Annotated in this window: 181 protein-coding genes, 1 rRNA gene, 13 pseudogenes and 1 riboswitch; of the genes and pseudogenes, 105 read left to right on the top strand and 90 right to left on the bottom strand. The window is 45.4% G+C overall.

From position 1 onward, the window contains the following. Window positions 1-30: 30 nt before the first annotated feature. Window positions 31-1,161: a 23S rRNA (uracil(747)-C(5))-methyltransferase RlmC gene (gene rlmC / locus ACVA54_RS02755; protein ID WP_446644579.1), complete on the bottom strand. Its 1,131-nt coding sequence runs from the start codon at window positions 1,159-1,161 to the stop codon at window positions 31-33. Between the two features lie 144 nt (window positions 1,162-1,305). Here rlmC and nfsA point away from each other — a divergent pair, with 144 nt between their 5' ends. Continuing rightward, on the top strand, window positions 1,306-2,028 hold the full coding sequence (gene nfsA / locus ACVA54_RS02750; RefSeq protein ID WP_446579224.1) for an oxygen-insensitive NADPH nitroreductase: 723 nt from the start codon (window positions 1,306-1,308) through the stop codon (window positions 2,026-2,028). A gap of 562 nt (window positions 2,029-2,590) precedes the next feature. Here nfsA and ACVA54_RS02745 read toward each other — a convergent pair. Then, window positions 2,591-3,187, bottom strand: a complete 597-nt coding sequence (locus ACVA54_RS02745; RefSeq protein WP_119464117.1) for a TetR/AcrR family transcriptional regulator — start codon at window positions 3,185-3,187, stop codon at window positions 2,591-2,593. 267 nt (window positions 3,188-3,454) lie between these two features. On the opposite strand from ACVA54_RS02745, the gene ACVA54_RS02740 reads away from it, so the two are divergent. The 4 genes from ACVA54_RS02740 (at window position 3,455) to ACVA54_RS02725 (ending at window position 8,101) form a co-directional block, all read left to right on the top strand. Next, entirely contained in the window at window positions 3,455-4,273 is an 819-nt protein-coding gene (locus ACVA54_RS02740) for a hypothetical protein (RefSeq protein WP_099079607.1), read from the top strand. Between the two features lie 12 nt (window positions 4,274-4,285). Beyond that, the gene (locus tag ACVA54_RS02735) at window positions 4,286-5,407 is read left to right on the top strand and encodes a BamA/TamA family outer membrane protein (protein ID WP_446619105.1); all 1,122 of its coding nucleotides are present in this window, start codon (window positions 4,286-4,288) and stop codon (window positions 5,405-5,407) included. A gap of 10 nt (window positions 5,408-5,417) precedes the next feature. Next, complete coding sequence (locus tag ACVA54_RS02730) at window positions 5,418-6,485, top strand: DUF4056 domain-containing protein (RefSeq protein WP_119464119.1); 1,068 nt, start codon at window positions 5,418-5,420, stop codon at window positions 6,483-6,485. 305 nt (window positions 6,486-6,790) lie between these two features. After that, a complete protein-coding gene (locus ACVA54_RS02725) occupies window positions 6,791-8,101 on the top strand; it encodes a dicarboxylate/amino acid:cation symporter (protein WP_099079604.1) in 1,311 nt (436 codons plus the stop codon). Between the two features lie 73 nt (window positions 8,102-8,174). On the opposite strand, the gene ACVA54_RS02720 is transcribed toward ACVA54_RS02725, so the two are convergent. From ACVA54_RS02720 to ACVA54_RS02680, 9 genes and pseudogenes are all read right to left on the bottom strand, one after another. After that, window positions 8,175-8,549, bottom strand: coding sequence for a YkvA family protein (locus tag ACVA54_RS02720; protein WP_446649385.1), 375 nt, complete (start codon window positions 8,547-8,549; stop codon window positions 8,175-8,177). Between the two features lie 155 nt (window positions 8,550-8,704). Next, a complete protein-coding gene (locus tag ACVA54_RS02715; protein WP_446596882.1) occupies window positions 8,705-9,829 on the bottom strand; it encodes a M20 family metallopeptidase in 1,125 nt (374 codons plus the stop codon). A gap of 9 nt (window positions 9,830-9,838) precedes the next feature. Beyond that, a complete protein-coding gene (locus tag ACVA54_RS02710; RefSeq protein ID WP_005374849.1) occupies window positions 9,839-10,306 on the bottom strand; it encodes a YjiG family protein in 468 nt (155 codons plus the stop codon). Beyond that, window positions 10,306-11,046, bottom strand: a complete 741-nt coding sequence (locus ACVA54_RS02705; protein ID WP_119464121.1) for a nucleoside recognition domain-containing protein — start codon at window positions 11,044-11,046, stop codon at window positions 10,306-10,308. The genes ACVA54_RS02710 and ACVA54_RS02705 overlap by 1 nt, the downstream gene beginning before the upstream one ends. A 474-nt stretch (window positions 11,047-11,520) precedes the next feature. Further along, the gene (locus ACVA54_RS02700) at window positions 11,521-13,581 is read right to left on the bottom strand and encodes an alpha-amylase (protein WP_099079600.1); all 2,061 of its coding nucleotides are present in this window, start codon (window positions 13,579-13,581) and stop codon (window positions 11,521-11,523) included. 206 nt (window positions 13,582-13,787) lie between these two features. Next, window positions 13,788-14,377: pseudogene (locus tag ACVA54_RS02695) on the bottom strand (transglycosylase domain-containing protein). A gap of 98 nt (window positions 14,378-14,475) precedes the next feature. Further along, window positions 14,476-16,704, bottom strand: a complete 2,229-nt coding sequence (gene glgB / locus ACVA54_RS02690) for a 1,4-alpha-glucan branching protein GlgB (protein WP_446649384.1) — start codon at window positions 16,702-16,704, stop codon at window positions 14,476-14,478. 218 nt (window positions 16,705-16,922) lie between these two features. Further along, a complete protein-coding gene (malQ, locus tag ACVA54_RS02685; protein WP_099079598.1) occupies window positions 16,923-19,103 on the bottom strand; it encodes a 4-alpha-glucanotransferase in 2,181 nt (726 codons plus the stop codon). Between the two features lie 112 nt (window positions 19,104-19,215). Beyond that, window positions 19,216-21,669, bottom strand: a complete 2,454-nt coding sequence (locus tag ACVA54_RS02680; RefSeq protein ID WP_446649383.1) for a glycogen/starch/alpha-glucan phosphorylase — start codon at window positions 21,667-21,669, stop codon at window positions 19,216-19,218. Between the two features lie 568 nt (window positions 21,670-22,237). On the opposite strand from ACVA54_RS02680, the gene malT reads away from it, so the two are divergent. The 7 genes from malT to sstT all read left to right on the top strand — a co-directional run bounded on the left by malT (window position 22,238) and on the right by sstT (window position 31,525). After that, entirely contained in the window at window positions 22,238-24,946 is a 2,709-nt protein-coding gene (gene malT, locus ACVA54_RS02675; protein ID WP_119464124.1) for an HTH-type transcriptional regulator MalT, read from the top strand. A gap of 818 nt (window positions 24,947-25,764) precedes the next feature. Further along, window positions 25,765-26,682 carry a DUF368 domain-containing protein gene (locus ACVA54_RS02670; protein WP_119464125.1) on the top strand — a complete coding sequence of 306 codons (918 nt, stop codon included), beginning with the start codon at window positions 25,765-25,767 and terminating at the stop codon, window positions 26,680-26,682. A gap of 166 nt (window positions 26,683-26,848) precedes the next feature. Next, window positions 26,849-27,274, top strand: a complete 426-nt coding sequence (locus tag ACVA54_RS02665; RefSeq protein ID WP_099079594.1) for a hypothetical protein — start codon at window positions 26,849-26,851, stop codon at window positions 27,272-27,274. A 9-nt stretch (window positions 27,275-27,283) separates the two neighbouring features. Then, window positions 27,284-27,895 carry an SCO family protein gene (locus ACVA54_RS02660; protein ID WP_099079593.1) on the top strand — a complete coding sequence of 204 codons (612 nt, stop codon included), beginning with the start codon at window positions 27,284-27,286 and terminating at the stop codon, window positions 27,893-27,895. Further along, window positions 27,885-28,349, top strand: coding sequence for a copper chaperone PCu(A)C (locus tag ACVA54_RS02655; RefSeq protein WP_446649382.1), 465 nt, complete (start codon window positions 27,885-27,887; stop codon window positions 28,347-28,349). The genes ACVA54_RS02660 and ACVA54_RS02655 overlap by 11 nt, the downstream gene beginning before the upstream one ends. A 516-nt stretch (window positions 28,350-28,865) precedes the next feature. Continuing rightward, on the top strand, window positions 28,866-29,942 hold the full coding sequence (gene rsgA / locus ACVA54_RS02650) for a ribosome small subunit-dependent GTPase A (protein WP_099079591.1): 1,077 nt from the start codon (window positions 28,866-28,868) through the stop codon (window positions 29,940-29,942). Window positions 29,943-30,307: 365 nt separating this feature from the next. Next, on the top strand, window positions 30,308-31,525 hold the full coding sequence (gene sstT, locus ACVA54_RS02645; RefSeq protein ID WP_099079590.1) for a serine/threonine transporter SstT: 1,218 nt from the start codon (window positions 30,308-30,310) through the stop codon (window positions 31,523-31,525). 94 nt (window positions 31,526-31,619) lie between these two features. Here the strand turns inward: sstT and pdxY are convergent, their stop codons facing one another. The 3 genes and pseudogenes from pdxY to ACVA54_RS02630 form a co-directional block, all read right to left on the bottom strand. Further along, on the bottom strand, window positions 31,620-32,489 hold the full coding sequence (gene pdxY, locus ACVA54_RS02640) for a pyridoxal kinase PdxY (protein WP_099079589.1): 870 nt from the start codon (window positions 32,487-32,489) through the stop codon (window positions 31,620-31,622). Window positions 32,490-32,590: 101 nt separating this feature from the next. Further along, window positions 32,591-32,735, bottom strand: a pseudogene (locus ACVA54_RS02635) (AbrB/MazE/SpoVT family DNA-binding domain-containing protein). A gap of 210 nt (window positions 32,736-32,945) precedes the next feature. Then, on the bottom strand, window positions 32,946-34,142 hold the full coding sequence (locus ACVA54_RS02630) for a tetratricopeptide repeat protein (RefSeq protein WP_446649381.1): 1,197 nt from the start codon (window positions 34,140-34,142) through the stop codon (window positions 32,946-32,948). A 527-nt stretch (window positions 34,143-34,669) separates the two neighbouring features. Between ACVA54_RS02630 and pulA the strand changes: the two genes are divergently transcribed. After that, window positions 34,670-38,629, top strand: coding sequence for a pullulanase-type alpha-1,6-glucosidase (gene pulA / locus ACVA54_RS02625; RefSeq protein ID WP_446649380.1), 3,960 nt, complete (start codon window positions 34,670-34,672; stop codon window positions 38,627-38,629). A 176-nt stretch (window positions 38,630-38,805) separates the two neighbouring features. Here pulA and ACVA54_RS02620 read toward each other — a convergent pair whose 3' ends face one another. The 4 genes from ACVA54_RS02620 to lamB all read right to left on the bottom strand — a co-directional run bounded on the left by ACVA54_RS02620 (window position 38,806) and on the right by lamB (window position 43,404). Continuing rightward, entirely contained in the window at window positions 38,806-40,425 is a 1,620-nt protein-coding gene (locus tag ACVA54_RS02620; RefSeq protein ID WP_119464128.1) for an alpha-amylase family glycosyl hydrolase, read from the bottom strand. Window positions 40,426-40,514: 89 nt separating this feature from the next. Continuing rightward, window positions 40,515-41,033, bottom strand: a complete 519-nt coding sequence (locus ACVA54_RS02615; protein ID WP_446579214.1) for a glycosidase — start codon at window positions 41,031-41,033, stop codon at window positions 40,515-40,517. Between the two features lie 162 nt (window positions 41,034-41,195). Beyond that, window positions 41,196-42,026 (bottom strand): MalM family protein, encoded by an 831-nt coding sequence (locus ACVA54_RS02610; RefSeq protein WP_446649379.1) that lies wholly within the window; start codon window positions 42,024-42,026, stop codon window positions 41,196-41,198. A gap of 157 nt (window positions 42,027-42,183) precedes the next feature. Next, window positions 42,184-43,404, bottom strand: a complete 1,221-nt coding sequence (lamB, locus tag ACVA54_RS02605; protein ID WP_446617166.1) for a maltoporin LamB — start codon at window positions 43,402-43,404, stop codon at window positions 42,184-42,186. A gap of 444 nt (window positions 43,405-43,848) precedes the next feature. On the opposite strand from lamB, the gene glgX reads away from it, so the two are divergent. The 7 genes from glgX (at window position 43,849) to arsB (ending at window position 53,001) form a co-directional block, all read left to right on the top strand. Continuing rightward, window positions 43,849-45,807 (top strand): glycogen debranching protein GlgX, encoded by a 1,959-nt coding sequence (gene glgX, locus ACVA54_RS02600; RefSeq protein ID WP_446617167.1) that lies wholly within the window; start codon window positions 43,849-43,851, stop codon window positions 45,805-45,807. A 247-nt stretch (window positions 45,808-46,054) separates the two neighbouring features. Further along, window positions 46,055-47,839, top strand: a complete 1,785-nt coding sequence (locus ACVA54_RS02595; RefSeq protein ID WP_099078501.1) for a sensor domain-containing diguanylate cyclase — start codon at window positions 46,055-46,057, stop codon at window positions 47,837-47,839. Between the two features lie 290 nt (window positions 47,840-48,129). Then, window positions 48,130-49,314, top strand: a complete 1,185-nt coding sequence (locus ACVA54_RS02590) for a multidrug effflux MFS transporter (RefSeq protein ID WP_099078499.1) — start codon at window positions 48,130-48,132, stop codon at window positions 49,312-49,314. A gap of 348 nt (window positions 49,315-49,662) precedes the next feature. Beyond that, on the top strand, window positions 49,663-50,616 hold the full coding sequence (locus ACVA54_RS02585; RefSeq protein ID WP_099078498.1) for a M23 family metallopeptidase: 954 nt from the start codon (window positions 49,663-49,665) through the stop codon (window positions 50,614-50,616). Beyond that, window positions 50,520-50,987 carry a bactofilin family protein gene (locus ACVA54_RS02580; protein WP_099078497.1) on the top strand — a complete coding sequence of 156 codons (468 nt, stop codon included), beginning with the start codon at window positions 50,520-50,522 and terminating at the stop codon, window positions 50,985-50,987. The genes ACVA54_RS02585 and ACVA54_RS02580 overlap by 97 nt, the downstream gene beginning before the upstream one ends. A gap of 201 nt (window positions 50,988-51,188) precedes the next feature. Continuing rightward, a complete protein-coding gene (locus ACVA54_RS02575) occupies window positions 51,189-51,575 on the top strand; it encodes a DUF2541 family protein (protein ID WP_099078496.1) in 387 nt (128 codons plus the stop codon). Window positions 51,576-51,789: 214 nt separating this feature from the next. Next, window positions 51,790-53,001, top strand: coding sequence for an ACR3 family arsenite efflux transporter (gene arsB, locus ACVA54_RS02570; protein WP_446579207.1), 1,212 nt, complete (start codon window positions 51,790-51,792; stop codon window positions 52,999-53,001). A 129-nt stretch (window positions 53,002-53,130) separates the two neighbouring features. Here arsB and ACVA54_RS02565 read toward each other — a convergent pair whose 3' ends face one another. Continuing rightward, window positions 53,131-53,580 carry a DUF302 domain-containing protein gene (locus ACVA54_RS02565; protein ID WP_099078494.1) on the bottom strand — a complete coding sequence of 150 codons (450 nt, stop codon included), beginning with the start codon at window positions 53,578-53,580 and terminating at the stop codon, window positions 53,131-53,133. Between the two features lie 232 nt (window positions 53,581-53,812). Between ACVA54_RS02565 and ACVA54_RS02560 the strand changes: the two genes are divergently transcribed. From ACVA54_RS02560 to ACVA54_RS02550, 3 genes are all read left to right on the top strand, one after another. Further along, on the top strand, window positions 53,813-55,804 hold the full coding sequence (locus ACVA54_RS02560) for a peptidase U32 family protein (protein ID WP_446617169.1): 1,992 nt from the start codon (window positions 53,813-53,815) through the stop codon (window positions 55,802-55,804). Window positions 55,805-55,846: 42 nt separating this feature from the next. After that, a complete protein-coding gene (locus tag ACVA54_RS02555; protein ID WP_099078492.1) occupies window positions 55,847-56,233 on the top strand; it encodes a hypothetical protein in 387 nt (128 codons plus the stop codon). A gap of 135 nt (window positions 56,234-56,368) precedes the next feature. Beyond that, window positions 56,369-56,614 (top strand): DUF3297 family protein, encoded by a 246-nt coding sequence (locus ACVA54_RS02550; RefSeq protein WP_099078491.1) that lies wholly within the window; start codon window positions 56,369-56,371, stop codon window positions 56,612-56,614. A gap of 73 nt (window positions 56,615-56,687) precedes the next feature. On the opposite strand, the gene amrA is transcribed toward ACVA54_RS02550, so the two are convergent. Next, on the bottom strand, window positions 56,688-57,284 hold the full coding sequence (amrA, locus tag ACVA54_RS02545) for an AmmeMemoRadiSam system protein A (protein ID WP_446617170.1): 597 nt from the start codon (window positions 57,282-57,284) through the stop codon (window positions 56,688-56,690). Then, on the bottom strand, window positions 57,253-58,044 hold the full coding sequence (amrB, locus tag ACVA54_RS02540) for an AmmeMemoRadiSam system protein B (protein ID WP_446617171.1): 792 nt from the start codon (window positions 58,042-58,044) through the stop codon (window positions 57,253-57,255). The genes amrA and amrB overlap by 32 nt, the downstream gene beginning before the upstream one ends. An 82-nt stretch (window positions 58,045-58,126) precedes the next feature. Here amrB and amrS point away from each other — a divergent pair, with 82 nt between their 5' ends. The 9 genes and pseudogenes from amrS (at window position 58,127) to ACVA54_RS02495 (ending at window position 67,962) form a co-directional block, all read left to right on the top strand. Beyond that, window positions 58,127-59,218: an AmmeMemoRadiSam system radical SAM enzyme gene (gene amrS, locus ACVA54_RS02535; RefSeq protein WP_446642201.1), complete on the top strand. Its 1,092-nt coding sequence runs from the start codon at window positions 58,127-58,129 to the stop codon at window positions 59,216-59,218. 103 nt (window positions 59,219-59,321) lie between these two features. Further along, window positions 59,322-60,026, top strand: a complete 705-nt coding sequence (locus ACVA54_RS02530) for an ABC transporter ATP-binding protein (protein ID WP_099078487.1) — start codon at window positions 59,322-59,324, stop codon at window positions 60,024-60,026. Continuing rightward, window positions 60,013-62,511 carry an FtsX-like permease family protein gene (locus ACVA54_RS02525; protein WP_446596897.1) on the top strand — a complete coding sequence of 833 codons (2,499 nt, stop codon included), beginning with the start codon at window positions 60,013-60,015 and terminating at the stop codon, window positions 62,509-62,511. The genes ACVA54_RS02530 and ACVA54_RS02525 overlap by 14 nt, the downstream gene beginning before the upstream one ends. Further along, entirely contained in the window at window positions 62,511-63,623 is a 1,113-nt protein-coding gene (locus ACVA54_RS02520; protein WP_099078485.1) for a lipocalin-like domain-containing protein, read from the top strand. The genes ACVA54_RS02525 and ACVA54_RS02520 overlap by 1 nt, the downstream gene beginning before the upstream one ends. Window positions 63,624-63,821: 198 nt before the next feature. Then, a complete protein-coding gene (locus ACVA54_RS02515; RefSeq protein WP_119464138.1) occupies window positions 63,822-64,088 on the top strand; it encodes a DUF2999 family protein in 267 nt (88 codons plus the stop codon). A gap of 188 nt (window positions 64,089-64,276) precedes the next feature. Continuing rightward, window positions 64,277-64,522: pseudogene (locus tag ACVA54_RS02510) on the top strand (helix-turn-helix domain-containing protein); the annotation flags it as partial. A gap of 142 nt (window positions 64,523-64,664) precedes the next feature. After that, the gene (gene ahpC / locus ACVA54_RS02505; RefSeq protein ID WP_005374632.1) at window positions 64,665-65,222 is read left to right on the top strand and encodes an alkyl hydroperoxide reductase subunit C; all 558 of its coding nucleotides are present in this window, start codon (window positions 64,665-64,667) and stop codon (window positions 65,220-65,222) included. Between the two features lie 170 nt (window positions 65,223-65,392). After that, window positions 65,393-66,961: an alkyl hydroperoxide reductase subunit F gene (gene ahpF / locus ACVA54_RS02500; protein WP_446579201.1), complete on the top strand. Its 1,569-nt coding sequence runs from the start codon at window positions 65,393-65,395 to the stop codon at window positions 66,959-66,961. 581 nt (window positions 66,962-67,542) lie between these two features. After that, the gene (locus ACVA54_RS02495; RefSeq protein WP_099078481.1) at window positions 67,543-67,962 is read left to right on the top strand and encodes a VOC family protein; all 420 of its coding nucleotides are present in this window, start codon (window positions 67,543-67,545) and stop codon (window positions 67,960-67,962) included. Window positions 67,963-68,125: 163 nt separating this feature from the next. On the opposite strand, the gene cspE is transcribed toward ACVA54_RS02495, so the two are convergent. From cspE to ACVA54_RS02450, 9 genes and pseudogenes are all read right to left on the bottom strand, one after another. After that, on the bottom strand, window positions 68,126-68,338 hold the full coding sequence (gene cspE / locus ACVA54_RS02490; RefSeq protein WP_099078480.1) for a transcription antiterminator/RNA stability regulator CspE: 213 nt from the start codon (window positions 68,336-68,338) through the stop codon (window positions 68,126-68,128). Window positions 68,339-68,876: 538 nt separating this feature from the next. Beyond that, window positions 68,877-70,283 (bottom strand): aminotransferase, encoded by a 1,407-nt coding sequence (locus ACVA54_RS02485; RefSeq protein WP_446649378.1) that lies wholly within the window; start codon window positions 70,281-70,283, stop codon window positions 68,877-68,879. A 245-nt stretch (window positions 70,284-70,528) separates the two neighbouring features. Continuing rightward, window positions 70,529-71,017 (bottom strand): Lrp/AsnC family transcriptional regulator, encoded by a 489-nt coding sequence (locus tag ACVA54_RS02480; RefSeq protein WP_446579199.1) that lies wholly within the window; start codon window positions 71,015-71,017, stop codon window positions 70,529-70,531. A gap of 111 nt (window positions 71,018-71,128) precedes the next feature. Beyond that, window positions 71,129-72,316, bottom strand: coding sequence for an ectoine hydrolase DoeA (gene doeA / locus ACVA54_RS02475; protein ID WP_446596899.1), 1,188 nt, complete (start codon window positions 72,314-72,316; stop codon window positions 71,129-71,131). A gap of 444 nt (window positions 72,317-72,760) precedes the next feature. Beyond that, entirely contained in the window at window positions 72,761-73,435 is a 675-nt protein-coding gene (locus ACVA54_RS02470) for a tRNA (adenine(22)-N(1))-methyltransferase (RefSeq protein ID WP_446649377.1), read from the bottom strand. 173 nt (window positions 73,436-73,608) lie between these two features. Beyond that, window positions 73,609-73,923, bottom strand: a pseudogene (locus ACVA54_RS02465) (transposase); the annotation flags it as partial. Window positions 73,924-74,064: 141 nt separating this feature from the next. Beyond that, window positions 74,065-75,303 carry a DEAD/DEAH box helicase gene (locus ACVA54_RS02460; protein ID WP_446608609.1) on the bottom strand — a complete coding sequence of 413 codons (1,239 nt, stop codon included), beginning with the start codon at window positions 75,301-75,303 and terminating at the stop codon, window positions 74,065-74,067. Window positions 75,304-75,464: 161 nt separating this feature from the next. After that, a pseudogene (locus ACVA54_RS02455) lies at window positions 75,465-75,587 on the bottom strand (thioredoxin peroxidase); the annotation flags it as partial. Window positions 75,588-75,771: 184 nt separating this feature from the next. After that, a complete protein-coding gene (locus tag ACVA54_RS02450) occupies window positions 75,772-76,773 on the bottom strand; it encodes an arginine deiminase-related protein (RefSeq protein WP_446649376.1) in 1,002 nt (333 codons plus the stop codon). A 403-nt stretch (window positions 76,774-77,176) separates the two neighbouring features. Here ACVA54_RS02450 and ACVA54_RS02445 point away from each other — a divergent pair, with 403 nt between their 5' ends. Together ACVA54_RS02445 and ACVA54_RS02440 are read left to right on the top strand one after the other, a co-directional pair. Continuing rightward, window positions 77,177-79,027 carry an ABC transporter ATP-binding protein gene (locus tag ACVA54_RS02445; protein ID WP_099078473.1) on the top strand — a complete coding sequence of 617 codons (1,851 nt, stop codon included), beginning with the start codon at window positions 77,177-77,179 and terminating at the stop codon, window positions 79,025-79,027. Window positions 79,028-79,664: 637 nt separating this feature from the next. Next, complete coding sequence (locus ACVA54_RS02440; protein ID WP_446649375.1) at window positions 79,665-80,372, top strand: DUF445 family protein; 708 nt, start codon at window positions 79,665-79,667, stop codon at window positions 80,370-80,372. Between the two features lie 66 nt (window positions 80,373-80,438). Here ACVA54_RS02440 and ACVA54_RS02435 read toward each other — a convergent pair whose 3' ends face one another. Continuing rightward, complete coding sequence (locus ACVA54_RS02435; protein WP_099078471.1) at window positions 80,439-80,915, bottom strand: Lrp/AsnC family transcriptional regulator; 477 nt, start codon at window positions 80,913-80,915, stop codon at window positions 80,439-80,441. Between the two features lie 318 nt (window positions 80,916-81,233). Between ACVA54_RS02435 and ACVA54_RS02430 the strand changes: the two genes are divergently transcribed. Continuing rightward, the gene (locus tag ACVA54_RS02430) at window positions 81,234-81,401 is read left to right on the top strand and encodes a hypothetical protein (protein WP_099078470.1); all 168 of its coding nucleotides are present in this window, start codon (window positions 81,234-81,236) and stop codon (window positions 81,399-81,401) included. A 6-nt stretch (window positions 81,402-81,407) separates the two neighbouring features. Here ACVA54_RS02430 and ACVA54_RS02425 read toward each other — a convergent pair whose 3' ends face one another. Beyond that, a complete protein-coding gene (locus ACVA54_RS02425; RefSeq protein WP_099078469.1) occupies window positions 81,408-81,656 on the bottom strand; it encodes a hypothetical protein in 249 nt (82 codons plus the stop codon). A gap of 592 nt (window positions 81,657-82,248) precedes the next feature. Here ACVA54_RS02425 and ACVA54_RS02420 point away from each other — a divergent pair. Then, on the top strand, window positions 82,249-82,710 hold the full coding sequence (locus ACVA54_RS02420; protein ID WP_099078468.1) for a GNAT family N-acetyltransferase: 462 nt from the start codon (window positions 82,249-82,251) through the stop codon (window positions 82,708-82,710). 58 nt (window positions 82,711-82,768) lie between these two features. Here ACVA54_RS02420 and ACVA54_RS02415 read toward each other — a convergent pair whose 3' ends face one another. From ACVA54_RS02415 to ACVA54_RS02395, 5 genes are all read right to left on the bottom strand, one after another. Next, complete coding sequence (locus ACVA54_RS02415; RefSeq protein WP_099078514.1) at window positions 82,769-83,008, bottom strand: RNA recognition motif domain-containing protein; 240 nt, start codon at window positions 83,006-83,008, stop codon at window positions 82,769-82,771. A gap of 314 nt (window positions 83,009-83,322) precedes the next feature. After that, window positions 83,323-84,816 carry a sodium/proline symporter PutP gene (putP, locus tag ACVA54_RS02410; RefSeq protein ID WP_099078467.1) on the bottom strand — a complete coding sequence of 498 codons (1,494 nt, stop codon included), beginning with the start codon at window positions 84,814-84,816 and terminating at the stop codon, window positions 83,323-83,325. Between the two features lie 137 nt (window positions 84,817-84,953). Further along, complete coding sequence (locus ACVA54_RS02405; protein ID WP_099078466.1) at window positions 84,954-85,661, bottom strand: 1-pyrroline-5-carboxylate dehydrogenase; 708 nt, start codon at window positions 85,659-85,661, stop codon at window positions 84,954-84,956. Between the two features lie 11 nt (window positions 85,662-85,672). Then, a complete protein-coding gene (putA, locus tag ACVA54_RS02400; protein ID WP_446649374.1) occupies window positions 85,673-88,804 on the bottom strand; it encodes a bifunctional proline dehydrogenase/L-glutamate gamma-semialdehyde dehydrogenase PutA in 3,132 nt (1,043 codons plus the stop codon). A 398-nt stretch (window positions 88,805-89,202) separates the two neighbouring features. Then, entirely contained in the window at window positions 89,203-90,015 is an 813-nt protein-coding gene (locus ACVA54_RS02395) for an AraC family transcriptional regulator (RefSeq protein WP_099078464.1), read from the bottom strand. Between the two features lie 769 nt (window positions 90,016-90,784). On the opposite strand from ACVA54_RS02395, the pseudogene ACVA54_RS02390 reads away from it, so the two are divergent. After that, window positions 90,785-90,979, top strand: a pseudogene (locus ACVA54_RS02390) (PAS domain-containing protein); the annotation flags it as partial. Between the two features lie 117 nt (window positions 90,980-91,096). Here ACVA54_RS02390 and pdxH read toward each other — a convergent pair. Then, entirely contained in the window at window positions 91,097-91,732 is a 636-nt protein-coding gene (gene pdxH, locus ACVA54_RS02385) for a pyridoxamine 5'-phosphate oxidase (protein WP_099078463.1), read from the bottom strand. Window positions 91,733-91,916: 184 nt separating this feature from the next. On the opposite strand from pdxH, the gene ACVA54_RS02380 reads away from it, so the two are divergent. The 6 genes from ACVA54_RS02380 to ACVA54_RS02355 all read left to right on the top strand — a co-directional run bounded on the left by ACVA54_RS02380 (window position 91,917) and on the right by ACVA54_RS02355 (window position 101,388). Further along, a complete protein-coding gene (locus ACVA54_RS02380; RefSeq protein WP_446649397.1) occupies window positions 91,917-93,821 on the top strand; it encodes a sensor histidine kinase in 1,905 nt (634 codons plus the stop codon). Then, window positions 93,814-95,040: a sigma-54-dependent transcriptional regulator gene (locus ACVA54_RS02375; RefSeq protein WP_446579193.1), complete on the top strand. Its 1,227-nt coding sequence runs from the start codon at window positions 93,814-93,816 to the stop codon at window positions 95,038-95,040. The genes ACVA54_RS02380 and ACVA54_RS02375 overlap by 8 nt, the downstream gene beginning before the upstream one ends. A 113-nt stretch (window positions 95,041-95,153) precedes the next feature. After that, a complete protein-coding gene (locus ACVA54_RS02370) occupies window positions 95,154-96,545 on the top strand; it encodes an HlyD family type I secretion periplasmic adaptor subunit (protein ID WP_446579192.1) in 1,392 nt (463 codons plus the stop codon). Window positions 96,546-96,653: 108 nt separating this feature from the next. Continuing rightward, entirely contained in the window at window positions 96,654-97,337 is a 684-nt protein-coding gene (locus ACVA54_RS02365) for a transglutaminase-like cysteine peptidase (RefSeq protein WP_119464198.1), read from the top strand. 5 nt (window positions 97,338-97,342) lie between these two features. Next, window positions 97,343-99,256, top strand: a complete 1,914-nt coding sequence (locus tag ACVA54_RS02360) for a bifunctional diguanylate cyclase/phosphodiesterase (RefSeq protein WP_099078459.1) — start codon at window positions 97,343-97,345, stop codon at window positions 99,254-99,256. Window positions 99,257-99,270: 14 nt separating this feature from the next. After that, complete coding sequence (locus tag ACVA54_RS02355; RefSeq protein ID WP_099078458.1) at window positions 99,271-101,388, top strand: type I secretion system permease/ATPase; 2,118 nt, start codon at window positions 99,271-99,273, stop codon at window positions 101,386-101,388. Window positions 101,389-101,809: 421 nt separating this feature from the next. On the opposite strand, the gene ACVA54_RS02350 is transcribed toward ACVA54_RS02355, so the two are convergent. From ACVA54_RS02350 to ACVA54_RS02330, 5 genes are all read right to left on the bottom strand, one after another. Beyond that, the gene (locus tag ACVA54_RS02350; RefSeq protein WP_099078457.1) at window positions 101,810-103,633 is read right to left on the bottom strand and encodes a S8 family serine peptidase; all 1,824 of its coding nucleotides are present in this window, start codon (window positions 103,631-103,633) and stop codon (window positions 101,810-101,812) included. A 194-nt stretch (window positions 103,634-103,827) separates the two neighbouring features. Continuing rightward, the gene (locus ACVA54_RS02345) at window positions 103,828-106,275 is read right to left on the bottom strand and encodes a hypothetical protein (protein WP_446619085.1); all 2,448 of its coding nucleotides are present in this window, start codon (window positions 106,273-106,275) and stop codon (window positions 103,828-103,830) included. Continuing rightward, the gene (locus tag ACVA54_RS02340; RefSeq protein WP_099078455.1) at window positions 106,275-106,895 is read right to left on the bottom strand and encodes a hypothetical protein; all 621 of its coding nucleotides are present in this window, start codon (window positions 106,893-106,895) and stop codon (window positions 106,275-106,277) included. Before ACVA54_RS02340 ends, ACVA54_RS02345 begins: the two co-directional genes overlap by 1 nt. 327 nt (window positions 106,896-107,222) lie before the next feature. Further along, on the bottom strand, window positions 107,223-107,870 hold the full coding sequence (locus tag ACVA54_RS02335) for a response regulator (RefSeq protein ID WP_099078454.1): 648 nt from the start codon (window positions 107,868-107,870) through the stop codon (window positions 107,223-107,225). Next, the gene (locus ACVA54_RS02330; RefSeq protein WP_446649373.1) at window positions 107,860-110,985 is read right to left on the bottom strand and encodes a sensor histidine kinase; all 3,126 of its coding nucleotides are present in this window, start codon (window positions 110,983-110,985) and stop codon (window positions 107,860-107,862) included. The genes ACVA54_RS02335 and ACVA54_RS02330 overlap by 11 nt, the downstream gene beginning before the upstream one ends. 212 nt (window positions 110,986-111,197) lie before the next feature. Here ACVA54_RS02330 and ACVA54_RS02325 point away from each other — a divergent pair, with 212 nt between their 5' ends. After that, the gene (locus ACVA54_RS02325; protein WP_446608616.1) at window positions 111,198-111,800 is read left to right on the top strand and encodes a mechanosensitive ion channel domain-containing protein; all 603 of its coding nucleotides are present in this window, start codon (window positions 111,198-111,200) and stop codon (window positions 111,798-111,800) included. A gap of 37 nt (window positions 111,801-111,837) precedes the next feature. On the opposite strand, the pseudogene ACVA54_RS02320 reads toward ACVA54_RS02325, so the two are convergent. After that, window positions 111,838-112,820 (bottom strand): annotated as a pseudogene (locus ACVA54_RS02320) (ABC transporter substrate-binding protein); the annotation flags it as partial. A gap of 628 nt (window positions 112,821-113,448) precedes the next feature. On the opposite strand from ACVA54_RS02320, the pseudogene ACVA54_RS02315 reads away from it, so the two are divergent. Next, a pseudogene (locus tag ACVA54_RS02315) lies at window positions 113,449-114,110 on the top strand (CatB-related O-acetyltransferase). On the opposite strand, the gene ACVA54_RS02310 reads toward ACVA54_RS02315, so the two are convergent. The 4 genes and pseudogenes from ACVA54_RS02310 to ACVA54_RS02295 form a co-directional block, all read right to left on the bottom strand. Further along, window positions 114,067-115,743 carry a DUF342 domain-containing protein gene (locus tag ACVA54_RS02310; protein WP_446619083.1) on the bottom strand — a complete coding sequence of 559 codons (1,677 nt, stop codon included), beginning with the start codon at window positions 115,741-115,743 and terminating at the stop codon, window positions 114,067-114,069. The pseudogene ACVA54_RS02315 and the gene ACVA54_RS02310 overlap by 44 nt on opposite strands. 322 nt (window positions 115,744-116,065) lie before the next feature. After that, window positions 116,066-118,095 (bottom strand): annotated as a pseudogene (locus ACVA54_RS02305) (tRNA(Met) cytidine acetyltransferase TmcA). Between the two features lie 123 nt (window positions 118,096-118,218). Continuing rightward, on the bottom strand, window positions 118,219-119,193 hold the full coding sequence (locus ACVA54_RS02300; RefSeq protein ID WP_099078450.1) for a ParB/RepB/Spo0J family partition protein: 975 nt from the start codon (window positions 119,191-119,193) through the stop codon (window positions 118,219-118,221). A 7-nt stretch (window positions 119,194-119,200) separates the two neighbouring features. Beyond that, entirely contained in the window at window positions 119,201-120,418 is a 1,218-nt protein-coding gene (locus ACVA54_RS02295; RefSeq protein ID WP_099078449.1) for an AAA family ATPase, read from the bottom strand. A gap of 1,227 nt (window positions 120,419-121,645) precedes the next feature. Here ACVA54_RS02295 and ACVA54_RS02290 point away from each other — a divergent pair. Then, complete coding sequence (locus tag ACVA54_RS02290) at window positions 121,646-123,616, top strand: replication initiator protein RctB domain-containing protein (protein ID WP_099078448.1); 1,971 nt, start codon at window positions 121,646-121,648, stop codon at window positions 123,614-123,616. 373 nt (window positions 123,617-123,989) lie between these two features. On the opposite strand, the gene ACVA54_RS02285 is transcribed toward ACVA54_RS02290, so the two are convergent. Next, window positions 123,990-124,457 carry a transcriptional regulator gene (locus ACVA54_RS02285; RefSeq protein ID WP_099078447.1) on the bottom strand — a complete coding sequence of 156 codons (468 nt, stop codon included), beginning with the start codon at window positions 124,455-124,457 and terminating at the stop codon, window positions 123,990-123,992. A 522-nt stretch (window positions 124,458-124,979) separates the two neighbouring features. Here ACVA54_RS02285 and ACVA54_RS02280 point away from each other — a divergent pair. The 3 genes from ACVA54_RS02280 to ACVA54_RS02270 all read left to right on the top strand — a co-directional run bounded on the left by ACVA54_RS02280 (window position 124,980) and on the right by ACVA54_RS02270 (window position 126,535). Next, complete coding sequence (locus ACVA54_RS02280) at window positions 124,980-125,177, top strand: hypothetical protein (protein ID WP_119464160.1); 198 nt, start codon at window positions 124,980-124,982, stop codon at window positions 125,175-125,177. A gap of 296 nt (window positions 125,178-125,473) precedes the next feature. Next, a complete protein-coding gene (locus tag ACVA54_RS02275; protein WP_099078445.1) occupies window positions 125,474-125,683 on the top strand; it encodes a DUF3283 family protein in 210 nt (69 codons plus the stop codon). A 135-nt stretch (window positions 125,684-125,818) separates the two neighbouring features. Then, entirely contained in the window at window positions 125,819-126,535 is a 717-nt protein-coding gene (locus ACVA54_RS02270; protein WP_099078444.1) for a YebC/PmpR family DNA-binding transcriptional regulator, read from the top strand. Between the two features lie 83 nt (window positions 126,536-126,618). Here ACVA54_RS02270 and rodA read toward each other — a convergent pair whose 3' ends face one another. Both rodA and ACVA54_RS02260 read right to left on the bottom strand, forming a co-directional pair. Further along, window positions 126,619-127,701 (bottom strand): rod shape-determining protein RodA, encoded by a 1,083-nt coding sequence (gene rodA, locus ACVA54_RS02265; protein ID WP_099078443.1) that lies wholly within the window; start codon window positions 127,699-127,701, stop codon window positions 126,619-126,621. Between the two features lie 300 nt (window positions 127,702-128,001). Next, window positions 128,002-128,617: pseudogene (locus ACVA54_RS02260) on the bottom strand (DUF2955 domain-containing protein); the annotation flags it as partial. On the opposite strand from ACVA54_RS02260, the pseudogene ACVA54_RS02255 reads away from it, so the two are divergent. Beyond that, window positions 128,588-128,952 (top strand): annotated as a pseudogene (locus ACVA54_RS02255) (LytR/AlgR family response regulator transcription factor); the annotation flags it as partial. The pseudogenes ACVA54_RS02260 and ACVA54_RS02255 overlap by 30 nt on opposite strands. Before the next feature lie 143 nt (window positions 128,953-129,095). On the opposite strand, the gene ACVA54_RS02250 reads toward ACVA54_RS02255, so the two are convergent. Together ACVA54_RS02250 and ACVA54_RS02245 are read right to left on the bottom strand one after the other, a co-directional pair. Beyond that, entirely contained in the window at window positions 129,096-129,590 is a 495-nt protein-coding gene (locus tag ACVA54_RS02250; protein ID WP_099078442.1) for a peptidylprolyl isomerase, read from the bottom strand. 120 nt (window positions 129,591-129,710) lie between these two features. Next, complete coding sequence (locus ACVA54_RS02245; protein ID WP_119464199.1) at window positions 129,711-130,100, bottom strand: thiol-disulfide oxidoreductase DCC family protein; 390 nt, start codon at window positions 130,098-130,100, stop codon at window positions 129,711-129,713. A gap of 74 nt (window positions 130,101-130,174) precedes the next feature. Here ACVA54_RS02245 and ACVA54_RS02240 point away from each other — a divergent pair, with 74 nt between their 5' ends. Then, entirely contained in the window at window positions 130,175-130,363 is a 189-nt protein-coding gene (locus ACVA54_RS02240; protein WP_253252658.1) for a hypothetical protein, read from the top strand. 592 nt (window positions 130,364-130,955) lie between these two features. Next, on the top strand, window positions 130,956-132,182 hold the full coding sequence (gene gltS / locus ACVA54_RS02235; protein ID WP_446608619.1) for a sodium/glutamate symporter: 1,227 nt from the start codon (window positions 130,956-130,958) through the stop codon (window positions 132,180-132,182). Window positions 132,183-132,259: 77 nt separating this feature from the next. Here the strand turns inward: gltS (ACVA54_RS02235) and ACVA54_RS02230 are convergent, their stop codons facing one another. Together ACVA54_RS02230 and ACVA54_RS02225 are read right to left on the bottom strand one after the other, a co-directional pair. Continuing rightward, entirely contained in the window at window positions 132,260-133,090 is an 831-nt protein-coding gene (locus ACVA54_RS02230) for a hypothetical protein (RefSeq protein WP_446579246.1), read from the bottom strand. Beyond that, complete coding sequence (locus ACVA54_RS02225) at window positions 133,090-133,947, bottom strand: ABC transporter ATP-binding protein (protein WP_099078440.1); 858 nt, start codon at window positions 133,945-133,947, stop codon at window positions 133,090-133,092. Before ACVA54_RS02225 ends, ACVA54_RS02230 begins: the two co-directional genes overlap by 1 nt. Before the next feature lie 539 nt (window positions 133,948-134,486). Between ACVA54_RS02225 and gltS (ACVA54_RS02220) the strand changes: the two genes are divergently transcribed. Continuing rightward, window positions 134,487-135,713, top strand: coding sequence for a sodium/glutamate symporter (gene gltS, locus ACVA54_RS02220; protein WP_099078439.1), 1,227 nt, complete (start codon window positions 134,487-134,489; stop codon window positions 135,711-135,713). Window positions 135,714-135,861: 148 nt separating this feature from the next. After that, the gene (locus ACVA54_RS02215; protein ID WP_099078438.1) at window positions 135,862-136,728 is read left to right on the top strand and encodes a glycerol kinase; all 867 of its coding nucleotides are present in this window, start codon (window positions 135,862-135,864) and stop codon (window positions 136,726-136,728) included. A gap of 92 nt (window positions 136,729-136,820) precedes the next feature. On the opposite strand, the gene nagB is transcribed toward ACVA54_RS02215, so the two are convergent. Then, window positions 136,821-137,621, bottom strand: a complete 801-nt coding sequence (gene nagB / locus ACVA54_RS02210) for a glucosamine-6-phosphate deaminase (protein ID WP_099078437.1) — start codon at window positions 137,619-137,621, stop codon at window positions 136,821-136,823. 467 nt (window positions 137,622-138,088) lie between these two features. Here nagB and ACVA54_RS02205 point away from each other — a divergent pair, with 467 nt between their 5' ends. Beyond that, window positions 138,089-138,340, top strand: a complete 252-nt coding sequence (locus tag ACVA54_RS02205) for a DUF3081 domain-containing protein (protein ID WP_099078436.1) — start codon at window positions 138,089-138,091, stop codon at window positions 138,338-138,340. A 144-nt stretch (window positions 138,341-138,484) separates the two neighbouring features. Here the strand turns inward: ACVA54_RS02205 and ACVA54_RS02200 are convergent, their stop codons facing one another. After that, window positions 138,485-138,838 (bottom strand): DUF413 domain-containing protein, encoded by a 354-nt coding sequence (locus ACVA54_RS02200; RefSeq protein ID WP_099078435.1) that lies wholly within the window; start codon window positions 138,836-138,838, stop codon window positions 138,485-138,487. A 148-nt stretch (window positions 138,839-138,986) separates the two neighbouring features. Here ACVA54_RS02200 and ACVA54_RS02195 point away from each other — a divergent pair, with 148 nt between their 5' ends. Continuing rightward, the gene (locus ACVA54_RS02195) at window positions 138,987-139,880 is read left to right on the top strand and encodes a LysR family transcriptional regulator (RefSeq protein ID WP_099078434.1); all 894 of its coding nucleotides are present in this window, start codon (window positions 138,987-138,989) and stop codon (window positions 139,878-139,880) included. A 142-nt stretch (window positions 139,881-140,022) separates the two neighbouring features. Here the strand turns inward: ACVA54_RS02195 and ACVA54_RS02190 are convergent, their stop codons facing one another. Then, window positions 140,023-140,718, bottom strand: coding sequence for a pirin family protein (locus tag ACVA54_RS02190; protein WP_099078433.1), 696 nt, complete (start codon window positions 140,716-140,718; stop codon window positions 140,023-140,025). A gap of 320 nt (window positions 140,719-141,038) precedes the next feature. After that, a complete protein-coding gene (locus tag ACVA54_RS02185) occupies window positions 141,039-141,242 on the bottom strand; it encodes a hypothetical protein (protein ID WP_099078432.1) in 204 nt (67 codons plus the stop codon). Window positions 141,243-141,445: 203 nt separating this feature from the next. Between ACVA54_RS02185 and ACVA54_RS02180 the strand changes: the two genes are divergently transcribed. The 3 genes from ACVA54_RS02180 (at window position 141,446) to ACVA54_RS02170 (ending at window position 144,228) form a co-directional block, all read left to right on the top strand. Continuing rightward, window positions 141,446-142,813, top strand: coding sequence for a DNA-3-methyladenine glycosylase 2 family protein (locus ACVA54_RS02180; RefSeq protein WP_099078431.1), 1,368 nt, complete (start codon window positions 141,446-141,448; stop codon window positions 142,811-142,813). After that, the gene (locus ACVA54_RS02175) at window positions 142,810-143,292 is read left to right on the top strand and encodes a methylated-DNA--[protein]-cysteine S-methyltransferase (RefSeq protein WP_446642214.1); all 483 of its coding nucleotides are present in this window, start codon (window positions 142,810-142,812) and stop codon (window positions 143,290-143,292) included. Before ACVA54_RS02180 ends, ACVA54_RS02175 begins: the two co-directional genes overlap by 4 nt. Before the next feature lie 114 nt (window positions 143,293-143,406). Next, window positions 143,407-144,228 carry a hypothetical protein gene (locus ACVA54_RS02170; RefSeq protein ID WP_099078429.1) on the top strand — a complete coding sequence of 274 codons (822 nt, stop codon included), beginning with the start codon at window positions 143,407-143,409 and terminating at the stop codon, window positions 144,226-144,228. Between the two features lie 57 nt (window positions 144,229-144,285). Here the strand turns inward: ACVA54_RS02170 and ACVA54_RS02165 are convergent, their stop codons facing one another. The 3 genes from ACVA54_RS02165 to ACVA54_RS02155 all read right to left on the bottom strand — a co-directional run bounded on the left by ACVA54_RS02165 (window position 144,286) and on the right by ACVA54_RS02155 (window position 148,042). Then, window positions 144,286-144,894, bottom strand: coding sequence for a YitT family protein (locus tag ACVA54_RS02165; protein WP_099078428.1), 609 nt, complete (start codon window positions 144,892-144,894; stop codon window positions 144,286-144,288). 238 nt (window positions 144,895-145,132) lie between these two features. Continuing rightward, complete coding sequence (gene nhaD / locus ACVA54_RS02160) at window positions 145,133-146,563, bottom strand: sodium:proton antiporter NhaD (RefSeq protein ID WP_099078427.1); 1,431 nt, start codon at window positions 146,561-146,563, stop codon at window positions 145,133-145,135. A gap of 453 nt (window positions 146,564-147,016) precedes the next feature. Further along, window positions 147,017-148,042 (bottom strand): acyltransferase, encoded by a 1,026-nt coding sequence (locus ACVA54_RS02155; protein WP_099078426.1) that lies wholly within the window; start codon window positions 148,040-148,042, stop codon window positions 147,017-147,019. Window positions 148,043-148,252: 210 nt separating this feature from the next. Here ACVA54_RS02155 and ACVA54_RS02150 point away from each other — a divergent pair, with 210 nt between their 5' ends. Beyond that, on the top strand, window positions 148,253-148,843 hold the full coding sequence (locus ACVA54_RS02150; RefSeq protein WP_119464164.1) for a TetR/AcrR family transcriptional regulator: 591 nt from the start codon (window positions 148,253-148,255) through the stop codon (window positions 148,841-148,843). A gap of 122 nt (window positions 148,844-148,965) precedes the next feature. After that, window positions 148,966-149,823, top strand: a complete 858-nt coding sequence (locus tag ACVA54_RS02145) for an alpha/beta hydrolase (protein ID WP_446617189.1) — start codon at window positions 148,966-148,968, stop codon at window positions 149,821-149,823. A 77-nt stretch (window positions 149,824-149,900) separates the two neighbouring features. Here the strand turns inward: ACVA54_RS02145 and ACVA54_RS02140 are convergent, their stop codons facing one another. Both ACVA54_RS02140 and ACVA54_RS02135 read right to left on the bottom strand, forming a co-directional pair. Continuing rightward, window positions 149,901-152,441 carry a glycosyl hydrolase family 18 protein gene (locus tag ACVA54_RS02140; protein ID WP_446617190.1) on the bottom strand — a complete coding sequence of 847 codons (2,541 nt, stop codon included), beginning with the start codon at window positions 152,439-152,441 and terminating at the stop codon, window positions 149,901-149,903. A 314-nt stretch (window positions 152,442-152,755) separates the two neighbouring features. Then, the gene (locus tag ACVA54_RS02135; RefSeq protein WP_446579179.1) at window positions 152,756-153,259 is read right to left on the bottom strand and encodes a DUF2850 domain-containing protein; all 504 of its coding nucleotides are present in this window, start codon (window positions 153,257-153,259) and stop codon (window positions 152,756-152,758) included. A 218-nt stretch (window positions 153,260-153,477) separates the two neighbouring features. Between ACVA54_RS02135 and ppnP the strand changes: the two genes are divergently transcribed. From ppnP to ACVA54_RS02085, 10 genes are all read left to right on the top strand, one after another. Next, complete coding sequence (gene ppnP, locus ACVA54_RS02130) at window positions 153,478-153,762, top strand: pyrimidine/purine nucleoside phosphorylase (RefSeq protein WP_099078421.1); 285 nt, start codon at window positions 153,478-153,480, stop codon at window positions 153,760-153,762. Window positions 153,763-153,904: 142 nt separating this feature from the next. Further along, window positions 153,905-154,186, top strand: coding sequence for a hypothetical protein (locus ACVA54_RS02125; protein WP_099078420.1), 282 nt, complete (start codon window positions 153,905-153,907; stop codon window positions 154,184-154,186). A gap of 356 nt (window positions 154,187-154,542) precedes the next feature. Next, window positions 154,543-155,838: a carbohydrate porin gene (locus ACVA54_RS02120; protein WP_119464168.1), complete on the top strand. Its 1,296-nt coding sequence runs from the start codon at window positions 154,543-154,545 to the stop codon at window positions 155,836-155,838. Between the two features lie 341 nt (window positions 155,839-156,179). Beyond that, complete coding sequence (locus tag ACVA54_RS02115; protein ID WP_099078418.1) at window positions 156,180-157,184, top strand: LacI family DNA-binding transcriptional regulator; 1,005 nt, start codon at window positions 156,180-156,182, stop codon at window positions 157,182-157,184. A 22-nt stretch (window positions 157,185-157,206) separates the two neighbouring features. Next, window positions 157,207-158,454, top strand: a complete 1,248-nt coding sequence (locus tag ACVA54_RS02110; protein ID WP_099078417.1) for an ABC transporter substrate-binding protein — start codon at window positions 157,207-157,209, stop codon at window positions 158,452-158,454. 62 nt (window positions 158,455-158,516) lie between these two features. Beyond that, complete coding sequence (locus ACVA54_RS02105; protein ID WP_099078416.1) at window positions 158,517-159,506, top strand: carbohydrate ABC transporter permease; 990 nt, start codon at window positions 158,517-158,519, stop codon at window positions 159,504-159,506. A gap of 46 nt (window positions 159,507-159,552) precedes the next feature. After that, window positions 159,553-160,401: a carbohydrate ABC transporter permease gene (locus tag ACVA54_RS02100; protein WP_182852660.1), complete on the top strand. Its 849-nt coding sequence runs from the start codon at window positions 159,553-159,555 to the stop codon at window positions 160,399-160,401. Window positions 160,402-160,426: 25 nt separating this feature from the next. Next, complete coding sequence (locus ACVA54_RS02095; protein ID WP_446649372.1) at window positions 160,427-161,776, top strand: GH1 family beta-glucosidase; 1,350 nt, start codon at window positions 160,427-160,429, stop codon at window positions 161,774-161,776. Beyond that, a complete protein-coding gene (locus ACVA54_RS02090; protein WP_119464171.1) occupies window positions 161,776-162,870 on the top strand; it encodes an ABC transporter ATP-binding protein in 1,095 nt (364 codons plus the stop codon). Before ACVA54_RS02095 ends, ACVA54_RS02090 begins: the two co-directional genes overlap by 1 nt. Before the next feature lie 142 nt (window positions 162,871-163,012). Beyond that, window positions 163,013-164,032: a LacI family DNA-binding transcriptional regulator gene (locus tag ACVA54_RS02085; RefSeq protein ID WP_099078412.1), complete on the top strand. Its 1,020-nt coding sequence runs from the start codon at window positions 163,013-163,015 to the stop codon at window positions 164,030-164,032. A gap of 2 nt (window positions 164,033-164,034) precedes the next feature. On the opposite strand, the gene ACVA54_RS02080 is transcribed toward ACVA54_RS02085, so the two are convergent. Beyond that, on the bottom strand, window positions 164,035-164,814 hold the full coding sequence (locus ACVA54_RS02080) for an ABC transporter substrate-binding protein (RefSeq protein WP_446645504.1): 780 nt from the start codon (window positions 164,812-164,814) through the stop codon (window positions 164,035-164,037). 522 nt (window positions 164,815-165,336) lie between these two features. On the opposite strand from ACVA54_RS02080, the gene ACVA54_RS02075 reads away from it, so the two are divergent. The 6 genes from ACVA54_RS02075 (at window position 165,337) to ACVA54_RS02050 (ending at window position 174,512) form a co-directional block, all read left to right on the top strand. Next, window positions 165,337-166,971, top strand: coding sequence for an ABC transporter substrate-binding protein (locus tag ACVA54_RS02075; protein WP_446608625.1), 1,635 nt, complete (start codon window positions 165,337-165,339; stop codon window positions 166,969-166,971). 103 nt (window positions 166,972-167,074) lie between these two features. After that, window positions 167,075-168,049, top strand: coding sequence for an ABC transporter permease (locus ACVA54_RS02070; RefSeq protein WP_099078409.1), 975 nt, complete (start codon window positions 167,075-167,077; stop codon window positions 168,047-168,049). Window positions 168,050-168,057: 8 nt separating this feature from the next. Beyond that, window positions 168,058-169,050, top strand: coding sequence for an ABC transporter permease (locus ACVA54_RS02065; protein ID WP_099078408.1), 993 nt, complete (start codon window positions 168,058-168,060; stop codon window positions 169,048-169,050). Continuing rightward, window positions 169,047-170,000 carry an ABC transporter ATP-binding protein gene (locus ACVA54_RS02060; protein WP_099078407.1) on the top strand — a complete coding sequence of 318 codons (954 nt, stop codon included), beginning with the start codon at window positions 169,047-169,049 and terminating at the stop codon, window positions 169,998-170,000. The genes ACVA54_RS02065 and ACVA54_RS02060 overlap by 4 nt, the downstream gene beginning before the upstream one ends. 13 nt (window positions 170,001-170,013) lie before the next feature. Next, on the top strand, window positions 170,014-170,997 hold the full coding sequence (locus tag ACVA54_RS02055; protein WP_446642221.1) for an ABC transporter ATP-binding protein: 984 nt from the start codon (window positions 170,014-170,016) through the stop codon (window positions 170,995-170,997). Window positions 170,998-171,062: 65 nt separating this feature from the next. Further along, window positions 171,063-174,512 carry a hypothetical protein gene (locus tag ACVA54_RS02050; RefSeq protein WP_446642222.1) on the top strand — a complete coding sequence of 1,150 codons (3,450 nt, stop codon included), beginning with the start codon at window positions 171,063-171,065 and terminating at the stop codon, window positions 174,510-174,512. Window positions 174,513-174,585: 73 nt separating this feature from the next. Here ACVA54_RS02050 and ACVA54_RS02045 read toward each other — a convergent pair whose 3' ends face one another. Next, the gene (locus ACVA54_RS02045) at window positions 174,586-175,590 is read right to left on the bottom strand and encodes a LacI family DNA-binding transcriptional regulator (RefSeq protein WP_446642223.1); all 1,005 of its coding nucleotides are present in this window, start codon (window positions 175,588-175,590) and stop codon (window positions 174,586-174,588) included. Window positions 175,591-175,957: 367 nt separating this feature from the next. On the opposite strand from ACVA54_RS02045, the gene ACVA54_RS02040 reads away from it, so the two are divergent. The 3 genes from ACVA54_RS02040 to ACVA54_RS02030 all read left to right on the top strand — a co-directional run bounded on the left by ACVA54_RS02040 (window position 175,958) and on the right by ACVA54_RS02030 (window position 181,880). After that, on the top strand, window positions 175,958-178,378 hold the full coding sequence (locus ACVA54_RS02040; protein ID WP_446649371.1) for a hypothetical protein: 2,421 nt from the start codon (window positions 175,958-175,960) through the stop codon (window positions 178,376-178,378). 198 nt (window positions 178,379-178,576) lie between these two features. After that, on the top strand, window positions 178,577-180,163 hold the full coding sequence (locus tag ACVA54_RS02035) for a family 16 glycosylhydrolase (protein WP_446649370.1): 1,587 nt from the start codon (window positions 178,577-178,579) through the stop codon (window positions 180,161-180,163). Window positions 180,164-180,554: 391 nt separating this feature from the next. After that, window positions 180,555-181,880 carry a carbohydrate porin gene (locus tag ACVA54_RS02030; RefSeq protein WP_119464181.1) on the top strand — a complete coding sequence of 442 codons (1,326 nt, stop codon included), beginning with the start codon at window positions 180,555-180,557 and terminating at the stop codon, window positions 181,878-181,880. A gap of 162 nt (window positions 181,881-182,042) precedes the next feature. Here ACVA54_RS02030 and ACVA54_RS02025 read toward each other — a convergent pair whose 3' ends face one another. Beyond that, the gene (locus tag ACVA54_RS02025) at window positions 182,043-182,948 is read right to left on the bottom strand and encodes a helix-turn-helix domain-containing protein (protein WP_099078401.1); all 906 of its coding nucleotides are present in this window, start codon (window positions 182,946-182,948) and stop codon (window positions 182,043-182,045) included. A 261-nt stretch (window positions 182,949-183,209) separates the two neighbouring features. Here ACVA54_RS02025 and ACVA54_RS02020 point away from each other — a divergent pair, with 261 nt between their 5' ends. Together ACVA54_RS02020 and ACVA54_RS02015 are read left to right on the top strand one after the other, a co-directional pair. After that, on the top strand, window positions 183,210-185,984 hold the full coding sequence (locus ACVA54_RS02020) for a glycoside hydrolase family 3 protein (protein WP_446631573.1): 2,775 nt from the start codon (window positions 183,210-183,212) through the stop codon (window positions 185,982-185,984). Between the two features lie 196 nt (window positions 185,985-186,180). Then, window positions 186,181-187,521: an MATE family efflux transporter gene (locus ACVA54_RS02015; protein WP_099078399.1), complete on the top strand. Its 1,341-nt coding sequence runs from the start codon at window positions 186,181-186,183 to the stop codon at window positions 187,519-187,521. A gap of 119 nt (window positions 187,522-187,640) precedes the next feature. Here ACVA54_RS02015 and ACVA54_RS02010 read toward each other — a convergent pair whose 3' ends face one another. Together ACVA54_RS02010 and ACVA54_RS02005 are read right to left on the bottom strand one after the other, a co-directional pair. Beyond that, window positions 187,641-188,582, bottom strand: a complete 942-nt coding sequence (locus ACVA54_RS02010; protein WP_099078398.1) for a Dyp-type peroxidase — start codon at window positions 188,580-188,582, stop codon at window positions 187,641-187,643. Window positions 188,583-188,773: 191 nt separating this feature from the next. Then, on the bottom strand, window positions 188,774-190,453 hold the full coding sequence (locus tag ACVA54_RS02005; protein ID WP_099078397.1) for a pseudouridine synthase: 1,680 nt from the start codon (window positions 190,451-190,453) through the stop codon (window positions 188,774-188,776). A 189-nt stretch (window positions 190,454-190,642) separates the two neighbouring features. On the opposite strand from ACVA54_RS02005, the gene ACVA54_RS02000 reads away from it, so the two are divergent. After that, window positions 190,643-191,440 (top strand): HAD family hydrolase, encoded by a 798-nt coding sequence (locus ACVA54_RS02000; protein ID WP_446617196.1) that lies wholly within the window; start codon window positions 190,643-190,645, stop codon window positions 191,438-191,440. A gap of 131 nt (window positions 191,441-191,571) precedes the next feature. Here ACVA54_RS02000 and ACVA54_RS01995 read toward each other — a convergent pair whose 3' ends face one another. After that, on the bottom strand, window positions 191,572-191,973 hold the full coding sequence (locus ACVA54_RS01995) for a hypothetical protein (protein ID WP_446649369.1): 402 nt from the start codon (window positions 191,971-191,973) through the stop codon (window positions 191,572-191,574). A gap of 241 nt (window positions 191,974-192,214) precedes the next feature. On the opposite strand from ACVA54_RS01995, the gene ACVA54_RS01990 reads away from it, so the two are divergent. Next, window positions 192,215-192,592 (top strand): DUF805 domain-containing protein, encoded by a 378-nt coding sequence (locus ACVA54_RS01990; protein WP_099078394.1) that lies wholly within the window; start codon window positions 192,215-192,217, stop codon window positions 192,590-192,592. Window positions 192,593-192,673: 81 nt separating this feature from the next. Here the strand turns inward: ACVA54_RS01990 and fghA are convergent, their stop codons facing one another. Together fghA and ACVA54_RS01980 are read right to left on the bottom strand one after the other, a co-directional pair. After that, a complete protein-coding gene (gene fghA / locus ACVA54_RS01985; protein WP_446579150.1) occupies window positions 192,674-193,513 on the bottom strand; it encodes an S-formylglutathione hydrolase in 840 nt (279 codons plus the stop codon). 101 nt (window positions 193,514-193,614) lie between these two features. Next, window positions 193,615-194,763: an S-(hydroxymethyl)glutathione dehydrogenase/class III alcohol dehydrogenase gene (locus ACVA54_RS01980; protein WP_446649368.1), complete on the bottom strand. Its 1,149-nt coding sequence runs from the start codon at window positions 194,761-194,763 to the stop codon at window positions 193,615-193,617. Between the two features lie 250 nt (window positions 194,764-195,013). On the opposite strand from ACVA54_RS01980, the gene ACVA54_RS01975 reads away from it, so the two are divergent. Continuing rightward, on the top strand, window positions 195,014-195,334 hold the full coding sequence (locus ACVA54_RS01975; RefSeq protein WP_446642226.1) for a GNAT family N-acetyltransferase: 321 nt from the start codon (window positions 195,014-195,016) through the stop codon (window positions 195,332-195,334). A gap of 471 nt (window positions 195,335-195,805) precedes the next feature. Here ACVA54_RS01975 and ACVA54_RS01970 read toward each other — a convergent pair whose 3' ends face one another. Next, window positions 195,806-196,390 (bottom strand): LysE family translocator, encoded by a 585-nt coding sequence (locus ACVA54_RS01970; protein ID WP_446649367.1) that lies wholly within the window; start codon window positions 196,388-196,390, stop codon window positions 195,806-195,808. Between the two features lie 135 nt (window positions 196,391-196,525). On the opposite strand from ACVA54_RS01970, the gene ACVA54_RS01965 reads away from it, so the two are divergent. Further along, window positions 196,526-196,966 carry an Lrp/AsnC family transcriptional regulator gene (locus tag ACVA54_RS01965; protein ID WP_446598886.1) on the top strand — a complete coding sequence of 147 codons (441 nt, stop codon included), beginning with the start codon at window positions 196,526-196,528 and terminating at the stop codon, window positions 196,964-196,966. A gap of 216 nt (window positions 196,967-197,182) precedes the next feature. Continuing rightward, a complete protein-coding gene (locus tag ACVA54_RS01960) occupies window positions 197,183-198,361 on the top strand; it encodes a lytic polysaccharide monooxygenase (protein WP_446649366.1) in 1,179 nt (392 codons plus the stop codon). Window positions 198,362-198,426: 65 nt separating this feature from the next. On the opposite strand, the gene ACVA54_RS01955 is transcribed toward ACVA54_RS01960, so the two are convergent. From ACVA54_RS01955 to ACVA54_RS01940, 4 genes are all read right to left on the bottom strand, one after another. Continuing rightward, window positions 198,427-199,050: an HAD-IB family phosphatase gene (locus tag ACVA54_RS01955; RefSeq protein WP_446644789.1), complete on the bottom strand. Its 624-nt coding sequence runs from the start codon at window positions 199,048-199,050 to the stop codon at window positions 198,427-198,429. Window positions 199,051-199,066: 16 nt separating this feature from the next. Beyond that, window positions 199,067-199,396 (bottom strand): DMT family transporter, encoded by a 330-nt coding sequence (locus ACVA54_RS01950; RefSeq protein WP_446598888.1) that lies wholly within the window; start codon window positions 199,394-199,396, stop codon window positions 199,067-199,069. A gap of 355 nt (window positions 199,397-199,751) precedes the next feature. Then, the gene (locus tag ACVA54_RS01945) at window positions 199,752-201,029 is read right to left on the bottom strand and encodes an NAD(P)/FAD-dependent oxidoreductase (protein ID WP_446649365.1); all 1,278 of its coding nucleotides are present in this window, start codon (window positions 201,027-201,029) and stop codon (window positions 199,752-199,754) included. A 34-nt stretch (window positions 201,030-201,063) separates the two neighbouring features. Next, window positions 201,064-202,452 (bottom strand): glutamine synthetase family protein, encoded by a 1,389-nt coding sequence (locus ACVA54_RS01940; protein WP_099078382.1) that lies wholly within the window; start codon window positions 202,450-202,452, stop codon window positions 201,064-201,066. Between the two features lie 407 nt (window positions 202,453-202,859). Between ACVA54_RS01940 and ACVA54_RS01935 the strand changes: the two genes are divergently transcribed. From ACVA54_RS01935 to ACVA54_RS01900, 8 genes are all read left to right on the top strand, one after another. Further along, the gene (locus tag ACVA54_RS01935) at window positions 202,860-204,191 is read left to right on the top strand and encodes a glutamine synthetase family protein (RefSeq protein ID WP_446596640.1); all 1,332 of its coding nucleotides are present in this window, start codon (window positions 202,860-202,862) and stop codon (window positions 204,189-204,191) included. Between the two features lie 128 nt (window positions 204,192-204,319). Beyond that, window positions 204,320-205,669: an aspartate aminotransferase family protein gene (locus ACVA54_RS01930; protein ID WP_099078381.1), complete on the top strand. Its 1,350-nt coding sequence runs from the start codon at window positions 204,320-204,322 to the stop codon at window positions 205,667-205,669. A gap of 44 nt (window positions 205,670-205,713) precedes the next feature. Next, entirely contained in the window at window positions 205,714-206,823 is a 1,110-nt protein-coding gene (locus tag ACVA54_RS01925) for an extracellular solute-binding protein (RefSeq protein ID WP_099078380.1), read from the top strand. Between the two features lie 54 nt (window positions 206,824-206,877). Then, on the top strand, window positions 206,878-208,020 hold the full coding sequence (gene potA, locus ACVA54_RS01920) for a polyamine ABC transporter ATP-binding protein (protein WP_099078379.1): 1,143 nt from the start codon (window positions 206,878-206,880) through the stop codon (window positions 208,018-208,020). Further along, window positions 208,017-208,934, top strand: a complete 918-nt coding sequence (gene potH, locus ACVA54_RS01915) for a putrescine ABC transporter permease PotH (RefSeq protein ID WP_099078378.1) — start codon at window positions 208,017-208,019, stop codon at window positions 208,932-208,934. Before potA ends, potH begins: the two co-directional genes overlap by 4 nt. Beyond that, window positions 208,931-209,773, top strand: coding sequence for an ABC transporter permease subunit (locus tag ACVA54_RS01910; RefSeq protein WP_099078377.1), 843 nt, complete (start codon window positions 208,931-208,933; stop codon window positions 209,771-209,773). The genes potH and ACVA54_RS01910 overlap by 4 nt, the downstream gene beginning before the upstream one ends. A 30-nt stretch (window positions 209,774-209,803) precedes the next feature. Beyond that, the gene (locus tag ACVA54_RS01905; protein ID WP_099078376.1) at window positions 209,804-210,346 is read left to right on the top strand and encodes a cupin domain-containing protein; all 543 of its coding nucleotides are present in this window, start codon (window positions 209,804-209,806) and stop codon (window positions 210,344-210,346) included. A 151-nt stretch (window positions 210,347-210,497) separates the two neighbouring features. Further along, the gene (locus tag ACVA54_RS01900; RefSeq protein ID WP_099078375.1) at window positions 210,498-210,920 is read left to right on the top strand and encodes an Hsp20/alpha crystallin family protein; all 423 of its coding nucleotides are present in this window, start codon (window positions 210,498-210,500) and stop codon (window positions 210,918-210,920) included. Between the two features lie 126 nt (window positions 210,921-211,046). Here the strand turns inward: ACVA54_RS01900 and ACVA54_RS01895 are convergent, their stop codons facing one another. Further along, window positions 211,047-212,534 carry an aldehyde dehydrogenase gene (locus tag ACVA54_RS01895; protein WP_446619065.1) on the bottom strand — a complete coding sequence of 496 codons (1,488 nt, stop codon included), beginning with the start codon at window positions 212,532-212,534 and terminating at the stop codon, window positions 211,047-211,049. A gap of 175 nt (window positions 212,535-212,709) precedes the next feature. After that, window positions 212,710-213,258, bottom strand: coding sequence for a cupin domain-containing protein (locus ACVA54_RS01890; protein WP_099078373.1), 549 nt, complete (start codon window positions 213,256-213,258; stop codon window positions 212,710-212,712). A 239-nt stretch (window positions 213,259-213,497) separates the two neighbouring features. Between ACVA54_RS01890 and ACVA54_RS01885 the strand changes: the two genes are divergently transcribed. The 4 genes from ACVA54_RS01885 (at window position 213,498) to ACVA54_RS01870 (ending at window position 217,824) form a co-directional block, all read left to right on the top strand. Further along, window positions 213,498-214,829 (top strand): aminotransferase class III-fold pyridoxal phosphate-dependent enzyme, encoded by a 1,332-nt coding sequence (locus ACVA54_RS01885; protein WP_446649364.1) that lies wholly within the window; start codon window positions 213,498-213,500, stop codon window positions 214,827-214,829. Window positions 214,830-214,919: 90 nt separating this feature from the next. Then, entirely contained in the window at window positions 214,920-216,416 is a 1,497-nt protein-coding gene (locus ACVA54_RS01880; protein ID WP_446649363.1) for a CoA-acylating methylmalonate-semialdehyde dehydrogenase, read from the top strand. A 7-nt stretch (window positions 216,417-216,423) separates the two neighbouring features. After that, entirely contained in the window at window positions 216,424-217,164 is a 741-nt protein-coding gene (locus ACVA54_RS01875; protein ID WP_099078370.1) for a glutamine amidotransferase-related protein, read from the top strand. 432 nt (window positions 217,165-217,596) lie between these two features. Then, window positions 217,597-217,824 carry a hypothetical protein gene (locus ACVA54_RS01870; RefSeq protein ID WP_099078369.1) on the top strand — a complete coding sequence of 76 codons (228 nt, stop codon included), beginning with the start codon at window positions 217,597-217,599 and terminating at the stop codon, window positions 217,822-217,824. 135 nt (window positions 217,825-217,959) lie between these two features. Here the strand turns inward: ACVA54_RS01870 and ACVA54_RS01865 are convergent, their stop codons facing one another. Both ACVA54_RS01865 and ACVA54_RS01860 read right to left on the bottom strand, forming a co-directional pair. Further along, a complete protein-coding gene (locus ACVA54_RS01865; RefSeq protein WP_099078509.1) occupies window positions 217,960-218,478 on the bottom strand; it encodes a macro domain-containing protein in 519 nt (172 codons plus the stop codon). A gap of 87 nt (window positions 218,479-218,565) precedes the next feature. Then, the gene (locus ACVA54_RS01860) at window positions 218,566-218,985 is read right to left on the bottom strand and encodes a VOC family protein (protein WP_099078368.1); all 420 of its coding nucleotides are present in this window, start codon (window positions 218,983-218,985) and stop codon (window positions 218,566-218,568) included. A gap of 13 nt (window positions 218,986-218,998) precedes the next feature. Between ACVA54_RS01860 and ACVA54_RS01855 the strand changes: the two genes are divergently transcribed. After that, entirely contained in the window at window positions 218,999-219,259 is a 261-nt protein-coding gene (locus tag ACVA54_RS01855; RefSeq protein ID WP_099078367.1) for a CZB domain-containing protein, read from the top strand. Between the two features lie 115 nt (window positions 219,260-219,374). Here ACVA54_RS01855 and ACVA54_RS01850 read toward each other — a convergent pair whose 3' ends face one another. From ACVA54_RS01850 to ACVA54_RS01835, 4 genes are all read right to left on the bottom strand, one after another. Then, entirely contained in the window at window positions 219,375-219,860 is a 486-nt protein-coding gene (locus tag ACVA54_RS01850) for a VOC family protein (protein WP_099078366.1), read from the bottom strand. A 206-nt stretch (window positions 219,861-220,066) separates the two neighbouring features. After that, window positions 220,067-220,303: a putative quinol monooxygenase gene (locus ACVA54_RS01845; RefSeq protein WP_119464192.1), complete on the bottom strand. Its 237-nt coding sequence runs from the start codon at window positions 220,301-220,303 to the stop codon at window positions 220,067-220,069. 35 nt (window positions 220,304-220,338) lie between these two features. After that, window positions 220,339-222,186, bottom strand: coding sequence for a M3 family metallopeptidase (locus tag ACVA54_RS01840; RefSeq protein WP_099078364.1), 1,848 nt, complete (start codon window positions 222,184-222,186; stop codon window positions 220,339-220,341). Window positions 222,187-222,405: 219 nt separating this feature from the next. Beyond that, window positions 222,406-222,579, bottom strand: coding sequence for a hypothetical protein (locus ACVA54_RS01835; RefSeq protein ID WP_099078363.1), 174 nt, complete (start codon window positions 222,577-222,579; stop codon window positions 222,406-222,408). Between the two features lie 486 nt (window positions 222,580-223,065). On the opposite strand from ACVA54_RS01835, the gene ACVA54_RS01830 reads away from it, so the two are divergent. Next, complete coding sequence (locus ACVA54_RS01830; RefSeq protein ID WP_099078362.1) at window positions 223,066-223,353, top strand: hypothetical protein; 288 nt, start codon at window positions 223,066-223,068, stop codon at window positions 223,351-223,353. Here ACVA54_RS01830 and ACVA54_RS01825 read toward each other — a convergent pair. From ACVA54_RS01825 to thiD, 4 genes and pseudogenes are all read right to left on the bottom strand, one after another. Beyond that, a pseudogene (locus ACVA54_RS01825) lies at window positions 223,256-223,492 on the bottom strand (HAD hydrolase-like protein); the annotation flags it as partial. The gene ACVA54_RS01830 and the pseudogene ACVA54_RS01825 overlap by 98 nt on opposite strands. A 33-nt stretch (window positions 223,493-223,525) precedes the next feature. Continuing rightward, window positions 223,526-224,251: a phosphatase PAP2 family protein gene (locus tag ACVA54_RS01820; RefSeq protein WP_446579134.1), complete on the bottom strand. Its 726-nt coding sequence runs from the start codon at window positions 224,249-224,251 to the stop codon at window positions 223,526-223,528. A gap of 189 nt (window positions 224,252-224,440) precedes the next feature. After that, window positions 224,441-224,575 (bottom strand): annotated as a pseudogene (locus ACVA54_RS01815) (thiamine phosphate synthase); the annotation flags it as partial. A 5-nt stretch (window positions 224,576-224,580) separates the two neighbouring features. Beyond that, a complete protein-coding gene (thiD, locus tag ACVA54_RS01810) occupies window positions 224,581-225,453 on the bottom strand; it encodes a bifunctional hydroxymethylpyrimidine kinase/phosphomethylpyrimidine kinase (protein ID WP_172438062.1) in 873 nt (290 codons plus the stop codon). 110 nt (window positions 225,454-225,563) lie between these two features. Beyond that, window positions 225,564-225,674, bottom strand: a riboswitch (TPP riboswitch). A 345-nt stretch (window positions 225,675-226,019) separates the two neighbouring features. On the opposite strand from thiD, the gene ACVA54_RS01805 reads away from it, so the two are divergent. Together ACVA54_RS01805 and ACVA54_RS01800 are read left to right on the top strand one after the other, a co-directional pair. Then, window positions 226,020-227,405 carry a TldD/PmbA family protein gene (locus ACVA54_RS01805; RefSeq protein ID WP_099078360.1) on the top strand — a complete coding sequence of 462 codons (1,386 nt, stop codon included), beginning with the start codon at window positions 226,020-226,022 and terminating at the stop codon, window positions 227,403-227,405. Beyond that, window positions 227,405-228,748: a TldD/PmbA family protein gene (locus tag ACVA54_RS01800; protein WP_119464195.1), complete on the top strand. Its 1,344-nt coding sequence runs from the start codon at window positions 227,405-227,407 to the stop codon at window positions 228,746-228,748. The genes ACVA54_RS01805 and ACVA54_RS01800 overlap by 1 nt, the downstream gene beginning before the upstream one ends. Before the next feature lie 77 nt (window positions 228,749-228,825). Here ACVA54_RS01800 and trmY read toward each other — a convergent pair whose 3' ends face one another. Next, complete coding sequence (gene trmY / locus ACVA54_RS01795; RefSeq protein ID WP_099078358.1) at window positions 228,826-229,425, bottom strand: tRNA (pseudouridine(54)-N(1))-methyltransferase TrmY; 600 nt, start codon at window positions 229,423-229,425, stop codon at window positions 228,826-228,828. 158 nt (window positions 229,426-229,583) lie between these two features. Between trmY and ACVA54_RS01790 the strand changes: the two genes are divergently transcribed. Together ACVA54_RS01790 and ACVA54_RS01785 are read left to right on the top strand one after the other, a co-directional pair. Continuing rightward, a complete protein-coding gene (locus tag ACVA54_RS01790; RefSeq protein WP_446649362.1) occupies window positions 229,584-230,108 on the top strand; it encodes a DUF3087 domain-containing protein in 525 nt (174 codons plus the stop codon). 503 nt (window positions 230,109-230,611) lie between these two features. Continuing rightward, a 16S ribosomal RNA gene (locus tag ACVA54_RS01785) occupies window positions 230,612-230,686 on the top strand; the annotation flags it as partial.

The raw sequence follows: 230,686 nt of genomic DNA, 5'->3' as shown, positions 1-230,686 counted from the left end.
GCGCCCACATCACAAGCGCAAAGTGATTAATTAACGTCTTTCTAACAGCATCATGGCCTCAGTATGATCGGTGTGGGGAAACATATCAAACCACTGGCAACGGAGTACCTGATAGCTCGACATCGCCAATAAATCTTTAGCCATGGTTTCTGGATTACAGCTCGAATAAATCACGTATTTTGGACCCGATTGCTCTAATTGCGTGGCCAGTGACTCACCTAAACCTCTACGAGGGGGATTAACTAAGATCAACTCTGGCATTTTATCTTGTGACTGAGAAAAACGACTTGAATCCAATGCGGCAAAATCAAGATTATCAATACCCATCATTGCGGCTGAACGCTTTGCACTCGCGATCGCCTCTGATTCGATTTCGATTCCCGTTACCGCAGTATGCTTCGACGCACAATGTAAACCAAAACCACCAACACCACAGAAAAGATCCCACATTGTCTTGGGCTTGATCTCCGCCACCCACTGCTGTGCTGTCGCATACAGTTGTTCAGCCACCTGTGGATTGGTTTGGAAAAAGCTCTTGGGACGAATCACCAAAGGGACATGATTAAATCGCTCAAGCAAGCTTTGTTGCTCGGTCAAAAAGATTTCTTCTTCACCCTCAAGGCGTGCCATATGGATCGGCTGTAGGTTCACCGTCACAACCGTTACGCTAGGAAAGGCTTGCTGTAAACGCGGTAAATTCGCTCGCACACGCTCCAAAGCCGTGTCGCTGCGCATGACAAATCGCAGCATAAATTCACCGCTGTTTTGCGCTCGTGTCAGCAACACAAACTTCAATTCGCCTTTCTTTTTCACTTTGTTGTAAGGCGGAATACCTGCGACGCGAATCCAGTCTTGCAAATAGCTTAACAGCTGCTGAGTCTCATCTGGGTAAAGAGGACAGTTCACTAATGATAATGGCGAACCATCCTGAACGTTTTCGATGCCTAGCGTCGGTTGATGCGCGGCCCCCAATGCAACCATCTTTGCCTTATTGCGAAACTGCGTTTTGTGACTCAGTACGGGTGTTAACCATTGTTTTGGGGAAAATGGAGCAAACATCGCCCTCAGCCGAGCGTCTTTCTGCTCAACTTGAAGTGAGTATGGGATGTCGCTGTTTTTACAAGAAGCACAACGTTGCTGAGCAAAGAATTCACATCGCATGATGAATCGCCATTTCAAAGAAAAGGCGCAAGTCTAGCTCTCTACTCCCGCTTTACTATTCTGATTGTTTACCGTCACGATAAAAATGATTATGTTGTACCTTCAGACACAAAACATACATAACAAAAACAAGGAAGCTATCTCGTGAACAATACCATTCGAACCATTATGGCTCATCGCTCAATTCGAAAATTTACGCCTCAACCCGTTGAGAACGAACAGCTACAAGCGATTATCCAAGCCGGATTAGCCGCCTCTTCCTCCAGCCTGTTACAAGCCGTGTCTATCATCCGAGTCACCGACCAAGCCAAACGTAAATTGCTTGCTCAATACGCGGGAAATCAAGCCTATGTTGAAGATGCGGCTGAGTTTTTGGTGTTTTGTATCGACTATCAGCGTCACATCAGCATCAATCCTGCAGTCCAAGCGGACTATACTGAATTAACACTTATTGGCGCTGTCGATTCTGGCATTATGGCGCAAAATTGCTTGCTTGCCGCAGAGTCAATGGGATTAGGCGGTGTCTACATTGGCGGTTTAAGAAATCGCGCCGAAAAAGTGGATGAACTACTTGAGCTGCCTCAAGGCACGGCTGTGCTATTTGGTATGTGTTTAGGGTATCCGGATCAGAGCCCTGAAATTAAGCCACGTTTGCCAGCGCATGTTGTTATGCATGAAAATCAATATCAACCACTTAATATGGATGATATTCAACATTATGACCAAACTATGCAAGTATACTACGCAAATCGCTCTGCCAATCAAAAACAAAGCACTTGGTCGCAAGACGTCACCACCAAACTGTCTGGAGAATCGCGGCCACACATTCTCCCCTATTTAAACAGTAAAGGGCTTGCGAAACGCTAAGCTTAACCACACCAAACCTTATTGGAGAGTGCGTCGGAACGCATTTAACGTCTCAAGAGCTACGTCAATCAAGTTAGGCCACCTTTCCTTCTTTTATCTCACATAACTCCCTTGTAATTACTAGGGAGTTATGTGAGATAAAATGCAACTATACGCCTCCTGTCATATTTTGGATTACAGGATAAATCATCGTCACCTACTCTGACGGAGCTCACGCCCAGAGCACTCAACACTCGCGGAAAGAACTCGGTTCGGGGCAATCACACTCCCCCGCCCTCGTTAGCAGGAACAATCTGTTTTTACCTTCTTTTATAACGTCTAATTTGGCGAGTGTGGAAGAGGTAAGAAAGGTGAAAAATGCAATCTCAAAACAGCTTCTCGATTAATCTCAATCAGCAAAAATCTATCGCCAAGAAACGTTTAAAAGCGATTCGTCAAAACGATACGGATACTCTATCGGGTCGGTGGCATTCACAACCATGAACATGACCGTTGGACTTGGGATCATAAGCAGTTGCCCACGCTCAACCATGGTGTTCAAAACCAATAATCGTAAGATAAGTTAACAGCGATATCCTTCGAGAAACAGGGCAAGAATATCATCAACGGTTTTCTTGCGCTGCTCTATGCTTGGCACTTCTTGGGTTGCGATGAGTTGCGGCCACAGAAAGTTGCCCTTTAATAAACACATCAACATGTTACTCATCATCGCAGGATCGAGCGATTTAACTTTGTTATCGGCCATTGCCTCAGAAAACCAATTCTCCAACAACTCGTCTTGGCGTTGCAGTTGGTGCAGATAATTTTCTGCCAGTTCTGGCGTACGCATAAATTCACCGATCACCATTTTGGCCAAGGGTAAACCAAAATCTTCGTACATAGAGTCCAGCTTAGCGTGTAGGTAGTCTCTGAGTTGCGCTTCTACCTCTAACGTTGGCGAATACTGTAATTGTAATTTGGCTCTTTGAGTCTCTAAAACGGCTCGAATGGATTCAATGAATAACACATCTTTACTTTCAAAATGGCGATATAACGTCCGTTTTGATGTCGCTGCACGCCCACACACTCTATCCATATTTGCGCAAGTAAAGCCATACTCAATAAATTCTTGTTGAGCCGCTTCAATGAGCGCCAAGCGCTTTTTCTCTGAAAGTTTCATCGTTCTAGATTCACCAACCTCATGTAAGTGGTTCAGAGTATAGCGCACAGCAATCAAAAGTATACTTTGAAGTTTACTTTTTCAATTTTAGGAGTAAGATGCGCTCGTCGATGTTAAGAGCCTATCAATCAATAACTAAAATCGCTTAACTTAAGCTGTGGTGCTTTGTCTTCCTGACTAAGTAATCTTTTTTTCCGTGATGCAAACACCGAAGATATTCCAATATCTCCGGCGTATTTTTATCCGTCACGTTTGATGAAATTAACTATGAAATTACGATCTTTGATCTTTGCTTGCTCTTGCTTACTCTCTGGAATCGCGAATGCTGATTCTTTTTCACTGCCTATTTGGAAAGAAAAAGCAGAAGAGCTTGGCTACAACTTACCAAAACCTTTTGGTCTAAATCTCAGCTACATGAGCATGGAGCAAGGCATCAATGTCGACTCTATTGCTTTAAAAGGCGTTCAGCTCGGGCCAATTGATCTTGATGAACTTCCATTAGAAGCTGGTGTTGGAAAACAAGCAACAGATGTGATGACACTTCGTGCGGACGTTTGGCTATTTCCATTTTTAAACCTTTATGGACTAGTCGGAACTTTAGACGGTTATTCTGAAACCACCGTTAAACTAAAAGTTTCTGATCATACATTATTTGAAACGCCTTTCCGCTTAGATCTGGATGGCTATACCTATGGCGGAGGGTTCGTACTCGCGGGCGGTTACAAACAACTTTTTGCACTTGTTGATGCAAGTTATACCCAAACCAATTTGAATGTCATCGATGGCGCAATTGACGCTATTGTCGTGTCTCCACGAATTGGTTATGACTTCAATAACCATGGCATACCTTTGCGATTTTGGATCGGTGCCATGTACCAAAATGTGGAACAAGAGTTATCAGGCACACTGAAACAAGCTGGAATCAAGGGACTTCCAGGTCGTTTTGAAGTTAAACAACAATTGACTTCTGAATGGAACACCATCGCTGGCATGCAATACCAAATCAATGATGATTGGTATCTCTTGGGTGAAGCGGGTTTTGGTGAACGCCAAAGCATCTTTTTCTCTCTAGACCGCCGCTTTTAGAGTGTAAAAACTATGCAAGCGATAAAATACATTGCTCTGTCTGCCTTGTTTTTCCCCCCTCACACATTCGCAGAAAAACAAGATAGCGGTTGGATGGATGAGTTGTTGACCAAACTTGGCTCAAGCGAAGCCGTAGACGAGTCGAAGCTGATCGACTGGGGCGTGCTGCCCGGTCCATTCGTGAATCCAGAACAAGGCTTTGGCATTGGCGTTGCCGCGGTGGGTCTATACACCCCTTACGATTGGCAAAAAGGCGACCCTTATTCCACTGTCACGGCAACGTCTTACGGTTCAACCTCTGGTTCTTACGGCTTGGGGTTAAACAACCGCACTTACTTAAAAGATGACAAAGTTCGTCTTTTAGGTGAAGCATGGATCAGTCATACACCCGGTTATTACTGGGGTATTGGCAGCCAAGCAGCAGAGAACGATAACAATAAAGTGCAGTATGATGGTCAACGTATACAGTTGAACCCAAAAATCGCGGTAGAAATCGCACCCAATACCTACGCCAAGCTCGGTTGGCAATGGCAATCATTCAGTAAAGTAAACGGTGTTGATGGCGATATACTTCCTTCAGAAGTCACCGATGCCACCAGCAGTGGCGTCTTGATTGGAATGGAATACGATACTCGCGATTTCGAACCAAACCCAATGCATGGTCAGTTTCTCGATCTTGAATGGATTGCGAACCGTGATTCGCTCGGCAGTGATGAGGACTACGACAATCTCGTGGCGAACTATCGTGTTTACCAACAATGGACCGACACCACGATTATCGCAATGGAGGTATATTCACAATCGATTTCCGGTGATGCTCCTTGGTTCGATTATGCCCAACTGGGTGATGCTCAACGTATGCGTAGTTATTACCAAGGGCAATATCGCGACAAACATCAGCTTTCTACACAAGTAGAAATTCGCCATACCATTGCAGGTCGTCATGGTGTGGTGGGCTGGGTGGGTGCCGGCAATATCGCACCAACCTATCACGACTTATTCGAAAGCCGTTGGCTACCGACGGTAGGTGTTGGTTACCGATTTGCGTTTAAAGCTCGTATTAATGTGCGTATTGATTTAGGCGTGGGTAAAGACAGCACGGGTTTCTATTTCCAAATTAATGAAGCATTTTAGGAGTGGGGGTTTGAAAAAAACAGCACTATTACTATTTAGCCTTTGCACCGGATTCGTCCAAGCACAAGAACTCAAAGCGCCAGTCGGCGTCAGACCTTGCTGTGCGTTCGGTGTCGATCTTAAAGCGCAATTAGGAAGCGTGCCCGTTCCTTTCTTCTCTCTTGAGAATGTTTTATCTAGCAGCGAAGTGGGCACTCATCACTACAATGATGGTAGCGAATCCGTCTCTGCTAGCATACTTGGACTAAACGAAGAAGCCAATGGCATTATCTTTACCGAACTCGGTGGTTTTATTGATACGGCGCACGTTCGTGATACGGCCGACTACACCTACTATTTATTCCAGCTAAACCGTTATTATTTAGGACGCGCCGCGTATCTGGATTTACCTGCTGAACTACGTATCAGACGTATTCGGTGGTTTGAACAGAACACCCCATTCAGTGAGCAAGAGAAAATCGAGCGCAGCGCTCAGGCAGCCGCCTTAACCGCATTTCAACTCGCACAATGGCATGAGATTGCGCAGTGGTTTGGTATGGTATCCGTGAGTGGCTTTAAGGAGCTGGCTTCGGCATTCTCTTCTGAGGACCTTTACTCCAATATGCTAGGCGCGAAATTGGCGAAACAAGTGCTGATGAGCAACCCAGAACTTGATCAACAAGCGTTTTCAAAGGCGATGGATAGTGCGTTACAGCGAGCACTCTCTGATTTGCAAGCGCAATCTAAATCAATCACTAAAGAACTTATTCAGCAACTTGATGGTACTTGGTGGGACAGCTCACGACGTTTACCAGATAAGTGGGTAGTCCGATTCCGTGACTATCATTTAGCACTCACATTAAGCCCAAACTATTCTGGCTCAACCCACTCACTTTCACTCAATGATCGCTTTACCAACCAGCAACCCATCGATCAATGGATGACTATTGAGCTTGTTGCGGGCGACCAAGAAAACGCATTTTCGACTCTGCCTAACGCACTGAAGTCAAAATCGATTTGGTCGACACGAGACTTTCAACCATTAGCCAGCTTTGCGAAATCGGTCGATGATCAGACTCGCCCGCCTCTGAAAAAATAAACTGAATAATCAGCGCCTAGTTATGCACTAGGTGCTGAAAACACCCTTTGATGCTTTCAATCCAGCCCCACCTGCAAATGTAATAAAACATTTCCTACGGTTGCATATTCGATGAAATTGTAAAAAACCAGCACTTTAAACCACAACAAGTGTTAATGCCCAGTTAAAAACCCAAACTTTATAGTGATGAAGATCACATTCACTAACCATTCAGACGATTATTCTTTCGTATTTTTATCCTCCCCTGCTACTCTGCTTGCCGCCTTGAAGTGAACTCAAGGTGCATAACTATAAGGAGTGTTCTCATGAATACCAAGAAACCGATGTCGCTTACTAGCCGCGTAATATTGGGTATGGTAGCGGGTATCTTGACCGGATTTGCAATTCGCACGCTTTTCGCCGACAACGGATTTGTCGACGCATACATTGTTAATGGATTATTTGAAGTTGGTGGTCAAATCTTTGTTGCCAGTTTGAAAATGCTTGTCGTACCGCTCGTGTTTGTTTCACTGGTTTGTGGTACTAGCTCTCTCAAAGACCTCACTACCTTGGGTCGCATGGGCGGTAAAACCCTTGCGTTCTACATAATAACCACCGCGGTTGCTATTACCCTTGCTCTAACGATGGGTAGCTTGTTCCAACCAGGAGCAGGGGCTGATCTAACCGCTGCAACGTCATTCAAATCAGCAGAAGCGCCATCACTGGGTCAGGTGATCATTAACATGTTCCCGACAAACCCAATCAGTGCAATGGCAGAAGGTAAAACCCTGCAAGTTATCGTATTCGCAGTACTATTCGGTATCGCGATCAGTACTGCTGGTAAACCAGGGGAACGCATTGCCGCTTTCTTCGTTGATCTTAATGATGTGATCATGAAGCTGGTTGCAATCTTAATGCACCTTGCACCTTTCGGTGTATTCTTCCTAATGGCGAAACTGTTTACTAGCCTTGGATTGGGTGCCATTTTGAACCTAGCAGAGTACTTCCTCGTACTAGCAGGCACACTCCTGCTGCACGGTTTGGTAACTTACAGTTTGATGCTAAAAGGTTTCACAGGACTTAGCCCGATGAAGTTCCTGCGCAAGATGGAAGACGCGATCATGTTCGCCTTCTCTACTGCATCATCAAACGCGACCATTCCTGTCACCATGGAAACAGCAAAGTACCGCATGGGGGTTGATAACCGCGTATCGTCTTTCACCGTACCTCTGGGTGCGACAGTGAACATGGACGGCACAGCCATTATGCAAGGTGTTGCAACAGCGTTCATCGCTCAGGCGTTTAATATTGATCTAACGATGGGTGATTACCTGATGGTGATCATGACGGCAACATTGGCGTCTATCGGTACGGCGGGTGTCCCTGGCGTTGGTCTAGTGATGCTAGCAATGGTATTGAACCAAGTTGGTCTGCCACTTGAAGGTATCGCACTGATCATGGGGGTTGACCGTCTGCTAGATATGATTCGTACCGCCGTCAATATCACCGGTGATAGCGCTGTGACCATCATTGTCGCTAAATCAGAAGGTGCATTAGATGAAGCTCGCTTTAACGATCCAAGCGCTGGCGTAGCAGAAGAAGAAGTGCACTGGAAACGTGCCGAAGCACAAAGCTAGCAAGCACAATTATCCAGTCAAAGACAAGCCCCGATGGAAACATCGGGGCTTTTGTTTTTCGACGCGGTTGGGTCTAGTCCATCATCGAGCCTAGCTTTTCTCTTGCTTGCTCTTCATGCTGTTCAGTAATAGCGCTGCCGACTGAGTTTGCCGCGAGAGTGAGTGCTGCCATATCGTCAGTGAACCCCACTCCAGCAAGCACATCTGGCACCATATCGGTGGGTAGAACAAAGTACGCCAGCGCCCCACCTAATATCGCTTTATGACGCACAGCAGTACTAGAGTCGGTCATTGCAAGCCATGATTTGATGCCCATGACGGCCACCTCTTCACTCGCTTTTTTGACCGAGTTTTTCATTTTACGCCAAAACGTTTTTTCATCTGGCGCATTTAACGATTCATCGACGACGTCATTAGGCGCCGACTTTACAGACATGGTTGTGGTCATCGTTGCCTCCAATATTTGTGACTGTGACACAGAGTGTAAAGAGAGAAACCTGAACGTAAGATTAATAACCAGAAACAATATTGAAAGCATAAAAAAATCCCCAAACCGAAGTCCGGGGATTGTGTTATTGGAACCAAGTTTTAAAGCACAATGCCTTATTGGGCAATCTTCTCTACGACACGCATCAGCATTTTGATACGAGGTTCGATAGACTCAAGCAACAAATACTCTTGGTCACTATGGAAACCAGCACCGATTGGTCCTAAACCATCTATGGTAGGAATGCCAAGGATCGCCGTATTGTTTGCATCGGAACCACCGCCGACTTCATGCCATTTGATGTCAATCGCAAGCTCTTGAGCCGCTTCTTCTACCAATGCCATCAAACCGTCTGTTTGTGGGCTAGGTATCATGGATGGCTTATACGCTTCACGAGTTAGACTGATGCTGACACCATCAACAAACGGCGTCGTAACCAAACCATTTAGCTTACTGTCGACATCATCGTACTCTTCATTACTCCAGAAGCGTACGTCAACAATCGCTTCCGCTTGTTCAGGAACAATGTTTGCTCCATTACCGCCAGAAACGACACCGACATTGAGTGTTGTACCAGATTCGTAGTTGGTCATCGCATTGATCGCCAGAATCCAGTTCGCCATCTCTGTGATTGCGCTGCGGCCATTCTCTGGCTCGTTACCTGCGTGAGCAGCAACACCATTAAAGCTGATTTTGTAACACGCCATGCCCTTACGAGCTTTTACTAAACCACCGTCGGCACGTGCCGCTTCTGCTACCAGAACATGCCTCGCATTCTTCGCTACCGATTGAATCCAATCCACAGAATCCAGAGAGCCCGTCTCTTCATCTGGGTTCATGCAGATTGCAATAGACAGCTTATCCAACACCGCTTGGTCTAAGTTGCGCATCGCGTACACGATATTCAGCAAACCAGATTTCATGTCCGATACTCCCGGACCGTACGCTTTCTCTGCGTCTTGAGACATTGGACGCAGTTCAGCCGTACCCACAGGGAAGACCGTATCCATATGGCCAATCAGCATTACGTCGATTTGTTCTACTTCTGGTTTGTTTCGTACTTCTAGACCAATACCTGCTTTGCCACAATCGATGCGTTTTACGCTCCAACCCGACATTGCTTGGTATTTCTCCTCAAACTGAGAAGCGATAAACTCGATACCATCGGTGGTGTAAGTACCGCAGTCCACATTGATTAGCGGACGCAACTCTTCAAGATATTCATTTAGAGAAAATTGCATTCCCCACTCCTACACGAACAAGTTCATCACCAGCATCGCGCCAAATGCGTTCAATACTGAGATTGCAATCATGACTGGAATATAACGGCCTTCCGTACCGATAGGACCCATGATACGGCCCATGTACTGAACTTGAGAACCCATTAGGTAAATTGCAGGAGCGAGAATCGCAATGTGCGTACCGTTCAGGATGCCTTGGTCAAACAGTGTGATAACTACACCAACCGCCCCCCCCATCGACATCCATGCGCCGATCAATACCGCTGCCGCTTCGCCCGGAAGACCAAATACCGCCATGATGGGAGAGAAAACCGTGCCCATCAGATCCAGTGCGCCAGTGATTTGCAGCGCTTTGATGATCACAAATGCCATCAATACGTTTGGCACGGTAGAAGTCGTTGCAATCACCCAACCTTTCTTAGCACCTTCGACGAAGATATCCGTCACCATTGGTTTTTTCGCTTTAACGTCACCCATTATGCCGTCTCCTCTTTTAGGCTCTCTGATTTGTTTTGCTCTTGTTTGTCTTCGTTACCTTCTGTGATGTTTAGGTAGATACGGAATAGGTTCGCGCCGATGATCTTAAATGCGAACATCACCACAACCGCCAAACCGATAGAAGACGTTACTGCTAAAGAACCATCTGCCATCGTCAGCGTGAACAACACCGCACCTGATGAGAAGAAGTTAACAATGGTCGCACCCGCCGTGAATTGGAACATAGTGAATACGTCCGTTTCGCGCTTAGTTAGGTGACCTTCATCTTTTAGCTGACGCGTCATCGCCGCACCTGCATCGGTACTTTGTAGTGAAGCAATCAGAGCCAGACCAGAGTTACCAGGGATACCCACTAGAGGTCGTAGAAGAGGTGTAAGAAGCTTACGAGCCGCTTCAAGTGCACCGTAGTGCTCAAGAACGTTGATCATACCTAGTGCAAACATAACGGTTGGGATCAAAGTAAGAGCAAAAATGAAACCGTCACGTGCACCACTACCGCCAGTACCGCGGAATGAAGTCGTCGCCGCTTGAACCGCGCCATCCGCCCCTTCCGTTACGCCGTACGCAACTTTACCAAAAGAACCATTAAGCGTTGTAAAGTCAAATACACCGTACCATTCGCTCGATTGCATCAGACCAGAGAAGAACACAACAGCAAACGCAAGTGCAATATAGCACCCGATCGTCACTTTGCGTTCGGCTTGAACAGGGTTTGTCATAAATTCACCTATATGTGTGGAACAGAACACATAGATGATCCCTTGAAGTACGTGCTAGAAAGATGATCGAAATCAATCCGTGCGTCGAACAGGGCTTCCACTCAATTATGAAATTTTATTTTATGATTTAAATCACACTTAAAAGATAATAAATATTTATTACGGCAATAAGGAGAATTTATCTAAAAACGATAAAAACCGAAACACGTTAAATTTCACCCTTAATTGTATATAAAATATGTCTGAAGCACGTAGTTTTCACTTAGCCAAAACAGGAAAATAAGCACCTATCTTATTGTTTAAATACTTTTTTAATTGAACCATAACGTTCTCAAACGGCTCAAAGCTGTTCAATATATCGCCATTAAAGCTTATAGCAATAAAGAATCTAAAAATAACAAAGCCTTTCCTTGGTATACCAAAGAAAGGCTCATTAACTAGCTTTTCAAACTGAATGTGAACGTTTAAGCGACGTTACTTATCCCGGCCGACAAACGCGACCACAACTTTGTCACTCCCCAACGAACGAGAGAACACATACGCGCCTTCTTGTTCGATCACTTGATGCTGACCTGCGCCAATTGCTGGATGAGATTTGCGGAACTGACCTAGTGTCTGCCAGTGTTTCAGCAAGGCTTTCTTGTCATCCGAGAGCTTCCATATCATGTCAGAGCGTGTGCCTTGGTGGAAATCATCCGCGTAAGGACCAATGTTACGACCAACCTCATCACCGTAGTAAACTTGAACAGCACCTGGGCTTAGAAGCAGTGCATTCGCTGCGTTACGCTGCATACCGTGGTCTTTAAAACGAGAGAAGAACAGCTCGGTATCATGAGAAGACATATAGCTCACTGGGTTAAAGTCTTTCTCGTTGGCAATGGTATCCGCGTAGCTTTGGTAGGTGTCTGCCATTTGGCTAAAACACGCCGCGCCTTTATCTAGCTTCTTCTGCATATCGAAGTTAATCAACGCATCAAAACCGTCGTCGAAATACGGGCTACGGTACGCGGTGTGCCCCCACACCTCACCCATCATCCAGAATGGCTGACCCGATTGACCGTTCTCTTTACGCCACTGCTCAAGACTACTCGACGCTTCTTCTTTTAGGCGTTTCCACACATCACCTTCGACGTGTTTCACTGTATCTACGCGGTAGCCATCAACACCGAAGCGCTTAACCCAATCGGTTTGCCACTCAATCAAGTAATCCGCTACGGTGTAGTTATCACGCGCTTCGACACGAGTTCCTGGGTTATCCAATAGCCATTGTGGTGGTATCACCGCTTTGTCTGATTCGGTAATAAAATCTGGCAAACCCGCTAATGATATGGTGATGTCGCTGCTGCCCGGCGCAGGATATCCCGGTAAGCCAGTTCTTACCCAATCGCCGCCCCACCAGTTCGCCCAGTTCGGGCCCTGGTAGTCAATGTTCTGATGGTAACTGTGCCAGTTCTCGCCAGCTTTCGGTTGCCAATCGGCCCATTTCTTAGGCAATTCAGCATGTTGCTTGAGTACCTCAATACCGTCGAACTGTAAATCCGCTAAGGTTGAGTAACCGGTATGGTTGATCACCGCATCCATCAGGACTTTAAGACCACGTTTGTGCGCCTCTTCCACCAACGTTTTTAAATCATCTTCGTTACCGAAGTTCTCGTCAATCTTGGTGAAGTCGCGTGTCCAGTAGCCGTGGTATGCGTAGAAAGGAAACGAACCACTGTCGCCACCGCCAACAAAGCCGTGTACCTGTTCGACAATTGGCGATAACCAAATCGCGTCTGTGCCTAGGCTCTTAATGTAATCCAGCTTTTGGATGATCCCCTTAAGGTCTCCACCGTGGAAGGTACCCACTTCATCTTTACCGTCATTCTTGCGTCCGTAACTACCGTCGTTACTGGTATCCGCATTGTTGAAGCGATCCACCATCACGAAGTAAATGTTGGCATTACGGTAGTCGAACGGTACCGCTTGTTTGGTTTTCTTCACCGTCTCTAGTAACACCAAACCACCAGAATCTTTGCTTGGTGTTAGTGATACTTGTTGATCATGGACTTCGACTATCTGACCTGAGTATGCATCACGCAACTTAGTGCCGTTGGGGAAACTGTCACCCAATGCAATGGTCACTTCACCACCTTGGTACACTTCACATTTCACTTGCGGGATTGGGCGTTTGAATTCTGTCTTATCGGCTTTCTTAGGTTCGCGTTTAAAGCGCAGCGTTTTTGCTTCTTCATCAAAGGCGAACGAGTAATTGCCCGTGAAACGGATTTTCAGCGGTAATTCGGTGGGTTTACCACAGTTAAGCGCAGTCGGCTTGTTGAATTTCACCTTCTGACCATCAGGCGCAACACAGTCACCATCAACTCCGGTGATTTTTAGTGTGTAGCCATCTTTGGTTAATGGCACAACTAAAGGCTGCTCCGCGTTTAGTGGGAAATCACGGCTGTTGGTCGTGGTAGAAATGGTGATGTTTGGCTCGGCGATGGCACTTGCCGATGCAAGCAATAAGGCAGTCGTAATCAGATTCAGTTTCATCGTTCAGTCCATTGATTGCGCATGTTTGCGGCGCTAATTTATTAGTTTTGTTCACTAAAATGATACTTGGACTAATTTTTGATCGCATCATTCTAAATGCCTACGCCCTAAAGCTTGTGACGCTTCACATTTTGCTTTTATCGGGGCGTAGTTCTATTTGAGCGTGATTTGGAGTGCGTCGAGTCAACAAAGCTGCACGCTAGCGCCTAGTTGGTGCGATGTTGAGTGTAATCACTTTGGGGGAACACTTTGATTCGATATGGATTCGGCAATACCACCGCTAGCCTTGCGGCTTGCCACTTCGATAAGTGGCTGGCATGAACACCGCTGCCGCTTCAATACCGTAAATACCAAGGCCGAACTCCACAACACCTCTAGAATACGTTCTTTGCTCCACATAAGCTTCATCAGTAACGAGAAGTAAAGCTCATACGCTTTACGAACATAAGAATGAGAAGGAAACCAAAACACGTTCTTCGCCGTTTGTCGGCTGATCGTACTCGCTCCGCGTGAAGGAGTGCTCTCTCCGGCTTCCCGAGATCACTTTAAATAAAGAGTCCAAATCCACTCCATGATGATGAGGGAACTTCTGATCTTCTGTCGCCATCACCGCAAGTTGAATATTTTTTGAAATGCGTGCAAGTGGCTCCCATTCTTGTGAACTGCTTGATGGATACCCCTCTAGTGGTAAAATCATACGACTGCTCTTCCATCCCCATAATGGTGGGTTAACATATTTAACCAAGCCCGCCAGTAATACATTTAAATGGGAGCGAAGATTGCCTGAATCTCTCATATCGACAAGCTTTGGCCGTTAACAGCTGGTCAAAAAAAGCCCGATTTACATTGTAAAACGGGCTCGATATTGGGTTTTTAGTTTTTCGCTACAGAGGTTTACTTAACCAACTTGTAGAACACCGTCGATAATGGCGGTAAACGCAGCGCTATCGATTGAGGTAGTGACTCGCTTTCCACTTCTTCCGTTACTACATTGGTCAGTACTTCAAAACCACTTCCGTCGTATTTTGCATCATCGGTGTTCAGTAAAAGCTCATACTTACCTTCCATCGGAACACCTAAACGGAAACGCTCATGTGGCACTGGCGTGAAGTTGCTGATCACCAGTACACGCTCACCATCTTGACTGATACGCTCATGCGCTAAAATGCTCGCATCCGCTTCATCTTGTAAACGCCATTCAAAACCGGCAGGTGAGCAATCTTGATCATGCATCGCTGCTTCATTGCGGTACAAATGGTTCAAGTCACGAATCAATGTCTGCACGCCTTTATGGCGACCGAACTCCAACAAGAACCATTGCAGCTGATCGTCATGGTTCCATTCGGCGGTTTGGCCAAGCTCTGCGCCCATGAAGTTCAGTTTTTTACCCGGTTGACCATACATGTGGCCGTAGTAAGCGCGTAGGTTTGCGGTTTGCTGCCACTCATCACCCGGCATCTTGTTATGGATGGAGCCTTTGCCATACACCACTTCATCATGTGACAGCGACAATACATAGTTCTCACTATGTGCATAAACAAGTGGAAACGTGATGGTATTATGGTGGTATTTGCGGTGAACGGGTTCTTTTTTGATGTAAGAAAGGCTGTCATGCATCCAACCCATGTTCCACTTAAAGCCAAAGCCCAAACCGCCCATAAAAGTAGGTGCTGACACGCCAGGGAATGCCGTAGATTCTTCAGCAATTGTCATCGCATTCGGGAAGTGCTTGTACACTTCTTCGTTCATCCATTTCAGCGTTGCGATCGCGTCGTAGTTCTCATTACCACCGTCTACATTCGGGATCCACTGATCGTGGCTGCGTGAATAATCAAGATAAAGCATCGAAGCTACCGCATCCACACGGATACCATCGATATGGAATTGCTCAAACCAGTACAGCGCGTTGGAAACTAGAAAGCGACGCACATGCTCACGACCTAAATCGTAGATGTACGAGTTCCAGTCTTGGTGCCAGCCGCGACGAGGATCGGGATCGTGGAACAGTGGTGTGCCATCAAAGTTAGCTAAACCGTGATCGTCTGATGGGAAGTGTGCTGGAACCCAATCCAGTACCACACCCAAGCCAGCTTGGTGACACGCATCCACAAAGAATTTGAAATCATCTGGAGAACCATAACGACTCGTTGGTGCAAATAAGCCTACCGGTTGGTAACCCCAAGAGCCAAAGAACGGGTGTTCGGAAACTGGCATAAGCTCAACGTGGGTGTAGCCCATATCCACAAGGTATGGCACAAGCTCTGCGGCTAATTCACGGTAGTTTAGGAAATCACCATCTGCATTACGCTTCCAAGAACCAACGTGCAGTTCGTAAAAAGACAGAGCTTCATCGCGCTTTTGAGTCACCGCTCGGTTTTGCCATTTCGCATCTTGCCATTGGTAGCGGTTGTGATCGTAAGTGATCGATGCGAACGATGGGTATTGCTCTGAGTAAAAGCCCCAAGGGTCTTGTTTATGAGGAAGTCCTTCCCCATTTGGACCTTTGAGTTCGAATTTGTATTGTACACCCTCTTCCAAACCTGGAATAAACAAGCCCCAGATACCGTAATCCAGACGCTGCATTGGATGGCGACGACCATCCCACTGGTTGAAGCTACCCACTAGGCTGATTGCAGAAGCATGAGGCGCATAAACAAGGAAGCGCACACCTGAGATGTTTTCACCACCGCGCTCGATGGTCACAAACTGGGAGCCCATGTAGCGGTACATCTCTTTTGGTGTATGCAGGTGTTCGTATTCTTGATAGATGTTGTGGTACTGGTAAGGGTCGTCAACGAGTTGTTCTACACCATTCCAATCAACCGCAAGTTGATAGTGAGTCAGGTGTAAATCGCGCTTTTCTTTTAGGATAAACCCACTTTCGCCTTCACGATCCAGTTCCACACGAGGCTCACCACTGATCACCAACTCAACTTTGTCAGCGCCTGGCATCCAAACGCGTAACGAGCCTTCACCGTCATCAATGAATGGACCAAGCGACGCAAATGGGTCTGAGTATGCCGCCTCAGCAAGTAATTCGTAAGCGCGTTGGTAGTTTTTCTTTACCTTAGTTTTCAATTTATTCTCCCTAGCACCGATATTCTCCATAAAAATTTTGAACATCGAGTTTCCACAGCCAAACGTTGTGTATTCAAAAAAGACATGGCTTTATTCAAACTTCGAATAAAACGGCGTCAAAAAACAAAAATGCCCGCTATTGTTGCGGGCATAATAACGGTGCTCCATCCTAACGGATTGTGCCGATTTAATGAGTGACCTAGGTTATAGTTTCATACCTTGACGGAATTTATTTCATTGGTACTTAGGTCACCTTTCTCAACTTATTTACTTGCTTTCGCGCGTACTTCAGTAAGGCGTCGAGATATACGGTTTACGTATTCACGACTGAATATTTCATCAAGGTTCATCGACAGTTTACGACGCCAGTTTGGATACTCATCTACCGTACCAGGAATATTGACCGGTTGGTCCATTTCTAGCCAGTCTTCAAGTTGCACACTAAGCAACGCAGAGTCACCGGCAGCAACATGCAGTTGCAGTGCTTCACTTAAGAAAGAATCCATAGGCACATACTGCGCATCATGACCGATACCTTCCGGTAAGTAACCATGCCAACGAACACTATCTAGAATACCCTGTTTGCACTTAAGGCGATCGCCAAACAAATCTTCTAGCTGCTCTTCATCTGGATACAAGCCAATTTCACGCCCCATTTTCAGGTCATCACAATGCCAAAAACCACGTAGAGTTGGCATATCGTGCGTACAAAGTGCCGACATAGATTGTTCAGCATAGTGCTTAGGTGAAATAAAACCACCATCCTCTTTTGAGGTTTCGAAGAAGAAGACTTTGTAAGAATGCACGCCTGCATCACGAAGAATGTCGACGATTTCATCTGGTACCGTACCTAAATCTTCACCGATAACAGAACACTGATAACGGTGTGACTCTAGCGCCAAAATTGCTAGCATGTCTTCCACTGGATAGTACAGGTAAGCACCTTCTGTCGCCTTCTCGCCTTTTGGAATCCACCACAGACGCAAAAGACCCAGCACATGGTCAATACGTAGCGCACCACAGTGCTTCATGTTTGCACGTAGCAGCTTGATGTACGCATCGTAGCCTGTTGCTTGCAGCACTTGTGGATTTAGCGGAGGTAGACCCCAATTTTGGCCTAGAGGGCCAAGAACATCAGGTGGCGCACCAATGCTCGCATCCAACACTAGGTTTCCTTCATCCGCCCAAGTTTCACTACCAGAATCCGCAACACCTACCGCTAGGTCGCGGTAAAGACCGACAGACATTCCTTTCTCTTTGGCCAGTGCTTGCGCTTCTTTGATCTGGCTGTCTGCGATCCATTGTAAATACATGTACAAGTGAACACGGTCTTGGTTATCTTTAATGTATTTCTGAGTCTCCACAGAATTAAATGTGCGATATTTCTCAGGGAATACCGGCCAGCCCCACACGCTTGAATCTTGAGCATGCAGTTCACCGTGTAGCGCATCGAATGCGGCTTGGTGAAGTAGGCTTTCGCCACCTAGCTCAACGAACTCTAAGAATGCACGAGCACGAACCGTGTTCTTATCTAGATGGCGTGCTTTGAACTCACTAAATAGCAGCGGTAGAACGCTCATCTTGAGCTCAGACACTTCGGTGTAGTTGACCCAGTGTGATTCTCGCGCTTTTTGCAAACGTTGTTGGAAATCCGCATTACCAACGTGCTGTTGCGCCTCTTTACTTAACGCGAACTCAGGTACTGAACTTACGTCGATATACATGATGTTCAGCCAACAGCGAGAAGATGGGCTGTATGGGCTTGCGGCTTCTGGGTTCGCAGGGAACAACGAGTGAATTGGGTTCAAACCAATGAAGTCACCGCCACGAGAGGCAATGTCACTCACCAACTGCTTAAGATCGCCAAAGTCACCGATACCCCAGTTATGCTGAGTGCGTAGCGTGTAAAGCTGGATGCTTGGCCCCCATAGCTTTTTATGCTGGTTGAGATCTTCTTGTTTGAAACACGCTTTTGGTGTGACGATCAACGACATTTCATAAGGCGTCTTACGGCGCTTACGGATAATGATCAGTTTGTGGTAACCCCATGCCAAGTTCTTTGGCAATGCAAACACTAGAGGGCCACCCTCAGCACGTTCGTCACGAACAATTTGAGACTGAAGATAGCCTTCAAGTACCTCTCCTTGTTCTGTTTCTAAACGCCAGCTAAATTCACTCTCGCGAGCACTCGTACCTAGGTTTAGTTCCACTTCGACTGGCTCGCCGTCGCGTAAAACAAGAACTGGGGCTAGTACGTCTTTCTTATGCTTTTTCTCAGCAGAAGCCAGTAGCTTCTCGTCGCTGCTAGTATCGTAGCCAAGTGAAGTGAGCAAACGGCGTAATGTTTCTTCAGAAACTTTTGCCTCGTCTCCCCACGCGCTGACGTAGCTATCAGCCAATCGCGCCATGTCTGCGACTTTCTTTAATGCTGTTTGTTCTTTCATCGCTTTCTCCGAAGGTAATACCAACACCTTCCATGTAGGGTCATTTTTTATCGATAATTATTTAAAAATGCCAAAGGTAGCGCTCGGCTACCTTGGTCTTAACTGGGCTTTGTTAACGCTTTACTGTTTCAAGTTTCCAGATGTTGTTCACATAATCTCGGATTGAGCGGTCTGATGTGAACTTACCAACTAGGGCAGTGTTAAGAATGGCTTTCTTAGCCCAACCTGCTTGGTCTTTGTATTGTTTGCCCATTTCTTCATGCGCTTTTACATAAGATGCGAAGTCAGCAAGACATAGGTATGGGTCACCACCATCAAGTAAACTGTCGTACGTTGCACGTAGTAGACCTGGTTGACCTGGCGTGAACTCTTCACCTGTTAGTAGGTCTAGAGACGCTTTCAGTAAGTGGTCAGCATTGTAGTAGTCGTAAGGGTTGTAGCCAGCTGCTTTAACCGCTTTCACGCCTTCAACATCAAGACCGAAGATATAGATGTTTTCATCACCCACCTCTTCACGAATCTCAACGTTCGCGCCATCCATCGTACCGATAGTTAGTGCACCGTTAAGAGCCATCTTCATGTTACCTGTACCCGAAGCTTCCTTACCCGCTAGCGAGATTTGCTGTGAAACATCTGCCGCAGGGATGATGATCTCGGCCATGCTCACGCGGTAATCAGGGATAAATACCACTTTAAGCTTGTTACCGATGCGAGGATCGTTGTTGATCTTATCGGCAACCTTGTTCACTGCGAACATAATTTCTTTCGCTAGGTGGTAACCTGGTGCTGCTTTCGCTGCGAAGAAACATACGCGTGGCTCACATTCAAAACTAGGCTCGTTTAGGATGCGGTGGTATAGAGATAGAATGTGTAGCAGATCGAGATGCTGACGCTTGTACTCGTGCAGACGCTTGATTTGAACGTCGAAGATAGCATTCGTATCGAGTTCGATACCCATGTTCTCTTTCACCCAATTCGCGAGGCGCTCTTTGTTCTCTTTCTTCACTGCCATGAATTCTTTTTGGAATTTCGCGTCAGTAGCGTACTGAGCAATACCTTCAAGTTGCTCTAGTTTCGCTGGCCATTCTGAACCCACTTTCTCTGTGATTAGCTTAGAAAGGCCTGGGTTACAGAACTTCAACCAACGACGAGGCGTAATACCATTCGTTACATTATGTAGACGAGTTGGGTACATCTCGTGGAACTCTGGGAATAGGTCTTTCTTAACCAACTCAGAGTGAAGCGCTGCTACGCCGTTTACCGCGTAAGAACCGATGACACATAGGTTAGCCATGCGAACCATGCGGTTGAAACCTTCTTGAATGATAGAGAGCTTAGCTTGCTTCTCACCGTCACCAGGCCACATCGATCGAACTTCTTGTAGGAAGCGGTGGTTGATTTCAAAAATGATTTCCATATGACGTGGAAGTAGACGCTGGATTAGCGACTCTGGCCATGTCTCTAGCGCTTCTGGTAGTAGCGTGTGGTTGGTGTACGCGAACGTGTGAGAGCTGATTTCCCAAGCCGCTTCCCAAGTAAGACCTTTCTCGTCCACTAGGATGCGCATTAGCTCAGGGATAGCAATCGTTGGGTGCGTATCGTTTAGCTGGATAGTCTCTTGCTTCGGCAATTCCGCGAGCGTGTAACCTGCTGCTTCGTGGCGACGTAGGATGTCGCGCACAGACGCTGCTGAGTGGAAGTACTGTTGCATTAGACGCAGTGTTTTACCTTTCTCGTGGTTATCGTTCGGGTAAAGCACTTTGGTGATGTTACCTGCGTCGATCAGCGCGTGTTGCGCTTCGAAGTAATCACCATTGTTAAAGCTAGCTAGTGAGAATGGTGCAATTGCCTGACATTCCCAAAGACGTAGAGGGTAAACCGTATCTGATTCGTAACCTACAATAGGTAGATCCCAAGGCATTGCTTTTACAGACATGCCAGGAACCCATTTACGAACTTCTTTACCGTTCACGTTGACCACTTCAACGTGACCATAGAAGCCGATTTCTTGTGCGAGCTCTGGACGAGCAATTTCCCATGGGTAACCTTCAACGCCACGCCATGCGTCTGGCGCTTCTTGTTGACGACCATCTTTGAACGACTGCTTAAACAGACCGTATTCGTAGTGCAGGCCGTAACCTACGGTTGGGAATTCTTGCGCTGCACATGAGTCCATGAAACATGCCGCTAGACGACCTAGACCACCGTTACCCAATGATGGGTCACGCTCTTCTTCTAGAAGGTCTGTTAGGTTGTGACCTAGTTCAGCCATTGCTTCAGTGATCTCTTCGTAAAGGCCCATGCTGATTAGGTTGTTACCAGTCAAACGACCGATAAGGAATTCTAGTGAAAGGTAGTTAACACTTTTCGCATTCTTAATGCGAGGATCTTCTTCTGTGGCCAACAAATCGCATGTTGTGAATTCAGCCAATGCGTGCCCCATTGCTAGATACCAAGCGCGGCTGTCTGCATTTTCAATCGTATGTGCGTAAGTGACAGATAGATGTTTCTTCACGCTTTCTTGGAACGACTTCTTGTCAAATTGTTTCTGTTGAGTAGGTTTCATTAAGAAATTCTCACGTCTTGTAGTAATTCATCTGCCATACATCGTGCATTTCCCTAGGTGAAGAAACATCCTCCTGCATCTCCTCACTGATAGGAGTAGGAGCTAGGGCGTAGGGGGGGGAGCATTGCAAAGTTAGTGATCTAAATCTCAACACAGCAGTCGATCCTGCCCTTGCTAGTGATTCAGATCACAACCAATTTAGAGAAAGAGTAAATTTTATTCATGACGTTTTTTTAATTGACCTTTTTACTGGGATGTAAAAACTGTCTTATCGATCACATTAAAAGATTTTACGCTAATGGTTTTTCTGTAAAAATCGCGCAACCCAATCTACACGAGACCAACAAAATCAACATTTAGGTGATTAAAATCACAAAATCAGGGCGTAGATGAGCAATGTTTACTCAGTTCTTAAGAATTAGGAAGTGGATCAAAGTAAATAGCATTTCTCATGTCGTACCATTCAAAGCGACTCGCCACCCTAACATTTTTTGCACACAATCAAAATTTGGTCGTGTGGGTCTGTTTCTAGTTTCGCTAGCTCAAAAATTTAAGGACAGAATTAACAATGTGGATTCCATCTAAACTCACTCGCCCCGGCCGCTTACACAATGCCATCGTCCGCCCACGAGTGTTGGACTTACTACAACATGCGCCTTACTACAAACTGGTTTTGTTTCGCTCCCCTGCTGGTTACGGCAAAACAACCATGGCAGCTCAATGGTTGTCAGATAAGCCAAACGTCGGATGGTATAGCATCGACGATAGCGACAATGATGGCTTCCGTTTCGTCAATTACTTACTACAAGCTTTAAACAAAGCAACCAATTACAGTTGCTCTAACGCTCAAAAGCTGGCTGAAAAGCGTCAATTCTCTTCTTTACGCTCTTTATTTAGCGAAGTTTTCGCTGAGATGGAAGATTTTCAGTACGAGTGTTATATCGTTTTAGATGATTACCATCTGATCGCCAACGACGAAATCCATGAATCGATGCGTTTTTTCTTAAAGCACATGCCAGATAACCTCACGGTGGTCGTGACGAGTCGTGCTAACCCACCACTAGGGACTGCTAACCTACGAGTGCGTGACCTGATGATCGAAATTGGCAATGAGCTGCTGGCATTCGATACCGAAGAAACCACGCGCTTTTTTAACCAACGCATTGCCGATGGCATTGATGAAGATATGGCAAACAACCTACGCGGTTACGTAGAAGGATGGCCATCGGCATTGCAGCTCATTGCACTACAAGCACAGCATCAAAACCGTACTCTCGCGCAAACGGTAGAGTCAGTTTCTCAGTTTAATCACGCTCATCTATGGGATTACTTAGTTGAAGAGGTTTTTGACCTACTCGATAACGAAACCCGTCATTTTCTCATGCAAGTGTCGGTTTTGAACCACTTCAATGATGAGCTGGTGTTCGCGTTGACTCAACGTGAAGATGCATTAGGCATGATTGAATCGCTCAACCGATACGGTCTTTTCATCTATCCATTAGAAGGCGAGCAAAACTGGTTCCGTTTCCATAATCTGTTTGGTGAGTTTTTATCTCATGAGCGTCTTGCTCGCATTCCTCAGCAAGAAAAAGACTTACACCGCAATGCCGCCGTAGCGTGGCTAAACCAAAAAGCACCACATCAAGCGCTCCATCATGCACAGAAATCCTGTGACATAAGCTTAATCATTGAAATTCTTAACGAGTTTGGCTGGAAGATGTTTAACCAAGGTGAGTTGGCCACTCTCGAAGCGGCAATTAACCAACTTGATCGTGAGCTGCTGTTTAGTCACCCTAAATTAACCATGCTACGTGCTTGGCTAGCGCAAAGTCAGCATCGCTATAATCAAGTTGGCAAGCTACTAGCAGAGGCAGAAAAGGAACACACTAAGCGCAAGATCGAATTAGACTCTGGCTACCAAGGCCAAGCCAATGCCCTACTTGCCCAAGTTGCCATAAATAGTAACCAGCCAGAACGCGCGCTTGAACTCGCTGAACTGGCGTTGAGCCAGCTAAGTTCAACGATATACCGTAGCCGTATCGTTGCAACCTCAGTCGTAGGTGAAGTGAATCATGTGCTTGGTCAACTAGACCGAGCGTTGCCGATGATGCAACAAACTGAAAAACTGGCACGCCAATATCAGGTATACCACCAAGCACTTTGGGCTATCTTGCAGCAAAGTGAGATCATGATCGCGCAAGGTTACGTTCAAGCAGCATTCGAATTGCAAGATTCCGCCTTCCGCTTGATTGAAGACCAACAACTGCAGCATGTTCCTTTGCACGAGTTCTTGCTGCGTATTCGTGCGCAAGTTTTCTGGTGTTGGAATCGTCTAGATGAAGCCGAAGAGTGTGCGTACAAGGGTCTGCAAATCCTGGAAAACCATTCACCAAGCAAGCACTTACACAGCTATTCTATGCTGGCACGTATTGCAATTGGCCGTGGTGAACTGGACAAAGCGGGCAAGTTCATTGAGCACATTCAACACTTGATGAATCAATCGACTTACCACGTCGATTGGACAGCAAATGCCTCACTGTCGTTGATCCTTTTCTGGCAAGCCCGTGGCAACATAGAAGCGATTCAAGAGTGGTTAATTACTGCTGTGCGCCCTGAGTCAGCATGCAACCACTTCCAGCAACTTCAGTGGCGTAACATCGTACGTGCCCACATTAATTTGGGTCAGTACGATGAAGCTCGCCAAGCGTTGGAATTCTTAAAAAGTGAAGCACTGCGTGCCAATTTGATCACTGACACCAACCGCAACCTAGTCGTAGAGGCGGTATTTGCGGTGCGTCAAAAAGACGAGGAACAAGCAAAAGATCTGCTGAAAGAGGCATTGGTGATGACCAACCAAACCGGTATGATTGGCAACTTCCTTATTGATGGCGCGATCATTGGCGGATTACTCGAAAAACTGAGTCTACGCCATGAATTGGGCGATCTAGAGCGTCACCGCGCCCAACAGTTGATGAAAGACATCTCTTCCAATCAGCGAAGTCGATCCATTCACTTTGATGAAGACTTCATCGAAAAATTGGTGAATCACCCGAACGTGCCAGAACTAGTGCGTACTAGCCCACTCACTCAACGTGAATGGCAAGTACTGGGCTTAATTTATTCGGGCTTTAGCAATGAGCAAATTGCTCAAGAATTGGATGTTGCTGGCACGACTATCAAGACGCACATTCGCAACTTATATCAGAAACTGAATATTGCTAATCGTAAAGAAGCGATTGTTACAGCAGAAAACTTGTTGCAGTTGATGGGCTATTAAGCCGTTAGATGACCGCTGTAAAACACCGGGTTGACGTAATACGTCAGCCCTTTTTTTTCGCAATTTTATCAAATAATGCAAATTGCAAAGAAAATAAGCAACTTTTCACATATAGCAACATCACCTAGATATACACCCAGTGGTTTCAAGATGCAGGATTCAGTGCGTGGTTGCTGACTCAAGCTCAAAGAAAATAACGCAACATAGTCGCGAATTCTTTCCAAGTTGTTTAACGATAACATTGTCTCAGTGACACGCTCCCAAAGGGTTGGTTGCCTTAGGAATATCGTTCAGACAAAAAAAAGCCAACCGCAATAAACGCGATTGGCTTATATTTGATGTGAACAATATGTATTCACTAACAACGTCAGTTGGCTAGGTGACCCTCGGCTTAAGAAGGGTCGAGACAAATTATGCATTAATCATGCCATGATTGTAAAGTGTTATTTTTGGGCACGATATCTCATATCAAATTCCTTTAAGCAACAACCTTTTGCAAAATGCAAAACAATAATGCAAATTGCATTTGCATTGCGCAATTCGATAACATAAATGATAAATAAGTCATCAAACAACTAGATTCACCGTATTTGTCTGTTATTTGCTGTAATTTACCTAACTAACAGCGATGGTTACTTAAGAGATAGACACCGCGCACAACGCCATATCACTCTGTGTTTCCCAAGCTTAAAGTCGTAAAGTACTTACTTTTCTCAGAATTGGCATTTGTTTCGATATCATCCGTACCACTATTTCATACTTTTTTGGCATCAATGTTTGTATACTCAATACCATCTACATGACTTAGTACTCGAGAAATGAACTATCTAATCACCTTCTTTAAAGGAATGGCGATGGGTGCAGCCGATGTTGTTCCTGGCGTATCAGGCGGTACCATTGCATTCATCACGGGCATTTATGACACGCTTCTAGAAAGTATTCGTCGCATTAATCCATCACTTTTCTCTATTTGGCGAAGAGATGGCTTTAAAGCCGCGTTTAATCATATAAATGGCTTCTTTCTTATCTCGCTGTTTACTGGGGTCTTTACCAGTATCGTGACCCTAGCGAAGTTAATTACTTGGTTACTCGACACACACCCTATTCCAATTTGGTCTTTCTTTTTCGGTCTGATTTTGGTGTCCGTGTACCACATCGTTCGCCAAGTGGAAAGACGCGATGCCCTAAGCTTTGTCACCCTACTCGCAGGTGTGGCTTTTGCCTACTGCATTACGGTTCTTAACCCATTACATATAGAACCAACAGCGATGAACACTCTGCTTGCGGGGGCCATCGCCATCTGTGCCATGATCTTACCGGGGATTTCTGGCAGCTTCATTTTGCTACTGATCGGAATGTACACGCCTGTTCTCGCTGCAGTAAAGGGGCTCCAAGTCGATATTCTCGCCTTATTCTTGACTGGGTGCGTGATTGGTCTACTTTCTTTCTCGCATTTATTGTCTTGGTTACTACGCAAGTTCCGCGACTTCACATTAATGTTCCTAACAGGCTTAATGATCGGTACGTTGCCTAAAATTTGGCCATGGAAAGAGACGCTGACTTGGCGCACTAATTCAAAAGGCGAGCAAGTACCACTATTGCAACACAACCTGTCACCGTTTGAATTCGAGCACATCACCTCGCAACCTTCGCAGCTGGTCTTAGCGATTATCATGATGCTGGTCGCCATTGCGCTTGTCCTTGGTCTAGAGAAATTCGCAGATTCGGGCAAATAAGCTAATACAAAACCATTGAAAAGCGGAGCCAAGTGCTCCGTTTTTTTATTTCCACAACCCACTCAATTACATAGGAGTAGTACAAAATTTGTCGACGTGACACCTTTTTACGTTTTGCATCTGTGCTAGGATGCGGGCAATGTTAAGTTATAAATGCTGAATCTTAATGAAAGTGTTAAAAATCTTAGGGATGGTTGCGGCTTTAGTCGCGGGTTTTTACGCGCCCGACCTCATCCACAAGCTCTCTTCCGCTCCCGAATCAAAGCCTCTCGATGAGTATTGCTTGCTCTCAACCACGGCTTGTCTCCAACAAGGAGTCAGCATGACACTCAATGTGGATACCGCTCAACCTCTGATTCCTGCCTATTTAGAAGTCTCATGGCATGACAGCCAAGCGGAACAATTAGTCCTGAGCCTTTCAGGACGAGAAATGGACATGGGAGAACCTAAATTTGTGCTTAAAAAAGAAGCTTTAGGCACATACTCAGGAGAGATAACCCTGCCCGTATGTATGCACGATACCATGACATGGGTCGGAAAACTCACAGATGGGCAGAGCACCATTTACCCTGCCATAAAAATGCAAAGATAAGGAACGCTTATGAGCCGCAACTGGTCCCTATTTCTCGTGGTCGCATTCGTGCTCGGCTTTGGCACCAAAACCTACTTAGATGGACAAGCAGAAACCGAGAAAAAGCAAGCAGCCACCTCTGAACAGGTTATTCTCTTCGGTGAAGGCGATACGCCTGTCAGGATCTTTGATACGGGCGACGAACGTGTGCGCGTGGTGTACTTTGGTTTTACGCGTTGCCCTGACGTATGCCCAACATCACTCGCGATGTTGGCTGGTGCGTTGAACCAAATTGATGATGAACAAAAAGCAAAACTTCGTCCTATGTTCATTTCTCTCGACCCAGAACGTGATGAAGCGGATGCTTCTGCTAAATACGCCCACTACTTCCACCCAATGATTGAAGGCCTGTCGGCACCACTCGATGTCACTACTCCTCTCGCTCACCGCTATGGCGTCATTTTCCGTAAGACTGAGCTTGAAGGATCCGAGCTAAAATACACCCTAGACCACAGTTCCTACTTTTACTTCTTAAAACCTGACGGTACGCTGATTACCAAGGTGCCGCACACACTCACACCAGCGCCGATCGTCGACGCCATTTCAAAACTGACTGCAGAAGGAAATTCGAATGAAGGTTAAACACGCAATCAAAACGCTAGCGCTGGGCGCACTTCTACTTAGTTCGATTGCTCAAGCGAACTTAAGTGTCATGCCGCAGGACCCATATGCACGTGCAATGGCACCTGGTGCATTGACGAGTGCGGTCTTTGTCACGTTCGCCAACCGTAGCCAAGAGGACATCAATATCATCGCAGCAGAAACACCTGCAGCCGGAAAAGTGGAACTGCATGACGTAATTAAAGATGGTGACGTGATGCAAATGCGCCAAATTGAACGCATCACGCTAAAGGCGAACGAAACCACCGAGCTTAAGCCAGGCAGCCTGCACATCATGCTATTTGACCTGACAAAACCGCTTAACGAAGGTGATGAAATCGAAGTGACTGTTACTTACGACAATGGCCAGAAACAAAGCTTTAAAGCACCCGTTAAGAAAGTGATGGCAGGAATGAAAAAGCACGTTCATCATTAATCGCTTGAATCATCTGTTAGCGCTCCTGTACATCAGGAGCGTTTTTATTTCAGTTGGTGAGCTCAAAGCGTGATTTCGCTTTACCTCCGTGCTACGACTTCCCTTCTTAGATATACCCATACCCGATTTGGCGAGAATGACTTGGCGTAAAGTCACTTAGATATATAATCAAGGCGCGATTTACAAGTATTTTTTACGCAATGCTACAATCGATTTCTCGCCTATTCACAAGTGATGGAAGAGCGTCGAATATAACTCTAAAAAACGCAAAGAAGTTGTAAGATTCGAATTACAGCCGTTATACTCCAGTCGTTAACTCACCAACTAAGAGGAAATATGATGATTGTAATGAATAGCACTAACTGGGCAGTGAAAGGGTAAACATCCAACTTTTATCATGGCTGAGCTACAACTCCTCCCTTCTTTGCCCGGTCTTCACCGGGGTCAGCTCTATGCGAATTAGACCCTAATGCGGTTTGTATTAATGCACTTTGTTGCGTCTGGGATAATTCAACAATGAACAAAACACACTCTTTTTGTGAAGCACTACTTACTCAACCTAACCCATTAAAGCGATTAGGTTGGAAACCATTTTTTCACCAACAACTGACATTAGACGATTACGAAGACACGCTTTTCGCACGAGTGATTGCTCACCATCGTAGTGGCTATGTCTTGGTTAGCGAACAAGGCGAAATCCATCTCCCTATCCAGACCTCGCTACCTAGCATGACGGTGGGCGATTGGGTGATACTAAACCACCAGCAGCAGTTTTCTCGTTTACTTGAACGTCGCAGCCTGTTCAGCCGTAAAGCCGCCGGCAGTAAAGTCGCGGAGCAGCTAATCGCCGCCAACGTGGACACTGTCTTTATCGTTTGTTCACTCAACCACGACTTTAACCTCAGCCGTATTGAGCGTTATTTAGCACTCATCAATGAAGCTGACGTAGAGCCCGTGATTGTACTGACGAAAGCAGACTTATGTGAAGATGCTGACGAGTTCAAAGCTCAAGTACAAAAACTCGACCCACTGCTTATGGTAGAAAGTGTCAATGGTCTGAATAAGGCAAGCGTTGCTAAGTTGAAGAGTTGGTGTGGTGAAGGTCAGACTGTTGCTTTCATCGGGTCTTCTGGTGTAGGTAAGTCTACCTTGGTCAATACTCTACTCGGAGAGCAAGAACAAGCAACAGGCGACATTCGCGAGGATGACAGCAAGGGTCGACACACAACGACTGCACGCTCAATCCATCTACTGCCTTCCGGTGGGATCTTAATGGACACGCCGGGAATGCGGGAGATCCAACTAGCGGATTGCGAAACGGGCGTCAGTGAAACCTTTGCCGATGTTGAAGCACTAGCAGAAAACTGTCGATTCAGTGATTGCCAACATCAAACCGAGCCGGGTTGTGCTATTCAAGCCGCCATTGAAAACGGCGCTCTTGAATTACGACGCTTTACTAACTATCAGAAGTTATTGCGCGAACAAGCCCATAACGGCGCGACTCTCGCAGAGCAGAGAGCGCAAAACAAACAGTTCGGCAAAATGGTGCGCAGTGTTGTTGATGGTAAACGTAAGCGTCAGCAAGGTTTTTGATATACCCAAGTAACCTTGAGATGCTTGGGTGTATGCTGTTTTCTTATTAGCGATAATACCAAGGAGGCGAAAGCCTCCTTTTTAGAATCTAATGCCGCCCCGCCATTAATACTTAGTTACACATAACAACATCACCCTCACCCAAATCAACTTTTTGCAAACAATCATCCTTAGAATAAACTAAAACTAGACACAAAATATTACCAAGTTAAGATGTGTGATATTCAGCGGGTAAATTAGCTGAATTGATTAAATTGGAAAATCGATAATCAGAGCTCTTAGCAACGCATAAATCAATATTTGGCCCCCCTTTTCGTTCAAGGAACATTACGCCGTTGCTCAGACATAAATTGCAGGAATGATGTATGCAACACAACAGCCTCGTTGCCCGATACGCTCGTGGTAACCTCGTCCTCCAAATTCTCGTCGGGATCGTCCTCGGGATCTTATTAGCAACAATCTCACCCAACCACGCCGAAAGCGTTGGCATGCTAGGTAACCTTTTTGTTGGCGCACTAAAAGCGATTGCTCCGATCTTAGTATTCATCTTAGTCGCGGCATCTATCGCAAACCAAAAGAAAAACCAACACACTTACATGCGTCCAATCGTGGTGCTTTACTTAGCCGGTACTTTTTTTGCGGCACTAACTGCGGTAGTTCTTAGCTTCCTTTTCCCAACTAATTTAATGCTAGTAACTGGTGCTGAAGGTGCAACACCACCACAAGGCATTGCAGAAGTCATTCAAACACTGCTGTTCAAACTGGTTGATAACCCTGTGAACGCCCTCGTAGAAGCAAACTACATCGGGATTCTTGCTTGGGGTGTGGGTCTTGGTCTGGCACTTCATCACGCGTCAGCAACAACGAAAGCGGTATTTGAAGATCTAAGCCACAGTGTTTCTCATATTGTTCGCTTCATCATTCGTCTGGCACCATTTGGTATCTTTGGCCTAGTTGCATCAACGTTTGCAACAACGGGTTTTGGCGCATTAGCCAGCTACGCTCACCTGCTAGCGGTACTGCTAAGTGCGATGGCGATCATTGCATTAGTGGTAAACCCAGCAATCGTGTACTACAAAACCAAGCAGAACCCTTACCCATTGGTGTTTCAATGCCTTCGTGAAAGTGGTGTAACCGCATTTTTCACTCGTTCAAGTGCTGCAAATATCCCGGTGAATATGACACTGTGTGAAAAACTAAAGCTAGATGAAGATACTTATTCTGTGTCTATCCCACTTGGTGCGACCATCAACATGGCAGGTGCGGCAATTACCATTACCACGCTAACACTTGCAGCAGTGCATACGATGGGCATTGAAATCGACCTAATGACGGCTCTACTTCTTAGCATTGTGGCTGCGGTTTCTGCATGTGGTGCATCTGGCGTAGCCGGTGGTTCTCTGCTACTTATCCCACTTGCGTGTGGTCTATTTGGTATCTCTAACGATGTGGCGATGCAGGTTGTTGCCGTTGGCTTTATCATCGGTGTGATTCAAGACTCGGCTGAAACGGCACTAAACAGCTCAACAGATGTTATCTTCACTGCCGCTGTGTGCCGTGCAGAGCAACAAAAAGAACACTGAAACGCAGTGCGAAAATAAACAAAGGGGAGCAAATTAGCTCCCCCTTTCTTTTTTCCCGTTGCCTTCAAATGCATGGGTAGTATAAACGTCACGATTATAAGTGGCTTAGTGTCACTTCTTCCAATGGGAAGTGTGCACTAGGCTCAACGAACTCTTGTTGGGCCGCGATGGTTTGCAGTTCCCATTCACCCGCTTGGAAAGTCGCGTTAAGTACGCCAAAGCAAGCATCATGACAATGTTGGAACGCCTGCTTCGGTGTCCACCCTTTCAGTAAGCCTGCAGTGAAGATCGCCGAGATCAAATCGCCCGCTCCCACTGGTGCTTTAGCAAATTCGAAATGAGGACGCTTCGCTAAGTAGGTGCCTTCTTGGGTCGCTAACAACATGTTGAAGCTTGAGTCTGACAGGCAGTACAAGTGTTTCACCAATACCACTTTAGGTCCTTTCTCCAGAGCACGCTGACACGCCGTGATTGCATCGTCTAGCGTGTGGATTTCCATTTCAGCAAATTGACTTAGTTCGAACTGATTTGGCACGATCACATCCGCCATCGGCATCAATCGAGTCAACAAATGATCCGCAATACCTGGCGCAACGATACAGCCTTTGTCAGGCGCGCCCATTACTGGATCACACACATAAAGCGCTTCAGGGTTAGCCTGTTTCACTTTAGTCACCGTGTCGACAACAGCTAAGCACTGCTCTGCACTACCTTGATAGCCAGTCAATACCGCTTGGCATTTTTCTAGCGCGCCAATGTTGCCAAGACCACAAACTAATTCACTGATGTCGTCAGCCGAAAACGCACGGCCCGTCCAACCCTCTTGATACTGAGTGTGGTTAGAAAATTGAACCGTGTGAATAGGCCACACTTCGAAACCCATACGTTGCATCGGGAAAACAGCACTGCTGTTACCAGCGTGGCCAAAAGCAACATGCGATTGTATAGAGAGGATACCTTGCATAGTACCAGACCTCTTCTTGTTGTTATCAATAATTCAAAGACAGCGTCAAGCGCCAAATTCACGAAAGACGTAGTGTATCCGACAAACTAGGATTCTCTAACTCAATTCTCATGCTCTTCACTGGAGCCGATAAGGGAGCTCGTTTTCAGGACCATTTTCTTAATTTCCATTTTGACTTTGTTGAGCGCAATCTTGAGGCTATCCCCCTCTGTTATCCCGAGGTTCAGTCAGGTTCACGCTTGGAATGACTACGCCGGTATCGTCCGCGAACTCAACAGGTTAGCTAATCATCTTTCGTGATCCAATTGTTAAAAATGGGTTTTCAGTTCTCCAAAAAAAGAGCCTTCCACACAGCATACGGGAAGACTCAATTGAAAATACGCTAGTAACTAATCTAGAATAGTGCGAAATACTATCCAAGTAACGTCTAGATGCTTGGGTATCGTTAAGAAAGCCTCACGAATGAGGCTTGTTGAGATTCTGTGGCTGTAAGAAGTTTTGCGTAAAGTCGAGTGCCTCCTTAGAGAGGGTTGTAGAGAATGCAGGCTCCTCAACCAACTTAGACTGAAGACCTAACTCTAAAAGCTCACCCTGTGATTGCGTCTCTTCTTGATCCGCATGATGAAGCTCTTCGGACAATTTTGCGCCACTTGGGAAGTATGCTTCACGCTTATAAACTTTATTTAATGCACGGATAATGGAATGCTTCTTCACCATACCAGATACCAGTTTACGTTGAAGAGGCTTCGCAATAGATTGCAAACCGACAACCACATCTACGCCGATGTTACTAGCGACCTCATCGCGCAGTGCTCGTGCAGGTTCAAAACCCATATTCGCAGAAAGAAAGAGCCATATATACGCAATCGCATTACCTGTTTTACTGGTGTCCTTCCACGCATCACCAGCATGGAACATCGCCTCTGCGTTACCACTTTCAGCGGCTCTCTCTAGCCAATAACATCCTTTTACCATGCTCATTTCTGTGCCAATGCCATTTAGATGACAAAGTCCAACTTGGATCTTTCCATCAGCGCTGTCTTTATCTGCTGCTTTCATAAACCAATACAATGCATCCGCACTACGGCCTAAAACGTTCTCAGGGGAAAGTTGCCACTCCCCCATATGCAGCATTGCGGCAATACAACCATTGTTGGCGGCCGCTTCGATAAGTTGATGTCCCTTCGCTAGGTTCTTCTCTACTCCTCGGCCAAAGACGAGCGCTTTACCTGTAGCAAAGGTCGCATCTACATCACCTTCCAATCCAGCAATAGCCATGCGCCAGAAATTGGCTTGCTCTCTTAGAATGACATCTTCACGCATCCGCTCGCTCAGTCTCACCATACCGTACATGCCAGTAATGTTGTCCAGTTTGGCCGCTTTATCGTACCAATGCAGAGCTTCCTTAATATTTTCTCGCTCTGCTTCTTTGGCCAAAAACAAAATCGTCGGGATATGACCGGTTTCTGCTTTAAACTTTCGCTCTTTTTGTTCTTGCTCTCGTGCTTTTTGCATCGCTTTGCGATACGCCACTTCGCGAGCTTTCCTCTCTGCCTGAAGCCGTTGCTTACGCATTGACAACGAGATCATCCAAAAAAATATCAGGACGAGTGAAAGGCCAGTTGCCGCAATAGCAATGCCCATACTACTCATAAGCATCCTCTTTTTAGGTCAGGGCCTATGTTGAACTTCCCACAAACCGGGGAGTATTGAAAATGCTGAGACGAGTGACACGCCAACCATGGGTGTATACCCGAGCATCTTGAAGTAAATTACCGCTCTATTATATAACGACCGCTTGAGTAAAATCTGAAGTATCCCATCAAAGTATTCGATAAGATTGCCTCACATCAATCCTACTTATTTTTCGACAAGAAATATTCACCCAGATTTTATTGAACCAAATCACGGTTTTGGGGCTGAGGTATTCTCCTCCCTTCTCATCCTCCTCTTCTCCTCCTATAAACAATGACGTCGTTAAGCTGCGCTGAACATCTCATTATGCACACGTTTTATTATCAAAATTGCGAGCAAAACCCCTTCGAATAGAAATTTTTCTCTTGTAAAAAACTAAACGGCCCCCTCTCACACTTTGCTGATGACTGACTGTATTAGCATTTATTTGAACATCTACTTTCGGCATTTCGCCTATATACCCAAATAAAAATGGATTTGTAAACGTGGACAATAAAATATTCAAATTAACAACGATTGCTAAAACTGTATTGCCATTGTTCTCCGTCGCGGTGATCAGTGGTTGTGGCAACTCCAATGATGACACCGTTAAACCAAGTTCCGGTTTATACCCTGCGGGAGAGAACGAAGTGGTCATCTACTACAAACGCGATGTGGCCTCAACCGCAAAAAACAGTAACTATGACGGCTGGGGTCTGCACCTTTGGAATGGTGAAGGTTGTACCAGTACTGACCTAGAAGCCATGGGCATTGCAGATAGTGGCACAGATTGGGGAGCACCACTGCTCTTCACTGGCATCAGTGAAACCTACGGCGCATATTACGTACTCAAAATGGATCCTGATGCGAACGATCCTCACACATGCATGAACTTCATTCTGCACAAAGGCGATGAAAAAGCATTCGGCAGCGCAAACTCGAAAGTTGAGCTCACTAAGCTCGGCGAATCGAAAGGTCTGTTCGGTTTCCATGGTAGCAGCGAACTTTACTATGAGCCAATTGAAGAACGCCCGGTCGACATCGATGGCCAAAAAGCGCACTGGTTAGACGCGAACACGATCGCGTGGGAAGCGGCAGCAAATGCCGACATCATGAAGCTTTTCTATAGTTTGACCAACGACATCTCGATGGATGAAGACAAGCAAATCACAGGCGGTACAGCGGTTGAACTGACGAAAGCGGGTGAATTGTCTGAACCATTAAAAACGCGTTTCCGTCACCTTGCTAGTTTACCAGCCGCAGGGATCGATGTTGATACCGATACATTGCGCTCTATCCTGAAGTCACAAATCGTCATGGTGGCTTATAACGCAGATGGTGACGTTATTTCAGCAACAGAGGTACAAAAGCCTGGTGTGCTCGACGCCGTATTTGCAGATGCCAATACTGGTAACGCAATTGGAGAAACCCTTGGTGCAATCGTTGAGGGCAGCGCAGCGACATTTAAACTTTGGGCGCCAACTGCACAAAATGTCGACCTAGTCATCTACGATGAGAATTTTAAAGAAGTCTCTACGATTGAGATGACGGAAAATCCCGAAACTGGTATTTGGGCATCAGAGGCGCAGAGTCATGCCCTAAACCAATACTATCACTATAAAGTCACCGTTTATCATCCAACAACTGGTGTTGTAGAAACGCGCTTGGTGACAGACCCATACTCATTAAGCTTGTCTCAGAACTCAATGTACTCACAAGTTGTTGATCTCGATAGTGCAAACTTGAAACCAGCAGAATGGGATAACTACGTTCGCCCAACCGTTGAAAAAGACGCAGATCACGTATTGTATGAATCTCACCTTCGGGACTTCAGCTTCAGTGATAGCAAAGGAACGCCTAGCCTGAATGGTAAATATCTCGCGCTAACGGAAGCTGACCGAGAGTCGGTTACTCACCTTCAAGCACTGAAAGACGCCGGTCTTACTACGCTTCATATTCTGCCTGCCTTCGACATTGCGACCGTAGATGAAAACGCAGAGAAACGCGTAGACATCACCGATACCGTTGGCAAGCTATGTGGCATCAAACCAGCAGCATCGATTTGTGGAACAGAAGATGACGCGAAAGTCATTGAAGATGTGCTAAACCGCTACGATCCAACAACAGGCGCAGCACAAGCGTTGATGAATGATCTGCGCATGCTAGACAGCTTTAACTGGGGTTACGACCCATTCCATTACACGGTTCCAGAAGGCAGTTACGCGACGGATCCGAACGGCTCCAAGCGTATTCTGGAATTCCGCGAAATGGTGCAAGCGACCCACAAGATGGATCTGAAGCTTGTCATGGACGTGGTGTACAACCACACCAACGCATCTGGCGTAAACGACAAATCGGTTCTGGATAAGATCGTCCCTGGATATTACCACCGCCTTAACGTCAACACTGGCGGCGTCGAGAACTCAACCTGTTGTGACAACACCGCAACGGAAAACTTGATGATGGGTAAACTGATGGTGGACTCATTGCTGGTTTGGGCTGACGACTACAAAGTAGACGGTTTCCGTTTCGACTTGATGGGTCACCAACCTAAAGACGTGATGGTTTATGCGCTGGAGCAAGTTCGTAAGATTGATCCGAACACACTGTTCTATGGTGAAGGTTGGGACTTTGGTGAAGTCGCAAACAACGCGCGCTTTGATCAAGCAAATCAAATCAACATGGCAGGCACTGACATCGGCACCTTCTCTGACCGTCTCCGTGATGCGGTTCGTGGTGGTTCACCATTTGATGGTGCGGGAACCGGGTTACGCAAAAACCAAGGTTTCGGCAATGCCGCATACCCGAATGAACTGCAAACGGGTAGCCAAGACGAAATTGATGGTGCATTACACAATCAAGATCTTGTGCGTCTAGGCATGGCAGGTAACCTCGCTGACTTTATTCTTATCGATTACACCGGCGAAACTAAGCTGGGTAAAAATGTTGACTACAATGGTGCGCCAGCGGGTTACACGAAAGCGCCTTCAGAGAACATCTCTTACGTCTCTAAACACGATAACCAAACGCTTTGGGACAATAACGCCTACAAAGTGGACGCCGGAACAAGTTCAGCTGACCGTGCTCGTATGCAGTCAGTATCCCTATCCACTGTGATGCTAGGGCAAGGTATCCCATTTATCCACATGGGCTCTGAATTACTACGCTCAAAATCGATGCAGCGTGATTCTTACGATTCGGGCGATTGGTTTAACCGTGTATTCTTCGACGGCACAGACAACAACTGGAACGTTGGTCTGCCTCGTGAAGACAAAGACGGTGCAAACTGGGCGCTGATCAAAACCATCATTGGAGATAGCACAACGAAGCCAGATACAACAGACATCGAGCAAACGAAACAACAATTCCTAGAGTTACTGACAATCCGTAGTACAAGCGAACTGTTCCGCTTAGATACGGCTCAGGAAGTGATGAACCGTGTTGATTTCCATAACGTAGGTCAAAACCAAGTAGAGGGCTTGATCGTTATGTCTATCGATGACGGTACTTCGGCAGGCGCGGACCTCGACCAAAACTACGATGCCATCGTTGCCGTGGTAAACTCAACAGCGACAGAGCAATCATTCAAAGTTGAAGGTGCCACAAGCTTCGAACTGCATAACGTTCAGAAGAACTCGATGGACACAACGGTGAAAGGTGCGAGCTTCTCTGGCGATACATTCACAGTACCAGCCCTGACGACGGCGGTCTTTGTTCAGCCACAAAACGGGGCACAAGGTACTGGTCTGCCTGTGGGCGAAAAGGATGTCTCTAGCATTCCTCCGTACGGTGACACTAAGGTTTACATTCGTGGAGACATGAATGGCTGGAATCCTGTTGCGGAGTGGGAAATGTCCTTTATTGGTAACGGCATTTACTCAGTAACTGGCGTGTTAGAAGCAGGCGACTATGGCTTTAAGTTTGCCGACGGTAACTGGGGGACACCAAACTTTGGTTGTGATGCGGTTGAGTTGGCAAGCGGTTCTCTCGACCTTGGGGCTGAGGGGAACTGTCAACTATCTATTGCAGAGACAGGTAAATATACATTCATTCTAAATGCGATCCATGAACAAGATGATAACGTTGAAAAACCTGTCGTGTCGGTAACCAAAGCAGCAGATGCTCCAACATTCGGCGAAACGGCACTTTATCTACGTGGTGATGTGACCGACGCGGGCTGGGCAGCCATTGAAACCGCGAAGTTCAGCTACGTAGCGAATGATGTTTACTCACTAAACATCGACCTAACAGCAGGGACATTCGAGATGAAGGTAGCAAGCTCTGACTGGGCAGCTTCAACTAACTTTGGTGGTCAAGGTGCGATTGAGTTCGGTACGCCTCTAACAATGGAAGCTGGCAGTGCAAGTGGCAACATCAGCATCACGTTACCAGAAAATGGAAACTACCGCTTCCACTTCAATGCAGCAGATAAGACCGCGCCAATCGTAACGGTAACCAAGAACTAACCGTTAAGATTACAACAAGATAAAAGGGAAGCGTTATGCTTCCCTTTTTTATTTATGGCTCACTATTGGCCAAGTAATGAAAAAGCCAAGTGTGCAGCTATGGGGGGGTAGATAGCATCACTCGGCTTTACGTATTCAATCCTTAACCAACTATCCTTAGATAGCGTCTCAATGGCTTACTGACCGCTTGATGTGACCTTAAAGAACCGACCTTGTAACGACGACATCAGAATTTGATATTGCCCATCGCTTAGCGTGATTTTCTCGTTCGTCAATAAGTCCACCAGCGCTTGGTTACTGCCCACCTGCGTTTCGGTCAACACAACGTTTCTCGCACTTTCTAATGTGTTCAGCACAAACAGAACTTGATCATCACCTGACGTTTTCAGGTCCACATAACTTCCATTGGTTGCGACTACGTTGGTGCGAGTACCCTCGTACAAAGCAGGATGGGACGCACGCATCATCATCAAAGACTTCACATAAGCTTTTAGATCCACTTGATTCGCATCCAACGTTGCGGTGACCCCTTCGATCTTGGCGCTGCTACGAGCCACGTGATCATCACATACGCCTCGGATCGCACAGGTATGGTTGTCCTCTTTGGCAGCAAAGCCATCAACTTGGTCACCAATTTCATCACCGTAATAAAGCGTGATTGGCCCGGTGTAAGCGGCTTGGAAAGCAAATGCGGCTTTATGACGTTGCCAGTATTCCGCGTCATTAACATCAGCCAACCCACCACGTTGCAGCAAATCACCAAAGCGCACTAAATCATGGTTACCTATCATCAAGTTAGGCTGGGCATGGGCTGGGTATTGATTGTGAGTCTGATAGCCATTGTCTAGCCAATCAACATCTCGACCACCGACACCACTCTCATTTACCGCTAAGGTTTCAACCACACGATAGCGCATCGGGAAATCAAACGCAGAACAAAGTGCAGGGGTATTTGCCATTCCATAAGCATCATCCGCGATTTCAGATTCGCCTTTCCAAATTTCTGCCACCATGTAACCCAGTGGGTTGACTGGTTTGCCTTCGCTGTTGGTATAAGTCACGCTTTGTGAGGCTTCATCCACGGCTTTACGAATTTGCGTCCAAGCATCCGTCGGTACTTGGTAGGCTTGATCCAAGCGCCAACCATCAATTTTTAACTCTTTCACCCAATAAGTCGCGACTTCTTTGTAAAAGTCTAAACTTGCTGGGTAATCGACAGGATTGCTTGCACCGGAAGGTAGCAAACCCGATGGAGATGGCTTAATCAAACCGTCTTTGTGGTGACCAAACACGCCATCAAAGAAAACGTATAAGCCTCGCTTGTGCGCTTCATTAACCAACGTTCTCGCGGTTTCCAAATCGCCAAAGCGTGGATCAATCTTAAAGTAATCCGTCGCAAAGTACCCCGTTGCATCCAAACGGTCTGCCCAATGATCTTGACCATCGAGCACTTCTGACTCAAAAACAGGCGTCAGCCAAATTGCATTCATGCCTAAGTCTTGGATGTAATCGAGCGAATTAATAATACCTTGTAGATCGCCATTGTGGTGACTAGTGCCATAACCCGTACCGTGGCCAATACTCGAGTCACCATCAACAAAACTCTCTACCATGATCTGATAAGTTCGCAGCTGATTACTTTGCTCTATCACATTCGCTTGGCAAGCGTAACTCGTCTCTGGCAATGGTGTGCTACCATCACTTCCACCTGAGGAGTTACACGCGGATAAAACACCGACAACACTCAAGGCAATAAGTGATTTACCGAGCAGTTTTTTATATCGGATATGATGCATTAAAACTCTCCCAGATAAAATTAACCCCAACATGAATTACATGGTGGGGCTAATAAATAAAAAATAAAATCAAATAACCAAATGGAATATTACTTGCATTTCGAAACCATTATGGCATATGGTGACCCGTCATCTTTAAACTCTAAACTCCAAAGATATTGACCAGATTCTTTAATTTCTAATGCTGTATCGGTACCATAACCACCATAAGTCAGTTCATTTAATTGCTCGACCGACAATTGTTTACCTTTGGCAGTAAACTGCGGTTTCCATTGTTCAGCGGCATACTGCATTTTGTAGTTCCCTGGCACTTCTTCAGTAACCACTTGATAGATGTTATTTCCTTTATAGATCAGCTTGCGTTCTGCTGTGTGCTTCCAGTCTGCACTAGGAAAACTGCCAACCACAAAGATGTCTTTAGACAGTGGACCTGATTCTACTGAATCCGGCAAAGCACAATTTGTCATCATATCAATATGGGTACTCGTAAATGTAGTCATATTGTTTACTTCATCTTGAGTATTATTTACTGGTGATGTGGATGAGCAAGCAGATAAGATAGAAACAGCAGCCAAAGTACATGCTGTATGTAGAATTAATTTCTTCACGTTATATCCTTATTTTATTAAACTAAAAAATAAATAATTTAGAATGGATATATTATGAATCGAAATAAATTAAACGCTAAGAATAAATGAGATAATATGTGAAAAAGATAACTAAATGCGTAATAAAATAGCCGACTTTCTTAGCCGGCTTTTTTAAATTATCTATTTGCTATTTACTGCTTTCACAAATACTTCTTGGGCACCTTCTATTCCTAGGGCTTTTGCTTCATCAAGTAAGCTCAGTGCTTTGGGAATATCATCTAGTTTTACTGCGGCTTTAATAGCATTGTGGTAGTAAGTTCGTGTTTCAGGCTGCACTGACTCCACTACTTTAGCGGTTGCTAGGGCAACAGTAGATTCGCTGCTAGATGAGCCTATAGAGAAAAAGCTGACTCGATCGATCGAAACTTCAATTTTACCTGTGTCACTGTTTGGAACTGGAATGTCTTTTACTTCTGGTAAATAGTTGCCTCGAGCTTCAGCATCTAGGCGCGCAGGGTGAATAACATCGGTAAAGCCACCGAGATCCGCTTTGTCGGTGTAAACGACCAAGTAAACTGTATCTAGGCCGACTGGAGGGAAAAAATCTTTTTCCGCAACTAAACGATTACCCAAGTGTAGACGTGGTTTCGTGTACTCAAACTCTGCTTTGCCATAGTTCTCGATTTTTTTACCATTTTTATCGACAATAATCGCTCTTGGAACAAAAGCCGTATCTTCGATCATGCTAGTAATTTTAATGGCAAACTCACCACGATCGGCTGGCAGCTCGAATACCGCAACACGGCTATCGATATTTTGATATTTCAGCACTTGGCTCTGAGAGGTGATATCAACAATGGCAGAGCTAGGAAGCTTCATTTTTACCGCTTGAAGCTCAGAAATAACGTCGACTTGCTGCGCCTGAGCAACTTGAACTTGTTCGATAACTTCTGTGGACTGACAGCCGGCCAACGCGACACATCCACTTAACATGAGGGCACGGAAGTACATACTTTTTCCTTCTAGTTATTTTTCTAAAGGTTTTTTGTGCTGAAGCATCTTAGATTGACTTTAAGTAAACGTCTAACTTTTCAAAAACCCTTAGAAAAATAGCCGACTAACGTCGGCTATTTGAATAGGACAGCTAGATAGCTAAGTGATATCTCGATTACCACCAAGCTTCAGCTTGGATACCAAATACAAATTCAGAGTCATCGCCATTAAATGCATCTTTATTTTCACCATCTAAATGGTAAGTACCGTAAACGCGCAGTTCAGGTCGAGCCCAAAAGCTATCGCCCATGGCCCAAGCTTGAGCTACCGTAAATTTAGCATGGCTGAAATCTTCTTTAGCTAGACCTCCGTCAGAGATTTTCTCACCAGCATTGTAGCCTGCTTCAAATACAGTTCGCATTGTGTCGTTCCACTTGTACATTGGACGAACAACTGCAGAGTACTGGTCGATATCGAAGTTTTTACCAGTGTAACTACCTGCTGCTTCACCACCAATGTCGCTACCTGATAGGTATGCCAACTGGTGACCCATTTCCCAATCTTCAGCTAGGTTAACAACACCCCAGTTTAACAAACGGAAACCTGATGCACCGTTAAACGCTTCTGTACCACGAGCATAATACGCACCCGCTCCCCAGAAGTTGGCCGCTTGAACACCGTAACCATTTGTACCGTATTGAAATACTGTTTGGTTAAAGCCATTGCTCAAACCTTGATGAACGATCGCTGTAGCTAACACACCATCATCTGCCTTTTCTTTAGCATCATTTGAATCTGTTGCAAAGTTATATGCCATTGCTAGCTCAAGAGATGCATTTTCCCAAAGACCGATGTTTGCTAAACGAGCATCAAAGATATAGCCAGTAGAGTCATTATGGTCTCCATCTTGGATAAGTGCTAAAGATAGTTTTTGGTCACCAATAGATAGGTTTTCGATACCACCACCAGTACCAGAGGTATTTAAGTAGTAGAAGTCCGTAATGTGGATGTCTTTACGTTGGTAGTATGTCTTACCTGCCCACATGGTTGCTTCTTTGTCAGCAGTAATCAGGCCTTTCGCTTTTACCGCAAATTGTGCAACGTTGAAGTCGCCATCTTCCCAACCATTGGAGCCATTAGCACCAGAAGCGATCATTGATTCTAAACGCCAACTTTGTTCACCTGTTTTAAGCTCTTCAGCAAAACCAAACTCATAATAGTTATCGCTTTCGTTACCAAGACGACCAACACCATTTTTATCAACAGAAAGATCACCATTACCATTACCGCTGATAGCAGTTCCAGCACGGAAGTAACCATTGAAGTCCACTGCGAAAGCAGAACCAGCAGCCAAAGTTGCAGCCACTGCAGCAGCAATTACACTTACTTTTTTCATTCTTAACTCCATTAAGGGTATTTATAATTCTGTCTTCCCTGCTCACTCCCTGGGCGAATATAGGCAGTAAAAATGCGCCTAAAGAAAGAGAGGTAAGATGGGAACAAGTCCCCGTTTGTTTCAACGGTTTACAGATTATCCAAGGCGAACAAGAATGACGTCCTCCACCCCAAACTAATTTAGGGGGGATGAGAAGGGATGAGAAGAATTACCGAATGGCGTTTCTTAGAGTCAGATCACCAATGTGGGGAGGAATTAGTAAGTATCTCCAATTCTAGATCGCTACAAAGTGATAGCTATTTCATATTTTTGACCAAAATGGATCATAGAAAGTAATTAAATTACAGTCATATTTTTCGGCATAAGGTGGTTGACCTTAGTAAGACAAAGTTTTTTACTTATAGTTCTTAAAGGTAGCAATAAATATTAGAAAAAGACTCGCTAATGACACAACTTCTCTCTCGTCCGTACCCGCTCGGCGCAACCGTGAATCAAGAAGGTTGTAACTTCTCTGTTTACGCCCCGGGTGGTAATGACATTCAACTGGCCTTATTTTCTGACGATGGCAGTTACACTTTGTATGACTTACCCAGCGAACACGCCGGAATTCGCCACACCTTCATCGCAGATATAAAGCCGGGACAAAAATACGGTTATGTAGTGACTCATCATGATGAACCACGACTCATCTCTGACCCTTATGCAAAATCCATAGATGCCGCTCTTCACTACCGCCCTCCTTTCTCTGCCGTTAAAAGCTTCGATATGCCAAAATGTGTCGTCATTGAGGACACCTTTGATTGGCAAGGAACCGAGCATCCTCGCATTCCACGTGAAGAAATGGTGCTATTTGAAACGCACGTTAAGGGATTAACACAGCAGCATCCAGAGGTCCTAGAGGCCACGAAAGGACGTTACTTAGGGTTAGCATCATCAGAGATGCTAGCGTTTTATAAACAACAAAATATCAACACGTTACAATTACTCCCCGTTGCAGCGTGTATGCATGAACCGCATCTACTCAAGATGGATAAGGTGAATTACTGGGGCTACAACCCATACCTGTTTATGGTGCCAGACCCACGCTACGCAGAAAATGACGCAGTAACGGAGCTAAAAACCACCATCCGAGAGTTACACAAACATGGCATCGAAGTGATTCTCGACGTGGTCTATAACCATACGGCTGAAGGTGGTGATGGTCCGACGACCTTCAACCTTAAAGCGCTCGACCCACATTTTTACATCAAACACGGCCAGCACTTCGCAAATTTTACCGGTTGTGGTAACACCGTAGATTTGACTTACCAACCCGCACTGAATTTAGTGATGGATACCCTACGCTACTGGGTGAGTGAGTTTAAAGTTGACGGTTTCCGATTCGATTTAGCGGCTACACTAGGTCGTCAGGGCGACGATTACAATCCAGACGCTGCTTTCTTCAAAGCCGTGGCGCAAGATCCCGTGCTGCGTGAAACCAAACTGATTGCCGAGCCTTGGGATATTGGTCCGAATGGCTATCAAGTTGGCAATTTCCCATTTGGTTGGAATGAGTGCAATGACAAACTGCGCGATATTGCTCGCAGCTTCTGGCGAGGTGATCAAGGTTACTTAAAAGAATTTGCCACTCGCTTGATGGGTTCGCGTGATATTTACAGCGCTGCGAATTGGCCTTACAAACTCACGGTTAACTACATCACGTATCATGACGGTTTCACACTGCAAGATTTGGTCTCGTACAAGCAAAAACACAACGAGGCCAATGGGGAGCAAAACCGCGATGGTCATGGTGATAACCGCTCCGAAAACTACGGTGTAGAAGGCGAAAGCGAGAACTTAATCATCATAGCGACACGTGAGAAGCAAAAACGCAACCTCATGGCGAGTCTGCTGTTTGCGTTTGGTATTCCGCATATTCTTACCGCCGATTTGTTATCTCATACCCAACGAGGCAACAACAATGCGTACTGTCAGGATAACGACATCAGTTGGTTAGACTGGTCTAAATCCGAGCGAAAGCATCACTTTATGGCTTGGATGTCGCAGATGGTTGCTAACCGCAATCAGTACATGGTGCCATTCATTCGAGCGTTCAGTGGTGAGCATCGCAACAACAATCGCATTTTTTGGCATCGAACCGATGGTAGTTTAATGGAGCATGACGATTGGAACCGTTTAAGCTCCGTTGCACTTCACTTGGGTATTGGCAAAAAAGGCCAAGAGCTGGTTTATCTGATCAACCAAACCAATGCGCCAGCGCGCTTCAAACTGCCCAGTGATCGTGCTCAAGAATGGGTAACCATCTGCAATACCAACGTCCGAAATCTAAACCCTGGGCATGCTAAAGGCGAGGTACTGTTGTCACCGACATCAATGATGATACTCCACTATCAACCTAAATAGCATCACCTAACCAGCATGAGTCCGCGATTCAGTATGTTAAATTGCGGGCTTATGTTAATGGGTATTCAAAGTCAAACATGAGCTAACGGCATAAGCGCACACCTCTCTGATACAGTTTTGATGGCAATTTAGTCAGAGCAGATACCGCCAATTTATTAAACACACCATACGCATTGATGCGCAATTGAAACTAATCTAGTATTGCTGTCCAAATCACACTTATAATATTTGCAGCGTTATTTGGCATATGGCTTTACCCAAATTTTTGATCCGTTTTATACGGCCTTACCTGCTGCTACTGGCAGGTTTCATTGTTTATTTGTCTTACGATCAACTGAGCGACTCAGAGTCGTTAGTTTATCGACAATCTCAAACCAATCTGATCACCGCGAACCGGCTAATACAATCACGAATAGAAGCCGCTTTCAGCAAATTCTATTTGTTGGAGTCCGCATTAAAAGCCAATCAACACAACCCAAACAGTCTCGAGTTTACTAACTTGAGTAATAGCATCATCGATTACTCATCACTGTACTCTGCGGTTCTTTACTCAGAGATAAATCATCCAGTAGCGTACTTCCCTTCTGGCCACGTAGCACAACCCGACACAACCCGGCTGACCTGGAATAAACTCAATACCCTCCACGAGGATTTTTATATCTCATCCCTTTATCAAAACCCACAGCAACGTTGGGTATTCGCGATTAAGCATATAAACCCAACACTCAAGCATCAGTTATGGCTAGAATTCGACTTATTCCATACCACCCAGCAACTCCGTGGCTTGAAAATACTCAGTAATGGGTACGTATTCGTTGTTGATCGTGATACTGAACGCTTAGTCTTCCATCCCGACCCAAGTCGAATTGGTGATCCTTCGGTTAGCTTCCATGGTGGAATCAGTAAAAAAGTTGATGATGGGCAACTGTTTGGTAAACACGAATACTACTACCAAGACCATTTTAAACTCTCTGTATTCGATGCTGACAATAGCATGAACTGGGTGTTCATCGCAGGCACAGACCGAGCAGACATTTTTAACAGCAGCTATCCATTTGCATTAATCTCCGGCGTGGTTGCCTCCTTACTCGCACTGGCGATCAGCATTCACTACCTCACTTCACAACTGCATGGCTCCTTAGGTGACTTAAATGGCGTGAAGAACGTAGATGAATTTAAAGCTCAATTGAAACAGGTCCTCAATCGCTTTTGCTACCATCGCGGAATTCAACTGTGCCTCTATGACAGCACCAATTACGGCATTTACATTCTCGACTATCACGGAAACAGACGGCGAGTTCTAACAGATGAGACGTGCACTACACGCTATTCCAAAACTACGCTAACCATCCGCAGTAAAAAATGTAATGACTTGCTTGCTAAGAAACTTAAGATCAACAACAAACACTACTGCATGCCATTATTTGACGGGCACGACCTGATGGCTGTGGTTTATATAAATTGTCGCTTCTCAACCTACAAATACGTACTTAGGTTGATACAATGCTATGCCCAAACAGCACTCGCCAATCTACGCCTACGTGAACGTTTACGTCATCAAGACCCGATAACTCAGTTGGAAAATAAAACGTGTTTGGTAACCCACATTGCCCGAGAACTGGGCACTGAAAACCGTTTCGTCGCGATGATCGATATTGATAACTTTACCTACATCAACGATAAGTATGGTTACCCCGTTGGTGACCTAGTGCTGAAGAAAACCGCCGATGTACTCCGAGAGTATTTTCCTAAACCAAAGGGGGTTTGTCTTGCGCGTTATGGTGGCGAAGAATTCATGCTTCTCTTACAAGCCAATGATGGACTCGATGCGCAGCAACAATTGGACAATTTTAGAATCGCTCTTCAAAACAGCCACCTATCACTAGGCTGTGGTGAACTTCGCTTTACCGCCAGCATCGGCTTTACGCCTCTGGAAGAGAGCTATCACAACGTCATAGACCAAGTTGAGAAAGCGCTTTATCAAGCGAAGCGACTCGGTAGGAACCGCGTGATCCAACTCAACGCAGCATAACGGCATATCAAAAAGCAAAGCCAGAGCTCGATTTTCACTCTGGCTTTTCTTTAGCCAATATTCGAAACTTTCTCTAGGCTCTCCTGATTAGCCAGCTTGCAGTTCTGTATTTTGAAAAACACCGCCTCGTTACCCATTGATTTACCACGCGCTTCACTTTCGTTGCTTATTGAGCACCGCATTCGTTGTTGAGATAAGCTTAGCCCCTTACCCATGGCTTCATTTGGTATTGTCAGCATTAATGAACTTCTGTATGTTGATGCCTCCACCAAAAGAGGCTCACCGCGATCATGAACCGCCCGATTGATTTTAAAACCATCCTACTGGCGTGTTTGATCATCAGTGTTGGTCAACTCAGCATGGGTTTGGTCTTTCCATCTTTACCCTGGATCGCCAAAGACTTTGATATCTCCCTCGACCAAGCTCAGCTACTGGTGAGTATTTACTTACTTGGCTTTGGCCCTTCCCAATTTATTTATGGTCCTGTATCAGATGCGCTTGGACGAAAGAAAGTACTACTGACCGGTTTGCTGATCGCCATGTCTGGTCTTTTGATGATCATCTTCTACAGCCATAGCTTTACTGGCATGGTGATGGGACGTTTCTTACAAGGTTTAGGCACCGGTTGTTGTGCCGTATTGGCGCGGGCATCCACTCGCGATCGTTTTAGTGGCTCGGAGCTGCCCGTCGCCATGTCTTACATTGCGATGGCCGCATCGATTACGCCCCTCATCGCGCCAGTGCTTGGTGGCTTCATTAACTTCCATTTTGGCTGGAGCATGGTATTCATTTCACTATTAGGGTACGTGTCGTTTGCTTGGGCCATTATTGCGCTGCGTTTTCAGGAAACCATCGCGCACCCAACTCCCATTCCCTCACCAAAGAAGATGCTGCTGCAATATCGTGATTTGCTCACTTCACGCTACTTTATGAGCTTCGCCAGCATAGGTTGGCTCAACTTCAGTTTGATGATCACCACGGTATCCGTGATGCCGTTCATCATGCAAAACCAAATCGGCATGACATCAGACGAATACGCAATGTGGGCATTGATTCCTGCTTTTGGCATGATTTGCGGCACCAGCCTGTGTAACCGTATTCGCCCAATGATTGGCAGTAAAAGAACGCTATTGATGACGCCAGCTTTGCATATAAGTTCAGCGTTATGGCTATTCTTCTGTCCCGTTGAACCCGTTTACTTAATGTTGGGGCAGCTATTGATGATCTTAGGCAACTCGATCGCCTTACCTTGTGCGCAAGCGATGGTCATGCAGCCTTATAAAAAACAAGCAGGTGCGGCGGCAGCCATGTCCGGTGGTGGCCAAATGGTGGTGTCATCGATAGTAAGTATGACGCTGATGCAGTTAGGTCTAAGCCAAGCCTGGCACCTATCATTGGTCATTATGGCGTTCAGCGTCATCACGCTCACCAATATCCTGCGCGGTTTTGGTACGGAGCAGCCTTCAGAGCAGTAAATATGCTTCTTTTCGTTCACCTTTTACGCACTAAGAAAGGATGTGTATCACCGAGCCAATGATGGTACTGGACTGGACAGTTTAACTTAGGTTGATTTTGTTATGCGCGCCTCTACTGAAAAACTCTCGAATCAGGCGAGTTCTTGCCCTCTACCTTAGAATGAAGCAAAGCTAGCGACCAAAATGGCGGCAAGATTAAATTCGACTAACCACTTTTCTTCATTGTCTGAAAACAGCTCACGACCTGACATTTCGCTCTATAACAGAACTAGCGACCTTCCTCACTTTTGCTTACAGTCGAAACCTCCTAATGACGAGGTTTGTAAAACACACGATCCGTAGAGAATTATGAAAGATCAGCTGACGCTCTCCATCTCAACCATTAATGGCTCTAAGCATTGGTACTTCAGTAAAGCGATGCAACGCAATTTAAAAACCTTTTTCGGTCTATTTTTGCTAGCGTTAGGGGCAACCGCATTCCTGATCAATCACCTCTACACTCGTGTCGATGATGCCGTGCTTAAGCAAGCTCAAATGACAGAACACTCACGCAATATCGGGCAAGAACTGAATGATTTAAAAGCACTCAAATCAGAACTTGAGAGCGACTTATCTGAGCGGGAAGAGCGAGTCCAACTTGTATCTGAACGCCTTGGTGATCTGGAAAAAGTACTTGGCGTGAGCAACCACACCGCTAACGACAGCTTAGACACCCGCTTCGACACCGCCGCCATTACTTCGAATGTTCGCATGGTGATGCTAAATCAAATTCCTAGTGGATCTCCGGTTGAAAAAGCTCGCCTTTCTTCTGGCTTTGGTAAACGTATCCACCCTGTCACTAAAGTCTCAAAGATGCACCGTGGATTAGACTTTGCCGTCAACATCGGTACCAAAATCTATGCGCCTGCCGATGGCGTCGTGGAAGTCACTCGCAGAAGCAACAAAGGCTCTGGTAACTTTCTTAGATTGCAGCACTCATTTGGCTTTTCGAGCTCCTATTCACATCTGAAAGCGTTCAAAGTCAAAAGCGGTCAGTTTGTAAAGAAGGGGCAGCTTATTGGGCTCTCCGGCAACAGTGGGCTTTCATCTGGACCTCACCTCCATTACGAAGTGCGCTTTGTCGGACGAGCACTAAATCCAAAGACCTTTGTCGATTGGAACCTCAATGATTTTGAAGATATATTTACTAAGGAACGAAATATACGATGGGAATCTTTAATCAAAACCGTGGAACAACGAGTCGCTCAGCAGCTTCAACTCTCATCGCCAAAGGTTGTACTGTTAGCGGAGAACTCAAAGTAGAAAGCGACATTCAGATTGACGGTCTACTCAGTGGTCAGATCCATGTTGAAGGCACTTTGGTCATCGCAGAGAGTGGACGAGTCAAAGGTGATATCTTCGCTAACCACTTGATTGTTAATGGCATCATCGATGGAAATTGTCATTCTGAGCATATCCAAGTGCTTGCAAAAGGTCGCGTTAGCGGTAAGATTTGGAGCAACAACCTGAGCATTGAACCTGGCGGTAAATTCTTTGGTGAAGCCGCAGAATTACCAGACAAAGAAGTGGTAACACTGCAAAGCAAAACGTCTGAAAGCACGGTTAAGAAAGCACCAGTTAAAAAAGCGAACACAGCAAACAGCGAAAAGCAGGCGGCTTCTAAAAGCGCTTAACAAGATGTTTTGTACCCAAGTATCCTCAAGATACTTGGGTATTGTCTGGTGATGATATGGCTAGTTGGTTCATCTAGTCGTCAGCTTTTTCAGAGAAAAGTCAACGCCAGGTAAAACATGACTCACATCACAAAATTTTTCTATCTGATATTCATTCTTCTCGACTATGATTCGCGCTCCTTAATTAGGTTGTTAACTTGAATGAAACTATTTACTACTCTTTTAAGTGCAGCTATCGCTGCAACACTACTGGCATCACCAGCACACGCTGATGACAAATTCACTCTAGGTCGCACAATTTTACTTGAGCACGGTAACCTTGCAGCAAAAATCCCGATGGTTATTTGTCGCAATACTAATGCGATCAAAGTGAAGGCAGAGAAAGACCTAGAATTGAGAAAGGTCGTGGTGAAGTTCCAAAATGGTGATGAGAAAACCATTCGCTTCCACCGCGATCTAAAGAAGAACAAAACGACCGACTGGCGCCACTTCGGTTACCGTCGTTGTGTGAAAAACATTGAAGTTTACGGTAATTCTGAAGGCTCGAAGGCGGGCGTTCGTGTTTACGGTAAAGAAAAGAACGATTAATTTTTTACGTTCAAAATACCAGATTTCAAAAGGTGACCATATGGTCACCCTTTTTTTATCCCCAGATCACCTCACTGAGCCAAATACTTCAAGTTGGCTTGGGTATAGAGCTATTCGTCAGAATATTTTTTTTGGTTCTCAATAATATCCAACCTATTCACATTGCAACTATACTCACATTAAAAGGGCAACCATGTGCTTATGAGGAAAACTGATGAGTGGCATAGAAAAATCGATGCACGACCGCACCATGACAAGTGTATTTGAACGATACCTGACCGTATGGGTTGGGCTGTGTATCGTTATTGGTATCGCCCTTGGCAAAATCGCGCCTAATCTGGCCAGCACACTCGATGGCATGGCCATTTATGTTAATGGGGCTCCCGTCATTTCGATTCCCATTGCCATCTGCCTTTTCTTCATGATGTACCCCATCATGGTAAAAATTGATTTTACTCGTGTCGTCAAAACCGGACAGAGTGGTAAGCCTGTATTTCTGACACTATTTATCAACTGGTGCATCAAGCCTTTTACTATGTATGCCATTGCCATGCTGTTCTTAGGCATCTTATTGAAAGGTCTGATCGGTGATAATGCGGTGGATCTGGTCAAAATGCCATTAGGTCTAAACCTACCCGTTGGCACAGCGTATGGTGACGGAATTGTTGTCCTGAAAGACGGTATAAAAATGCTTCAGATCCCGCTTTGGCGAAGCTATTTTGCCGGATGCATTCTGCTTGGTATTGCTCCCTGCACCGCCATGGTTTTGGTTTGGGGTTATCTGGCAAGAGGGAATGATGGACTGACTCTCGTCATGGTTGCGATCAACTCGTTGGTCATGCTGGTTTTGTATGGGGTTCTTGGCGGCTTTTTACTCGGCATTGGTCAACTTCCGGTGCCGTGGCAAGCACTGCTGCTCTCGGTCACCATCTATGTGGCGCTTCCACTGATTGCGGGTTATTTTTCCCGTAAATGGATCATTAACCATAAAGGTGAAGAGTGGTTTAAAGAGAAGTTTCTGCATATTCTTACGCCAATTACCATTGGTGCACTACTGCTCACTCTCGTGCTACTTTTTAGCTTTAAAGGTGAAACCATTCTAAACAACCCACTGACAATTCTTTGGATCTCGATTCCGCTTTTTATCCAAACAGTATTTATCTTTGCTCTAGGATACTTCGCAGCAAAACTCCTAAATTTATCCTATGAGGATGCAGCACCAGCAGCGATGATCGGTGCATCCAATCACTTCGAAGTAGCGATTGCAACCTCGGTAATGATTTTCGGACTTTCATCCGGCGCCGCTCTGGCCACCGTGGTCGGGGTTCTGATTGAAGTGCCAGTGATGTTAATGCTGGTAAGTATATGCAAGCGTACTTCAGGATGGTTTACTGTCACCAAGTCACGCGTCACTAAACAACCTTGAGATGCTTGTCAGCGAAAGAAGCTCGATTTGCAGACGCAATAGTCACGTTAAGAAATACACTCTCGTAAGCCGAAAAAAACATCCACACCTTCACCCATTAATGCCCGGGCTTTGGATCGCCATACACCGCTATTGCGCTGCCGCATTGGTCAGTTGGCCCAACACGCTACTCACTTTCGCTAAGACCTCATCACAACCTTCAATATTGTGCCGCAGCTTAAGGTAATCCGGGTTATTGTAAACAAGCCATGCTTGACCGTGGACATCTTCATACACCAACACTTTTTGCGGTAAGTCGATAGCGACCTCCTGAGAGCAGAGCATCAGCGGCGTCCCTACTTTGGGGTTGCCAAATACGATCACTTCTGTGGGCCTGAGAAGCATGTCTGCTTTGTCCGCATTCTCATGATGATTGATACGCGCAAAAACATTGAGGCCTTTCTCTTGTGCGATAGAAACCAATTTATCGGCGGTATCTTGCACGGAATGCTGACTCGCGACTCGAATCAGGCTCTCTTGCGCCAAGACAGTAAATGAAGCCAATACTGCGGCTAACCCCATGGTGATCACTTTCAACATTTGTTAAGCCTTGCTCTTTGCATAATAACAATACTATAGAAGCCAACCTCTGCCGTTGCGAACTTGAGTGCCTCTCTATTGAAACTCAAGCAACTTCGGGATGCTTGGGTTTCTCAACAGGCAAGATGAGCGTGATTAATTGATTCAGATTAATAAAGTGTTAACTAATTAAGAATAGAAAATGTGAAACCCGTAAAATACGTGCCTATTTTTAGTGAGCAAGAGATAACGAGTGACACGCGATCAATTTGAGTTATTAGCGCCAGGTGGCGATTTAGACTCCATCAAAGCCGCCATTGCTGCCGGTGCCGACGCCATTTACTGTGGTTTAGACCGCTTTAATGCCCGCAACCGTGCAACCAACCTCACCTTAGATAACTTAAATGGTGTGTTAACACTTGCACATCAGCACAACTGTAAGATTTTCCTGACTCTGAACGTGCTGATCCTAGAGAGCGAGATCCCTGCTATCGTTCGCTTGCTCAGTCAATTAAACACCACCACGATTGACGGTGTGATCGTGCAAGATCTCGGCCTTGCCTATATTCTTAAGCATCACTTCCCTGACCTAGATGTGCACGCCTCTACGCAGCTGAACACCCATAACGAAGGGCAAATCTTGTTCCTCAATCAGTTAACAGCAAGCCGCGTAAACCTATCTCGCGAGCTAAACATCGATGAGATCAAACATCTGGCTCAATTTGGTCGTGAGCACGATGTGATGATGGAAGTGTTCGTACACGGATCTTACTGCATTGGTTTTTCAGGGATTTGTTACATCAGCTCGGCACGTAATGGTGCATCCGGTAACCGTGGTCGTTGCAGCCAACCTTGCCGTGAACAGTACGAGACAACCAAAACGGGCAACAGCTACCCGCTCAACATGAAAGACAACTCCGCATTTGGCGATTTACAAGCCCTTGCCGATGCGGGCGTTTACTCGTTGAAAATAGAAGGTCGCATCAAAAAATCCCACTACGTTTACACGGTGGTCGATAACTGGCGTAAACAGATTGATCGCTTGTGCGAAGGCGTAGAACTGTCGAGCGACACCACCGAACTGTACACCGTTTTCAACCGTGATTTCTCCAACGCATTTTTGCAAGGCGATTTCGGTAAAGCGATGTACATCGACAACCCTCGTGACCACGCCGTGAAGCACTTCTCAAAAATCTATAAATGCGAATCCGCAGACGATGTACAAATCGTGAAGAAAAAGCTGTACGACGACAAAACGGCAATCATTGAGAAAGTGACAGAGAAGACGCAATACTTCAACGTGACGGCAACGCAAGTTTCTGGCAGCAGCCTAAAAGGCGCAATTGATGTACCTACCTTGCCTGCCCTGCCTCAACCAGAAGTACGTGAAGGCGCACCGAAACTGTCGGTGTTGGTTTCATCAGCAGAAGACACCGCTTTATGCCGTTACACCGATGTGGATGTGTATTTTCAGCTACCGATGGGATTATCGGGTGAGCTAAGCGTAATGATCGCGTTATTCTTGGCCAATCCAACGCTCAAACCTTGGTTCCCAGCTATCTTGATTGGCGACGATTACCAAGCAGCGCGCGTATTTCTAGAAACAATAAAGCCAGAACTGTCGATCACCAATAACTCTGGCGTTGGCCTAATCGCACAACAGCTAGGGCTCGGTTGGGTGGCTGGCCCGCAAATGAACACGGTGAACTCGTACTCGTTCAAATGCTTGCAAGAAGAGTTTGCCGCCAGCGGTGCATTTGTCTCCAACGAGCTAAACATGAAGCAGATGCGTCATATCAAACGTCCACAATCCATGCGCAGCTACTACAGTATTTACCACCCCAATACACTGCTCACTAGCCGCCAGTGTTTGTTCCAACAGACCGAAGGTTGCCGCAAGATTAAAGTAAACAAGGGCTGCTTGAAGCGTTGTGATAAGCGCACGTCAATCATCAATCTAAAAGACAACCCATATGTGGTGCAAAAGCAGAAAGGCAGCCATAACTCAATCTACAGCGAACACAACGTGTTGAACCTGCAAGTACTGCAAGATTTACCGCAATTGTTTACTGACGTGTTGATAGACTTACGTGATATACAGACAGAAACCAACGTCACTGTAACGAAACCTGAGCTGATTGATGCCTTTAAGGTACTGCTTGCACAACACAATGCGCCCAATGCTGAAGCACTAGAAACAATGGTTCACCCAACAGCAAATGCCCAGTATTTGAAAGGTTTGTAAGCGAATCTCTTCCGATTCGCCCGCACAATTTATGGAAGACTTATGCACCCAATGAAACAAGAAACGCTTAACTATTTTGATGATTTGAATTACAGCATCGTTACGCAATCCGAACAGGTTTATGAGTTAAAACAAAACCGGACGGGGTTAACGGTAGAGCTGAACTTCTCTGTACTGAGCAAAGGTAAACTACCAAGGGAATATGAGCAAAAAACCGATAAGAAGCTCTATTTCCTTGATATCACTGATATCGAAAGCATCGGATTCGAAACTCTCGAGCCTTTTGCTATCGGATTAGGTGAGCATTGTTCTATGGTGGTGTTTGAAGAAGAGTTCTTCGAGCAAAGCATGAAAGAGATTTGGATGTTCTTGTCTAACGACCCTCGCGATCGCGATGTGTTCAACAACAGTAAATTCTATAAACCTTAAAATAACCATGCATGGGCGTGTTATAAAACGTTACACAAGGAAAGGTTGTACAATGTAGTACTGACACTTCTTGAACACTCGCCGTGCACTGACTACAATAGCGCACATTTTTTACGGACTTCAAGGTCACATAACATGACAGATACAACTAAACCAGCTCTACCAGATCACCTAGCAGGCAACCCACGTAGCCCATTCTTTGTTAAAGAATGCTTCGAGCACCAAATCGGTATCCGTTTTAACGGCCAAGAGCGTACTGACGTTGAAGAATACTGCATCAGTGAAGGTTGGGTAAAAATCGCGTCTCCTAAAGCAAAAGACCGTTTCGGTAACCCAATGCTGATCAAACTAAAAGGTACGGTTGAAGCGTACTACGTGTAAGCGACCTAAACAGCTAAAAGCCTGAGACCCGTCTCAGGCTTTTTTACCTATATCGATCGCTTTCTTTACGCCCCTAACATTCCCCTACGAACGCCCCCTCAATACTATCCACCACAAACGTTTTTACCACCATATCGTCATCCCAAAACGAGGCCGGCCAACCCGCTTTGCGTTTCAGTTGCTGAACAAAATCAATAGGGCTCGGTAGTTGCTCCCACACTTGCGGTAAAAAGAGCGCGCGTTGATGCTGATAAGACAAAATGAGCCCCACCTTGTGCTTAGCGAGGTAATCCATCAGTGCTTGTTCAGATGCCACCTCCAGTCTCTCTGGTTGCGACAACACTGACACTTCAATCGACAAATGCGGGAGCTGTCGTTTCGTCAACGGCGCAAAGCGTGAATCCTCAAATGCGCTTGCTAACGTCTTATCATAAACATCAAGAGCAAGAGGCCTCTGTGCGACGATACTGCCAATACAACCCTGAAGCTCACCAAACACTTTTAAGGTCACAAAGCTCGCGCCCAGTTCACGTAATCGAGGCAGGCACTCGCCCAGATTGGGCGGCAGCACGGGCTCATCAGAAAAACTGAGCTGAATGGTATCATTTGCGATGTTGAGCAGTTGGGTGAGTTCATCCTTATTGAGGATCTGAGACGAGATAACTGACATAACCTACCACGCGGTGTTGGTCTCCGAGATCGGTATCACCGGAGTTGATTAAACGAGTTCGTGTTAATTCATAACCCCTCTGTTTTGCGAGCAATAACAGGGCATTGATTGCTGTTGAACCACAAGCCTGCTCTGGAGCAATGGACGATTGGAACGCTTCTATCTGTTCACAAGTACGGCGATCAAGTGCTTGTGCCTGCGCGTAAGAGTGGTAATGGCTTAAATCACTGCTGACGACTAGCAAACTATCATCGTTACGCCAAATAGGATCGATAAGCTCGGCCACTCTGGCGGGAGAAACTTGACTGGTCAATATCGGCAAAATGGTGAACGCCCCAAGATACGTTTGCAATAGCGGCAACTGTACTTCGAGGCAATGCTCCATCTCATGCGCTTCATCGGATAGCACGACATCATCCTCTAATGCCAATTTTTGTTGCCAAGGGGTATCTATCGGAATGTTCCCTAAGGGGGTCGCAAAGTAATCCACATTCGGTAACGCGCTGCCCTGAAAAGCAAAATGATGGCTAGGGCCAAGCAAAATCACCCGCTTAATACGCTCGGATTGTGCTTTCAAGTAGCGAAAAGCCTCTGCGGCCACCTTCCCCGAAAAAACGTACCCCGCATGGGGTACCACCAAGGCTCTGATGGAGTGAGGGAATTCGGGCGCGTCTCGCTCCCACTGTTGAATGGTGGTGCTTAATTGCTGTTGTGAGTGAGGATAAAAGTGTCCTGCAACGGCTGGAGGACGAACATTCATAGCAGTGACCTTAAAAAACTCGTAATGGGAGACAAAGTGCCATACTTAATTATAGGAACAGAATTCAGTTTGGGTGATCACGATGCAACCATCTCCACAACAACCCCCAGAGTTTTATCCAACCCGATACTGGCACCAACTCGGTGATGGTCGAGTGATTTGCGATTTGTGCCCAAGACGTTGCCGATTACGGGAAGATAAGCGTGGCGCATGCTTTGTACGTCTGGCACACAATGGCGAAATCGCACTCACCAGTTACGGGCGCTCCAGTGGTTTTTGCATTGATCCTGTAGAGAAAAAGCCACTCAATCATTTTTACCCTGGCAGTTCGGTGCTCTCTTTTGGCACAGCTGGCTGTAATTTAAGCTGTAAGTTTTGTCAAAATTGGCACATTAGCAAATCACGCCAAATTGATACTCTGGGTTCCTGTGCCATGCCAGATCAAATTGCCCAAGCCGCTCAGCGTCACGGCTGTGAAAGTATTGCATTTACTTACAATGATCCAGTCATTTTCATGGAATACGCCGTTGATACCGCCCAAGCTTGCCATGAATTGGGTATATCTAGCGTTGCCGTGACGGCTGGCTATATCTGCGACAAACCAAGAACGGAGTTCTTTCGTTATATGGACGCCGCTAATGTTGATCTAAAAGCCTTTACCGAGCGCTTTTACCATAAGATCTGCAGTGGCCACTTAGCGCCAGTACTCGATACCCTACTTTACCTACAACATGAAACCGATGTGTGGTTTGAAATTACCACACTGCTGATCCCCGGGGAGAACGACAGCACCTCCGAGTTGGAGGCCCTCACTCGTTGGGTGTGCGACAACTTAGGCTGTGATGTGCCGATTCATTTCAGTGCCTTTCATCCCGATTTCAAAATGTTGGATAAACCACAAACACCGATCAGTACCATTCAAAAAGCCAGAGAAATCGCACTCAAAAATGGTCTTAACTACGCTTATGTCGGCAATGTGTACGATGAGGAAGGGGACAGCACCTATTGCCCACATTGTAAGAAGAAGGTGCTAGTAAGAAATTGGTATCAGCTTGGCGATCGCCACTTAACCGATGACGGTAAGTGTGAGTACTGTGGTTACCAACTCGCCGGCCGCTTTGCTCCTCTCAATAAACCATTTGGACGGCATAGAATCCCCATCTCAATACGATAGCGTATCTCTTAGCAGGGCAACCTATTAATGGCTAAGTATTGAGCGACATAGCCCGGCAATGCGTAAGATAATCGTCGATAACCCAGGTTTACATGGAGGTAAAATGGAAAGCCCGCTTGTTGTACTAAAGCACGCGACAAAGAGTTTTGTGGATGGCAAGGAGACCCATCACGTATTAAATGGCCTCGATTTTTCGCTGCTTCCCAGCGCAAGCATCGCACTCACTGGCGCCAGTGGTAGTGGCAAAAGCACGTTACTCAATATCATTGCCGGCTTTGAACCACTCACGAGTGGAGAGTTGCTGTTGAGTGGGCACAACACCGCAACATGGAAAGATCCACAATGGAGCCGCTTTCGATACCAGCAACTCGGCGTGGTCTTTCAGCAATTCAATCTATTAACGCCACTAAACGTAAAGCAAAATATCGCCTTCCCTCTCAACCTAAACCAGCAACCTTGGAATGATTGGTGTGATCATCTTGTGGGCGCGCTTGGCATCAGCCAACTGCTCAGTCGGCACGTCTCTTCCTTATCCGGTGGACAACAACAACGCGTGGCCATCGCTCGAGCATTGGCGCATCAACCTCAGCTTTTACTGGCTGACGAACCGACCGGAAACCTCGACCAAAAAGCAGGATTAGAGGTAATGCAACTGCTTACCGAGATCGCTAGCCAAGGCAACACCGCCATTATATTAGTGACCCACAGCTTAGAGTGTGCCGACTTTATGCAGGCTCGCTGTCACTTGCAAAATGGCCACCTTTTCACCGCTCCTTTGAATCATGAGTCGCAGCATGAATCCTACTAGGCTCATACACACGAAACTCACCCTCCAATTGTTTGCTGCTCATTATCGACAAGCGCCACTTCAGGCTGCCGCCATTTTGATTGGCATCGTGCTTGCGGTGACCTTATTTGTTGCAGTGCAAGCCATTAACCTCAATGCTAAACGTAGCTATGCCCAGTCCACAGAACAGCTCAGTATTCAAGCGCAAAACCTGATCATTCCCCCAGCAGGTCAACGATATTTGTCAGAGTCACTCTACTTCTCACTGCGTCACAAGGGATTAAGCGCGGCATTGCCCATCATTGAAGGACGCGTTCGCGATGAACAAGGCCGCCGCTGGTCAGTGCAAGGCAGTGAGTTAGTCGCCGCCATTACGTCTCGCCTTCGCTCTGCAGCAGACAACAAGAGAGCAGAGGATCCACAACCCATTTCACTTTCCAGCGATGCACTTCCATTGGCCCAATTAATGGCGGGGGAACCCATCGTGATGATGAGCCAATCACAACATCAAAGCGTTGGTGAAGCCGAGTACCTCACTCTGGACAGCGTGGAAACCAAAGTCACTGTCCTACCTGATGAATGGCAGTTAGGTAGCCGAATGCTAATGGATATTGGCTTTGCACAACGGTTACTGAACAAGCAAGGTAAGCTCAGTTACATTGCAGTTTTTGATACGGGTAAGGACACGCAAGCAAAATGGCAGAACCTGATTGGCGAGCAAGGGCAATGGATCACCAATACCCAAAGCACAGACCTTGGTTCCCTGACCGACAGCTTTCATCTCAATCTGACAGCAATGAGCTTATTGGCGTTTTTGGTTGGCTTATTTATCGCTTACAACGGCGTGAAATATAGCTTGCTCAAACGCAATCGTCTGTTAGTTCAAATCCAGCAAGCTGGTGTTGCTCCTATGATTGTGTTCTCCGCACTGCTGATTGAATTAACCATGTTGGTGACGATCGGCGCGACACTTGGCTTCGTTTTAGGCATGCAACTGAGCCATTGGCTCCACCCCACAGTGGCCCTGACGTTAGAACAGCTTTACGGTGCAACCTTACTGCCTGGGACTTGGCAGTGGCAATGGTGGGCGCAGGCTCTGATACTCACTTTAGCCGCCACGCTACTCGCCTGTTGGCAGCACTTTAAACAGCGTGTTCGCCAACCGCTTTCTTCTCATGGAGGCTTTTACCAAACGCCAGAAAACGCCAACGAAAACCAACTGTTTGTCGTTGGCATTGTGCTAACTCTGTTGTCATTCACCGGATTATGGCTAAGCGAACATCACCGTTTTACCATGGTTTGGGTGGGAGTGTTGGTAATATCCATTCCGCTTTATCTTCCTAAAACCCTTAGCGTATTGGCGCAATGGAGCGAACAACGCACCACATCAGGCTTACTCCAATATCTGTTTGCCGAGCTACGTGAACTGATTTCTCCACTCTCACTCGCCATGATGGCATTACTTCTCGCCATCACCGCTAACATGGCCATGAACACCCTTGTCGGCAGCTTCGAATCCACCTTAAAACAGTGGCTCGAACAAAGACTGCATGCCGATATTTATGTCAGCCCGTCCCAAAAAGATATCGCCAATGTTGAGCGCGCATTAGAGCAATTCAACAACGTCGAACGAGTCTATAAACAGTATTATGTTGATGACAACTTGCAAGGCTTGCCGATATTACTCGGCACCAAAGACACCGCCACCTTAGAGCAGACCATGGTGTTTCAATCGCACGTTCCTAATTTCTGGCCGCTCTTTTATCAAGGGAAGTTAGTCGCAATAAGTGAACCGACGGCCGTAAAACTCGGATTGTCACTAGGGGAGGAACTCAATCTCACATCAGTGAAAAATACTAACCTCACTATTGGGGCTATTTTCCATGACTACGGTTCACCCAATGGTGAAGTACTCATTGCACCGAGTTTATGGCGTAAAAGTGGCTTTACGGATTTGCCCACCAGCCTTGGTATCAAGGTCACTGGCGATCAACAAACCGCATACGACCAAATACGTGATCAACTCAATCTGCACCCAAGTCAGCTCTACGATCAAGCGCAAATCAAATCCATCGCCTTAGCGATCTTCTCGCAAACTTTTGCCATTACTCGCGCATTAAATGGGGTCACTTTACTGGTAGCAATGATCGGCCTGTTCAGTGCCTGTTTTATGTTGCTTGATGCTCGAAAGGCCGCAGTGGCAAGGTTGTATGCTTTAGGCGTCAACCGTCGAAAGTTGATGGCAATGGCCATCGGCCAAATCGTGGCTTTGGTGGCGTTTACGCTCGTTATAGCCTTACCTTTAGGTGCGATGGTTGGCTATGTGCTCACTGATATTGTCACCTTGCGAGCTTTTGGCTGGAGCTTGAATTACCTATGGAGTTGGAGTGACGCACTCAGTATCGCCGCCATCACTATTTTGGTTGCTGTGATTGCCACCTTGATCCCACTTTGGCGCTTGGTGAGCAAACCGGTCGTGTCCAGTTTACAGAGCGAGGTATTGTGATGAATCAATCAGTAAAAGCGGCGGCTTTCCTCCTTGGCTCTTTATCACTGATCGGCTGTGAAGAGTCACCACCGCAAAACATGGGAGCATTAATGAACGGAAGTGACGCTCAAACCGAGGATGGCCAATTTACTCCAGTAGTGAAAGGCACCGAACTCACGTTCCCTGCCGATCATCAGGCACACAACGATTTTCGCCATGAGTGGTGGTATTTAACCGCGAATCTAATCGATGAAGATGGCAATCCACTCGGCCTACAGTGGACACAGTTTCGTTTTGCAACCTCACCTCAAGCTGAAAGCAGCAACACCGATAACGCCAGTGCATGGCAAAGTCAGCAGATCTACATGGCGCACAGTGCTGTTACAACCAAAGACAAACATTACGCCGATGAAAAATGGTCTCGCGGCCACAAACAACTGGCAGGCATAGAAGGCGCACCGTTCAGAGCTTTCCTTGATAACTGGCAATGGCACTCACAAACTGACGACCTATTCCCTGCCAATTTAAAGGTCGATTCAAGTCTGTTTAGCTACTCATTAAATCTTACCAGCTCTGCACCTTATCAAAAACAGGGCGTTCAAGGCTACAGCACCAAAAGTGCAAATGGTCAGGTCGCATCGTATTATTATAGCCAACCATTTATTGATGTTTCAGGCGAAGTCACCATTGATGGAAAAACGCACCAAGTGTCCGGCAAAGGTTGGATTGACCGAGAATGGAGCTCACAATTCTTACTCGATTCGCAACAAGGTTGGGATTGGTTTGCGTTGAGGTTGAGTGACAAAACCAGTTTGGTGACGTTCCAACTGCGTGATTCAATAACGGGTGAAGCAAGCTATTCCAACGCAAGATTGATGCAGAAAGACGGTTCTGGCATTGCCATTAAGCAAAAAGACATCCGCTTAAAGTCGACCAAGCAAACGGAAATTCAAGGACACCGTTATCCAACGGAATGGCAAATATCCATTCCAACTCAACAAATTGAAGTGACGGTTTCAGCACTGAACCCCAATGCAAAGATGCCGCTTTCTGTGCCTTATTGGGAAGGTCCGGTACGCATTAAAGGCACTCATTCTGGAACGGGATATATGGAACTGACAGGATATTGAAAATTGTGACATTTCACCCATTAGGGGAATTGATAGCGATTATGTTGAAGAGCAGTCGTATACCCAAGTGACTTCAAGAAGCAGGATTCAGAGCAAATCGCCTTGGATATGTATCCTCGCTAATGTTCCTAGTTCACCCCAGCAAAACCAAGTGATAAACTCGGCCTCTATTTCATTGAATGATTAAAAGGAAATGTGATGAACCCGATTCTTGCAATGCTGAAAGAGAACAACATCAGTGATGAGAAGATCCATGAGATTTTTCAGACTCTAACGCAGAACCCTTTTGCAGCAATGGCAACAATCAGTCAACTAGGTTTGCCTCAAGATAAATTGCAGATGTTGATGGCGCAAGTCATGCAAAACCCTACGCTAATTAAAGAAGCAGTCGAAGAGTTGGGATTGGATTTCTCAAAAGTTGAAGAGGCAAAAGAGAAGCTTCAGACCCAAAACCAAGCTAACTAAGCCTTATACCCGCTAAGTGCTGAATATAGAAAAGGCCGTTAACCCGAACATGGGGTTAACGGCCTTTTTGTTTGTTGTTATTTGTCCTTACCAACACGCATTTATCCTATCTCAATCTTGCAAGCCAATTTGATTTCGGTACGCTTTGAGCTTAGAAAATGGGATGAACAGAACAAGAACATACTGCAATGCGCATCGATTATCACCAACGGCTGATTCCTGTGATTCGTTACTTGGAACAGAATTTCAATGAGCCATTAAACCTGCCAGAAGTGGCCACGTTGGCGAACCTGTCTCAATATCATTTTTATCATACCTTTAAAGCCGTGCAGGGCGAGACGTTAGCAGATTTCATCAGGCGGTTGCGCTTAGAAGCCGCTGCGGATGAGTTGTTCAAATCCAAACAATCGGTACTTAACATCGCCTCTCCTTACATCGAAACGACCTATCAAGTTAAATAGGAAATGGCTATCAATAGGATAGTTACAAGCGATTTTCCTTAAACACACTCCGATGAGAATATACTTTCCGAAAGCAACAACAACTCAGCTTAAAACATTCAAAGGAAAGTAAATTATGATTAATACTCAAATTAAACCATTTGCAGCTACAGCGTACAAAAACGGCGAATTCGTTGAAGTAACAGAACAAGACGTTCTAGGTAAATGGGCAGTATTCTTCTTCTACCCAGCAGATTTTACGTTTGTATGTCCAACAGAACTGGGCGACCTAGCAGACCACTACGAAGAACTACAAAAACGTGGAGTAGAAGTTTACTCAGTATCAACTGATACACACTTCACTCACAAAGCATGGCATGACAGCTCAGACACTATCGGTAAGATTCAGTACTACATGCTTGGCGACCAAACAGGCAACATCACAAACAACTTCGGTGTGATGCGTGAAGGTCAAGGTCTTGCAGACCGTGCAACGTTCCTAATCGACCCAGAAGGTACTATCCAAGCAATGGAAATCACTGCTGAAGGTATCGGCCGTGACGCAGAAGACCTACTACGCAAAGTGAAAGCAGCTCAATACGTAGCAGCGCACCCAGGCGAAGTTTGCCCAGCTAAATGGAAAGAAGGTGAAGAGACATTAGCTCCATCACTAGACCTAGTTGGCAAAATCTAAGCCACTGAAATTTAAGTTCTAATCAGTTCCGATTTCCTTTTTCTGATTAGAACTGAATAAGAGAGCACTTCAGGTTAGATACCTTGACGACCTTCTGCCTGATTTGCTCTCTCCCCCTCAGGTTTTATCTACAGTAACCACTTTTTAATATTTTTAAGGTAGTAACAGCTATGTTAGACCAAGCGATCCAACAACAACTCAAACAATATCTGGCTAATGTAAAAGAAGAAGTTCGTTTAGTGGTTAGTCTAGATGAAAGCAAAGCATCGAAGGATATTCTATCTCTAGCGAACCAAATCGCAGAGATGAGCGACCTAATCACCGTTGAACGTGACGACAACGCAAGCGCACGTAAACCAGTGATGGCGGTAACTAACCCAGCAAAAGGTACAGCACTACGCTTTGCAGGATTGCCAATGGGTCACGAATTTACCTCTCTCGTATTGGCACTGCTTCACTCTGGCGGTCACCCAATCAAACTAGAGCAGGAAGTCATCGAGCAAATCGCAGCACTAGACAAAGAGCTAGACGTAGAAATCTTCATTTCACTGTCGTGTCAAAACTGTCCGGACGTGGTTCAAGCGTTCAACATGATGGCGGCGATCAATCCGAAAGTAAAAGCAACCATGATCGACGGTGGTTTGTTCCAAGATGAAGTGAAGAAGCGTGACATCATGGCCGTACCAAGCGTATTCGTGAACGGTGAGCTATTCGGTCAAGGTCGTATGTCTCTGACTGAAATCCTAAACAAAGTGGATGACGGCGCGAGCGAGAAAGCCGCGAAAGCACTGAGCGAAAAAGACCCATACGACGTACTTGTTGTCGGCGGTGGTCCTGGTGGTAGCGCAGCTGCTCTATACGCCGCTCGTAAAGGTATTCGTACTGGCGTTGTCGCTAAACGCTTTGGTGGTCAGGTTATGGACACCATGGCAATTGAGAACTTCATTTCGGTAAAACGCACTGAAGGTCCAAAACTGGCAACTGACCTAGCAGAACACCTAAAAGAATACGACGTAGACGTCGTGACTGAACAACAAGCAGAGAAGCTGATGGGCGCTGCACACACAGAAGATGGTTTGATTCATATTCAACTTGAAAGCGGCGCAACGCTGAAGAGTAAGAGTGTCATCCTTAGCCCTGGTGCACGCTGGCGTGAAATGAACGTTCCGGGTGAGCAAGAGTACCGCAACAAAGGCGTCGCGTACTGCCCACACTGTGACGGTCCATTGTTCAAAGGCAAGAAAACCGCGGTTATCGGTGGTGGTAACTCAGGCATCGAAGCCGCTATCGACCTTGCTGGTATCGTAGAACACGTAACGGTTCTTGAATTCGCAGACGTACTTCGTGCAGACCAAGTGCTTATCGACAAAGCGAATTCACTACCAAACGTAGACATCATTACGATGGCACAAACCACAGAAGTCGTGGGTGACGGCACTCGCGTAACCAGCTTGAAGTACAAAGACCGCAACACAGATGAAATCCAAGAGATCGAACTGTCAGGTATCTTTGTCCAAATCGGTCTAGTGCCAAACACCGAATGGCTAAAAGATTCAGAAGTAGCGCTATCTGAGCGTGGCGAAATTGAAGTCGGTAGCCGTGGCGATACTAGCCTAGAAGGTGTCTTCGCAGCGGGTGACGCTACAACCGTTCCTTACAAACAGATCATCATTGCGATGGGGGAAGGTGCAAAAGCAAGCTTAGGCGCATTTGACTACCTGATCCGTAAGCAAGGTTAATCTCCAGTTTCTTAAGCACAAAGCGCACGGTGCTGTGTTTTCTTCCCTGGAAAACCAATCGGGGCACCGTGACAGCGATGAGTAACAAGAAATAAATGCAAAAACCTAGAAGCCCAAAAACTTTGCCAGCAGATATTAACTGCTGGCTTTTTTTGTTTCTTGAGGAAATCATATTATATTCAAATAGATACCGCACCCAAGCTCCATATAACGTCATATGGGAAAGAAACCGGAAAAACTGATCCAGCCCACATGATTTGTCCCATTCAAACCACCAGCATCACTGCACGCTTCAAGCAGATTCTGAATACTCTCTTTGGCTCTTTCAGAATGACATCGCGAGTCCTATGCTCAATCCCACTGCGTCATTCCGTACAGCGACGAAGGAGCATGATACGGAATCTACTTACCGCAAGCATCTGTAAAAACAATTCGCAAAAGGCCATAACAAGCAATAGTTTGAACCAAATCGCAAGTACATAATCCATTCAACATAAAAAAATGAAAAAGCCCTTTACCTCCACTTAACTTGAGGTTTTAACCTATTCTTCGTTGGTTAAAAAATGACAAAGGAGCAAACCATGATCCAACTCGAACATGTGAACTTAGTGGTTAAGGACATCCCTGAAATGTTGAAGTTTTACCAAGCAGCATTTCCACATTGGTATGTGCGTGACGAAGGCAAAGGCGAATGGAGCGGAAAACCAAGAAACTGGATCCACTTTGGTGATGAGTACCAATACATTGCGATGAGCGATCATGGCGAAGGGAAGAATCGCGATCTAAGCGGTTATCAAGTCGGGCTAGCGCATTTCGCGTATGTGACCAACGACATTGATGGCGTGACGAAAAGACTGGTTGAAGCAGGTTATCAAATTGCCAACCCCGGCGCTGAAGAACCATACCGTAAGAACGTCTATTTTGTTGACCCTTCAGGCTTTGAAATCGAATTTGTCGAATACCTTTCAGACGACCCAAAGCTGCGTAACTTATCGAACTGAAACAATAGGTAGATTCGGCTCACTATCCCTCCTCTTATATTCAACATCGACGATGCCAAAATACTGGGCTCGAAGGGGAGGATTGCTATACGACAGATACAAAAAAGGCCGCTAATAATAAGCGACCTTCTATATTCTTTAAAGCTTACACAGCTTCGCCTAATTAAAGAGCGATAACGTTGCTAGCTTGTGGGCCTTTTTGACCTTGTTCAACTTCGAAAGACACTTTTTGGCCTTCTTTCAGAGTTTTGAAACCTTCAGAAGCGATAGAACGGAAGTGAACGAATACGTCAGCGCCGCCGTTATCTTGAGTGATGAAACCGAAGCCTTTCTCTTCGTTGAACCATTTTACGATACCAGTATTTGAATTAGACATGTTATGCCCCTATTAGTTTATTTTGAGTAAAAGTTCATTATTAACAATATGTTAATGAGTTGAATTATATCATGATACGCTAAAATAAAAGGGAAACATCTAACTACAAAAATGGTTATTTCGTAGTGGAAGCTTTACTTGTACTTGATGCTGCATTTAATAACTCTTTGAACAACTGCGCGGTATACTAGCAGAAGCATAAATTTCATACAACTACTTTTTTTACTTTTTCAATGAATCCTAACTTCTTTAGCTCTACAAGGGCTAAGTAACTCACTCGAGCACGCCTAACACGCGATCTTCTTTCACTAAATCAAACTTTTTCCGTCACCTAAATCACTTTAGAGAAAAAGTCTGACATCGCTAGTAGAAGCAGTAACCATCGGTGTCCTTCTGGCCCCAATGGTAAACAACGTGTGTGTACCCTAGCCCTCTGCTTCCAAATATAGGATCAGTTTTAGCACTTGTCACCCCTTCCAATTTATAACTAACCTCGAGATGCGTGATTCAGTGAGAATGCGTTGCTTGTACGACCACTTTATTTCGGCTGCCACTGATTCGAGGTAACCAAACGATCCATCACTTTGCTGATTGCTTGATGGGCTTTATCAATCATCATATCGATGTCAGCACGAGTAGTAATCAACGGCGGTGCAAAGCCAAGAATATCGCCATGTGGCATGGCACGGGCAATTAAACCTTGCTCTAGACAAGCGGCGGCGATTTGGGAACCCACTTTCAAGTTTGGATCGAAATGTTCACGATTGCGCTTATTTGCAGAGAACTCTAAGGCATGCAACATGCCCACACCACGAGAGTCCCCCACCAGCGGATGGTCACTGAATGTGTCGGCCATTCGTTGCTGTAAATAGGCCCCGACTTCTGCGGCGTTCTGAACTAGCTCTTCACGCTCAATGATGTCTAAATTGCAGTTTGCCGCTGCCGCTCCCATTGGATGACCGGAATAGGTGTAACCATGACCGATTGCTCCCCATTGTTCAGTTCCGTTTTCGAGTACATGCCACACTCGCTCACCAACTATCACTCCAGATAACGGTTGGTAGGCCGATGTAAGCCCTTTCGCGACTGTCATCAAATCCGGTTTCATATCATAATGTATCGAGCCAAAACTCGCGCCAAGACGACCAAAGCCGCACACCACTTCATCGGCAATTAAAAGCACATCATATTTATCTAATACTTTACGGATTGCCGGCCAATAGCCTCGCGGAGGTGGCACTATTCCTCCCGTTCCCAGCACAGGTTCTGCAATCATCGCGGCAACGGTGTCTGGCCCTTCTGCAAGAATCCGTGTTTCAAGTTGATCAGCACAATACTGCGAAAAATCTAACTCAGATAAGCTCTCATCTTCTCGGCGATAATAGTAAGGGGCAAGCGTATGTTTGATCCGGTCTAGTGGCAGGTCAAAGTGCGCATGAAAAAGGGGGAGTCCGGTCATCGAACCAGAAGCAATGCTAGAGCCGTGATAACCACGATCGCGTGAGATGATTTTTTTCTTCTCTGGTCGTCCACGCACATTGTTGTAATACCACACCAGTTTAAGCTGAGTTTCATTGGCATCACTTCCTGACATGCCATAATAGACTCTGCTCATGCCCTCTGGTGCCATTTTAATGATGCGATCAGAGAGTTTAACCAGTGCTTCGTTGGTGTGCCCCACATAGGTATGGTAATACGCCAATTGCTTTGCCTGCTCATAAATGGCCTCTGCCATTTCTAGTCGGCCATAACCGATATTGACACAATACAATCCAGCAAAACCGTCTATTAACTCCGCTCCTTCTGAGTCGGTGATACGAATGCCGCTTGCACCTGTGATGATTCTCCCCGGCAATTCCCCACAGGCATATTGCTTTAGATGCGTTGAGGCGTGAAATACGCGTTGACGATCGATATCCAATAGTTGTTGCGTTTTGTCATTCATGATTTTCCCCTTACGCCTTCACGCAGCCGTGAGAACTTACGACTCCTTTAAATGCTCAGATGTATCGATCATTATGGTATCGATACCCATATGAATGAGTACTCAAAGTCATAGAAATCCGACATATAGATACACTGTAGAGGAGGAAATATTCCGAATATTTCTGATGACGCCAAAGAGGAGGACAAAACTTTCTGTTTAAGAGGAAAATACATGCATTTTTTTCTGCACACCGTTACGCGAGGCTAACCATTTAAAGTGAGCGAGTTTGGATTGATGTCTAAAGAGACAGAATGGCTTTTAATGGTTTTCGTCACGATGTAGGTAAAGTAGCGTTCAATGCCGACTTCTGAATCTAACCAGTTGTCGATCAACCGTTGGTATTGATCAATGTCTGCCGATTGAACTTTGAGGATATAATCGATGCCGCCGCCAGTGGCGTAACAATCTGTCACCTCTGGGGTATGTTGTACCAGTTGTTCAAAGCGTCTGAAGGCTTGGGCGCTATGTTCTTTGAGCGTCACTTCAACCATCACTGAGGTGTGTTTAAACAACACATCCGTATTTACTTTTGCTCCGTAACCTTCAATGATACCAGCCTCTTCGAGCTTTTTGACACGCTCCCAGCAGGGGCTGACTGACAGGTTAATCGCTTCGGCAAGGTGGGATTTGGTAATGCGCCCATTATCATGAAGAATTTGTAGAATTTTAACGTCATAACGATCAAGACGCATGGTTACCCCTCCTTATCATGGGAGTATAAGTGTTGTTCATCACCGTCTTCGCCCATCACTACAACCCTCTTCTTCCCTACTTTTCTGCGGCTCAAGTTGAATGAAGTGACTCTAATGTTTAATGAATAAGTGGCGAGGGAAATCACACAGGGTTTTGGCGCCCTCTTTTGTGATCACAATACTCTCTGTTGTTTCTAATCCCCAGTCCTCAAACCATAACCCCGGCATAAAGTGGAATGTCATGCCTTCTTCAAGGGGTGTCCCATCGGTGTCTCGTAAACTCATGGTTCGCTCCCCCCAGTCTGGCGGGTAGCTCAAGCCGATAGGGTATCCGCAGCGCGCTCCCTCGCGTGAGAACCCCGCCTTGTCCAGAACCTGATTGAGTGCATTGGCGATATCTGCGCAGGTGTTTCCTAGTTTCGCGACTTCCAACCCCGCTTCAATACCACGTGTCAGCGCTTCGTCGGCGCGCTTAAATTTGTCATCGGGTTCACCCAAAAAAATAGTACGAGAAAGCGGGCAATGGTAGCGGCGGTGAGCCCCAGCGATTTCAAAGAAGGTGCCTTCCCCTTTTTGAAACGGCCGGTCATCCCAGGTCAGATGCGGCGCAGAGGCGTCAGAACCGGAGGGCAATAACGGCACAATGGCGGTGTAATCGCCAAAATGTTCTTCATGGCCAAGTACCGCTTGTCGGTTAATTTCAGCCACGAGGTGGTGCTTTGGCAGGCCTGGTTCAATCATCTCAAACGCCACCCGGTGCATGTTCTCGACAATACGCGCCGCGCGATACATATACGCTAACTCTTGATCCGATTTTACAGCGCGGCACCAGTTCACTAAGCCTGTTGCATCTAATAATCGAGCATTAGGTAGGTGAGTGGTCAGCGATTCGTAAGCCGTGGCACTGAAGTAGTAATTATCTTTTTCCACACCGATACGGCCGCGATCCCAAAGCCTTGGCTCGAGTACGCCCTCAACTAAGCAATCCATCGGATGGAGCGGTGGGTTCATCACATAGTGATCGGGATAGTAGGTTATATTCTCCGCTGACATATACGCTGTTCGATATGCCCCGTTGGCATCTTGACAACGCCCAAACCAAACAGGCTCGCCCGTCATCGCCACCACCACGCATTGAGGCACATAGAAAGACCAACCGTCATACCCGGTTAACCACGCCATATTCGACGGGTCGTGGATGATCAAAAGATCCAGTTCCTGCTCTTCCATCGATAACCGAACTTTCGTTAGCCGATCCTGGAACTCATCCAGTGAAAAATGCAAAGCAACGCCTCTCATGCTTTCTCCTTACGAAAAGTCCAACGCCTTAAGGCCTTCGGAGACGTTGAGGTATTTCTACCTTTTGGCCAGTTGATTCCACCAGCCTACCGTACTCATGCCACTCACCACTGCGTTATCACGAAACTCATTTCAGGGGGTGCTATTACCCACCCTTGCTATATACAAACATGTCAATAACTCCAATTATGGTGCATTTTTTGTAATTGCACTGAATATAAAAAGAAAAAACAAATAGGCTGATAAAAGTGACGAGCGAACAAGGGAAAACGAGCAGAACAAAGACTGCGTAAAATGAAGAAAAAAGAGAGAAAGAACGAGAAGATTCGTCCGCTAAGAACAGAGCTAGTAGCATGAGATTGGCGTTGTAGTCAGCTCAACCTTCCCTCACGTCGCCCATGTTCAATCGTGCAGTAATCGCAACAACGACACTCTATTCAAATATCAGAGCATGACCGACTGATAACTCTCTACAATCTGAGCAACGTCTTTTTTGTTGCCCTGCAGGATCCGGTTGTAATGGTTTAGGGTTTTGTCCAAATACTCTCTGCTCAACCGCGTTTGTTCTTCATTGGCGGCCAACCAAATTTTATCACCGACTAAGCTCACTTTTGCTTGCGAACTCTGCTGAGATGAAACATAGATAATTTCATAAAATCGGTGATTTTCTTTTACCAACACCTCGTCTTTTAAGCCAAAGTTGCGTTGATTCAAAACATGGCGCAGCTTAAATTGGTGATGAACAGGGCACAGAATAAAATCGATATCGAGTGTTGGGTATTGCTGATGTATGGCTTGTACAAACTCGGCGATCAAATCCCCGCCAACACCAGCGATGATCACCAAATGTTTACCCGGATATTGATGCAAAGGCAATGTCGCCACATCCAAACAGTGCACATGCCAAGCTGCTGATGTGTCGGAGTAAAAGCGCTGCAGCTTGCTCTCCACTGCCGATACCAACGGCTCGACAATATCGACAAAATGGATATTCGGTGCGATGTCACTATTGAGTAAAGCGGTACCGAGCAACCCATGATCGCAGCAGCAATCCCAGATATGAGTATAGTTAGGCTCTACAAGTTGTATTATTTGATTGAGTCGTTTACTGAGTTTCAAGAGTGGAATCGCCGCAAAATAAAGACCGACGTATTGTAATGACTTTATCCCAATTGTGAATGTTAAAACCAATTGCGAATGATAAAAAACGCCGCAGTGTTAGCGTGGCGTCAGATTGCTGACGAACCCCACTAATTTAGAGTATAGAGTAAAAAGTGGGGTTCTTTCGTATGAGCGGCGGCTGCAAGCCAACATAGCATTTGCACGTTCTTCAGCCCACAGAAGCGAGCATAACGGTGCCTGTGATACCTTATCTCCATCTGTAGGTCTTCCGTCCATACGCTGAAAGGCACATTTGGTTTGCTCTATCTACGACATTTGTATAGATATGCCGAGTAATCACCTTTTTCATGTTCTTACTCTGAGTACACTCATCTCTCTGTGGGCAGAACGCACACTCTTTCGGGTCTGTTGTAGATAAAGTGCCATTTCTTGAACGTATTCTTTGTTCGTGACGGTCTTCGGTAACCGAACAGGGTCAACAAGTTGGCGACCATTGTCTTTACAGTAGAGGTGAGCGACTTCGAGTTCGTAATGTTGAGGAGCAGGCTCTGAAGCATATTGGAGTACCCATATTTCGATACCCCTATTAGATCAAAGGCCCAGCCTGATGGTTCCAACCACAAATTTTATTTGACTCGTGGCGCGTGGCGCTTCGGTTTACTTTGAAACTGCTTAATGCTTTTTTTGCTATTCGTGCGTCGATTTGCTTTCTTGTCTCTCGGCGCACGTTTGCTTTCGCCGGTAGATGGCTGATCAGTGACAGGAAATCCCTCTAAATCTTGCACTGGCAGTTCACGCTGCGTCAGATTGCGAATGGCGGTTAGGGCCTCCATTTCACCATGGCAGACGAGCGACATCGCCACACCTTGCTTTCCTGCTCTCGCGGTGCGGCCTACTCTATGTACGTATGTCTCAGCGTGCATTGGCAGCTCAAAGTTAATCACGACAGGAAGCTGTTCAATATGAATGCCGCGCGCGAGTAAGTCCGTTGCGATCAGTACGTTCGTTTCACCACTTTTAAACTCAGTGAGCGCGGCTTCACGCTCGGCTTGGCTCTTATTCCCATGTAGTGCATTGGTTGAGATGCCCGCTTTGTTCAGCTTTTTCACCAATCCATCTGCGTTCTCTTTAGCACCAATAAACACCAACACCTGCGACCATGCATTTTGCTTGATTAACTCAATCAGCGCTTGGGTTTTACTGCCTTTGTTCACCAAATACAGCGTTTCAACGATATCTTTGTTGATGCTGTTTTCTTTATGCGCAGACACCTGCTTTGGAGAGTGCATCAGCTGCTTCGCTTTTTGCTTCAGTTCATCAGAAAATGTCGCTGAGAACATCGCCGTTTGACGCTTGCTTGAGATTTGGGCGGCAATACTTTGCACATCAGGCCAAAAGCCCATGTTGAGCAGGCGATCGGCTTCATCCAGGATAAGGTAACCAACACGGTTTAAGTCCAAGCCATGCTTGATAAGGTCAACTAAACGGCCTGTTGTTGCGACAAGAATAGCAGGGTTGTTCGCGAGCGCCTGCTGCTGTGGCTCTTTATCTACGCCACCACATAAGCAAACCACACTTAGATCTAAGCTTTGACCAACTTGATTAATCGCGTCACTTACCTGAATCGCTAGCTCTCGTGTTGGCACCAAAACTACCGCTTGTTGGCCAGTATCTGCGCTTAGCTTTTCAAGTAACGGGAGGCCGTAAGCTAATGTCTTTCCGCTGCCCGTATTGGCTAATGCCAACACATCTTGGTCTACCAACATTTCAGGAATCACCAATGCTTGAATATCGCTAGGCTTGTTGATCTCTTTTGGCAACGCATGAATAAGCTCTGAGCTCAATGAAAGAGTAGAAAATGACATTTGCTTGGCCCTTTATCTGGAGGCAGTGAAAACGATGAGAGCGTGATAAAACGCAGGCGCGGACTTTATCACAATCTTTTTGGTGAACCACCTTGTTTTAGAAGAGTAAGCCCTTTCCGTTTTCAATGCCTCCCGCAGAGCCTATTATGCTAGCGGTGCGTTTACAGGTAAGAACCTCTAATTGGGTAGTTGTTCTCCGGGTTGCGGATGAACACGACACCCGATAACAGCACATTGAGGTCTGGTCGAGCAAAAGGCCCATTGGAGATATCGATGGCCTGCACCAGCCTCGAGATGCTTAGTTCCGCGAGAATGACTTGATATAAAGACGAAGCAGCGATTAACGATGAAAATCTAACGTATTCATTAAAATTAAGAACGCCACTCCTCGAGAGTGGCATTCTGTACTCATTTAAATATCACGTCTCGCACCTCTTAATCGTGTGTTTGGGAAGCAGCGTTCAGGTATTACAACACAGCTTTACGACGAGGTAAGAACACTTCACCAAGCATGCAGCGCACAGAACCTCCGCCAATCGATTCTATGGTAGAAACATCAAACGGCAGCAATTTCCCGTGTGTCGCAAGTTGGTTTCGCTGCGCTGGCGAAAACGCATTGTAGGCAGATTGAGACATTGCAATCACTTTATCGCCGTTAACACTCTCCAACTGAAGAATATTGCCACAAAACTGATTCATCTGTTCCAGAGAAATCGAGATGACTTGCTTATCTTTTGCGAGTGATTTAATCACGAAGCGGCGCTCGAACTCGGGGATCACTTCATCACAAATGACACAAAACTGCTCACCGACCGCCATCATCACGTTGGTGTGATAAATCGGCGCGCCAGAAGGCAGTCGAGTTTGGAAAGAGATCACTCGCTCGTAGCCAATGCGCTTGGTGTACTCTTCTAATACGAGACGATCGCAGCGTTGCGAAAGTGCCGCATAAACCGTTTTATTAAAATGGTCGAAAACCATCACGCCGGTGCTCTCTAGATAGGCTTCATCTTCTACATAGCCTGTCAACGAATCTTGTTGATGCACTACACGTCCAGCATGTGCTAGCGCAGCCACTAAAGCATCTGGGCGCACTTCTTGCCGACGATTTTCACACGCCATAGGAAAAGTATAAAAGCTTCCTTCAGGCGTAGTACTAAACCAGTTATTAGGGAATACAGCATCCGGCGTGGCAACATCTGATGTTGGGTAATCAAATTCAACAACTTGCACACCTTCTTGGCGCAATGCTGCCACCATAGCAGAAAATTCAGCCATGGTTTTACGCGACACTTGTTCTTGGCTAAGTGATACTTGGTGTTGAAATTCATTATCTTGTGCCGTTTCGTCATTGAAGCGAAACTCTTTCGGCGGCACCATGACGACACAGTTTGCAGTATGACGCAGAGCACTTTGTATGCTTTCTTTTCTTCCATGTGCATTCTGAGGCACTGATTCGTGTAATAGCATCCAATACATTCCTTCTCACTAGAATGATCAGATTGTAAATTTAATGTTAAGCATGGTTTTGCTGTTTTTATTAATGATTCAATCAATGAAAAGTGATATTTACTGCCAATAACGATTTTTACGCGACTTCTTATTGGGTGAAAGCGAGTTCGTTGTTTTCTAATCAAGGAATATCAAAAACAAGACACCGTTCCCATCACTGTCTATAACCTAATGGTTACATTTCAAAGCCAATCAGTTAGACTACTTTTTCACCCCTCACAACCTAAAATCGTCTACCTTTCTGGCTGGTAGACACAACAATATATCTTACCTCCATTCTCGGAACGCTGCCTCGTCCAGGGTAAAGATGATTTATGAGTTCAATGTCTGAGATGGCACAGTTTTAACTTTAGGATGAGTTATGTTTAAACGATTTGAAGGCTTTACCGAGCCGTTCCCCAGATCCAACCCTGATCAGCCTCCTTCAGGGATCTTTGCTTTTTTGCGTCACTATACTCGAGGCTATGAAAAGCCGCTGATCATCATGTCTTTGATGTCGACGATTGTGGCCATTGTCGAAGTCTCCTTATTTGGCGCAATGGGACAACTGGTTGACTGGCTTTCCACTAGCAACCCAGAGACGTTTTTACAAGACAATAAGGATACTCTGATCTTTTACTGCGCCTTATTGCTAGTCGTCATGCCTTTGTTAGTGGTGTTCTACTCACTGCTAATCCACCAAACCTTGCTTGGCAACTATCCGATGTCAATTCGTTGGCTCGCACACCGATACTTGCTCAACCAAAGTCTGAACTTTTATCAAGACGATTTTGCAGGGCGTGTTGCGACTAAGGTGATGCAAACTTCCCTTGCCGTTCGAGAAACGGTGATGAAAACAATGGACGTATTCGTCTACGTTTCAGTTTATTTCACCAGTATGATTGTAATACTCGCCGCCTCAGACTGGCGTTTGATGATCCCAATGCTGGTTTGGCTTGCTGCCTACGTGGCGATTCAAATCTACTTTGTACCAAAGCTCAAAAATGTCGCCACAGAACAAGCTGACGCGCGCTCAACCATGACGGGGCGCATTGTAGACAGTTACACCAACATCCAAACGGTAAAACTGTTCTCACACAGCACACGAGAAACTGAGTATGCAGAACAAGGCATGAAAGGCTTCTTAAATACGGTTTACCGCCAAATGCGCTTAGTGACCGGCTTTGATGTGGCCGTTGAAATATCGAACTACATTTTGGTGTTCTCCGTTGCAGCCTTATCCATTTATCTATGGTTAGACAGTGCAATCAGTGTCGGAGCTATCGCCATTGCTATCAGCTTAGCACTACGAATCAACGGAATGTCAATGTGGATCATGTGGGAAGTCGGCGCACTGTTCGAAAACATGGGAACGGTCGTAGATGGCATGAAAACCCTCTCTAAACCAATAGAGATCAAAGACCAACCAGATGCCAACGATCTCAACGTCTCTGAGGGAGGGATTCACTTTGACAACGTGAGTTTCCATTACGGTGAGAAGAAAAGTGTGATCAGCAACCTCAACCTTAACATCAAACCGGGCGAAAAGGTCGGCTTAGTGGGTCGTTCTGGCGCAGGCAAATCAACATTAGTGAACTTACTATTGCGTTTCCATGACGTCGAAGAGGGCTGTATTAAGATTGATGGGCAAGAGATATCAAAAGTAACTCAAGATTCACTACGCTCGAAAATTGGGATGGTGACACAAGATACATCGCTGCTGCACCGATCTATTCGCGACAACATCTTGTATGGCAACCCTGATGCAACAGAAGAAGCGCTGCTCAACGCGACCAAGCAAGCACACGCACACGAATTTATCGAGACTCTGACTGACCCATTTGGCAATGTCGGTTACGATGCTCAGGTCGGTGAACGAGGCGTGAAGCTCTCTGGAGGTCAGCGACAGCGGATTGCTATCTCGCGAGTACTGTTAAAAGATGCGCCACTTTTGGTCCTTGATGAAGCAACCTCTGCGCTGGATTCTGAAGTCGAAGCCGCTATTCAGGAAAGTTTAATCGAACTTATGCAAGGCAAAACGGTTATCGCTATTGCACACCGACTGTCGACCATTGCTGCTATGGATCGCCTAATCGTACTTGATAAAGGCAGTATCGTTGAGCAAGGCTCGCACCAAGAATTAATTGCCAATAATGGTATTTACGCTCAACTTTGGGCGCATCAAACCGGTGGGTTTATTGGCGAAGAGATCGAAAATCGACAAGACTCATAAAACCTATCTTCCCCCCCCTAAAAGCGGCGCTTCTTGGCGCCGTTTTTTATATCATTTCGCTATAATCACGGTACCGAACCTATTATCGCCCGAAAAACAAAACGCGATAACGATCACGCATTTTCTCACCACCAAAACAAAAAAGGCGACACGCATCACATTCCACTTATTAACATAGCGTCCCGTTGTGTATTCTAAAGCAGTGGACACAACGTAGAGCATTGAGTTGGCTTCATTTGTTACTTCACTTTTTAAGAAACAGCTATACTCAATATATGGCTTAGTTATTACATTAATAATAAGGTAATTGGCTTATGTGTAAATGTGGTTCAATGCAGATCGTAAAAGTGAAACCAAGTTGGGCTGACAAACTATTCGGCTACTCAGAGCGCTGGAAATGCCAACTTTGCTGTAAGATCTTCCGCTTCTAAAACACCAAAATAATAATCTTAGAGCTTCTAAGAAAAAGCAGTAGCCCGACAATTATTGTCGGGTTAATTTTTGGTTTCGACCAATTGCCTTGTGCTCTTTCTCCCCCTCACTTACCCTAAACCATTCCATCTAACCTAGCATCTCTAGGTAACTTGGGTATAAAATCATGCCTACTCATTACTTCTTCTATTCATAATTGCTCAATATGAACAAAAGTTTACTCACTAATGTCCTCGCTATCGCTTTGATGGGCGCAGGTCATCACATTCAAAATGATTACCTATGGTATGCAGGTCTATTTGCATTTTCAGGTGCAATCACGAACTGGCTTGCGGTGCACATGCTATTTGAGAAAGTACCATGCCTATACGGCTCTGGTGTTATTCCCGCACGATTTGAAGAATTCAAATTAGCCATTAAGAACTTGATGATGGAACAGTTCTTTACCGAAGCCAATATCGACCGCTTCCTAAACAATGAGATGGCGGGTGGAGTAAACATTGACCTTCAGCCAGTGATCGATAAAGTCGATTTAACCCCAGCGTTTGACTCACTAGTAGAAGTGATAGAAGGCTCACAGTTCGGTGGCATGCTAGCGATGTTTGGTGGCGCAGAAGCCCTACAGCCAATGAAGCAACCTTTCATCGAAAAAATGCAGCAGTCCATTGTTGAGCTCAGCCAGAGCGATACCATTAAAGATGCGTTAAAAGAGCAGCTAGAGTCTCCTGCGATGATGGATGAAATCAAACAGAACATCGAAAGCATCATCGAACAGCGCTTGAGTGAGCTCACTCCTGCACTGGTGAAAGAAATCGTGCAGAAAATGATTAAAGAACACCTAGGCTGGCTTGTCGTCTGGGGGGGCGTTTTTGGCGGTTTGATTGGCGTACTGACCACATATGTGAGCGCATAGATTGTGCCCGAGCAAAATAACAAAGGAGCCGCATGGCTCCTTTGTTCTATCTAAAAGTGCGATGCCTTAACTGATCAGCTCGGGATTCACACCAAACCCAGTTTTATGCTCTTCAATCACCACTTCACTACGAGTTTGAATCACACCAGGCAATGTTCCCATCTTACTCGACATAAATTCCTGATACGCTTTCATGCTCTTCACCCTCACTTTGATCATCGTGTCAAAGTCTCCTGATAATGAATAGCACTCTTCAATTTCCGGCATTAACTCTACGGCTTTAGCAAACTTCTCAAAAATGGAAAAGCTGGTTTGATCAAGCCGTATATGAATGAAAACTTGTACATCTAAACCAAGCTTTTCGGCATTGATTTCTGCATGATAGCCATTGATGTAACCCTCTTTCTCCAATCTTTTTACACGCTCGGAGCAGGGAGAGGTCGTTAAATTAACCTGTTTCGCCAATTCAACAATCGGGAGCCGCCCCTTTGAATGCAGCAATCTCAAAATTTGCAAATCAATCCTGTCCAGCTGGTAACTCATTCACTACATCCTTGCAACAATTCAAGAGTCGTTACATTAATAGTTACGCTTGGTTTTGCAAATCACAAAATCAAGAAGGTGTGAATTCCACAAGAATTTAACGATTGCTTTGAACAAAAAGCTCCGAAATACAAAGTGTACAGACCATGAATGCTTAGTTTATAAAATCATCAGCTTATCACTAAGATTTATAGTCAAACTTAATTATGTTAATAAAAAATGAGACAATGACCTTTGCAGAGAAAAAACTGAGCTTTAAAGAAAAGTACTACATCAAATTGTAAGGCAATAATAGGAAAAAAGAATTAGGAGAAAGTAATGTTAACCCTACAACTTGCGTACAAGCCATTTGGTGTTGGTGAATGGACGTACACGACCGTTTCACATGAGGTCGCAAAATTTTTGGCTTCAGAGTACGCATCATACGGTTGGCCAGTGATGGTCGATGGCCTACCGGTCAGTGCAGAAGAAGAACAGGCCGCTTAACCTCGTTCACATTATTGCCGATGTCTGTTGCGCTGGATGCTGAATAACTTCACCGATAGCGCGATGGTTACAGCTTCGGCAGTAGTATTGCGGCTCCATTTCATAATAATGTTCACCGGTTACAAACTTCGCCATCAGTTGTGTAAAACTTACGACTTTGTCAGTCAATGTTTCTACTTGCTCGGGCTCACTACGCTTCATAATCACTTTATGCTGCGTCGATTTTCTGCATGCTGAGCAATAAATATCCGGCATTTCCTTTCTCCCTTCTTTTGCTGTACTACTGACAATTGACACATTCTGTTCAAAATAATTCCCTAAAGAAAAAGGCCAATCTTTTTTTTGAGTACTACGTTCAAAAAATACCAATAAAAAATAAAAAACTGAGACATTGGTCTGACCTCTTATTCACCCCTTTTTGGACAATATTACGCCATACAGCCAATAAATTCGACATATTGTCTATCAGTTAAGCTAAGCGATATTCTACGCGGTCTTCGAGCATGGCGCTGTTCTGTCCAAATTCATTCTTTTCGCTCATTTCATTCATAGTTTGGATAATTTACAGTGTGAATTACGACCAGTACGTTGTTGTCATTCATGTATCTGGTAACCCCAAGATGCTAGGGTAACGGACATAATTTGGTTTGTTCACGTCGCAATGATTTGAAGAGCGCATAGTGCTAAATTTAAAAGTCGCACCGAGGTATGCAAGACAACACAAAAAGGCGCAATGGGAGAAATTTGATGCTCTACACTGCGAACGACGCACATCAAGTCCCCAATTCGGACAATTTCGATCAGCAGCAGTTAGAAGAATTAATAAAGACACTTGAAGAGAAGATTAATGCCCGAGATAACTCAAACCCAAATTGAAGATATCATCGCGGTTGCGGAGTTAGTCTCTAAAACAACGCAACAACATATTCTTGAGCATTTCACGCCGGAAGGGAAACAACGATTCCTCGCGAAAATTGAGCAGGATGTGACTCAAGCGATCACTCACACGAACTTTGTTACGCTAAAAGTCATAAGCGGTACTAAGATTGTTGGTTTTGCCGCGCTCAAAGATGGCAACTATCTCACGCACTTGTTTGTCGCCACTGAGGAGCAAAATAAAGGCTTGGGTAAGTTGCTGCTTAACGCGATATTAGAGCATACCAAACGCCTGCCAGGAACTTCGGTACGCCTTCGTTCTGCCCCAAATGCCGTCCAGTTCTACCAACAACACGGTTTTGAGCCAACTGACACTATCTACGAAAAGCAAGGCATTCGCTATGTGCCGATGTCTTTGAACGTCTCCATTTAGAAAATACGTCAAAGGTTGAAGATAAAAAGCCAGCGTGGATGCTGGCTTCTATTCGGTGTTAGTCTTGAGCGACTTTCACGCGGATCGCGTTTTTTGCAACCTGAGACAGGTTCAACGCTTTAAGAGCAGAAGCCGCTTCTGCTTCATCAGGCATGATCACAAAGCCAAAGCCTTTCGACAGACCAGTATCTTGATCCAACACTAGCGTGCAAAGTTCAACTTTGCCGTAGTTTGAAAACAGCTTGCGGATCTCTTGCTCCGTGGTTTCACGAGCCAAGTTACGAACTAAAAGTTTCATATTTAACCATTTGGTATTTTTTGACACTTCGATTCTCGCAGTTTATTCCTAGTAAACCAAGTTAATAATCAGCGTCACCCAACGGAATCTATCTAAGTGTATCTGTTTAAATGACTTTTAGTTATGCTAAAGAGATCCGCTCAAACTAACATCAAAACGTAGCTCATGCAGCTAAAACACACCAAACCGCCATGTGTAGCCAGAATACATTTGCGGCGCACCTTCTTTGGATCCCCATATACTGAACATAAACTATGATTGAGGCGACAAAAAAGCCCGCGAAGATCGCGGGCTTAGTTTTGACTCAAGAAGAATTAATCTAGTTCAACCAGTTTCTTCTCGTACTCTTTATATTGTTCGATAACTTCTTGCGTCGCACCACCAGTCATCTTGCTCACAAGCACGATAGCGATGGTAGAGAAGATGATTCCTGGAACAATCTCATACACATCAAACCAACCGCCCGTCAGTTGTTTCCATACGACGATAGTAATGCCACCCACTAGGATGCCCGCCAAGGCACCGTTACGGTTCATACCATTCCAGTAAAGGCTTAGTACTACGGCAGGGCCAAATGCAGCACCAAAGCCAGCCCACGCATAAGATACCAGACCTAAAACTGAACTGTCTGGCGTCATCGCTAGGAACAGAGCAATAAGAGAAATCACGATAACACCTACACGGCCAATCATCACCACTTCTTCAGAAGAAGCGTTAGGTTTGATCACCTGCTTGTAGAAATCTTCTGCAAGTGCAGATGACGATACAAGCAGCTGAGAATCCGCCGTACTCATTACTGCCGCTAGAATGGCCGCAAGTAGGATACCTGCAATCACCGGGTGGAATACGGTGTTCACCAACAGCATAAAGATTTTTTCACCGTCATCGAGCTGCGTACCAGGGTGGTTTGTCACCCATACCAAACCCACTAGGCCGATCAACAGTGCACCCGTCATAGAAAGTGCAGTCCAACCCACTGCGATACGGCGCGCAGTCGTCAGATCTTTGTTTGAACGTGATGCTTTAAAGCGAGCCAAAATATGTGGCTGACCAAAGTAACCCAAGCCCCAAGCAACGAGTGAGATGATCGCGATTGCAGATAGAGGTTCACCATTGACATCATTCCAAAGTGTCAGCAACTCTGGGTTAATATCGCGCATGTCAGTAGCAAGTTGACCTAACCCACCATCCATAACGGCAACTGGCACGATCATTAATGCCGCGGCCATTAGCAAGCCTTGCACCAAGTCGGTCCAAGATACTGCTAAAAAACCACCAAACATTGTGTACGAAACCACACATACGGTACCAATAACAACCGCGATGCTGTAATCCAAGCCAAATACGGTTTCAAACAATTTCCCCCCTGCGACCAAGCCAGAACTGGTGTAGAAAAGGAAAAACAGAAGAATAAAGAACGCAGAGATTGTCTGGATCAGTTTCGACTTATCGTTAAAACGACGCGATAAAAATTCTGGCAGTGTCAGTGAATCGGTTTGAATACTGAACGTACGTAGACGTTTCGCGTTGATTAACCAGTTTGCCCATGTCCCCACCAATAGACCACCAGCTAGCCAAAACGCTTCAATACCTGCCGCATACGCATACCCCGGAAGACCGAGTAGCAACCAACCACTCATGTCTGATGCACCTGCAGAAAGTGCCGCAGGCCAAGGGCCAAGGCTACGACCACCTAGAAAGTAGTCCGATGAATTGGAAGTTCTTTTATACGCATAGACGCCAATGGCAACCATAATTAACAAATACGCCACGAATGTGGTCGTGATAGCAAAACCATTTTCTATCATTAGATAGTCCTCGTTATAATTATTTCCTTCCTTGCCTTCTTTGATATTTTGCCGTCTCAGCAATACACCAAAACAAGAGAGACCAACCCAAATGAGCTCTACGGCTCTTTGTTGTTAGGTTGGCACCACAAGTCAGGTTAGTGAGAGTCGCTCCCCAACTCGAGTAGAGTTGCGTTGCCGCCCACCGCCGTAATATTTATCGTTCGAGTACGCTCAGTAATAAAGCGTAACGACAAATGAGGATCGTGAGCCACTGTCGGTGACTCTAAATCCGTTTCAGAAACTAAGCCGACGATAGCACCGTCACGCTTAGCCAATTGCAAGTTAAGCGCATGCTCAACCTGTGAATACCCAACATAGCCCACACTGCGCACGTCACTGTCTAGCAATAGGCCAGACGCATCGTACGCAACCACTTGGACTACATTTGATGGGAAGTTAGTTGACGCCAAAGCTTGCTTAACCAATTGATTAAGCTCTGCATTGTCGCTACAAATCACCACACTGTTCCCTGCAATTAGGGCGCTGGTGATCATTGCAAAAGTGCTGTATAGCGCATTCTCGGTGTTTTCTAGGTTGTTTTCACAAACCACCAAAGCCACACCGCGACCCGCAGCATACAGCTCGTTAGTTTCTCCCGTAGGTCCTACTAACTGATGTGTTTCTGCTAAAAGTGTAGACGCTTGTTGCAAATGGAAAGACACCACTTTGCCAACCACAGCATGCTGCGCTTCAACAGCAGATTTAAATGCCAGCAAATGCTCACACTTATAATCAAAATCGGTCAGATTCCACTGCTCCCACGCAGAGAATGCATCTTTAAAATACGTAATCTGATGAACCATAATGCGACTCCTTATGCCTGCTCTGCTTGAACAAGATGTTGTAGAGTGAAGCGGTATAGGTAGTGAGGACCACCCGCCTTCGGACCCGTACCAGACAAGCCTTGACCACCAAATGGCTGAACGCCCACGACAGCACCAACCTGATCACGGTTGATGTAGCAGTTGCCTACACGAGCGTGTTTTTCAATCCAACGGTAAGTGGTTTCGTTACGGCTGTGGATGCCCATTGTGAGACCAAAACCCGTTTGGTTGATTTGCTCAACCACGTTTGGCAACTCAGATGCTTTAAAGCGAACAATGTGCAAGATAGGACCGAATTGCTCTTCTTTCAGAACATCAATGCCCGAGATTTCGAACGCGCTTGGCGATACAAAATCACCGTGCTGACAAGCTTCATCCAATTGAAGCTGCGCAACTTTGGTTTGCGTGTTCGTCATGTGTTCAAGGTGAGCAAGGAGTTTGTTTTTTGCATTGCTGTCGATAACCGGACCCACATCGGTTTTATGTAGATAAGGGATACCAACATGCAGTTCATTCATCGCACCTTGGATCAGGTTGATGATGCGATCCGCTACGTCTTCTTGAACAAACAGCACTCGCAGAGCAGAACAACGTTGACCTGCAGAAGCGAAAGCAGAACGAATCACGTCACGCACAACCTGCTCTGGCAGTGCAGTACTATCAACAATCATAGCGTTTTGACCGCCAGTTTCAGCGATAAACGACACTGGCTTCGCGCTGCGTTCGGCAAGCGTCACGTTGATGCGCTGCGCCGTTGCTGTCGAACCAGTAAATGCCACACCTGCGATAGCATCGTGAGATGTAAGTGCATGACCAATTTCACCACCACGACCCGGCAATAGCTGAATCACACCCGCAGGGAAACCTGCTTCTAGCATCAATTCAATCGCACGAGCGGCAATTAAGCTGGTTTGCTCAGCTGGCTTGGCCACAACCGTGTTACCTGCGACAAGTGCCGCTGTCACTTGACCAAGGAAAATCGCCAGAGGGAAGTTCCATGGACTGATACAAACGAATACGCCTAAACCTTCGCGGCTAGAAATGCGCTTCACGCCATCAAAGCCTTCCAACTCGAATGGTTGAAGGTTTTGCGCTTGTTTGGCGTAGTAACGACAGAAATCGACCGCTTCACGCACTTCATCAATGCTATCGTGAATCGTCTTACCTGCTTCTTGATGACAAATCGCCACCAGCTCCGCGAGGTTTTCTTCCATCAGATCCGCAAGCTTGTCTAAACATGCGGCTTTTTGTTCAATCACCGTACCTTTCCAATCAGGAAATGCAGCATCAGCGGCTTCGATCGCTGCGGAAACATGATCAAGGTTTGCGAAAGCCACCTGACCCACTTCGATACGACGATCGTAAGGTGCGGTAATGATCTCTGCTGAACTTTCCTTGATCATGCTTTCGCCATGCTTCTCGCCATTGATGATCGGACCCGCCATCCATTGCTGAGTTAGGAAGCTTTCAACTTGCGCTTCAAATGGGTTCGCTTCGCTGTCGATATCAACGTTCACACCGTATGAGTTTTTACGCTCTGGGAAGATATCCGTTGGCAATGGAATTTGACCGTTATTCAGCGTGTCGAAGCGGGTTAGCATATCCACTGGATGCTGCGTCAGCTCTGAAATCGGACAACGCGCATCCACCAAACGATGCACAAACGAGCTGTTCGCGCCGTTTTCTAGCAAGCGACGAACCAAGTAAGGCAGCAGGTCCGCATGGCTACCAACTGGCGCGTAAATACGCACAGGCTGACCGTAAGTGTCCATCACATGATTATAAAGCGAATCACCCATACCATGCAGACGTTGGAATTCGTAATCTTTGTGCGCGGCCATCACGGCAATCGCAGTCACGGTGTGTGCGTTGTGACTCGCAAACTGCGGGAAGATATTGCCACGCACGCCTTCACTTAGTAGGAAACGTGCACACGCGAGATAAGAGACATCAGTGGCTTCTTTACGAGTGTAAACTGGGTAGTTGGTGTAACCCGCTTGCTGCGACCATTTAATTTCGCTGTCCCAGTACGCGCCTTTTACTAGACGTAGTGGGATAAGATCGCCCTGCTCTTTCGCTAGACCGTTCAACCACACCAGGACCGGTAGTGCGCGTTTTGAGTAGGCTTGTACCACCAACCCAAACTTGCCCCAACCTTTCACTAGGTCACTGCGGTATAGCTTTTCAAACAGTTTTAATGACAGCTCTAGGCGATCAGCTTCTTCTGCGTCAATCGTGATAGCAACGTCCACTTCAATCGCACGCTTGAGCAGTTGCGTTAGCGTGTCGTAAAGCTCAGTCATCACGCGCTCTTCATTCGCCACTTCGTAACGTGGATGAAGTGCAGACAACTTGATAGAGACAGAAGGCGCAGGACTCGTGTCACTGCCATACGTTTCACGACCAACAGCTTCGATCGCCATTAGATAATCTTTGAAGTACTTGCTTGCATCTGCCGTAGTTAGCGCTGCTTCACCCAACATATCAAATGAATAAGTGAAACCTTTGTCGCGCATTGGACGGCCATTCTTTTGCGCTTCTTCAATCGTACGACCACGTACAAACTGATGACCCATGATCTTCATTGCCTGATACATGGCTTTACGAATCACCGGTTCTGAGAATTTGTTCACCAGACGGTTTACAGCCTGACCTGGGCTCTGGGTTTCTTGCTCACCAAGGCCAATCACTTTACCCGTGAGCATTAGGCCCCAAGTTGATGCGTTAACGAACACCGAATCAGAACTCTTAAGGTGAGATTTCCAATCAGCCACGCTTAACTTGTCTTTAATCAGTGCATCAGCCGTTGCTGAATCTGGAATACGCATCAACGCTTCTGCAAGACACATCAGCAAGATACCTTCTTGGGTATCTAAACTGTACTCCAGCAGCAATGCATCAATCATTTGGATTGATTTCTTATCGGCCCGAATGGCTTCAATAAGTTGGGTTGTTTGGGTCGTGATTGCCGATTTTTCTTCCGCTGTCGGCGTTGCTAGTGGCAATAGTTGCTCTAGCCATTGAGACTCGTCCACCATATACAATGGCGAGATCAGTGACCACAAGTTATCAAGCGACTGCTCGATAAATTCCGGTGCTAACACGTTCGTTGCTGTAAACATGCGTTTTCCTCAATCTCTCTCCTCGAAAACCGCTTCGAGGCTCATCAATGGCTGGCAGTGTATTTTGAGGGCATAAAGAATACTTGTCAAAAACTCCGAGTTTTTTGCTAAACACTCGCTTTTATAACAAAACATCTACATAGTCACATATAAATAGATAATATATTGTGTTGTAAAAGTTCATTTTTACGCGTTATTTACAACAAACTCGGGTTAATTTTCGCCAGACTATGTTTGAATAAGAACGATTTAGATTGCGCTTTGGCAAGAAATGGATAAAAACACAACAAGTTTGCTGAGAATGACTCAAAAAATTCGACTTTTCCGAACAAAATTCAGGTACAACAAACCGCGGCAGATGCGCAGCTGTCATTAAATAAGCTATAGATTGAGCAATATTACCCAATTTGTTTCTTATACTGAGACGGTGATAAGCCTTGTAAACGAGTGAAGGTATGAGTAAACGTACTTTGGCTAGAAAAGCCCGTAAACTCGGCGATCTGCCCTAGCGTTAAGTGGCCTTGCTCAATCAAGTCACGCGCCATGTCAATACGTTTGCCTAGAACATACTGGTGCGGCGTAATACCCATTTGCTCTTTGAAAAGGTTGTGGAATTGACTCTCACCCAAGAACACGCTGCCGGCTAATTGAGCGACACTAATTTTATGGCTCAGATGCAGCTCGATGTAACGATCGATGGCATCCAAATCAAAACGGGATTCTTTTTTCGAGGTTTCAAATGCCGAGATATGACGCTGCATCAGAGCAATCACAGTGTCGTTGCACGCACGACTGAGTAACAAATCATTAGGATGATTGCGCATCTCTTGCACCAACATCTGAATCAGCTTTTGAATTTGGCCATCCAGTTGGAAATAAAGATGAGACCGCTCTAGATTATTGATTTTCTGAAGCATTTCTGGATCATCGTTAGTCGGTTTTGGCATGTTAAGCACCAAAATATCTGACTGATGAATCACCCCTCCGAAAGCATGATCAGAGCACGCCGTTACGATACAACCTTGACCAGGGCCAACCAAATTGCCTTGTCCACGCACTTCAAATTCCGCTTGACCTTTCAAACCGATCACGATCTGCGTGTAAGCATGATCATGGCAATCCATGTAAGACGGAAGTGTGATCAATTCTGCTGGTTTTGGCAACATGATCTCTTTATATCTCGGGGCTTTCGGGTTATCTGAATCACTCATTTCGAACAGTCGTCTTTACACGGTCGGCTTACACATTGGCATCATATACCTTCTCTGCTAGCTTGCAAATCTTCCCTAGACCAATCATCCAAGATCAAATCAATGTGATCATAGCGCCCTGCATGATCATCGTTCCGGAACAATGATCATGTGAATATAACCTACGGTCAATGTGCAATCAATTTTCTTAACAAAAACCGCCAGATAGCAAAAATGACCGAAGATGCGATAAACACTTATCAAAGATCTTTACCGTTAAAATGCACACCAATGTAAGAGCCAAGATAAAAATTACGCTCTAAAGCACACAAAAATCACTAAAACAGGGGCATAGAGGCATTTCCCCCTTACTAATATGCCCCAGATTCAATACATTAGAACTGAAGCTCTAGGCTGCATACAAGCCTAAGCTCACGGTATCTAATTGATACCCCGAACTTACTTGACAGACCCTCGCCTGGTAATTTAGAACCGCTTCTACACGTCGACAAGATTATCATGTGTTGCCAGCCCGTATCAGGTGGGCTTTTTTATCTTATTCAAATAAAAACAAAAGCATAACCTGATACCATATGGCATACCTCACTGTAATCTGATGTTAGTCATCACGCTGAGTTTTTTTGAGCATATTTCTCTCCACTCGGCTTAGCCTGGTTTGACGATCGAAAGCATGATCAAGGCATGGAGGTGTGTCGAACCATGAATAGTCAATGACGTGAGCACAAAGACCAGCAATAACACTGGCGATAAGGTCAAAGTGAGTCCTCTGGTGAATATTCCAATCAATACCATATAACAGCCGCTTCTTCGGCAACTACCGGGGTGTTGGGGATGCAAGGATAAAGATTCAGTATTCCGCTATGTGAATCAAGAATATGCAGAATTGATAGGGCACGTTTCGCCTGAAGCCTGTATTGGTAAAACCGACTTTGAAATGGCCAGCCCGATCATTGAATGTGCGCAATATCAACTGTCGATCGTGATCAATGGTGATAGATAGACTCCAATACCGTCACTCAATCCACAAACAAAAACACCGCCAAAATGAGCGGTGTTTATCTATCTAGTTAAATCGCAAAACTTATGGCGCAAGACGCTCGATGTCCCATCGGCCTTCATGGTGCTCGAATAAAAAGCGATCATGTAAACGATGCTCACCGCCTTGCCAAAACTCGATGCTTTGCGGTTTAACGCGAAAACCACCCCAGAAGGTGGGGACTGGGATTTCACCTTTAGCAAATTTCTGTTTTAACTCTAAAAACTTACCTTCCAGTACCCCACGAGCAGAAATGCGGCTACTTTGCTTACTGGCAATCGCTGCTAATTGGCTATCTTTCGGGCGAGAAGTGAAGTACTTCATATTCTCCATCGCAGTCAGCTTTTCTGCAACACCCGTAATGTGAACCTGACGCTCAAGTGGGTGCCAAGGGAAATGCAAGCTGATACGGCTATTGTGCTCAAGCTGCTGCGCTTTACGGCTGCCTAAATTGGTATAGAACACAAAGCCATCTTTATCGACGTTTTTCAGCAGAACAATGCGTTGATACGGCATGCCGTTCGCATCCACGGTTGCGACCGTCATTGCGGTTGGATCGGTCAATCCAGCTTCTACCGCTTGCGATAACCACAGGTTAAATTGATCAATCGGATCTGCTTTTAAATCTTTCCGACGCAGGCCACCTTTTGTGTACTCACGACGAATATCAGCAAGTTCCATCTTCACTCCTTGACTCGTTTTTGTTGATTGTGCGCTTGATGAGGATGAAATTCAAGGACAGCAAACCGCCCCGACTCCGTTCTTAAGCCACGCAATCGTCAATCTCACGCTCCATCGCATCACTCATCAAGCGAATTCAACAAATGTTATCTCTCATTCTCGCTGCGGCTCACAGCATCGCTAAATACCTTTTGATAACATAACGTTAAAAACAAGTGAGCCGAACGTGAATTTATCCCACCCAAAAAACCTACGCTATTTTTTTTTACCGTTATTGCTTACCATTGGAACGATCGGCCTTGTTCTGACTCATCAATACGCAACTCAATACCAATATGAACAATGGCAAAATAAACTCGAAAAACAAGCCTCTCAAACCGCGCAAGAAATTAGTTACGAGTTAGCAAAATTTGAGCAGATCCCCAGTCTTCTTAGCCACGATCCTCGCTTATTAACAGCGGTTGAATTAGGCCAGCCATCTCGAGGCCTCAACCTATTGCTGTCTGATTGGTTGAAACAAAGCTTGGCCGATACGATTTACGTTCACGACCGTACCGGGTTAGTCATTGCTTCAAGTAACTATCAACAAGCTGACAGCTTTATCGGTGCCAATTTTAGTTTTCGTCCTTACTTCCAAAATGCACTCAAAGGTGAAAAAGCGCAGTATGTGGCGCTTGGTTTACGCTCTAATAAGCGAGGCTACTTCTCCTCCTCGCCACTTTGGATCAATAATCAAGTAGCAGGTGTTATTACCATAAAGGTCAATTTAGAACAGCTCGAGCAACGTCTTATTCAGCATGAGGGAGGCGTGCTGGTTACGGGCGTGCACGATGTCGTCTTTATGACAAATTTACCCAATTGGCGTTATAGAGCCCTCTTCCCACTATCGGAGTCAGCTCGCACGGAGCTAAATCAAACTCGTCAATACGGCGACACATTACCGCTGTATCGTGGTGACTTAACGGCGCAAAGTGGTGACACTGAATTCACCGACAATCAGCTGTTGAGGTCACCTGACTACTTCGCTTACGTGACGCCACTGTTTGATAAGCGTTTTCGTGTTATCGCACTCGTTAGCCAGCAGCAAGTTTTAAACGCCGTTTTGCAAGCAGATGTGATCTTTCTCATTTTGTTCGCACTGCTGGCATTAATTGCTCTAGCATGGGGACAAATGATGATCAACAAAGCACATTTAGCTCAAATGAACATCAGCTTAGAAGAAAAAGTGACACAACGAACCTTAGTGCTTAGCGACGCCAATCGCAAACTACAACAAACCGTACGTCAATATGAACAAAGCCAACAAGAACTCAAACAGACCCAACAAGAACTGACTCAAGCAGCGAAACTAGCGCTATTAGGTGAGCTCTCCGCTAGCATCAATCATGAAATCAACCAACCGCTCGCCGCACTAAAAACCTATACGGAAAATTCACAACGCTTGATGACCATGGAGCGCTACCAAATGGTTGAGAGCAATTTAGACAAGATGCTTACCCTCAATGACACCATTGCTGAAGTCATCGCACGGCTCAAAATTTTCACTCGCAAAGCCGATAATGGTCCGCAGAACGAAATTTCGATACTGCATGATGCCGTGCACAACGCCACCAGCATTCTGAGCAATAAACTGATCAAGCAAGGCGTGACACTCAAAGTGCCTAGCATTGCACACGACTTACAGTTAGCGATTCACCATGTCGAGTTAGAACAAGTGCTGATTAACCTTTTTCATAATGCAGCTCAAGCAATGGAAGGACATGGTATCGATCCACAGATCTCCATTGCCATTCAACATCATCAATTACATTGTGACATCTTAGTTTCTGATAATGGGCCTGGCATGTCAGAACAGGCGTTGGAAAAAGTATTCGATCCATTCTTTACCACCAAGCCTGAGGGGCTTGGACTCGGTTTGACGATATCAAAACGTATTCTAGAAAGTTATCAAGGCTCACTGAGTGTCCATCATCATTTTGATAGCAACACACAACGCATTGCCGGTATGACTTTTGTCATCTCGGTGCCAATCGTAAACGCTTTTAATAAGCAACAGCAGAATAAACAAAAGGAAGGTGCGCATGCGTGACCCGGTTTTCTTTGTGGATGACGATCCGCATATCCGCGATGCGGTCACTCAAGCTCTGCTTATTGAGGGAATTGATGTCAACACCTTCCCCAATGCAGTTGAAGCGCTACGTGTAATAGATCCGCACTCTCCCAGCATCATCATTACCGATATCCATATGCCTGTAATGGACGGTTTGGAGTTTATGGATGCATTGCTCGGTAAAAACCACCAGTTTCAATTCATCGTATTGACCGGTCATGGTGATGTGAAAACAGCGGTAAAAGCGATGAAAAGTGGTGCGTACGACTTTTTAGAAAAACCTTTTTCTACCGAGCAACTATTAAAGTCTCTCAACAACGCAAGCGACAAGCTTACCCTATTGCGTGAAAACGTATGGTTGAAAAAGGAGCTCGACATGCAGACCCATGTTGGCCCCAAGATGATTGGCCACAGTCAAGCCATGGTCAACATCCGTCGCACCTTGATCAGCACAGCTCCTCATCAACCGCTTATCTTTGTTGGACAAAATGGTACAGGTCGAAGGCTAGCCGCCCAGTTTTCACATGACATACACGCTTTAGCTGATAGCGAATTGATCGCCGCATCAGGAGACGACTTATGCGACTTATCATCTGATGCCTTCGATAGCGCCCTTCATCTGCTCACCGAAGGAAAAGACCATTGCAGTTTATACCTACACAATGCGGAAAATATTTCAATGGAACAGTGGCAATGCCTATTTAACGACCCTAGATTGCAACGCGTGTTTGGTGCAGCCACCAACGTCAGTGCAGATATGGAGACACTGGCCACTTTGATATATTTACCGAGTTTAGACCAAAGAAAAGAAGACATTGGCCCGCTATATAAGCACTTCGTCCGCCATGCCGCTAGCCGATATCAATTACAGCCACCGCACATAACAGCCGAAGAGATCGCCCAGCTCACTGAGCTTAACTGGCCTGAGAATATTAAACAATTACGCCAGTTTGCCGAGTTACGCGCACTCAAGCCAGATACCTTTCGCATCGAAGAATGGAACAGTGAAAAGAGTATTGAAATTCAAAGCATGGCTCAACGCACGGAGCACTTTGAGTATTGCCTATTGTTTGATGCCCTGCAGCGACATGGAGGGAGGCTTAAAGAGGTGCAGCTCGAGCTACAAATATCTCGAAAAACCTTATACGACAAACTAAAAAAGCATCAATTGGATAAGTCAGAGTTCAAAATGTTCTAGCCGCGCAATCCGCAAGTTTTCCACACACTTTTATTAACAAATACATGCTGACATACACAGTTAATAATAATAAGATCAAGAAGATAATTCGTATTTGTAATCCAAGGAACGTGATGAGCCGAGACAATTACAACAAACTCAGTGAAGAGGAGCTGGATTTTGTCGATGACAAAACCGCCGCTTTACTCCTCAACACCCCAAACAGCGCTCGCGTGATGCTTTGGGTTATGGTGCTATTTTTTGTTGCGGCAATTGGCTGGGCATCTTGGGCGCAAATCGATCAAGTCACTGTCGGCAAAGGCAAAGTGATCCCTTCTTCACAAATCCAAGTCGTGCAAAACCTAGAAGGAGGCTTGGTTAAAGAAATTTTAGTCAAAGAGGGCCAACTCGTTGAAAAAGGCCAACAGCTACTACTCATTGATGATACACGATTCCGCTCTGACTTTCGCGAGCGCGAGCAGCAAGTCGCCAACTTGACCGCTTCCGTGTTACAACTTTCAGCTTCCATCACTAGTGTGAGGGTTAACCGTGACTTTGAAGTAGCAGACTGGGAAGACAGCGTCATTATTGACTACGGCAAGCTCATTTTTCCACCGATGTTGGAAGAAACCCAACCGAAACTGACTCACCGTCAAAAAGCCGAATACCGACAAGACTTAGACAACCTAAGAAACCAGTTGTCCGTCATTGATCAGCAAGTAAAACAGAAACAACAAGACTTGGTTGAAATTCAAGCTCGAGTAAACAACCTGCGTCAAAGTTACCAGTTTGCAAAAAAAGAACTCGATATCACGAAGCCACTTGCGGATGAAGGCGTCGTGCCACGCATCGAATTGCTGAAGTTACAGCGTCAAGTGAACGATACGCGTCGCGAAATGACATCTAGTGAACTCAAAGTACCCATGATCAGATCGTCGATCAAAGAGTCGATGCTTAATCGCATTGATGTGGCGCTCAAGTTCCGCTCAGAGCAACAAGAGAAACTCAATCACACCCAAGACCAGTTGTCTGCGCTAGTAGAATCTGCCGTGGGCTTAGCAGACAGAGTAAATCGAACCGTTGTAGTCTCGCCAGTAACGGGTAAAATTAATACCTTAAACGTCAATACTGTTGGTGGCGTGATCCAACCTGGCATGGATATCGTTGAGATCGTGCCAACAGAAGATACGTTATTAATTGAAGCCAAAATCGCGCCGAAAGACATCGCCTTTCTACGCCCTGACTTACATGCGATAGTAAAATTAACCGCCTATGACTTTACTAAATATGGCAGCTTAGAAGGCGAGTTGGAACACATCAGTGCCGATACGACACAAGATGAAGAAGGTAACAGCTTTTATATTGTCCGGGTACGAACAGATAAGACGAATTTCGGTCAAAACGAAGATTTGCCTATCATTCCAGGAATGACCGCTTCGGTCGACATTATCACTGGCAAGCGAACCGTTTTAGAGTACCTGCTTAAACCAATTTTAAACGCAAAAACCAATGCACTAAAAGAGTGAGTAGTATCAATGCTCTCTCACTGCATTATAGGTAGCGGCTTAACAAAAAAGCGATTATTTCTCATAGACGAACCTAATGGAAGAGAACAGTTGTGTTACGAGTCGAGTATGCCCCCTAATTTGAAGCGTAAAGTAACATTGATAGCCTGTTTAAGTTGTTTCTCGTTTCAAATTGGAGCGCTAAACAGCAAAGAGCAGAGTTGGGTGGATACGGTCACCTCTATTTATGGAGAACGAGCGGGGATGCGCGTCAAAACATGGCGCAGCAATCTCGATGTCTACCAAGCACTTGAACCACGGGAGAAGCTAAATGCCGTCAACGACTTTTTCAATCAACTGTATTTCGTTGACGATATTAAACTGTGGGGGAAAAATGACTATTGGGCAACCCCCCTTGAATTTTTGGGCAGCAATGCGGGCGACTGTGAAGATTTTACCATTGCAAAGTACTTCTCGTTGTTAGAGCTAGGCATCCCTGATTCAAAGATGCGTTTAGTCTACGTTAAGGCCATTGAACTTAATCAGTTTCATATGGTGTTAGCCTACTACCCAACAGCCAGCTCAGAGCCGCTCATCCTTGATAACCTCAATCCAAAGATAGTTCGAGCCTCCAAGCGTAGCAATTTGCTACCGATATACAGTTTTAACGGTAAAGACCTGTGGTTAATGAAATCTGCAGCTAGTACGGGAGAACTAGCAGGAGAATCATCACGTTTGAGCCTTTGGAATGACTTACGCTCGCGCGAACGTAAGTTGCAGTTAAATAAACCTATAATTAACTATGACGAGTGAAAAACATGACCCTATATAAAAAGCTTGTAGTGGGAATGGTTACGGTCTTTATACTCTTGATGGCATCAGTATTCGTAATCGAATTCAATACTACTCGGGACAGCTTGGAGCAACAGCAACGTTCAGAGGTCAACAACACCATTAATACCGTGGGTTTAGCACTAGCTCCTTATCTAAAAGACAAAGACAAGGTAGCGGTTGAGTCGGTCATTAATGCACTGTTCGACGGCAGTACCTATTCTGTGGTTCGCCTGACTGCACTTGATTCTGACTACCAAGTTGTGCGCTCTTACCCAGTCAAACCAAGCACGGTGCCGCAATGGTTTATCAACCTTAACCTCTTTAAGCCTATCCACGATAAGCGAGTGGTCACCAGCGGTTGGATGCAACTTGCAGAAGTTGAGATCATTAGCCATCCAGGCGCTGCATACGAACAGCTATGGAAAGGCTTTATTCGCTTGCTGACCGCCTTTGGTATCATCTTCGTAGCGGGTTTAATCTCTATCTCCTACATCCTGCGTCGTTCGCTCAAACCGTTAGCGGCGATCGTGAAAAAAATGCATGAGATTGCCAACAACCAGTTTGGCGACCCACTCACTCGTCCAAAAACCAAAGATTTGATCGCAGTCGTCGATGGCATCAACATGATGTCTGCACAAATTGAGTTGTCGTTTAAAGAACAGGCCAAAGAAGCGCAGCGATTGCGAGCACAAGCGTACCTAGATCCTATCTCTAGTCTTGGTAATCGTTCTTTCTACATCACCCAAGTTGATCAATGGTTAGCAGAACAAACTCAGGGGGGTATCGCGCTACTCCATGCAGAATATATTGGTGACATCTACGAGACGAAAGACTACCAACGCGCTGATGCCCACGTGAAAGAGCTATCTCAACGTCTGAAAAACACCATCGATGTACCTGGAGTCACCATCGCTCGTCTATCTAGCGACGAATTTGGTTTGCTTTTCCCACACATGGACGAGAGCGAACTAAGAATTATCGCCGACACCATCATCAACTGTGTCAATGGTCTCAATACTGATCCAACGGGCTTGGCAAAACCTAAAGTCGCTCTGGGGGTGGCACACAGTAAAGACCTGAAGTCACGTTCAGAAGTGCTCTCTCTTGTGGATAATGCGCTCTCTAAAGCAAAAGCACAGCCAGACAAAGCGTACGGTTTTATTGGCAGCGATAGCCCATCGAGCTTGATGGGAAAACAGCAATGGAAAGCACTGGTGGAAGAGGCAATCCACAGCGGTTGGATTAAGTTCCGCTTTCAGTCAGCAAAGAACACCTGGGGCAAAGTATTCCATAAAGAAGTGTTCTCTAGTATTGAGAAAGATGGTGAGTCCTATCGTGCCAACCAATACCTGTTTGCTCTAGAGCAACTTGAAGCGACCGATATCTTCGATCAATACGTGATTGAATCGATGATTAACATGCTGGAAAGTGGTGAACTGACCGAACCCGTTGCGCTCAATATCGCACAAAGTAGTTTATCTCAACCATCCTTTATCCGCTGGGTTACTAGCACGCTCTATAAACATGCGAAAGTGGCACCAATGCTCCACTTTGAAATCCCAGAAGAGTGTTACATTGAGCATCCTCACCACACGGCGCTACTATGTAATGCCCTTCGTCAATCGGGGGCAGAGTTTGGTGTCGACAACTATGGCCGTAACTTCCAATCGCTTGAGTACATTCAGGAGTTCCGTCCGAATTACGTCAAACTGGACTACCTATTCACCCACAATCTGCACGACGAAAAACAGAAATTCACCTTAACCTCGATCTCTCGTACTGCTCACAACTTGGGCATCACGACCATTGCATCGCGTGTTGAGACACAAATTCAGTTGGACTTCCTCACCGAACACTTTGTTGAGGTATTCCAAGGTTTCATCGTTGATAAGGATTAAAAGGTTTACCAAGGATGAAAGACCCTTTACTGAACTCGCTCATTTACGTTAGCCGTTATTTCGGATTAGCCAACTCTCCAGAAGCGCTTATTAATGGGCTTCCGCTCTCTGAGGGCAAACTAACCCCCTTCCTGCTACCAAGAGCGGCGGAAAGGGCCGGATTGGTTGCCAAGGAGAACCGTGCCGAGCTGGCGAATATCTCTAGCTTAATCCTACCGGCTATCTTACTTCTTAAAGGGGGTGACTCTTGTGTTCTCAACAGTATCGATCTAGAGAAGCAAGAAGCCGAAGTCACCACCCTTGAGAGCGGAATGGTTCCGATATCCATTCCATTAGAAGACCTACTTGAGCTGTACACTGGTCGCTATTTTTTAGTTAAAAAGCAATTCCGTTATGACGAGCGCTCTCCTGAAGTGCTCAAAACGAATGAAGGTCACTGGTTCTGGTCAACCTTGTGGCAATCAAAACGCATTTATCGCGATGTGCTCATCGCTTCCCTGCTCATCAACATCTTCGCTATTGCGGCACCAATGTTCACTCGCTTGGTGTATGACAAAGTGGTACCAAACCTCGCGTTTGAGACCTTGTGGGTGCTGGCAAGCGGCATCTTCTTGGTCTTCTTGTTTGACTTCTTACTCAAGTCACTACGAAACTATTTCATCGATGTAGCGGGTAAAAAGTCCGATATTCTGATTTCCTCTAAGCTATTTAGCAAAGTGATGGGCATTCGGATGGAGTCCAAACCCCCTTCTGTCGGTGCGTTTGCTCGTCATCTACAAGAGTTTGAATCCATCCGGGAGTTCTTCACCTCCGCAACCGTGAGTGCGCTTATCGATCTTCCATTTGCCATTCTGTTCTTAGTCATCATTTGGTTGATGGCGGGCGATTTGGTGTATGTGCCAATGATTGGTGTCGTGATACTGGTGATTCACTCACTCTTGATTCAAGGGCCACTGCGTCGTTCAATTGAAGAAGGTTCTCGTCTTGCTTCACAGAAATACGCCAACTTGATTGAGAGCTTAGCAGGATTAGAAACCGTGAAAATGCTCAGTGCACAAAGTCAATTCCAATACCGTTGGGAAGAGGCCGTCGCGCACATGGCGAACTGGAACATCAAAAGCCGTCGAATCACCGATAGTATTCAAAACGCAGCAGGTTTCGTGCAACAAAGTAGTAATGTTGGAATGATCATTCTCGGTGTTTACTTAATAGCCGAGGGCAACCTAACCATGGGCGGCCTTATTGCTGCAACCATGTTAAGCGGTCGCGCGATTGGGCCTCTCGTGCAACTTTCATTACTTTCTACTCGCTACAACCAAGCAAAGTCATCCATGACTATCATTAACCAAGTGATGGAAATGCCTGACGAACAAGAAGAAGGTAAACGCTACATTCATCGTCCTATCGTGCAAGGTAAGATTGACATTGACCGCGTCACCTTTCACTACCCAGGAGCACCCATTGCTTCTATTCGTAATTTGAGTCTGACCATCAACCCGGGAGAGAAAGTGGCGATCATTGGCCGTATCGGCTCAGGTAAAACCACCCTTGAGCGCTTGATTATGGGCCTATATAAGCCAACAGAAGGGCATGTTCGTATTGATGACACCGACATAGAACAGCTCCATCATGTGGACATTCGCCGCAATATCGGCTGTGTATCGCAAGATTCGAACCTGTTCTTTGGCTCGATTCGAGATAACATTACTTTAGGCCGACCGTTAACTGACGACCGTGATGTGCTTGATGCCGCCAACCGCGCAGGTGTGACAACGTTTACACAATCGGACCCAGCCGGACTCGAGCGCCAAGTAGGCGAAGGCGGTGCGATGTTATCTGGTGGCCAGCGTCAAGCCGTCAATATTGCGCGAGCATTCCTCGGTCGCCCCCCAATCTTATTAATGGATGAGCCAACCAGCGCAATGGATAATCGCTCAGAAATGCATATTAAGCACCAGTTGGCGTACCTTAAGCCAAGTGAAACGCTGATACTGATCACGCACAAGACTTCGATGCTAGACATTGTCGATCGCGTCATTGTGATGGAAAAAGGTAGCATCATTGCTGATGGTCCGAAAGCAAAAGTCTTGTATGACTTAAAGCAAGGCAAAGTACGAGCAGTAAACGAGTAAAGAAGGTTAACCAAGCAAGCCAGGTTTCATTTAACGCCCCGTAAAGCGCTGTGTTTTACGGGGTAAAAGGTAAGCCAAAATAGCGGAACTCTTCCAGAAAGACCCACAGCAACACCACACCGACAATCGCCACTAACCCCAGAATTGCCTTTTCATCTTCTTCCATGAAATTCTCCTGACAACATCCACTTAGCTTAACCATAGCCACTTTTGATTCTGATCTCAGGTTTATGCCAATCCATTTTGGCCCTGTATTCCATAGCTTACTCGATAACAGCAAATATTTTTATCGGATAGTCTTACTGATGTACAGGTTTGAGACGAAAGCGACGGTTGCAAGTGGTGAGCAGCCACATAAAAGGCATAGACAAAACGAGCGCCACAAACGGGCGCTCGTTTTTTTACTGTTTAACGATACTCTTTAATCAAATGACACGCTTGATAAATCTGAACAGTTACTGCTCGATTGCTCACAAACTTGATAGGTGTACATGCCATAGGCGTCGCCCAACGTATCGGTAAACGTACCATCATTTCCGGTTGTTGAGATAACAGCACCGTTACGATAAACATTCACTTTGCTCGTGGTTGCGCCTGACCATGTCAAATCCACCTTTTCACCTCGCTTAGACGTGTAGGTCTCTGTTGATAATTGAATATCAACTACTGGCGCTGCATTACACCCATTTGTTAATAAGTACTGGTGTGCATCCGCAATTTTTACGATGCCGTAACCAAAGTAATCGTCTCGACCAGAGGCACCCGCATCAAATGCAGTTTGCTTAAGCGCATCACGAATATCATTACCGGTACACTCAGCATGATTTGACCATAGCAGCGCTGCAAGGCCAGAAACCGCAGGCGTTGCCATCGATGTGCCGCTCATGAAACCATAATCAGAGTTACTGATGTCAACACTCAAGTTAGTCGCGGCATGCAACACATCTCTGTCTTTCAAATCGGTGCCTACCGCAGGAATGGTTGAGGTTGTCTCTTCACCCAATGTGCCATAAAGCATCCCCTCTACGTTATTGACCACAACCGCACCAATACCGCCCGAAGCCTCACAGTTCATCACTTTGTCGTTAAAGGAGATAACACCGCGATCAATAAGACAGATTTTACCGGCTGCATTGCTATCAATAGCGTCCGCAATGCCCATAAAGTGAACATCACCAGATACGTAACCTTGGCTTGAATTATCTAGACCAGTGGACGAGACGGTTTGCTCATCAGCATTCAGCACGGAAGTAACGGCCATATCCGCAGGGTAAGCTGAAAAGGTATTCACACCACCTGCGGTCACCTCAACACACGTGCTATCAATGATTTGCTCTTTATCTTTACCTCGTTTCCCGGTGTAAACCGTTGTACAAGGCGGAAATTGAGAGAACACCGCGATGTCATCATTGGCATCATTCGCCCCCACCATCATCACCGATTCATAGCCCGCTGGATAACTGCGAACATCATTACCAGAGTTACCCGCCGCGGCAAGAACTAAGCCACCTGCTGCGGTAAAGTCTTTGAAGGCGTTCTCCTCTGTACTATTTGGACGCCCACCACCCAAGCTCATATTGATGATATTTGCCCCTGCGGCTTGACATTTTTCTGCCGCATACGCGAGATCAGAAGAGTATCCCCAACCTTCGGCATTAAACACTTTGATGATATGCATCGGTACACCAGGAGCCATACCTATCACACCAAATCCGTTATCGGCAGCACCAACGGTTCCCGCTACGTGAGTACCATGAGGCCCGCCATGCTGATCCCAACTGCCTGTCCCAGCATCATCATCACCCGTAATGTACTGCCATTCAAAATCGGCATTGGAGCGATCCAAACCGGAGTCGATCACACACACTTTCATTCCTGTATTAGCTTGCAGCGTCAGTGCTTGAGCCTGCGATTGATAAATAGCATAAGGGGTGATTTGTGTTTCACGCGCATCACCAATATCATCGCTATAGCTAAACAATTCACGTTTCGCATCTTCTTCAATCAGCTTGATGTGTGGGTTGTTCAGTAGCCCTTTTACCGTGGCAAGGTCTTTACCCGCAAACGTGGCGGAGAAAAATGCCTCCCCTTCAACGTTGATGTTCGCACCTAGCTTTTTGGCTAAGTTTTTAACCACACCTTTATTTGCACTGTCGACCTGAATGATATAACGGTCATCCGCCGCGTAAGCATTAAAGGATAAGCAAATACTTGCTGCAATCAGCGTTTTATTGATCAGTTTCATAATTTTCCCTAAATATGGTTACTTACCGTCTGTCACTTCAACCATCTTGATGGCTCACTTAGGTAAGTGCTTCTGGAAACATCCACTCCCAGAAAATCAATGCGTTTTTCGTATGCCCTCGCCTCTGAAATTGACGTGAGCAAAGGTGTGGTGGGCTAACACCCACCACCTTAATGAAGATGAAAATGCAGCCGCTAGTTCAGATGCTCACAGCGTCCAAACTCCGCCCCGGATTTCACTTTCTGAATCAATCCATTCGGGAAACCTGTTTTCACTGACGAGCCATTTTCACACACATAAACTTGTGACATATCAACATGGTAAGAAATCATGGCACCAGCGACACCGCCAACCATTTTTGATCCCGAGCCGTTAAGCGAGAGAGGGTTATCCATCGCAGCATTTTGTGCTTCTAGTACACCTTGCTTGCTGTAGAAGTCATCAAGTGTCATCCAACCTAATCCTTTGATATAAATCGCGCCCGTGAAGCCCGCCCAGAAATCGCCAGAACGACCAATAATCACATCGCCTTTGTCACTCATATCAAATGGGGTTAACGGTGCGTATTCACCAACCCAATCGTGAACCCAATCGACGCCCATCTCTTCACAAGCATTGCTGCCCCAAAATCCAAACGGCACATCTTCACACCATTTCAGGCCACCAATATCCGTAAAGGCAGCGTGACCTTTCTTGGTGTGATCCCACAGTTGAACGGTACCTTGCTCGGTTGCCAATGCAACCTGTTTGCCATCTTGGGATACTGCGTTAGCCGAAATTGCGCCTATTTCGTCATAAAGATTGATCATTTCCCCTTCATTAACCCAAGCGATGGCTTCCCAGCCATCAAGCGAACCTACAGCTACATCACCGTTACCCGAAATACCATGTGCACGAGCCCAGCTATAGCGATTCCAGTCAACATTGCGCGTATCTAGCTCTCGCATGCCCTTGTTAGGCGTCCAGACAAATGGGACTAGCTCGCCTTTTGAGTATTCCGTACAGCTCCCATTACCATTCGCGTCTTTATACGCCAAGCCAACAACAGTATTACCTGCATCGTCTATGCCCCACGCAGAAGCCGATTGAGCTCCAAACATGCCACCGCCGCCACAAGCGTTACCCGTTAAGTCACCGAGAGGTGTTGGACCGTGTGCATCAGTCCAGATAGCCGGCTCACTGATGCCATTTCTGTCATGATCGGAGTTAACCAGTAGCTTTGTCCCATTGCGGTTCATTTGACCAGAATTGACGGAGATATAGTCCGGTAATAGTTCAAATCCTTTGTTTTCAACCCACGTAAAACCAACCCCCATGATGGTGCCCATCGAGGACTTACCATTTTTCGCAAGATCAGTAAGGTGCGCGTTCACAATCGGCCTAAAATGGATACCGTCGGTATAGCCATTGAAGGTTAAATCTGCCTGCTTCGTTTCTCCCGCTTGCGCTACAATCGGAGTCGCGTCACATGGGTTATCTGACACTGGGTTACTTCCTTCGCCCTCGTTCCAATATTCCGCAACAGAAATGATTGGTGTTTGCTGTGTTGGGTAACCACCTTGGGTGATTTCTTCGGTATACAGCACATAACGCTGACCTGGGGTAAGTCCGTTAATTTTAAAGTAACCATCTGGGCCAACTTTGCCTTGCGTCAAATAGCCCGATTGAGCCGACACCGCATCAAATAATGGATCATCAACATTGCGAGCAATAATGTTGACGCCACTATACTCAGTAGAGCCATCTTTTAGACGAAGCGTCCCTTCAATTGAGCCGTAGTTGGCTTTATAACCTGCGGTTGGATAGAGGTTAGAAATCGAGACTTTGTCATCCAACACATTGATGGTGCTCTGGCTAACGCCACCCGCACCATTGTGGCTAATGAATGGAAACATAGTTTCGATAATATCCGGATCGGCATTGTTCACAGGACCATACCAATCGGGTGCGTCATGAGCATGAATAGGAGCCACCTCACACCCTTCAACGCCAGGGAAGTGTGGGTTTAGCGGATGACTCATGTAGCCCAAATGGCCATTGGTTTGCGAGTGAGAGAGGTTGATGGCGTGGCCAAATTCGTGAGTAAACACACCTGCTACTTGGTTGCCTTCGGTATCAGTGACATACACGTTCCAACCATTCATTACCGCTGTCGCTTCGATAATGACATTGTTCTCATCGGCAATTTCCGGGAAGGCGATCCCCAAAACAGCGGTTTTCGGTACGCCAAAGAAGTTCTCTAAGATACTGCCGTCAGTATCGTAGAGCACCCAAAAACCATAACCATTTTGCTGAGTATAGATCTGAGCGGCGTTGGCTCCGGTTACATCAGCAAGCCCAGTTTGGCTTTCGATCGTCCCAACAATGTCAGCTTTAAAGGTGGATGTCTCTACATTATTCCACTCGTCGAAAGCAAACTGGGTAATTTCATTCGCGCGTTCAATAGATAAAAACACACTGCCATCATAGTCATAGGTAAACGCTTCTCCTCCATCGACATAGACAGGAATTGAGCCTTTTGACGTATCCCATACGTAAGGGGAGGGAGCACCATCATCGGTTGTCAGTAACGGGCCTGCGGCCATCACATGGTTTGCTGTGAGCAAGGTGGTGATTGCGATCGCTAATTTATTAATATTCATTATTTCATCTTCCCATTGCTGATCCATTGCTCTGACACGGCTTTGCCAACTAGCCCCATAAAGTCTGCTGCGTTATAAGCGCCTGGGTTTTGCAACATCGCTTGTTCTGATGGAGAAAGAACGCCATCGGCAAACTCGAGATTTTCAAAGATTCCGTAGTTATTAAACTCATTAACGACCTTGTTGCCGCGAACATTGAACTTGCCATGTGCCATACCTGCCGTAGTGCGCAATCCTGTGAGCTTCGCGGCTTTATACATAAATACGATAACGGCTTCGTCCTGATTCCAGCGAGGGAAGCCCTCTGGGGATACCGCTAACATTTGTGTGCCATTCGGAAGTGTGCGAGGCTTTGTTAGGCCAAACTGACGAAATGTGTAGTTTGATCCCTTAGCATGCGCCCCCTTCGCGGCGGAGCTGACCTTAATAGTCACCTCGGTATAAGGGATGCCTTGATCAGAAATGCCATCAGATACGGTTTGTATTTGTCCTGATAAAATGCTCTCTGATTCAGAAATAAGTTGCTTGAGGTTTTGGGGGATAAGTTTGGCGGCTTGTGATATTGGAGCAAGCAGCATGAGCACTGACAACAGCGCTACCATCTGTGGTTTAAATTTCATTAGCTATCCTTGTTAATGTTTTATTTATTAGGTAGATGCACTACCACAAATCAACATAACGAATAGCTATTCATCGCGATATCAGGGAATCCCTGATTTTTGGTTTTAATTTATTGAAGATCTTGACTAAATAAATACAATGATCACATTTTTAATTAATAACCACCCACAACCTATTTGCTGGACTATAATCATAGGTTTGCTCTACCACAGAGTTAAGAAATCGGATAACACACGCAACACATTTGAATAAAGCATTGTAGTGAGCACTATGAGGGTGAGGGTCTATTCTCCGGTCTATCGACTGGCTTAAGCTTAGGTGGTTTGTTATTGGATTAATCTTTTTTCCATGGCAAATCTAACGAGGCCCGCTATATCGAAGATATTCAAACGTTTCATGATATGCGTTCTATGCGTTTCAACCGTTTTAATACTCACGTGAATGCTATCGGCTATCTGCTTGGTAGAATATCCTTCTGCAATCAACTGAAGGATTTGTCGTTGTCGACTGGTTAATAATTCCAAAAGTGACGTGGGTGTATTTTCATCCAACAACAGCTTGTCTAGCATACTCTCATCGACTTCTCGACTAATGTATGAATCACCACTTAAAACATTCATCACAGCAGGCTCTAGCTCATCGACTGCAGAGTCTTTCAATAAATAACCTTGGGCACCATTTCTTAAACACTTTGCTACATATTCAACATTATTATGCATTGATAGCATGAGAATTTTTATATTCGTATTTTGCTTTCTTATCAGACTGACTAACTCTATGCCATTCAGACCTTTTAAAGAAATATCCAGAACGACAAGATCAGGAGTCAACTGTTTTAATATAGGAAGAGCATCCAATCCTTCCCCACACTCACCCACCACCTCAATACTCTCTATTGCACCTAATAACGTTCTTATACCTGCTCTGACTAACTCATGATCGTCTACAAGTACCACTGTGCTGTTATTCTTCATATTCAAACTCAACTAAAACAGAAGTCCCACTATCGAGTTGAGAGTTTAGCGTTAACTTTCCGTTATGCGTTAATACCCTTTCTTCGATTCCCAATAGCCCTAAGTGTTTGCCTTTTATCACCTTCTCTTTAATTTCATTCACGTTAAAACCCATTCCATTATCTTTAACTTCAGCTGTAATAAGGCTTTCGCTAAAGCTGAGACGAACCACAATCTCTGTTGCTTTTGAATGACGTATCGCGTTATTCACTGACTCTTGTATGATTCTAAACAGCGTCGTTGCAAGCTGAGAGTGAATCATCGGAAAGTTAACTTGTGCATCAAATTTTATTGGGTGTTCCAAAGATAATGACATCTTGTGGAGTAAATTATTTAGTGCCGCGATCAAGCCGACATCATCTAAAATGCTCGGTCTTAAATCGAAAGAGATACTACGTACCTGCTTTATCATCGCTTGAACAATTTTTATCGAATCATCAATTCTGATGCTGTTTTCCGGGTGTTCCTTTTTATATAGTTGTAAATTGATTTGAGTCGCGGTCAAAGATTGACCAAATTGATCATGCAGCTCTCTTGAAATGGACTTTCTCTCTTCTTCCTTGGCATTTTGAATTTTTGCTGTCAGGTCTCTTATTCCTCGATAGGCATCCTTTAGTGTTGCTTCCCTACTCTTAAGCTCATCAATCGCCAACTCTTTCTGCACTTTTATAAGATTGAGACGTGTAGAGTGAGCTAACCATTTGGCCATATGATACCGGTGATAACTTATCGCGATGAATATAATCAATAAAGCTAGAGGGCCTATATAGTTTATATTTCGCCACCATGGAGGAACAATATCAATACTTAAGTTTGCAGGCTCACTCCAACGGCCATTGCTGCCTTTTCCTCTAACCTCAAGTTGATACGATCCGGGCTCTACATTAAAAAAATTAATTTGATTTCTGTTTTCTAAGGCTTGCCAATGGCTAGAAGGCGTTAACCTATATTCATATTCATGCTTGGTGGCACTAAAATCCAACAATGCGAAGTCAACCGTTAGCATACCTCCCCATGGAATGGATATTTGCTGTCCATCTTGGATCGATAAGTGAGCAATAGATCTCGAAAAGGTATCGTGATTGATCCGAGTAATACGTAATGGAAAAGAGGTGGAAGGTAAATAGTTATTGTCTCTTTTTAAAATCGCCAAGCCATTCTGAGCCCCTAACAAGTTATGTGTCCGATCCTTTGCTTTCGAACCTATAATAAATGAGCCTATATTGGATAATATATTATTGGTTAACTTTAAACTATGCTGTTGCGGTCTGTAGATTGAGACCCCTTTATTTGTAGCAATCCAAATAGATCCATCATCCTGACTTAATATTGATTTAATCGATTCTCCTGGTGAGGTCACGCCGGGTATATTTTCAAGCCCGGAAATATCATTCTTACTTCTGTAGACGACCTTGTGCAATCCACCGCCATCGGTGCCAATCCAAATATTACCATTAACATCCTTTTCAATATCTGAAATATAGTAATGACTTAGATAATTATTATCGACAAGAAACCTTTCACAGTACCAACCGATAACACGGCAGCGATTTAAGCCATTTGATCTTGTACCAACCCAAAGATAATCGTCCTCAACCATTAATGCGGTGATATAGTTACCACTAAGAGAGTGATGATTTTCTGCGTCATGCTTATAAGAAGAGAACGATTTAGTATCAATGTGATATTTATATAAGCCACTACCACCAATACCAACCCAAACGTTACCATCAGAACTTTGCTTAACCGCTCTGATAAACCCTTTGCCTATCGATTTTTGTTCACTCGCGTCATGTTGAAAGAAGTGGAGTGTTTCACCTTGGGCAGATAAATGCCAAAGACCACTTGAAGTACCAACAAACAGATCATTATTTGCCGCTTTTTCGATACTAAAAATGCTGTTTACATCAACGTTAGGCAAATCGGCGTGAGTTTTAATCCATTCACCTGAATGTTTTTCAATCTTGTGCAAACCTTGCGTTATTGACCCTAACCAAACGATATTCTCTTGCGGATCCGCCAGTACTGCACTGACATCTCGCATTGAGAACCAATGGTCATCTATCTCTTTGTTAAAGAAAACCTCTGCCAATTGACCATTTAAAAGGTGCAGGCCATTGCCCCATGTTGAGAAAAACAACTCACCTTGCTCGTTTTCAATAATACTTGTGACGGCATCAGACTCAATCGATTGCCTGACATGTTTGCTCGATAACCTATGATTTCTTACGTCATAAGCCAGCAACCCATTTTTATACGTTCCAAGAAGAAGCTTGTGATTTCCCGCATAATGCAATGAGATAATCGCTAACTTATTTTTCATTAACGAGGTGAGTTCTATCTCATTTGACTGCATATTATTTAAGTCAACTTTGAATAATCCTTCCCTTGTGCCTATCCACAAATTTTCGGAATCATCCTCTTCGATAGAAAAAACGTCATCAACCCCATCACCGAGATCAAACGAGATAAAGCTCTGACTCTCCTCTTGCCAATAAGCCAACCCTCCGCCTAACGTGCCGACCCAAAGTCGTTCTTTGCTATCTGCAAATAATTTATAGACATAGTCACTAGGAAGTGAATGAACATTACTTTGTTGCTTATAAAAACGAGTGATTTTTCCCGTACTTCTGTTTAGTCTGTTTAAACCTATCTGTGTCGCGACCCAAAGATGACCATCCGGTCCGTCAATAACGTCATAAACGCTATCATTACTGATCGAATTACTGTCGTTAGAGTCGTGCCTAAAATTTGTAAAGGTATTCGTCGCTAGATTAAAGCAACTTAAGCCACCACTATTGGTAGAGACCCAGATCTTGTTGTCTTTACTTTGGTATAAGTTACGAATATCAATCGCATTTATTGAACCCGGATCATTAAAGTTTGGCTTAAAATCCTGAAGTTGATAGCCATCATAAACGTATAGCCCATGTTGCGTACCAATCCACATAAAACCTTTGTGATCAAACATGATTGTGGAAATGTTATTTGCGTCCAAACCAACATGCTGTGCCAGTCGCTGACTATCGTTATAAGCGGATACGACAATGGGCCACGCAACCAATATGAATAACACTAGCGCCTTCAGAAACCTTCGCATAATAAACTCAACAAACACAACAAACACAACAAACACAACATTACGTTAACATTCAGAGGGTTGAATATCAAACCTTGTACTGCAAGCTACTACGTGACGGCTATTGGCTGACGCCATAAATTTGTGGTTACTTGGAAGCAAAAATAGGCTATAAAACGTGACTTTATAATTTTCTTTCATCTAAATAAATGAATCATTGGATCCACCTAGATCAAATTGGCCAGTACTTTACCGCAGGATCTGTCGGTTATAAGGTATTGATGGCCATCATTATTTTAATTGCTTACCAGGTACTGAAAAAGATCGCGAATCGCGCAATCCTTAATTTGGCCAAGTCGAAAGGCGTAAATAAAGCCCGACTTAGCTTTATCCAACGCTGCTTCAATGTGACCTTTTTGTTCCTGTTCGCATCACTTTTTGCGATAGTGGCCGGCATCGGATACGGTGATGTATCCCTATTTCTATCTTCGATCTTTGCGGTCTTAGGGGTAGCATTCATCGCACAATGGTCGATTCTTAGCAATATAACGGCCAGTTTCCTTATCTTCTTTGTGTTTCCTTACCGTGTTGGAGATCGAATCAAAGTCGTGGATAAAGACGAAGATATTTGTGGCGAGATCCAAGAAATCAGTATGTTCCACGTGTTAATAAAGCACGACAACGGCAACCTGATTACTTATCCAAATAATTTAATGCTACAAAAAGCCGTACTAAAACTGACTGCCCCCAAGCCAGATACACAAAAATCGACCTCTCGAATTTATACTCGAAGAAAACAAAATATCCGCTAATAATTACAAAAGCCCCAACGGTTATCCGATTGGGGCTTTTTTCATCGACCGCCGCGAGAGCAGTATTCATTATTTCGTCGTATTTATCACTACAATAACGTGCAAAGTTGCCCGACGATCCAGAACTCAACAAACTCAAGAACGTTGATGCTTCATTGTAATCACCACGCTCGCATCACATCAAAATCGCCCGGCTTGCGCGCCACTAGATACGAATTCCATTCTTGATTCTCTAAGTTGACACTCGCACCTAAAATTTTCTTCAGCATTGAAGCAATGGCCATCAATTTGTTTGCTTCACTGGTGTTGTACAATAACGTAAAGTCGAGCGGATTATCGTCACCGTAGCCTGTATTACTCAATAATTGACGCGCCTTTTCATCTCGTTGTGATTGTGTCCATCGACTGTACTCAGGCGTGGTCGCGTCAAATCCAGCCGTATATTGATGAGCAAAAGTGTACGCCGGTAAGTGACCAACTTGTGTCACGCCGTTAGTAATGACATCACGATAAAATATGGCACCTTACCCTCTAACTCAAAGCGGACAGTATGCTTGTCGACCGCGGTGATACCAAGCGCTTCCAAAGGCTTTTTCCCTTCCACCACATCAGCAATATTTTAAATTTTGGTCATTTTAAGTACCAAACATTGTGTGAGGCTAATTTGGGATCAAGCGCTCGCCTCAAGGCATAAACAAAATCGTCGGATGTAACAGGCATCACCGTTAGACCATTTTGCATCTTTATTTAGGTGAAAAACACACGTTTGGTTGTCTTTTGTTTCCCACGGTTCGCAACTCCTGGAACGAGGTTGCCATCACGATCTTAAATCACAAGCCCTTTAAACAAGTCACGTATTGCGTGCATTTCTGGCAGGCCTTTTGCCTTAGCGGGATCTTAAGTTGCGTCTTACGCATCATTCGCACGAACTCAATGTTGTTCGGCAGCAAGAGCGCTTCCCTCCACCATGGTTCCTGCATTTACGCCGACTGACAAAAAAGAAGCGACAAGGCATACAATGAACTTTCTTTAGAATCGTTTTTTACATCCATATTTTTTTGTTCTCCTGAACGTACTTAAATAGATCTTGGCCTCTGTTGACGGTTTTCAATTGTGGACCAGTGCCAATCAAACCATTTATTCTGCTAGCCTCGCAAGCCGCTAAAACGTGGTATTCATAACGGTTTGATTATAGCAGCGATAGTAAATAAGAATATCTATGGCTTCTCAATAGGTTATTAGCGTTTTCCGTTTAACCCACCACAACGACAAACGAAATGAAGACTAAACGTTAGATTGCAAGGTGTTTAGTTCAGTGAGCATTATTTGTGTATAGTTTACAGTGTAAATTTATCCCTTCACTCCGTTCTTTATCAGTCACCACGGAATGAGGAACATTGGAAGTATACGCCTTCGTCATGGTTAAAGTCCGCTGTAAGCAAACACAGAGCGTACCAACGTAATTCATGACACTCTAACTCATACCCTTCTATCAACTATAAGATTGCTTCACTAACCACACCATGTCGATAAGCTCGAGTGCTTGATTTGGGTTTATATAATAAAGGACATAGAAGCACTAAAATCGAACCATCGAAAAGTGTCGAGAAAAAGTAAATGAGTTTTTTATTCTTGGTTAGTAAGGTAAGTGATCAAAGATAATATTTCTAATCCCAATATTATCGTCGGCGAATATAGCAATTGGTCTGACTTTTAACACGGAAAGACATCCAGAGATCATGCCAACCGTAAATAACTCGCTGATAACGTCACGCAAGAAATATGGCAAAGTGATATATTCGGAGAGATCGATAAACTTATCATTGGTAAGTTTTACTCATTCGCTTTCGAAGCAACGGTTTTGATAGCAGGCAATCAGATCATCGCGTTGATTGAATTTCAACATTCACCTTCTCACCAGATGAGTTTGGACACGATGTTCAAAGTGGCTTCGAACGAACAGATTATACAATTATCGGCAATGATGTCTGGATTGGTACAGATGCGATGATCATGCCAGGCGTAAATATTGGGCATGGGTGCGTCATTGGGGCGCGTGCGGTTATCACCAAAAATGTGCCACCTTAGTCAATCGTGGTCGGAAATAACCACATAGTACGACAACGCGTCGATGAAGCGACTATCATTAAGCGACTAGAAATACAATGGTGGAACTGGCCACTAGACCATATCAAGAAAGCGATGAAGGTTATTTGCAGTGCCGATGTTAATACGCTCTTTTACCGAAGAGTGCTAAATGAATGGATCAAACCGCTATATCTTCTTCATCAAACGTCGCTGAAACTCTAATTTCGTATTGATTGAAGCTAAAGGTGCAACCACCGTACGCACGTTTAGTTATCACGTGCTCGTCACCAAACTTCACCGTTACGCGGGTAAAAACCTTATCTTTTGCCTCCACGATACAGTCTTCAAGCGCCAACTCAAATTCGGTCTCAGTGTGTTCCAGCTTTTGTCGTACTTCATCAAGGCGCGCATTGTTCGCCACTTTCGCCTGTTCAATTTGATGTAGTTCGTTCTCAGACCGCTCCAATTTAGGACGTTTTTTAAATTCGAGCTCTTTTCGAATCACATCCATCGTTCCCTCTTGCGCCTGCTTGTATGTCTCTTTCAAATGAGCAATACGTTCTTTGAACCCAAAATAACTAGCAAACGCTTCTACTTTCGTTGCCGTATCGCCTTCTACACCAAGTTGAGAACACAACACTTTTGCACCGACCTTTGCCTCGCCACCACTCAATGTACCGTGGGCGCCACGGGCATCCAAAACGGTGAGATTACGCCCGCAATGAATGGTATTGTTCATGCTGTGTACGGCTAAATCAATATCTTCAAATGCATGCAAGTCACAATACTGAGCGTAACTCGCACGAATTGAACCTTTACTTTTAATCTTGCAACTCTTTGGCTGACCATCACTCACCGTGCGTCCGATAATGCCTTTTCCTACTTGAATATCACCCTGTGCTTGGACACTCGCCGATTCAATAAACCCACCAACAGTAATCGAGCCCGTCGCTTGTACTATCATGCCTGATTCAATATTGCCGCCGATGATCACATTGCCTTTAAACTTCACGTGTCCGGTATTGACGCCAACACTGTTCAGACAAAGTGCATTGTCCACTTCTATCGTTTTATCCTTAATGAGCGGGGTTCCCGAAACGGTCGCAACGAGTAAGTTGGGATCATCTTTACAAATTTGAGTCCCCTTACCGGCCTTCATTGGGCTGTCTTTTCCAGCTTGTGGTGGAATGATACGACCTTGAACCGTATAACCTGGCGTACCCTTAGTAGCTGGCGTACGACGCATAACCTCATCACCAATATCCACAGCGATGGTTTCGCCTAAGTTTCGCAAATCCATTTTTTCGCTAGCGGCTTGGCCTTGTTTGGGTTTTAGAATCCGTTTGGCGATATCTTTGACAAGTGGAGTGAAACACGCGTCCTTACCTTTAATCGCTTGTTTACCGATAGCGACAGGCTGAGAAAATGTCTCCCCTGGCTTAAGTTGGTTGCTGACCACCATCACTTTCTTTAAGGCTAGCTTGTTGATGCCTTTCTTGACTCTCGCGTTTGTTAACGCTTGCACTATTTCCGCGCCACGTAATCCTCGTCCGCCATACGCACCAGTCACTATCATACAAGCTAACATGTCATTGTTGGTAAGCTCGACATCCACACGAGCGTTCTTCATTGCTGCAATCAACATTCCATCGTACGCCTCAGACTTACGTTCTCGCGCACAATTAATAAACCTAATAACTGCTTCCTCATCAACAAACACATTCGTTGCTGACATCGATAGAAGTTGTTCCGGTAACTCTTTAAGGTTTAGCTCACTTCCAAGATCAACATCTCCCGGAAGACGGGCAAAAATTTTTGTTTTGTCTTCTGACCACTCAAGACACAGCTTCCACATACCCAAACCATTCGCGTTTCATCCACAGCTTCAGTCTAACCAAATTCTCATTGCCCACAAACAGCCGCTTGTTGATAATCAGGCTCACATCACTAAAGACGAAATCTTGCTTTTCTTCTTACCGTTTTGCGAGAGGCGCAATTTTCTTTTCGTAAGAAAGCACTCACCGTCTGTTTTATAACAAGGTCATTTACACTGTAAACTTCACCAGCAGTCAATCTCTTGGGACGGAGTTACCGTAATATAAAAAAAGAGGATTTACAGTGTAAACCCTCTCCTTCTTTCGTTTACCTTTACAGTGTAAATTTACACTTAATCGTATTTACACTGTAAATTTTGAAAGCAATTTTTTAATTCTTGGCGAAATTTCTGCTCAGCTTGTTTACGGCCAGAATACCCAAACTGTTTCGCGCATTCACTCCAATCTTGAGCAAAAAATACTTTAGCAATAACAAAATCAGATACCGCCTCAAGCCCATTCAGAAGTAACCATTGCTGAATCCAAACTGAAACAGATTCATAACTGTTCCCACCTTGGGTATAGCAAGAAATCAAATTAAGCTTGATAGGATGCAATTGAATGCCACCAAAGGGATACCAAAATAGAGCGCGAAATAGTGCAGGTTCTAATTTTGGATAAACCTGATTCGTGGTCGAAGAGAGAAGCTCCTTGTACAACATCTCCGCTTGTTGAATCCAAGGTTGGGTTGATGGACCACACGACCTGACCATTAACAACGAATAACACCCACTCGCCGCATCACGCATTGTACCCAAACGAATCGCTTGATAACCCGACTTCTGCCAGAAGTGGATCAACTCCTCAGTCGCACCAAAACTAGTGGAGAGATAAGAAATGTGTGGGGCGAGCGACTGTTCGAATTGTTTCAAAATAGACTGGCCAATGCCATTACCTTGCAATTTGGGATGAACCGCAATACGCATAATACGCTGAGTTGAAAGCTTCCCAACTTGCGGGTAGCCCAGTTGGTTAACAATCGTAATTGGCGCTAAATGCCCTTTTGGCCGACGCTTCCCAAGCTGAACATCACGAATCAGTTCATCATCAAGATTACCTTCTTCTACCGTGAGCACGACACCAATAATGTGCTCTTGTTTTTTTGCAATATGAACCTCGCAACTTTCGTCTTGCAGCAGGTGAATTAAATCATTTGGGGATGTCTGATAGTGGGCATTAACCAGTAGAGCAAAACACGCATTCAAAACGGAAGGATTAGAAACCAACTCGGATTTGCCGACTTTGGACAATAAGATGTCATCGTTTTTAACCGCGTCGATATCTGTCAACTCAGCGTTCAACAAAAACGCCTGATACAACCACGACTCTAGTTTGTCGTTTGCAGACCAACGGATCGGTTGTTGCAGATGGCAGGTTTTCATCCCTGGTCTTTGCGTGTTTAACCACTCAACAAACTTAAGTGAGAATCCTCTTCCACAACCTTCATAACCATGTATCGTGCTAGAAAACACTAAACGATGATAGTGAACGGTAATTTGTTTGAGCAACGGCACAGGAATAGCAGCGGCTTCATCAATCAAAAGTAGATCGCAATCCGGCAATGAAGATAATAAATCATCTGGCGCGACAAATTGAATGTAACCTAAGCCTATTTCTAATCTGTCTTTCTTTATGCGTTGTGCGCTCTCAAGCAAACGCAATGCATGTTGATAGACGGGTTCGACCGCTTTAATCGAAGGCGCTGTAAGCAAAATTTTCAACGGTTTCTGCTGAAGCAGTCGCGCACAAGCCATTCCTAATGCACTGCTTTTTCCTCGCCCACGATCGGCCGTTAGTACGAGCGGTCGTTTGCGGTGCCCATTCACGACATTCTCAACAAGAGAAATCGCTTTGGCCTGTTCGGTATACTGGGTTTCTCTTGGTGTGTGAGTAAACGGTGGGAGTTTGGGTAGTGGATGATTTTGTTCAATAACCACCAACTTCTGCCACTGAATTTGCATCCACCGCTGCGCTTGATTCATTATCTCTTGCTCTCGAGTAACAACAATCAGCAAACCTCCACCAACTAACGCACCCAGAGATGCAGTAAAGCTGTTCGCATCAAACTCTTCTCTCGCATCAAATAACAATACGTCGCACTCTCTCCCAAGTAACATATTGCCCTGTTTCGAGTTTACGCAAAGGGCATCATCCAACCGCCAATTCCCAACACAGAACCATTGTTCTTGCTGTGTTGGTTTTTTAGTTTGATAAAAAAACGAAATCAACTCATCTTGCCAAGTTGCATCACCTTGAAGAACCACACCAGTACGCTGAAAAGCGAGTCGAGATTGAAACTGCAGTTGAGAAAGGAATTCAGATTGTGCGTGCATAGCGTCTATCCAATATTGAACTGGCGCCATGTTATCACATCTTTGTTAAGCCGTGATTCATCACAAGCGGGGAATTAAAAGACATAAAAAAACCGCCCTAGGGCGGTTATTAATAAAAACAATCTATTGCATTTTACTTTGTACAAACGCTAAGATTTCTTCGATCAAGCTGTCGTCGACTTTCTTAAGGTGCAATGCCAAATTACTGCCTTTACGACTGTAGCTTGCGCGGCCTTTAACTAGCTCAACCTTATCCGCCTTTTTGCTCGCTTTAGCTGGTGATAATTCTGCAATCCAACTTTCAAGGCTTTCGGTCACCTCTTTGGTCAAACGAGCCACACCTTGAGCGCTACTGCGTTGCCATAAGAACCCTTCAGAAGTACGACATTTATCAAGCAAATCTTGTTGATGTTCAGGTGCGAGCATCGAGAATTGTTTGTGCAGTTTTACAATTGTTGGACGACCAAGATCACCCACATTAGGGTAAGCTTGTAACAACTCACGAGGTAAAGATGCGGCTTTCAATGCACCACTGACCAAAGCTTCACTGCACTGGAACATCTTTGCCAGTGCTTTTTGGTCTTCCGCTTCGCCACTTTCTAGCTTAGCTTGCATCTCTTTGCCTTTCTCATAAAGCGAGAGTGGTTTGTGTGCATTCGCCACGTCAGAAAGAAATTTGGCATGGCTTGTATTGATACCTTCACCAACATAAACCAAGAAATCCTTTCCAGCCAAAATACATGACATACGACGACGACTACCGTCGAGAACTTCTATTTTTCCATCCGCTGTACGACGACCAACAGCAGGGTACTGTTGACCACGTTCTTTCAATGTCGCCAGGACATCCGAGAGAGCATGCTCATTCAAGAATGATTGTTCACGAGCATTCTCAGCAAAAACCGTCGTATCCGTTGCCACTTTATCTGCAGGAATACGGACCAGTTCAAACTGAACAGTACCCTCACCTGCAACAGCAAGTTCAATCACTTGCGCTTTGTCTTTTGCCGCGGTTTGCGCCTCTTGAGGTGTCGCGACACGACGCTTATTGGTTTTACCAAATAATTTTGCGTTTAATTCAGACGTTTTCAATGCCATTTACTAATTACCCTTGATTCAATGACGGCCAGTTAGAGTGCAATACCCTTTCAAGTTCAAGCGCGCTCTTATGAACCGCATCTTGTGCTGTCGCGAGCGTTTTCTTACCCCCTTCGAAATCACTTACCGTCAAATCAAAAACCGTACTGTAAGTGTCAGCACAAGTTTCAAATGCACGGCTACGAGGGATAGTGGCCATCATAACTTGGTCACCAAGAAGATAGTTCATTTCAGTTAAAACCGAAACTTGCTTCTTATTATCGTCTTCAAACATTGTCGGCATCAATCGAACGAATTCAAGACCATTCCAATCTTCAGGGAACATCTCGTAAACCGTTGGCAAGTGCTGGAAAAAGTTTACCGTTGAAGCCCAGTCAAGGCGTTTTGCCGCACATGGAATTAATAACGCGTTAGACGCGTACATCGCATTCCAAACCAATGGGTCAACGTGTGGACCAGTATCAATCATGATCACATCAAAATCATTGGAGATCTTGTCAATCAACTGCTCTTTTAGCAGACGCACGATGTCCAACGACGGGTCTTCTGACAACGTTTGCCACGCTTCTGCGTTAAACATAGCGTCTTCTGGAAAAGCAGAAATCGACTTCAAGTTCGGGTATTGCGTTGGTAACAATACATTTTTGTGTAGGAATTCTCGATCGATTTCCACACCGTCGGGTACGTTACCCAGCATAATATCAACTGCTGAGTAGATATTGTCATGCTCAGCCACACTAATTTGTGGGTTTAGGAATAAACGCAATGAACCTTGAGGATCAAGGTCAATCAAACAAATACGGTAGCGATTATCTAAGTTAAGCGCTAAACATGCCGCCAAATGCACCGCTGTCATCGATTTTCCCGTACCGCCCTTTTGGTTCTGTACGTTAATGATCCACGGTTTGTTATCCAAGTTTTTTTTACGCTCATGGAATTTTGGCACTTCCGCCGCATCCATTAGCATGTGAGCTTCTTCTAAAGTAATGGAATAATGGTTGGCATTATTCTTTGTAAATTGATGGCCTTCTGCTTCCATTTTACCGATAGCTTCATCCAGCTTACGGCGTGTTAAACCTGAGCGGGTTTCCATCATTGCTTTAGACATTGGTGGGAAGTAGTTGTCACTTCGCTCTTCCAAAACAATCTCAATACGGTCAGCTTGAACTTGTTGCGTCAGTTCCGCTAACTCCAGAAGATTTTCAATCGTTTTTTCTCTTTTCATGCCAAATTCCGTTGGAAAGATATCTGGGCTCAATTGTACAGCACAGCAATCAAAAAACAACAAAAAGGTGCACAAACATTTTGAACAACAATCACATAAAAAATAGTTACAAACTTCTATTTTATGTTTTAAATGTAAAAGCATGACGAATCTTAATCAAAAATCTTCGAGTAAGACATCGAAACTTTGAATGAAACAGAAATGTCACACTGTCACTTATTTACAATGTAAATAGGTCATATTCCCGGAACGATTATAACAGTGACCTAAATTACGGATAATGTGAAATGAACCTAATCTAACTTTAATGAAAGCAAAGTGACGCATGCATCGAACCTTGATCATGTGTCCAATGTGATTTACGTTAGAAAGCTCAATTTACAAGGGAAGAATGATCAAGGATTATTCATGATCATGCTTCCGATAGGTAGGTTAATTCGGAAAGCATGATCAAGGGACATACCGTCCAACCTACATCCAGACGCTATATTTGGTTGAGATCAATTTCTCGGAAAAATGATCAAGTGAATTTACACGCCGGAAGCATGATATTTATAAGACAACTTACGGTCGAATGCAGATAGACCGGGGGCTAAAGAGATAATGAAGAGAGAAAACACGGAACGATGGAAAAAGCGATCTCAAAGATGTGCAATACAACTATCATGATCATGCTTCCGTTCATTTGCTCATAATGCGTTATCAACAATGAAAGAACTGAAAAACGGCGAACTTTTCAACAATTGGATAATTTCCACTCGATTCGTTCAAACGAAAGATGAAATAGCATTCTCTTGATCATCGTTCCCGGTATAAAACACGCTTACACACAACGCAACGGGGTAGGTTCATTCCAATCAATGACGGAGTTCTGTGGATAAGTTGTATAAATGTCATGATCATCGTTTCGAACCTATTTTGATCATCTTTTCAGAGTTCCAATGATCATGCTTACGAGAGTTTATGATCATGCTTTCCTTATTGTGTTGATCATGGTTTCGATAAGCGTATGATCATAGTTCCGAAGCCAATAAAAAAATATCGCATAAAAACAATGAATTGCACACACAAATCCGTCCAGATCATTAGATCATATAATCAATTAAGATCAGATTAATCAAAAAGATCAGTTAATTAAAAACAAAGAATTTTTCTTTATTTATGATCTATTTTTCTTTATCCTTCGGAAACATAGCAAAACTACGGCTAGTGAGATCTGGATCTAAAATGAGCTCTGATGAAAAAGTTCTGATTAAAGCGCCTAGAAGCCATAAGGATGGGCACCTTTTTGAAATTCACGAATCTTCGACAGATTGGGTTGAGCAATACCAATATTTCAAAGGGGTAACTAAAAGTATCCTAGAGTTGCTTAATCTGATTTCACTTCGAGGCTTCAGTAGCAAAGATGGATTAGTGTCTACCACTGAAATTGTCGAAGCAACAGACGGTCAATTGACTCGTGCGGCACTTCAGCAACGTTTGCGAGCAGCTGTTAATATTGGGTTGTTTACGCAAACGCCAGTTCGTTTTGAGGAAGGTTTGGCTGGCAAAACGATGTTACATAAGTTTGTGAATCCGAATCAGCTTATCTCAGTCCTAGGAGCCACCAGCTTAGTGACAGAAAAAGTTCGGCAAAACGAGAAGCAAAAGCGCTCTAAAGCGTTAGCACAAACACAAGTCAATAAACGATTGTTGAATGAACATGGTTTAAATACCCCCCCAATGATGAAGGATGAAGCCGATCAATTTATCGTTTCACCAACCAATTGGGCAGGGATCATTGATCAAGCTCTCGCACCTCCTCGCACTCGCAAAAGCTACCAGAAATCTATGGTGTCGATCTCTGGCACCAAAGCGGTGATTGAAACTCGATCATCGAAAAACATCATGACGGTTGACGATCTAATGACCCTATTTGCGCTGTTCACGTTAACAGTGCAGTATCATGATCATCATAAAGATCAGTACCACATGGATGCTGCACACGTCCCCAATAAAACGCCGTTATATATCACCGATATTTTGTCCCTCCGCGGCAAGAAAGACAGTGGACCTGCGCGTGATTCAATTCGTGACAGTATTGATCGTATTGAATTTACCGATTTTCAATTGCATGAACTTACCGGTCGCTGGCTAAGTGAAAATATGCCAGAAGGCTTTAAAAGTGATCGTTTCCGTTTTATCGCACGAACCATTACAGCATCAGAAGAAGCCCCCGTTGAAGGCAGTGATGGTGAGATACGTATTAAACCAAATTTGTATATCTTGGTTTGGGAGCCATCGTTTTACGAAGAGTTACTGACTCGTGATTATTTCTTCTTGTTCCCGCCTGAAATTCTGAAACAGCATACTTTAGTGTTTCAGATGTACTCATTTTTCCGTAGTCGTATGGTGCGCAGACATACGGATTGTATGCTGCTGAGCGAGCTAAATCAGAAATTAGCGCGCAATATCGAATGGCGTCGTTTTTCAATGGATCTGATCCGTGAACTAAAACGCTTGTCCGATGGTAAAGGGACAGAAGATCTTTTTGTGGTGAATTTGTGGGGTTACCACCTCACAATTGAAACGATGATCGAGAACGGAAAAGTGGTGGATTACCAAATTGACATCAAATGTGATGTCGAAGAGGTACTTCGTTACTCCCGCGCGCGCACGACGAACGCTGGTAAACGTAACATGGCCCCTACGTTACCAAACCCACTTCGTAATGAGATGGTAACGAGACAACAACTAGAAGAACTCTCAGGTATCATTGATGGTGAATTTGAGCCTATTCAGCGCAAAGCACCATCTCCACGCGGTAATTTGGGTCGTCGTGTGAAGCAGAAAAAACATTTAGTAGAGATCAACGCTGATGAGATCACGATTACTCTCTCTAAATACACCTCTCCAGAGGCTCTAGAACGCAGCGTAATGGCTTTATCAGCAATGACAGGGCATTCCTATGCCTCGATCAAAGAAGAGTGTTCTGAGTTCATTGAGAAGCTTGATTGGTTAAGAGTTGGAGAAGAGCCACTACCATACGAAACATTGAGTAAAACGGTAGAGCTGTTTAACAATCAAAACGACGTGAAACATTTGACCATAGAACGTTTGATTGCAGGGTTAGCCGTTCGACGGAAAGTATGTCGCCAGATTTTTGATGGTCATATGGACGAGATGGTATTAAGAGCACTTGATGAGATGGCCATTTAATATGAATTTTTTGGATGTTTATTGAGCAATAAACGTGACGAATTGATTCAGAATGTAACAATGAATTGCACTGATGGAAATCAGACTTAACTCTAACAAATCAATGACATTATGGGTTGGGGCTCGGATTAATATTTATCCCGAATAGACAACCTTTTTGTCCTTTCTGATGATTAGATAGATTGGCTCATATTGTTACATTCATTCTGAATAGACTTCGCGAGTTTCTCCTCAAGAAACTCGCTTTTTTTTATCTGAATTTTGGCACTTAGAGCCACGAGAGCAACAAATTTTCACCACGTTGACAAACCAAATCATTTGCCGATCAAGCCAGTATTACGAGGTTATATTTTATCTTGATCATTTTTCCGGGCTAATGACGTAATCTTAGATCATTTTTCCAAGCTTCATTCCAGTTCATTGCACGCATCAAAGCCACATGTGACTCGATCATCTTATTAGCATGTTGCTGCCACTTAGTTTGATCATTTTGTTGATTGCAAAACTCTAGCGCTAATACAGTTAAGTGTTGCAAACGCTTTAAGCACCAATCTTTAATATGTAGATCAGTCATTGATTGGCAAGCGGTTTGTTCAAGTTTAGCGCTCGCATACAGCAGGCTTTGATAAGCTTTTTGCTGGTCTTGATATCGAGCGTGTTGAAACACTCGGAGATAACCATCTAACCAACATGCGATTGCTTTGCTCTGTTGATCGGTAAGATCTGGCCCAAATACAGACTCCGGTGCTTGAGATAAGATCGTTTCTAATCTTTCAACTTGATCATGCTTCCTATTTTCGTACCAACTTGAAATGAGATCTTGCCAGCTTTTCAATTCCATTGTGTTACCTCAGTCGTTTGTTTTACCGAGTGGTTTATCCAATGTGATCCGCTTTTAGGCGAGTCTTTAAAAGAGTTTGGCTCATTTTGAGCAAAGTTTCCAAATGGGCTATGAAACATTGGCATGAGTGCTATGACGGTGGACGCTAAGTAGAGTTTGGCTTAGTTGACTGATGAGTAAGTGAGTTCAGTTACTGTTTGTCGTGTAGGTAAGCGTAAGCTTGTTAGGAAGGTTAACTGATGTGAGTGAGAGAATGGCAAGAAGCGTTGAACGTGAGCAGCTGTAAAAGGCATTGTTTGCTGTTGATAATAAGCAAAATGAGAGCTAGATCGGCTCACTTTTGATAGGGGAATCTTTCAAATTTAATCGTTAAGAATGCTTTTGGCAAAAGTTAAATGATGAATTTATTAACGACTTGATGAAAGGTCGGGAGTGGTCACATTTCCCCACAATTTTGCTTACCTCCGCATTTTGGGTTTGCTATAGATTACTCATCGAAAACATGGTGTGTTCGGAGGAAATATGTCCATTAATTCTATCGACCATGACGAGATGACCCACATCGCTCACAAATGGGAATTACCGGAAGAAGAAACCAATGTGAAGCCAGAGAAAATAGTGAAGTCAGCTGAAGCGAGAAGACGCATTGAAGCGCTACGTGAGATCCGTGAAAGCGGGTTGAGCATTGAAGAAGCAAGGGAACTTGGTCTGATCCACTAACTCTTACACAGGGGTATTTAGAACCATGGGGTAGTCATAGGACTGCCCTTTTCATTTTCTGACGTCTCCCTCGATTCATGTGGGAATACGCTCATGCTGCAAGGGGGAGACAAGTCCGATTTTCGCAATGATGCGTGAACGCTAAACTGGATAAATTCACCTACAAACACCAATAAATCTCCCCATCAAGAAGAAAGCGACTGGAATTTGATCAATATAAGTGTGTTTCACTTCTGCAAAGTTAAGTCCGTGTGTTATAGTACTCGACTAGTATTTAAAGTACCTTGAGGCTGTAAATGTCGTTCAACCTTTCCCTATTACCGCCTGACGAGAAGAACAGAATCGAACTTGATAAACAAGCATCGTTTCTGGTTTGGAAGCTCAGAGAGGCCAAATCTGGCCCTGAGGCGATAGAAGAACAGTTGTCTAAGATTTACGACGCTGATGAAAAAGCATTTTTTCAACAGTCAGTCGAGAAGTACAAACGAGTAATGGGTGTCGCGTAAAGCGGATCGTGGCTCTGGTGTGAACCACAGCGGCGAATGAGGTTGCCTCCCCATTCCTTTGCAGGGCGAAATGGAAACAGTTTCGCTTTTTGCTAAAATCCTTCGCATTAAAATTAAATTTAGAGAGACATCCCGATGGGAAGAAGTTTTGAAGTGCGCAAAGCCTCTATGGCGAAAACTGCAGGCGCAAAAATTAAAGTTTATTCCAAATACGGTAAAGAAATTTACATGTGCGCGAAAAACGGTGGCGGTGATCCAGACATGAACTTGGCTCTGAAGCACCTGATCACTAAAGCGAAAAAAGACCAAGTACCTGCACACGTTATCGAAAAAGCGATCGATAAAGCGAACGGCGGTGGCGGTGAAGATTACGCACCTGCACGTTACGAAGGTTTTGGCCCTGGTGGCACAAGTGTGATTGTTGACTGTCTAACAGACAACGGTAACCGTACTTTCCAAGACGTTCGCCAATGTTTTGTTAAAACAGGTGCGAAAATTGGGGTTGAAGGTTCAGTTTCTCACATGTTCGACCACCAAGCAGTGTTCCAGTTCAAAGGCGAAGATGATGAAATCATCCTAGAAACGCTAATGATGGAAGATGTGGATGTAACAGACGTTGAACTAGAAGACGGCGTGATCACGGTATTTGCACCGCACACTGAGTTCTTCAAAACGAAAACTGCACTTAATGCGGCATTCCCAGATCTAACGATCGATGTTGAAGAAATTACATTCGTTCCTCAAACTCATACGCCAGTGGCGGGTGAAGACGCTGAGAAATTCCAGAAGTTCCTAGACCTTCTAGATGACTGTGACGACGTTCAACAGGTATACCACAACGGCGAACTATAATTTGATTCTCCAGTTGTAAAAAAGGCTTCCCTCGGGAAGCCTTTTTTGATCGTGTTACTTGTCTTCTCTGTTGTGACTCGCGTTTAGGTGTTGCGGTATTTGGAGTAACACAGCGACATGATCACGCCAAAACAGATACCTTGAGTCAACATGGCGGTACCACCATAACTGAAGAATGGCAGTGGGCTACCCATTACCGGTAGTAAGCCGCTGACCATGCCTGTATTGATGAATGCGTACAGGAAGAAGCTCATCGCCAGTGCGCCACTCACAAGGCGACCAAAGAAGTGCTCAGATTGGCACGCCAGCAGCATCACCCGCGCGGTAATGAACAAGTACAGTGCTAACAACACCGTACAGCCAATAAAGCCCCATTCTTCTGCATAGGTTGAAAAAATGAAATCAGTATGGCTTTCTGGAATAAAGCCTAATGTGCCTTGGGTGGCGTTCATCCAGCCTTTGCCTTTCAGTCCGCCAGAACCAATCGCAATCAGTGACTGAATGATTTGGTAGCCCGAACCAAGGGGATCGGATTCTGGATTTAAGAACTGAGTAACACGGCTTTTTTGATACGACTCCATGACAAAGAACCACAGAATAGGTACTAGAGTCAGAATAGTGACTACAAAGCCACCAATGATCTTCCAGCTCATCCCTGCGAAGAACAAAACAAACAGCGCATAGATTACTGTGAATATCGCACCATCTAAGTCGGGTTGCAGGGCTATCAAGCCCGAAGGAATCAAGGTGATCAATAAGCACAGAGCGATTTTGCGAACATCGGGTCGCCCGCCTTCAATGTGTAGCATCCACGCGATCATGATGGGGATGGACAGTTTGATCAGCTCTGAAGGTTGGAAACGGAAGAATCCGATATCAAGCCAGCGCTGAGAGCCATTGGTGCTGTCACCAAACAACGCAACGGCGAGCAATAAAGCCACCGCCACAAGGTATAGATACGGGGCAGAACGCTGGTAAGTGCTCGCTGGAATCGATGACATTACTAAAATACACATGAGTGTGAGTGCGCAACGTGCAAGATGTTTAAAGAGCATTGCTTCGCTAAAACCACTGGCACTCCAGAGAGTGAGTGAACTGAGAAGCATGAGCGGAATGATCGCCAGTAATAATGGCAAATCAATCCTAGGAAAGAAACGCTTGTTCATTTTCTATAACCTAATAACGCCCATGTGCGAGGCGAAAATAACAGAACTCTGCGAGTTCAAACTAATCCAATGCTAAGAATCCAATTCGGAAGTAACAGACACGACGCAAAGGTGTGTAAAGGGGAGGGGGCGGCACCGTCTGTTTGGATAAGCTGACTAGGAAAGTCGTGGACGGATAAATACACCAGCCTTACGTTTTTCGCCACACTTTTTATAACAAGGATGTGTATTTTATTCTCTTAAGGCTTAAGAGAGAGGAGGATTACCAAGAGTACAACGCTGCACTCTTGGCTTGGGGGATTATTTTGTGGAGCTGAATACAGGTTTATGTGTGAGGTGATGTAAGGCATACAAGATGAACAGCGTTACAGAAAGCTCCCAAGCACGCAGGACGGTACTTTCTAAACCAAGGTCACTACTCGTCATATCAATATGAATAGGAAGCATGGCACCAAACAGAACGTTGCAGAGATGATGTCCACAATCATCAAGAACGCCTCACCAAGACCAATCAACGCCAATGAGATCGCTCGGCTTTCAAACGTGACTGGTTCTTCCTTAAATACTGGTGGCTTGCCTTCACGTTCAACAGGGAACAAAGTCACCATGGTGATGTGCTGAGCAAATACCACAATCAGGATCCAGTTAAAGGTTGGCATTAGCATCTGGCCTTTTTTTAGCCGGGGTGGTTGCTCGGCAGCGCATAAAGTCGAATAAGTACAGACTAATGGCCAAACCACAAATGGATGCAGTAAAACACTTCGGTTACCACCAACGCCGCGATCGCTGCCAGTAACGCTGGCAGCAAGGTACGAATCAGACCAAACCAAGAGTCGTCTTTGTTCTTTGTCATGATGATGGTTGGATACAGCGTCAGATAAACTGGAGAATCGAAGCTCCACAAACGCCGCAATACCCTCAGTGGATCAAAGCGACGCAAGGGGAAGACATTCATCTGATCGCCACATCTGACGTGTTGTACTTCAAAGCAGAAGAAAAATTCGTTTTCGTGTATGCCCAACAAGGACAAGGCAAAGTGCAGGAGTATTTGATTCGCACATCGTTGAAAGAGTTGATAGGGCAGCTTAACCCCGAACAGTTCCGGCCAGTGCACCGTTCAAGCGCGGTGTAAGTGTATAAAAAAGTAAAAAGTAAAAAGTAAACAAAGACTTTAGTGGAAGAATGTTTGTGCACGTTGGAGAAACTAAGCTCTCTGTGAGCCGTGCATCTCAACGTTTGTTTAAAGGGATGCAATCACTAGAGCTGCTCACGCTTTACACTGTAAACTCGCAGCTCATTTGCTTCAGCAACTAAAACAAAAAGCGCTTAAGTCATAAGACGTTAGGCGCTTTTATCGATTTATAGTGACGATGTCTCCGAAGAGGCGAATGTGCTTATTCGCTGATCGTCACTTTCTCAATAATGATTGGATCGCATGGCACATCATCGTGACCAAGTTTAGAGGTCGTTTTCACTTTCGCGATGCGTTTTACGACATCCATACCCGCGGTCACTTTGCCAAACACCGCGTAACCCCAGCCTAGATTGGTGGTTGCTGTGTGATCTAGGAAATCATTGTCTTCTAGGTTAATGAAGAACTGTGCCGTTGCAGAGTGCGGTGCGTCAGTACGTGCCATTGCGATGGTGCCAACAAGGTTCTTTAGACCACGGTTTGCTTCATTCGCGATTGGCGCACGCGTTGGCTTTTCTGCCATATCTTCAGTGTGACCGCCGCCTTGGATCATGAAGCCGTCGATAACGCGATGGAAAATGGTGCCGTCGTAGAAGCCATCTTCACAGTATTTTTTGAAGTTCTTTGAGCTAACTGGCGCTCGTTCTAGATTCAGTTCAATCTCGATGTCACCGAAATTGGTGGTCATGATAATCATCTTTTTTGCCCTTATGGGTGCTAAGTTGGCGGCATTATAACTAAGTCGTTTGAGGATAGCAGAAATAAAAACAGCAACGTTTTGGCGTCGCTGTCTTTTACGGTTTCGAAGTTATGTCGATCATTTGCGAGAACAAACACCATTGCTACAACGAGAGGTGCCCGTTAACCAATATGAGACTCGGTAGCGGTTATTGGCGAACTTGAGGTAAAGCCAGTCTGCAGCAGGTTTGAAAATTCGCCAACGTAGCGGGGCATATAACCAACCCTGACCAACCAATTGCCATGCGCGATAGGTGACATCCAGCCCAAACAACAGTTCACCTTTCTCGTTGAGAGCATGCAAGATGTTGTTGGCTTGCTCGGGATCGATTTGCGGATAATCGGCGAACGTTTCACTGTAGATGTCGACGGTTTTGATTTGCTGCTTGGCATCGCGTTGTTTTAGCGCTTTCATCTCTTTGGCGCATAAGGGACAAGTGCCATCGTAAAATACAGTCAGTTTGGTCATGGTTGAGCTCATCGTTGGTTGTTCTTTTCTTTTTTACGCGATTATTTTTCTTTTAGTTCATTGTCTTGCAAGTAATGCGGCCAATTATCGCGGATGTTGCCATCATTGAATTGGAAGAGTTCTTTGCTATTGCGCCAGTAACCCCTGTCAATTTCATCGAGCAAGGTACCATTGATAAACGGTTCCTCCCACAAATCTACACTTGGGATGAAGCCAAGTTTGAGTCGCTTCGCGTTTTTATCTGTAGCAATGATATTGGGTAGTTGATCATTGCTAGAGCAAACTATGAAAGTGGCGAATATCACTGAAATGAGGAAAATTTTCAGCGATATGTTATAATCTCGCTCCGTTGTAATGATAACACTTGTTGCAAGCTTGATGATTTCCCTGGATTTGGCTCGTTTTAATCACCATGAGTCAGAGTACTACGATGGGAACAAGCAAACCCAGATGCTAGAGCGCCATGTTAGGCACTCTATGCGTTATGACGGGAAGAAACGTTGCTCAATAGTCATTATGATCACTTTCTGTTTAAGTCAGGGAGCCCGATAGCGGTTCAGAAAAGTGTCACTCGGACATACTCACAACACGATACCCATCGCGACGTACCATCATTTTTGTCGATGCTAAGGGCATAGAAGGAGCTGAATAGGCTCCTTTTACATTTTAGGGCTTGCGGATAGCGCGTAAATCAGAACATCGCTTAACGACCGTCCCTGGAACTAGCCTAAGGCGCATTAACACAACCTTTTGAGTATTTTCGTAGAAATATAGCGAGAAAATTTGCTATTGAACTAAGGTTAAACTAACACTCAATCATTACGGAGGATGAAGAGAACAATAATAAGAGGCGATATGAATCATTTAATATCTGTGGGCGCACTGGAGTCCTTTTTGGTTGCAATCAGTGTGCTTTTCCTAGGGCATTTCATTAATGCCAAGCTACCGATCTTAAAGAAGTTCAACATACCTGAGCCGATTGTAGGTGGCTTGCTTGTTGCCTGTATCATTACTGCTCTTCATTTCAACGGTATCGACTTACAGTTCGACTTGCCGTTACAAAATACATTCATGCTGATGTTCTTCGCGACGGTCGGTTTGGCAGCAAATTACACTCAGTTAATGAAAGGTGGCGCGAAGGTTTTCATTTTCTTAGCCGTTGCCTCGTTCTACGTTATTATTCAAAACGGTGTCGGTGTGTCATTGGCTGCGGCACTGGGGTTGGATCCTCTGATGGGGCTGATCGCGGGTTCGATTACGCTATCGGGTGGTCACGGTACAGGGGCGGCGTGGTCACAGACTTTCCAAGATGTGTATGGACTTCATAATGTGTTGGAAATCGCCATGGCATCGGCTACCTTTGGTTTGATCATGGGCGGTATCATCGGTAGTCCGGTGGCACAGCGTCTTGTAGAAAAAAATAATCTTGAATCGGAATATGGTCGCGGCTCTAAGACTCACGAGAAATTTCCAGAATTGGTGACGTACAACGAGTACGAAGAAGATAAAGTTACCGCTAAAAAAGTGGTCGAGAAATTGTTCTTCCTATTGATTTGTGTCACTGGCGCTAAGTACGTAGAGCAGTGGGTGAGCACATTCGAGATCCAATGGTTGATGATCCCTGATTTCGTGTATGCGTTATTCATTGGTGTGATCATTACAAACTTCTTGGAAGTCACCAAGATTCGTAGTCTGGATGCAGAAACCGTTGATATGTTAGGTACGGTATCGCTGTCTTTGTTCCTAGCGATGGCATTGATGAGTCTAAAACTGTGGAACATCTTTGACTTGGCGATCCCATTCTTGGTGATTCTTGGCATACAGTCGGTGATTCTGGCAATCTTCACTTACTACGTCACCTTCAAGGTGATGGGCAGCAACTATGACGCAGCGGTGATCGCTGGTGGTCATTGTGGTTTTGGTTTGGGTGCGACGCCAACGGCGGTCATGAATATGGGCTCTATCGTTAACCGCTTCGGTCCTTCACCACAGGCGTTTATGGTGGTGCCGATTGTTGGAGCGTTCTTTATCGACATCGTCAACTTAATCATTCTACAGGGTTATATTTCATTCCTTGGGTAGACTGAGACCAACCTAAAAAAACGGCTACAACACAAGTTGTGGCCGTTTTTTTTAGATTATCCCCAGCTTAGGTTAAATCACCGAACGGTCCGGCTAAACTTGAGGTTGGCGGTCCAAGCTAACATACCCAAAAAAGCATAAATGCCGATATTCGTCCATCCCGCCTCTTGGATGGTCGCCAATGGATGCGGCGCAATGATCGCGTACAAAGGGAGATAGAACATTTCAGAGAAGAACTGATCTAAGCCATGGTAACCAAATAGAGCAATGGGCATCCAACGTAAGGTGTAAATTGCGATGAGCATGATCACTAGTGGCGAGTTTACTTTCTGAGAAATGGCCATTGCGGTTAATGCAAACGGTAACAGCAGAATGCCAGCCAGCGTCATACGCAGAAGAAATTCAACCCAATTCAACCACACATCACTCAACGATGCTTGATGGAATAGTGATGTTAACTGGTGCTCAGTGGAGAACTTCAATAACCACAGCATGAAATCAGCGGTAAAGACCAAGGTGGAACAGACTAACGGGATCACCAGTAAACCAAACGTTAGCTTCACTAGATGAGTTTTAATATCGCTGACTGGCATGCTACGCCAGAACATGATGCTGCCCTCTGAACGCTCTTTATGTAGGGTTCTCGGGAAGTATTGAGTGCCAAGCAGGATGGATATCAGACCCACCACGCCCGCGATGAGTCGGTTAATGTCATCGCCGAGGGCTATGCTGAACTCATCTGCGTCACCACTAAAGCTCATTTGAAAAAAGAGGTTGTGCTGCAGGGGAGTGTTGTTCATGACGCCAACAAACAGTAATAGGCTACAGACAAACATAAACAGAGGTACACGCCAGACGAGAGGGTTTTCTAACCACTCTTTACGTAACATGGCGACAGTAGAGCGCATCATGATACTTCCTTCTGTAAGGCTAAAAATAGATCCGCTAACTTAACGTCACGAATTTCGCCAAGTCTTTCCGCTTGTTCGGCATACTTTGAAGATAACAGCCATTTGGTGGCACCGAGGCATTTTTGTGAAGAGAGTGGCTGCATCGCTTCAATTTGTGCGCGGTGTTCATCGCGCGCTTCCACAATGAGGTAATCTTCACTTATCGTATTCATCGACGATTGTAGGATCGTACGTCCTTGCTTAAGTATCAGCACGTCTGTTAGCAGATGCTCAATCTCCGATACTTCATGACTGGTGATGATCAATATGCGCTCGCCACCTTGGATCCATTCCGATAAGTGGCGATAAAACGTATCACGATAGACTAAGTCCAAACCCAGGGTAGGTTCATCCAGAATGAGAATTTGTGTGTTGGTGGCAATCACTAACGCGAGATGCAGTTGTACCTTCATACCTTTCGACAGCGCTTTAATACGAGTCCGTGACTTGATATTGGTTTCACGTAAAAGCGCATCGGCTTTATGGCGATTGAAACCTGAGTGGACACCTTCGGTATAGCTGAACAGTTGTGCGACCGTCATCCAATCTGGCAATACACTGACATCTGATATGTACGATAAGTTTTGCATTACCTTATCGCGCTGCATAATAGGCTCATACCCGTTGATTCGAATGGTACCTTGATATTCGAGCGCTCCCAGCAGGGCATTGATTAAGGTCGATTTACCAGCACCATTGTGACCAAGAAGCCCTAGTACCTGGCCTGCTCGCAATTCAAAACTGACATCTTGCAGCGTTTCACCTTGCTGCCGATATTGCTTGGAGACATGTTTTACACTGACTAGTGCACTCATTAGAGACCTTTAAATAGTTGAGTGGTTGGATGAATTTGTTGAGTGACGAGTACGTCAGGCCCTGTTTCTACTCTACTCGTTTATTATCTACAAGTAGATCATAGCTTTTACGTCCTAAAGGCACTTTAGTTTTTTGTCTGACGTGATCATTTTGTTGTACGTACTCTTCTTGATTAAGGGAAAAAGGCTTTCGATCTTACTTGGGGATAATCGTTTGTATTCGGCGAAACAGAAGAAAGTTGTGACGTCAATTCCGGGTTTTAGCGGCGCTGTGTCTTGTATGAAGACCACCTCTTCTCATCGGTTGAGAAGCGATGCTTTCTTAATCATTTTATTATCGAAGATTGATGCTTTGTGCTTATTTATCACTGGGTGAGAATTTGCATCAAGTCATGTTAGTGCATTTCTTATTTGTTGAGAATTCAATGATTCTTTACGGTAGCCAACAGAATATTCAATAGGCACTCTGACCTGCCTAAATGCCGCTCAAATGATGAGTTGTTACTCATCGGATGAGAAAAAGGAAGCAAAGAGGTTTTATGAATCAGGTCATTTCTGTCGGCCCACAAGAGTCGTTTCTTGTCGCAATCTGTGTGTTGTTCTTGGGTCAGTTTATCAACACCAAATTGCCAATTTTGAGAAAGTTCAATATTCCCGAACCCATCGTTGGTGGATTGATTGTCGCTTGCGCGATCACGATGATGCATTTTAATGGTGTCGATTTGGTTTTTGACCTGCCATTGCAAAATACGTTCATGTTGATGTTCTTTGCAACGGTTGGTTTGGCTGCGAACTATACGCAGTTAATCAAAGGCGGCGCGAAGGTATTTATCTTCTTAGCGATCGCTTCAGTTTACATCCTTATCCAAAATGCGGTAGGCGTGTCTTTGGCGACCGCATTGGGGTTAGATCCCCTAATGGGTTTAATGGCTGGTTCTATCACGCTCTCTGGTGGCCATGGTACGGGCGCGGCATGGTCGCAAACCTTTCAGGACATGTATGGTTTACACAACGTGCTTGAAGTCGCCATGGCATCTGCGACGTTTGGTTTAGTCGTTGGCGGTATTATTGGTAGCCCAGTAGCGCAGCGTTTGATTGAAAAGCGCAACCTTGAGTCGGCATATGGTCACACCAACCAAACGCATGAACGTTTCCCGGAGTTGGTGACGTACAACGAGCACGAAGAAGACCGTGTGACTGCAAAAAAAGTGGTCGAGGGACTCTCAATCATTTTGTTGTGTGTGACGGGGGCTGGTTACGTTGGCGATTGGGTAGGCTCGCTAGGTATTAAATGGCTGACCATCCCCGATTTCGTTTATGCATTGTTTATTGGCGTCGTGATCACCAATACTATGGAAGTGACCAAAGTGCGCAAAGTGGACGTAGAGACCGTGGATATTCTGGGTACCGTTTCTTTGTCACTGTTCTTAGCGATGGCGTTGATGAGCTTGAAGTTGTGGAATATCTTTGACCTTGCGATTCCGTTCTTGATCATCTTGGCGGTTCAGTCGGTGATTCTCGCAGTATTCGCTTATTACGTGACATTCCGTGTGATGGGTAGCAACTATGACGCAGCGGTGATCGCGAGTGGACACTGTGGCTTTGGCTTGGGTGCTACGCCAACGGCGGTAATGAACATGGGGTCGATCGTCAACCGTTTTGGCCCGTCGCCACAAGCATTCATGGTGGTGCCAATTGTCGGGGCGTTCTTTATCGACATCGTGAATCTAGTGATTCTGCAAGGTTGTATCTCTTTCATCAAATAAACATCCTGCACTTACATAAAAAGCCAGTCGTCACCGACTGGCTTTTTTTGTGGCCTCTTGGCAATCTATTCTATTGTTGCTTCAAGCAATGAAATCAATGCGTTAATATCAAGATTGACACCATCAACAGCTGCAGGAGGCATGAATCGTGTCTGAAAAAGTATCGACATCGGCATTAGCAAAAATGCGTAAGATAGAAGTGAAGCTGTTGTTTGCCGATCTGAAACGTGCTGGTTACCTTGTTCGCCAAGGTGACAAATGGACTTTGACCGAAGAGGGCGCCAAGTTCGGCGGCGAGTATGTCGATCACCCTAAATTTGGACAGTTCATCGTCTGGCCGATCAACTTGCACATAGAACTTGCCATCTCCTCTGGTAAAACCTACAGCGCGACACAACTTGGTGACAAACTAAATCTTAATGCGAAGCGAATGAATCAATTACTGAGCGAATTAGGGTGGATTAGCAAATCTGAAGAGGGATGGATTCTGACAGAGGCTGGAATACGCGCTGGAGGGCAACAGAGAGCCGATAAAGCGTCACAGAACACCTTTGTTGTGTGGCATGATGTTGTATTACGTAACAAGCGATTGAAGCAGTCTGTGGTGGAGTTTTTAGGTCAAGATGCGGAGTCCCATGCTACCGATAAGTCCTATTCCAGCTTTCGTCAAAAATTTGAAGCCAAGCACCGCACTTTGGATGGTCACTATGTGCGTTCCAAAGGTGAGTTACTGATCGACAACTGGTTGTATCTGGCGGGTGTGGTGCACGCTTATGAACGTCAGTTGCCGATTGACCAAGATGTGACGAGTGACTTCTATTTGCCCAGTGGCAAAGTTTACTTGCAGTTTTGGGGCAGCGATACGGGCGAGATGTCCGAAGCTGAGCGAGAGAAGATCCGCGTGGTTTATGAGCAGCACTATTTTAACCTGATTGAGGTTGAATCGAGTGAATTAGACAAGTTGGATGAGGTGTTGCCGAAACGTTTACGCTTGTTTGGTATTCAAGCTTATTAGCTTTTCATTTTAACCCTGCCCAGAAACGAAAAAACCCGTGAATGTTCACGGGTTTTGTATTTTTAGCGCTTATCTCAGTGTAACCCTAGGGATTAGAAACCTTTGATATTTTCCGCTTCTAGCTCAGAGAAGTACTTAACAGTTTTCACTTTTAGCTCTTGTTGTGATGGCTCGTCACAAACGATTACCGCTTTAGGGTGAAGTTGAAGTGCAGAAACCGTCCATAGGTGGTTTACACAACCCTCTACTGCTGCTTCTAGAGCAAGCGCTTTGTTGTGACCAGTTACTAGGATCATCACTTCTTCAGCGTCTAGTAGCGTGCCAACACCGATAGTTAGTGCGTATTTAGGAACTTGGTTGATGTCGCCATCGAAGAAGCGAGAGTTCGCGATACGAGTGTCTTCCGTTAGTGTCTTGATGCGAGTGCGTGAAGACAGAGAAGATGCTGGTTCGTTGAATGCGATATGACCGTCGTTACCCACGCCGCCCATGAATAGGTTGATCTTGCCGTATGACTTGATTTTATCTTCGTAGCGTTGGCATTCCGCTTCGTGATTTTCAGCATTACCATCCAGTAGGTTGATGTTTGCTTCTTGGATGTTCACATGGTTGAAGAAGTTGTTGTACATGAAAGAGCGGTATGACTCTGGGTGATCTGCAGGAATACCGATGTACTCATCCATGTTGAAAGTCACAACGTGCTCGAAGCTTACTTCGCCAGCTTGGTAAAGTTCGATCAGTGCTTTGTAAGTTGCTAGAGGAGTGCCACCAGTAGGTAGACCCAGAACGAACGGACGCTCAGCTGTTGGTTTGAAATCGTTGATGCGCTTAGCGATGTGTGCTGCTGCCCACTTGCCAACTTGTGCTGCTTGAGCTAACGGGATAAGTCTCATTTTGTGCCCCTAGTTATTGGAATTTAAGATGTTTTGAAACATTAATTCGCATTATAAAATAAGTGGTAAGGAACTGCTATTGTTTTAGGTCAAAAATTTGCTTTTTCTTTAACCAGTGCGGTTTTTGTCAGCAGTTTTGACGTTTGCCTATGTTTTATGTTCTATGCGATTGCGCCATGAGGTCGTTGGCGAATAGGTAAAATTTAGGCCTTGAATTAAGTTTCTTCAAGTCGCCTTAAGGTGTGTAGTTCAGCTCGAATGATGCCGCTTGCGGGAGTGACTTGTAGAACTCGTAGCCCTAAATCAAAAATCGTATTTGAAGAATTGATTTTTTTGCTGAGAACACCGCAACAAGTGCAGAATCTAAAAGGGGAGTTTGTAAAGTATGATCTCGCGCATAGCACAACATGGCGTGGCGTTATTTCCTTAACCATACTTAGGTTGTGTAGACTGTTGAGGGGCTTGCAATGAAAAATGAAATAGATCCGGCTAAAGTGCTACAGGCTTATGAATGTGTGATGAATAACGGTAGTCCGACTGAATTTGGCAAAATTTACGAAGGAATCGAAGCGTTTTCTGATTATGATGGTTATAACGTGTTTCTACGAGGTAATGGGGTGGAATTGAAGATCGGGTTTCATAATACTTACCGTTTGGAATACGACCAAGAGCATTTGAAAGAGAGCTTTCTGAAAAAAGTAGCGATGCTGACTAAGTAGCATCGAGAGTTTTGTGGGATACAAATAGAAAAAGCCCTTAAGGGAGACTCCTTCGGGCTTTTTGAGAAGAACTGTTTTTACGTCATTCTTTATAGTGAATGATTCTTCGGTCAAGCTAAATTAGCTGAGGCGGGTTTTATTCTTTTAATCGTCTTCAGCCAATGTCTCTTCTGCATAGTCGTCAGTCGCTTCAGGTTTGGTACGGCCATTAAGCGTATGGAATCTCTTGCGACCACGAGCAAGTTGGGTGTATTTCAACCAAGTACGCTCTATTTTCGTTTTTGCTTTGCCTGGGTTTTCGAGAACTTTAACGAAGTGTTTCTCTTCGTTATTCTCTGGTGATAGCTCGCCAGACTCCAAGCCGAGCATAGTATCCCCATAAATTGTTAGGATTTCCTCTTCTGAAAGAGTAAAATCGCCAGACTTTGCAAAGCCGCGTGGGAATTTGACGTTGTCGTAAAAACGTTTTTTGCCATGACGAAATTCAGTGTCAGACATATCAACAGCCTCTGTAACCGTTATTGATGAATGTGGTGAATTACGGCAAAAATTAGGCTCAAAGTAAAAAAAAGAAAAACAAAATTTTTTTGTCGTCACGATTTTAATTAATTGTTAATCTGGTTTTATATTAACCAGGAGATGGTTTATGGATGTAAAGGTCTTTCGAACATTTTTAGAGTTGGCAAAGGTTCGGCACTTCGGACGAGCTGCTGAAAACTTATATATTACGCAAGCGGCAGTGAGCGCTCGAATCAAACAACTGGAAAGTTATTTTGATACACAGTTGTTTATTCGTGATCGAAATAACATTAAATTGACCTCTGCAGGTGAGCGTTTAATTAATTATGCGGAGGTTATGGTCACCACATTGCAGCAAGCCAAACTTGAATTGTCGCTAGAGGACGGTAAGGCCTTACAGCTGACCATGGGCGGTACGCCAAATATTTGGGATGCGTATTTGCAAAACTGTTTAAGCGTTGTCACGGATTCATTTGGCGGTTACGGTTTTATGGCCGAGGTGATGGGGCGTGAGATGCTAAGTCGTAGTTTGCTTGAGCGTACACTCGATATGGCGTTTGCTTTTGACCAAATTAAAGCGGATGAGCTGAACTGTAAAAAAGTTGCTGATGTGGTATTGGTTTTAGTGTCCACTCAGGCAGATTCGATTGAAACGGTATTTGAAAAGAAATACGTTTATGTCGATTGGGGCACACGCTTTGCGTCAGAGCACGCAGAACGCCATCCGAAGATCCCTGCGCCCTACCTACGCACTTCGACCGCTCGTATTGCTCTCGATTTCGTATTAGAGAAAGGCGGTAGCGCTTACCTACCAGCATCACTTGTAGAGCCGTTTATTATAAACGGTCAGCTTCATAAGGTGACGGGTGTTGACAACTGGTGTCGACCTATCTATTTAAGCTACCGTAAAGCGAGCTCGTCGGTAGAGGCGATTAAACAGGTCGAAGACATCGTAAAAGAAATTGATCCGTTGACCGCTTACAGCTTGCAGCAAATCGCAGAATTGCCAGTAGACGAATAGTGCTGGTTATGTGGCGCAAAAAAATCATAAAAGCCCTTTAGTGTTTTGCGAGAGGGCTTTCTGTATTGATGCTATATACCCAAGTCATTCTTGCTGAACCAAGCATCTCGAGTTTACTTGGGTATATCCACTAAATCAAAAGTTACGGCAAGTCAAAGACCAGTGCAGTGGCAGGCCAAGCAGAATCATTGCGAAACGTCACCATATCTTGCTTTTCAACTTTAGCGCCATCTCCGCCCGACAATGAGGTATTGTCGATTTCCAGTTCTCCTTCGACTTGATGTACATATAGATTTCTTCCGGATTGGATGCTAACGCTGAGCTGCGAGTGCGGTGGTAGAATTAATTGGTGCAAACTTGCATCTTGTTTGATGCGCAGACTATCGCCTTCTCCAGTGGGCGTCACAATGCTGGTGAGCCCTGACTTACGACTAAAATTCTTTTGCTGATAGCTAGGCCTATTGCCAAATGTGTTTGGCTCAATCCAAATCTGTAAAAAACGTAGCGTGCTAGTATTTGACGCGTTGTACTCGCTATGATAAATCCCTGTGCCAGCCGACATCAGTTGGAATTCACCTGCGGATAGTGTTTGAACGTTACCCTCACTGTCTTTGTGCGCAATCTCCCCTTCCAGTACATAGCTGATGATTTCCATATCCTGATGACCGTGTGTATCGAACCCGGCGTTAGGTTGTACGATGTCATCATTAATCACTCGCAATGCAGAAAAACCCATATGCTGTGGATCGTAATAGTTGCCGAAAGAGAATGTGTGTTTGCTGTTTAGCCAGCCATAACTCGCACGACCTCGGTCATCGGCGTGCCTTACTGTAATCATAATCGTCTCCTCGCCTCAGTTTGGCGCAATCTCATGGTTCCGTTAGCGGAGAGTAAGGACTCCCTTGTTATTCTAATCAGTGTAGGAGGGGCTGACGTAAGAAAACATCGTCGCTATTCGATGTTCTCATTCAAAAAACTCGAACACGTTACTTATGTCGGCGCTCGGTTAGCCCGGCACGCTAGAGGAATGCGGTGCAATAAATCCATGGTTTGGAAGAGATTGATTGTTTGGTGGTGTGAGTACTTGGCATCATGTTTTGATGAAAAAGAACGCCGCGAACGGCGCCCGTTGATATTCAACTGATGGAACTGGGAGGCTTAAAGGTTCATTAAGCTTTCAAGCGAAGCCTCTACGCAGTTGTAGTGGTAAGTTCTGATCTTCTCACCATCCGTTGTGTTGATTTGAATCTCTGAAATTTCCTTATCAGAGTCGCGCTCAATGATTCCTATCGAGTGCTCTACCGATTTGCTAGTAATCACCTTTTGATTTTTTAGTACAATGACGCAAGTGTGTAAGTCCATGCCAATTCCTTTTAGCTGACGTTGTTGTGTTATTCTGATTCTAAATTTAGTGCACAGATTCACTAATGCAAAAATTTCTCAATATTGATTTCCGAAAATGGCTAACTTGCTTTAACGGTACGTTCTAAAATCAAGTCATGTCTACTCAGCCAATGGAAGGGCTAAGTTCATCAACAACAGAATGCATTCGCTAGGGTTGCACTATGTTTATTCATCCTCATACATCGCTGACCTTTGCACAGTGCCAAAAGGCGCGTATGGCCCGTGATCGTCGTTTTGACGGTTGCTTCTACGTTGCGGTCAAAACCACGGGAATCTTCTGTCGCCCAATTTGTCCAGCCAATTTGCCTAAAGAAGAGAATGTGGAGTATTTCACAGATAAAACGCAGGCTCTTAAGGCTGGTTACCGTCCGTGTTTGCGTTGTCGGCCAGACAGTGCGCCGGGATCTTGGGCGTGGAAAGGGGTTGAAACCACTTTTCAACGGGCGATCAATATGATCGATAGCGGTGAGTTGCATCAACAATCGCTGGCAAACCTAGCGGGTCGGCTTGGCATATCAGATCGATATTTACGCATGTTATTCGAGCAATATCTTGGCCTGTCACCGAAGCAATACGCGCAATACCAACAATTGATGTTTGCTAAGCAACTGTTGCACTCGAGTTCGATGTCAGTGGCAGATGTTGGTTTTGCTGCGGGGTTTCATAGTACGCGCCGCTTTAATGATGCCTTTAAAAAGATCCTCAAACTGACACCTTCTCAGGTGAAGCGCAAAAAGTTGGGTGGGGTAGGGACGAACCGGATCGCGTTACCGTATCGAGGTGAGTTGAACTGGCCGCACATGCTGGATTTTTATCGCCTACGTGCCATAGAAGGCGTGGAGTTAGTGACGGGTGATTGTTATCAAAGAACCTTGCAGCTCGGCGGTGGGAAGGCATGGTTGCAAATGTCTCAAAGGGAAGGTTACCTTGAGATGGTGTTTGAAATCGAGGAGGTATCTAAACTGCAAAATCTCGTGTCTGGTGTACGACGAATGTTCGATTTGGATGTGGACATATATAGTGTGGAGCAACACCTAGATTACATAGCCCCAGGTCTGGTTACCACCCGAGGTCTTCGTATTCCGGGGGTATGGAGTGCTTGGGAAGCGGGCGTGCGAGCGATTTTGGGTCAGCAGGTGTCGGTGAAAGCGGCCATAAGCCAACTTAATTTGCTGGTGGCAACGTTAAGTGATGGCGAATCGTTCCGTTATTTCCCGACACCCACCGCAATCGCAAAGGCGGATATGAGTTTTTTACGTATGCCGCAAAGTCGAAAGGACACGCTGACACGCTTTGCTCATTTTGTTCAGAGTCACCCTGACGCTGATCCGCAGCAGTGGCTTGAGTTGAAAGGTATTGGACCTTGGACGGTCAGTTATGCGCAGTTGCGTGGCCAGTCTCAGCCGGATTGTTTTTTAGATAAAGACTTAGTGGTCAAGAAAGCCATGCCGTATTATCCCTCATTGAACGCCCACACCGCTTCACCTTGGGGAAGTTACGCCACGTTTCATTTATGGAATCAATCATGAAATCACGTTATACGATAATGCCAAGCCCGTTAGGCATGGTGACCATTCAAGCGAATGGCCAAGGTTTGTTGGGGATCTGGTTTGAAACCTGTACCACCAAGCCAGACAGCCTAGGGGAGCGCGACGATCAATGCCCAGTATTAAGCCTAACCAGGACTCAGTTGGATGAGTATTTTTCTGGCCTGCGTAATGAATTTGATTTGCCATTAGCCGCGACAGGAACAGAGTTTCAGACTCAAGTTTGGCATGCGCTCACGACGATACCTTATGGTGAAACGTGGAGTTACCAGGACTTAGCTAATGCGATCGGCAATTCGAAAGCGGTGCGTGCGGTAGGGCTTGCCAATGGCAAGAATCCCATCTCGATTGTGGTGCCGTGCCATCGTGTGATTGGTAAAAGTGGCAAGCTTACTGGTTATGCGGGTGGGGTTGAGCGCAAACAACGTTTATTAGCTTTAGAGCAAGGCACACCGCTTTAAGTGAAGCGATTCTCAGAATTCAGCAAGGTTTACCGTATTTGTCTAAATTTTATGTAGGGTGGGAGCCATCTATAAACACAGCAATCCAGAGTAATCAATAGGGATAACAAGAGCATGTCTTTCAAAACGGATTTTGATGCATTCATCAACCAGAGTTGGCAGCAGCATGAAGCCGAGCCAGAGCTGGTCTACAACCAACTGGAGCATGCGTTAGGAGAGGTGGAGGACGCCAATCACGCCGAGCGTATTTTGCCATTGATGCTGCATACTTCGGTTGGTCATTTAAACGACCCCAAGCAGTTTATTACCAGCCTCGATAAGCTAGAAAATGGCGTCGCAACTGAGTGTCTTGCTCGCCAGCGCGCGAAATCGGTAGCGCAGTATTTTTTTGATGGCAGTGATACTGGCATGGCGTTATTGGCTGAGGTCGACCAGCGCCGCGTGTTTGCTCAAATCGCCAACGAACTATCGGCTATGAACAAACTGCAACAAGCCAGCGAATGGTTAACAAAAGCGGTATCTGGACTTAATTCAGGCAGCGTAGCAGAGCCACTGGCGCGTTCTATTGCGATTACTGGAAACAACCTCGCATGTCAGTATGAAGAGCTTTCTGAGCGCACTGCGACGCAAATTCAGCACATGCTTGAAGCGGCAGCATTGGCGCTAGAGTATTGGAAAGTTGCCGGTGGTTGGATGCAAGAGGAACGCGCAGAATATCGCCTCGCGATGAGTTTACTTAAGGCGGGCGAGCCTAAGAAAGCCAAAATCCATGCTGAGCGTTGTGAAGAGATTTGCCAACACAATGGTGGAGATGCATTTGAACTCTTTTGTGCTAATGACTTGCTGATGTTAGTGCATTATCACCTTAGTCAAATCAATAAGCAGCAATTGGGGCTTGATATGCAGCAATACTGCGTTAATTCAACGTTAGCTTAAACCCGCGCCAGAATAAAAATAGCCCCGGTTCAAGTCCGGGGCTATTACGTTTAATGTTTATGCTGTTTGAGGTTTTGGCTGATAACGTCCGGGCTTGTGGTTCATCGCCAGAATTAGGTTAGTCGCAATCGCGCCCAATATTGAAAGTGCAATAAGGTAGACATCAACAATGAACAGTGAAATCACCACGATAGTACAATCTAGCGCCATCTGAACTTTACCCGCCCGGATGTTAAAGTGCTCTTGTAGGTATAGCGCCAAGATGTTGAACCCTCCTAGGCTCATCTTGTGGCGGAAAATAACGAGCATTCCAATACCTATTAAGCCTCCACCCAATAAGGCGGCGTAAATGGGTTCGATTCTTGAAATCTCAATCACATGATGCAGGTGGTCTACCGCAACCGACACGATTGAAACCGCAATAAACGTGTTGATGGTAAAACGCCATCCCATGCGCATCACAGACAAAATGTAGAAAGGTAGATTAAGAGCGAAGAACACCTGACCAAAACTAAAATCACTTATTTTGGTGAGAAAGATGGCCAAGCCAGCGGTACCGCCAGTAAGTAACCCCACTTTGCTGAAGAAGATAACCCCCAATGACACCAACGCGCTGCCGAGCGTCAAGGCCAAGAGGTTCTCTCTTAGGCTATGATCTTTATCCATAAAAATATTTTCCTTGGTTTTAAACCCGAATTGGAAGCAAACAGGCAACCAAAGCGGGTGCGGTTAGCAAAAGGCCAACCAAAGAGTGATAAATCGCTGAATAAAGTGTCGTGAAAAGTGACCAATGTCGAGTATTTCGCCCAAATTGCATCGATGTTAACTGTTTAACATACTTTACACAGTAAGGCTGGTGGCGATGGGTGGCGCGAACCACCCACCAGATGTTAGGTTGCATTGTTTAGGTGAACAGGTTGCCATTCATCCACAAATGCACTGCGATACTGGCGGCATAACCCAGTGCGATGACCGGAGCCCACTTTAGGTGGCCGAAGAAGGTGTATTGTCCACGCGCCGCCCCCATGAGTGCGACACCGGCCGCTGAGCCGATGGACAGTAAACTACCACCCACACCGGCAGTTAACGTCACTAATAGCCAGTTACCCATTGACATGGTTGGCTCCATGGTCAAAACGGCAAACATCACCGGAATGTTATCCACGATAGCGGACAGAATACCCACCATCACATTTGCCCAAATTGGATTCCACTCGGTGTACATCACGTTAGAAACCAGTTCGAGGTAGCCAAGTAAACTCAATCCCCCAACACACATTACAACGCCATAAAAGAACAGTAAGGTGTCCCACTCGGCGCGGGCAACACGGTGAAATACATCAAATGGAACGACAGACCCTAAACGCCTTAAGGCATAGTCATCACCATTGGCAATCGCTAATGCGGCTTTTTTAGTTAGAGACTGCTTGAGGGTTTTCCTCAAGAAATAACCGAAGAACTGCAGATATGCTAAGCCCATCATCATGCCTATTACCGGAGGGAAGTGTAGTACGGCATGGAATGCCACTGCCGTTGAGATCGTCAAGATGAACAAGCCAACGATGCGTCGTGCGCCACGCTTGAGCTCGATGTGCTCATGTACAGTGCTTGGCTTAGTATTTGGTACAAACATTGACATGATAAACGCAGGTATCACGTAGTTAACCAATGAGGGCACGAATAGGGGAAGAAACTCGATAAAGTTTACGTGGCCGGCTTGCCAGACCATGAGTGTGGTGATATCGCCAAAGGGGCTGAATGCGCCGCCCGCGTTGGCGGCAATGACTATGTTGATGCAGGCAAGGTTAACAAAGCGAGGGTTATCACCAGAGACTTTGATGACGACTGCACACATCAATAAGGCGGTGGTGAGGTTATCTGCGATTGGCGAAATAACGAAAGCTAATCCACCGGTGATCCAGAATAATTTTTTAAAATCGAAACCCTTGCCAATCATCCATGCCTGTAGGGCATCAAACAGCCTTCGCTCTTCCATCGCATTGATATACGTCATTGCAACTAATAGGAACAACAATAGCTCGGCGTATTCGAGTAGGTTGTGCTCTAGTGCGGCTTTTGCCACATCGGCTTGGTTGTTTTTAGCGAAGGTATAACCGATCAGAATCCAGATCAATCCCGCTGCGAGCAGTACGGGTTTTGACTTCCGCATCTGCAAGTACTCTTCCAGCATGACTAAAATATAAGCGATGGTAAAGAAAGCCAGAGCCGCATAGCCGACATTCGTGTGGATTAGATGGAGGTCGTTGGTGGTCGCGGCAAAGCTTACGCTAGAGAATAGCAAGCAGCAAAAAGCGACAACTGGATAGATTGGCATAGACATTTCTCCTTTGTCTTACTGGAGAAATTTTAGTCATAAATTAGAGGGTTAAGTGTGAGAAAGCTCGAATTTAACAGGAGGAGTTTTTGATAAATGTAGCTTGCGTCACTACTTTCTGAGCGACGCAATGCTCGCTGCGCCAAATAGGACTGCTGCAGCGTATAAACCATAAGTTAGCCAATGGCTAATTTCTAAAAAAGGAATGAGTTCCTGACCTGCCCACATACAGCCTCCGTTTAATGAGCGTTTTGTTGATAAAGAGTAATCTAAAACAAATGAACGATGTTTTTTGTGAGAGGAAGCAAATTCTGTTGGTTTAAAAATGAGAATTTTTCTGAGTGAGAGAGTGCTCTCATTTTTTATGAGGCTTGCTCTAAACCTTAAGTGTAAGAGCAAGCGATATATACCCAAGAATCTTGAGGTTACTTGGGTATGAAGTTCTGAATGAATTTAGCGCAGCAATAGCTTTTTAAATGGAGAGGCTTCAATCGCGGTCACTAACAGCACAGTGATAACGATGGTGGCGGAATAAAGAAACAGATCACCTGTTAAGCCTTGTAACCCCAAAATACCGGCCACATTCTTCATCATGATGATCACCAATAAGTGGCTGACATAAATACCGAGAATACGCGGAGACCATTTAAACACCCATGGCATGTTGCCAAAATTCGGGTGAGCCAATAACCACATGAACACTGCGAGTGCCCAAATAACCGTACCAAAGAGGAAATCATGTGAGTTGAAGGCAATGTCGGCATTCATTAAGTAATACGCTTCACCGAAATGTAGTGCCATACCGAGCAAGATGAAACGAATCGTGTTATTGCGTGACCAATGCCATTGCTGTTGCCTTGCCAGATAGCCGAGTACGACAAGCAGGGTACTGAAAAACGGACCGTTACGAGTAAAGAATAGGGTTGGTAGTTCGGTGAGCGTAATGTAACTGCCGGCGAAAACGCCATAGATGTAGAGCAGTACCGCCGTTGGTAGCAGCAACTGAGCCATACGAATACGAACTAATAACGCGATCAACGCAACCGCAATCACGAGTGCAGGAATAAACCATAGATGCACCAAGCCACCTTCTAACAAGGAATTCAATGGGGTGGTCATTAAGTAGCCCCAGTAACCTTGGCGCTCGGCTAAATAGCCCGCTTCAGCCACGGTGTGCCAGCGAAATGGCACAGCTAGACATATCATGCTCCATATCAGCCAGATCTTCATTAGTGGCTTGGCGTAACTTTTTAGTGTCTCGAGAGGGCGCTCGCTTAACTTTGGTTGAATCAAATAGCCGGAAATGAGGAAAAACAGCGGGACGGCGAAGCGAGCGAGCTGGTTGAGTATATAGCCTACCCAAGGCACTTCATCCCATTGCCAATAGGTGAGGGCCATCTGGCAGTGAAGTCCAACAATTGCAAACATCGCAATGATGCGAGCAAATTCTAAACTGGCAATTTTTTGGGTGGTTGCCATAGTATGCTTACCTAAAATAAATGAAAAAATCAGCGCAAACTTAGCAGGTAAAGACCTGATTAGCTTAGGTAAAAAATCAAGTCATGATCAATTGATGGCAATCCGTTTCCGAAATTTAGATCCAGCTCAAACTTATCCGTCTTTCTTCGCTAGCCTGATATCGGAAAATTTAAGGTTACAAAAAAGAACGACCGTGCTAAAACTATAGGTATGAATAAAGGAAAAGTGACCAAAGAACTCATTCTTCAGCGCGCATTTCAGTTGGCGAGTGAAAATGGCTTAGAAAGCCTCACGATTGGCGAACTCGCAAAACAATGTGGAATGTCAAAAAGTGGCTTATTCGCACATTTTAACGCCAAGTTGAATTTACAGCTCTCGGTATTGGCCTATGCAAATGACGTATTTGCTGAGCGAGTTATCGCACCTGCGAGAGAGTTTGGGGATAGCAATATTGAGCGAAAGATTCGTGGTCTGTTGGATGCCTGGATGACGTGGAATCATTCGTTTCAAGGCAGTTGCATGTTTCTTGATGCATGGAATGACGCGGCAGAAGAGGATTGCCCACTGCAATTAGCACTGCGTCAGTCGATTGATACTTGGTTGAATTACTTGCAAATTCAAGTGATAAAAGGCAAAGAAAACCATGAGTTTAGGGCGGATTTAGATACGCAACAAGCGACCTTTGATCTGTACGGGCAGTACTTGAGTGCGCATGTGTTTTATTCGATCAAAGGGGAACAAGAAAGCCAGAGACTGTTCTGGCAGGGTATCGATAACTTGTTTACTCGATGGAAGCATTAGCCCTGCGGTCAGGGGCATAGTAAGCGTTTTATAACAAAGGGCGACACAGAGCGCTCTTTCTTATCAGCACAAAAAGCACGACCGTTCTATTTTGTGCAAAGCTGATAGCTAAGGAAAAGATCATGAGTGAGAAAATCTACTTTAACACCTCGCAGCGTTTCAGCATTAAACGCAGTTTGGTCAACATTAGTACACGATTGCACCATACGTTGGCCCCAACACATGCTAAAAACACGGCGCGAAAGTTACTGCTTACTCCGGTAAGGACACGGGCAAAGAATGCCGAGCCTAAAGGACTGATTAAAAGTGAGTTGCAAGGTTACACAGGGGTGATCAAAACCTATTCACTCGGTACTGGACCGGTTTGGGTGCTCACTCACGGTTGGTCTGGAACCGCCAGTCAGTTCTACCCTTTGATGGAATACATTGCACAAAAAGGCTATACGGCTTTGGCTTACGATCACCCTGCGCATGGTGAAAGCGAAGGGCAATATGGTCACATTCCATCGTTTGTACGTGGTTTAGAGGATGTGCTTGATTCGGTGGGTGATGTCGCAGGTTTGGTGGGGCACAGTATGGGGACGGCTTCTGCGTTGGAGTGTCGTCATAGTAAGCTTGAAAACAAACCACTGTTGCTGATTGCGCCAGTGCTGAACTATGTTGAGAATTTATTTGGCACTATTACCCGTTCAGGTTACTCGATGAAACTGTTCAACGCCGTGGTATCAGAAATCGAAGATCAGTTTAGTTACCCTTTACAATCCATTGACCCATTTAGGCGCCTCTCAGAACGTTTTTCGCCAACCATCATCGTTCATGATGAACAAGACAAGTTCACTAAGCACAGTGTATCGGTTCAGGCTGCGAATGAAATTGAACGAGTGGAACTGGTGACCACTCAGGGCCAAGGTCATGGGCGTGTGATGAAGTGTGAAGAGGTGTTTCGCAGTTTTGACCGCTTGATACAAGAAATTCAATAGCACTGAATAACAAAGGACAGCCGAAGCTGTCCTTTTCTTTTTTTAATAATGTCAAAGTGACATTGCATTAGTGGAACTTAGTTGCAGCTTGCTAGGCCAACCTCTTTCCAAACACCCCATTGACCAGACTTGGTTGGATCCTCGCCACGAGTCCACCATTTCGCTTCCCAGGTCTTGCCTGCGTGAGTGACTTGGTTACCGCCGGTGTAAATTGTGCTGGCATCCCAGGCATTGTCACACGTTCCAGGATTTGGGTTGTGTTTCGCGACAACAACCGTAGCGCTTGCAGTCGAAGTTGCTTGACCATCGCTTACGCTGACAGTGAAGCTTAGGCTTGTGTCTTGTGGGTATTCTGCTGCCGTGAACGTCACTTTCGCGCCGTTAACCGTAGCGTTTAGACCTTGAGGTAGCGTCCAATCAAACGTTAGCGTGTCGTTGTCAGCATCGCTAGAAGCTGAAGCATCAATCACGACTACGTCGCCAGCGTTCACTGTTGTAGGTGTAGAAACTTTTGCAACTGGCGCAGTGTTTGGTGGATCAATCACACCAGCAGGCTTAACCGTGACTACAACGAGATCAGAAGCGGTTGCGCCTTTGTCATCGGTTACTGTTAGTTTGAACGTTAGCTGCTCTTCTGCAGTCACTTGTGCTACATCAAAGCTTGCTGTCGCAGTGTTCGCGCCAGATAGAGCCACTGCAGTACCTGATACTTGCTCCCAAGCGTAGCTTGCGATTGTGCCATCAGAGTCAGTTGAGTTGCTGCCATCAAGAACAACACTTGCAGGACCTGTTACTGCTTGGTCTGAACCAGCGGCTGCCGTTGGTTGGCGGTTTGGTGGAACAACGACACCACCAGCCATGCCTTCGTGCATTGCGTTAAGAATGTCGCCGTTATCTGCATCAATTTCCCAAGAGAATAGACCTGCTAGACCCAGAGATTTTGCGTAGTTGCCTTTTGCCAATACAGAGCGGTGATCGTCAAATGTAATCAGTTCACCCGTCGAACGGTTCCACACCCAAGGTGCTTCTGCTAGCTCGTCATAACCGTATTCAAAGCCGTTGATGCCAGCGTTGTTCGCACCTAGCATGAATGACTTAATACCTTTGTAGTCAATCACGCCATCTTCCCAAACGCCTTGAGTCGTGCTGCCTTTCAGTTTACCTGTCGCAGTACCTGTCATTGGGTCGTTTGGATCCGTCAGCGTATCTGGTGTAACACCTTCCCAACCACGGCCGTACATTGCTGCACCTAGAACCAGTTTGTTCGCAGGAACGCCTTGCGCGAGTAGTAGTTGGATGCCGTTGTCAGCCGTGTAAGCTGGGCCTTTGTACGCTTCGCCGTTTTCATCGACACCGCTTCCGTCACACTGGCCAGGACGCATGAAGCTTCCGCAGTAAAGTCCGGCTTGATGGCCAGGAACGTTGTTCCAACCCCCGTAGAAGTCGTATGTCATTGCAAAGATGTAATCCATGTACTGAACCGCATCTGCGTAATCAACGTCTTCGATTTTGTCGTAGCCAACATTAATCGCAGAGGTCAACTCAAAAGTACGGCCTGTTTCTGCTTCTAGCTCATCGAGCATTGCTCGCAGTTCACGCATTAGCGCAACGTATGCAGCACCATCGTTGTCAGGATCACCTTTATCAGCAGCAGCACCACTACCACCAGGGTATTCCCAGTCGATGTCGACACCGTCATAGAACTTCCATGTTTTCAGGAATTTTTCAACCGAAGCAACGAAGGTGTCACGGTTGGTTTTATCGACGAAATCATAAAACGGATCTGACAGAGTCCAGCCGCCAATAGAAGGAAGAATTTTCAGATCAGGATTGCGCTGTTTTAGCGCCATCAACATCGCATAGTTACCTTTGATAGGTGTGCTGTATTCATGTCCCGCTTGAGGGAAACTTTTTTGGAATGCTGCCCAAGGATCATGAATCACCACTTCATAGTCATCCACACCACGACACGCAGTTTGTAGCGCATTAAAGCTGTTCCCGCCAACCGATTTTACTGATTCATTCGGGCCACAGATAGGAATAAAACCGTAGATGATGTGAGTCAAGTTATCGACAGGCATGTTATCAACCGTGTAATTACGGCCGTAAATACCCCATTCAACAAAGTAAGTACCGATCACAACGCTTGGGTCTGTGTTGTAGGTTTTGTTGTTTGGGTCAACATTCATGGTGAGAGGCGGCAAGTGAGAACCGTCGGTATCCGCGATAGTGATCTCTGCTGGTGCGCTCTTAGCACAACCTGTTGCGTCACACGCTTCGATTTCCATTTGGTACAAGCCACCTTGGCCGTATTCAAATGATGCCGTGGTTTGGCTACCAGTGATAGGGCCTGTCGCCACTTTTACGCCATCAAAGTAGATGTTGTAAGTGTCGCCAGAAGTACCGCTCCACTGATTAAATTTCACGTTGATCTTAGCTAGATCATGGTACTTAACCATGTCGTTGTAGCCAGATGTGGTTTCCATTGCCAACTCAATTTTAGAAAACTGCAGGTTGTTGGAACCGTACATATCGATACTTGGTGCGGTAGGCGCCGCGTTTGCCGCGCCAGATAGTGCTAGGGCAACCCCAGCTGCACATAGGTTAAATCGAATCATAACTTCTCTCTCAATCCTTGAATTTACGTTCACTTATGAACATAAGCTGCTCTTGCGACAGAAAAGACAATTAGTTTACGTGCAGTGCAAAAGCATCGCATTTAGCATTTCAGACGCTTATTTATTTGCGCGAAAAAATAAACCAAGAATCGACTTTGCTACATAACTTTAACGTTATGGCAACATTGTTTTGCAGGAAAAATGCTAAATCGAGCCAATAATTTATAAATTCTTGGCATCTACTTAATTTATCTTCTACTCAGTTTGTGTGCGTTATTTTGCGAGCGAAATAAAGCTTTTTGCATTTAATATCGCTAATCACCACCAAAGTGATTGCTTAGCGCAGCGCGGCGCTTAGATGCAGCACCGGTTTCTGAGCCTTGCACCGTGTGCTCGAACTCTTTAGAGACGAATCGTTGCTCAGGTAAGGCGGGTTTGACACGACGGAGTTGAGGAGAGAGATGAGATCCAGATATTTGGTAGGCTGTTTTTCCTAGCCCTGTGTTTAAGGTGATTTGCTTGCCATCGAACTCAAATTGAGTGGCAATAAGGCGATGATTTCGAAATACACCATCAGGAGTGAAATTGAGATGCTCAGTTTGGTATGGCGGTGCGCCAATCTCTATCCACTCACCATAGACTTTTTTTGGATCAATGTAGTCGTTATAGGATACGTAAAGTTGATAGCTAATGAATCCTAGTAAGCTACAACTGAACAATACAAATACCCCTTTGATTATGTTGAACTGATGGTGTGCCCAAAATGAGGGAGGCGGAGTTTGGTCTTGTTTACGTTTTTGGCGTGTTGTGCTCGTCATGATCCCTGCTTCTTGTTTTTTGGGTTATGGTGGAAAGATTCAGTTGTAAAAACAAACAATCTCTAGAATGTGATATTGAAACTATGATCTAATGTCCACTTTTACATTTCGACACAAGGCTGCTAGTCGTTCATCTTCGTTGATATAGGTAATGTCGAGCTTGAGTAGCAGAACAATACAGGGTAAAAAAGAGCGGATTTTTGATAAGGAAACCAACAATGAATATTAAGGAAAACAGTTATTTTGCTGGCGGTGTAAAGTCACTCGGTTTTGACCAACAAGGACAAGACGTTAGTGTCGGTGTGATGCTTCCAGGAGAATACACGTTTGGAACCCAAGCCCCAGAACGTATGACCGTTGTAAAAGGCGCACTCATTGTAAAGAAAGCAGGTGAGGCCGATTGGGTAACATACAACAGTGGTGAGTTCTTCGAAGTGGAAGGTAACGCGTCGTTTGAACTGGAAGTAAAAGATGCCACTGCTTATTTGTGTGAGTATTTATAAGCGCTTAGCAAAGAAAAAATTAAGAAAGCCACCGTCGGGTGGTTTTTTTGTGCATGTTATCCAGTTGTAACAGTCTTTAGAAATAAAGTGCCAACAGCGTATATACTTAGAATAGATACATAGGTCAATTAAGGAGGACACAATGGCAATTCAATCTAAACATTCTGATCTTCCTCCTCGCTATGATGCAGCAGACTTTACCACAGACCAAAGGCATCGTTTTACCACCGTGGCCAATGAAGCACACAGACGTAGAATCTCTTATCGACAAGCTTTGGAGAAAAGTCGATTGGCCAAAGCGAAAGAGAAAGCGTTAACACCTTGCCTTCCGTCAAAAAGAGTGAAACCGAGTAAAACTGGTCAAGTGATTTGGTTAGTCACTTTCCTCCTGATGGGGTTGTGGATGATGTATATGTTTGCTTAGGTTGTATCCGCTCCTCTACTCAAGGTATATAGCATTGTAAGAAACTTACGGCTTGTGAATATTTTCAGAATAATGAAATTTTTCATAGAGGAGAGTGAAAAATACCATCGGATTGAGCAAATTAACGTGATAAAAATTAAACAAATTGGTGAAATGAAAGCGATTTCAAATGTGATTGCCATGTTTCTTTCTTTCTATCCCTATGATTGTAAATAATAAATTGTGTTTTTTGTTTCATGCGTTGTTTCATGTCATTCTGGGGCTCCTGACATGTGAAGCAGCAGCAACTTTTCAATGCTTTCATTCCTTAATATTCCTTACGAGATAACAACACATACAAATTTTAGGGATATAACATGAAAAGCTTTAAAGTTTTACCTCTCTCTATTGCGGTGGCCGCTTCGCTTGCTTCTTTACCTTCTTTTGCTGCTGATGCCGATGTAGAGGCATTAGAAAAACGTATTCAAGAGCTAGAAACCAAAATTCAAACCGGTTACGTTTTTGATCAGCAACCAGCCGTATTGACTTCTGAAACCGAAGTGCCACTAGGCGTGGTGTTCTCTGGTTATGCTCGTTATGGCGCGGCTTACCAGGGCAGTGATGCAGTGACAGTCGGTACGGCAGGGGCGTTGAACGGAAACGCAACAGGTCGTTTAGGTAATGAACAAAACGGTGGTGAATACCAGTTTGCCCGCGCGTTTGAGAGCGACGGTGGTGCTATTTGGGATATCGTGTTAATGCTTGAGCATTGGGCAGATGCTTCATGGGCAGATGATGGTGGTGTTAACCTTAAGAAGTTTTACGCAGGAGCGGCCAATCTATTTGAAGATCAACCAGACCTATACGTATGGGCAGGCCGTGACTTCCATCAACGTCCACAAACTGATTTGAACGACTACTTCTGGATGATGCACGATGGTCAAGGTGCGGGTTTTTATAACCTAGACTTAGGCGCTGCTAAGTTCGACTTTGGTGCCATAGGGCAAGTAGAGGGTGACATGGTGGGTGACAACGGTCGCTACGCTATTACCAGTAAATTGCATGGCATTCAGTTGGGTGAAATGGCAAACCTTAGCCTTTACGCGAACTACGGTTTTACGTCAGACAAATTGAAAGGTACATCCGTGGATGGCGTGACGTCTTACCAAGTGGCGGGTGAGTTGTCGATGGCAGGTCAACGATTGATTGTTCGTTACTCTGATAACGCAAAAGACAGTGTGTTTGATTTAGCCGAAGGGCAAACGGCGACGTTAGTCAGCTTTGATGGCGGCACAATGCTGACAGACAAAGCGGGAATCCAATATCTAGCGGCTTATCAAGCACTAGACGTTGAAGGAAATGACAGTCGTGTGAACTACAATGCAATTGTTCGCCCGACGTACCAGTGGAATGACATACACTCGACGTGGTTAGAAGGTGGTTACAACGTCGTGGATTACGATGACATCGATGCGACGAACAGCTCTTGGAAGATGACGTTGTCTCAGAACATGGCGATTGGTCCACATACTTGGTCACGTCCGATGCTACGTTTTTATGCAACAGTGGGTAATGCCGATAACGAGTACACAGGTTTTGATGACAATGGCAACAAAGTGGCAACCGATCTTGACACCCTAACGGTTGGTGCAATGTTCGAAGCTTGGTGGTAAGCCACACCTAGTTAATTACTGTCCATGCTAAGGTGGTGAGTGTTTAAGGCAGAACGATCAAATGCTTACCATCTATTTACTCTTAATTCTTGTATTTTTGCCTCCCTCGTGGAGGCTTTTTTATCTCCTGAGGCAGGCAAATTCTTCTGGTCATGAAACAGTTTCACAAGTGAAAAGAAAACTGTAAGTTGCCTCATTCTTTATCAAATTACTCTATTTAGCCCCAAACTTGTTGTGAACTCACTCACGCTAATTCTTAGCTAGATATTGAATAATCGATTGATGAAAGCGGTTTCGAAGGTGTTTGAAACTTGCGATGTGGTGTCCATAAAGAGGTTGATGTGGCGACGATTAAAGATGTGTCTGAATACGCAGGCGTTTCTCAAGCGACCGTTTCTAGAGTGATTAACGGTACATGCCGCGTTAGCCATGATAAGAAACTCAAAGTCGAAAAAGCAATTAAGGATTTAGGCTATCGTCCAAACTCGATTGCGCAGGCGCTCGCATCCAGTCGTACTGGCAGTATTGGCATCATTGTTCCTGAGTTAGGTGGCCCATTTTACTCCGGTATTTTACACAGCATTGAAGAACGCTTGCGACGTATGGGCTATCACGTGATTGTTACGGCGGGATCGAATACAGAGCAAAGCCAGCGCGAATCGGTAGAGTTTCTGCTTGGTCGCCGTGTCGATGCGATGATTTTGCACACGCAAAGTCTTTCTGATGATTATTTGATTGATCTTGATAACAAGGGGATTCCGGTGGTGTTGGTTAACCGTTATATCCCAGAAATGGCCCACAGTTGTATCGAGATCGATAACGAATTAGGTGGCCGAATGGCGACTGAATATTTGTTGCGAATGGGGCATCGCAACATTGCATGTATTACCGGTCCTCTGGACAAATCTGACGCACGGGGGCGTCTACAAGGTTACCGCAAGGCTCTTGAAGAAGCGGAAATCGCGTATGACGAAGCGTTAGTGTCCGAGGCCGGTTTTACTGAAGAATCAGGCATCAGTGCTATGCGTAAGTTGCTAAAACGTGAATGTGTTTTCACTGCCGTATTTGCCTGTAACGATCACATGGCGTTTGGCGCTTATGAAGTGTTGAAAGCAGAGGGCATGCAAGTACCAGAGCAAATTTCACTAGTGGGGTTTGATGATATCTTGTTTGCTCGCTATCTCACGCCAGCCCTTACCACCGTTAATTTCCCTATAGAACAGATGAGCGCAGAGGCGGTGCAACTTGTCATCCAAGCGCTGAACAAGAACAAACGTGATGTGAACTTCAAGCTCACACCAACCCTAGTACCCAGAGGTTCGGTCAAGTTACTGAATAATCTCTAGAACAATAATTAAGGACGACAACATGAAACTGAAAACTTTGACGCTTGCTATGACTGCTGCACTCGGTGTCGCTGCAACGGTAAACGCTGCCGACGAAACCAAAATCCGCTTCGATGGCTTTCCTGACTTCGATAGCAGCTTGAAAGTACTGCTGCCAGATTTCGAGAAAAAAAACGGTATTAAGGTTGATTACCTAATGAACAATCATGGCGACCACCATACCAAGCTGACAACCAACTTGGCAACGGGGTCTGGTGCGGGTGATGTGATTGTTGTTGATGTAGAAAAAATTGGCCCATTTGTGGCTTCAGGTGGTTTGGTTAACCTGTCTGAAAATTACGGTGCAGATAAATACGCAGACAGTTTTGCGCCTTACGCATGGGCACAAGGCAAAGGTGCAGATGGTGATATCTACGGCATGCCTGTCGACTTAGGCCCTGGCGTCATGTACTACCGCACCGACCTCTTTGAAAAAGCGGGCATTGATATCAACGAAGCGATCAAAGATTGGGATTCTTACATCGCTGCGGGTGAAACGCTTAAAAAACAAAACATACAGCTTATTGCTTCGGCAGCAGACGTTGCGCAAGCGATCATCTTTACCACCGTTCCTGAAGGTGAAGGCTTGTACTTCGACAAAGACGGGAACCCAGTGGTGACCTCAGAGCGCTTCGTTCATGCATTTACAGTGGCAAAACAGATTCGAGATAAAGGCTTAGATGGCCGCATCCTTGCTTGGTCTAATGAATGGTACGAAGGTTTCCGTAACGGTACATTCGCGACGCAGCTTTCAGGTGCATGGCTATTGGGCCACCTAAATAACTGGATTGCACCAGATACAGCTGGTAAGTGGGGTGTAGAGCACCTTCCTGATGGCATTTATGGTAGCTGGGGTGGTTCATTCCTTTCAATTCCAACTCAATCACCTAACCCAGATGAAGCATGGAAACTTATTGAATACATGACAGCAGATCGCGATGTTCAGCTTAAGCACTTTGAAACGATTGCAGCATTCCCAGCGAACACAGCAACGTACGATGACGAGCTATTCCAAGAGCCAGTACCGTTCCTTGGTGGCCAGCAAGCACGTCTCGTTTTTGCTGAAGTTGCTAAAAACATCAAGCCGGTTCAACCAGCAAAAGGCGACCACGTAGCACGTTCAATCATTCTTGAAAATGCTCTGATGGAAGTGCTTGATGAAGGTAAAGATATTAAAGTTGCACTTAGTGAAGCAGAGCGCCTAATTAAGCGCCGCACACGTAATATGTAAGCAACTCGCTAGTTTTAAAGTTTGGAGGCGTGCAAACGCCTCCTTTGTAAGAGGTCGTTACTATGAATCACGCAGCGAGCAACGTCATGGAAACTACGGGTCGTAAAAGCTTTTTTTCATATCTAAATTTGAAAGCGCTTACACCGTATGGGTTCCTTCTGCCGTTTCTGATCATTTTTTCTGTTTTTGGGATATTCCCTTTACTGTTTTCTGTCTTTCTATCGTTCCAAATGTGGAACCCTGTAGAGGGCATGGATGCGATGCAGTTTGTTGGTTTTGAAAATTACCACATTGCACTCACAGACCCATGGCTTTGGCGCTCATTGAAAAATACCTTATGGCTTGCTGTCACTTCAGGTGTTGCACAGCACTTAGTGGCAATTCCTGTAGCGTATATTTTAGTATCAATGGGCGATCGCTTGCGTCACTGGTTGACGTCGGCTTACTTCCTACCATTTATTACTTCTACGGTTGCTGCATCTCTCATCTTCTTTAATATGTATTCGCCAAACTCGGGCATTATCAACCAAACTTTGATTGCCTTGGCGGATAGCCAGCTATTAGGTTGGGCTTTTTCTTGGGTATATGATTATCAGCCAATTCGCTGGCTCGATGATGCAACGATGATCAAACCATCGATTGCTATTGTGATTTTTTGGAAGTACACCGGCTTTAATATCGTGCTTTACACGACAGGCTTGATGACAATTCCAAAAGACATTCTTGAAGCAGCACGTATGGATGGTGCTAATGCATTCCGCCGCTTCTGGCACATTTCATTACCAATGATTCGTCCATTTATCTTCTTTGCTATCACCATGACGATTATCGGGAATCTGCAGTTATTTGAAGAACCGTTTGTTTTGACTCGTGGGGGCGGTGGTACCGGTCAGTCTGGTCTAACGATCTCTATGTATCTTTACAAAGTAGGTTGGGAGTGGCTAGAGATGGGGACTGCATCGGCAATCTCATGGTTACTGTTTGCTCTAATCGCAACGTGTACGGCAATTCAATTCTTATTCTTTGGTAAGAAAGGCTTAGGGGAGCAATAGCATGACGACCTCAATTAAAACCACAGCGTCCCCCTTGAGCGGACTTATGCCAAGCGAGCGTACCACCCACCTGTTGACGAAGGTTGCGATGGTGCTACTAGCCTTTGTATTGATTGTCTCGGCAATTATCACAGTGTTTCCATTTATATGGTCTGCACTATTGTCGACACGTGATCGTTCGGAGATTTTCGGTACAGGTATCAGCTTAGCGATTGGCGATAGTTTGGCATACAACTACGCTCAACTGCTTGAAATTATGCCATTTTGGCAAGCGATGTTTAACTCGATTTATGTTGCCTTTTTAGGTACGACAATTTCATTACTGTTCTGTAGCATGGGCGGCTACGCCTTCGCAGTGTACAAGTTTAAAGGTAAGAACCTACTGTTTGGTATGTTGGTGGGTTCAATGGCGATTCCGCCTGTTTTGAGCCTGATCCCGTATTTCATGATCGTGAAGTTCCTAGGTTTACTAGATAGCCATATCGCCGTTTGGTTACCATTTACAGCAACGCCATTTGGTATCTTTCTCATGCGTCAGCACGTGATCGCGTCAATTCCAAAAGAACTCTTGGAAGCGGCAAAACTCGATGGCGCTGGTGAATTTAGAACTTACTGGAGCGTCGTATTACCATTGATGAAACCAGCTCTAGCGACACTGGCCATTGTCCAATTTGTGTTCTTCTGGAACATGTTTATGCAGCCATTGGTGGTACTGAACTCCCCAGACAACTACGTTATTACTCAGGCACTACGAAGCGTGCAAGGGATTCCAAATACGCCATGGGGTGCGGTGATGCTTGGCACCACTATCTCCATTCTTCCGTTAGTAATTACTTACTTATTTGCTTCGAAACAGATGATTAGCGGTCTGACATCAGGCGCTGTGAAAGGTTAAGAGAAATTTAAGGCATAAAAATATAATGAATAAATTCCAATTACCCCAAGATTCTAAAATGCGCCACCCTGATTTCCTATTTGGTGTCGCGACCTCTTCTTACCAAATTGAAGGGGGCGCACAGCTTGGTGGGCGTACACCATCGATTTGGGATACATTTTGCAACAAGCCTGGTGCAGTAGACAATGCCGATAACGGTGATGTGGCGTGTGATCACTTCCACCTATGGAAACAAGATATTGAGATGATTCAAGGTCTCGGTGTCGATGCGTATCGTTTGTCGATGGCATGGCCGCGCATTCTGCCAGAAGATGGCAAAGTGAATGAAGAAGGTCTTAAGTTTTACGAGCAAATCATCGATGAGTGCCATGCTCGTGGTTTGAAAGTGTTCGTGACGCTTTACCACTGGGACTTGCCTCAATACCTTGAAGATAAAGGTGGTTGGCTGAACCGTGAAACGGCTTACAAGTTTGCAGAGTATGCGGATGTAGTTAGTGCTTACTTCGGTGACAAGATTGACTCTTACGCAACACTGAACGAACCATTCTGCTCTGCTTACCTAGGCTACCGTTGGGGTGAGCATGCGCCAGGTATAAAAGGCGAGCGTGAAGGCTTTTTGTCGGCACACCACCTGATGTTGGGTCATGGCTTGGCAATTCCACACATGCGCAAGAACGCACCAAATGCGATGCACGGTTGTGTGTTCAATGCGACGCCTGCGTACCCTTACACAGAGGCAGACGCAGAAGCGGCAGAGTACAGCGATGCGGAAGGCTACCACTGGTTTATGGATCCTGTGTTGAAAGGGACATATCCAGAAACCGTACTTAAGCGTCAAGCGCACAACATGCCGATGATTCTAGAGGGTGACCTCGATATCATTCGTACAGACCTAGACTTTATTGGCATCAACTTCTACACCCGTTGTGTGGTACGATTCGATGAAAATGGCATGCTAGAGAGCATTCCTCAGCCAGAAGCGGAGCACACCTTTATTGGATGGGAAATCTACCCACAAGCATTGACGGATTTATTGCTACGTTTGAAAACGCGTTATTCAAATCTACCGCCTTTGTACATTACCGAAAATGGAGCGGCGGGTGATGACCACCATGTTGCAGGCCAAGTGAATGATGAACAACGCGTGCGCTACTTCCAATCACATCTAGAAGCACTTGATGAAGCGATTAAAGCTGGCGTGAATGTGAATGGCTACTTCGCTTGGAGTCTAATGGATAACTTCGAGTGGGCATATGGTTACAAACAACGCTTTGGTATTGTACACGTTGATTACCAAACTCAAGAGCGCACCTTCAAGCAGAGTGCGATTGCGTACCGAAACATGCTGCTAGACCGAGCTGAGGAGAACAGATAATGGCTAAAGTAGAATTCAAAAACATCAAGAAATCTTACGATGATGTGGAAGTCGTGAAGCACTTTGATTTCACCGTACAAGACGGCGAATTCGTGGTTTTCCTTGGACCATCAGGTTGTGGTAAGTCGACTACGTTGCGAATGCTGGCTGGCCTAGAAAGTATTTCTAGCGGTGAGATTTATGTTGGCGATAAGCTGATGAACAAAATCGACGCTAAAGACCGTGACCTTGCGATGGTGTTCCAAAGCTACGCGCTATACCCGCATATGACGGTTTACGAGAATATTGCCTTTGCACTTAAATTGAAAGGTATGCCGAAAGACCAAATCGACATCGAAGTGCGTAAAGCGGCGCAGATGTTGGAGCTAGATGCGCTTCTTGAGCGCAAACCAAAAGAGCTGTCTGGTGGTCAGCGTCAACGTGTGGCGATGGGCCGAGCAATGGTACGTACACCGAAAGTATTCTTGTTTGATGAGCCATTATCAAACCTTGATGCCAAGCTACGTGGTGTGATGCGTGAAGAAATCAAACACCTTCATCGTGAGTTAAAAACCACGACGATTTATGTGACTCACGATCAAATAGAAGCGATGACATTGGCAGATCGCATCGTGATTCTGAAAGACGGTTATGTGGCTCAGGTGGGTACGCCAACGGAAGTGTTCCAGCGCCCTGCAAACAAGTTCGTGGCGCAGTTTATCGGTAATCCATCAATGAACATGCTGGATGCGAAGTTGGTGGGAGAAGAGGGCAATTGGGAAGTAGAATTGGGCGATGTTCGTATTCCATTGCCGGAGCGTTTTAAAGCGCACGCATCGAAAAATCTTGCACTGCATTTTGGTGTGCGTCCAACCGACATTCATCTGCGAGCGGAGCAAGTGGATCATGATCGCGTGTTGCCATTCCCAGTGAAAATCAAAGACAAAGAGCTATTAGGCGCAAGCATTCTCTTGAAAACAGAAGTTGCTGGTCAGCCTCTGATGGTGGAAACTCAAGCCGCAGAAGTGGATGTAGATACACTCACGCTGTACTTGGATTTGGATTCGATTCACCTATTTGATGCGCTGAGTGAAAACTCGCTTGCGACTTTCTAAATCGCGTTGTAGGAAAAGTGTAAGAGCCAGTGTTTGTGCACTGGCTTTTTTTATCCATATGCGATATCTAAATAGAATTGAGTGAAAATTTTCCGTCATTTATATTTTTATCATTTGCCTGCCTGGATCTGCTGAATAACCTATGAAAAAGAAAAAACGTTCTCCTTCGATTTACGATGTGGCTAAATTAGCCAGTGTCTCTCCTAGCACCGTATCGCGTTTTCTTAATCGCACAACGTTTATCTCCCAAGACAAAACTATCGCGATTGAAGATGCGATTAAAACGCTAGACTACAAGCCCAATTACCACATGAATCAAGGCACCAACACACGTTCGATGACGATTGGCGTGTTGGTACAAAATCCAGGAAGCCCCTTTATCAGTCGCATCTTTAACGACATGGAGCGGTTTCTCGGATCGAAAGGCTATTCCCTTGTGATTGCCTCTGGATATTGGCAACACAGCATACAACGACAAGCGCTGAGTTATTTAGAGAAGAGTAATGTCGATGGCGTGATTGTTGTGGCGGGCAGTTTGACAGAGAAAGAACTGGTGGATTATTCCAAAAAGATCCCCGTGGTCGCCGTGGGCTACAGCTGTATGGATAACAAGTTGCAATCGGTGAATATTGATAATGTGCTTGGCGGTCACATGGCGACGCTGCACTTGTTGCAACAAGGGCATGTGAACATTGCACATATTAAAGGTTCGCTTAATCAGCCAGACGCAGTGTCACGCTTTGTTGGTTACAAAAAGGCGCTGACCGAAGCTGGGATTATAGTGCGCAATAATCTGATTAAGCAGGGCGATTTTAGTAGCGAGGTTGGTTATGAGCGTACAGTAGAGTTGATCAAATCTAAGGTGCACTTTTCCGCGTTGTTTGCCTCTAATGACCAGATGGCGTATGGGGCTATTAAAGCTCTGCATGATCATGGTTTGAGAGTACCAGAAGATGTCTCTGTCATTGGCTTTGACGATTTGCCTGCGTCGAAGTACTTTACTCCTGGATTAACCACATTACGTCAGCCCATTGAGGAGCTCGGTGTGGTGTGTGCAGAGTTAATCTTGAGCCTGCTAACTGGCGAAAAATGCAGTCCCCGACTCCCACCGATAAACTTAATTGTGCGGGAGTCGACGGTATCTAAATTTCGCCCGAGCTGATGTTAAATGGGCAGTAATTCTGACTGATAACCCGTAAATTCGCTTGGTAAGATTGGATTCACTAACTGAAAAACACGGCGTTGGTGGAGTTTGACAGCTTGTACTTCCGCGCCATAAGTCTGTTCAAATAGCATATCTAGCTCTCCGTTGGCTAAGCAACGCTCTAACCCTCGGGCAATGGCTTTCTGCAATGCTGCTTTTTCTGGGTGGCAATAAAAAACCAAAGGGAATGGGTAGTAGAGTAGTATGCTCGGCTCCACGACCAAATCCGGCGTGAGGTGCGCAAATTGAGTGACAATTGCCTCGGCTTCATTGGCTCCAAGAGAGACGTAATCACACTCACCGTTCTGTACCGCGATCAGCCTCTCTTGCAAGCTCCCTTGTTCGACAACGTGATATTGATTGAAACGAAACAGCTCAGCATCAGCCCACGTGGCCGGAATACCAACGCTTAACTGCTTGAGCTGCAACGGCGTCAATCGACTAAATTCTGCTAACCGACTCTTGTGTATGATCAATATACGGCAGCCTAACAGTCCTCGGCATAGAGGTTGTGGAATCATAGAATAGGCTCCTGGCGTAAACTTGCGATTGCCCGCCACTGTAACCAATACATCGGTGCCATGTGAAAAAACAAGTCCTTCATCTTTAGCGCTTGGGTAATCAGTCAAGTCATTGTTTATAATGATGTTTAACTTCGTCTGTTGTAGCACAAGCTGTAGCACTTTCCATTCGAATTCTTGGCGAATCACTGATTTGTTGCCATTCCAAAAATGAACCATGTTTGTTCCTCAAATTTACTCAGACGAATGGATGATTTCACTGAATATTAGATTTTGAAAGCGCTTTCTTAATGTTTGTGCTGATTTTGTGTGCATCAGCACGAGTTGTAGTCAATTGAGCCTTTGATATTGGGCGGTGACATGTTTGGTCTAAGTGGCAATGGTAAGTAGAGATAAACTTGGATTGGTTCACAAAAGCCGAGCTAAGCGATAGGTGCTTAACTTGTTGAATTATAAGGGTTAAAAACATAAGTGAGATCTCTATTGTTTTTAAGTTATTGATATTAAAGAATTTTTCATGTTGTGATCAATGCGTTGTTTTTACTCCCTTTCATTGAAGAACTTTGCGAGATTTACGACTATGGTAAGGCAAAGAAAGCGCTTTCCTGTTGTGGTTTATAGCCTATTTGCGATGAGTCGTAATGGCCAAGCGAATGAGACCACTCAATTGAGTCGCTTTATTTTTTGATTCACTAAGAAAGCGCTTTCTTTTCGAATCCAATATTATAAAAGGACAATGTGATGCATAAGAAAACCCTACTTGCTGCCTTTGCTGCCAGTATGATGCTTGCCACTACTGCTCAAGCGGACAGCATTAAACAAGGTGGTACGCTGACAGTGCCAATCATTAACACCGGTTTTGTGAAAAATTTTAACCCTTACACATCAGGCGATCTGCTACATGGCATTATGTATGAGCCGTTGTTCGTCCTGAATAACATGACAGGTGAAACGCACTTTCGCCTAGCGGAATCTGTACAGTACTCAGACGATCTAAAAACCATTACCTTGAAATTACGTGACGGCCTGCAATGGTCTGATGGCGCTCCGCTGACAGCGGAAGATGTGGTATTCAGTTTTGAGCTGACGAAGAAAGCGCCAGCATTTGATGTAAAAGCGATTTGGCCGACAGGTAACCTGACTAGCATTAAAGCGACCGATAAACATACCGTTGTGTTTGATCTTGCAGAAGCTGATTCGACCTTCCTTTGGAGCATCGGTGCATATCACATTGTTCCGAAACATACGTGGTCAAAAGTAACGGATTACCCTACTTTTACTAACCCGAATCCAGTCGGTAGTGGCCCGATGACGACCGTGAAGTACGTTAAACCTCAGCAAATGGAGTTGTGCCGTAACGAAAACTACTACTTAGAGAATCGCCCATACCTTGACTGTGTAAACTACCGTTCATACAACGATAACTCACAAATTCAACCCGCTTTGATTAAGGGTGAGATCGACTGGGGTTCAAACTTTATCGCTGATGTTGAATCGACGTTTGTTAATCAAGACAAAGAGAACAACCATTTCTGGTACCCAGCAAATGATGCGATTCATCTTTACGTGAATACCAAAAAAGCACCATTTGATGACCTACGTGTACGTCAGGCACTTTCAATGGCGCTAGACCGTGAAGCGATCGTTGATATTGCGGCCTATGGTTACCCTACTGTGAACTATAATGTGGGCGGCATCGCCGAACTTTACAAGAGTCACATTGATGCTGAAGTGAACAAAAAATACGGACATTTGACGCAATACGATGCAGGCAAAGCGAAGGCCTTACTTGATGAAGCGGGCATTGTTGACCGTAATGGTGATGGCTTCCGTGACAACAAAGATGGCTCAACGGTTGAGTTCGATATTGAAGTGGTTAACGGTTGGACAGACTGGATCCAAGTGGTTCAGATGGTGACGGAATACTATGCCGATGTGGGCATCAAAGCCAACGTGAAGACGGTTGACTGGGCGGTTTACGATAAGAACCTGAAAGACAGTGCGTTCACCATGTCGATCAACTGGTCAATGGTGTCGGATAACCCAATTCTGGCGTTCCAAGAGTACTACCACACCTCTCGTATAGGTAAAGGCTTCCACGCAGGTCATGGTGTTCACTCACCTGAAATCGATAAGCTAATTGAGAGCTTTGGTAAAATTGGTGATACGAAGAAACAAGAAGCGATCATTTCTGAGCTTCAAGAGTTCACCGCAGAAAATATGCCATTTATCCCTTTGTTCTCTAATGCAACTTGGTTCCAGTACAGCACTAAGAAAATCGTTGGCTGGCCAAGCGAGAAAGACCCTTACATCCAACCGGTTTGGTATGACGGCGGTAAGCGCGTGATCATCCTGAACAACCTACATCTGAAATAACTAGCACTTTCAATTGTAGGTAGGTTTTTTTAATTAACATCGGAGCCGCAACCGTAATTGCAAAAGTAAGTGCGTGTTGTGGCTCGTAAGTTAAAGGTTTGATATGTCGTTTCTTGCTCGCCGATTTGGCTTTTATTTTACTGCCTTTCTGATTGCGATCTCGTTCAACTTTATGTTGCCACGCTTAATGCCAGGTGACCCAGTTGACGCTTTATTTGCAGCAGCACAAGGTCGAATGGATCCTGCTCAGATGGATGCTGTACGTGAGATGTACGGCTTTGTTGACGGCAACATTTTTGTTCAATACATCGCGTACATGAAAAGTGTATTTACGCTTGAACTTGGTCCATCGGTTCTGATGTTCCCAGTTAGCGTATCTGAAGTGATTGCTATGGCACTCCCATGGACCATGTTTCTAGCGCTTGGTTCTCTGATTGTCGCACTGATCATTGGCGTGAGTATCGGTACTTATGCTTCTTATCATCGCGAGGGCTTGTTTGGTCAAATTATGCCACCAGTGTTGGCCTTCATCAGTAATTTCCCATACATCGTAACTGCATTGCTGTTGTTCTATTTCGTCGGTTTGAAGATGGAACTGCTGCCGCTAGCATACACTTATGACCCTTCATTGGAGCCGGGCTTCAACTGGGAATTCATCAGTAGTGTGGCGAAACATGCGGTACTACCAATGGGCTCAATGGTGGTAGTGGGTATCTCCACTTGGGTGTTCAACATGCGTAACGCGATGATCAACGTACTGGGTGAAGACTACGTCACCATGGCAGAAGCGAAAGGCTTAAGCAGCTATAAAGTGATGGGCCGCTACGCCGGTCGTAATGCGATTTTACCTGTTGCAACAGCGATTGCGATGGCGATTGGTTTTTCATTCGCAGGTTCAATCATGACTGAGGTGGTGTTCAACTACCAGGGTTTGGGCAACATTCTGCTGAAGGGCATCGTTGCGCGTGATTACCCACTTATCCAAGCTATCTTATTGATCTTAGTGACGGCGGTTCTGACTGCCAACTTCATTGCTGATCTGCTGTACGTGTGGCTTGACCCGCGAATTTCGAACTAAGGTGCATCATGGAAAAATTAATCAATACCCCAACGCCTTCTGAGCACGATGAACTGATGATTCGTGAATCGAAATTCTCTTGGAAGCGCATTAAAAAGAGCTTGGGCAAAGTTTACGCGTTCTTTTACGGTAATCCACCAGCCATTATTGGTGGCTTGTTACTCTCTATTGTTTTAGCCGGTGCGATTTTTGCCCCAGTATTGGCAACGCATGACCCTGACCGTCGTGTTGCAAGACCACATGTAGCTCCGAATGCAGAGCACGTGCTTGGCACCACTCGTAGTGGTCGCGATGTCTACAGCCAAGTGTTGCATGGCGCAAGAAAGTCACTCACGGTAGCGATTTCTGCCGGTGTAATTGCGATGAGTATCGCCGTGGTTATTGGTGTCTCAGCGGGTTATTTCGGCGGCAAGATCGATGAGCGTCTTAACTTTCTAACCAACGTTTTCTTGGTGTTCCCTCAGCTACCTTTGCTGATTGTGCTCGCCGCTTTCTTAGGGCAGGTGGGGTCCCTCGTCATCACCATATTGCTCGGGATAACCTCCTGGCCTTGGGGGGCTCGTGTAATTCGTTCGCAGACCATGGCGATTCGAAATAAAGAATTCATTATCTCGGCAGAAGTAATGGGTGAATCAAAAATCCGCATCATCCTAGTCGAAATCCTACCGAACCTTGTCTCGATCGTATTTGGTGGCTTCTTGGGCACAGTGATTTACGCAATGGGCTCAGAGGCGGGTCTTGGCATCCTAGGTTTGGGTGACGCAACAGAGGTGAGCTGGGGCTCGATGTTGTACTGGGCACAAACGTCTTCGTCTCTATACACCGGCGCTTGGTGGGAGATGTTAGTCCCTGCGATGGCTCTCGCAATCACAGGTGGTGCACTGGCACTGATCAACATGTCGATTGACCAAGTGAGTAACCCGAAACTTCGTACTGGTCCACACATCAAGCTGTGGCACAAACTGAAAAAAGAAGCCGATAAGCGCCGAGGTTTAAGATGAGCAACTTATTAGAAATTAATAACCTATGCGTCGATTACGTGTCACCAAATGGTGTGGCTCGTGCCGTAAACAACGTCAGTATCAGCATTGCGCCGGGTGAAACGCTAGGTATTGCGGGTGAGTCTGGTTGTGGCAAGAGTACGTTGGCATTTGCCATCTCTCGTTTGCACAAAGCCCCTGCACTGATCTCTGAAGGAGAAATTCTCTACAAAGGTCAGGACGTACTGAAAATGAACGACAGACAGTTGCGTAAATTCCGTTGGAATGACGTGTCAGTAGTATTCCAAAGTGCAATGAATTCACTCAACCCAGTGATCACCATTGGTGAACAGCTCACCGATGTGATTTTGGCGCACCGTAAAACCACTTATAAAGAAGCCTATGGTAGAGCGGTTGAGCTACTTGGCATCGTCGGTATTCACGGCGATCGCATGGCAAGTTTTCCACACCAATTGAGTGGTGGCATGCGCCAACGCGTTGTCATCGCGATCGCATTGGCTCTAGAGCCAAAACTGATCATTATGGACGAGCCAACCACCGCTCTTGATGTGGTGGTTGAGCGTGAAATCCTCAATGAATTGTACGAACTCAAGAGTAAGTTCGGCTTCTCGATTCTGTTCATCAGTCACGATTTGAGCTTGATGGGAGAGATTGCTGATCGTATTGGTGTGATGTATGCCGGTAATCTGATTGAGTTGGGTGACGCGAAAAATGTATTTGGCGACCCACAACATCCGTATACCAAAGGTTTGATCTCATCATTCCCAACCATTCATGGGCCAAAAGAACGCCTTTATGGCATTCCCGGCAACCCTGTGAACCTACTTAAGATCCCGCAAGGGTGTAACTTCCAAGCACGCTGTAATGAATGTTTTGCACAGTGCGAGAAGAGCGATCCAACACTGGTGCCAGTTAGCAATGGCAATCTAGTGTCCTGCCATTTGATGTAATCGGGAGAGATGAATGGACAATGTAACTACCCCAGAAGTGATTCTCTCAGTAAAGAATCTGGTGAAAGACTTTCCACTTGGTCAGTCTGCAAAAAGCAATCTGATGCGTGCGGTTAACGATGTATCATTTGAACTGCGTAAAGGCGAAGCGCTTGCTATCGTGGGCGAATCAGGATCGGGAAAAAGTACTGGTGCTCGCATACTGACTCGTATCTACGATAAAACCGATGGTAATGTGACTTTTAAAGGTCAGGATCTCGGTGAGTACATCAAAGAGCATGGTGAACTGGAATACGCACGTCAGGTGCAGATGATTTTCCAAGACCCATTTGGTTCGTTAAACCCAGTGCATACTATTTATCATCACATTGCTCGTCCGTTGATGATTCATAACCGTGCAGAGAAGCACGCAATTCCAAAATTAGTGTACGAGTTGCTTGACCTGGTAGGTCTTTCTCCGGTGAAAGAGACGGCAGAAAAGTACCCGCACGAACTCAGTGGTGGCCAGCGTCAACGTGTGGCGATTGCCCGTGCGATTGCGGTTGATCCAGAAGTCATTCTGGCTGATGAGCCTATCTCAATGCTCGATGTGTCAGTGCGCTTAGGTATCTTAAACTTGATGTCAGATTTGAAAGATAAGCACGGCATCTCCTTTATGTACATTACTCACGATATCGCTACTGCGCGCTACTTTGCTGAGAAAACGGCTGTGATGTACGTTGGTCATATGGTTGAGTGGGGTAATAGTGATAACGTGACACAAAATCCGCAGCACCCATATTCACAGCTGCTGTTATCCGCCGTACCAGAGGTGGGTAACTCAGGAAAACGTGAGCTTACGGCGAAGAAAGGCGATATCCCATTGTGGAAGCCAAGCAGTGTAGGGTGCCCGTTTGCCACCCGCTGCCTTAAAGCGACTGAAGTGTGCACACAATCTGTGCCCGAACCGACCAAAGTCGCCGAAGACCATTACGCTCGTTGCCATCACCTCGGATAAAGCACTCGAATTAGTCTAAAAAAAGTGCTTTTCGAAAGCGCTTTCATAAATATTGGAAGAACATTATGAATTTTGAACATTTTTCTAGCCCAACCGTAGAGGGAAGTTTCGTTGATTTAGACGGTGAACGTTACTACAAGATTTCTCACGTCGACCAAATGAACCCGTTTTTCATCAGTGTGGTTTCTGCTAGCGATCACTGGTTATTCATCTCATCCACTGGTAGCTTATCTGCGGGACGCATTCGTCCAGAGAACGCGCTGTTTCCATACAAATCCGTCGACCACATCCATGAGAGTGCGGAAAACACTGGTTCGAAAACCATCATCAAAGTCGCAGGTGAGCAAGGCGTTGCCATGTGGGAACCGTTCAATCGCCATCACGATGGGTTGTACCAAGTTGAGCGTCATCTGTACAAAAACACCATTGGTGACAAGATTGTTTTTGAAGAGCTTAACCATACGTTACAACTAAAGTTCCAATACAGCTGGAACACCAGTGAAGAGTTTGGTTTTGTTCGTCGCTCACAAATCACGGACCTATCAGGTAAGGCTCGAGAGATGGAGCTAATTGATGGTCTGCAAAACCTATTGCCATCTGGTGCGCCATTGTCGGCATTGCAAACACGGAGTGCATTAGTGGATGCTTACAAGTGGAATGAGTTGCTCGATGGTAGCTCACTTGCGCTCTTCACCATGTACGCGAAACTCAGTGATCGTGCCGAGCCTGCCGAATCCTTGCTCGCAACCACCGTGTTTAGTATCGACAATGATTACGGTCAGCGTCTATTGAGCAGCGAACAAGTGAGCGCGTTCCGTCAAGGTCGTGAAATTAGTAACGAAACCCTAACTAAAGGGGTGCGTGGTAGCTACTTGATCCACAAGTCTATTAAGCTCGACGCAAATCAGAACAAGTCTTGGTTGATTATTGCGGATATCGACAAGAATCACAGTGATGTTACGGCGATGCGCCACCGTCTTGTCCAGCCAATCAACATGACGGAAGTAGTTGAGCAGAGCATTGCTGCCAACCAGCAAGAATTGATCAGTTTGATGTCTGGCGCAGATGCGTGGCAAATTACGGCTGAAGAAGCAACCAGCGTACACCACTACGCCAACGTACTGTTTAATAACATGCGCGGTGGGGTATTTGAAAACAACTACACGTTAGACAAGAAAGATGTGCTAGCGACGATTCGCAACGCCAACCGCATTGTGTTTGAGCGTCACGTCGGGTTGTTCGCCGACCTACCGGATCAGTTTACCCATACAGAGCTTGTCAGCCTGGCCAAGCAAAGTGAAGATGCGCAGTTAATCCGTTTAAGCTACGAATATCTGCCGCTGACATTCGGTCGTCGTCATGGCGATCCAAGCCGCCCTTGGAACCACTATGAAATCAAACTTAAAGACGACAATGGTGAGCGTTTGCTTTCTTATCAAGGCAACTGGCGTGATATCTTCCAAAACTGGGAGGCGATTGCGCTTAGCTATCCTGGCTTCATTCCATCTTTCTTAGCGAAGTTTGTGAACGCATCTACAATGGACGGCTACAACCCATATCGCATCACCAAAGACGGCATTGACTGGGAAATGCTAGAGGCGGATGACCCATGGAGTAACATCGGTTACTGGGGGGATCACCAAATCATCTACTTGCTCAAGTTCTTAGAACTCGCAGATAAATATCAGCGTGAAGACCTACTTGCACTGATGCAGTCAGATATCTTCAGCTACGCCAACGTGCCTTACGAGTTGTGCGATGTTGAGAAGCTGTTCGACAATCCGAAAGACACCGTGACCTTCAATGATGAGCTGCAACACAGTATCGAACAACGCGTTGATGCAATGGGCAGCGATGGTCGATTGGTTCTTGGTCGTGACAACGACATTTACATGGTTAACTTGACCGAGAAAGTGCTAGTGCCACTGTTGGCGAAGCTCAGCAACTTGGTTCTGGATGGCGGTATTTGGCTGAATACCCAGCGTCCGGAATGGAACGATGCCAACAACGCTATTGTCGGCAATGGTTTGTCGATGGTCACGTTATATTACATGCGTCGTTATATTGCCTTTTTGCAGCAACTGCTTGCCGATGCGCCTGCTTCCGTCAGCATGTCGAAAGAGGTGTTCGAATGGTTACTTTCAACCACACGTATTCTGTCTGAGGCAGCAAAAGAGATCCGTCAAGAAACGGTGACGCGCCAAACCCGCAAAGCGATTCTGACTCAGCTAGAAAAAGCCGCAGAAGATTTCCGTCAACGTGTTTACCGTGTAAATGGCTTTTCTGGCAAGACGACAGTAGAAGCATCAGCGATTCAGCAGCTGCTTGAGGTGAGCTTAACGGTATTGGATGCCAGCATTGCTAGCAACTTACGCGAAGATGGGTTGTACAATGCGTACAACATTCTGACTTACTCAGCAGAAAGCCTGCAGGTTGAAGAGTTGTACCCAATGTTGGAAGGTCAAGTTGCAGTATTAAGTGCAGGTGTACTTACACCAGCACAAGCGGTGACCTTACTGGATAACCTATTCGCTAGCGAGATGTATCGCGAAGATCAAGACAGCTTCATGTTGTATCCAGATCGTGACTTAAGTGCATTCATGAATAAGAATTGCCTGACCGAGGAGCAAATTAGCGCGATACCAGTGCTAAGCAAAATGTTGGGCAAAGGCGATCAACGTTTGGTGATGGCTGATGCGCAAGGTCAATTCCACTTTCATGCGAGCCTAGAAAACAATGGCTACTTGAAAGCGCAAATCCACAAGTTGTGTGGTGATTACGCCGACGCGACAGATGAAGACTGGGAAGGGGTAGAGGCGCTTTACGAAGAAGTATTCAATCACAAAGCGTTTACTGGCCGCTCAGGCACCATGTTTGGTTACGAAGGACTGGGTAGTATCTACTGGCATATGGTTTCCAAGCTATTGCTTGCTGTGCAAGAAAACTACTTGGTGGCGCGTGAACTTGATGCCAATAGCGAAGAAACGCAAAAGTTAGCGGAATACTACTACCGCGTACGCGCTGGTATTGGCTTTAATAAAACACCAGAAAATTACGGCGCATTCCCAACTGACCCATACTCGCACACGCCAAAGCATGCTGGTGCGCAGCAACCGGGCATGACTGGTCAAGTGAAAGAAGAAGTGATCACGCGCTTTACTGAGCTCGGTATTATGGTGGAAAACGGTGAAATTCGTATCGATCCTCGATTGCTCAATCGTAATGAATTCCTGACTGAGCCAGCATCGTTCTCTTGTCAAAGCGTGGCGGGCAATACGCAAAGTTATGTGGTAGAAAAAGATCAATTGGCATTTACCCTCTGTCAAGTACCATTTATTTATAAGGTCGTAGGGGCTGATCAGCAAATGGGTATTATACTCACAAAATCAACAGGTGAGTGTCTTGTGGCGGATAGCCTAGTTATCTCGAAGGAGCTGAGCGACCCTATCTTTGCTCGTTCAGGAGAGATTGAGAAAGTGGTGGTGTCCATTCCGGAAGCATTATTACGCCCATAAACCAAACCGATAAAATAAAGGCCCCGATATCATATCGGGGCCTTTTTTATTGATAACGTTTAAAATCAGTAACTTACCTTTCTACAACAGACTCGCGCACTATTAACTCTGGTGTTAATTTATGTTTGAGTGAGTAGTCTTGCTTGTTGACCAAAGCAATCACTCCTTTCGCCGCTTCAATCCCCATTTCTCGAACCGGGAAGTTTACCGTTGTCAGTTTTGGCCGCATGTGTTGGCTGTGGCTGTCGTTATCAAAACCGACAACGGAAATATCGCGTCCGATTTCTAAGCCGCGGTCATAGGCGACGTCGTACACCGCTAATGCAATGTTGTCGTTATGGCAGAAAATGGCGGTAATGTTCGAGTCTCGTTCTAGTAAACGGCGGGCGCACATGTGATTTAATCCGCGCTCCTCATGGTCAAAGCGGCCCTCGACTATCAGGTTCGTGTCAAATTCTATCCCAAATTCAGTTAGTGCATGGCGGTAACCTTGCAAACGATCACGACTGTCAATTTTACTTAGCTGACCTGTGATGCAGGCCACTTTAGTATGCCCACGCTCTAGCATGTGTTTTGTGGCGAGATAGCCCCCCAGTTCGTTATCGATAAAAATGCATTTATTGGCAACTTCTGGAATATAACGGTTGAGTACGATGGTCGCGGGATTCTTCTCAATGACATCAATCAACTCATCGTCAGATAACATATCTGAATGGATAATCAGTCCATCGACTTGTTTGGAGCGCAAGAAGTTGATCGAATCAATTTCTCTTGCGTGTGACTCTAAACCGCTGGTAACGATCAGGTGATTGTTGCTATCACGAACAGTGTTTTCAGCATTGTGCATTAATGGTCCATAAAATGGGCCATCTAACGACCCGACAAGCATACCAATACTGTTTGAACGACTCGATGCGAGAGCTTGGGCAAATGCATTGGGTTTGTAGCCAAGCTTCTCAATGGCATCAAATACTTTTTTTCGATTAACTTCTTTAACCGTAGGGTGTCCATTTAGTACGCGAGAGACGGTCGACTGAGACACATTAGCCAACTCAGAGACTTCTTTAATTGTGATCAACGGGAAGTACCTTATCCTCTACATAATAGGCACCATATTACTTGTATTGTGATGATAGCTAAAGAGAAAACATCACAATTACAAAATTTGTTCCAGCCTAATTATCACGGCACCCAATTTTATTAATATTTTGTACGTCATGTGATCAATGCATAAAGAAAGCGCTTTCTTTATGGAGTATCTCACGTTTTTGTTTGTTAATGACATTATGATGTAGATATGTATTGTCTCTTTTATGTCTGTGAAGACTGTAATAAGTGACCGAGATACATCGTAGATACCACACATCAAGAAAAATTGAACGCTCGCCAAAGAAAGCGCTTTCTTTTGTGGGAAAGGTCAACATGAAACAACAAGGAAAGATAGAATGAGAATAATTAATCAGCGGTCTCAATTTGCCAAAGCTGCACTGTGTTCTGCGATTAGCCTTGCACTACTGGGGTGTGGTGGCGACAGTGTCAAAACTGATCCGCCACCTACTGACGGAGGTGATAATGGGGGGGAGGTTGTTACGCCAACAGTATCCGTTGCACCAGATTACGTAATGGATCTGTCTGCACCGTCTGATTTCGAAGGTGCGGTGACTGAACTAGGAGTTGTAAATCCAAATAGCCTTTCTAGTAGTGCGCTGAACGTATCTGAACCAGTAGGCACGGTTCTTAAAACATCGAGAGCAGCCGACGCGAAGCCATGGGCAGGCACCATTTTATCTGATACCAAAACGTTAGATTTGGATCAGGAACGCAGTCTTATTACTGTTTGGGTTTATGCGCCAGCGGCTGACATTCCAGTTCGACTCAAAGTGGAAAACAAAGCTAATTCGGATGAATTTGCTGAAGTAGAAGTGAAAACGACGAAAGCCAACGAATGGGAGCTGCTTACATTTGATTTCAACAACTTAGTAGGTGGTGAACTTAATTCTGACTTTACTTTTAACCAAAAAGTCATCTTTTTTGACTTCATGAGCGAAACCAATGACAAAGTTTTTTATTGGCACAACATTCGTCATGAAGGTTATGGTTTACTTGCTCAACCGAAACCTGAAACTTACCCGACGTCAGACTCAGGCAAACCGTTATTAGGTAATCCAGAGTACCAAGCCATTTCATATGGCGCGTGGCGAACGAAAGAACGAATGGATGGTGATACGGTTCCTTCTGTGGCTGATCAGATGGAAGATATGCGAGTTCTTTCTGCCATGGGGATTAAGGTCATCCGTACGTACAACACACAAGGCTTTAAAGGCCTTGATGGTGAGAGTAACACGGAAAATCTTCTTGAAGCGATTCGTCTTCTCAAAGCAGAAGATGAAAACTTTGAAATGTATGTGATGCTAGGTGTTTGGATTGATGCTCTGAACTCATGGACTGGCCAGGCAATTGACTCTTCAGTTGATTCGCCAAATAACCAGTTGGAATTAGCGAAAGCTAAGGAGCTGGCTCTTGAATACCCTGATATCGTTAAAGTGATTGCTGTGGGCAATGAGGCGATGGTCAATTGGGCTGCGAGTTACAAAGTTCACCCATCTATCATTCTTAATCACGTCAATGACCTTCAAAGTTGGAAGCAAGAAAATGACGCGACGAAAGACTTGTGGGTGACCACGTCAGATAACTGGGCTGTGTGGGCAGGACAAGATGCCAATGCAAACCACAATGAACAATCTGATCTTAAAGCGCTTATTCAAGCGGTGGACTACGTTTCCCTACATACCTATGCTTTCCATGATACTCAGTGGGATCCGATTTTTAAAACGGATTGGAAAATATCAGAGCAGGATCAATCCCTTACTAAGGAAGAGCAGATAGCTCTGTCAATGGACAAAGCTTATGTTCGTTCCTTGGAGCAATTTGCCCTCGCTCAACAATTTATCAACAGTGTCGATCCAACTAAGCCAATTCATATCGGCGAAACGGGGTGGTCTTCTCTTTCTACCGAAGCGTACGGTGCGGGTGGTACTCAAGCTGCGGATGAATACAAGCAGAAAAGATTCCACGATGATATGCGTGATTTTTCAGCGAATGAAAATGTGTCACTCTTCTTCTTCCAAGCATTTGATGAGCCATGGAAAGGGGATGCGAATAATGATGGGCATTCAGAGCAGCACTTTGGCTTGATTGATATGGATTGTAATGTCAAATACGTTGCTTGGGACAAAGTTGAAACGTTAAACCAACTGGGTTTGACGCGAGATTGTGATTTTACGGCAAGCTATGGAGGTGTTTTGTCTTCGTTGATGGCTGATGTGTTGGCACCACCGAATGCACCTATCGTACAACCGGATGAGCCGCTTGTTGACGGAGAGTTCCGAGTTCTGGGTTCGGCTGTTTATGAAGGCGCAGATGCATTTGCGTGGGAAGGCACCGCTTGGGCTGGCATTGATGATAACGGCATCTTGACCATTGCGACGGACCCTGCTAGCGCGCTCGATTGGGGATGGGGTGCCCATATTGGTGATAACAGTGTCCGTGACTTTAGCGATATTAAAACACTGAAGTTTGAGATCCGTGGTACCACCGAAAACGGTAAGCCACTGGCTGAGTTTGGTTTTGGTGTTGGCTTCCAATCGGATACGGGGGGGCAATGGGCTTCTAATCACTCAATTCGTATTAACGAGGGTGAGTATACGTTGACTGAAGAATGGCAAGTCATAGAAGTTGACATCTCTAAGTTCTCAGGCGCACCGGATTTAACCAAGGTTGTTGCACCATTCATGGTTCACAACGAGGGTAAGGATGGCCTGACGGGTGCAGATATTCAATTTAGAAACATCTCTTGGTTTAACTAACTAAAACGTCAAGTTAAAGCGTTATCGGATTTGATATCGCTTTAATCATAATCGGCTATATCACAAGGTATAGCCGAATTTTAACAATAATAATTGTCAGCATATGTGTTTGTGCAGCGCGATCAGTGCAGGCAAAAGCAGTATGCGATATGGATTGATTAGTAACATTTGCAGCGCATATGCTGCTGGAGAACTTGGATGCAAAAAAACATACTCAAACCACTTGGCCTCGCTGTGACCATGGGTTTGTTGGCAGGGTGTCAATCAACTGGTGACCACGATGGTGGAACGGATTTCAGCTTAACTAAAAAGCCTACTGTATTAACTAATACTCCTGTTGAACCAAGCGATAAATGGCAGCTAGTATGGGAAGATGAGTTTGAAGGTGACAAAATCAGCAGTCGTAATTGGTCTTTAGAAGAAAACTGTTGGGGCGGAGGAAACAATGAACAGCAGTGCTATACTAAACGCGCACGCAATGCCTTTGTTCAAGATGGCTTATTGCACATCGTAGCTCATAAAGAAAGTTTTACTGGCCCGGATGACGCAGAAGGTAAACCGGGGGCAAACAAAACTCTACCGTATACTTCGGCACGCCTTCGCACTAAAGGTAAACGAGACCACAAATATGGTCGTTTTGAAATCCGCGCTAAACTGCCAACCGGTCAGGGAACTTGGCCTGCATTTTGGATGTTACCAACTGACAATAAATACGGCACTTGGGCAGCATCAGGCGAAATCGATATTTTAGAAGCGGTGAACTTAAAAGCGCAATCTGATGCGCCAGGGGCGAAACCGGGTGATAAAGAAAATCGCATATACGGCAGCTTACATTACGGAAAAAAATGGCCTGATAACGTATATACAGGGCAAGCGGCTACCTTACCAGATGGGGTCAATCCAGCCGATGGTTTTCACACCTATGCAATTGAGTGGGAAGAGGGCGAAATCCGCTGGTATGTAGACAATATTCACTATGCGACACAAACGGCTGATGGTTGGTACAGTCAATATGAAGTTGATGGCCAACTGGTGAATGCAAAATCCCCAGCGCCTTTTGATGAGCGATTCCACTTATTACTCAATCTGGCGGTCGGTGGTGCCTGGTCGGCGAATGCGAATGAAAAAGGTGTGGATGATAACGATTATCCGAAAACCTTGCTTGTAGATTCCGTCAAAGTTTATCGTTGTGGTGTTGATCGATGGAAAGGCAAAGGTTGTGCAGCGGTAGGTGATCAAGCGATCGTACTAGATGGTCTTAAAGCACCAGCCATTTTGGCACAAGATGACAGTTACGCAGATGGTCCACTGTTGGCGATTTTTGAAGATGCGCTCAACAGCAGCCTCGCATATGGCAGCTACGATCCAATGAATCTCATCGAGCATGAAGAAATTGACGAGGTTAGCCGCGGTAAAGTGCTTAAGATTACAAAACAAAATGGCGCAGGTAACATCTACTTCCGTTCACCGACAACGGATATAAGACACTGGTTGGAAACGGGTGAATTAGTGTTTGATATCAAAGTGGATGAGATGACCGATGGCAGTGAACTGATGGTGAAAACCGACAGCGGGTGGCCTAAAGCATCTGACATGACGGTAACATTGCCAGAAATGGGACAATGGGGTGAAGTGCGAATTAAGCTCGCGGACCTGCTTGCACAAACAAACCGTTTTGTCGCTGGCAATCAAGCTGACCCAGCGGCTATCACTAACTTACTCGTGTTTGAGCCTACAGCCGCGATGACATTTAGTTTAGATAACGTGCGTTTTGCGAAACCGTAATCAAAATGTGTAACCAAAGCTCGCAAAAGTGATTTTGCGAGCTTTTTGCTTTTCTTAATTTGGATGCTTTTGGGGCCTGTTTATAGATAACTCTCTGATACATAAATGGGCATACTCAAAGGTCACTAGACAAGAAATTGATAATTTGTATATAGATTTGTGATCAATAACCAAGAAAGCGCTTTCTTTGATGGGCGGGGTCACGGTTTATGCTTAATGATCAATTTATAATTTCAACATACTGAACAAAGTACTTGAGGCTATATATTATTGGTTTCATTGTACTATTGAACGCATGCATATTCATTGTGATCGTCATGGATGTTCAGTTTTTTTTAAAATAAAAAGAAAGCGCTTTCTTTGAAGGCATTTGATAGAACATGGAGTTAATATGAAACTTTCTAAGCTTACCCTTGCTTGCTTGGTTGCGACAGCAGGTTTATCCGCAGCACCGGTTGTTCACGCTGAGAAATCCGATGGTTTTGAGTTCCACGGTTATTTCCGTGCTGGCGCTCTTTTCAGTGAAAATGACGATTTTAAACGCGCTAAATTCCCTGCATCGAAAGAGCGTTTAGGTCGCATGGGTGTGGAGTCTGACAACCATTTTGAGCTTGCGCTACAGAAAAACTTTGTTAATGACGCAGATCAAAAAATCCGAATCAAAACTCGCCTTGGCGCTAACAACGCACAACTAGCGTCTAACCAACTTGGTACAAACGCAGATGCAGCAAACAGTGAAGTTGGTTTAGTTGAAACGTTCGTTGAGTTTGAAAACGTTTCTGAAACAGGTGTTATCTGGGGGGGTAAGCGTTTTTACGGTAAAGAAAATTATATTTTCATGACCGACTTCTTCTATACCGATATGTCAGGGACGGGGTTTGGTATTGAAGGCGTCCAACTAGGTGGTAATGCATGGGATTTTGCTTACATTGCTAGTGATGACTCAGGTGATGCCAATTTTTGGGGTGATAGTAACAATATCATGCATGCGTTGCATGCAGGAGTAAACTTTGGCTCACTTGAAGTGATGGCGATGGCGAAGTTCATGCCAGATAACGTAGTGAAACTGTTTGGTGAGGACGAGGTTTTCGCTGAAAGCGGCTTTGAAATGACCGGTATTTACAACAGCGATTCTGTGTTTGGTTTGTCTGATAAAGGCTTTACTAAGTACATTGTTCAAGCGGGTAAAGGTTTAGGTTCAGGTAACCTGTTAGGTGGCACTATCACCACTTACAACACGTACAAACCTGGTAGTGATTATCAAAGCTGGCTAACCACAGGTTCAGGCTGTGGTACCTCATGTGTTAAAGCGGTTGATGAGGACAACATGTCGGTGCGTGGTTTGGTTTGGGGTGGTTACTTCTTTGAAAATGGCGTGAGCGTTTTCCACTCAATCCAAACGCAATATAATGATTTTGAAGATAAATCTTCAGACGGGTGGGTGTCAGCAATGGTTCGTCCTTCCTTCCCTGTTGCGCAAAACTTCTTTATCGCGACAGAAGGCGGCATGATGTACAACTATGAAGATCGTAACGGTGAATCAAACAGTTCGTACGATTACAAACTGACGGTTGCACCAACGATGGTGGTAAGTTCTGGCTTTGGTCCGAACCCGGAAATCCGTTTGCTTGCTTCTTACCTAGGTGGTGAAGACCGAGATGGTAACAGTAAAGATGGTGATTTTATTGTTGGTTTCCAAGCAGATATGTGGTGGTAATCACTGCTTTTGCTCATAACTCGGGTGCAGTTCTTGGGGGCTGCACCACATTAAGTTAGCAATATGCGAGAGAATAGAGTCAAAACAGGAGCCTTGATGTGTTCCAAGTTGTTTGAGTACTAACGGGGGAGCTCGATTATATTGCAGTGAATGGATGCCCATTCATAGCCGCTCAGAGAGCGGCTTTTTTATGTCGTGTAAGAAATATTCTTTGCGGTAACTTCTCGGACTGCGCTGAAATTTCTGCTTAAAGCACTTCGAGAAATAATTACTGTCGGCAAAGCCACATTCTTCGGCGATGTTCAGCACCGAGCGTTCATTTTCATCACACAGCAGTTTGGTGGCGTAATTGAGCTGTACTTCTCGCAGGTATTGATTTGGAGAGGTGTTTAAGAACTGGCGAAATAGCCTTTCTAATTGACGTTTACTGATAAAGGCCGCTTTGGCTATCGCGTCACTATTCACCCCGATATCGTTAAAATGTTGCTCAATAAAGACCAATGCTCGGCTTAGTGCCAAAGTGGTCTGTGGCAAGTCCTCGCTTTGATTTTGATACATGCGCGCTAATGCGATAACCAACTGCTGCATTAAGCTCGTGAGCATGACCTCAAACCCTGGTTGTGACGCTTGGTATTCATTTTTTAACGTGTGGAGCAGGCGTTCAATTTTTGGCAATTGCTGGCAGTCGAGAGTGAGCTTCGCCTTGTATTCTGTGGTCTGGCGTGCAATGGGCTCTACTTTGAACATGGCTTGATAACCAGACAACTGACGCATCGAAGGGATTTCAAAAAATGGGGTTTGTGAGTCGAACATTAAGTTGATAATTTTGAGTCTATTGACATCTCGAAAGCCGTGTTCAATATCGCCGTTGATGACAAACACATCGCCTTTATGCAGCGGATACTCGTAGTTGGCGACCGTGTGCTTACCGCTACCGCTTACCACCAAAAACAGTTCAGAAAAGTCATGTTTATGCGCGGCAAAATCGCAATGATGATGCCCATCCACGTAAGCAAACTTAAGGTGGGGATGTTTCTGATGTGCTTTGAGTTGATAGGTAATGCTCATGTCGCGATATTCCTTTTTTTTGTCGCCATTTTGGTAGAATGGCGCACCTGCTCAGCATACTATTTCTCCACAGTAAAAAGAATCTTAACCGGTGTTTTTAGCCTGTTTTTGCGGGGCTAGTGACGTTTTTCTTTAAAGAAAAATTCCGAGCACATCCCCTGTTAATTTCAATAATTAATAACGTGACTTCGCATGACGCAAGAGTCGTACTTAGTCAGATCTCATTCCAAGAAACAAAAGTGAACGGTTGTGTGGTTGTATATGAACAATAATCGAATTAGCCAAGCGCAAAATAACCTGGTCCCAGTCAGCCGCCAAGCCGCGGCAGAAGGGATCGTACTGCTGAAAAATACTGACTCTGCGCTGCCATTGAACGCGCAAGATAACGTTTCTCTGTTTGGTCGTTGCCAAATCGACACTTACCGCAGTGGTACTGGCTCTGGTGGCGCGGTAAACGTTCCATACGCAATCAGTGCGTTAGATGGTCTGCGTGCGAATAGTCATGTGCGTTTGAATGAAGAGTTAGTTGCGATTTATCAAGACTGGATTGCGGATCACCCATTTGATGATGGCGGTGGTGGTTGGGCTGCCGAGCCTTGGTTCCAGCAAGAAATGCCATTGACTGACGATCTGGTGGCGAAAGCGGCCGAACAATCGAACAAGGCGATGGTCTTTATTGGCCGTACCGCTGGTGAAGACCAAGATAATGCGGATGAAGCGGGCAGTTATCGCCTGACTGAGAAAGAGTTGGACATGATCGCGAAAGTGAATCGTCATTTCACCGATGTGATTATTGTAATGAACGTGACCAACATCATGGACATGGCGTGGCTTAATTCCGTTGAAAATCACTCGTCAATCAAAGCGGTACTATATAGCTGGGCGGCTGGTATGGAAGGTGGTCATGGTCTGGCGGATGTGGTGTCTGGTTTACAATCACCAAGTGGACGCCTGACGGATTCGATTGCTTACCAACTGGCTGACTATCCATCGTCTGCTAACTTTGGACGCAAAGATCGCAACGTCTACGCGGAAGATATTTACGTTGGCTACCGTTATTTTGAAACTTTCAATCCGGAAGTGGTGCAGTTTGAATTTGGTGCAGGTTTATCTTACACCGAATTTCAGCGCGAATTAGTGATGTTCAAGTACGAAGGTGCGGGGGCTGACGCTGTTATTCACTTTGATATCAAGGTAACCAACCTGGGCAAAGAGTTTGCTAGTAAAGAGGTTGTGCAACTGTATGTTGAAGCGCCACAGGGTGAATTGGGTAAGCCTTCGCGAGTTCTGGCAGGCTTTGCCAAAACGCAAACAATTCAACCAGGCGCAAGTGAAGTGGTGCGCATTTCCGTTCCGGTTGCATCGTTGGCTTCTTACGATGACAGCGGCGTGACGGGTCATCGTAGCTGCTACGTTTTAGAAGCGGGGACTTATCAGTTCTGCTTGGGTGGCAGTGTGCGTCATGCTCAAGCTATCGAAGCAACGCTGGAGCTGGAAGCGCTGTTGGTGATTGAAGCGCTAAGTGAAGCTTGTGCGCCTATCCATGAGTTTGAACGTATCAAGCCAGCACAAAAGAATGATAATGGTGTGTTCCATTTGAGCCGTGAAGCAGTACCACAGCGCACAGTAAATCTGGCGGAACGTATTCAAGCGAACATGCCACGCAGTTATGAAATCACCGGTAACCAAGGCATTAAACTTATCGACGTTAAGCAGGGCAAAGCAAGCCTAGCCACGTTTGTCGCTCAAATGACACCAGAGCAGTTAGCAACCATTGTTCGCGGTGAAGGCATGTGCAGCCCAAAAGTCACGCCGGGGACGGCTGCTGCCTTTGGAGGGGTGTGTGACAGTCTGTTTGAATTGGGGATTCCAGTTGCAGCAGCAGCGGATGGCCCTTCTGGAATCCGTATGGACAGCGGTCATAAAGCGACCCAAGTTCCGATCGGCACGTTGCTCGGTTGTACTTGGAACTCAGCGTTGAACGAAGAGTTGTTTTATTTGATCGGCCAAGAGCTACGAGCGAATCACATCGATACCTTGCTTGGTCCTGGCATTAATATTCATCGTCATCCATTAAATGGCCGTAACTTTGAGTATTTCTCTGAAGACCCGTTTATGACGGGTGTCATGGCGGCGGCGCAAACTCGTGGCTTAAGTAAGGCGGGGGTGTCGGGCACCATCAAACATTATGCGGCAAACGATCAGGAAACCGCGCGTGTTGATGTCGACAGCATTATGTCGGAACGTGCGCTACGTGAAGTGCATATTAAACCTTTCGAGATGGCGGTGAAAGAGGGGCAGGCATCGACCATCATGACGTCGTATAACCCGGTTAATGGTCATTGGGCGGCATCAAACTATGATCTTAACACCACGATTTTGCGTGAAGAATGGGGCTACACTGGTATCGTCATGACGGATTGGTGGGCGAAAATGAACGATCCTGTTGAAGCTGGAGCGGAGAGTAAAACCTTCACCTCGTTCATGGTGCGTGCACAAAATGACCTGTATATGGTGGTGGAAAATGATGGCGCTGAAAGCAATGCTATGGGCGATGACACGTTAGAAGCGTTGGAAAACGGCACGCTCACCATTGGCGAATTACAACGCAGTGCGATGAACATTTGTCGCTTTATTATGGCTGCGCCAGTTATGGATCGCCCGTTGAAGGCGTATGAGCCGATCAAAACATTTGTTGCGCAAAACGAAGCGCCAGAGGGGCAAATTCAACCTATTGGTCAAGATATTGTACTGAATACAAAAGTGAATGCTTCGGTGGTTATCGAAGTCCGTGAGGCAGGGGTTTACCAGTTTAATGGTGTGATGAAGTACGAGCGAGATTCGTTGGCGCAATCATCGTGCAGTTTGTCGTTTAATGGTGATTTTAGCATGACGCTGCCATTGCACGGCACCGACGGTGAGTTAATCACGGTCGAAGGTTTACAAGTGAAGTTGACCCCGGGTTTTTACACCTTAGATATTGACTTTGTTAAGCCAGGCTTAGAGCTAGAAAAAATCGCCATTATCAAACAATAGGCACTAAATGATAGCGTGACGTTATGGTTTCAGTGTGGATGGAGCGGTCGAGGGGGCATTTTCTTAAAAATAACCTTAAAAGTAACGTGACTTTGAGTACAAAAGTTATACAATCCGCGCACAAAATCAGTCAATAATACCAACTGCTTCACAGTTTTCTGTGGAGCAGTTTTTAGTTTTAAGAAAGGTCAGATAGATGCCGAAAAGCCAAAACATCAACCAGCGCATGTCCATTGTGGCATTGGCTTGGCCGATACTTGTTGAAATACTGCTAAGGACAGCACTAGGCACTAGTGATGTGTTCATGCTAAGTGGTTACTCAGATAAAGCGGTATCTGCGGTCGGTGTTATCACTCAACTTACGTTCTTCCTTATCATTGTTTCGACTTTCGTTAGCAGCGGAACAGGGATATTGATTGCGCAATATAACGGTGCAGGGCGTGAGAATGATTCAGTGAACGTCGGCGTTGCGAGTATTGTACTGTCGGTGATTGTGGGTGTGTTTCTTAGTGTGCTCGCTGTCATTGGTGCGGTGTTCTTCTTACCGTATTACGGCCTTGAAGCTCAAGTGGAACAGTATGCTCGTGAATATCTGCTGATCAGCGGTGCAATGACGTTTAACGTCACCATGGGTATTGTTTTCACAACGATTTTGCGTAGCCATGGCTATTCACGTTCGCCAATGGTAGTGAACTTGATCAGTGGCGTGTTTAACATTATTGGTAACTATATTGCTCTTTATCAACCGTTCGGTTTACCGGTGTATGGTGTAGAGGGGGTTGCAGTGGCAACTGTGGTTAGCCAAGTGATTGGAACATTGATGCTTGGCGTGATTCTTACCCGTAGCCGCATTGAAGTGCCAATGTCTAAGTTTAAGCAAGTGCCGGGTGAGGTTTATAAAAAGATTCTCAAGATTGGCGGTATGAACGCTGGAGAGGTGCTATCTTACAATATGGCACAAATCTGTATTGTCTACTTTGTGGTACAGATGGGCACATCATCACTTGCCGCTCTGACTTATGCGCAAAATATTGCACGTTTCTCGTTTGCGTTTGCGTTGGCAATCGGTCAGGCCGCGCAAATCCAGACGGGGTACTACATTGGCAAAGGTTGGGTAACCAGTATTCTTAAGCGCGTACAAATCTATTTCTTGGTGGGTTTTGTAGCCTCAACCGTTGTGACGGCTTTGATTTATTTTTTCCGTGATGACATTTTAGCGGTGTTCACCGATCAGCCCGAAATCTTGGCGTTGACCGGCACTCTGATTATGGGGTCGATCCTGCTAGAAGCCGGGCGCGTATTTAACTTAATTTTCATCTCGGCACTGAAAGGAGCGGGTGATATTAAGTTCCCTGTTCAAATGGGGATTCTGAGTATGTGGGGATTAGGTGTCGTGTTCTCCTATATCTTCGGTATTCATCTTGGCTATGGTGTCATTGGCGCATGGATGGCGATTGCCCTGGATGAATGGGTACGAGGTATCATCATGGCAAGACGCTGGCGCTCGCAGGTGTGGACGAAGTTTAAGGTGAGTTAACATCGTTCATTGATTGATTGATGGTGATGGATTTAGTGAAATTGGTGTGACAAGAAGAGTGGATTGATTTACCACTCTTCTTGTTTTTACAACGCTATCGAATAGAGGGGCGTTTTCGTTCAGTCTTCAAAACGTTGTTCAAGGAAGGAAGTCGGCGGAACAAAGTAATTGTTCCCCGTTTTAGCTTCTACGAAATCCAGCAGCCGATCGTAATGGCCTTGATCGTCAGCATGAATCATTTGAGTGAGAGAGGTTTCAATAACCGAAACCGAAGCGGAAAATCCGACGAACATGGTTCCGTGCTCTAACGCATTGCCGTAAGGACGGTTTTGACGAAACATTTTGATCTCTTCCCCCTCAATTTCTACTTTGCTTTTCGCGTTATGCGCCCAAACGGGTTTGGTGTCATCGTCTAGTTCAATGTCATCCATTTTCGTTCGACCGACTACCATCTCTTGCTGCTCTGTAGGTAATGCATCCCAGTCATTATCACGATCGACATAACGTTGAACCACTAAATAGCTGCCACCGATTTCGTTTTCATTCCCGTTGGCGACGACAACAGAGGCGATGCGCTCATGATCGATTGGGTTTTCCGTGCCATCAACAAAGTCAATCATGTCTCGATTATCTAGGTACTTAAAGCCTTGAACATCTTCGATTAAGTTTGTAATTGTTTTGAGTGCTTTTGCGCTGTACTTGGCTACCTGGAAGTTAAGGTCTTTTCGTTCTGATTTGATCATTAAGAAAATGTCACCCTCAGTAGAGGGAAAGCGTCTTGGACCATTTTCCATTTGAGGAAATGGATGTAACTCTGATGGCAATGCAACATCAGGAAAAAGCATAGGCCAAGCGTTAGCTGAAAAGCCATAAGTGACACTCAGATTGGCCGAAGGGTCTTTTTGTCGGATCGATTTCTCGATGCCCGGCAGTTGTGAAAGGGCGGACGTAATCTCATCGATGTGCATCCATTGGTCCTTAAGCGCAAAGGTTAAAAACTCAGCGTGAGTGGTTGGGTCTGTGAGTGCGCCTGGCTGGGCAAGTTTGGCAAGTTCCTTCATATTCAACCTTATCAAAAATATCGGGACGGTTGGAATGAGTATAGGACAGCTTTCTTTAAATAAGAGTACGCAGTAACAGGTGGTGTTTTAGAGCTATTTAGAACAGCATTACCTTGCGGATGCGGATGCGGATGCGGATGCGGATGCGGATGCGGATGCGGTGTCGAGGTGTATTCCCCGACTCGCAGGCACTAGAATTCACAATCAGCCTGAAATCGCATGCGTTCTTTGCTGTAAGGATGGTTCAACTCTAACATCTCCGCATGCAAGTGCAGGCGGTTAGCTTTCTCGCCATACAGGCCATCGCCGACCATGGGCATGTTCAAGCCCATATGGTGCGCGCAGTGCACACGTAATTGGTGAGTACGTCCGGTTTTTGGGTACATGTACACCTTGCTACGCTCGCCTTTCACTTCAATTAACTGCCAGTAAGTTTCGGCTGGCTTACCATGTTCAAAGCACACAAGCTGGCGTGGTCGGTCGTCAGGGTCACCACGCATTGGCAGTGAGATCTCACCTTCAGACTCGGTTAATATACCTTCTAGCAGCGCCATATAACGCTTTTGTACACCACGGCTGATGAACTGTTTTTGCAGGCTCTTATTCGCCCGTTTGGTCAAAGCAAATACCAAAATGCCCGACGTCGCCATATCCAAACGATGAATCACAAATGGGCCTTCTACGTCTGGGAACAGAGTTTGTAGGCGCGTATAGGCTGAATCTTTGATGGTTTTACCCGGAACGGAAAGCAAGCCAGAAGGCTTGTTCACTATCACCATTGCTTCGTCTTGGTATAGGATTTCTAGCTCTTTGTCTTCTGCCCAGTTCTCTGCTAATGGGTTTGCTTCCACCTCCAAGCCTTGCATCATATGGCCCAAAATTGGCTGACACTTACTGTTGCACGATGGGTAGAATTTCTTGTGTTGGCGCACTTCCGACTTAGGTGAAGCGCCCCACCAAAACTCCGCTAAAGCAAGCGGTTGGTAGCCATGTTTATATGCAAATTGAAGTAATTTAGGTGCCGCACACTCACCTGAACCTGCTGGTGGCACTGGGTTAGTGGTATGGGCAAAAATGTCAACTAAGTCGCGTTTTGCACTTCGATTATCTAAGAATTGGTATTGTTTATGCAGTTTGTGTTGCAGGGCATTAGACAAGACTCTGCGTTGCTCTTTTAGCGATGCCAATGTCTGCTCTAACTCTGATAGGCGCACTTCTTTGATTGCTAACTTTTCATCCCAAGCTTGCTTGAGGTACTTGAGGACGTTTTTTTCAGCCACGCTCTGTTTGCCCAAATCGTCCAACAGCGCTTTTAACTCTTCTGAACTTAGCGTTTGCTCACCTTGCTTACGCTGCTGTTTGCGTTCTGCACGTCTTGCAATCATCACTTGGCGGTGAGCATTTTCTTCTTGCGCATAAGCCGTGCGGTCGGCTTTAATTTCAGCTTTCAGTTGTGCTAGTTCTGGATTGGCAGCAAAGGCTTTGTACTGTGCATTTGCCGCGTTGATTGCGTCGGTTTCGTTGCGGAAAAATCCTTCTTCTGTCAGCATATCGAACACTGGCGGAACAAAACCGGGTAGTAAATTCTGATCAGCAATCTTGCCGGAAAAGGCGCTGAAAAAACCAAGCTCACCTTGTGGGTTACGTACTAGCAAAACTCCGAACATCTTGCCGCGTCCGCTTTGCTCATTCTCAAGCCCGAAATCATGTTCGAAGTCAGTTTGTGTCATTAGGTGCTGTTGCAATTGCTCAGCAGCCAACACACACAATGGATGAGGCGTGTAGTAGAACGGAAACGTAAACTGCGCTGGCAAATCGTAGCCAGAAATGTCTGCAGCAAATCGAGTAAAGCATTGTTCAGGCGAGTGCATGATTGAGAGTCCACGCGAATAAAAATCGAGCGAGGATTGTACCTGTTTTGAGAGGGATTGCTATCTTGATTTCTGAGGCGATTTCATCTTGAGATTCATCCAAGATCCTGTACCTTACTAGCTAATTTTTAGCAGCCTTGCTCCACTTTTTGAGTGATTTGCGCTGCACCATTTATAGAGTTTAAGTTGATGTCACAAGCTAGTATTAAATTTATCGCCGCCGATATGGATGGCACCTTGCTTGACCAATACGGTCGTTTAGACCCTGATTTCTTTGATCTGTTTTTGCAGTTAGAAGAGAAGGGCATTTTGTTTTCGGCTGCATCGGGTCGTCAGTATTACAGTTTGCGCGATACGTTTTCACCGATTCAAGATCGTATGATTTATGTGGCGGAAAACGGCACCTTGGTGATGTATCAAGATAAAGAGCTGTATAGCTGCACGATTCCAAAAGCAGAAATTGATGAGATTGTAAAAGCGGCTCGCGCAGTTGAAGGGACGCACCTCGTATTGTGCGGTAAACGTTCAGCTTATGTCGAGACCAAAGCCCCCCACGCACTGGAAGAGTTCCAAAAATACTACCATCGCTGCGAGTACGTGCCCGATCTGTTGGCGGTTGAAGATGATTTTATCAAGGTTGCGATTTGTCATTTTGGTGGTACAGAAGAGTTGGTTTATCCAACGATGAAGGCAAAATTTGATGACACTCATCAAGTCGTAGTGAGTGCAAAAATTTGGCTAGATATCATGAATGCGCAAGCATCAAAGGGGGCGGCAATCAAGCATTTGCAAGAGACGATGAACTTTGGCCCAGAAGAAACCATGGCGTTTGGTGATTACTTCAATGACATAGAGATGCTCAAAGTGAGTGAACATTCCTACGCGATGGAAAATGCCCACGAAGCGGTGAAGAAAGTGGCCCGTTTTTCTGCACCAAGTAACCGTGACTCTGGTGTTATGAAAGTGATCCGAGAGAAAGTGCTTTAGTCTTAGCATAATACTAATCACAGTAAGTAAATGAACAGTTATTTACTACGATTGCTATAAGTATGCCTTAGACAAACAAAAGCCCCGCGTATTCCGCGGGGCTTTTATGTTATTAGGTGTTGAGGAACGAATTAGCGCACGTAGTTAGCGGTTGCACTAACAAGCCAGTGTTGCAGTTTGCCCTCTGTGTTAGCTACCCACAGATCGTTGTGGTAACGATAGATGCGTCCGTTGACCGTTAGCGATAAAGTATTTTCGCCAGTCTGCTCCATGCGAATAAATTGATCTGACGTGACCAAAAATGGTTCGGCATCGTCAATGCCGTTGCCCTTGCTAACCACAAAGTAGCCAAACATATTACCTGCATCCGGGTCAGTCGAATGAATGCGGTGGCCGATCAGGACATAGTTATCGTTGAGTGCTTCCTCAAGGATCTTTTGCCCCATTGTTTCATGAGATGGAATAAACATCCAAGCCAATACACCTATGGCAATGACTAGCAGTAGCAGCATTGCTCGCATGAATTTTTTCATTATGTTTTCCGTTTAACGTTGGAATTTCATTTTATATATGTGCTTATCAGCTAAATTGATCAGGAAGTCAAACTTGGTCCATATTTAAATCATGGTGATTAACACTATTAGCCAGGGTCGATAGGTGAAATATCAAAATAAATTGGAACAATACGATACCTTTATAAAGGGTATATAGTCAGTGAATAGCGTATTTGATGCTCAGTAGTGAAAACGGTGAGTAGGCAGAAGGAGAGAGAATATGTTTGATTGGTATTTGGGGGTGATCCGCAATTACACCGGATTTAGTGGACGAGCCAGGCGGCAAGAGTATTGGTATTTTACTTTGGTGAATATCTTGGTCAATTTAGTGATGAACATCATTGACCGTATTATGGGTAATGTATTTCAAATCGAAAACTTTGGCTTGTTTGGCGTGCTTTATGCGCTGTTTATCCTTATTCCTTCGCTTGCTGTGACCGTACGTCGCCTGCATGATACGGATCGTACAGGTTGGTGGGTATTCATCGCCATTATCCCAATCATCGGCTTTTTAGTCATGCTGTATTTCTTGGTGCAAGACAGCGAAGAGGGAACAAACCAATATGGCGACAACCCGAAGACGGTCCAATCCATGTAATCTTAATCTGAGATTCGGATATTGGATGAACCACCATTGATCGGAGTGTCCTCTGGTGGTTTTTCAAGTTCGAGTCTCTTGTTATGCAAACAAATACTTGGCGTGGAAGTTCAAGTGTTCAGCAATAAAGCTCGAGATAAAGAAGTAGCTGTGGTCATAGCCTGGCTGCATACGAAGCTTTAACGCTGAATTGTGTGTTTTGGCTGCTGCCAGTAACGCTTCAGGCTTTAATTGTTCCGCGAGGAAGTTATCTGCATCACCTTGATCAACCAAGATTGGCAGTGGCGATTGGCTTTGTTTGAGAAGCTCGCTCGCATCGTACTGTTTCCAACTTTCAATATCAGTGCCTAGGTAAGCGGTAAACGCTTTCTGACCCCAAGGGCATTGCATTGGGTTGCTGATTGGGCTAAATGCTGAAATTGAGCGGTACTGCTGTGAATTTTTTAGACCAATGGTGATCGCACCGTGGCCACCCATGCTGTGGCCCGAAATCGACTTCACGTCAGAGACTGGGAAGTTGCTTTCAATGATTGCAGGTAGCTCTTGAGTGATGTAGTCGTACATGTGGTAGTGACGTGACCACGGCTCTTGAGTTGCGTTTAGGTAGAAACCTGCACCGTTACCTAGATCGTAGTTCTCATCATCTGCAACATCGTCGCCACGTGGGCTGGTATCCGGTGCCACAATGGCGATGCCTAACTCAGACGCCATTTGAAATGCTCCGGCTTTCTGCATGAAGTTTTCATCGGTGCAGGTCAAGCCTGACAACCAGTAAATCACTGGTACTGGGTTTGATTTGGTTGCGTTAGGCGGCAAGAAGATCGCGAAGCGCATGTTGCAGTTCAAAGCGCGTGATTCGTGAGTGTACTGTTTATGCCAACCACCGAATACTTTGGCTTGGCTTAGGCTTTCAATGGTCATGGTCATCTCTCGATAAAACAAGGGCCTTAGAGCGGCTTAGTTAGTCGGCAAGTGAAAGTTTGCGACTCTCTTTCGATGTAAAAGAGAGCCGAAGCTTAAGGTTACTTATCCATGTGAAGAACAGTACGGATAGATTCACCTTTGTGCATCAATTCGAATGCTTCGTTCACGTCTTGTAGACCCATCGTGTGAGTGATGAATTCTTGTAGGCCGAACTCACCCGCCATGTAACGGTTTACGATTTCTGGAAGCTCTGAGCGGCCTTTAACACCACCGAAAGCAGAACCACGCCATACGCGGCCAGTCACTAGTTGGAATGGACGAGTTGAGATCTCTTGACCTGCACCCGCAACACCAATGATGACTGACTCCCCCCAACCTTTGTGACAACACTCAAGTGCTTGACGCATCACGTTTACGTTACCGATACATTCGAATGAGTAGTCAACACCACCGTCTGTCATCTCAACGATAACGTCTTGGATTGGTTTGTCGAATTTCATTGGGTTGATGCAATCAGTTGCGCCAAGTTGTTTTGCTAGTTCGAACTTGCTCTCGTTGATGTCTACACCAATGATTTTGCTTGCACCAGCCATACGCGCACCGATGATTGCAGAAAGACCGATACCGCCTAGACCGAATACAGCAACAGTGTCGCCTTTTTCGACTTTCGCTGTGTTCAGTACCGCACCCATACCAGTGGTTACGCCACAACCTAGAAGACAAACTTCTTCAAGTGGTGCTTCTTTATTTACTTTTGCTAGTGAGATCTCTGGAAGAACCGTGTACTCAGAGAAAGTAGAACAACCCATGTAGTGGAAGATTGTCTCACCGTTGATAGAGAAGCGGCTTGTGCCGTCTGGCATTAGGCCTTTACCTTGAGTTTCACGAACTGCCTGACATAGGTTAGTTTTGCCAGATTTGCAGAATTTACACTCACCACATTCTGCTGTGTAAAGCGGAATTACGTGGTCGCCAACTTCAACACTTGTTACGCCTTCGCCAACCATTTCAACGATACCGCCGCCTTCGTGGCCAAGGATTGAAGGGAAAATACCTTCTGGATCGTCACCTGATAGAGTGAATGCGTCAGTGTGACAAACACCAGTTGCTACGATGCGAACTAGAACTTCGCCCGCTTTAGGAAGTTGTACATCAACTTCTTCCATTTTTAGTGGTTCGCCAGCTGCCCATGCAACCATTGCTTTAGATGTGATGTGAGTTTGACCTGGTTTGATTTCAAGTGCCATTGGATGTTTCCTTTACATTCTTAATATAGGGAGTGACGTCATAAGCGTAGTAGAGCTTTTATCTCCGCGCTGCGTCGTTTTGTTGGTGCCCATTTTAGGTATTTATAGAAAAATGATAATCTGGCTAAATTGAAAATGATTTTTACGTATTTGTAATAGTTGAGGCAGTGGTGTTGTTATTTACGCTGTCTCTCAGTAAGTGAGTTTTCAAAGGTTTACTTTTAAATTTGAAAAATAAATATGGTAAATCATGCGCTTTGAATACTTGCTTGATGATGAAGTCACCCAAGAACTCGATGCTAAGTTAAGAGCTTTGCTGTCCACTTGCTTTGCCAAGGAGCAAAACAAAATTTTCCCAATCCAACGCTATTTCAATGAATTGCCTCGCCATCACTATCTACTTTGGGATGGCAATAGACTTGCCGCTCATATTGCTGTGCATGAAAAGCAAGTCATGATTGACGATCAATCCTGTCCTATTTGTGGTATTGCTGAAGTCTGCGTCGATTCGGGTTCATGTGGGCAGGGATTAGTAAAAATATTGCTGAGGCTGTTCATTAGGACGCGTTAGAAAGAGGCGATGCATTTCAGCCCTGCTTGGCCTCACCTCGGTTTATCAATCCAGTGGCTATCAGCCCATCAATAACTTAAAGACGAAAGTTGCCCCGCATCATTGTGTCGGCACTGATGAGACCATGGTACGCTCTCTCAAAATCATTTGGCCACAACAGACGGTTCATTTAGTCGGCTAGCCTTTTTAAACAGATTTTCTCCGCATTTCACTTTGTGTGACGAACCTGTCAGCATCGTGCTTGTCGGTCAGAATGAATGGGGTGTCGCTATTAAGAAAGAAAAGCGACAAAGCAGTGAAAGAAAAGCCAAAATCGAATGTATCGATAAAGCTTATGTTTGATGGTGTTAATATTCTTTTCACTGCCATTGCGACTATGACCCAATCCAACTCTATAAGTGGCGATTATTTGTACTTGCCGATCAAAGGACTTGCCAAAACTTGATCACACTTATCCTTGCTTTTTGTCATTTATATCATTGGGATAGTCGATAAAAGCAGAAGAGCAGCCATGACATAGTTGAAGCTTTTCAATCGTTTAGATGTGGTTAGCCAAAGCTGAAGCTGCATGCCTGCTGCCGTCCAAAATGTCACTGAAGGCAAGTTTGCTAAGCAGAAAATGCCCGCGATGAAAGCCAGTTCAAGCCAAGAGCCACCACTGCTATAAACTGTAATTGCGGTAAGCGCCATAGACCAACCTTTTGGGTTCACCCATTGAAAGGCAACGGCGGCTAAAAAGCTCATTGGGCGGTAATCGCCTTTCACTTCGGCCTTGCTGCTGGTGGCAATTTTGTACGTTAGGTACAGCAAGTAGGCCAAGCTCAATGCCTTAAGAATGCTATGCGTAACCGGGTAGGTGTGAAACAGGCCCATCAAGCCAATGCCAACCAGAATTAGCATGGCAGCAAAACCAAAAATGATGCCCAGCATATGAGGGATCGTCCGCTTAAAGCCGACGTTTGCGCCGGATGTCATGAGCATGATGTTGTTTGGGCCTGGCGTGAACGTCGAGACAAACGCAAACAGTGCTAATGCACCAAGCTGATGGATTTCCATAATATTGTCCTTCATTGCGCGCCGTAAACGCTCGGGGCTGAGTGATTCTGTTTAAGAACAATGATAGGTAGAACAGGCATCAATTTTGTGCTTTTATTTGGTGTAAACCGGTTAGGAAGACAATAAATGAGCGTTATGGATAGATTTGACGAAAGAATATTGCAAGAGCTGAAATTGGACGGAAGAATTTCCAATGTAGAGTTATCAGAGCGCGTTGGATTGTCGCCTTCAGCGACGCTGCGACGGGTACAAGAGCTTGAGCGAAAAGGCGTGATCAAAGGCTACCGTGCGGTGCTGGATAACCAGAAAATGGGCGTCGGGTTTATCGCGTATGTGTCGATTGGTTTAGCGTCTCACTCTAAGCATGCGCAGCTTGGTTTTGAAGAGCACGTCCGTTTTGTCAATGAAGTCGTTGAATGTCACAACATCACTGGTGCAAATGAGTATTTATTGCGCGTAGAGACGCAAGATTTGGCCGCTTACAAAGCATTTCACGCGGATGTATTAGGTGAGTGTGAGCATGTCAAAGCGATCACCACGATGGTGGTGATGGACACACCAAAAGACGAGCGTTGATCCTTAAAGACAGACACGACTTTATAGCTCCTTAATTTGAAGTGGCTCGAAAGAGTCAGTCGAGTATGAGAATACCTAACATTAAATGCTGGAAAGCATTCAGCAATCTGACAAATCCAGTATTTATTCTCATCTTCTAAATAATCTCATCCTGCTAGTTTTTCTAGGTTGCTGCTTGGTTCGTGAGTGGCGAGTCAGTTAATTTAAGGATGAATGATGAAATCATACGTAACCCTCCCTCTGGTGAGCTTGGGCGCAGTCACGGCTTTAAGCTCTTTTAATGTCAATGCTCATGGCTGGGTCGAGTTTCCAAGCGCACGCCAAAACACCTGTTATTTAGATGGTGGATTTTGGACCAATGAAATTCCAAACCAAGCTTGTCAGGCGGCTTATGACGAATCGGGTGCATACCCATTTGTGCAGCGCAGTGAAATTGCCGCGAATGTGCCAAACTACCGCGATATGGCCCATGTGAAAGCAATCGTACGTGACGGTGAGCTTTGTTCGGCGGGTGATGCTGCTAAGAAAGGTTTGAATATCCCATCGCCAGACTGGCAGCGTACCAATGTAACGCTAGATACCAATAACCAAATTGAGATGGTGTTCTTTGGTAAAGCGCCACATAACCCGTCTTATTGGGAGTTTTATCTTTCCAAACCAACTTATGATGATACACAGCCTCTTACTTGGAATGATTTAGAACTGATGGATACCGCTGGTGATGTGTATGTTGATGCAGAAAAACGCTACCGCATTCAAGTGACGTTTCCTGCTGATCGTTCAGGTGATGCGATTCTTTACACTCGCTGGCAGCGTATCGATGTGGCAGGTGAAGGCTTCTACAATTGTAGCGATATTACGTTGAATGGTAATGGTACCACTCCGCCAACTGATCCCGTCGATCCAACCGAACCGAGCAATAACCTGACAGAACTCGGTTACTTTGTACCACAAGGCTTTGGTCCTATTGAGTCTGGTGATACGGTTCGTTTCCGTACCTTTGATACCTCAGGTGCTGAGATCGTCGACATTTCGCTACCAATCAGTACCAATAACACCACCACATGGGCGGCTGAATTGGCTGATCAATTCAACGCCCAGCAAACCGGTGATTGGTACGTGGGTATTTGGCATCAAGACATGAACCACTACATGTTTGATACGAATAATATCTACGCTAACCAAGTGCTCGCACCAAATGCGAACTTTAGCTATGCACTATCGTTGATTAAAGGTGATGTACCGCCGCCCGTTGAGCCTGTCAATCTATGGAAAAAAGACGCGGTTTACACTAAGAAAGATACGGTTACTCACAACGGCCAAGAGTGGACTGCTCAATGGTGGACGCGCGGCGAAGAACCTGGCACGACAGGTCAGTGGGGCGTGTGGCGTTAAGCCAAATATAGATGATTAAAATACAAAGCCCTTCTCAAGGTGAGAAGGGCTTTTTGTCTGTGGATCTATTGCTTCTCGTGTGGCCAAGGCTGCCAATTCAGCATGGCGTGGTCAGCCAACGTGAGCATTGGAATATCTTCGTGAGTATCGCCATAAGCATAAATGGTGTCATAGTTGTTGAGGTCAAAAGCGGCTTTCACCCGCTCCACTTTCCTTTCCAAACTGCAATCACCACTCTGGTACAGGCCGCTGATATAAGTACGGTTTGACAGGATTTCACTGCAAAGTAGCTGATAACCTTGTGCTTTGCACCAAGGTGTAAGGTATGCATTAAGAGAGGCAGAAACCACGACGATAGTGTCTGCCTGTTGTTGGTGGCAGTTCAGTTTATCTTGCGCAGCAGGGCGAATATGGAGAGTAATTACCTCGCGAGCAAATTTCTCTCCCAGCGCTTGTACCTGCTTGGTTTCCCTGCCAGAAAAAGCAATAAAACTGGCGATCGGGCGCATACATCGCGCTGGAATAATGCCAGCTTTGTACAGCATATAAAATGGCATGATCACGATTCTGCCAAGCCACTTACGTAAGCCTGAGGCCGAATAATTGAGGAATAGGTGAAACATATCCTCGTCAGTGATGGTGCCATCAAAGTCAAACAGTGCCAGTGATGGCTTGTGTGGAGCTGACAAATCTGTCGCCTTGTAATTAATGAGTGTGTCCGTGAGAGAAGTTTATCACCATCACACCCGCCGCGATAAGAGCCATGCCAATCCAAATGCTGGCATCCATGTGTTGCCGGTAGACCAAGCTAGAAATCAGGGTGACGGATACAATCGCTAGTCCAGCCCAAAGTGCATGCACAATGCCAACGGGCATGCCGCCTTTCATTGCTTGTGATAAGCAGACGAACGCCGCCAGGTGACCAATGAGAACCAGTGTCGCGGGGATGGGTTTACTAAAACCGTCGGTTGCTTTAAGTGCCACATGTGAAAGGGCTTCAGCGCCCACGCCTAAAAGTAAGAAAAACCAGCTCATTATTGTCATTCGTCATCGGTTGTTGTGGAGTGCGTCTAGTATATTGATGATGAATAAAACGATAATCCCATAATAGCTTAAATTACTTTTACTTATTTGTAATAATTTGGCCTTGTAGCTGTTAATCGCCTCGCTTCTTGTTAGAGCGCCGTGAGTCATATTGTTGCTTGCATAGGTCTGCCTGACTAACTAACGTGAGGAGTTGTTATGCATAGGGGCTTGATGTGTAACACATGGCATTCTACTACGCGTCTACTTTAGTCATAAGAGCGATTACATGAGTATATCTAAGAGATGATGGCGGTGTTAAGGGTCGAACGTACGACCCTTTTGAAACGCGTTGTGTTCGAGGTAATTAAAGTAAATCACGGACTCGGAAGTAGGACATGGCTAGCACCAAGGCAGGGGTGCGAAATAGTCGCCCACCAGGGAATGACATATGAGGGATCTTGTCGAAAATGGCAAAGCGCTCTGCCGTTGTTGCGACACACTCGGCCATTAAGGTCCCCGCCATTCCCGTTGCAGCAATACCGTGGCCAGAAAAGCCTTGAGCAAAGTAAACATTGGGTTTGAGTCGGCCGAAATGAGGGGCGCGATTCATGGTAATTGCCACATTTCCTCCCCAGGCGAAATCGACTTTGGTATGGTTCAGTTGAGGAAATATGTCTACCATTCTTTTTCGCATCGCATTCTCTAAATTAAATGGTGCCACACCTGAATAGCTGACTCGTCCGCCAAATAACATTCGATGGTCGCCAGAGCAACGGAAGTAGTCGAGTACAAAGTTAATATCACAGGCGGAGATATGGTTTTTCATTAGCTCATTGGTTAAAGTTTCATCAAGAGGCTCAGTGGCGCATACATAAGTGCCAACGGGCATGACTTTATTTTCTAAAGAACTTTCAAGTCCATCCATGTAGGCGTTACATGCAAGAATGACGTGATTGGCTTTCACCGTGCCTTGTTTAGTAAAGAGAACGGCAGGATCGCCATGTTCGATTTTAGTCACCGCACTTTCTTCAAAAAACTGAGCGCCGGCGGCTTTCGCGGCATTGACTAAGCCGAGAGTGTAATTCAATGGGTGTAAATGGCCGCTATTGCTGTCAAACATCCCCGACGTGTACTTGTCGCTGGCAATATTTTCTCGGACTTGGTTTTGACCCCACATTTCAAGGGAGCCATAACCATAGCGCTCAGTCAGGTCATCATGCCACTGTTGAAGTTCTTTATCATGGCGCGGCTTCATGCCTAAATGCACCATGCCATCACGCCAGTCACAGTCGATGTTGTATTTTTTGATATTGTTTTTGGTCAGAGCTAAGGCTTCAATGGAAATATCCCAAAGTTTTTTCGCATCCGACTGGCCGACAAGTTTTTCGAGCGTGGGCTGTTCTGCTGCCCAGCCAAAAATTGCCTGACCACCGCTTCGTCCTGATGCTCCCCAACCCACACGATTTGCTTCCAATACAATCACGCTAAAGCCTTGGTTTGCTAGCTCAAGCGCCGCAGTTGCACCCGTGATACCAGATCCAACGACACACACATCGGCAACATGGTCACCCTTTAATTTTGGAAAACGTAAATCCAAGTTTTTTGATGCAGCATAGTAAGAGTGAGTGTGTTTGGTGCTCATCTTGACGTCCTTTTCTTATGATATTGATTAAAACTTAGCGGTACCATTGGTATTCAAGTGGGGATACTTGAGCTGAGAATCTTTCCTGTTCATGCTTTTTGTTTGCCAGATAGACCTTGCAAAACTCTTCGCCAAAGCTAGCTTGTAAAAATGCACTTGTCGCAAATGCTTGTAGTGAGCTGTCCCAGGAGCTTGGTAGAGGTTGTAACTCTAGTAAATTAGCGTCACCTTCGATAGGTGCTGGTGGTGTCAGATTGCTTTCAATACCATCAATGATGGATGCGAACAAAACAGACACGGTCAGATACGGGTTTACGTCCGCACCGGATAGACGGTGTTCGATTCGTTTATCTTCAACGCCGCTGGCGGGCACCCTTACGGCAACGGTTCGGTTATCCCAGCCCCATGACGCATGTAATGGTACGAACATATTGGGCTGCAAGCGTCGGTAAGAGTTTGCGTTGGGCGCAAATACAGCCATACATTCATCCATATGTTCTAATACACCAGCAATGGCATTAAGCAGTAAATCTTCATTATGCCCGAGCATGTTAATGCCATCTTTATTCTGCAAGCTGATGTGGACATGACAGCCACTGCCAGCATATTCCGTGTAAGGCTTCGCCATGAAGTTGGCATGAAAACCGTGTTTTTTTGCGACAGCGCGGACGACACGTTTTAGCAGCATGGCATGATCGCAGGCTAACAAGATATCAGTTGAATGCTTCAGGTTGACTTCAAATTGGCCAGGAGCATATTCGGCGGTGATGTTTTCTGCTGGAATGCCTTGCGTTTGGCAGGCGCTGACGACTTCATCCAAGAACGCTTTAAATTCATCGAGTTCTTCGAGTGAATAAACCTGTGTTTGTGTCATGCGATCGCCACTCACTGGCATAAGCGGTGGTTGGGGGCTTCCTGCGTCATCGTGTTCAAGATCTTGTAAATAAAACTCCAACTCAATCGCGATACAAGGGTGAAAACCTTTGCTCTGAAGTTTCTCGAGTTGTTGAGCGAGTACGTGCCTTGGATCAGCAAAGAAGGGTTGGTTGGTATCCGGCTCGTACATAGTAACGATGGCTTGGGCACTGTTTTCTTGCCAAGGTACAATCTGCAAAGAGTTCGGAACCATATGGCAGATACGGTCACCATCGCCTTTTTCAAATCCCAGCCCAGTTTCTTCGACGGTTTCACCGCAGATATCAAGCGCAAAAACAGAAGCGGGTAAGCAAATACCTTGCTCGAGTACTTTGCTTAACTGGGTGGTGTTGATCCGCTTACCTCTTACAACACCGTTCATATCGAACAAGATCAGATCAATTGTCGTAATGTTTGGGTGGCGTTCAATAAATTGAGCAATCTCTAACTGCTCTTGTTTGGTTTTTAGTCGATTAATGTTATTTGGTTGATCGGCAAGACTACTCATACCCACAGTGACTCCTCCACGTTAAACGTAAAAATTCCTTGTTCTATAAAGGCTCAGAAATGCCCGCAGACCACATTGCTTGCTTTTTAACCATACACGCAATGTTCAGTAAATTACAATACAAATGTAACTCAAATGTTAATGAATGCTTGGTGTGTTATAAAATATTTAACATGACCGGTTGACTTTTGAGCAGATTCAGGCCAATGCTAAATAAAGCTTTTTGAGACATCCATGAATTTTTGGATGGAGTAATAACCGGGGTTTTCTTTACCTAGCACGCCAGAAAGAGGATTGGGATTAAGGAAAACATCCGATTGTTATTTTGTTGCCAGTCAGTGGTTAACCGTGCTAGCGCAAGCCTGAAGCGTATTTTAATGGACGAAAAATGTAGCAAAGAAGGATTTATGGAAACAATCAAGAAATGGATTGAAGAGAATCGTATTACTGAGGTTGAGTGCCTTATCCCCGATATCACAGGCAATGCACGAGGCAAGATCATGCCCGCCAAAAAATTTCTTCGAGAAGGGGGGATGCGTCTTCCCGAGGTGGTTTTTTTCCAAACGGTGAACGGTGATTGGCCAGACGATGAAAGTATGATCGATCTGACTGAGAAAGACATGAATCTAGAGCCCGATCCAAACACGATTAGATTTGTTCCATGGACAAAAGATCCAACAGCTCAGGTGATTCATGACTGTCAGACGGTAGATGGTGATCCAGTCGAAATCTCGCCAAGGGCAGTATTAAGACGTGTTTTGGCTCTCTATGAAAAAGAGGGTTGGAGCCCGATTGTCGCGCCTGAGCTTGAGTTTTTCCTAGTGCAAAAGAATCTCGATTGGGACTACCCACTTGAGCCGCCTATTGGACGAAATGGCAGACCAGAAACCGCAAGACAGTCGTTCAGTATCGATGCCGTGAATGAATTCGATCCTATTTTTGAAGATATGTATGACTACTGTGAGATACAGGGCTTAGACGTCGATACGTTAGTTCATGAATCGGGCGCAGCACAGATGGAATTAAACTTCGATCACGGTGAGCCTTTGGATCGCGCTGATCAGGTGTTTCTATTTAAACGTACAGTCAGAGAAGCGGCGCTACGCCATGATGTTTACGCCACCTTTATGGCGAAACCGATGGAGCATGAGCCAGGCAGCGCCATGCATATTCACCAAAGCTTGGTGGATGCGAATGGCAAAAACTTGTTCGCCAATGAAGATGGTTCTAACAGCGAACTGTTCCTCAACTATATTGCCGGCATGCAAAAATATACGCCTGCAGCGATTGCCTTTTTTGCTCCCAATATCAATTCCTATCGTCGTTTAGTCTTTGGCGACTCGGCACCAACCAATGTGGCATGGGGAGAAGATAACCGAACGGTTGGGCTTCGAGTCCCCGTCTCTGATAAAAATTCCCGTCGTATTGAAAACCGTTATGCCGGTGCCGATGCGAACCCATATTTAGCCATGGCATTAACACTAGCGTGTGGCTACTTGGGAATGAAAGAGAAACTCACGCCGACACCACAAAGTACCGGTGATATGACGACCGAACCTTATTCACTTCCTCATACGTTGGAAGAGGCTTTGGTGTTGCTAGAAAATTGTAATGAGTTGAGAGAAATTCTCGGTGATCGATTTGTTTCAGCTTATGTTGCGATTAAGCGCAAAGAGTACAAAACATTCTTTCAAGTGATCAGTTCTTGGGAGCGTGAGTTCTTACTTCTTAACGTATAAATCCAACTTAACGTATCAACGGAGGTCATTTCCTATGAAAGGAGGCTTCTAAGTGGAAAACATTTGTTTGTGGAGATAGCGGGCAAGTCGTCCTTGCACGTTATTAATATTAAAAATGGAAAGAAACTATGTCTAAATGGATCGAACAAGATAGTGCACATTGTTTGCACCCTTTTACTAACTTCAAGGCTCTAAATAATAAGGGCTCTCGCATTATTAAACGCGCAGAAGGTGTTTATATCTATGACGAGGATGATAACAAGATCCTTGATGGTATGGCCGGGTTATGGTGCGTGAATATGGGCTACAGCTGTCAGCCTCTTATTGATGCCGCCACCAAGCAGATGCAAGAACTGCCTTACTACAACTTGTTCTTCCAAACCACGCATCCACCCGCGGTAGAGTTATCTACATTGTTGGCTGAAGTGACACCAGAAGGCATGAATCACGTATTCTTTACTGGATCGGGTTCTGAGTGTAATGACACCGTGGTGAGAATGGTGCGCCACTACTGGGCAAGCCTTGGTAAACCAGAAAAGCAAACCATTATCAGTCGAAAAAATGCTTACCACGGTAGTACGATGGCGGGGGCGAGCCTCGGCGGTATGGCGTTTATGCATGCTCAAGGTGGTCTTCCTTTACCTAATATCGTTCATATTGATCAGCCTTACTATTTTGGTGAAGGTAATGGTGTAGATGAAGCGGAATTTGGTTTAGAGCGGGCAAGACAACTTGAAGAGAAAATTTTAGAACTGGGTGAAGAAAACGTCGCTGCCTTTATTGCTGAACCTATTCAGGGGGCGGGTGGCGTGATCATTCCGCCTGCGAGTTATTGGCCAGAGATCCAACGCATCTGTGACAAGTATGAAATTCTACTGATTGTTGATGAAGTGATTTGTGGTTTTGGTCGTACGGGGGAGTGGTTCGCAAGTCAAACATTCAACATTCAGCCAGATTTAATGTGTATGGCGAAGGGGATCACATCAGGATACTTACCTTTAGGCGGTGTTATGGTTCGTGATCATGTTGCTAAGGTATTGACCGATGCTGATACCGAGTTTGCCCACGGTTTCACTTATTCCGGTCACCCAGCAGCTTGTGCTGTTGCCATCGCCAATATCAAAGAAATGCAACGTCTCAACATCGTTAATCAGGTACGAGAAGACACGGGACCGTATTTTGCTAAGCGTTGGGCAGAATTAGCCGACCACCCTATGGTTGGAGAGGCGCGCAGTCTTGGGTTGGTAGGCGCGATTGAGTTAGTTAAGGACAAAGAGACCAAAGAACGCTTCGATAAAGAGTTAGATGTTGGTACTCGATGTCGCGAACATTGTTTTAATAATGGCGTCGTGTTGAGAGCCGTCGGAGACTCAATGATCTGCTCACCACCACTGATTATCAGTAAATCTGAAATTGACGACTTAGTTGAATTTGCAAAACAGTCTTTAACTAACACACTCGCCGACGTTCAGCAGTAGCCGACGAGGATAACACCAAAGCGCAACAGGGAACGGAGATCCAAATGGAAAAAATAAAAGCTTACTTTGGGGTAGCGTTGGGGATGACGATTGGGTTAACCCCGTTAACATCACTTGCTGCTGAAGACAAAGTACTCAATATCTATAACTGGTCTGATTATATTGCCGAAGACACCATTGCTAAGTTTGAAAAGGAAACGGGCATTGAAGTGGTCTATGATGTTTTTGATTCTAACGAAGTTTTGGAAGCAAAAATTCTGTCAGGCAATACCGGCTTTGACATTGTCGTACCGAGTAACGATTTCTTGGGTAGGCAGGCAAAAGCTGGCGCTTTCCAAAAGCTGGATAGAGAAAAGCTGAGCAACTATAAAAACCTAGACCCGAAACTCATGGGCATTCTGGCAGAAACAGTTGACCCAGAGAATGCCTACTCAGTGCCTTACCTTTGGGGTACAACCGGCATTGGCTATAACGTTGAAAAAGTCAAAGCCGCATTGGGAGAGGATGCCCCAGTGGACAGTTGGGATTTGGTGTTTAAACCAGAGAATATGGAAAAACTGTCAAAATGTGGTGTTGGGTTCTTGAATGCGCCAACAGAGATCATGATGGCGGCGCTTAATTATGTTGGTAAAAACCCAAACAGCACCGATCCGAATGACTATAAGAAAGATGCACTTGAGGTATTGAAACCCGTACGCCCATATGTCACTTACTTCCACTCTTCGCAATACATTAATGACTTAGCAAACGGTGATATTTGTGTCGCAATTGGTTGGTCAGGGGACGTTCTGCAAGCGGCGGACCGAGCGGCAGAGGCGGATAATGGTGTTGAAATTGCCTACTCCATTCCGAAAGAAGGCGCATTAGCATGGTTTGATTTGATGGCCATTCCTAAAGACGCGAAGCATCCGGAAAATGCGCATCTTTTCATTAACTTCTTGCTAAGACCGGAAATCATCGCAGAAATCAGTAACTACGTTTGGTATGCGAACCCGAACCCAGCTTCACGTGAGTTTATTGATGCTGAAATTCTGGAAGATCCAGGCATCTACCCAGACGAGGAAACACAAAAGAAACTGTTCAGTTCAAAAATGTTACCTCATAAAACCGCTCGTGCAATGACACGTGCGTGGACTGATTTTGTCAAAAACTAGATAGATAGAACATGGCGGCCTTAAACGGGTCGCCGCTTTTGTTTGGAGAATGCCATGACAGTGATGTCACTTGATACCGATCGTCCTCATTTACATGTGGATTCAACACCGCCAAAACCATTACTTGAAATCAGAGGATTAACGAAAAACTTTGATGGCCATGTGGCCGTAGATGGTGTGGATTTAACGATCAACCAAGGCGAACTTTTCGCTTTGCTTGGGGCATCGGGTTGCGGAAAATCAACCTTGTTAAGGATGCTCGCCGGTTTTGAGCAACCTTCCGCAGGGCAGATCATCTTAGATGGTGAAGATCTGGCCGATATTCCCCCGTATCGACGTCCCGTGAATATGATGTTCCAATCCTATGCGTTGTTTCCTCACATGACCGTCGCTGGCAACATTGCATTTGGTTTAAAGCAGGATGGCATGTCACGCCAAGAAATTGATGAGACCGTCAAACAGATGCTGGAATTGGTGCACATGTCTGACTATGCCAAACGAAAACCACATCAACTCTCTGGTGGGCAAAAACAGCGTGTTGCACTCGCTCGTAGTTTAGCCAAAAAACCTAAACTGCTGCTTCTTGATGAACCAATGGGCGCGCTAGATAAAAACCTAAGAGAGAAAATGCAACTCGAAGTGGTGGATATCCTAGAGCGTGTGGGCGTGACTTGTGTGATGGTGACACATGATCAAGAAGAAGCCATGACGATGGCCAGCCGAATTGCCATCATGAATAAAGGACAGTTTGTTCAAATTGATTCTCCGGAAGCCATTTATGAGCACCCTAACTCTAAATTCTCAGCGACCTTTATCGGCTCAGTGAATATATTTGAAGGGCTCCTAGAAACAAATCAGAACGACAATTGTACGGTGAGAAGCCATGAGCTGGAGCAACCAATTTATATTAATCATGGCATTTCTGGTGCGCCGGGAATTTCGGTGATGATCGCGGTTCGCCCTGAAAAAATGACATTGAGCACACGTGCAAACCATTCGGCAAACAGCTGCTCTGGGGTTGTTGAAGACATTGCCTATATGGGTAATCAGTCGATTTATCATGTTCGTTTAGCATCAGGCAAGTTGGTGACGGCAACGTTACAAAATACCACCCGTTTACGGAAAGATATGCCAACGTGGGAGCAGAAGGTTACGCTCAGTTGGGACACGGAAAGTTGCGTGGTACTAAAAATATGATGAAATCAGCCAAATTGAATATCTGGCGTGTGATCCCAACGCCCAAATGCTTATTGCTTGCCGTCCCGTATGGGTGGTTATTACTGTTTTTCTTACTTCCATTCTTGATTGTTTTTAAAATCAGTTTTGCGGAAGCGCAGATTTCAATACCGCCATACTCTGAATTACTTAGTTATGCCGAGCAACAACTACAGCTACTGTTGAATATAGGTAACTACCAATACCTGCTTGAAGACGATCTCTATGTCTCTTCTTATATGGAGTCGATACGCATTGCGCTTATTTCGACGTTGTTGTGTCTATTGATCGGTTTTCCTATTGCGTGGGCCATTGTGCACTCTACACCGTCGATGCGTAACGTACTGCTGATGCTCATTATTTTGCCGTCATGGACGAGTTTCTTGATTCGAGTGTACGCTTGGATAGGGATCCTCAAAAACAATGGGCTACTCAATAATGTGTTATTAACGGTTGGGGCCATTGATGAGCCGCTCAAAATATTGCATACCGATATCGCGGTGTATATCGGTATCGTTTATACCTATTTACCTTTCATGGTCTTACCCTTGTATACCGCACTCATGCGAGTGGATTATTCATTGATTGAAGCCGCTGGTGATTTAGGTGCCAAACCAGCAACAACGCTGTTTAGCGTTTTGGTGCCGTTGACCCGGGCGGGCATTATTGCTGGATCGATGTTGGTCTTTATTCCTGCGGTAGGGGAGTTTGTTATTCCCGAACTGCTCGGTGGGCCGGATTCAATTCTCATCGGCAAAGTATTATGGCAAGAGTTTTTCAATAACCGAGATTGGCCAGTGGCCTCGGCAGTGGCCATCGTGATGCTGCTGGTATTAATGGTGCCAATTCTTTGGTTCCACCGTTATCAAAAGCGTGAATTGGAGGCGCAAGGATGAATGATATTCCAGTTTACAACAATCGATGGAAGTGGCTGATTCTGGGGATGGGTTTTACCTTTCTTTACTTACCAATTTTGATCTTGATTATTTACTCTTTTAACGAAAATCGTTTAGTTACGGTTTGGTCAGGATTCTCTTTCAAATGGTACTCGGAATTGTTTGATGACGATTTGCTAATGGGTGGGGTTAAACTCAGCTTATTGATCGGTGTCCTTTCTGCCAGTGCTGCGGTTGTTCTGGGTACAATCGCCGCCTTTGTATTGAATCGTTTCGGTAGTTTTAAAGGTGAGACGGGTTTTGCCTTTATGATAACGGCGCCATTGGTGATGCCAGAAGTGATCACTGGTTTGTCTTTGCTACTCCTTTTTATTGCTATAGGGCAAGTATTTGATTTGTTTAATCAGCGTGGAATGATGACGATTTGGATTGCGCATGTCACTTTTTGTACGGCTTATGTAACAGTGGTGGTGAGCTCCAGATTACAAGAGGTTGATCGCTCAATAGAAGAAGCGGCGATGGATCTTGGTGCGCCACCTTGGAAAGTGTTTTTTCAAATTACGTTGCCAAGTATTGCCCCTGCGATTCTTGCAGGCTGGTTATTGGCTTTTACGTTATCGCTTGACGATTTGGTGATTGCCAGTTTTGTGTCGGGTCCAAGCGCAACAACGTTACCAATGGTGGTGTTTTCCAGTGTAAGGCTTGGGGTTAGTCCTAAAATCAATGCTCTCGCAACGTTGATTATTATGGCGGTGGCATGTGCGACCTTTATCGCGTGGTGGGTGTTAGCCAAAGCAGAAAAGCGCCGGTTACAAGAGATTAAGATGAGTGAACAGTAAGGCTATCTTTTGATAATCTAGGAGAGATACATGGATGTAGGCAAGCAACTTAAAACGATTCGTACCATGCGTGGTTTATCGCAACGAGAATTGGCTAAGCGAAGTGGCGTAACTAACTCCATGATCTCTCAAATTGAGCAGAACCTTGTGAATCCTTCCGTAGGATCATTAAAAAAAATCCTCGAAGCCATTCCGATCTCTATGGGTGAATTTTTCACCTTAGATGTTGAGCCAAAAGACGATATCTTTTTTAGCCCCGATCAGCTCGCGGATTTGGGTGATGGCCATATTCGAATGCTATTAGTGGGTGCGAAACGCGATGGTCGTCAACTGGCGATTTTGCGTGAGATCTATCCCCCTGGTTCTGATACAGGCACCGACTTCATGCAACATGAAGGGGAAGAAGGAGGTGTTGTGATTCGTGGTGAAATTGAAATCACCGTAGGTAGCCACACACAAGTACTGAAAGCTGGGGATTCTTACTATTTTGAAACGCGTAAACCACATCGATTCCGTAATAAGGGCAAAGTAGAGTGTGAGCTGATTAGCGCTGCAACGCCACCAACGTTCTAGATAATCGTAGTCGTGCTTCTGCTAGGCTGAAGAAACGAACGGAAATCGTACAGGCCTTTTGATTTGGATCAATGTATCGAAATTTTCGCCTTTATCTTCACCAGTAAGAGCCTAAACTTTATGCGAGGGTATAAAGAGTAAGGAGGCGAGTATGAGCTTAATTCCTAGAGATTCTTGGTCTGATTTTAGCCATTTGTTGGATAACGCTTTTCCGAGTATGCATGCACGTTGGAGCCATGGGCAGTTTTCTCCGAATGTCGATGTGATAGAAAAGGAAACGGCGTTTGAAATAATGGCGGATCTCCCTGGTGTGGAGAAGAAAGACATTTCAGTGACTTGTGATAAGGGAGTGCTGACAATAGAAGCATCCACCATACAGCAAGATGAAACTGTACAAGAAGGAAAATTCATACACAAAGAGCGTTACCAAGGCAAGATGGCTCGAAGCTTTACGTTGAGTAGCAATGTCAATGCCAATGACATCTATGCAGAATTTACGGATGGGGTGTTGGTTGTCGTCATTCCTAAAGTAGAGGCGACGGTTTCTGAAGCGAGAAATGTCGAGATTAGCTAACGCACATTGTATTGAAGAATAAGCGTAGCAACGGACTCCAACTGAATGGGACACTAGCAGAATGGCCTCAAACAAGAGGCCATTCGTATTTATAACTGATCAACAAAATCCAAGACCAATGTAGCTCTAGTCCAGCTCAATCCACGTTGATTTAATTTCGGTGTATTTATCCAGTGCATGTAAGGACTTATCCCTGCCGTTACCACTTTGCTTGTAGCCACCAAACGGCATCGTCATGTCTCCGCCATCCCAGTTATTCACAAATACAGTACCAGCCCTCAACGCACGAGAGCATTTTACTGCCGTTGAAATATCGGCTGTCCAAACGCCCGCAGCGAGGCCATAATCGCTATCATTGGCAAGCTCAATGGCTTCTTCGATAGTATCGAATGTCGTTACACAGAGAACTGAGCCAAATATTTCTTCTCTGAATATTCGCATTTCAGGCGTCACATCGGTAAAGACGGCAGGTTGGATATAGTAACCGCCAGTCTGCTCATGAACAGGTTGACCACCGAATCGAAGTGTTGCGCCTTCCTGTTTACCAATTTCAATATAATTAAGGATGCGATCAAACTGGGTTTTATCCACAATCGCGCCAACGCGAGAGCTGCCGTTAAGTGGATCGCTAGGTTGCCATTTGTCCATGTACTTCACCAGTAGCTCGATAAATTGCTCTTTGATGGAAGAGTGGACTAAGAGACGAGAACCAGCGGTACACACCTCTCCTTGGTTGTAGCAAATGGCAGTTGCGGCAGTTGCGGCTGCTTTCTCAATGTCTTTTACGTCGTAATGGATAATATGAGGGCTTTTGCCACCACACTCCATGAAGGCGCGCTTGAGGTTGGATTCGCCTGCAAAGCTTAAGAGCTTCTTACCAACTGCGGTCGAACCGGTAAAGGCAATACAGTCGACATCGTTGTGAAGTGCTAATGCTTGTCCAGCTTCGTGACCGAAACCGGGTAGGACTTGTAATACCCCATTAGGGATCCCCGCTTGAGAGGCCAGTTCGGCAAGTAATATTGCCGTAAGAGGGGACTTCTCGGATGGTTTAATAATGACCGAGTTTCCGGTGGCTAATGCCGGACCGATTTTCCACGCCGCCATGACCGTAGGGAAGTTCCAAGGGACAATAGCGGCCACTACACCTAAAGGCTCACGCGTTACAAGGGCGAGGGCACCGTCAGTTACAGGAGCCACTTCATCATAAATCTTGTCGATGGCCTCGGCATTCCACTGTATGCAGCGTGCAGTGGCTGGCGCATCGTATCCCATTGCGTCAGAAATGGGTTTCCCCATATCTAAAGACTCTAAGAGCGCAAATTGTTCTTGCTGCTCCTCAATGAGCTTGGCGTAGTTGAGTAACACGGTTTTGCGCTCTGCTGGTGGCAGTCCTGCCCAGACGCGAGAGTTAAAGGCATCTCGTGCTGCTTTAACGGCAATGTCGACATCTTCCCGGCGGCAGCGGGAAACGTGAGCGAGAAATTTCCCCGTCGCTGGGTTAATAATCTCGAATGTATCATTAGTGATAGAGCTGGTTAGCTTACCGTTAATGAAGGCTTGTGTGCTAAAACTCAACGTTTCGGCCTTATCGTGCCATGTTATAGTATCCATTCTATTGTCCCTACTCCTTTGTTTCGTTTAAGTAAAACCTAACGGAGGGCTAAACCTGCCAGATGGTTAAATATTGGCGGACAGTTTAAAGCCGTTTCTGATTCAAATTTGATGAAGCATCAGAGCGAATTCGTGGTTTAAACGGCTTGATGGCGACAACAAAATGAACGAAATACTAAAAACTGGCCGGCGAATTGGCGCTAACAATAACGCACACTTTATTACCTGTATTTCTAAAGCGGTGAGGACGAGTACTGTCAAAGTAATAACTGTCGCCCTCATTTAAAATCGCGACGGTTTCCCCAACGGTGAGCTCTAACTGTCCATCGACCACTACGCCACATTCCTGTCCTTCATGAGTTAACATTTCTTGACCGGTATCAGCACCAGGGCTTAGCGTTTCACGCAACATACCAATATGTCGTTCCTGGTGGTAGTGGCCAACTTGTTTATAGCTAATCAGTCCACGACCGATTTCTGGTTGTTCGTTTCTGCGTGTAAAAAATTGTTCTGGCTGATGTTCATCAACAGCAAAAAACTCTGCCATTGATGATGGGATCTTGCTTAACAGCTTGCTCAATGAGGCGACAGATGGGCTGACGGCATTGTTTTCAATTTGCGAGATAAAACCGTTCGTGACACCAGCGCGCTTGGCTAGTTCTCGTTGAGAGAGCCCAGCTTGCTCACGTAACACTCTGAATCTTGAACCAATTTCCACATCCATCATGATTTTCCTTTCCGTTTGCGTTAACGGACTGATTGATTAATAAACTAAACATAACTTAGCGGATGTATTTGAAAAAGCCAGCAGGTGTTCATGATTTAATCATTGCGAGCGCAAAAAAATCCGTCTATAGTCATTTTTGTTAAATATATAATAACATCTCATTTACAATTATCGAGTCAATTGTCCATGGTGTTTATAAAAAAAAACACCCAGCAAGCTTGTTAAGGAGTGGCAAGATGCAAAGTACCAATGCTCAATCAAGTCTGGAATCATTTTGGATGCCGTTTACGGCGAACGCGCAGTTTAAATCGACCCCACGAATGCTAGTGTCCGCGGAGGGGATGTACTATACCTCGGAAGATAAGAGACAAATCTTAGATGGCACCGCAGGGTTATGGTGTTGTAATGCCGGGCACGGTCGCCATGAGATCAGTGAGGCAGTGGCAAGTCAAATTCATACTTTGGATTTTGCGCCTACTTTTCAGATGGGACATCCATTACCGTTTCAATTTGCTGAATCTTTGGCTGAAATTGCTCCAGAAGGATTAAATCGAGTCTTTTTCACGAACTCAGGCTCAGAATCGGTTGATACCGCATTGAAAATCGCCCTCGCTTATCAAAGAGCCATTGGCCAAGGAACGCGAACTCGTTTGATTGGTCGTGAACGGGGCTATCATGGTGTGGGTTTTGGCGGGATCTCTGTGGGGGGCATCGTCAATAACAGAAAGACGTTCGGCACACTATTGACAGGCGTTGATCACCTTCCTCATACATTAAGCATTGAACAGAGTGCCTTTACCAAAGGGTTGCCGGATTATGATCCGGGCTGGGCAGAGAGTTTGCAAAATATCGTTAACCTCCACGATGCGAGCAATATTGCCGCAGTGATCGTGGAACCGATTGCGGGCTCCACAGGGGTCATCCTTCCACCAAAAGGCTATTTAAAACGTCTGCGTGAAATTTGTACCCAACATGGAATTTTGTTGATCTTCGATGAGGTTATTACCGGATTTGGTCGACTTGGTAGCCCGTTTGCTGCTCAAGAATTTGATGTGAAACCTGACATGATCACCAGTGCGAAGGGGTTGACCAATGGTGCGATCCCAATGGGCGCGGTATTTGTGAGTGATGAGATCTATCAAGCGATGGTTGCGCCGGAAAGTCAAGCGATTGAGCTGTTCCATGGATATACCTATTCGGGTCATCCAGTGGCGGCCGCTGCGGGTTTAGCGACGCTCGATATCTATCGTAATGAAAACCTGTACACCAGAGCGGCAGAGCTTGCTGGATATTGGGAACAAGCCCTTCACAGCCTAAAAGGCTTGCCTCACGTAAAAGATTTACGCAACTACGGTCTGGTTGCTGCGATTGAATTAGAAGGTATTGCGGATAAACCGGGCTCGCGTGCTTTCCAAGTGTTTACGCAATGTTTTGAGAAAGGCGCCTTGATTCGAGTGACGGGTGACATTATTGCATTGTCTCCACCACTGATTATCGAGAAGCAACAAATTGATGATTTGTTTAACTTAATTGCAGATGTTTTAAGCACGATTTCTTACCAAGAGTAATAACCGAAACCGCGCCAGCCGCTAACGAGAGTTAGTCACCAAATATAGTACGAACGATCAGGATAAATACAAAGAACAAGGAACAGTGAAATGTCGATTTTGGTATCAAATTTTATTAATGGGCAAGTGGAAAAAAGCACCAGCCAAAGAACCGCAGATTTGTTTAATCCGGCAAATGGTGAACTTCGAGGCCAGGTTCAGCTCTCTTCTGCGAGTGAAGCGCTGTCCGTTGTGCAAGTTGCCAAACAAGCGCAAGCAAAATGGCAAGCGAGACCGCCACTTCAACGTGCACGAGTGATGTTTCGTTTTAAGACGTTATTAGAAGAGCATGCGGATGAACTAGCGACCTTGATCTCAACCGAGCATGGCAAGGTTCATAGCGATGCGATGGGAGAGCTGACACGCGGCTTAGAAGTGGTCGAATTCGCCTGTGGTATTCCACACCTTTTAAAGGGTGAGCATTCACTCAACGTTGGACGTGAAGTTGATAGCTACTCAATGATGCAGCCAGTTGGCGTTTGTGTTGGTATTACGCCGTTTAACTTCCCGGTGATGGTTCCATTGTGGATGATCCCTGTCTCTTTAGCTTGTGGTAACAGCTTTATTCTTAAACCTTCAGAGAAAGATCCAAGCGTGTCTCTTAAGCTCGCACAATTGCTGCAAGAAGCTGGATTGCCTGATGGGGTATTTAATGTCATCCAAGGTGATAAAGAAGTGGTGGATGCATTACTTGATGCGCCAGATGTCGCTGCCGTGAGCTTTGTCGGCTCGACACCGATTGCAGAAGCGATTTATAGCAAAGGCAGTGCAAACGGTAAACGAGTTCAAGCACTTGGCGGAGCAAAAAATCACTTGGTGGTGATGCCAGATGCCGACCTAGATGGTGCAGCTAATGCGATCATGGGCGCGGCTTACGGCGCTGCAGGGGAACGTTGTATGGCGATTTCGGTTGCCGTCGCCGTCGGTGATGAAACCGCTGACAAGCTGGTGGAAACATTGAAACATAAAGTGCAGGAACTGCGTGTCGGCCCTGGGCTTGGCGTATCACCGGAAAATGAAATGGGACCACTGATTAGTGAACCACATAGGAATAAAGTGCGTGACTACATTCAATCAGGGGTTGATCAGGGCGCAACACTAGTGGTCGACGGGCGAGGCTGTGAAACCAGCGAACCTGGTTACTTTGTTGGTGGCACCCTGTTTGATAACGTGACACCAGAGATGACAATCTATCAGGAAGAGATCTTTGGTCCGGTTCTGTCTGTGGTAAGAGCGAAAGACTATCAGCATGCGCTTAAACTTATTAATGAACATGAGTTTGGTAATGGGACCGCCATCTTTACTCGAGATGGAGATACCGCGCGAGACTTCACTGACAAAGTCGAAATTGGCATGGTGGGTGTGAATGTGCCAATTCCGGTTCCAATGGCTTTCCATAGCTTTGGTGGTTGGAAGCGCTCTGTATTTGGACCTCTCAATGTTCATGGCAATGATGGTGTGCGTTTCTATACTCGTATGAAGACCGTTACTGCTCGCTGGCCAAAAGGACAAAGGGAGAGTGAATTTGTGATGCCAACGATGAAATAGGTGAACGATGAGAATTGGAATAATCACGTGTGGGTATGTCGACCCGACTTTATTGGATGGCCATGGTCAGTATGCCGATATGATAGAACGCGCCTTTGCTGGTGTGAATGCTGCAATAACATTTCAAAACTATGATGCGCTGAAAGGTGAGTTACCTCGTTTGGATGAGTGCCATGGTTTTATTATTACTGGCAGCGTACATAACGCTTATGATGATTTGCCATGGATTCTCGCGCTAGCTGACTGGATTCGAAGTTGTGAAGCCAGAAGAAAACCATTGGTCGGAATTTGTTTTGGTCACCAACTCATTGCTAGAGCTTTGGGTGGGATGGTTGAAAAGTCTCACAAAGGTTGGGGGTTAGGTTGTTACGAAGTGAAAGTAGTGGCCCTAAAGAAATGGATGAATCTTGCCGTTGATAGTGCGCGCATGCTGGTGAGTCACCAAGATCAGGTGGTGATAGTACCTAAAGGGATGCGTGTTATTGCGGGTAATGATTTTTGCCCAAACTTTATGCTGGTGAAAGACAATCATATTTTAACCGTGCAAGGTCATCCTGAGTTTAGTCCAGAGTTTACTGAGAAACTGGTCAGGAAACGTCAGCACCTACTTTCTCAACATCAGTACGACGATGCGTTTGTTCAGTTGAAGAAGCCGAACGATTCGATGCTCTTTTTGCATTGGATGAATGCTTTTTTTACTCGTGAGCAGCAGAGAATCTGTTCCGATCTGCTGCAAAAGGTGGGGTAGACCCAAACAGCATCTTAATACGTGTGACGTGTTGCCAATAAACGCCATAACACCGGACAAAGCGCCTCTACATGACCCAGTCATTGGGAACACGTAGAGGCGCATTGTATTTATATTTGTCCTAGTCCCTGTCTTAGGTTGGAGCCAAATAGGAAGCTAGAATGATCTTTATAAGCAGTAATATTAGGGTGAAATGCTAATGTCATGTTGCTCAAATGATGGTGTGTTTGCAATCATTTCATGTTCACGATGATGTTTACGCACAATATCGATAGTGTAAATATAGCTTCTGGTGAAAATTGATTTCCATTAAATTAGTAAGATTTCTGTATGCTAGATTGCGCGCAGATCAAGAAAAAATAGATATTCACGTGCTTCAGCGTTTCGACTTTATTGTGGACTTTTTAAGACTTAGTCGAAGTGCCGTTGAGTATGGAATTGATCATCTGGATTTACCGCAGTTGTAAAACGGAAGAAGCGGTAGCCTTCGCAGAAAAAGCGGCGGATACGAAAGAGTACATCAACCGCTGCATGTCTGATGAAACAACGCCAATTCAGGAAAACTACAATCCTGAGACGGGGGCGGTACAAGGTGCTAATCATTTCTCATGGAGTGCTGCACATCCATACATGTTGTACAACGGCTTCGTGGGTAAGTAACGCTCACTCACCCTAAAGACGTTAATGATTAGGCGTGGAGATGGCTGCCCCCTTGTATATGCAACTGCTTAACTGTTTTTGTTTAGGCACAATAAGATCAAACCGAACGGTGAAAATTGTTCGATATTTTTGTTTCTATTGTGCGGTGTTATCCAGGACTTGTTGCCAAATTGCCAACATATCTTCGCCGAACAGATAGAAGTGCATTGACAGATTTTGGTATTCCTCACGTTGGCAAACTGCCAATGCGACCTCTGCGGCTTCATGAGGGGGGTAACCAAACGCACCGCATGAGATGGCGGGCAAGGCAAGGCTCTGGCAACCATTGTCTAACGCTAAGTCCAAAGCACGTTGGTAGGCAGATTCTAATACTGCACGAGGGTCGGCAAATTTATCGTAGATAGGCCCAACAGCATGAATAACAAAGCGAGCATTCAAGTTACCTGCAGTGGTCATTCGTGCATCCCCCCAAGGGCAGCGTGTGCCATTCACTTCTTCAATCGCGTAGCAAGCCCGTAAAAGCTCTGGCCCTGCGGCGCGATGAATTGCACCGTCCACGCCACCGCCACCAAGCATGCGAGTATTCGCGGCATTGACGATAGCGTCTACTTTCGCCTCAGTGATGTCACCATTAACCAGAAAGATAGTGTTCATTTTTGCCATTATTGAGAATGATGTTGTGGTTGATTCTAGAGCTTACAAACGCAAGTTGCCATACGATAGATCATCTAGAAGCACATTTTATTTTTGAGCTTTGAGCTCCACCACATTGCCCTCAGGATCTTCAATATACACTGAGCGCCCAAAGCCTTGCGCGCCATAACGTTCAGAAAATTCTGCAACATTTACATTGTGCTGGTGCAGATAGTCGAGAAGAGCTGCTTCTTCATAAACTCCAATTTGTAGGCAGAAGTGATCCAGATTGCGCCCGTCTTGGCTTGGCGGTTTTCCTCCTAGCCTGCCTAGTTCACCGTTGACGGTCACCAAATCAATAATGGCAGAGCCTGCTCGTAACTGGGTGAGCCCTAGGTCGGGTAATTCACGTTCAATGTGGCAGCCCAATATATCTCGATAGAAGCGTAGCATGTCGTTCAGTTTACAGGTTCTCAGCACCACGTGGTCGATCGCTCTAATTTCAATTGGGTTGCTGTGATTTGCCATCGGATTCTGTCCTTTGTTCTTCCTTGAGAAGAGTATATATCCAAGCGACTACAAAGGTGCGGGTACGCAATATAAAGAACGGCGTAGTTTTGCTCTGCTAGAAGAGCCACATAAGTTAGTGCACGAGCATGGAATTAACGCACTTAAGTATGGCAAAAATGCGGACACTCATTCGATGAACAACGCCATCAAAGCCATGGAGAAAGCCAGCTATGAGGTGGTTTACCAGCTTGATAGCTTATTGGATGACATCACCTCAGCCAAGTTTTGTTGAGTCGTAAGTGGCGGTGAATCTGCTTTTCAATCAATGGGGTAGCGATTAACCTGCGTGATTCAAACTAAAAAAGGATTGGCACAATGCCAATCCTTTCTGTCTCTTACGTGTTGAATTATTCGTAATCAGATGCGTAAGTTTCTTCGTAAGTATGCGAGTAAAGTTCGAATAGGTTACCAAACGGGTCTTCCAGGTAAACCATCTGCGCCGGTTTGCTATCGTCTTCTGGGTGGTAGCGCATGATATCCATACGTACTTTACCACCAAATTCTTCTGTGCGTTTGATCGCACCTTCGAAGTCGTCTGTTTGCAGACAGAAGTGGAAGATGCCGAGGCGAGAGAAATCCACTTCGTGACGTTCCTGACGCGCTTTCATTTCAAACAGTTCAACGCCGATACCATCTGTCGTCACAAGGTGTGCGATGTTGAAGCCTTTAAAACCTTCACCGAATACCGCGATACACATACGACCGATTGCCGTTTCGCGCTCTTCAATTACTTTTGTGTTGTTCATGACGATTTTTAGACCCAGAGCTTTAGTGTAAAACTCAACGGCTTTGTCCATTTCACCGACCATGATACCTACGTGATTCATTTTCATAACTGTGCTCCAAACGCTGATGATGATTGGGAATTCGTTTCGATGGAGAGAGTATATGGGGTGGTGTGAGTTACATGAAATTATCAATTATTCTTATTATGATAAATTTATGTTATATCTGAGTCGAAGATGCATGGAGTAAAAGAGAAAAAAGCCAGTAGGGTAACCGTTGCTGGCTTTTAATGTGTGCTGTGCTGTGCTGTGGTTTAACCGATGTACGACATTTCATTCAGAGTAAAGACATCCACAGCACCCTCAGTGGCTTTCATGTATTCCACTAGGTGCTCGTTACCCATGTGTTGTTGCCATAGTTCGCGTGATTCCCAGTTTTCGTAGAAAGTGAAATGCGCTGGGTTTTCGTTATCTTGGTGAAGGTCGTAGTTGATACAACCTTCTTCGGCACGAGTGACATCAATCAGTTTAAGGAGTTCGGCTTTTACCAATTCTACTTGGGTATACCCCTAGCTCTTGGTTTCGCTTATCGACCGTACGTCTCTTGGATGTAGCGCTCAAACTGCTCGCACATCTGCTCGTCTGAGACTGCATTGCTTGCAAGCTCTTTGCTGCCATCCACCACTTTAATGCTGGCATTTAAAGACGCCACTGGGGCACGTTCACGAGTTTGCAGCGAGGCAATCTTCTTCTGCTGCACTTCCCATGCTTGTTCTGGGGATAGGTTACACACATCTGCCAGATACTTAGCGTTAAAGCCTTCACCCGTGAGACTAACGATAGTCTCGTTGTGCGATAGGTGGTTACCTGCATGCCAGTAATGTTTCGCCAGTAGCGGACCAATCTCTGGGTTGTCAGTCAGGTAGCCAAACTTGTCGAGGAAGTAAGCTCGAGTCTGGTAAACCGCCATGTGTGCTAGCAAGTAACCGTGGTAGGCACACGCTGCTTCATCAGACAGAAGGTGTGGAATGGCCATCAATGGGCGTGGGCTGCATTCCAAACCAAGGATCTGCTTTTCACAATCGCGCGCCAGTTTAGTGATGCGCTCTGGCGTCAGTTCTTCATCGCTTAATTGGTAAAGCGCACGTTCAAAATACGGCACAACTAGAATGCTGCGCTCTTCGTACGCTTTGAATGGCTGACGGCTGTTGATCATCGCTTGGATGATCTCATCCGGTACTGGATTACCTTCTGCGTCCAACGCGTATTGTTTTAGCCAATCGGCATCGGTCAACAGGCTGTCACAGAACATGGATTGTGTTTCTGCGTATGCCATGGACGTCGGGGCGAACTCTTGAGAGAAACACGGCGCGTTCATCTTCACGTTAGAGAAGTGCGCAGCGTGACCACCTTCGTGGAACAAGGTGTTGATGCCATCGTAGCCGCTGCCAACTTGGTCTGGCTTAGCATTACTGGTGAAGTTCACTTGCGCTGCAACCCACTCGCCTTGGTTGTAGAACGATGGGATAGGTCCATGGCAGAAACCGTTCGGGTATTTGCCTTTGCGATCAAGCAGGTCTAGCGTCAGTTCTGCGCCTGAATATTCGATGTTAAGACGACCGAACGACTCCACCCAGCGACGCAGCGATTTTGAGAACGGTACGTACGGATCTAGGTCACGCATGACGTCACCCGCGAACGAGTACACAAAGTTGTAGCCAGTCAGTGCGCTTTGACCTTTTTGCTCAGCAAGGTTTGTTAAGCTGCTTAGATGTGCTTCGCGCGTGCGTTGTTCAAAGTCATCCAAGATGTTGAACAGTTGCTCTGAGCTCATCTTCTCTGTTTTCTTCACTGAGTAATCAAAGAAGGTTTCGTAACCTAAAGAACGCGCAAATTGGTTACGCAGTTTGATCAGCTCAATAAAGCCGTTTTGTAGCAACCATTGCTCAAGATCGAGCAGCGTTTGGTGTGCTGATTGACGCACTTCTTCGTGATTGTTGGCGCGAATCGTCGAAGACAATACCGGCAAAGATCCTTCTATCTGCTCGCCGTTTTCATTGGTAAACATCAGGACGTGGTTTTGCTTTTTCTCGAACAACTCGGCTTCAAATGCAATCAGAGCATTTTTTTGCGCTTGAGCTTGCTCGCCTTCAATAGCGTGTGATTCAAACGTGGCTAACCAGCCTTGCAGACCAATTTGCGTTTGTTGTTTCTCTTGTGGATCAGCGATCGCTTCAGCCGCTTCAAGTTGTGCTTTGATGGCTGAGATTTGTTCGGCGTTGCTTAAAAAATTCGTCCAAGTTGTTTGTGCTTTTGTCGAGCCATCGTGGTCGTCGCTGATGCCCATGTACGTTTCCCAAAAGAAGTCTTCTTTGGTGCGATGGATAGCGAGGTAACGTTGGTTGAGGTCGTTTAGGTATTCCGTTGCTGTCATTTTGATCCTTCAAATGTTTGCTTTATTGAGGTTTTTATCGTCGTCGATTATGGCATGCACAAGTAGGGGAAAGGAATGGCTGAATGTGGATAAAATGTTATTTTGCAATTGTCGTCGGAAGGTATAGGTATAGATAACGAATGACGAGGTAAAAGAAGCAATGCTACGTGTTGAGGGATGAGGCCGAGCGATCACTCACTCGGCAGAAATGGTGTTTCATTACTCTTCTGGGTATTCGCCTCTCTCTTGAGTTTGGCCTTCTGCTTTCCAATGTTCGTTTGGATCGAATGCTTCATCACAAAGATCAACGGTGTAACCCATTTCAGTGATTTCTTTAAGGGTTAGATTATCTGCAATTTTCGCAGTATCACCCGCTTTATTGCGCAGTTCCATAAGATTCCCTCCTGTACCGTTCTCTGTCTATACCCAAGTAACCGAGTATCGAGAGGTTACTTGGGTATAAGTATATATCTCTTTGCGCCTAATGATGGGGAAGAGCTCTTTATTTTTGCAACACATTGGAGACGCGCTTTAAGTTGAGATAACAATACGTCTTAATATCATAGTGATAAGTTTCAAGTGGTTTGTGAATGTGGCACTGATGTGGTTTTGTTTGCGCCACGCATAATGAATCTTATCGAAGTGATACCTAAGCGAGTGTGATCTTCGCCAATCTTGCCGAGAGCGTTATGAGAGTGATTTTAAATTTTATTACTTAATTAACACGTTGATTTATAATGTTAATTTTGTGTTCATGTTGGCGGTGGTGATGTTCGCTAGCGTGCGTAAAAGAAAAAGTAAAAATTATCTAAATTAGGCGGGGATATTTCCGTGCCAGAGAGTACAATCCTGCTCCTTAGTTGTATTGGGAGCAGAGTTATGACCGCTAAGCCAGATCGAATGACCGCAATGCGCGATATCATTACACAAGTGAAAGCAGAACTGCCGATCTACGAACCAGAAACGTTTGTTTGTGGGCCTGAAGGTAAGTGTATTGGTTGTCCGAAAAAATTGTTAGAAATGGTCGATTCTGAACTGAGTTATTGGGAGTCGGCAATGGAGCGCGGTATTACGCCTCAGTTTGATGAGCTGCGTCGTTTTGGAAAAATGTGTACCAATGTGCGTCGTGGTTTGATTCGTAATAACGTGCCATTGTTGAATGCTTAATCAATAATTCTCGAGGATTGAACCAAATGACGTTTAATCCGGCTTCCAATGCGGGGTAAATGTCTTTTTTGGGAAGGTCTCCCACCATCGTGAGTTGATTGACAGGAACACCAAGTTGCTCGGCAATGGCGTGATAGAAGGCTAGCTTCTTTTTATCTGGACTTGCTGAGCTTTATTTTGCTGTTAAAGAAATAAAAGGCAGTTTTTTGGTAATTTGAAACGCTGGGATCAAACTGAACACTACCGTAACGAACACCACCGAACCAATCAAATCCTCAATTCTGTGCATGCCGAGCCATAAACGGCTGTAAGCCACGCCCATTGCCCACACCCACAAAGTTACAGCAGAGAAATAGCACTTATGCTGCAAAAGTAACCCACCAAAGAAAGCTAAGCAGATAGAAACGAAAATCGTATGGCCAGATGGGAAAGAGTAATCCTTTTCGCCTTGCCAGTGACGAGTGCGCCATTCGCTGACTTTCTCAGAAATCTGTCCTATAACATTCGCTTGCTGTGGGGTTGCTAGTTGATAAAACGCTTCTGGGCGCTCAATCAATTGCTCTGCGGCAAGCAATTCGGTGTAGGGACGTGGGCTTTCTGTCATCAGCTTTAAGCCTGTTTTGCTGGCAAAACCAATCACCAGTAACAATCCCAGCATAGACAGTTTTTGCATCCAGTCAGACTGGGTTGGTTTGAAGCGATAAAGGGACAACACCAACAGCGTTAAGGTAATCAAAAAGCCTTTGCTGCCCGCAGAATCCGTCAGCAGAGTAAAGAGAATGCCAGTGCCATCAGAAACGTGAGAAGTAAGATCGTGATACGAGGCAAACAGCGAAAGCGGGATGATGCCAAGAATGAACAAGGCGAGCATCATCAAACCGTATTTTTTAGTTTTCATCAAAAGTCATACAGCAGTCGAAATTAGGCAGCTATCTTACGACAATCGATGTGAAAAACTTATCAACGCTGTGTCAATTCGAATGTGAAAGTGACATCGATGTCGTTCATTGATGAAGCGCGGTATTAGAAAGTGTTGAAATGCAAATGCGCTCATCCATAAGCGCTTTGTGTTTAAAGGACAAGTAAGCTAGTTCATCAAACGCAGTAGGTACTCCGATGCGGCTTTTGGATCTTCCGCATGGCAAATGGCCGAAACCAAAGCCAAGCCGTGAACGCCAGTTGCGCCAAGCTGCGGAATGTTACTTTCGTTAATACCACCAAAGTGCATTAGCGCACATGCGTGTAATCTGCAAAAAAGTGGTTCACAGGACCATGACCTTTACCGACTTCAAGCTCATCTGCGTGCGCGATGGCTTGGCTTATATACTGCTTACCCAGATGAACGGATTTGTGCAGATTGTTGCCTTGACCAAGGTAAGACGCGATAGCTGAAGACAGGGTACAGCCTGTGCCATGGGTGTTTTGGGTTGAGAAGCGCTTGGCGCTAATCAATTCAGAACTGTCTGGCATGATCAACAGATCGTTGCTGTTTTCGTCTTTCTCTAAGTGGCCGCCTTTTAACAGCACTGCTTTTGCACCTAGTGCACGTAAATCAGAAATCATATCGTTCATTTCAGACTCTGATTGAGGCACCGGCTTGCCCGTCAATGCTGCACCTTCAGGTAGGTTAGGGGTAATGATGTCTGCTAGCGGAATCAGCACTTCTTTTAATGTGTTGATCGCCGACAGTTCAAGGAGTAAATCGCCGCTGGTGGCCACCATTACAGGGTCAACCACAAGGTGTTTAGGGCGGTATTGCTTAATCTTGTTGGCAACGGCTTTAATGATGTTGGAATCTGTCAGCATGCCGACTTTGACGGCGACAATGTTGAGATCGGTAAATACTGCGTCGAGTTGGCTTTCTACATGGTCGAGAGGAATAGGGAAAATGGCAGAAACGCCTTGGGTATTTTGCGAAGTAATCGCCGTGATCACTGAGCAAGCAAAACTGCCGGTTGCGGACAAGGCTTTGATGTCGGCTTGAATGCCTGCGCCTCCACCGCTATCAGAACCTGCAATCGTCAACACAATCGGTGTGTTGGATGAAGATGTTGCTTGTGGCAGTGTTGATGGTTTTTCTTGTCTTGACTGCTGCGCCATGGTTGCTCCTATTACAAGACATATAGGAACAGACTTGGCCATCGCAAAGGAAGATTGTTGATCGGATCCGTTGAGGCTAGCTGAACTGATGGAGTTCAAGATCAGCTAGTGGCAAAGTGATGATAGTTCCCTACGTCAGTGCTAACTGAATCAGGTTCAACGGGTCTCGAATTTCGATCTCAGCCAACGCATGAACTGCATTGGCTCCCCGACTATTTCGCAAAGAGCATAGCAGTTCCCCCAGTGAAGCTGCACGTGCTTTTTCCTGTTATGAGGATCTATCGATTAAATATGAGATGTGGCAGAGGTAATAGAGGATAGACATCAGAGCAAATGACGTGCTGCATTGAAAGTCGCAGCAAAAGACACCATCTAATATCGAGATATCGACATATTACGTAACGAACCGTTCTTTAATTTAACAAGGATTAGCATAAAACAAGGTTAAAAAAGTGTTAATATTTAACGCGTTGCCAATATGTCTTTGAGTTATCTTATGAAGCGACTAGATAGAACCTAACTCAAAGACAAGGAAGGCGAGAACGATCAACGAGCAAGGAGATCTCATGCTTAATTCTGTAACGGCGAAAGCGGTGATAGATCACGCTCTGTTTTTAGGGGCTGATTTCGCTGAGTTATTCGTTGAACACCATCAAACCAACACGGTCCAGATCGCATCTGGTGAAGTGGATAAGGTTAACTCGGGTATTGATTTTGGTATCGGTATTCGTCTCTTCTTCGGTCATAAAGTGCTTTACGGTTACACCAACAGCACCGATGAAGCCGAACTGAAACGCGTAACCTCACTGCTTGCTGCAAAAGACAAGCGTGAGCAAATCGTTTCAACAGGTTCTCTCAATCTGAACCGCTACCCAATTCAACATGGTTGTCGTATGCCACTTGGCAAAGACGCTAACCTAGATTCTAAAATCGCTTTCCTATTGCAAGTTGACCAAGCAGCACGTGCAGAGAGTGAACACATTAGCCAGTTCATTGGTAGTGTGCTTCAGCGCGAACAACAAGTGTCTATCTTCAACTCAGAAGGTCTACACGTTGACGATACTCGCCATTACATTCGTGTTGTTGGTAATACCGTCGCTCAAAAAGGTAATGAGCAATCTTCTGGTATGGAAGGGCCAGGTGCACTTGCTGGTTGGGAGTTCAGTGAACAACTTGATGCGAAAGAACTCGGTCAAACTATTGCGCAACAAGCGTTGGTGAAACTTGGCGCGGATGCGTGCCCATCGGGTGAAATGCCAGTGGTGATTGGTAACGGCTTTGGCGGCGTTATCTTCCACGAAGCGTGTGGTCATTTGCTAGAAACCACTTCAGTTGCTAAAAAAGCATCCGTATTCCACGACAAGATGGGCGAAATGATAGCTCACACTGCCGTGAATGCAGTTGATGATGGTACCATGACCAACGAATGGGGCTCGATTCATATTGATGATGAAGGCATGCCGACTCAGCGTACTCAGTTGATCAAAGACGGTAAGCTAACGAGCTTTATGGTTGACAAAATGGGTGGCATGAAGACAGGTTACGAGCCTACAGGTTCTGGTCGTCGTCAAAACTACAAGTTCGCACCGACTTCGCGTATGCGTAACACCTTTATTGAACAAGGCGAGCATTCACTTGATGACATGCTGGCAGGTATCGAACGTGGTATCTATGCGAAGAAGATGGGCGGCGGCTCGGTTCAGCCGGGCACGGGGGAGTTCAACTTTGCCGTTCGTGAAGCTTATCTCATTGAAAATGGCAAAATCACCAAACCTCTGAAAACAGCAACGCTTATCAGCACGGGGCCAAAAGTGTTAAAAGAAATCAGCATGGTCGGCAAAGACATGGCGCTTGCTCCGGGCATGTGTGGTTCAGTAAGTGGCTCAGTGCCAACCACAGTCGGTCAACCAACATTGAAAGTAGATAATATTCTGGTAGGAGGCGGTAACTAATGAGCCAAGAACAACAACTTCTTAATGCGGTTGATTACGTCCTATCAGAAGCAAAGCGTCAAGGTGCAGAAGCTGACGTGATTGTAAACCGCAACAGCAGCTTTTCTCTGAAAGCGAACCAAGGACAGTTGGATGAGTACAAAGTAAGCTCAAGCCAAGTTCTGGGTGTTCGTGTTGTGAAAAATGCGCGCGTTGCAACAAGCTACTCTGAATCACTAGAGCAACCAAGCTTAGATTTGATGCTGACCAATGCACTGCAAAGCGCTCGCTTTTCTAAGCAAGATGAACATCAGACCATTAGCTGCGTGAATAGCCAAATCACGACCGATGTAACTGAGATTGCGCAAGAAGATGCGACTTCAGTTGACGAAAAAATCGAACTTTCTCTCGCGCTTGAGCAAGGCGTCGTGGCTCTACCTCACGCTTCTAGCTCACCTTACAATGGCTATAGCGATGGCGAGACTCAACTGATTATCGCCAATACTCAAGGCACGTTGTGTCAACATTTCGAACGATCGTTTACTTGTTATGCGTATACCTTGTTTGAAAAAGACGGCAAACAGTCGATGGCGGGGCAAATGTCACTTGGACGTCGTTTTGATGAGTTGAACCCAGCTTACTGTATCGAAGGCGGTTACAACCTTGCTCGTGATCTTCTCGAAGGCGAGCCAGTTGCGACGGGTAACTATCCAGCTATCTTCCACATCAATGCGCTAGCAAGTTTGTTTGGCGCATTCGGTAGTGCTTTCTCTGGTGTCAGTGCAATGAAAGGCATCACGCCGCTGGGTGATAAGCTTGGTCAACGTGTTGCGAGTGAGTTGATTACCTTTACCGACGCGGCTTATATGCCAAATGGTATGGCCATTGCGGGTTTTGATAGTGAAGGCTTTGCTACTCAAGATAATGTCATGATTGCCAATGGTGAATTGAAAACCTTGCTACACAACAGTCAAACAGCAAGTTACTTGGGTGCAGTCTCGACGGCAAGTGCTGCTCGCGGGGCAAAATCGAGCCTAGACGTATCCGCAAATCACAAAGTGATTGCGACAGGTGACAGCTGTGCGTCAGAAGTAAAAGCGGGTGAGTACTTAGAGCTCGTCGAACTTCAAGGTGTTCACTCTGGCGCGGATGCAGTGAGTGGTGATTTCTCATTTGGTGCTAGTGGCTTCTTGTGTCGTGATGGAAAGCGCGTTCAACCAGTGCGTGGCATCACGGTCGCGGGTAACTTCTACAAGATGCTGCAAGAGATTGAGGCAGTAGGTGATACTCAGCTTATTAACGATAGTCGTACTTTCTTCTCGCCAGACGTACGCTTTGCACGTTTGAGTATCGGTGGTAAGTAAACCTAGCATTCCTATAGAAACAAAAAGAGGACTCAATGGAGTCCTCTTTTTTTTATCGAATGATTAACTCGCGAGAATTAAAATTCGCGGATGTCCAATTCATTGTGGATCAATACCACACACTGAGAAGCGAAAAGCATCTTAGGACCTAAGCTGATCTTTCCTGTGCCAAGGCGCTTTAAGCTGTTAAAGGACTTCTTCGGCATCGGAATATGGTCAGTTAGCAAGAAACATGGGTTTGTCCCGATTTCTGCGTCACGGACAAATTCGCCTTTTTTGTCCAACATATATAGCTGGTGGTCTTCTGCCAGTTCTTGAACCAGACGTTCGAAGCTTACCGTACGAACGGTAATACCAGGCTCTACTTCACGAAGCTGCTCTTTGCCCATACCCACAGACGCATCTAAAGCACGAGCGACCGCTGCTATCAACGTTGACTCATGAAAGCCGCCGATGTTAGTGATGTCGTTTGAGCGAATCGTAATAGTACGTGAAAAATCCTTGGTGCTCTCTAGAACCAAGTACACAACCACATCTTCGCGATGAGATTGAGCAACGAACATGGTGTTCATCATGGTATGAGCAAGTATCTCTGTATGCGCTTCATTACCAACACCTTCTAACAGTGCTTTGCTGGTGGTTGGTGCCGCGCGAGCTCGTAAAACAAAAGAGCGCATGAATTTAGCCTCTATATAGGAAGAGTGAATGCGCGGAAGTATATACCCAAGCAGGGAAGGGATGCGAGTTTAATAGCAAATGTGAACTTACTTACAAAGCTTCGATTGCCGTACGGAGTATGCTAGTTAGAATAGAGGCAACCTGTTAGGAGCGGTATATGGAAATCAAAAAAATAAATAAACAAGTCTATAGAAAGAAGGTTAACCTGGTGATTGGTGGCTTTATTGCCTTGCTTGCTATCTCTTCTCTTGCTTTTAGTACGCTATTAATCGTCTTGTTTGGTAATACAGATGTAGTACCTGAACAGTCGACGGGGAACTTTCATTGGAACTTAATTGGTGTTGTGCTCGCCTTAGCCACTTCACTGTCTTTGTTGAACCAATTCAAAACACGCCCTTATATGGAAGAAGTGTTGTATGTCTGGAAACTCAAGCAGCTGCACAACAAGATCTTTCGCAAACTGAAAAGCATTAAAGCCGCTTCTGCTGAGTACGACATAAAAGCGCTGACGATACTGAAATTCTACTATACGACCCAAAGCCAGGTGTTTGAGCTAGACAACAACACATTAACGATGAGCAGTGTGAATAAAGAATTAGAGGCAATTGAGCAAATCGAAGCGTCGCAATCACTGGATCTTGATATAAACAGCTTTGAAGAGTCTTGGTTAGACACATATTGATTGCCGATTTGCTACCTAATGCTAACATTTGAGTGCTAAAAATAAGCGTTTGAGTGAGATTTCATCACTCGACGCTTTTTTTTAAGTTTTTTTCTAAAAAAGGGTTGCCAAGAAAAATCATCTCCTTATAATGCGCCTCCGTTGTCAGGGCAAAGCGGAAACGCGAAAGCAGTTGGCAATGAGGCGAAAGAAAAGCTTCTAAAAATTAATTTTAAAAAGTGTTTGACACTAAGAATTAATTCCTTAGAATATGCCTCCGCTTCGTTAGCAAAGCTTACGAAGCAAGCTCTTTAACAATATAGACCTATCAATCTGTGTGGGCACTCGTTGATGATAATCCAATTAGATACCTTGGTATCAAATTAGGTTTCAATGAACTGAGTGACCAATCAAGTCGCAAGACTTGGCACAGTCAATTCATTATCGTTCTGTTGGAACGATAATAGCTTTAAAATTACATTAGTAGTTTTGAAGTCAGTATTCATTGAGCCGAACAAAATCTTAAATTGAAGAGTTTGATCATGGCTCAGATTGAACGCTGGCGGCAGGCCTAACACATGCAAGTCGAGCGGCAGCGA

The sequence above is a fragment of the Vibrio sp. PNB23_22_6 genome (assembly GCF_052877535.1).
This window is presented reverse-complemented; position numbering and strand designations above follow the sequence as displayed.

Excerpts from the sequence above, each read along its gene's own strand:
- rlmC (WP_446644579.1), bottom strand. The coding sequence starts at position 1,161 with ATGCGATGTGAATTCTTTGCTCAGCAACGTTGTGCTTCTTGTAAAAAC.
- ACVA54_RS02745 (WP_119464117.1), bottom strand. The coding sequence starts at position 3,187 with ATGAAACTTTCAGAGAAAAAGCGCTTGGCGCTCATTGAAGCGGCTCAA.
- ACVA54_RS02740 (WP_099079607.1), top strand. The coding sequence starts at position 3,455 with ATGAAATTACGATCTTTGATCTTTGCTTGCTCTTGCTTACTCTCTGGA.
- ACVA54_RS02735 (WP_446619105.1), top strand. The coding sequence starts at position 4,286 with ATGCAAGCGATAAAATACATTGCTCTGTCTGCCTTGTTTTTCCCCCCT.
- ACVA54_RS02725 (WP_099079604.1), top strand. The coding sequence starts at position 6,791 with ATGAATACCAAGAAACCGATGTCGCTTACTAGCCGCGTAATATTGGGT.
- ACVA54_RS02720 (WP_446649385.1), bottom strand. The coding sequence starts at position 8,549 with ATGACCACAACCATGTCTGTAAAGTCGGCGCCTAATGACGTCGTCGAT.
- ACVA54_RS02715 (WP_446596882.1), bottom strand. The coding sequence starts at position 9,829 with ATGCAATTTTCTCTAAATGAATATCTTGAAGAGTTGCGTCCGCTAATC.
- ACVA54_RS02710 (WP_005374849.1), bottom strand. The coding sequence starts at position 10,306 with ATGGGTGACGTTAAAGCGAAAAAACCAATGGTGACGGATATCTTCGTC.
- ACVA54_RS02705 (WP_119464121.1), bottom strand. The coding sequence starts at position 11,046 with ATGACAAACCCTGTTCAAGCCGAACGCAAAGTGACGATCGGGTGCTAT.
- ACVA54_RS02700 (WP_099079600.1), bottom strand. The coding sequence starts at position 13,581 with ATGAAACTGAATCTGATTACGACTGCCTTATTGCTTGCATCGGCAAGT.
- glgB (WP_446649384.1), bottom strand. The coding sequence starts at position 16,704 with ATGTTCAAAATTTTTATGGAGAATATCGGTGCTAGGGAGAATAAATTG.
- malQ (WP_099079598.1), bottom strand. The coding sequence starts at position 19,103 with ATGAAAGAACAAACAGCATTAAAGAAAGTCGCAGACATGGCGCGATTG.
- ACVA54_RS02680 (WP_446649383.1), bottom strand. The coding sequence starts at position 21,669 with ATGAAACCTACTCAACAGAAACAATTTGACAAGAAGTCGTTCCAAGAA.
- malT (WP_119464124.1), top strand. The coding sequence starts at position 22,238 with ATGTGGATTCCATCTAAACTCACTCGCCCCGGCCGCTTACACAATGCC.
- ACVA54_RS02670 (WP_119464125.1), top strand. The coding sequence starts at position 25,765 with ATGAACTATCTAATCACCTTCTTTAAAGGAATGGCGATGGGTGCAGCC.
- ACVA54_RS02665 (WP_099079594.1), top strand. The coding sequence starts at position 26,849 with ATGAAAGTGTTAAAAATCTTAGGGATGGTTGCGGCTTTAGTCGCGGGT.
- ACVA54_RS02660 (WP_099079593.1), top strand. The coding sequence starts at position 27,284 with ATGAGCCGCAACTGGTCCCTATTTCTCGTGGTCGCATTCGTGCTCGGC.
- ACVA54_RS02655 (WP_446649382.1), top strand. The coding sequence starts at position 27,885 with ATGAAGGTTAAACACGCAATCAAAACGCTAGCGCTGGGCGCACTTCTA.
- rsgA (WP_099079591.1), top strand. The coding sequence starts at position 28,866 with ATGAACAAAACACACTCTTTTTGTGAAGCACTACTTACTCAACCTAAC.
- sstT (WP_099079590.1), top strand. The coding sequence starts at position 30,308 with ATGCAACACAACAGCCTCGTTGCCCGATACGCTCGTGGTAACCTCGTC.
- pdxY (WP_099079589.1), bottom strand. The coding sequence starts at position 32,489 with ATGCAAGGTATCCTCTCTATACAATCGCATGTTGCTTTTGGCCACGCT.
- ACVA54_RS02630 (WP_446649381.1), bottom strand. The coding sequence starts at position 34,142 with ATGAGTAGTATGGGCATTGCTATTGCGGCAACTGGCCTTTCACTCGTC.
- ACVA54_RS02620 (WP_119464128.1), bottom strand. The coding sequence starts at position 40,425 with ATGCATCATATCCGATATAAAAAACTGCTCGGTAAATCACTTATTGCC.
- ACVA54_RS02610 (WP_446649379.1), bottom strand. The coding sequence starts at position 42,026 with ATGTACTTCCGTGCCCTCATGTTAAGTGGATGTGTCGCGTTGGCCGGC.
- lamB (WP_446617166.1), bottom strand. The coding sequence starts at position 43,404 with ATGAAAAAAGTAAGTGTAATTGCTGCTGCAGTGGCTGCAACTTTGGCT.
- glgX (WP_446617167.1), top strand. The coding sequence starts at position 43,849 with ATGACACAACTTCTCTCTCGTCCGTACCCGCTCGGCGCAACCGTGAAT.
- ACVA54_RS02595 (WP_099078501.1), top strand. The coding sequence starts at position 46,055 with ATGGCTTTACCCAAATTTTTGATCCGTTTTATACGGCCTTACCTGCTG.
- ACVA54_RS02590 (WP_099078499.1), top strand. The coding sequence starts at position 48,130 with ATGAACCGCCCGATTGATTTTAAAACCATCCTACTGGCGTGTTTGATC.
- ACVA54_RS02585 (WP_099078498.1), top strand. The coding sequence starts at position 49,663 with ATGAAAGATCAGCTGACGCTCTCCATCTCAACCATTAATGGCTCTAAG.
- ACVA54_RS02580 (WP_099078497.1), top strand. The coding sequence starts at position 50,520 with ATGGGAATCTTTAATCAAAACCGTGGAACAACGAGTCGCTCAGCAGCT.
- ACVA54_RS02575 (WP_099078496.1), top strand. The coding sequence starts at position 51,189 with ATGAAACTATTTACTACTCTTTTAAGTGCAGCTATCGCTGCAACACTA.
- arsB (WP_446579207.1), top strand. The coding sequence starts at position 51,790 with ATGAGTGGCATAGAAAAATCGATGCACGACCGCACCATGACAAGTGTA.
- ACVA54_RS02565 (WP_099078494.1), bottom strand. The coding sequence starts at position 53,580 with ATGTTGAAAGTGATCACCATGGGGTTAGCCGCAGTATTGGCTTCATTT.
- ACVA54_RS02555 (WP_099078492.1), top strand. The coding sequence starts at position 55,847 with ATGCACCCAATGAAACAAGAAACGCTTAACTATTTTGATGATTTGAAT.
- ACVA54_RS02550 (WP_099078491.1), top strand. The coding sequence starts at position 56,369 with ATGACAGATACAACTAAACCAGCTCTACCAGATCACCTAGCAGGCAAC.
- amrA (WP_446617170.1), bottom strand. The coding sequence starts at position 57,284 with ATGTCAGTTATCTCGTCTCAGATCCTCAATAAGGATGAACTCACCCAA.
- amrB (WP_446617171.1), bottom strand. The coding sequence starts at position 58,044 with ATGAATGTTCGTCCTCCAGCCGTTGCAGGACACTTTTATCCTCACTCA.
- amrS (WP_446642201.1), top strand. The coding sequence starts at position 58,127 with ATGCAACCATCTCCACAACAACCCCCAGAGTTTTATCCAACCCGATAC.
- ACVA54_RS02530 (WP_099078487.1), top strand. The coding sequence starts at position 59,322 with ATGGAAAGCCCGCTTGTTGTACTAAAGCACGCGACAAAGAGTTTTGTG.
- ACVA54_RS02525 (WP_446596897.1), top strand. The coding sequence starts at position 60,013 with ATGAATCCTACTAGGCTCATACACACGAAACTCACCCTCCAATTGTTT.
- ACVA54_RS02520 (WP_099078485.1), top strand. The coding sequence starts at position 62,511 with ATGAATCAATCAGTAAAAGCGGCGGCTTTCCTCCTTGGCTCTTTATCA.
- ACVA54_RS02515 (WP_119464138.1), top strand. The coding sequence starts at position 63,822 with ATGAACCCGATTCTTGCAATGCTGAAAGAGAACAACATCAGTGATGAG.
- ahpC (WP_005374632.1), top strand. The coding sequence starts at position 64,665 with ATGATTAATACTCAAATTAAACCATTTGCAGCTACAGCGTACAAAAAC.
- ahpF (WP_446579201.1), top strand. The coding sequence starts at position 65,393 with ATGTTAGACCAAGCGATCCAACAACAACTCAAACAATATCTGGCTAAT.
- ACVA54_RS02495 (WP_099078481.1), top strand. The coding sequence starts at position 67,543 with ATGATCCAACTCGAACATGTGAACTTAGTGGTTAAGGACATCCCTGAA.
- cspE (WP_099078480.1), bottom strand. The coding sequence starts at position 68,338 with ATGTCTAATTCAAATACTGGTATCGTAAAATGGTTCAACGAAGAGAAA.
- ACVA54_RS02485 (WP_446649378.1), bottom strand. The coding sequence starts at position 70,283 with ATGAATGACAAAACGCAACAACTATTGGATATCGATCGTCAACGCGTA.
- ACVA54_RS02480 (WP_446579199.1), bottom strand. The coding sequence starts at position 71,017 with ATGCGTCTTGATCGTTATGACGTTAAAATTCTACAAATTCTTCATGAT.
- doeA (WP_446596899.1), bottom strand. The coding sequence starts at position 72,316 with ATGAGAGGCGTTGCTTTGCATTTTTCACTGGATGAGTTCCAGGATCGG.
- ACVA54_RS02460 (WP_446608609.1), bottom strand. The coding sequence starts at position 75,303 with ATGTCATTTTCTACTCTTTCATTGAGCTCAGAGCTTATTCATGCGTTG.
- ACVA54_RS02450 (WP_446649376.1), bottom strand. The coding sequence starts at position 76,773 with ATGCTATTACACGAATCAGTGCCTCAGAATGCACATGGAAGAAAAGAA.
- ACVA54_RS02445 (WP_099078473.1), top strand. The coding sequence starts at position 77,177 with ATGTTTAAACGATTTGAAGGCTTTACCGAGCCGTTCCCCAGATCCAAC.
- ACVA54_RS02440 (WP_446649375.1), top strand. The coding sequence starts at position 79,665 with ATGAACAAAAGTTTACTCACTAATGTCCTCGCTATCGCTTTGATGGGC.
- ACVA54_RS02435 (WP_099078471.1), bottom strand. The coding sequence starts at position 80,915 with ATGAGTTACCAGCTGGACAGGATTGATTTGCAAATTTTGAGATTGCTG.
- ACVA54_RS02430 (WP_099078470.1), top strand. The coding sequence starts at position 81,234 with ATGTTAACCCTACAACTTGCGTACAAGCCATTTGGTGTTGGTGAATGG.
- ACVA54_RS02425 (WP_099078469.1), bottom strand. The coding sequence starts at position 81,656 with ATGCCGGATATTTATTGCTCAGCATGCAGAAAATCGACGCAGCATAAA.
- ACVA54_RS02420 (WP_099078468.1), top strand. The coding sequence starts at position 82,249 with ATGCCCGAGATAACTCAAACCCAAATTGAAGATATCATCGCGGTTGCG.
- ACVA54_RS02415 (WP_099078514.1), bottom strand. The coding sequence starts at position 83,008 with ATGAAACTTTTAGTTCGTAACTTGGCTCGTGAAACCACGGAGCAAGAG.
- putP (WP_099078467.1), bottom strand. The coding sequence starts at position 84,816 with ATGATAGAAAATGGTTTTGCTATCACGACCACATTCGTGGCGTATTTG.
- ACVA54_RS02405 (WP_099078466.1), bottom strand. The coding sequence starts at position 85,661 with ATGGTTCATCAGATTACGTATTTTAAAGATGCATTCTCTGCGTGGGAG.
- putA (WP_446649374.1), bottom strand. The coding sequence starts at position 88,804 with ATGTTTACAGCAACGAACGTGTTAGCACCGGAATTTATCGAGCAGTCG.
- ACVA54_RS02395 (WP_099078464.1), bottom strand. The coding sequence starts at position 90,015 with ATGAGTGATTCAGATAACCCGAAAGCCCCGAGATATAAAGAGATCATG.
- pdxH (WP_099078463.1), bottom strand. The coding sequence starts at position 91,732 with ATGGAACTTGCTGATATTCGTCGTGAGTACACAAAAGGTGGCCTGCGT.
- ACVA54_RS02375 (WP_446579193.1), top strand. The coding sequence starts at position 93,814 with ATGCGTGACCCGGTTTTCTTTGTGGATGACGATCCGCATATCCGCGAT.
- ACVA54_RS02370 (WP_446579192.1), top strand. The coding sequence starts at position 95,154 with ATGAGCCGAGACAATTACAACAAACTCAGTGAAGAGGAGCTGGATTTT.
- ACVA54_RS02365 (WP_119464198.1), top strand. The coding sequence starts at position 96,654 with ATGCCCCCTAATTTGAAGCGTAAAGTAACATTGATAGCCTGTTTAAGT.
- ACVA54_RS02360 (WP_099078459.1), top strand. The coding sequence starts at position 97,343 with ATGACCCTATATAAAAAGCTTGTAGTGGGAATGGTTACGGTCTTTATA.
- ACVA54_RS02355 (WP_099078458.1), top strand. The coding sequence starts at position 99,271 with ATGAAAGACCCTTTACTGAACTCGCTCATTTACGTTAGCCGTTATTTC.
- ACVA54_RS02350 (WP_099078457.1), bottom strand. The coding sequence starts at position 103,633 with ATGAAACTGATCAATAAAACGCTGATTGCAGCAAGTATTTGCTTATCC.
- ACVA54_RS02345 (WP_446619085.1), bottom strand. The coding sequence starts at position 106,275 with ATGAATATTAATAAATTAGCGATCGCAATCACCACCTTGCTCACAGCA.
- ACVA54_RS02340 (WP_099078455.1), bottom strand. The coding sequence starts at position 106,895 with ATGAAATTTAAACCACAGATGGTAGCGCTGTTGTCAGTGCTCATGCTG.
- ACVA54_RS02335 (WP_099078454.1), bottom strand. The coding sequence starts at position 107,870 with ATGAAGAATAACAGCACAGTGGTACTTGTAGACGATCATGAGTTAGTC.
- ACVA54_RS02325 (WP_446608616.1), top strand. The coding sequence starts at position 111,198 with ATGAATCATTGGATCCACCTAGATCAAATTGGCCAGTACTTTACCGCA.
- ACVA54_RS02310 (WP_446619083.1), bottom strand. The coding sequence starts at position 115,743 with ATGTGGAAGCTGTGTCTTGAGTGGTCAGAAGACAAAACAAAAATTTTT.
- ACVA54_RS02300 (WP_099078450.1), bottom strand. The coding sequence starts at position 119,193 with ATGGCATTGAAAACGTCTGAATTAAACGCAAAATTATTTGGTAAAACC.
- ACVA54_RS02295 (WP_099078449.1), bottom strand. The coding sequence starts at position 120,418 with ATGAAAAGAGAAAAAACGATTGAAAATCTTCTGGAGTTAGCGGAACTG.
- ACVA54_RS02290 (WP_099078448.1), top strand. The coding sequence starts at position 121,646 with ATGAGCTCTGATGAAAAAGTTCTGATTAAAGCGCCTAGAAGCCATAAG.
- ACVA54_RS02285 (WP_099078447.1), bottom strand. The coding sequence starts at position 124,457 with ATGGAATTGAAAAGCTGGCAAGATCTCATTTCAAGTTGGTACGAAAAT.
- ACVA54_RS02280 (WP_119464160.1), top strand. The coding sequence starts at position 124,980 with ATGTCCATTAATTCTATCGACCATGACGAGATGACCCACATCGCTCAC.
- ACVA54_RS02275 (WP_099078445.1), top strand. The coding sequence starts at position 125,474 with ATGTCGTTCAACCTTTCCCTATTACCGCCTGACGAGAAGAACAGAATC.
- ACVA54_RS02270 (WP_099078444.1), top strand. The coding sequence starts at position 125,819 with ATGGGAAGAAGTTTTGAAGTGCGCAAAGCCTCTATGGCGAAAACTGCA.
- rodA (WP_099078443.1), bottom strand. The coding sequence starts at position 127,701 with ATGAACAAGCGTTTCTTTCCTAGGATTGATTTGCCATTATTACTGGCG.
- ACVA54_RS02250 (WP_099078442.1), bottom strand. The coding sequence starts at position 129,590 with ATGATTATCATGACCACCAATTTCGGTGACATCGAGATTGAACTGAAT.
- ACVA54_RS02245 (WP_119464199.1), bottom strand. The coding sequence starts at position 130,100 with ATGACCAAACTGACTGTATTTTACGATGGCACTTGTCCCTTATGCGCC.
- ACVA54_RS02240 (WP_253252658.1), top strand. The coding sequence starts at position 130,175 with ATGCGGCCAATTATCGCGGATGTTGCCATCATTGAATTGGAAGAGTTC.
- gltS (WP_446608619.1), top strand. The coding sequence starts at position 130,956 with ATGAATCATTTAATATCTGTGGGCGCACTGGAGTCCTTTTTGGTTGCA.
- ACVA54_RS02230 (WP_446579246.1), bottom strand. The coding sequence starts at position 133,090 with ATGCGCTCTACTGTCGCCATGTTACGTAAAGAGTGGTTAGAAAACCCT.
- ACVA54_RS02225 (WP_099078440.1), bottom strand. The coding sequence starts at position 133,947 with ATGAGTGCACTAGTCAGTGTAAAACATGTCTCCAAGCAATATCGGCAG.
- gltS (WP_099078439.1), top strand. The coding sequence starts at position 134,487 with ATGAATCAGGTCATTTCTGTCGGCCCACAAGAGTCGTTTCTTGTCGCA.
- nagB (WP_099078437.1), bottom strand. The coding sequence starts at position 137,621 with ATGAGACTTATCCCGTTAGCTCAAGCAGCACAAGTTGGCAAGTGGGCA.
- ACVA54_RS02205 (WP_099078436.1), top strand. The coding sequence starts at position 138,089 with ATGAAAAATGAAATAGATCCGGCTAAAGTGCTACAGGCTTATGAATGT.
- ACVA54_RS02200 (WP_099078435.1), bottom strand. The coding sequence starts at position 138,838 with ATGTCTGACACTGAATTTCGTCATGGCAAAAAACGTTTTTACGACAAC.
- ACVA54_RS02195 (WP_099078434.1), top strand. The coding sequence starts at position 138,987 with ATGGATGTAAAGGTCTTTCGAACATTTTTAGAGTTGGCAAAGGTTCGG.
- ACVA54_RS02190 (WP_099078433.1), bottom strand. The coding sequence starts at position 140,718 with ATGATTACAGTAAGGCACGCCGATGACCGAGGTCGTGCGAGTTATGGC.
- ACVA54_RS02185 (WP_099078432.1), bottom strand. The coding sequence starts at position 141,242 with ATGGACTTACACACTTGCGTCATTGTACTAAAAAATCAAAAGGTGATT.
- ACVA54_RS02180 (WP_099078431.1), top strand. The coding sequence starts at position 141,446 with ATGTTTATTCATCCTCATACATCGCTGACCTTTGCACAGTGCCAAAAG.
- ACVA54_RS02175 (WP_446642214.1), top strand. The coding sequence starts at position 142,810 with ATGAAATCACGTTATACGATAATGCCAAGCCCGTTAGGCATGGTGACC.
- ACVA54_RS02170 (WP_099078429.1), top strand. The coding sequence starts at position 143,407 with ATGTCTTTCAAAACGGATTTTGATGCATTCATCAACCAGAGTTGGCAG.
- ACVA54_RS02165 (WP_099078428.1), bottom strand. The coding sequence starts at position 144,894 with ATGGATAAAGATCATAGCCTAAGAGAGAACCTCTTGGCCTTGACGCTC.
- nhaD (WP_099078427.1), bottom strand. The coding sequence starts at position 146,563 with ATGCCAATCTATCCAGTTGTCGCTTTTTGCTGCTTGCTATTCTCTAGC.
- ACVA54_RS02155 (WP_099078426.1), bottom strand. The coding sequence starts at position 148,042 with ATGGCAACCACCCAAAAAATTGCCAGTTTAGAATTTGCTCGCATCATT.
- ACVA54_RS02150 (WP_119464164.1), top strand. The coding sequence starts at position 148,253 with ATGAATAAAGGAAAAGTGACCAAAGAACTCATTCTTCAGCGCGCATTT.
- ACVA54_RS02145 (WP_446617189.1), top strand. The coding sequence starts at position 148,966 with ATGAGTGAGAAAATCTACTTTAACACCTCGCAGCGTTTCAGCATTAAA.
- ACVA54_RS02140 (WP_446617190.1), bottom strand. The coding sequence starts at position 152,441 with ATGATTCGATTTAACCTATGTGCAGCTGGGGTTGCCCTAGCACTATCT.
- ACVA54_RS02135 (WP_446579179.1), bottom strand. The coding sequence starts at position 153,259 with ATGACGAGCACAACACGCCAAAAACGTAAACAAGACCAAACTCCGCCT.
- ppnP (WP_099078421.1), top strand. The coding sequence starts at position 153,478 with ATGAATATTAAGGAAAACAGTTATTTTGCTGGCGGTGTAAAGTCACTC.
- ACVA54_RS02125 (WP_099078420.1), top strand. The coding sequence starts at position 153,905 with ATGGCAATTCAATCTAAACATTCTGATCTTCCTCCTCGCTATGATGCA.
- ACVA54_RS02120 (WP_119464168.1), top strand. The coding sequence starts at position 154,543 with ATGAAAAGCTTTAAAGTTTTACCTCTCTCTATTGCGGTGGCCGCTTCG.
- ACVA54_RS02110 (WP_099078417.1), top strand. The coding sequence starts at position 157,207 with ATGAAACTGAAAACTTTGACGCTTGCTATGACTGCTGCACTCGGTGTC.
- ACVA54_RS02105 (WP_099078416.1), top strand. The coding sequence starts at position 158,517 with ATGAATCACGCAGCGAGCAACGTCATGGAAACTACGGGTCGTAAAAGC.
- ACVA54_RS02100 (WP_182852660.1), top strand. The coding sequence starts at position 159,553 with ATGCCAAGCGAGCGTACCACCCACCTGTTGACGAAGGTTGCGATGGTG.
- ACVA54_RS02095 (WP_446649372.1), top strand. The coding sequence starts at position 160,427 with ATGAATAAATTCCAATTACCCCAAGATTCTAAAATGCGCCACCCTGAT.
- ACVA54_RS02090 (WP_119464171.1), top strand. The coding sequence starts at position 161,776 with ATGGCTAAAGTAGAATTCAAAAACATCAAGAAATCTTACGATGATGTG.
- ACVA54_RS02085 (WP_099078412.1), top strand. The coding sequence starts at position 163,013 with ATGAAAAAGAAAAAACGTTCTCCTTCGATTTACGATGTGGCTAAATTA.
- ACVA54_RS02080 (WP_446645504.1), bottom strand. The coding sequence starts at position 164,814 with ATGGTTCATTTTTGGAATGGCAACAAATCAGTGATTCGCCAAGAATTC.
- ACVA54_RS02075 (WP_446608625.1), top strand. The coding sequence starts at position 165,337 with ATGCATAAGAAAACCCTACTTGCTGCCTTTGCTGCCAGTATGATGCTT.
- ACVA54_RS02070 (WP_099078409.1), top strand. The coding sequence starts at position 167,075 with ATGTCGTTTCTTGCTCGCCGATTTGGCTTTTATTTTACTGCCTTTCTG.
- ACVA54_RS02065 (WP_099078408.1), top strand. The coding sequence starts at position 168,058 with ATGGAAAAATTAATCAATACCCCAACGCCTTCTGAGCACGATGAACTG.
- ACVA54_RS02060 (WP_099078407.1), top strand. The coding sequence starts at position 169,047 with ATGAGCAACTTATTAGAAATTAATAACCTATGCGTCGATTACGTGTCA.
- ACVA54_RS02055 (WP_446642221.1), top strand. The coding sequence starts at position 170,014 with ATGGACAATGTAACTACCCCAGAAGTGATTCTCTCAGTAAAGAATCTG.
- ACVA54_RS02050 (WP_446642222.1), top strand. The coding sequence starts at position 171,063 with ATGAATTTTGAACATTTTTCTAGCCCAACCGTAGAGGGAAGTTTCGTT.
- ACVA54_RS02040 (WP_446649371.1), top strand. The coding sequence starts at position 175,958 with ATGAGAATAATTAATCAGCGGTCTCAATTTGCCAAAGCTGCACTGTGT.
- ACVA54_RS02035 (WP_446649370.1), top strand. The coding sequence starts at position 178,577 with ATGCAAAAAAACATACTCAAACCACTTGGCCTCGCTGTGACCATGGGT.
- ACVA54_RS02030 (WP_119464181.1), top strand. The coding sequence starts at position 180,555 with ATGAAACTTTCTAAGCTTACCCTTGCTTGCTTGGTTGCGACAGCAGGT.
- ACVA54_RS02025 (WP_099078401.1), bottom strand. The coding sequence starts at position 182,948 with ATGAGCATTACCTATCAACTCAAAGCACATCAGAAACATCCCCACCTT.
- ACVA54_RS02020 (WP_446631573.1), top strand. The coding sequence starts at position 183,210 with ATGAACAATAATCGAATTAGCCAAGCGCAAAATAACCTGGTCCCAGTC.
- ACVA54_RS02015 (WP_099078399.1), top strand. The coding sequence starts at position 186,181 with ATGCCGAAAAGCCAAAACATCAACCAGCGCATGTCCATTGTGGCATTG.
- ACVA54_RS02010 (WP_099078398.1), bottom strand. The coding sequence starts at position 188,582 with ATGAAGGAACTTGCCAAACTTGCCCAGCCAGGCGCACTCACAGACCCA.
- ACVA54_RS02005 (WP_099078397.1), bottom strand. The coding sequence starts at position 190,453 with ATGCACTCGCCTGAACAATGCTTTACTCGATTTGCTGCAGACATTTCT.
- ACVA54_RS02000 (WP_446617196.1), top strand. The coding sequence starts at position 190,643 with ATGTCACAAGCTAGTATTAAATTTATCGCCGCCGATATGGATGGCACC.
- ACVA54_RS01995 (WP_446649369.1), bottom strand. The coding sequence starts at position 191,973 with ATGAAAAAATTCATGCGAGCAATGCTGCTACTGCTAGTCATTGCCATA.
- ACVA54_RS01990 (WP_099078394.1), top strand. The coding sequence starts at position 192,215 with ATGTTTGATTGGTATTTGGGGGTGATCCGCAATTACACCGGATTTAGT.
- fghA (WP_446579150.1), bottom strand. The coding sequence starts at position 193,513 with ATGACCATTGAAAGCCTAAGCCAAGCCAAAGTATTCGGTGGTTGGCAT.
- ACVA54_RS01980 (WP_446649368.1), bottom strand. The coding sequence starts at position 194,763 with ATGGCACTTGAAATCAAACCAGGTCAAACTCACATCACATCTAAAGCA.
- ACVA54_RS01975 (WP_446642226.1), top strand. The coding sequence starts at position 195,014 with ATGCGCTTTGAATACTTGCTTGATGATGAAGTCACCCAAGAACTCGAT.
- ACVA54_RS01970 (WP_446649367.1), bottom strand. The coding sequence starts at position 196,390 with ATGGAAATCCATCAGCTTGGTGCATTAGCACTGTTTGCGTTTGTCTCG.
- ACVA54_RS01965 (WP_446598886.1), top strand. The coding sequence starts at position 196,526 with ATGGATAGATTTGACGAAAGAATATTGCAAGAGCTGAAATTGGACGGA.
- ACVA54_RS01960 (WP_446649366.1), top strand. The coding sequence starts at position 197,183 with ATGAAATCATACGTAACCCTCCCTCTGGTGAGCTTGGGCGCAGTCACG.
- ACVA54_RS01950 (WP_446598888.1), bottom strand. The coding sequence starts at position 199,396 with ATGAGCTGGTTTTTCTTACTTTTAGGCGTGGGCGCTGAAGCCCTTTCA.
- ACVA54_RS01945 (WP_446649365.1), bottom strand. The coding sequence starts at position 201,029 with ATGAGCACCAAACACACTCACTCTTACTATGCTGCATCAAAAAACTTG.
- ACVA54_RS01940 (WP_099078382.1), bottom strand. The coding sequence starts at position 202,452 with ATGAGTAGTCTTGCCGATCAACCAAATAACATTAATCGACTAAAAACC.
- ACVA54_RS01935 (WP_446596640.1), top strand. The coding sequence starts at position 202,860 with ATGGAAACAATCAAGAAATGGATTGAAGAGAATCGTATTACTGAGGTT.
- ACVA54_RS01930 (WP_099078381.1), top strand. The coding sequence starts at position 204,320 with ATGTCTAAATGGATCGAACAAGATAGTGCACATTGTTTGCACCCTTTT.
- ACVA54_RS01925 (WP_099078380.1), top strand. The coding sequence starts at position 205,714 with ATGGAAAAAATAAAAGCTTACTTTGGGGTAGCGTTGGGGATGACGATT.
- potA (WP_099078379.1), top strand. The coding sequence starts at position 206,878 with ATGACAGTGATGTCACTTGATACCGATCGTCCTCATTTACATGTGGAT.
- potH (WP_099078378.1), top strand. The coding sequence starts at position 208,017 with ATGATGAAATCAGCCAAATTGAATATCTGGCGTGTGATCCCAACGCCC.
- ACVA54_RS01910 (WP_099078377.1), top strand. The coding sequence starts at position 208,931 with ATGAATGATATTCCAGTTTACAACAATCGATGGAAGTGGCTGATTCTG.
- ACVA54_RS01905 (WP_099078376.1), top strand. The coding sequence starts at position 209,804 with ATGGATGTAGGCAAGCAACTTAAAACGATTCGTACCATGCGTGGTTTA.
- ACVA54_RS01900 (WP_099078375.1), top strand. The coding sequence starts at position 210,498 with ATGAGCTTAATTCCTAGAGATTCTTGGTCTGATTTTAGCCATTTGTTG.
- ACVA54_RS01895 (WP_446619065.1), bottom strand. The coding sequence starts at position 212,534 with ATGGATACTATAACATGGCACGATAAGGCCGAAACGTTGAGTTTTAGC.
- ACVA54_RS01890 (WP_099078373.1), bottom strand. The coding sequence starts at position 213,258 with ATGGATGTGGAAATTGGTTCAAGATTCAGAGTGTTACGTGAGCAAGCT.
- ACVA54_RS01885 (WP_446649364.1), top strand. The coding sequence starts at position 213,498 with ATGCAAAGTACCAATGCTCAATCAAGTCTGGAATCATTTTGGATGCCG.
- ACVA54_RS01880 (WP_446649363.1), top strand. The coding sequence starts at position 214,920 with ATGTCGATTTTGGTATCAAATTTTATTAATGGGCAAGTGGAAAAAAGC.
- ACVA54_RS01875 (WP_099078370.1), top strand. The coding sequence starts at position 216,424 with ATGAGAATTGGAATAATCACGTGTGGGTATGTCGACCCGACTTTATTG.
- ACVA54_RS01870 (WP_099078369.1), top strand. The coding sequence starts at position 217,597 with ATGGAATTGATCATCTGGATTTACCGCAGTTGTAAAACGGAAGAAGCG.
- ACVA54_RS01865 (WP_099078509.1), bottom strand. The coding sequence starts at position 218,478 with ATGAACACTATCTTTCTGGTTAATGGTGACATCACTGAGGCGAAAGTA.
- ACVA54_RS01860 (WP_099078368.1), bottom strand. The coding sequence starts at position 218,985 with ATGGCAAATCACAGCAACCCAATTGAAATTAGAGCGATCGACCACGTG.
- ACVA54_RS01850 (WP_099078366.1), bottom strand. The coding sequence starts at position 219,860 with ATGAAAATGAATCACGTAGGTATCATGGTCGGTGAAATGGACAAAGCC.
- ACVA54_RS01840 (WP_099078364.1), bottom strand. The coding sequence starts at position 222,186 with ATGACAGCAACGGAATACCTAAACGACCTCAACCAACGTTACCTCGCT.
- ACVA54_RS01835 (WP_099078363.1), bottom strand. The coding sequence starts at position 222,579 with ATGGAACTGCGCAATAAAGCGGGTGATACTGCGAAAATTGCAGATAAT.
- ACVA54_RS01830 (WP_099078362.1), top strand. The coding sequence starts at position 223,066 with ATGACCGCTAAGCCAGATCGAATGACCGCAATGCGCGATATCATTACA.
- ACVA54_RS01820 (WP_446579134.1), bottom strand. The coding sequence starts at position 224,251 with ATGAAAACTAAAAAATACGGTTTGATGATGCTCGCCTTGTTCATTCTT.
- thiD (WP_172438062.1), bottom strand. The coding sequence starts at position 225,453 with ATGGCGCAGCAGTCAAGACAAGAAAAACCATCAACACTGCCACAAGCA.
- ACVA54_RS01805 (WP_099078360.1), top strand. The coding sequence starts at position 226,020 with ATGCTTAATTCTGTAACGGCGAAAGCGGTGATAGATCACGCTCTGTTT.
- ACVA54_RS01800 (WP_119464195.1), top strand. The coding sequence starts at position 227,405 with ATGAGCCAAGAACAACAACTTCTTAATGCGGTTGATTACGTCCTATCA.
- trmY (WP_099078358.1), bottom strand. The coding sequence starts at position 229,425 with ATGCGCTCTTTTGTTTTACGAGCTCGCGCGGCACCAACCACCAGCAAA.
- ACVA54_RS01790 (WP_446649362.1), top strand. The coding sequence starts at position 229,584 with ATGGAAATCAAAAAAATAAATAAACAAGTCTATAGAAAGAAGGTTAAC.